Source organism: Streptomyces sp. NPDC002788 (genome assembly GCF_053592115.1).
Window position 1 is genome coordinate 112,413 of record NZ_JBSFVB010000003.1, and the last position, 229,980, is coordinate 342,392.

The window sequence follows — 229,980 nt, forward strand, 5'->3', positions numbered from 1 at the left end:
GCCATGACGACGTCTACTTCTCCCACGCGACGTTCAGCCACGGCATGACCAGTTTCGACAATGCAACATTCAACGGCAGCAACGTTAGCTTCAACAACTCAACAGTGAGCGACAGCGGAATGGTAACTTTCAATCAAGCGACGTTCAGCGCTGGCCGCATCAGCTTCGGCCGCGCGACGCTCAACGACGGCAACATCGAATTTTATAACGCGAAACTCAGCGGCGGCAACATCGATTTTCGCTACGCAACACTCGGCGAAGGCGACGTCACCTTCCACAGGGCGGTGCTCAACGGAGGTGACGTCAATTTTCGCGGCGCGACACTCAAAGGCGGCAACATCGATTTCAGCAATGCGAGGTTCAGCGGCGGCAACGTTAATTTTAATGCCGCGACACTCAATCAGGGAGATGTCAATTTCGACGACGCGACACTCAACGACGGCATACTAAACTTCTATGAAACGACGTTCAACGGTAGCGACGTAAAATTTGGCAACGCGACATTTAACGGCGGTACCGTCCACTTCAACGACGCGATACTCAACAGCGGGACAGTTAGCTTCAACAACGCAACGTTCAACGGGACCGCTATTGACTGGGGCCCATTCCCACGGCCTCCGGGGGCTTAGCACGGCGGTGAGAAACCGCTGATGGTCCACTGCAATCTCACTCTGTTATCGCAGCCAGTCATGACGAGCTGTGGGCGAGAATCAGCAAGCGCAACGAGTTCCATGCGGACGATCCAAACTCAATCTACTTCTCCGAGAGTGACCTCCAGCGGTACCGCACCCGGTTCGTCCCCCCTCAGGCAGACGAACCGCACCTGCTGTACGACGGTGACCCTGCGGCCATGATCGCAGCCCTCAACACCGCTCACCCTTGATGCTTGGAGGCTGATCTTTGCCATCCGCTAATCGTGTAATTTGACGTAGCCGCGCCCCGAGAGCAGATCACCAATCAAGATCCCCATACGTCTGCATACGCTGACAAAGAGGCTGCGATTGCCGCTACTGCTGTCACCCCGAGGCCACCCAGGGCTATCTTTTCGGTGACGGATAGGTCTTGCCACCATTTAGCATCGGAAAGCTCCTCGGTCGCACTCAGATGTGTCCTCTTTTTTCCCTTCCCGGCAGTTCCAATGATCCATACGAGAAAGGCTATGAATGCCCCCATGGTTGTTGCGCCTGTGACGGTCTCTTCCATCCCGGGCTTTTCCTGCGATGCTCTCAAGATGATGAGTGTAGACAGTGCGGTAAGCACTCCCGCCGAAAATCCAATTTTAGCCGCTCGGCGATGCCTTAGTTCCCACGGTCGAATTTCCCCCGCAGTCGACTCAACGATCGCCTTCAGGCGTGCGGCTTGACCGTGCACCCACGTCGCATCCGGGCCGGAAACTGAGGCGCGAAACCAGTGGTGATTGATGTCAATGGAAATATCCTTCCCGTCACCGTAAGCGTTAAATGACAAGTTTTCCCACGCGTTTGGGTCGCCAGGAAGTGAGGACGCGGCTACCGCTGACACCAGTTCCTCAAGCGTGGAACGAGTCAGACGAGTGCCGCTTCGCTCGGTCTCGAAGCTGATCCGATTGGGAGGGAAACCCTCCGTTGCGATGGAGAAGAGTCGGTCCAGATGAGAGCGCCCCACGCGGTACGTGTAGAACTCGAACCGGTTGCTCGTCACGTCTCTGTGTTCAGTCACGGTTTTGTTCTTCCTGAGCCTCGCGAGTCTCGTGCCTGCCCTGGGTGAACTGCTGCAGGGCTGTTCATTGTGACATCAGCGGCTGACATCGACAGATGTGCACGATCGCGCACGATGGCACACCCCTAAATGTTGGACGAGCAGGCAGGTTCGACCGTGCGAGCGCTTCGTGCCCCTAGCTGCACCCGCCTACGGATCAGATGTCACGTCCCAGTGAGCCCATGCGTTAACCACACGAATCACAAACGCCCGTTGAGGGCAGTTGAACGAAGCAGCGCTCACAGATCCGCAGGGGCTTTTCAACGCTTTGACGGCGGCGATCGATGGTGGCCTGCAGCCTGGGGGCAAGGGCCGGCGCTCCACCGCCAGGCGGCAGGCTCGCGCCAAAGTGGCGGTAACAAGCAAGGCGCGCCTCAGCAGCGTGATGCTCGCGCTCCAGATCATCCTCCACCGGCGGCTCCCCAGCGACCGTCAGAACTTCCCTGTAGCCGCTACCCACCTTCCCGTCGTCCGTGTGCACCACCAGAGCTGTCAGTGGCGGGTCGCCACGACGGTGCGCTTCACGCACCACCCGGCCCAAGACCGGACCGATCCAGTTATGCAAAAGAGTCTTGGTCCGGATGCCCGTCCTGCTCTGGATCTCCTCGGCCAGCGCCTTGTAGGTGATCACAGCGTGGTAGGTCTGCGCCACGGCTACAAGAATCGAGTAGGCCTCAGCGGCCCAGGCTTCGCGTGCCTCCTGGGCTTTCGGCATGCTGACATCGGACACGCCCTCAGACTCCCCCTGTGCCATCCCCACCCCGTAGCGCACTCGTTGGTCTGTGCTGGCATGCATCCTCCCCCATGGCAGGCGCAGGGCACCACAGCGGAGACTGTCGGCGGTGCTGGATACCCCAAGCGAGCAGCTCGCGTCACACTCGGCCACGGCCTGAGGAGCGGAAGGTCGTCAGGCCGTAGCGGGCACCATGCCGTGCCGCACGTCTTCGCTTCCGAACGCCTCGTCAGGCCATCTCAAGCCTGGCAAGATCAGCAGGGATTCAACGGTGGCATTTAGGGGGGACCGTGCCTGTAAACAAGTGGTGGCGACACGACCCGAACGAGCGGTACTGGCTTGAGATCACGAACCGCGAAGACATTGGCACCAACCTGCTCGCGCCGCAACGTGATGATGGGGGTAAGCCGTACTGGTCTTATGCGCTCGTCCGTGAGGTGCGACCAGGTGACCTCGTGCTGCACTGGGATAAGAAGCACGGCCCCGGGGTGGTCGGCTACTCCCGTGTTCAGGGCGAGGCCTTCGAATCCATGATCACTTGGCAAAGCCGGGGTACCTACGGCCGCCAGCGTGGTACATCAGGGCCAGAACCAGCCTGGGAGGCCCCTCTCGGGGGGTATCGACAGTTGAAGCGTCCGGTCACGCAGGCCCGTCTGCGTGACATTGAGCAGCGCATACAGTCCCTGCTGGATCGCCTTAAGGAGGAAGTAGAAGGGCCGCTCTACTTGCCCTTCGTCTTCTCCGACACACGGCCGCTTCGTGCCATGCAGGGATACCTGACCAAGTTCCCGCGGACCCTGGTAGAGGAACTTCCTGAGCTGCTGGAACTGCGTCAGATCGCGATTTCTGAGCCTCATGAGCCAAATACGCCCAATCTGCGGTCCTCATCACCGCCCCAGTCGCTTGGGTCGACCGGCTACGGTCGACAGCACGACACCAAGCGGCGACGGGCTGTCGAGCGGTATGCGATGAACCTTGTACTCGGTCACTACCGTTCACTGGGCTACGAGGTTGAGGACGTGGGCGATCACTCCCCTTGGGACGTCACCGTGCGCAAGGACGGGACCGAGTCCCATATAGAGGTGAAGGGCAGCACTACGACTCGTGAAGCCATCGATCTAACCGAAGGAGAGGTCCGCCACGCTGAAGGCCTGCCAACCTGCCTCATAGTGATAGATCAGATCGAGCTCGATGCCGATCTTCGATGCCGTGGCGGGCGATGGCGTACGTGGGCCAACTGGGCGCCGAGTCGCGAAGAGCTCGTGGCCACCGCATATCGCTACCCACTCCCCGGGGAAGCCCGTACAGGCCGTCCTTCGGCCTAACTAACCTGGTTCAAGGCCCCCGGATGGCGATCCGGGCTCTCACCACCGTGAGCGCCGAACGAGCCGGGACGGCTCCGTCTCAGTTTCCGTCTCATTCACTCCCGTTCGGAGCCGTCCACAGCGGTTCACGCGGCGGGAGAGAGCGCGGGAATGAACGAGGTTGAACGGCTCCGAATGACCCGCTGACCAGCACGAACAGACCTCGAAAGCGAGTGTGGCGCAAGTCACCGAGGGTTCAAATCCCTCCGCTACCGCTCAAGAAGGGCCCCGTCGTAAGACGGGGCCCTTCGTGCGATCTGCCCCTTCGTGTGATCGGCCCTTCGTGCGATCATGTGCGCTGTTTGAGACACCAGAGACAGGGGAGGCCGCGATGGCGGTGAACGCGAAGAAGGTCGCCGTCTACGTGCTCGTGGTCTTCGCGCTGTACGTGATCATCACGGACCCGACCAAGGCCGCCGACTACGTCAAGATAGGGTTCCAGGGCATATCGGACGCTGCCCAGGCCCTCGGCGACTTCGCCACATGGGTCGCCGCCGGAGGAAAGTGATGATCCGCCACCTGGTCCTCTTCAAGCTCGACCAGGGCGTCGAGCGCGACGACCCACGGGTCCTGAAGGGCGTCGAGGCCTTCCGCGCCCTCGACGGCAAGATCCCCGAGCTCCGCTTCTGGGAGCTGGGCTGGAACGTCAGCGACCGCCCCATCGCGTACGACTTCGCCATCAACTCGGCCTTTGACGACGCGGAGGCACTGCGGCGGTACGTGGAGCACCCCGACCATCAGGCCGGTGTGGCGCTGTGGCGGGAGTTCGCCACCTGGGTGATCGCCGACTACGAGTTCTGAGCCGGCCGCTCCGAGCCCCTCGTCGTCGCGACGGGGGGCTCTTCTGTTGTGAAGGTTCAGTTATGCGGCTTTCATCCCTCAACACGTAGTTATTGGGTGCTTGCACACAGTGCACATGTCTTGTGATGCTATGACCGCTTTTGATGGAAGAGTTGACGGATGAGTTGATGACGACGAGGTGGAGTTGACCGTGCTGGCCAGTACCGCACCTCAGGCACCCACCTCGGAAGCCGCCCCCCAGCGGAGCCGTGGCGCCGACACCCGCGCCCTCACACAGGTCCTCTTCGCCCAGCTCAAGGAGCTCCAGCCGGGCACGCCGGAGCACGACCGCGTGCGCGGGGCGCTCATCGAGGCCAACCTCCCGCTCGTGCGCTACGCGGCCGCCCGTTTCCGCTCCCGCAACGAGCCGATGGAAGACGTCGTCCAGGTCGGCACGATCGGGCTCATCAACGCCATCGACCGCTTCGACCCGGACCGGGGCGTGCAGTTCCCGACCTTCGCGATGCCGACGGTCGTGGGCGAGATCAAGCGCTACTTCCGCGACAACGTCCGCACCGTCCACGTGCCGCGCCGGCTGCACGAGCTGTGGGTACAGGTCAACAGCGCGACGGAGGACCTGACGACCGCCTTCGGGCGGTCCCCGACGACCGCGGAGATCGCCGAGCGGCTGTGCATCGGCGAGGACGAGGTGCTGTCCTGCATCGAGGCCGGGCGGTCGTACCACGCGACCTCCCTGGAGGCCGCGCAGGAGGGCGACGGGATGCCGGGGCTGCTGGACCGGCTCGGTTACGAGGATCCCGCGCTGGACGGCGTGGAGCACCGCGATCTCGTACGGCATCTGCTCGTGCAGCTGCCCGAGCGGGAGCAGCGCATCCTGCTGCTGCGGTACTACAGCAATCTCACGCAGTCCCAGATCAGTGCGGAACTCGGCGTTTCGCAGATGCACGTCTCTCGCCTGCTCGCGCGCAGCTTCCAGCGGTTGCGGTCTGCGAACCGGATCGACGCGTAACCGCAAACGCGAGCGAGAGGTCACCGGGGCGAGGGAATCGCTCATCAGGGCGGTTGCCGACAGTTCGCGGCCGAGAACCCGTCAGACCCCTTGTTTGCAGGGCTGATTCGCGTCTCACATGTCGACAAGTCACTACAGCGTGTTGCCGACATGTGACATTCTGCGTGAAGCGCGTTTGCCGGAGCTCCGGTTCCGGTATTCAGGTGAAGGCTGCGTTCCTCAGGCGGGGGCGTTCGCCGCGACCGTCCGCGACCCAAAGGGGGTGGCATGTCCGCAGAACAGGGCAGCTCGAAGGTGCTCACGCTCGCGGAGAGCGAGACAGCTCCCCATGCTCTCGACTCACTCGGCTCCATCGATGACGCTCCGGCCCTCGCGGCCGAGCCCGAGCCGGCCCTTCCGACCGCGGGCGCCATCGACACCCGCACCCTGTCCCGCTCCCTGTTCCTGCGGCTGGCCGCGCTCGACGAGAACAGCCCCGAGCGTGCGTACGTCCGTGACACGCTGATCGAGCTCAACCTGCCGCTGGTGCGGTACGCGGCCGCGCGCTTCCGGTCGCGGAACGAGCCGATGGAGGACATCGTCCAGGTCGGCACGATCGGGCTGATCAAGGCGATCGACCGGTTCGACTGCGAACGGGGCGTGGAGTTCCCGACATTCGCGATGCCGACGGTGGTCGGGGAGATCAAGCGGTTCTTCCGGGACACGTCGTGGTCGGTCCGGGTGCCGCGGCGGCTGCAGGAGCTGCGGCTGGCGCTGACCAAGGCCAGCGACGAACTCTCACAGAAGCTTGACCGGTCGCCGACCGTGACCGAACTCGCGTCCGTGCTCGGGGTGTCCGAGGAGGACGTGGTCGACGGGCTGGCCGTCGGGAACGCGTACACGGCGTCCTCGCTGGACTCGCCGACCCCGGAGGACGACGGCGGCGAGGGGTCACTGGCGGACCGTCTGGGGTACGAGGACACCGCGCTGGAGGGCGTGGAGTACCGAGAGTCCCTGAAGCCGCTGCTGGCCAAACTGCCGCCTCGGGAACGGCGGATCATCATGCTGCGGTTCTTCGCGAACATGACGCAGTCGCAGATCGGCGAGGAGGTCGGCATCTCGCAGATGCATGTCTCGCGGCTGCTGACGCGGACGCTGGCGCAGTTGCGGGAAGGTCTGATCTCGGACTGAGCGGGTGGGTGCCTGCGGCGGCCTGCGGCTGCTTCGGCGGGGGGCGCGCAGCGCCTTCTCGCCGGGGTGGGCCGGGGCCGCGTGGGTATCCGTCCGCTGAACGGCGCGATGGGGTGTCACACCGGCTGGCGTTGACGCGCCCACCGCTGCGGGCGGACACCCCGACACGTCCCCTTGCGTCGTCCGGCGCGTGCGGGCGCGTCGCGGCCGCACCGGCTGCGGCAGGCCGCCGGTCCCGGTGGGCTGCGGGCTCGTGCCGCTAAGGGGTCCTTGCGCTATGCGCGTCCGCGACCCGGGCGGGCACAGTGCAAGGACCCCTGAGGGCGGCACGGGTGGTCGCTGGGGCTGCCCCCTGCGCGAAGAGCTTGGGGGAGGCACCCCGCGCCCCCCGGTGGCAGCGGCACCGACCCCGAGCACCTGGAATCCGCCGCCCGGCGATGCCGAGCGGCCGGGAAACCCGTCGGCGGCGTTACGCCAGCGCCAGCCAAGCCACCGCCGCGATGACCGCTACGGCGACGACGACGCCGACGACGAGACCGATACGCGGCCCGCCGCTGGTCGGCGCGGCCTGGCGCGTCGGGGGTACCTCGTCGACGAACGCGCGGAACATCTGGGTGCTGCCGGCGGGGTCGTGATTGCCCTGCGGGGCCTGGTTGTTAGCCATGGCCCGAGACACTAGCGAAAACGACGGGGCTCCCCAAGTGGGGGTTGGCGTTCCGTTTGGCCCTGCCTGGCCCGCACAGCCAAGACTCACCACCTGCACATTTACTGTCGCGGTACTTACCTTTGCCAACCTTTTGCGCCCAGCTCCCCTCTTTTATTTGCCTGTAGCAACCAACAGCTTCTATGGTTGCCCTAAGCAACGAAAGCGGGAGGTGTCATGGCCGAGAGGGCGCAGTACGAAGAGCTGGTCCGCCAGTTCAGTGCCTTCGGTGCCGTGAAGCGGGAGCTCGGCCGGATCATGCCGGCCGACTGCCCCGGCGGGTCGGCGGCCGTACTGACACTGCTGGGCCGCCACGGCGACATGCGCATGAGCAAGCTCGCCGAGCTGCTCGCGGTGGACATGTCGGTCACCAGCCGCCATGTCGCGCACGTCGTGGCACGGGGCTGGATCGAACGCTCCCCCGACCCCGCGGACAAGCGCTCACGCATTCTGCGCCTGACGCCCGCGGGCCACGTACAGCTCGACGAGCTGTCCCGGCGGACCACCGAGGTCCTCGCCGAGCGCCTGAGCGACTGGTCCGACGAGGACGTCGGCCGGCTCACGGACCTGATGGCGCGACTGAGGCAGAGCTTCGACTGCCGGCCCGCGCTACGGACGGCACCGCCCGCTTTCGACCGGACCACCCGTACACCCGCAAGCACGTAAGAAAAGGAAGCCCATGGCAACGACCACACCAGCCGGTGTGCGGGCTCATGCCAAGCACGGGGGAGGCTCCCACGGCTCCTCCGGCGACGGCGCTCCGATGACACACCGGCAGATCATGGAGGCCCTCACCGGCCTTCTGCTCGGCATGTTCGTCGCGATCCTGTCGTCGACGATCGTCTCCAACGCCCTGCCCCGCATCATCGGCGACCTCGGCGGCGGCCAGAGCGCCTACACCTGGGTCGTGACCGCGTCCCTGCTGACGATGACGGCGTCGACGCCGCTGTGGGGCAAGCTCGCCGACCTGTTCTCCAAGAAGCTGCTGATCCAGCTCGCTCTCGTCGTCTTCGTCCTGGGTTCGGCGGCGGCCGGCATGTCCCAGAACCCCGCGACGCTCATCACGTTCCGCGCGGTCCAGGGCATCGGCATGGGCGGTCTGTCCGCGCTGGCCCAGATCATCATGGCGGCGATGATCTCGCCCCGTGAGCGCGGCCGTTACAACGGCTACCTGGGGGCCGTCTTCGCCACCGCCATGGTCGGCGGCCCGCTGGTCGGCGGTGTCATCACCGACACCGACTGGCTCGGCTGGCGCTGGTGCTTCTACGTCGGCGTGCCCTTCGCCGTGATCGCCCTGATCGTGCTGCAGAAGACCCTGCACCTGCCCGTGGTGAAGCGGAAGGTCAAGGTCGACTGGGCCGGCGCGTTCTTCATCACGGCGGCCGTCTGCCTGCTGCTCGTCTGGGTGACCTTCGCCGGCGACAAGTACGACTGGATCTCCTGGCAGACCTACGCGATGGTCGGCGGCTCTGTCGTGCTGCTGGCGCTGTTCGTCCTGGTCGAGGCCAAGGCGAGCGAGCCGATCATCCCACTGCGGCTGTTCCGCAACCGGACCATCGCGCTGGCCTCGCTGGCCTCACTCTTCGTCGGTGTCGCGATGTTCGCGGGAACCGTCTTCTTCAGTCAGTACTTCCAGCTGGCCCGGGACAAGTCGCCGACGATGTCCGGTGTCATGACGATCCCGATGATCGCGGGCCTGTTCGTCTCCTCCACCGTCTCCGGCCAGGTCATCACCCGGACCGGGCGCTGGAAGGCGTGGCTGGTCGCCGGTGGCGTGCTGGTGACCGCGGGTCTCGGCATGCTGGGCACGATCCGGTACGACACCGAGTACTGGCACATAGCGATCTTCATGGCGCTGCTGGGTCTCGGCATCGGCATGATGATGCAGAACCTGGTGCTGTGCACGCAGAACCAGGTGGAGCCGGGTGATCTCGGTGCCGCGAGCTCCACGGTGACCTTCTTCCGGTCACTCGGCGGTGCGGTGGGCGTCTCCGCCCTGGGCGCGGTCCTGGCCACCCGGATCACCGACTACGTCAAGGACGGCCTCGCCGGCCTCGGCCCCGAGGGCGCGGCCCTCGGTCACGCCGGCACGGGCGAGGGCAACATCCCCGACCTGAGCGCGCTGCCCGCGCCGATCCGCACCGTCGTGGAGAGCGCCTACGGCCACGGTGTCGCGGACGTGTTCCTCTACTCGGCTCCGCTGGCGCTGCTCGCGCTGCTGGTCTCGCTGTTCATCAAGGAGGTCCCGTTGAGGACGAAGGGTGGGCTGGCGCAGGCCGCCGGCACCGACGCCCGCGCGGAGGCTCCCGTCGAGGTGGCTGCCGAGGCTCCCGCCGGCGAGAAGGCCGTGCCGAGCTGGGCCGGGGCGCAGACCGAGGCCGCCGACGAAACCGGGCCCGAGGGCACGCAGCGGCTCGCCGCCGTCGCCACGGTGGCCCGGGGTGAGGAGTCCGCGTCCGGTGGTGGAGGCGGCGTGCCGGTCCGCGGTTTCGTCCGCGGCAACGAGAGCGCGCCCGTTCCGCAGGCCGCCGTCACGCTGATCTCGCCGGCCGGACGCCAGCTGGGCCGGTCCGTGGCGCAGGCCGACGGTTCGTACGCGGTGGACGTCCCGGGCTCCGGTTCGTACGTCCTGATCGCCTCCGCCGACGGCTACCAGCCGCAGGCGTCCACGGTCGTGGTGAACGGCGAGCCGCTCGCCTACGACATCCTGCTCAGCGGCACCAGCGGGCTGACCGGCCTGGTGCGGACCGCGGAGAGCGGGCAGCCGGTGAAGGACGCGCTGGTCATCGTGACCGACGTGCGCGGGGACCTGCTGGCCACCCGGGCCACCGGTGGACAGGGTGAGTTCGCCTTCGCCGAGCTGGTACCGGGGGCGGTGACCGTCGCGGTGAACGCCGCCGGGTACCGGCCGCGCGCCCTGCCCGTCGAGGTGGGCGGGACCGGGGTCACCCGGGTCGAGATCGACCTGGAGGCGGGCGCCCGGGTCCAGGGTGTCGTCCGCGCCCCGCACGGCCCGCTGGCCGACGCCCGGGTGACGCTGGTCGACCAGGCGGGCAACGTCGTCGGCTCGGCCACGACCGGCACGGACGGAGCGTACGCCTTCACCGACCTGGACGGCGGCGAGTACACCGTCATCGCCACGGGCTACCCGCCGGTGGCCACCGCCCTGACGGTGACGGGCCGCGGCACGGACGCCCACGACATCGAACTCGCCCACCCCGGCGAGTAGTACCGACCCCGGCCCGTGGCGGGCGGGCGCGCTCCGAGCGGAGCGGCGCCCCCGCCACGGGCCGGTCTCATTCTGAGGAGCAGTGAAAATGGGACTGACCGCGAGGATCCGTACCCGCGACGGTTGGGCCGTGTCGCACGCGGTCGTCACGGTGGCGGACACGACCGGTGCGCAGGTGCTGCGGGCCGAGGCCGACGCGGAGGGCGCCGTACGGGACGTGACACCGCTTCAGCCGGGGGCGTACACCGTCATCGTCACGGCCCTCGGGTACGCGCCCGCGGCCTCCAGTGTGATCGTCACGGCGAGCGGCCGGGCCGAGGTCGGCACGGTGACGCTGGCACGGCAGGGCGGCACCGAGCTGCCGCCGCCGGGGACGTGGACGATCGACCCGGTGCACTCCAGCGTGGCCGCCGCGGCACAGCACCTGGGCATCTCCAGCGTGCACGGCCGGTTCACGGAGTTCTCCGGCTCGATCGAGATCGCCCCGGACGACGTCACCGAGTCGCGGGTGGAGGCGGTGATCCGGGCCGCGTCCGTCGACACCGGCAACGGCATGCGCGACGGGCACCTGAGGTCGCCGGACTTCCTGGACGTCGAGCGGTTCCCCGAGATCACCTACCGGTCCACGGGGCTGACGGCGACCGGGTCCGACCGGTGGACCGTCCACGGTGAGCTCGGCATGCACGGCGTCGTACGGCCCGTGGACCTCGACCTGGCCTACCTCGGCACGGGTCCGGACCCGTGGGGCGGCACCCGCGCGGCGTTCCGCGCCACGACCGAGCTGCGCCGCGAGGACTTCGCGATGAACTACAACCAGGTCCTGCAGGCCGGCATCGCCGCCATCGGCACCACCCTCAAGGTGGAGCTGGACATCCAGGCCGTGCAGGGGGAGTCACTGCCGGCGGCCTGAGCCGGGGTCGGACACCTTCGCCACCAACTGGCCGCACAGGTCCCGCAGTTTGACGTTGCGGTCCTGCGAGGCCCGGCGCAGCCGCTCCAGCGCGATGCGCGCGTCGATCCGCTCCCGGGCCATGAGGATGCCGATCGCCTGGTCGATGACGCTGCGGGAGAGCAGCGCGGTGCGCACGTCGGCCGCGGACTGGCGCCGGCGCTCGATGCCCAGCGCCACATTGATCGCGTCGCCGACCCGGGCCGCGAAGGCACGGGCCGCGTCCCGGCCCGTGCCCAGTTCCTCCGCCCGCACGCCGTAGAAGTTGATCGCTGCGCCGCTCTCGCCCTCGACGGCTACCGGCACCGCCAGCACGCAGCGGACCCCCGCGGACAGCGCGTACTCGGTGTACGCCGGCCAGCGGGACTCCGCCGCCAGATCCGGGGCGTACTGCTCGCTGCCGGTCTCGGCGGCGTCGACGCAGGGCCCCGAGCCGTTCTCGTACTGGCGCAGGTCCAGGCCGCTGGGCAGGCCGCCGCTGCCGGCCAGGGTGAACAGCCGCCCGCCGCGGCGCACCGTGAGGCTGCACGCGGCGGCGCCTGGCACCTCCTGTACCGCGCGGTCGGTCAGATCGCGCAGCAGGGTGTCGAGACCGCTGCTGCGCACCATCGCCTGGTCCAGCGTGTCGGACGTCTCGGATCTCATGACCGTACGTGTATCCCGTCGCTCCCCGAACACGCCCCCAGGTGACCGGGCTCGCGTCAGGGGGTGTGGTGCGTGCCCACGATCCGGCGGGCGAGGTCGCGCAGTTTCACGTTCTCCCGCTGGGAGGCCCGCACCAGGCTCTCGAAGGCCGCGGCCGCGTCGATGCCCTGGCGCTCCATGAGGATGCCGGTGGCCTGGCCGATCAGGTCCCGGGTGTGCATGGCCTCGGTGAGCTGCTCGCGCACGGTCGCGGAGTCCAGGGCGATGCTGACGTGCGCGGTGAACAGCCGGCCGATGCGCGTGGCGTCCTCGTCGAAGACGCCCGGCTTACGCGCGTATGCCGTCAGTACGGTCAGCCGTCGGCGGTCGGCGCGCAGCCGCAGCGACAGCGCCGAGCGCAGCCCCAGGGCAGCCAGCACGTCCCAGCCGTCGTCCGTCTCGCTGTCCGTTATCCGCGCCACCGGGTTGTTCCACAGCTGCTCCCAGTGCGCGTGCTGTTCCCGGCCGGTGTGCCGGGCCTCGGCGGAGCGGACGACCTCGTCGGTCCAGGCGAGCGTGCGGAGCTTGTCGCCGCGCTCGATCTCGGAGATGCCGGCGTGCTCGGCGCCCGGCATGATGTGCACGGCCAGCCGGACCGCCGTGCGCAGGGTGCTGTGCGGCGTGAGGGTCTCGTGCAGTTGCTGAGAGGCCACCGTGAGAGCTTCGGCCAGCTCGAAGCCAACCGGAAAACGGGGCAAATCAGGAAACTCGGACGCAGCCACCACGAACCTCTTCGGCATGCACGGCCACGGCCGTGCGCAGGAGAGCTCCGCAGCACATTCCCGACTGCGAGCACAGGACGGACAGCACTCTAACTGTTCGGTTGCCTCGAAGTGTCGCCCGGCCGACGGCCGGGGAAGGCGCTTCCGTGGTCGCCCCCCGGCATGATGGAATGGCCCACGGGTCAGGAAGCGGCCTTACCGGAACCCGGACGAACGTCTGCCAGGTGAGCGCCGTGACCTCATTCACGAATCCCACAGAACCGCACGACCTGCCCGGCCGCATCCATCTCACCATGCCCGCGGAGATCGACTTCTGCACTGCCGGAGAGCTGCTCCCGCACGTCCTGTCGGCGGCTCAGGCCCGTGGCGACCGGCTGGAGGTCCTCGTCCTCGACCTGAGCACGACCTCCTTCATGGACTCCCAGGGCATCCGCCTCATCAACGACATACGGCAGCGGCTGCGCCCCGGGGCCCAGGTGCGCCTGGTGGCCCGTCCGGAGGGCGGTGCGAGCCGCGTCCTGGAGCTGACGGGCTTGCGCCGGGACGTCCCTGTGTACGACAACCTCGCGGAGGCCCTGGCGTCGTAGGCTGCCGGACATGGCACCGAACATCGCGACGAACACCCGCGTCTCCCTGGACGAGTTGCTCGACTTCGTGCGGCCCCGGCACCACGCGATCCTGCTGACCCGGCGGGCCGACGGAGGCCCGCAGGGCTCCCCGCTGACCTGCGGCGTCGACGACTCCGGCCGGATCGTCGTCTCCACGTACCCGGAGCGCGCCAAGACCCGCAACGCCAAGCGAGACCCGCGCGTGAGCCTGATCGTGCTCAGCGACGACTGGGACGGCCCCTGGGTCCAGATCGACGGCACGGCCGAGGTCGTCGACACGCCCGATTCCGTCGAGCCGCTCGTGGAGTACTACCGGAACATCGCCGGGGAGCACCCCGATTGGGACGAGTACCGCGCGGCCATGCTCAAGCAGGGCAAGTCGATCATCCGGATCACCCCGGATCGGTGGGGGCCGGTGGCGACGGGCGGGTTCCCGGCGCGGCTGGCCGAGGGCGAGTAGGACGACCGCACAGGCCGGCGATCACGGACCCGCCGCCGTCCTCGGGGGTCCTTGCACTATGAGTGTCCGATCAGGTCGCGTGGCTGCCTGGGCGTTTCGGCAACGCGGCGAGGCGCGGTGCCAGGCCGCGCGACCCGGGCGGGACAGTGCAAGGACCCTTTAGGGCTCACTCGCGGGCGACCATCGCCTCGATGCCCGCGATCAGCAGTTCCAGCGCGAACTCGAAGTCCCGCTCCAGCATCTCCGCGACCGTGTCGCCACCGCGCGCCGCCATGATCTCCTGGGACTCCCGGATGACGTCGGCGGCCTGTGGGGCGGCGGTGACGGTGCTCAGGGCCTGCTGGAAGTACTCGTCCACGGTCATGCCGCCGGCCGCGGCCCGGGTGGCGAGATGGCCCTCCAGCGTGCCGTAGCCGTAGACGAACTGGAAGACGGCCGAGATCGTGCTCGTCAGGCGTTTCGCGGGCATCCCGGTCCTGCGGACGACGCGCTGGACCGCCCGCGAGAACGCCAGGTTGTTCGGGCCGATGTTGAGGAAGACGCCGGCCAGCGCGGACACCCAGGGGTGCCGCACCAGCAGTGTCCGGTACTCCCGGGCCAGCGCCCGCATCTGGTCCCGCCAGTCCTCGCCGGCGTCCGGATCGGGCAGCCGCATCTCGCCCATGACCTCGTCCAGGGCGAGTTCGAGGAGGTCGTCCTTGGTGTCCACGTACCAGTACACGGACATCGCGGTGACGTTCAGCTCACCGGCCAGCCGCCGCATCGAGAACCTGGCCAGCCCCTCGGCGTCCAGCAGCCGCACGCTGACCTCGATGATGCGCGCCCGGTCCAGCCCCGAGGGCTGCCCTCCGCCGCGCCGCCGGTGCGCCGTGCCTTCCAGCCAGACGCTGGTCCGCGCGGCCTTTTCGGCTGCCTTCGCCATGGCGCACCTTCCTCGACTTGCCGACGCCGATCATGCCGGGCGCCCTTGTTCCGCGGGGCGCGGAGCTGTGCCGGCTTGCGCTCCGCCGCGGGGACGCGACCAGCCTCAGCGAACCACACCCACGAGACGACCGTACGCCCCGAGCTCTCAGGGGTCCTTGCACTGTGCCCGCCCGGGTCGCGCGGACGCTCATAGTGCAAGGACCCCTCAGGCGGATTCTGCCCGCTCCGCCCGCCGCAGCAACGCCGCGGCCACCCACCCTCCGGCCAGCACGGCAACCGCCCCCACCAGCTGACTGGTCTCCAGCCCCGAGGCGAACGCGTCAGCGATCCGCGCCTTCTCCTCAGCCGAGTCCGCCGCCGCCAGCGCCGCCGGCAACGACGCCGCGGAAACAGCGACCAGCGACGCGAAACGGGAGTTGAGCACGGCCCCGAGGACGGCGACGCCCAGCCCGTTGCCGAACTCCGCGAGCGTCCCGTTGATCCCCGCTCCCACACCCGCCTTCTCCGGCGGGATCGCCCCCATGATCGCGTTGGCCATCGCCGGCATGGACAACGCCACACCCGCACCCATCACGATCAGCCCGAGCAGCATGCCCCCGTACCCGTGCCCCCCGAACAGCGCGATCGCCGCGAGCCCCGCGGACACCAGGGTCATGCCGAGCGCGATCGCCCCGGGCGTCCCCACCTTCAGCACCAGCTTCGCCCCCACCCCCGTGAAGTTGAGCGCGACGACGGTCAACGCCAGCGGCGCCGTCCGCAGACCCGCGTCCAGCGGCTCGTAGCCGAGCACGAACTGCAGATGCTGGGTGAGCAGGAACAGCGACCCGGTCATGCCGAACGCCACGAGGATGGCGCCCGCGACCGCGCCCACGAACTTCTGGTTCCGGAAGAAGTGCATGTCGAGCATCGGGTGCTCGGTGCGCAGCTCCCACAGCACGAAGAGCCCGAGTACGGCCACGCCGATCAGCGCGGAGACCAGCACCTGGCCGGACGTCCAGCCGTGCTCGGGCCCGGTGATGATCGCGTACACGACGGCCGTCATGCCGATGGTCGACAGCACCGCACCGAGCAGGTCGGGCCGGTCGCCCGTCTTGTGCTTCGACTCCGGGACCAGCGCGGCGACCGCGACCAGGCCGAGCACGGCGACCGGGATGTTGATCAGGAAGATCGCGCCCCACCAGAAGTGGTTCAGCATCACACCGCCGATCAGCGGCCCGGCCGCGAAACCGAGCGAACTGACCGTCGACCACAGCGCGATGGCCTTCACCCGCTCCTTGTCGTCGAAGATCTGCACGACGACCGCGAGTGTCGTGGTCATCAGCAGCGCACCGCCGACGCCCATGCCGGCACGGGCCGCGATCAGTTGGGCCGGACTCTGGGACAGCCCGGCCGCGAGGGAGCCCACACCGAAGATCGCCAGGCCCGACATCAGCATCAGCTTGCGGCCGTAGCGGTCGGCGGAGTTGCCCGCGGTGAGCAGCAGACCGGACTGCACCAGCGAGTACGCGTTCATCATCCACTGGACGTCAGCGGTCGAGGCGTCCATCTCGCGGGTGAGCGAGGGGATCGCCACGTTCAGGATCGTGTTGTCGAGCAGCACGGTGAGCTGGGCGAGGCAGATGACACCGAGGATCAGCCAGCGTTGGGGATGGCCGCCGAGCGCCGTCTGCTGCGGAGCCGTTTCCTGGAGGGACGTCGTCATGCTGTACACCGTAGAACACCTCTCATACGGCGTACAACGCGGTTCGGCGGCACGGAAGAAGGGCGGTGGCCGGAGGCCACCGCCCTTCTCGTCGTCGTGGGACTGTCAGCTGCTCGCCTTCTGCGTGAGGTCGTAGAAGGTGGACGAACCGACCGCGACCTTCTTGAAGTTGGCCTCGACCCAGGAGGTGATCCGCGAGGACGTGCCGTCGCTGCTGCCTCCCATGCCGCCGCCCATGCCCGAGGCGATGAAGTAGTGGATCTTTCCTTCCGCCACGTACTTCTTGAACTGGGCGAGCGTCGGGGACGGGTCCGTGCCGTTGAAGCCGCCGATGGCCATCACCGGGTCGCCGGTGGACAGCTGGTAACTCGCGGCGTTCTGGGCCCCGATGGCCGCCGCGGCCCACGTGTACTGGTCGGCGTCCGCCTCCAGCAGCTTCTTGGCCTCGGAGCTGACGCTGGCGCCGTTGAGCAGGCCGCCCATGCCGGCCCCGCCCCCCGGACCGCCCATGCGGCCGCCGTCGCCGTTCTGCTGGGTCTGGCCCTGCTGGTTCTGCTGGTTCTGGCCCTGGCCCGGCATGCCGCCGCCGGGGAAGCCGTTGCCCTGCTGGCCCTGCTGGCCCTGCTGGCCCTGCTGGCCCTGCTGGCCCTGCTGGCCCTGCTGGCCCTGCTGGTTCTGGCCGCCGCCCGGGCCGCCGCCGCCACCCGGGCCGCCGCGACCGCCCGCGACCGCCGGACCCGCCGTGACGATCGAGCCGGTGTGGCCCTCGTTCACCGTGGTGAGGGTGTACGCCGCCGGACCGGCCAGCGCCGCGACGAGGCCCAGTCCGGCCGCGCCCAGGGCCAGGTGCCGCCCCAGCCGACCCGCGAAGACCAGACCGAGGGCGGCCGTCAGGCCGCCGACCAGGACCAGCCACTTCAGCCAGGGCAGGTAGTCGGAGGAGCGGTTGAGCAGGACGTACCCCCAGGCCGCGGTCGCCGTCATCGCGGCGGCCAGGGTCAGCGACGCCCACACCCTTTCCCGCTTCTCCCAGAGCAGCGCCGCGCCCATGCCGACCAGCGGGGCGATGTAGGGGGCGAGGGCCACCGTGTAGTACTCGTGGAAGATGCCCTGCATGTAGCTGAAGACCAGCATGGTCGTGAGCAGCGCGCCGCCCCAGACGAGGAACGAACCGCGCGTCACGGACGTGCGCTTCGCCCTGCGCGTGGCGACCAGCCCCGCGACGAGGAGGATCAGCGCGGCCGGGATCAGCCAGGAGATCTGGCCGCCGATGGAGGAGCTGAACAGCCGGTCCCAGCCGGTCTCGCCCCAGTTGCCACCGCTGTTGCCGCCCCCGCCGCCGACGCTGCCGGTCTCGTCGCCGTTGAGGCGGCCCAGGCCGTTGTAGCCGAAGGTCAGCTCCAGGAAGCTGTTGTTCTGCGAGCCGCCGATGTAGGGGCGGGAAGACGCGGGCCAGAGTTCGACGATCGCCACCCACCAGCCGCCGGAGACCACGATCGCGGCCAGGCCGGCGGCGAGTTGGCCGATCCGCTTCTTCACCGTGACCGGGGAGCAGACGCCGTAGACCAGGGCGAGCGCCGGCAGGATCAGGAAGGCCTAGAGGGTCTTGGCGAGGAAGGCGAGGCCGACGGCGGCACCGGCCCACAGCAGCCACTTGGTACGGCCGTCCTCCAGTGCGCGGATGACGAAGTAGCAGGCCAGCGCCATCAGCAGGGCCAGCATCGCGTCCGGGTTGTTGAAGCGGAACATCAGCGCCGCGACAGGGGTGAGCGCGAGCACCGCGCCCGCGATCAGCCCGGCCGCGGGGCTGAACCTGCGGCGGACGGAGGCGTGGACGACGGCGACCGTACCGACGCCCATGAGGACCTCGGGGGCGAGGATCGCCCAGGAGGTGAGGCCGAAGAGCCGGACGGACAGGGCCATCGGCCACAGCGCGGCCGGGGGCTTGTCGACGGTGATCGCGTTCGCCGCGTCCAGCGAGCCGAAGAAGAAGGCCTTCCAGGACTGGCTGCCGGCCTGTACCGCCGCCGAGTAGAAGGAGTTGGCGTAGCCGGAGGCGCTCAGGTTGTAGAGGTAGAGCAGGGCGGTGGCGAGCAGCAGGGCGAGGAAGGCCGGGCGGGCCCAGCGGGGGTCCTCGGGGCGGCCGCGCCACAGCCGCCGTGGGAAGTGCGGCTTCGAGGCGGGGGCCGGCGGAGGTGCCGCGCCGGGTCGCTCCCAGGTCGAGGGGCTCGGGCCCGTCTCGCGGGTTCTCTCTTCGGAGTACGTCGTCATCGGGTGTTCCTCGGGTCGGTGTCGGTCGGGCGTACCGGCTGGAGTTGCACGGTGGCGTCCCTCCAGGTGCGGTCCGCGGCGTCACCGGCGCGGAACCGGGTCGTGTCGTACGGGGCGTACCGCCGCTCGGCCGGCACCTGCGGGAGCGGGCCGTACGCGTGGCGTGGGCGGGGCGCGCCACCGGCGGCCGGGGGCTCCCGCTCGTCGCGCCGGTCGGGGAACACCCACGCCCGGAAGAGCAGGAAGCGCAGTACGGTCGCCGCGAGGTTGGCGGCGATGAGGACGGCCAGTTCGGTGGAGTGGGCCGGCTCGGAGGTGGCCGCGTCGAGCGCGGCGAGCGAGCCGCTGGTCAAGGCGAGTCCGATGCCGAAGACGACCAGGCCCTGCGCCTGGTGCCGTACCGCTCCGCCGCGCCCGCGCACCCCGAAGGTGAGCCGCCGGTTGGCCGCGGTGTTGGCGACCGCCGAGACCAGCAGGGCGAGGGCGTTGGCGACCTGCGAGCCGGTGAAGACCCGGAAGCCGCTGTAGAGCAGCAGGTAGAAGAGGGTGGACAGGGCGCCGACGACGCAGAATCCGACGAGCTGGCGGGCGAGTCCCGTCGGCACGTCCTCGATGTCACGGTCGCGCGGGTCGTCGCCGAACGGCCGGGCGAGCCGGTCCAGCGGCAGCGAGCCGGTGGCCAGGGCCCTGCCGACCCGCCACACGCCCTTGAGGTCGTCCGTCGCGGTCTTGACGATGTGCACCGTCGAGTCGGGGTCGTCGACCCAGTCGACCGGCACCTCGTGGATCCGCAGCCCCGCGCGCTCGGCGAGCACCAGCATCTCGGTGTCGAAGAACCAGCCGGTGTCCTCGACGAGCGGCAGCAGCACCTGCGCCACGTCCCGGCGGATGGCCTTGAAGCCGCACTGGGCGTCCGAGAACCGCGCCTGGAGCGAGCCGCGCAGGATGAGGTTGTAGGCCCGGCTGATGAACTCCCGCTTGGGGCCGCGCACCACACGGGAACTGCGGGCGAGCCGGGAGCCGATCGCGAGGTCCGAGTGGCCGGAGATCAGCGGCGCCACCAGCGGGAGCAGGGCGTTGAGGTCGGTGGACAGGTCCACGTCCATGTAGGCGAGGACCGGGGCGTCCGAGGCCGACCAGACGGCCCGCAGAGCCCGGCCGCGGCCCTTCTGCTCCAGCCGGAAGGTGGTGACCTCGGGGATCTCCGCCGCCAGCCGTGCGGCGACCTGCGGGGTGGTGTCCGTGGAGGCGTTGTCCGCGATCGTGATGCGGAACGCGTACGGGAACGTCCTCACGAGGTGCTCGTGCAGTCTGCGCACGCACGGCTGGAGGTCCTTCTCCTCGTTGTAGACGGGGATCACTACGTCCAGGACAGGCGTACCGGCTGGTGCGGCCGGGAGGTGCTCCCGCGCCGGCAGGGTGCCGGGAGAAGAATCGGTTCGCATGGAACCGACTTTCGTCAGGCGCCCTGTTGTGCCCATGTGGTGACGCTGTGGCGTGCCTGTGAGTGCTGCTGCCAGCTCATTTCCGGCTGCGGCGGGGGCGGCAGCGCGGGCAGGTGCACCGTGAACACGGTGCGCCCGGGCACGCTGTCGACGGTCACGGCACCGCCGTGCGCGTCCGCCACGGCCTGCACGATGGCGAGGCCGAGACCGGTCGAGCCGGTGGCCCGGGAGCGCGCGGAGTCGCCACGCGCGAACCGTTCGAAGACGTGCGGCAGCAACTCCGCCGGAATGCCCTGTCCGTTGTCCTCGACGTCCACGCACAGCCACCGGCCGCGCCGCTGCACCCGCGCGGTGACGGTCGTGCCGGGCGGTGTGTGGTTGCGGGCGTTGCCGAGCAGGTTGACGAAGACCTGCTGCAGCCGGGCCGCGTCCGCCGACACCATCGCGGGCTCATCGGGCAGGTCGAGCCGCCAGTTGTGGTCCTGGCCGGCCGCACGGGCATCGCTGATGGTGTCCACGACGAGCGGTACGAGGTCGGTCTGCTCGAACTGCAACGGCCGTCCGGCATCCAGCCGGGCGAGCAGCAGCAGGTCCTCGACGAGCAGGGTCATCCGTCCCGCCTCGGACTCGATCCGCCCCAGGGCGTGCCGGGTGTCGGGCCCGACCTGCTCTCTGCCGCGTCTGGTCAGCTCGGCGTACCCGCGGATGGAGGCGAGCGGAGTCCTGAGCTCGTGACTGGCGTCGGCGACGAACTGCCGCACCCGTGTCTCACTCTGCTGTCGCGCGTGCAGGGCCCCGTGCACATGATCGAGCATCCGGTTCAGCGCGGCCCCGACCTGCCCGACCTCGGTGTGCGGATCGGTCTCCGAGTCGGGCACCCGCTCACTGAGATTCACCTCGCCGGTGTGCAGGGGAAGTTCGGATACCCGGGTGGCGGTGGCGGCGACTCGGCGGAGGGGGCGGGTGGCCACGCCGATGAGGACGTAGCCGGCGATGGCGGCGGCGACCAGTCCGGCACCGGTGACGCTCACCTCGACGAGGATGAGGGTGCTGATGGTGGTGGTGACCGACTCGGTGGGCAGGGCGACGTAGTAGCTGCCTCCGTCCATTCCGGGCTGGTACTGCACGCGGTACTCGCCGAGGCCGGGGATGTCGACGGTGTGCATCCCCCTGGTGGGCACCTCGGCGAGAGCGGCCTTCTGCGCGCCGGAGAGGCTGACGGCCGTGTTCCGCTGGAAGGGGCCGTTCTCGTTGGGGGTTTCCCGGGCGAGAACCGCCCGGGTGACCGAGCCGTCGGTGCCTATCTCGGCGACGACGGTCCTGGGCTGCGCCGGCCCCTCGACGAAGCCCGTGATCCGGTCCTTCGTGTCGGCGTCGCTCGCGCCCCCGGGTTTCACGGGTCCCGTCAGGCGCTTGCCGGTGTCGTCGACCTGCCGGTCCAGCTGCTCGTACAGGTGCGACCTGAGGGCGAGGGTCGTCACGGTCCCTATCACCGCACACACCACGGCGATCAGCACCACGGACGCGACGACGAGCCGCGTCCGCAGGGTGCGCGGCTTGCCTGCCCGCTGCCCGACTGCCTTCCGCTGCGCACGGGGCCGTCGTCGTCCGCTCACGACACCGCGGGCTTGATCAGATAACCGGCACCGCGCCGTGTGTGGATCATCGGCTCACGTCCGGCGTCGATCTTCCGCCGCAGGTACGAGATGTAGAGCTCGACCACGTTGGCCTGCCCGCCGAAGTCGTACGACCACACGCGGTCGAGGATCTGCGCCTTGCTGAGCACGCGCCGCGGATTGCGCATCAGGAACCGCAACAGCTCGAACTCGGTCGCGGTCAGGTGGATGTTCTGCCCGGCCCGGGTCACCTCATGGCTGTCCTCGTCAAGGGTGAGGTCCCCGACGACGAGCACGGAGTCGGACCGCCGGTCGGCGGCACCGGAGCGCCGTATCAGCCCGCGCAGCCGCGCGACGACTTCCTCCAGGCTGAACGGCTTGGTGACGTAGTCGTCCCCGCCGGCGGTGAGCCCGGCGATCCGGTCCTCGAGGGCGTCCTTGGCGGTCAGGAACAGCACGGGCACCTCGGGCAGCTCCCGCCGCAGCCGCCCGAGCACGGCCAGCCCGTCCATGTCGGGCAGCATCATGTCGAGCACGACGGCGTCGGGCCGGAAGTCCCGGGCGGTCTGGATGGCGCCCATGCCGTCACCGGCACTCCGGATCTGCCATCCCTCGTAGCGCAGGGCCATGGACAGCAGCTCGGTGATCGACATTTCGTCGTCCACCACAAGCACTCGGACGGGGCTCCCGTCCGGCCTGAGCAGTTCGGTGCGCCCCTGGGGCGAGGTCGTGGTCATGTGAACACGATGTCGGGGGCCTCTGAGAACACCCTTTTCCCAGCCTGTGATTTCCCTGAGAAACACACAGGCACTTCTCAGGGAACGCCTGGGAGCGCCTGGGAACGACCGGGAGGATCGGGCGGTTCTCAGAACAACTCGTCCTGCACCCCGTCGGCCTCCGTGTACCGCCGTATCGGAACAGACGGCTCACGCCCCGGCGCGGGAAGCAGCTCCCACCCGGTCATCAGCCGCGTATCGAGCACGACGACCCCGTCGCCGGTGGCCAGATGCAGATCGGGCCCGGCGGCGGCGACCAGCCCCCCGCTGACCACACCCCCGGCGACGAGCGCGCTCACCTCCCCGACGGCGGCGGGAATCCCCGCCAGCCCGAACACGCCGACGTGATCGACGACCCGCAGGGGCTCCCGCAGGAGCGACTCCGGCCACGCCGGGAGCGCCACGGCCCGCGCGTGCAGCTCGATGATCTCCGCTGCCCGCTCCGCCTCGCTGCCGGGCAGCGCGGACCGCACGGCCCGCTTCCGGGCGTAGGGAATCCGGTCGGGCACGCGCAGGGCGGCCCGCAACAGCTCCTCCGTACGCCGAGCGGCCATCAGCGGCCCGACGCCGAGCCAGGTGAAACAGACGGCCCCCTGCTCAAGCAGCCGTGCCGAACCCCGCTCCCACGCGGTGATCCCGACTTTGACCATGCCGGGCCCGAACCAGGCCAGATATACGTGGTACGGCCGTGGATCGTCCGCGAGGGTGTCCGCCGCCACGGAGTGCGCCCGGTCCAGCCGCGCACACTCCTCGCACCGGGCCCCCGTACTCCGCCCCGGCACGACCGCCCCGACCGGGCAGGCGTGCCCCCGAGCCCCCAGACACGTCCGCCCGCTCCCTTCCGCGACCTCGAAGGCCACCCGTTTCCCCCAGGTCAGCGCAGTGCGTCGCCCACCGGACCACACCAGCACGGGACCGTCCGCCGACCACCGCAGCCCCGAGCACTTCCATGCCTGTGCCATCTCTGCCGAGAGTAGGGGGCACCACTGACAACAGCGGCCGGACGGGGCCAGGGCCTCAGCGACGCCGGGGCCGAACGCCGACACCGGCTCTCGGCGATCCAGCGGGGCCGGGAATCAACGCCCGGAGTCGGCGGCGACCGTGTGCCCGTGGTCATACTGATGTGCGCTCACGTGCATCCCCTCCGAACGCGGGCTCCACCCTCCAGGGCAGAACCCCTCACGAGCCAAGACGCCGTTTTTTTGGTGCGGCACGCGGAGAGTTGCTGTCAGAGTCATTGGTATGGATCTCCCTTCCGGCACCGTCCTCGTCTTTGACCAAGACGAGGACCTGATGGTCTTCGAGTCCTTCGCGCACGCCGGGGACTACCTTGAGGCGATTGACGTATCGGATGGTGAGTACACGGCGGCGTACTCGCCGGACGGCGGCGTGTTGGCGCTGACTGCTCCCGAGGGGCCAGCGGGCTCGGTCGGGCTGACCAGGACAGGCAGAGGCGACCTGGCCGATCTGGAACGGAGAGTGGCCCACTACTGGCAACGTCACCAGGTGGGCCAGCCCCCGCGTGACCCGCTGCAGACGGCGCGCTTCCTGATCGACAGGGACAATCAGCCCCGCATGGGATGGCTGACCCGAGTCACCGGGTTGCTGAGACGCAACAGTCCTGGCGATGAGTCAGCGTCGTAGCTTCCGGAGCACTTCACCGGGCATGGCGGCGGTAGCTGATGAGGGCTGCGGCCATGCCGACGAAGGCGGGAAGTGCTCGGCCTTGCGTTCGTAGCGTAGGTGCAGGCGTCGGCAGCTGACGAGCCAGGAGACCGTTCTCTCGACGACCCAGCGGTGGTGGCGGCCCAGCCGGGTGGAGGACTCGATACCCTTGATCCACACGGGCTGCGCGGCATCGCGGAGGGTCGAGAAGATGACCACGGCGGTTGCCGCAGTCAGCGGCGCCGTGAGCGCCTGGACCGGGCCCGCCGGTGACCGACGGGCTCGTCCACGGAGCGCCTACTCGAAGTCCGCGACCGTCGGTCGGCAGACGAGCCCGACGGCCGTGCCGCGCTCCGTGTCCTGATGTGAGGATTCCCCGCCCCTGGTGTCCATGAGCCGGGATCCTGGCGCGGGGCTGGTTCGGCGAATCAGGGCTGCCCTGCCAGGACCACTGGACACCTTCGAAACCACTCTTGAAGTGGTTGCCGTCAATGACCGCCGTCAAGACCAAAGCCAGAGGCCCTGTGGATCACTCCACAGGGCCTCCGACGTGCTGTGCACTCGGCAGGATTCGAACCTGCAACCTTCTGATCCGTAGTCAGATGCTCTATCCGTTAAGCTACGAGTGCTTGTTCTGTTTTTTCGCCGCTCTCGGGCCTTCCGGCTCGCTCGCGGCGACAGGAAGAACATTACATGACTGCCGCCGCCATGTGAAATCCGTTAGCCGTACCCCTTGTGAGCTGCGGAAATGGCTCCAGAGGGGGGTAACGACAGCGAAGCCCCGGTCGGGTGACCGGGGCTTCGTGATCAAGTGCGGAGGCGGAGGGATTTGAACCCTCGATGGGCTTTAAGACCCAAACCGCATTAGCAGTGCGGCGCCATAGACCGGACTAGGCGACGCCTCCAGCGCATCCTCCCGCGCGAGCGCGAGTCGGTGCGTGCCGATGATGACACAGTCGAGCGCGGTGTCACCAATCGACCCCCACGGTACTAGGCGGGAAGGGCGCAGGGCAAAGGCCTTGTCGTGGCTCGCGGGGGGCCCGGGAGAGGGGCCCGGCGGGGGCGGGCGCAACATCCCGGGCCGTGCCGCGTTAGGCAGGGCATGTTGCGTACCACCCCCCGGGCCACCGCCCGCCCCGTACTGCGGCGCCTTCTCCTCGGTGCCGCCGCCTCCGTCGCCGGCGTCGGTTCGCTGGCCGCCGTTTCTCCGGCCGCGTACGCCCAGGCCGGCGGAGCCGACCTGTCGCCCCCGAGCCGTATCGGTGACGGCCGGGAACGAGATCACCTCACCGTCACCGTGCGGAACGCCGGCGGGGCCGACGGGACGTTCGAGCTGTACTGCCGGCCCGACCGCGGCAGTCACCCCGACCCGCGCGGCGCCTGTGACGCCCTGGAGCGGGACACGCGGTGGGGGCAGGACGTCTTCGCGCCCGCGCCGGAAGGCGGCTTCTGCACCATGCAGTACGGCGGGCCGGCCACCGCGCACGTCACGGGCACCTGGGCCGGGCGCCCCGTCGACGCCACGTACGACCGCCGCGACGGCTGCCAGATCGACCGCTGGGACCGGCTCGTGCCGCTCCTCCCCGGTGTGGGGGGCACGGCGGGCTCCACCGGTTGAGTCTCCTGTCGTGCCTGGCGGGGGCGCCCCGGCCTCGACGGCAGTCCGGCCCGGCGGCGGGCGTGCCGAACCCGCGGGCGTGCCCCGCCCGCGGGGGCCACAGCCTGCGTTCCGACGCCCGGCACCTCACCCGCCGCACAGCGGCTCACCCGCCGCCCCACCCCACGGCACCTCCACCCGACACACCCATGCGCGCCACACCCCGCCCTCATCAGGCCGGCCCGGCCGAAACATACAGAAACGCCGTCGTCGTAAAGGTCCCGCGAAGGTCCCGCGACGTCGTCGCAGGAGGACGGGCGTTTGACGGTTACTCGGTCGTCAGTTCGGGGTCACTTCCTCGTGCGACCTCGCTCGCATCCGCGTCGCGAGCGCAACCACAGCCCTTAGACTCCCTCCCGTGACACGCTGCGGGACGGTTGGCAAGATGGCCCGAGCGGTCGGCAAGGTGCGGTAACAGGGAGGAAGCGTCTCGTGAGCAGCAGGCCATCCCGAGGCGCTGCTCGCCTCGCAGCCATACTGGACGCCCTTCCCGACGCATTGGTGCTGGTCAACGCCAACGGAACGGTCGTCAACGCCAACACCATCGCCCTGGAGGCCTTCGAGACCCCGGGGACCGCCCTGGTGGGTCGCGGGCTGCTCGATCTGCTGCCGCAGTTCGACTCCAAGCTCATCCCGGGCTCCATGCGGCGGCCGGAGCATCTCGATCCGCGGGCCCGGACCAAGCCGACCCGGATGGTGGCGCGCAGGACGGACGGAACAGAGTTCCCCGTCGAGGTCACCAGTGCGAATCTGGAGAACGGGCAGCAGGCGTACGACAGTTACGGCTACACCGGCGACGAGCTGCTCATGCTCGTCGTGCGCGACCTGTCCGGGACGGTGGACACCGAGGCGGAGCTCGCGCGGTCGCAGCGGCAGACCGAGATGATCCTGCGGGCCGCGGCCGAGGGCGTCATCGGGACCGACACCGACGGGCGGATCGTGCTCGTCAATCCGGCCGCCGCCCAGATACTGGGTTACCGGGCCAGCGATCTCGGCGGACGTGAGCTGCACACGCTCGTGCTGCACTCGCGTGCCGACGGGTCGCCCTTCCCGTACGAGGATTCGCCGCTCGCCGACACCCTGCGCTCCGGGCGCAAGCACCGGGTGCGCGGACAGGTGCTGTACGCCAAGGACGGCGGGAAGGTCCCGGTCGATCTGACAACAGCGCCCGTGCGTGACGGCGACCAGCTCGTCGGCGCCGTCATGACCTTCACCGACCGGCGGCCGTACGACGCCGTCGTCGAGGAGAAGGAGGCGGCCGAGAAGGCCCACGCCGAGGAGCTGGAGCGGGTCTTCGAGGAGCACGCCTCCGAGCTCACCGCGCTGCGCCAGCAGCACGTCACCGAGCTGGAGGAGCTGACCGAGCGGCACGCCGAGGAACTCGCCGCGAACGAGGAGCGGTACGCCGCGCTCGGGGAGCGGGAGAAGGACCGGTTCGAGGCGCTCGCCGCACGGCACGAACAGTTGCTGACCCTGCTCGGCCGGTCCCTGCGCGGGCCGCTCGAGGAGCTGCGCCGCGAACTGGCCGCGCTCGCCGCCGACGACGCCGGGCAGCTGTGGCCCGAGGCAAACCAGGTGCTGCACCACCTGTCGGCCGGTTATTCGCGCATCACGACGCTGATCGACAACGTCCTCGGCTACCAGCGGCTCGACACCGGCAGCGAGAACGTCACCCGGACGAAGGTGATGCTGGACGCCGTCGTCGCCGCCGGTGTCGACGGGGCCGTCGAGCTCATCGGGCCCGGGCGGGTGCAGTTCGCCGTGCACGCGCCGCCCATCGAGGCCGAGGTCGATCCCCGGCTGCTCGCCACCGCCCTCGCGCACCTCGTCGCCGACGTGGCCGGGGTCGACGCGACCGGCAACACGCCCGTGTCGGCGGGCGGTTACATGGACAACACCGTCGTCGTGGCGGCGGCGCAGCGCGGCGAGGTCGTACGGATCGAGGTGCGCGGGCCGTACGCCGGTGGCGACACCGTGCACGAGCCCATCGTGCGCGGGATCGTCCGGGCCCACGGCGGTGTGCTGCAGACGCATGAAGTGCCGGGGATGAGCGGGAGCGCCTACGTCCTCGAGGTGCCGCTCGGGGACGGGGCCGGGGCCGTCGCCGCCCAGCTGGCGGACGAGGCCGTTCTCCCTGTCCTCGATGAGCAGACCTCCGCCGGAGGGCGCCGGCGGGCCCGGCGGGGGGCGACCGACGCCTTCCTGGACGGGGAAGTCCCCGCTGGTGAGGGCGACGGCGCCGGGGACTCCGGTGCCGAGGGCACCGCGCCCACCGGGCGGCGCAGGAGGCGAGCCGCCGGGGAGCCGGCTGCTCTGCCCGCGCAGGTTTCCGGCGAGGGGGCCGGGTCGGGCGGTACCGGGCGGCGGCGCGGGCGCGCCGCCGAGGACACCGGTGCGGCGGCGGCCGTCGGCAGCGCCCTCCAGGGTGTCGCCGAAGGGGCCGTCGTGACGGCCGCCGAGCACGCGGCGGGGGCCGCCGCCTCGAACACCGGGCTGGGCGGGACCGTGCCGCCGCAGGGCGTGCCCGTAGCCGCGGGGCGGCGGGCCCGGCGTGAGCCCGGTGAGCAGCAGGCGCTGCCGCCGGCGCTGCCCGCGCCGTCGGCCGAGGCGGCTCAGGACCAGGCGGAGGCTCCGCAGCCGACCGGGCGCCGGCGGCGGGCGCTGGCCGCCGCCAATGAGCGGGCGGCGGCCGCGCGGGAGGCGGCCGGTCCGCGTCCGGTGTTCGCCTTGCCGCCGGCCGAGGCGGATCAAGCGGGTCCGGCGGATCCGGAGGTTCGGACCGACCAGGGGCAGCAGGCCGGCGACGGTGGTACGGGGGTGCCGGGCGCTCCCGCTCAGGTGCCGGTCCCGGGTCAGGAGGCCGTGGCGGTTCCCGGTTCCGCCGCTGCCGGTGACGGCGGCGCCGAGGAGGGGCGGCACGACGCCGTCCCGCATGACCAGTCCGCCGATCACACGCCGCCGCAGCCGCATCCGACCGGTGCGCCGACCGGGCGCCGGCGGCGGGCCGTGGCAGCGCCGCAGCCTGTCGAGGGCGCCGGGCCGCAGGCGCAGGCGTCCGGGGGCGCTGTGGCCGGTTCGCCCGCGCCGGGGGCCGGGCAGCAGGTCGTTCCCGCGCCGGGCGCCGAGCAGGCCGGGGCAGTGCCGGCGGGTGCCGTCCCCGCGCCGGGCACGGCCGTGCCGGCAGGTCCGGTTCCCGCGGGTGCTGCGCCTGCGGGTGCCGGGCAGGGAATCCCTCCACAGGCTGTTCCGCCGCAGGGAGCCCCCGCGCGGCCGGATGCCACGGGGCAGGCCCCGCAGGGGCAGGCGGTTCCGGGACCGGGCGCGTCCGCCCAGGTCGGTGCGGCCGCTGCCCAGGGCGTTCCGGGTACGGCCGTGCCGCCGCAGGGGAACGTCCTGCGGCCGCAGGGCACCGCCGTTCCTGCCCAGGGGAACGCGCCCCAGCCGCAGGCCGTGCCCCAGCCGCAGACGACCGCAGTCCCGCCGCAGGGTGCTGCCGTACCGCCGCAAGGCGTTGCCGTACCCCCGCAGGGTGCTGCCGTACCCCCGCAAGGCGTTGCCGTACCCCCGCAGGGCGTCTCCCTCCCTGCTCGGGGCGGGCTCGGGCACAGTGTGCAGGCGGCTCTCCCCGGGCAGGCGGTGCAGGTTCCGGCCCCGGCGCAGCCGCTGCCCCAGCAGGGCGCCCCCGCGCCGGAGCAGCAGACCTCCGTCGGTCAGCCGCTGCCAGCCGAGGCCGTACCCGGGCAGAGCAGTGGCGCACCGGCGCAGGCGGCCCCTGCTCAGGGGACGCATGCCCAGGGCACACCGCCCGAGGGCACCCCGCCCCCGCAGCCGTGGCCCACCGCCGACGGCACGTCGGGAGCCGGTGTCGCCGTCCCGACGAACGGCGCACCACCGCAGCCGCACACCCCCGCCCCGGGCACCCCGCCTGCCTCCGCGGGCGGCGTTGCGCGGGCGGCTCAGCCGCTTCCCGCCGAGGCCGCGGCGCCCGTGGACCCGAACTCGACGCAGGGTCGGGCGATCAGCGTGCGGACGCTGGGGCAGGGCGTGCCGTTCAACCGGCAGGCCGTGCAGGTCCAGCAGGCGGGCGCATCCGCCCCGCAGGCGTCGGCGACACCTCCCCCGCACCAGCCGGGCGGATCGGGCCGACGCCGCAAGCTCGGCACGCCGCCCGACCCGGCCACACGCACGGAACAGGCGGCGGCACGCCCCGAGCAGGCGCCCCGGCCGGAGCAGGCCGCGCGGCCGCATCCGACGGCCGAGGCGACGCCCGCGTCCGCCCAGGCCCCGGTGCCCGCGCCCGTGCCGGCGCAGCCGTCCCTCGCGGGTCAGTCGCGGCTCGCGCAGATGACCGAGGGCGGCGGGCGGTCGTACGCCATAGGCGCGCCGGACGAGAACGCCGCCGAGGGGCCCGAGCCGCTGGACGGCCCCGGCGGTGCCGTCGAGGTGGCTGATCCGCCGCGGCCGCAGCCGATGGACGACGAGTTGCCGCCGGAGCCGCTGGACAACCCGCGGCGGCTGCTGGTCTGGCCCGCGCCGGACGTCAGCACGCAGCAGGCGCTGAGCGACCGCGGCTACCGGCCGGTGATCGTGCACTCGCGCGAGGAGGTCGACGCGCAGATCGCGGCCTTCCCCGCCGCGCTGTTCGTCGACCCGCTGACCGGGCCGATCACGCGGACGGCACTGCAGTCGCTGCGCCAGGCCGCGGTGGCCGCCGAGGTGCCCGTGCTGGTCACGGCCGGGCTCGGGCAGGCCTCGCGGGACGCGGCGTACGGTGCCGACCCGGCCGTGCTGCTGAAGGCGCTGGCGCCGCGCGACAGTGAGCAGCATCCGCCGCGGGTGCTGCTGATCGAGGAGCACGCGGAGATCGCGCTGGCGCTCACGGCGACGCTGGAGCGGCGCGGGATGCAGGTCGCGCGGGCGGCGAGTGACGCGGACGCGGTGATGCTGGCGGGGCAGTTCCGGCCGAACCTGGTCGTGATGGATCTGCTCCAGGTGCACCGGCGCAAGGCCGGGATCGTGGACTGGCTGCGGGCGAACGGGCAGCTCAACCGCACCCCGCTCGTCGTCTACACCGCCGCCGTCGACCAGGCCGACCTGCCGCGGCTGGCGTCCGGGGAGACGGTGCTCTTCCTCGCCGAGCGGTCGACCAGCAACGAGGTGCAGTCCCGGATCGTCGAACTGCTCAGCAGGATCGGAACCAACTAACGGTTCGGCCGGATCGGAACCAACTGACGGTCGGCCGGATCGGGGCCGATGGGCGGCTGAGCCGGGCCGGGAGCACCAGCGGCCTCTGACGCGCGCGCCGGCTCCGGGCTCTGAGGGGTCCTTGCACCATGAGCCAGGCCGCGCGACCCGGGCGGACACAGTGCGGACCCCTAACGCGCCGTGAGCCGGCGGGCCGCCTCCTTGACCGAGGCGCGCAGGCGGTCCCTGTCGGGCTCTCCGTCGCCGACCAGGATGCGCCGCATCTGCGGGACGACGGCGGTCCAGTTGGCCAGGGCGGTCAGCAGGAACAGCAGGTCGGCGGCCGGGATCGCGTCGGTGACGACGCCCCGGTCCTGGCCGTCCTCGAGGGCGGCGACCTTGCGGGCGTAGTGCTCCTGGCGGTGGGATTCGTGGGGCAGTTCGGTGCTGCCGTACTCAAGTCCCTCCCAGAAGAGCAGCCGGAGCAGCTCCGGGTGGGCGGCGTGGTAGTCCATCAGGCGGTCGGTCCAGCCCTCGATGTCGTCCGGGTCGACGGGGACGGCTTCGGCGAGGTGGAGCATCTTCCTCTCGAGGACGATCGCGAACAGCTCCGCCTTGTTGCCGAAGTAGGCGTAGATCAGCTGCTTGTTGGCCTTCGCCTCGGCGGCGATGCGGTCGATGCGGGCGCCGGCGATGCCGTGCCGGGCGAACTCGGCGACCGCCGCCTCGAAGATCCGGGCCCTGGTGGCCTCGGGGTCCCTTGCTCCCATGGGGAGAGGGTAGCGCGCCGGGGTAACCAACTGTTTGGTTGACAGGTGACCCCAAGCGACCCAGACTGTTCCCATCATCCAACCAACCAGTTAGTTGCTAGAGTCGACTCCAAGGAGTCCTCCCTCATGCCGTCAGCGACCACGACCACGTCCCGCCGGGTCGACCCGGCTCCTCCGCGGCCGCCGCGTACGCCCGCACCCGGTCTCTTCCTCACGCTGCTCGCCGTGTGCAGCGCCGTCACCGCCGCCAACATCTACCTCGCCGCCCCGCTGCTCTCCCTCATGGCCCGCGACTTCGGCTCGGCACCCTCGGCCCTCGCCTGGATCGCCTCGGTCGCGCAGCTCGGCTACGCGGTCGGCCTGCTCTTCTTCGCCCCGCTCGGCGACAACGCGAACCGTCGCCGGCTGGTCGCCGGGCTCACCCTCGTCACCGCCCTCGCGCTGGGTGCCGGTGCGGCCGCCCCGGGCGCCGGTGCCCTCGCGGTCGCCATGTTCGTCGCCTCGGCCGCGACCGTCGTCCCGCAGCTGCTCGTGCCGCTGGTCGCCGAACGGGCCCCCGCCGAGCGGCGTGCCCGGCATGTCGCCGCGGTCATCGCGGGGCTGTTCACCGGAATCGTCGGTGCCCGGGTCCTGGGCGGGCTGGCCGGGCAGGCCTTCGGCTGGCGCTGGGTGTTCGCGGGCGCGGCCGTGCTGACGCTCGTCCTGGGGCTCGCGACCGCGTTCGTCCTGCCGTCGCAGCGGAGCGGGAAAGGCTCGCTGTTCTCGGGGCTCGCCGCGCTGCCGTCGGTGCTGCGGAGCGCGCCGGAGCTGTGGCGGGCGTGTGTGCGGCAGGCCGGGATGTTCGGTGCGTGGAGCGCGCTGTGGACCTCGCTCGCGCTGCTGCTGACCGGGCCGGCGTACGGGCTGTCCACCGCGACCGCCGGGCTGTTCGGGCTCTTCGGGCTGACGGCGAGCGCGGTGGCACCGCCGGCGGGCGGGCTCGTGGACCGGTTCGGGGCGGCGCGTGTCGTGCGGTCCGCGTATCTGACCGCCGCCGTGTCCGTGCCGCTGTTCTGGCTGGGCGGGCAGGCGCCGGCCGCCCTGTTCGCCGCCGCGATCGCGATCCACGCGGCGCTCGTCGCGTCCCACGTCGCCAACCAGACCCTCGCCCTGACGGCGACCTCCATCCCCGCCACCGCCAACACCGCCTATGTGGTCGCCGGTTTCGCGGGCGGCGCCGCCGCCTCGGCCCTCGCCGGGTTCGCCTACGGCCACTTCGGCTGGGGCGGGGTGTGCGTGGTCGCGGCGGTGTGGCTGGTGCTGGGCTGGGGCGTGACCTCCGTACGGCGGTGAGGTGGGCGGCCGGGCCGCCGTGCGCCGGTGATGTGCCGGACCACGGCGGCCTCGCCCTGCCGCCGGCTCAGAGCCGGGTGACGTCCAGCTCCCCCTCCGCGTACTGCCGGCGCAGCACCTTCTTGTCGAACTTCCCCACACTCGTCTTCGGGACCGCCTCGATGACCGTCCAGCGCTCCGGGAGCTGCCACTTGGCGATGTGGCCCTCGTCGGCGAGGAAACCGCGCAGGGTCTCGAAGGTGGCGGTGGAGCCCTCCTTGAGGACGACCGTGGCCAAGGGACGCTCGCCCCATTTCTCGTCGGGGACGGCGACCACGGCCGCCTCGGCGACGTCCGGGTGGGACATGAGCGCGTTCTCCAACTCCACCGACGAGATCCACTCGCCGCCGGACTTGATGACGTCCTTGGCGCGGTCGGTGAGGGTGAGGTAGCCGTCGCGGGAGATCGTGCCGACGTCGCCCGTCTTGAGCCAGCCGTCCTCGCTGAACTTGTCGGCGGGCCGGAGGGGTTCTCCGTCGGGGCCGTTGTAGTAGGCGCCCGCGATCCAGGGGCCGCGGACCTCCAGCTCACCCGCCGACTCGCCGTCCCAGGGGAGGCGCTCGCCGCCGGGGCCGGTCAGCCGGGCCTCGACGCCGGCCGGGAAACGGCCCTGGGTGAGGCGGTAGGCGAACTCCTCCTCCGTGCCGACCGCACGGGCCGGGGGACGGGCGATCGTGCCGAGCGGGGACGTCTCCGTCATGCCCCAGGCGTGGCAGACCCGCATGCCCAGCTTGTCGAAGGCCTCCATCAGCGACGGCGGGCAGGCCGAGCCGCCGATGGTGACCTGGGTGAGGGAGGAGACGTCACGGGGGTTCGCGGTCAGCTCGGCGAGCAGGCCCTGCCAGATGGTCGGTACGGCGGCGGCGTGGGTCGGCTTCTCGCTCTCGATCATCGCGGCGAGCGGGGCCGGCTGGAGGAAGCGGTCCGGCATCAGCATGTTCACGCCGGTCATGAAGGTCGCGTGCGGCAATCCCCACGCGTTCACATGGAACTGAGGCACTACGACCAGCGAGGTGTCCTGGTCGGTCAGGCCCATCGACTGGGCCATGTTGACCTGCATGGAGTGCAGATAGATGGAGCGGTGGCTGTAGACCACGCCCTTGGGGTCGCCGGTGGTGCCGGAGGTGTAGCACATGGCGGCGGCCCGGCGTTCGTCCAGCTCGGGCCAGTCGTACGAGGTCGGCTTCCCGGCGATCAGGTCCTCGTACTCGTGCACTCGCACGGTCGCGCCCGTGAGCAGGGAGCGGTCTCCGGGGCCCGTGACGACCACGTGCTCGACCGTCTTCAGGTGCGGGAGCAGCGGGGCGAGCAGCGGGAGCAGCGAACCGTTGGCGATGATCACCCGGTCGGCGGCGTGGTGGACGATCCAGGCCAGCTGCTCGGGCGGGAGACGGAGGTTCAGGGTGTGCAGGACCGCGCCCATGGACGGGATCGCGAAGTAGGCCTCCACGTGCTCCGCGTTGTTCCAGGCGAGGGTCGCGACGCGCTCGTCGCCGGTGACGCCGAGGTCCTCCCTCAGCGCGTGGGCCAACTGGGCCGCGCGGGCGCCGATCTCCGCGAAGGAGCGGCGGTGCGGCTCAGCCTCACCGGTCCACGTGGTCACCTGCGATGTCCCGTGGATCGTCGACCCGTGGGCCAGGATCCTCGAGATCAGCAGCGGTACGTCCTGCATGGTGCTCAGCACGGCGTCCTCCCGTGGCGACATTGCCTACGCGGTGGTAAAGGTTGTGCTGATTCTGCGCACATACCGCGCGGTATGTCACTAGGGCCGGGCGATCGATCACATCACGTCATGCCGGAGGCCCGGCTCACCGGCGGCCGGGGCGGCGCCACACCGGCGGACTCGCCGAGGCGGTGATCGGTGGAGGCACCGGTGGTCATCGGTGGCGACACCGGTGGTCATCGGTGGCGACACCGGTGGTCATCGGTGGAGTGCCGGTCGAGTCACTGGCGGACAAGCCCCAGCTCGGCGTCCTCGCGGAGCTTGCCCAGGGCGCGGGAGACGGCCGACTTCACCGTGCCCACCGAGACGCCCAGCACCTCGGCCGTCTGGACCTCGCTGAGGTCCTCGTAATACCTGAGGACGACCATCGCCCGCTGCCGGGCCGGCAGCCGCATGATCGCCCGCCACATCGCGTCGCGCAGGGCCTGCTGCTCGGCCGGGTCGTCGCCGGCGGGCACCGGCTCCGGCTCCGGCAGCTCGTCGCAGGCGAACTCGTCGACCTTGCGCTTGCGCCACTGCGAGGTCCGCGTGTTCAGCAGCGCCCGGCGCACATAGCCGTCGAGGGCGCGATGGTCCTCGATGCGCTCCCAGGCGACGTACGTCTTGGTGAGCGCGGTCTGCAGCAGGTCCTCCGCGTCGCTCGGGTTTCCGGTGAGCGAGCGGGCGGTACGCAGCAGCACCGGCTGGCGGGCCCTGACGTACGACGAGAACGACGGGTAGGGAAGGGTCTGCGCCGCTGGTGCGGCCGCCTTCGAAGCGGTGGTGCAGACGAGTGTGGTCATGGCTCAACGCTATGAGCGAGGCGGTGTCCGGCGGATCGGCCGCAGGTCCCGAAGCGGGATCCCCCTCAGGTTGTAGGGGTGGAGCTGACCGGACCTCCTGTAGGTGGAGCGGAGGGGCCGGGGTACTGCGGGTTCTCCCCTGAGGGACGCTTCAGCCGTCGGCGGTGAGGACGAGACCGGAGGCCGGCACGCCTGTCCCCGCCGGTACCAGGACCCGTTCGGCCCCCGGTACCGGGTTCACCGCCGTACCCCCTTATCTGCCAGCAGCACGAACGGCGTGGAGTGGCCGGCTCCCGGGTCCGCTCGACGGAGGTGCCGACGAGCGCCTGCCCCCGTCCGTCTCCAGGCAGGCCCAGCAGTCCCCTCTTTCTTTTTTCGAACGTACGTACGAAACTGGAGTCATGGCCACCACCGACCGGCAGGCCACGACGCTGGCCCTCGCACACGCCCTGTCAGCCGCCGAGCGCGGGCTGGCCGTCATCCCCCTGTCGCGTACCAAGCTGCCCGCGCTGCCCTCCCCCCACCGCGACGACCCCACACGGACCCCCTGCCACGGCGAGTGCGGCCGCCTCGGGCACGGGGTGTACGACGCCTCCAGCGACCCCGGCCGCATCCGCGAGCTGTTCGCCGCCGCGCCCTGGGCGACCGGCTACGGCATCGCCTGCGGGCTGCCCCCGCACCACCTCATCGGCGTCGACCTGGACGTGAAGACGGGCACGGACTCCTCGGCCGCCCTGCGTGAGCTGGCCTTACGGCACCTGTTCACCATCCCCCCGACGGTGGTCGTCGTGACCCCGTCCGGCGGGAGGCACCTGTGGCTGAGCGGCCCGCCCGAGGTGGTCGTGCCCAACTCGGCGGGCCGCCTCGCCCCCGGCATCGACATCCGGGGCGCCGGCGGCTACCTCGTCGGACCCGGCTCGCGCACCGCCCAGGGGGTCTACGCCGCCGCCCCGGGCACCGCGCACCTGCCGCCCGCCCCCTGCCCGCGCTCCCTGCTGCGGCTGCTGCTGCCACCGCCGCGCACCCACCACCCGACCCCGGCGTCGGCCGGCGGGCACGGCCAGGGCCTGGTCCAGTTCGTCCTCGCCGCGCACGAGGGCCAGCGCAACACCCGGCTGTTCTGGGCTGCCTGCCGGGCCTACGAGGACGGCATCGGGCCCGCGCTCGTGGACCCCCTGGTCGCGGCGGCGATCGACACCGGCCTGTCCGAGCGTGAGGCCCGGGCGACGATCGCGTCTGCGGCACGTATGACGGGACACCGGCCATGAGCACGGCCCCGTCCGTGCCGGGCGGGACTTCGTACAGGAACAGTGAAAGACCTCCATGCGACCAAGGCCGGATGCGGTGGACAGTCGACTCGCGTGCCTCGAACCGAGCCGCTCGTGGAGCCGGTTCGCGGCGGCCCGGCCGGGCCGGGAGACGAGGTCGGTGCGGGCACCGGCCTCGCGGGCGATCCGCAGGGCCTCCTCGATGAGCCGGCCCGCTCTGCCCTGCCCGCACGCCACTCCGTCGACGACCACGTCCTCGACGCGGCCGCGCGGACCGGAGGGCAGGGGCAGCATCCGATCACCCCGTCCGCCCAGCACTCCTCGGTGCCGGGCCGGCATGGCCCGGCCGTTCCACGACGCGTTCAGCCGGGCCGTGTCCCCGCTCCCCGGGCGTGGCCGCCGGGCGCGTGACATCGTGGGCGCATGAGCATCGACGTTCGCCCGGCCACGGAATTCGAGGACGTCCGTGCCGTACTGGGCCCGAAGTCGCCCACCGCGAACGTGTGCTGGTGCCTGAGCTACCGCATCCCGTCCAAGCTCAACAACCAACTGCGCGGCCCGGCCCGGGGCGAGTACGTCGCCGGGCTGTGCCGCGCGGAGATCCCCCCGGGCGTAGTGGCCTACGACGGCCACGAACCGGTCGGCTGGGCCGCCGTCGCCCCGCGCTCGGACACCGCCTTCGCCCGCAACCGCAAGATCCCGCACCTCGACGACCTGCCCGTCTGGTCCCTGTGGTGCGTCCGGGTCCGCCCCGGCCACCGCAAGCAGGGCATCTCGCACGCCCTGATCGCCGGTGCGGTCGACTTCGCCCGCACGCACGGCGCCCCGGCGATCGAGGCGTATCCCCTCGACAACGGCGACGCCAAGGTCGACCTGACGATGGCCTACGCGGGCCTGCGGAAGAACTTCGAACGCGCCGGCTTTGTCCACGCGGCGGCGACGACCTCGGTCCTGGCCGGTCATCCCCGGGTCCTGATGCGCCTCGACCTGCGCTGAGCGGACCGGGTCGGGCACCGACCGTCTCCCGTGCGGGTCGAGGGCCCGGCACACGAAGACCCGACCGCTGGCGACGGGGGATGCACCAGCGGTCGGGCTATGGCCAAGGGTAACAAGCGCTTGCGCACCGCGAGACGACTGTTCGACAGGAAGGCACGGCTGTGACTCGGATCACTCAACTGCCGTATATGCCCAGCCCGTTGGGGAAAGCGGGTCCGGTTCAGCCGTCGCAGGGCGGGTCGTAGGAGAGTCGGGGCAGGTACTCGCGCCAGGTGTCCGGCGTCAGCACGCCCCGGGTCAGCGAGCAGACGCGGCGTACAGCCTGGGCCACGTCGAGGTCCCAGAGACGGATGGTGTCGGTGCCGCTCGAGACCGCGAGCATGTGGCTGTTCGGACTGAAGGCCAGGTAGTTGCCGGCCTTGACGTTGGGGCTCATCGACTGGCCCATCGCGGTGGCCCCGGCGGGGTCGGACACGTTCCACAGCCGGACGGTGCTGTCGTTGCCGCCGCTCGCCAGAGTTCGGCCGTCCCTGCTGAACGTCAGTGACACGACCGCCTCCGTGTGACCGGTGAGGCGCGCCTGTTCGGAAGCCTCGGCGGGGTCGTAGAGGTCCCAGAGGCGGACGGTGGTGTCGTCACCGGCACTGGCGAGCGTCCGGCCGTCGCGGCTGTAGGCGAGCGAGTTGACCGCTCCGAGGTGGCCCCTGAGCGGTGCGCCGGTCAGGGAGACCCGGCCGGGGCCCGCCACGTCCCACAACCGGATGGTGCCGTCCGCGCTGCCGCTGGCGAGCGTCCGGCCGTCCGGGCTGAACACCAGGGCGTTGACATAACCCTTGTGCCCGGTCAGAGGCGCGCCGAGGGGACGCGGACGGGACCGGTCTGCGATGTCCCACAGCCGGATGGTGCGGTCGTCGTCGGCGGTGGCCAGGATCCGTCCGTCCGGGCTGAAGGCCAGCGGGTCGGCGTACCGGATGCGCAGGGCCGCGGGAGGTCCGTGGGGGACGGGGTGGCCGGGGTCACTGACGTTCCACAGCCGCACGGCCCGGTCGCCCGTCACCACCGCGAGGGTGCGGCCGTCCGGGGAGAACTCCAGAGAGCGCACGTCACCCTTGCCGGGCCGGAACGGTTCGCCCAGGCGTACGGGCCTGCCGGGCGTCCCCACGTCCCACACCCGGAGCCGCCCGTCACGTCCCGCCGTCGCGAGCACCCGCCCGTCCGGCCGGAACGCCCCGGCCCGGCCGGTCATGTCCGACCTCGGCAGCGCCCACAGGCGGACCTTGTTGTCACCCGCCCCGGTGGCGAGCGTCCGCCCGTCGGGGCTGAACCCGAGCGCGAACATCTCGCCGCTGCTGCCCGCCAAAGGCCCGCCGACCTGCGCCGGATGCGCCGGGTCCTCGACCTTCCACAGGCTCGCCGTGCTGTCCGCGCTGGCGGCGGCGAGCATGCTCCCGTCGGGGCTGAACGCCACGGACCAGACCGGCCCGGTGTGGCCGGTCAGCGGCGCGCCGATCTGCGCCGGGCGCGTACCGGCCATGTTCCACAGCCGTACGGTGTTGTCCTCGCCGCCGCTGGCGAGCGTCCGGCCGTCCGGGCTGAACGCCACGGAGTGCACGATGGCGCTGTGGCCGGTCAGCGGAGTACCGGACGGTTCCGGGTGCCCGGGGTCGGCCACGTCCCACAGCCGGATCGTGCCGTCGTCGCCGCCCGCCGCCAGCGTCCGGCCGTCCGGGCTGAACGCCACCGAGCGTACGGCGGCCGTGTGCCCGGTCAGCGGTTCGCCCCGCGACCGGCGCTCGGCCATGTCCCACAGCCGTACGGTGCGATCGTCGCCGGCGGAGGCCAGCGTGCGCCCGTCCGGGCTGAAGGCGATCAGGTAGATCGTGCCGTCGTGGCCGGTCAGGGGCTTGCCGAGCTGCTTCGGGTGGCCGGGGTCGGTCACGTCCCACAGCCGGATCGTGCCGTCGTCGGAGGCGCTGGCGAGGGTACGGCCGTCCGGGCTGAAGACCGCGCTGCTGACCCAGCTGGTGTGGCCGGTGAGGGGCTTGCCCAGGACCTTGGGCCGCTTCGGGTCGGCGACGTCCCACAGCCGTACGGTCCGGTCGTAGCTGGCGGTGGCCAGGACCCGTCCGTTCGGGCTGAAGGTCGTGAGGTAGACGGCGCCTGTGTGGCCGGACAGCGGTGTGGCCAGCGGGGCGTTCACGGTGGAGATCAGGCGGCTGTTCGCGCCCTCGTCGTCCGGCCGTAACCGGTGGGCGACCAGATCCAGCTGCGCGGACAGCGACGGGTCGGTGTCCTGGACGCGGTCGGCCTGGGCGAGCACCTGCTCGAACACGGCGTCGTCCCGCTGCTTCCAGGCGATGACGGCGGCCCCGACGGCCAGTACCGCCAGCACCGTCAGTGCCGCCACCGCGCCCCGGCTGATCCAGATGACGCGTCGGCGCAGCCGGACCGAGGCGGCCAGGAACTCCACCGCGCTGCGGGTCAGGAAGGTGTGCCCGGCGGACTTCGCCCAGCCGTGGGCTTGTTCCAGCCGGGAGCCCCGGTAGAGCAGGGACGTGTCACGGTGCGACTCCTCCCAGGCCCGGCCGTCCTCCTCCAGGCGCTGGCGCAGCAGGTTGCCCTGCCGGTCCTCGTCGATCCAGTCGCGCAACCGCGGCCAGGCGTGCAGCAGTGCCTCGTGGGTGATCTCCACGGTCTCCGCGTCGAGCGTCACCAGCCGGGCGCGGACCAGCGCTTCGAGGGACTCCTCGGTCTTGCCGGGGTCGGTCGACTCTTCCGCGAGCTGACGCCGGGTCCCGCGCCGGCGCGTGGCCTGGGTGTCCTCGCCCAGCCGGACCAGCCGGAGCAGGAGCAGCCGGGCCGCCGTGCGCGCCGCCGGGTCCAGTCGGGACCAGGCCCGCTCCGCGGTCGCGGCGACGGCGCCCTGGATGCCGCCGGCCGCGCGGTAGCCGGCCAGCGTCAGCCGGCCCGCCTTCCTGCGCTGCCAGGTGGCGAGCAGGGCGTGCGACAGCAGCGGCAGCACGCCGGCGTCGTGCGCCCCGCGCGGGCTGTCGGCGCCGACCTCCCGGAGGATCAGTTCGGCGAGGCCCGGTTCCAGTTCCAGCCCGACGGCCTTGGCCGGGCCGGTCACCGCCTCTCGCAGCTCCGCTGTGGTCAGCGGCCCGAGCACCATGTGCCGGTGCTGGAGCGCGTCGGCCAGTTCGGGGTACCTCAGGCACTGCTCGTAGAAGTCGGCGCGTATGCCCAGGACCACGACCGCCGGGGCCGGTTCGCCGGGGCCGGCGGGCGAGCCCGCGGCGTGCAGGACCTCGATGAAGGTCCGCCGTTCCACCTCGTCGGCGCAGAGGGTGAACGTCTCCTCGAACTGGTCCACGATGACGACCGGACGGGCACCGGAGGGGTCCTCGCGCCGCGCCCAGGCGGTGACGGCGGTACGGACGGCGCCGGTGAAGGCCGGAGTGCCGGGTGTGGGGACGGGCGGACCGTCGGCACCCGGTGCCGGGACGGAGGAGCCCTCGGCATCCGACTCCGGGAAGGGAGAACCCTCGGCGCCCGGTGCCGGGACGGGGGAGCCGGCTTCCGGCGAGGCTGAGGCCTTCCCGTGGGCGGGCACGGTCGGGACGACGGACGCCAGTTCGGGCACGCACCGGGTCAGCGCCGCCAGCGGATCACCGCCCGGCACGAGCTGCGCGACCAGCCTTTCCGGGCCGTTCTCGCCGCCGTCCCTGACCCCGCCGTTCTCGCCGTCGTCGGCCCTTCCCCGGCCGTTCTCGCCGTCGTCGCCCAGCGCGCCGTCCCGCAGGGCGGGCACCAGACCGGCGTTCAGCAACGAGGACTTCCCCGCCCCCGACGCGCCGACCAGCATCACCAGGCCGCCGGTTCCCGCCACGGCCCGGAGCTGGGCGACGAGCGCGCCCGTGCTCCGCTCCCGGCCGAAGAACCACCGGGCGTCCTCCCGCCGGTAGGAGGCCAGCCCCCGGTACGGGCACAACCCGCCGGGCACGGGCGCGCTGTCGGCCGGGGGCTGCTCCTCGGCCGGGGACGCCTCGGGATGTTCGCCGACCGGGCCGGCCACCGCGCTCTCCCACAGCCGCTGCCACTGCCCGAGGTCGTACAGGCCCGGGGACACCGGCGTGGGCCGGGCGCGGCGCGCCTCGGGGATCAGCACCTGCAGCACCGCCGCGAGGGCGGCGAACTGGGCCGGTACGTTCCGGGCCCGCCGCCAGTCGCTGATGCGCTGGGCGGACACCCGCACGGGGCGCCCGCGTTCGTCGACCCGCTGCAGCCGCACGACCGCTTCGGACACCCGCTTGAGCGGAGGGTTGCCGGCTTCCTTGTACAGCAGTGCGAGGCGTTCCGCGAAGGCGGTGCGTGCCCCCGAGTCGGAACTCAAGGTCTCCACTCCTCACTTCCGACGCCCGGACGTCCGGTCCGGAAAACTCACTCTATATCGCTGACCTGCGGTAACGCCGTCGTTCGAGCTCCGGAACCTCCCCGTCCACGGCCTGAGATGGCAGGATCCGGAACGCAGCGGCGCACCCATCCGGACAGCTTCCGTCCGAGCCGGACGACGGGCAGCTCCACCGTTCGGTACCGGTCCCCACGAGGGGAGGGACCGGTGCCGGACGACGTGGTGATCCTCCCCTGCAGAGTGCGCTCTCCAACCCTGGATATCTGACACCTTGTCAGCTCTGTTCCCCTGCCGTACCGCTTCCGGAGCGAGCTGCAGGGGTGAGCGCAGTGGAGTCACGTCCCGGGAACCCACGACCGCAGGGCGCTCCGCGCTGGGTGGCGATGGTCCACCGGCCGGCCGGGGACACCGTCCAGGCGCTGGTCGAACGGCTCGTCGACGCCGCCGTACGCCGGGTCGCCCAGTGGCTCGCGGCTGCCGCTGGAGGTGAGGGCTGACGGGCGGGTCAGCCGGGGCGGGGCCGTCGATCCGTTCCTTCACTCCGCGGCACGCACCGACCGGGCCGGTTCAGCCGAGGCCGCGCTGGGCAGTCAACTCCTGACGGCGCCGGCCGGCTGCCGTCGGGAGGGGGATGGAAGGGCATGAAGGTCTCCGTGGACCGCGAGCTCTGCTACGGCTCCGCCGAGTGCGCCCACAGGGCACCGGCGGTCTTCGAGTTCGTCGACGGATTCGGAGTCGTCCGCCCCGGTCGCGAGCGCACGGGCGACGACCCGGAGATTCTGGAAGCGGCGGAGAAGTGCCCGAGCCAGGCGATCAGGATCGCCGAGGCGCCCTCGCCGTCCGGCGGCTCCGGCGAGGGGTGATGCCGGTACCGAGCCTGCTCGCTGTCTTCGCCCACCCCGACGACGAGTCCCTGTCGGCGGGCGGCGTCCTCGCCCGGCACGCGTCCGCGGGCGCGCGCACGGCGGTGGTCACGGCGACCTGGGCGCCGGACACCCCGCGCGCCGCGGAACTGGCCGACGCGCTCCGCATCCTGGGCGCCGGCAAGCCGAGGATGCTCGGCTACGCCGATTCCCGCGTCCCGCATGCGGCCCCGGGCAGACCACGCTTCCGCGACGCCCCGCTGGACGAGACGGTGGGCGAACTGGTCGCGCACATCCGTGAGGTCCGCCCGGAGATCGTGGTCACCCACGACGCCTACGGCGGCCTGACCGGCCACGAGGACCATGTGCACACCCACCGCGTGACCCTGCTCGCCGTCCACGCCGCCGGACTCGAACGCCTCTACCCGGACGCGGGAGCCCCCTGGCAGCCGAGCGCCGTGTACCTGGCCACGCACCCCCACTCGGCTGTACGGGTCTGGGGCGGGCACCTGGCCGCCGTGGGCAAGGCGCTGCGCACGGTCCCGGACGACCGCGTCGCAGCCACCGTCGACGTCACGCCCTGGCTGGACCGGAAGGTCGCCGCGGTGCTGTCCCACCGCACGGAGGTGGAGCGGGGAGCCGTGCCGGGCCTGATCGCCTCGCTCCCCGCGCCCGAACGGGAAGGGCTCCGCGGCACCGAGTACTACATCCGCCACGACCCGGCCCGGACGGCACCGGCCCAGACAGAGCTGCTGCCGTGAATCGGCCGCAGCGGCAGCCGTGAATCGGCCGGAACAGCCGCCGTGAATCGGGCGGAACGACGGCCGTGGATCAGCTCGAACGGCGGCGTTGAATCGGCCGGAACAGCAGCCGCAGACCAGCCGAAACCACGGTCACAGATCGGCCGAAATGCTCCACCGCAGCCGGGCCAGCGCCCTGGCTCGGGCCTCGACGACGGCCATCCGGGCATCCCGCTCCCCCCGCTCCACATGAGCCGCCTGCCCGGTCACCTGGCCCTCCCACTTCCGGTACAGCAGCCCGACCTCCCCGGAGAACCACCCGCGGCTCACGGCGTTCAGCGCGAGCAGCAACCCCGTGTCCTCCGAGGCGGGCAGCGCCATCCACCCGCCCAGGGCGAGCAGCAACTCCCGCCGCACGCACAGCGAGGCCGGATGCACCGGCGCGAGGAAGTCGTTCGCCTTCCAGTACTCGAGCACGGCGCCACGCTCGATCGGCCCCTCGTCCGGATCACCCGGAAACCCGACGGTCGACCCGTCGGGCATCAGGTCCAGCACCCGCGAGGTCACCCACCCCAGCCCCGGATCCCCCTCCAGCACGGCCAGATCCCGCGCGAGCACACCGGGCGCCAGCCGGTCATCGGCATCGAGGACCTTCACATACGCGCCGTCCGCATGAGCCAACGCGATGGTCCTAGCCACCCCGGGCCCCCCGGCACGTCCCTGCCGGAACGTCACCCTCGCGTCGCTCGGCACACAGGGCCGCACATCCGCGCCCTCCCCGTCCTCCTGAACCACCCAGTGCCAGTCCCACCCCTCGGGCAGCCGCTGCGCACACAGCGAGGCGTAGGCCTCCGGAAGAAACGGCGCGGAGGGTCCGTGCACAGCGGTGACCACGACGACGCACCGGCTCATCGACGCCCTCCACCACCCTTCGTCGAAAGACAACGGCCCCCGACCGACATCCGGTCAGGGGCCGTTCCCACTGCTCTTGGCGCGGAGGCGGTGGGCTTCGAACCCACGGTGACATCGCTGCCACGACGGTTTTCAAGATCTCCCTGCCTCACGGCCAGCATGGTAGTCGGCCGCAGGTCAGACGGGTATGGGCACTCCGGCTGAGCCGTCGTCATCGTCGTCGTGCCCGCTGCGCGCCCGAGATGCACCATCATGACCGACGAGCCTCACGCTGTACCCGGCGTATCTCTCTCACAGTGAGTGCTCCGGCAGTGGCTGTCCCGATGGCGGGGAGAACCGGAAGCAGCACCCAGATTCCCCACGCGACAAGCCCCCTTTCGACGGGTTCGTAACTGCCCCACGGTTTACGCACCACTCGAACGATCTCTCCCGGGTGGCCTTCGTACTGGACCTTCACCGTGTGCGTCTCATTGCCCACCTGTGGGCCACTGCATACGGAGCGGCTTCCCGCGCGCCCTGCGCTCTCGCTATGGCACTCTGCGAGTCGCACGTGAACGGCGTCTCCCCACAGCTCCAGCCGCGCGAGGCCGGTGGTCACAGTCCAGGCCAACGCTGCGGTACCCAGCAGGGTAAGCAGGCTGTAGCCGGTGATCGCGCGCCCTCGCCCCTTTGTCATAGGCACAGCATGCCGCCCGACCATCACAGCAGGCAGGTCACCTCCCACCGGGCCTTGCGGCACTGGTTGTGGCGGGGCGGCTTTCCCCGCGGGGGTGAACAGGAGTGCGTCGTCCCGTCCGGGCAGGGCCTCGATGGGAGCTGAGGTGAGGGGTTGGATGAGGTGGTCCGGCCAGCGCGCGCTACGGACGGGCAGCCAAGTAGGCGAACAGCAATGCTCCGCCACCGAGGGTCAAGAGCTGAACCATGCCAGGTATGTGCCATCGCCTAGCCAGAAGACCACCGCCTGTGACCGCAGCACCACCAGCCAGGAACCACATCGCTCGCCATGCGAACTTCGGTGCCTCGGGCGCGTTGCCCCCATCGGCCCCATCGGCCCAGCCGTAAATCCCGTAGACGTACAACAGACAGGCGAAGGCCAAGAGGTCGATGACAAGAAGCGCCACGCTGACCCCGATCTGCTCACCGGTCGACGGCGCACCCCCGGGCCTCATATCCACCACCATTCCGTCTGCTGGTGACACCCCGTTAATCGCATGCCGCCCAGCATGCTGATGTGGCAGGCACTGCACATGAGTACAGCTACTCACAGGCGCCTCTCCCTTTGGAACCGTCCAGTGATCGGCAACCGTGCCCCAGCCGTGCCCGATCGATCGGGAAGCCACGGGGAACAGCGGGCAGTCACCGTAGCCGAGCAAGGGAATGGCCCCGCTGGCGCACCGCTCGCGGCTCCGGCCCCGCCCGTCGCGCCGGGCCCAGTCCCGCACCCGGCCCAGGTGACTCCGCGTACCGCCCCGCCTGCGCCCAAGGTGCCTGAGCCGCTGCTGACCGAAGCGCGCTCCATCGCCGCGTCCCACCACGCCGAGCACGGAGAAGCGATCACCCCGGCCCAGCTGAAGACGTGACTCGGCATCGGCCTGCCCATGGCCACTGCCCTCCACGCCGCCCTGTAGGGCCGCACCCTCCGCCGGCCTCTCCGGCTTCCCCGCCCCGCCCGCCCCTGGGCTCACCCCGTCATGCCTGCGGGCAGCAGCCCGAGCGCACTGAATCGCTGCTGCCAGCGAAGGAGACCCCTGGCTGTGACCGCTCCGACCAAGGCCGAGAAGCAGACGCTGAAGCTGGTGGAAGCGCTGGCTGAGATCGGGGTCTCCCGCGCCGCGTTCTACCGCATGCGCGCTCGGGGCCAGGCGCCCCGGCACATGAAGCTCCCTGACGGACAGATCCGCATACGCCGGGCCGACCTCGACGCCTGGTTCGACGCCTGCGAGGTGCGGGAAGCGTGCTGACCTACGACGTACAGATCTGGGGCATCCGCAAGCGGCCCAACCGTGCGGCGGCCTATCAGCTCCGGTGGCGCGTTGGCCCGCGCCCCTTCTCCAAGAGCTACAAGATCAAGGCACAGGCCGACGGGCGTCGTGCGGAGCTGCTGACCGCCCTGCGCAACCGTGAGCAGTTCGACACCGAAACCGGCCTGCCAGCCTCGGAGGTCCAGGCCCTCAACTCCTCCACCTGGTACGCCCACACTCGTGCATACGCCGAGATGAAGTGGCCGGGTGCCTCGGCCAAACACCGGGCGAGCATCGCTGACACGCTGGCCACCATCACGCCGAAGTTGGTCAAGGACAACCGTGGGGCTCCGGCTCCGAAGGTGCTCCGGATCGCGCTCTACTCGTGGGTGTACCGGTTCGTACTGGGCGACGACGGGACGCTGAGGCCCCGTATCAACGTCGAACAGCCGCCTGCCGACGTCGTGGCCGCGTTGGATTGGATCAGCCGCAAGTCCCTGGATATCACCGCCCTCAACACACCCTCGGTGGTGCGTATGGCGCTCGACGCTCTGAAGTTGAAGCAGGACGGCACGGCCGCTGCTGAGAACACGGTGAACCGCAAACGGACGGTTTTCAGCAACTGTCTCCGGTATGCGGTGGAACGGGAGTTGCTGACGACCCTGCCCCTCGACAAGGTCGACTGGACCCCGCCCGAGACTGATGGCGAGATCGACTTCAGGTTCGTCCCCGGCCCAAAGATGGCGAAGGCGCTGATCGACGCTGTCGGGGAGCGGGGCGAACGCGGGCGGCATCTGAAAGCGTTCTTCGGCTGCCTCTACTACGCGGCCAACCGTCCTGGTGAGGCGGCCAGCCTCCGTGAGGACGACTTCACCCTTCCCGAAGAAGGCTGGGGTGAAGTCCTGCTCTCCACGAGCATGCCCCGAGTCGGATCCGGATGGACCGACACAGGCGAGTCGTTCGATACCCGCGGCCTGAAGAAGCGGGCTAGCAAGGCGACCCGACCGGTGCCCATTCCGCCCGTTCTCGTCCGCCTGGTCCGCGAGCACATCAAGGAGTTCGCCACGGCCGAAGACGGTCGGCTGTTCCGTGCGTCACAGGGTGGCCACCTCCTGTCCAAGGAGTATGGAGAGGTCTGGAAGGCGGCTCGGCGCGCGGTGCTGACGGAGTCCGAGGCTGCCTCACCGCTGGCAGACGTGCCGTACTCCCTGCGCCACGCGGGCGTCTCGCTCTGGCTTGAGTCCGGCGTTTCCCCTGCCGAAGTTGCACGCCGGGCCGGACACAGCATCGCGGTCCTGTTCCGGTTCTACGCCAAAGCGATTCATCGTAATCAGCAGCGCTCAAACGACCAGATCGAGCGGGCGTTGGAGGCCGCCGAAGAGGAGTAGACGGCGCGGCTGTCCAAACACTGGGCGCCATCCTCATCCCACTCCGGGAAGAGGATGGCGCCTTGCGCTGTCTTGGTACGTGGCGCCTGATCAGGAGGGGTTGTGGCAGCGTTTGACGGTCTTGGCCCCGAAGTCTCCCTCCGGATGAGGTCGACCCCGTTGGAGGACAGGCCCGGTCGATCTTGCCGAATCAGCCCTGAGACGGGGCGCCCTCGACGAACAGCATCCCCACGCGAACCTTGCCCTCTCGCATGTCCCGGGCCCGCCGATAATCGGGGGAGTCGTACCACTCCCGGATCCGGTTCATGTCGGGAAACTCGATGACTACGAACCGGGAGGAGTCCCAGGTGCCTTCGATAGGCTCAGGCGTGGGGCCAGCGGCCAGATAACGGCCCCCGTGGCTGAGGATGGACTCCTGGGCCACGGATGCGTAGGCCAGGCCAGCCTCCTCGTCGAGCACATCGACGTTGACGATGACGTAAGCGGGCATGGGGCTCCCTCTTCTGGACACAGCGTGTACCAATTGCACGCTAGAAGTGCGGTGGCCTGACCTGCCGGAACGCTTCGGACCATGGAAGGGTCTTGGTCCACGCCTGGTCCACACGCAGTGATCCACAACGCTGCAAAGCCGGATCAAGGTGAGACAAGCCCCATGCAGTAGGGGCGCCCCTCACTGAGGGACACCCCTTCTGACCAGCACATCTATGACCTGCGCGGAGGCGGTGGGATTTGAACCCACGGTGACATCGCTGCCACGACGGTTTTCAAGACCGTTCCCTTCGGCCGCTCGGGCACGCCTCCCCGCGCCGGCCGTGATCGGCGGCGCGGGGACAAGGGTAGCGGGTCGGCTCGGGCGGGTGGGGGTCAGTTGTCGCCGACGCGGGAGCCCAGGGTGACGTCGACCGTGTGCTGCTTGCCGCCGCGCTCGTAGGTGATCGTGACCTTGTCGCCGGGCTGGTGGGTCCAGATCTCACCGATCAGGGTGGGCCCGGAGTCGATCACCCGGTCGTCGAGCTTGGTGATGACATCACCCGGCTTGAGGCCCGCCTTGGCGGCCGGGCCGCCCGGCTCCACCGGTGCCGCGCCACCCGCGCCCTGGTCGGTGATCTGCGCGCCGTCGGAGCTGTCGTCCAGGGAGACGGACGCGCCGATCTTCGCGTACACCGGCTTGCCGTTCTTGATCAGCTCTTGGGCGACGTACTTGGCCTGGTTGATCGGGATGGCGAAGCCCAGGCCGATCGAGCCGGACTGTCCGGTGCCGAAGCCGCCGTTGCCGGTGGACTGGATCGCGGAGTTGATGCCGATGACGTTGCCCTGCGCGTCCAGCAGCGGACCGCCGGAGTTGCCCGGGTTGATCGAGGCGTCCGTCTGCAGAGCGCTCATGTACGACGCCTGGCTGCCGCTGCCGTCGCTGGAGGCCACCGGGCGGTTCTTGGCGCTGATGATGCCCGTCGTCACCGTGTCGGACAGGCCGAACGGCGCGCCGATCGCGATGGTCGCGTCGCCGACGGCCACCTTGTCCGAGTCGCCGAGGGTGAGCGGCTTCAGGTCGTCGGGGGCGTTCTTCAGCTTGATGACCGCCACGTCGTAGCCCTGCGCGTGGCCGACCACCTCGGCGTCGTACTTCTTGCCGCTCGGGAACGTCGCGGTGAGCTTGCCGCCGTCCACCGCGTCCGCCACCACGTGGTTGTTGGTGACGATGTGGCCCTGCTTGTCGAAGACGAAGCCCGTGCCGGTGCCGCCCTCGCCGCTGGTGCCCTCGGCCTCGATCGTGACCGTGCTCGGCACCGCCTTGGCGGCCACGCCCGCCACCGTGCCCGGGTCGCGCTTGAAGTCGCCGCCGCCGGCGGAGGCGGAGACCGTCGTCGAGCCGGTGTTCTCGTCGTTGTTCTTCGCCAGCGTGTAGCCGAGGCCGCCGCCCAGACCGCCCGCGACCAGCGCGGCGACCAGGACCCCGGCGACCAGGCCACCGCGCCCGCGGCCGGACTTCGGCGCCGGCTGCTGGTACGACGATCCCCAGCCGCCCGGGCCCGCACCGGAACCTCCGTCGCCGTACGACGGGGACGCCGGCGGCGGGGGCCAGGACGGGTCAGGGGCGGAGGAGGAATAGCCGAGGTGACCGGCGTCACCAGGAGCGCCCTGTCCCTGACGGGGCTGCCCCTGGGCGTCCTGCCCGTACGGCCCCTGAGCGGCCTGTCCCTGGGGCGCCGGAGCAGCGGGAGCGTCCACCGGCACGGGGGGTGCGGACGGGGCGGGGGGTACCGCGGTGCCCTCGTTCTCGGTGCTCACAGCTTCTCTCCTCGATCCACGGCTGTTTCCTGGGTCGCACTCGGTCACGCTCTGCACGGCGCTGGTCGACGGGTCCGGCGCGATACTGCTGTGCTTGTCCCTTTGTATGCCGTCAGCTTTTCCCACGGGCCGTCAGAGCACCATAAGCGGTGGCTGTGGGTCCGGGGCCATTCTTTATATAGGTTATTACTGACTAAAAGGACGCAATCCCTATGCCTCCGTCCGGACCTGCGCATCCGTCGAGTCCGTCCGACGGGACACGTACCCGCCCACGGTGGCACCATGACGCGGTGACCCACGCACGGCAGCATGTGATTCAGGTCGTCGCCCACCGCGGGGCCTCCGAAGACGCCCCGGAGCACACCCTGGCCGCGTACACGAAGGCGATCGAGGACGGTGCGGACGCCCTCGAATGCGATGTGCGCCTCACCGCCGACGGCCACCTGGTGTGCGTGCACGACCGCCGCGTCAACCGTACGTCCAACGGCCGCGGAGCCGTCTCCGCCCTGGAGCTCGCCGATCTCGCCGCCCTGGACTTCGGCTCCTGGAAGAGGGGCGAGGCCTGGAGGGGGCGCGACGAGGAGCCCGACTGGGAGCACCGCCCGGAGGACCGCGAGGCGACCTCGGTCCTCACCCTGGAGCGGCTGCTGGAGCTCGTGGCCGACGCCGGGCGCCGGGTGGAACTGGCCGTCGAGACCAAGCACCCCACACGCTGGGCGGGCCAGGTCGAGGACCGGCTGCTGGTGCTGCTGAAGCGGTTCGGCCTCGATGCCCCGGCCTCCGCCGAGGAGTCGCAGGTCCGGGTCATGAGCTTCTCGGCCCGGTCACTGCACCGCGTGCGGGCCGCCTCGCCGACCCTGCCGACGGTCCATCTGACGCAGTTCGTCTCGCCCCGGCTGCGCGACGGCCGACTGCCCCCGGGCGTGCGGATCGCGGGGCCCTCCATCCGGATCGTGCGCAACCACCCCGCCCCCATCGAGCGCCTGAAGCGGGCCGGCCACCAGGTGCACGTCTGGACCGTGAACGAGCCCGAGGACGTGGATCTCTGCGTCGGCCTGGGCGTCGACGCGATCATCACCAACCGTCCGCGCGCGGTGCTGGACCAACTCGGCCGCTGACCCGCGGGGGCCGGTGCCGCGGACCTCATCGGTCCCACCACACCCGTGCACACCTCTTGACCCCGCGCCTCGACTCGCAGGATCCTCCCCTCTCGGCCACACCGACGATTTCCGGCCACGCGGCTACAGGGAGTGCTCCGGCGCGTTCGGTCCGTATTCGCTCGTGGTGAGTGCGTCACCGGACGTGGATCGGCCGGTTTCCGGTACAGGCCAATGGGGCATCCACACCGTGGCGTGGGGCGAAGGAGGTCTCGGGGGTGGCGTTGGTGGTGGCACAGGAGGTGCCCACGTCGTCGAGCATGGCCGTACCCCATGGCCCTGCGGGCGTGGGGGAAGCGAGGCGCCGGATGCGCACACAGTTGCGCAGAGGTGGCGTAGCGGAATCGGTCATCGACGACGCCGTACTGATCCTTTCCGAACTCTTGAGCAACGCGTGCAGGCACGGCAGGCCCTTGGGCGACGCGCTCTCCGGCGACGGTGACGTCCGTGCCGCGTGGCGCGTGGACCCCTCCGGCCGACTCCTCGTCGAGGTCACGGACGGCGGCGGCCCGACCCGCCCCGCCCCCGCGACCCCGTCGGTCACGGCGCACGGCGGCCGCGGGCTGAACATCATCACCGCGCTCGCCGACGACTGGGGTGTCCGGGACGACGTCCGCGGCGAGGTCACGGTGTGGGTCGTCGTCCACGACGACGTGCACGACCCGGACGCCGGCCACCGCCGCGACGACTTCGCGACACGAGTCGTGGCCCCTGCGGTGTCCCGGCTGCCCGGGCTGGACTTCGCGGACGCCTTCGACGACATGGACTGAAGGCCCGTACGCCGCGACGGGCCGGGTGTCGTCCACAGGACCCCGTCGTCCCGGGCACGAACGGCTAGGCTCACGACCGTACGAGACGAGCCGTAACCGGGAGACCCATCGATGGCCAAGAAGCGACCTCAGACGAAGGCCAAGCGCCCGCAGATCACGGACGGCGAGGTCCCGGTCGTCGGTGCCCGCGAGCCCTGCCCCTGCGGCAGCGGCCGCCGTTACAAGGCCTGTCACGGCCGGGCCGCCTCCCACGCCGTGACCGAGCTGGTGCACCGCCCCTTCGAGGGCCTGCCCGGCGAGTGCGACTGGGTGGCCCTGCGCGAGCTGGTCCCGGCGGCCACAGTCGAACTGCCCCTCAAGGGGGGCCTGCCCGAGGGCGTCCCGGCGGTCACGCTGGCGACGGTCCTGCCGATGGCCTGGCCCGCCCTGCGCCGCAACGACGGCTCGGTCCTGCTCGGCCTGCAGAACGACACCTCGTCGGGCGACATCAGCCGCGACCTCGCCGACACCCTCCGGCGCGCCCTCGAAGCCGAGCCGGGCACGCCCGTGCAGGGCCGCCGCGCTCCGGCCGACAGCCCGCGGCTGCAGGATCTGCTCGACCCGGAGGGCGCGTTCGAGCCAGAAGTGCACAGCGGCTTCGAGTTCTGGGTCCCGGACCCGGAGAACGCCACGCCGGAGGTGGCCGCCTCCCTGGAGCGGGCCAACGCCGCGGCCATCCCGACGGTCAAGCTGCAGGGCGTGGACGCCGCGTACTGGTGCGAGACGCCGGAGAAGAACCATCTGCGGTGGGTCATGCCCCACCCCGAGGAGCAGCTTCTGGACGCCCTGGCGCGGCTGCACGCCGCCGGCCGCTCGAGTCTCGGCGAGGGCACCCGGCTGGTGGGCTCCTTCCGCGCTCACGGGCTCACGGTGCCGGTGTGGGACCTGCCGAGCGGGGTCACGGCCGAGGACGTGGAGAAGCCGGCGGCGGAGTTCGCCGAGCGTCTCGCGCCCGCCCTGGAAACGGACGCGCCGCTCACGGCGGACGAGCGCCGGGCGCGGGGCGGCCTCACCAACCGGCAGGTCACGCTGAGCTGACGACGCCTGGCGGGGTCCGGCCGGCCACCACCCGGCCGGCCGGACTTCGCACCCGGAGCGGATCACAACTCCCGGCGGGGACAATCCAGTCGGTGACTGGAAAGGCGAGATCGAATTTGCGAACCGCCGATCTCTTGTTACCGTTCCTGTAGCCCGGTTGCTGGTGCATCCCCCGTCGCCAGCAACCGGGTTTTTCCATGTGCGCATGTCTTCACGGAACGCAGCAGCTCGTCAACTGCCCATCCAGCCAGGCGAGTTGCTTCCCGAGCGCAGCTGCAGCGGTCCCTGCCCGCCCCGCCGGGCGAACTCCGCGACGGCCGTGTGGGCCACCGGCTCCCCGCGTGCTGGCTCCCGCGGCGTCTCACAGGTTCCCGGCTCGTCGCCCGCGCCCACCGCACACGTCATCCGCACGGTCCGGTCCTCGGGCCCCATCAGGCTCAGTACGGCGTCCAGCGCCCCGCCGGTCGCGTTGCGGTAGTAGGTCCGCGCCCAGGTGTCCGCAGCCCTGCGTCACGACACAGGGCTGCGCCTCGATGCCGTCGGGGGAGGAGAGTTCGGGACCGCAGCGCGCGGAGATCGACAGGTCCCGGCGCGCGGGAAGGCGGGGCGCCTCGCTGTCGGCGCCCGGGGAAGCACGACGTACGGCACTCGAAGCGGAACGTGCATCCGCGGCGCCCACCGCACCCGGCCGGCCCCTCGGACCGTACGGCCCCCGCGGCCGCCACCGCCAAGGGCAGGGCGACCGCGCACGCCAGCACGGCGCCTGCGAGGGCGAGCAGTCTGGCCTCTCGAGGGCCCCGGGGAAGGCCCCGGGCATGACGCGGCATGGCCCCGGCATACAACGCGCCGGGGCGGCTGCGGCGCTCGGCGCGCCCGACGGGCCTAGAGCTCGGGCGCGCTCACACCCGTACGAGTGAGGACGTCGACCACGGCGTCCACCACGGCCTCGACGTCGGGCACCCACGGACAGGCCGAGCCGGGCAGCGGCGCACGCTCCCAGCGGATCTCGCCCCGGCCCGTCTCCGACGGAGGCAGGGCCAGGTAGCCGCCCTCGCCGTGGAAGCGGAGGGAGCCCGGCACGAAGTCCTTCGCGTAGAGCAGTTCCCCGAGCTGCTCCATGGAGTACGGCTTCACAAGGATCGCCCAGCGCGTGGGCGAGGCGACGACCGGGCCGAGCCGCATGCCCGTGCGGTCGAGCGCCTTGAGGGCGCGGGCGGCCGGCAGGGCCGGCAGGGAGACCGCGCAGGGCGCCTTGCCTCCGGTGGCCAGGACGATCGGCGCCGTCGGCCGGTTGCCCCACCACCAGCGGACCATGCGCCCGTCGGTGGTGGCCGCGAGGAGGCCGGGGTCGAAGGGGTGCGCGCCGGGCACCGTGCACTCCGGGTCGGGGCAGGCGCAGCGGCCCGGCTTCTGCGGGTCCGCCGCCACGCCCGGGAGTACGGGCCACTGCCATTCCGTCGCGTAGGTCAGGGCCGCGCCGATCAGCTCAGGCCTCCCGTCACTGCGCTGAGACAGGAGCCTGCGTCGCCTTCCGAGGATCTCGCGCATGAGCGCTCGTTCCTTTCCGTTGCACGCCTGGCAACACCGTGGTCCACATCACAACATGTGTCGATCACTTCACTGTGCGTACCTGTTGGCGCATCACACCCCTGCCTGAAGCAAGGGGAACCCCTATGGGTCGAGCGTGGGCTGCCTCCGCGACCGTCCCGCCCATACTGCGTCTATCGAAAGCACGGGCGTGGCGTAGGGGTGGCGAAGTATGGCGTTTGCCGTCGCGCGTATTTCTCTCCGCCTCCGCCACGGGAGGATGGGGCACGGTCGTCGGTGAAGAGGACGCCCGGTTCCGTCACCAGGTTCCGGGTGATTCCCGACCACCCCTGGCCTTCTCCGAGTACGTACCCATCACGACCGTTGTGACGCTCCGTCGAGCAAGCCCAGTCGACCGCAATAAGCCGTCCCCTGCGGCAGTTTTAAGCCAACTTTGCTTTTACGCAAGAGGAAGGGGAGATGTTCTCTCCGACCTCCGGACACCAGGAATCCCGGCAGGACAATGCTGGACATCTCCTCACGAGTGCGTGTACATGTGGAGACACTGCTAGCGGCGCAGAATGACATGGGGGTTTGCGATGCTTTTGAGCAGTACGCGCCGGTCAGAAGGCCGGACGCCATGAACGCCCCGCACCCTCCGAAAGTGGCTGGAATCGATTCAACGGTTCCATCGCCCGCACACACTGTCGCGCCCGTCGCGGGTACCTCCCCGGCCGCCCCCGCAAACCCACCCGTCCCACCCGGCACGGTGCTCCAGGACCGTCTCGCCGGCTGGGTGTCCGACCTCACCACGCTCCACGAGCTCACCGAACGCCTGGCCCGCACGGCCGCGCTCGACGAGGCGCTGCAGGAACTGCTGCGGGCCGGCGCCGCCCTGGTCGGGGCGCGGCGCGGACTCGTCGTCCTGGAGCCCGGCGACGGACTCGGCCCGGACACCACCATCGGCCTGGGCATGGCCCGCGCCGACGTCGGCCACATCGAGACCGTGCCGCGCAGCGCCCTGTCCTACGGCCGGATCCTCGACGGGCTGCCGGTCGGCGAGGGCGGCATCGCCGACCCCGACCTCTTCGCCGAGGAAGGCCTCCACCCCCGCCACCGTGAGGTCGCGGCCCGGCTCGGCTACGCCGCCAGCTACGCCCTCCCGCTGTCCACGAAGACCGCCGGCCGCCTCGGTGCCGCCGTGTGGCTCTACGGCGAGCCCGCCGAGCCGAGTGAGCGGCAGCGCCACCTCGCCGGCCTGTACGCCCGGTACGCCGCCGAGCACCTCACCCGGCTCCTCGAACTGGAGCGCACCCGCACGTCCATGGCGACCATGTCGGACGAGCTGCTGCCCGCGCGGCTGCCCCGGGTGGCCGGTGTCCAGCTCGCCGCCCGGCACCGCACCGGTCCGCGCGGCGGCGGCGACTGGTACGACGCGCTGCCGCTGCCCGACGCCGCCCTCGGCCTCGCCGTCGGGTCCGTGACAGGGGCGGGGCCCAGCGCCGTCGCCGCGATGGGACGGCTGCGGGCGTCGCTGCGCGCGTACGCCGTGATGGAGGGGGAGGATCCGGTCGCCGTCCTGTCCGATCTGGAACTGCTGCTGCGGCTGACCGAGCCTGCTCGCGCGGCCACCGCACTGTTCGGCTACTGCGAACCAGCCGCCCGCAAGATCACGCTGGCCGGCGCCGGGCACACCCCGCCGCTGCTGATCGGACAGCGCCGCACCGAGTTCGTCGAGACGTCGGTCTCCGCCCCGCTGGGCATGCTCGCCTGCTGGGAGGCGCCGAGCGTCGAGGTCCTCGCCGAGCCGGGAGAGACGGTTCTGCTCTACACCGACGGGCTGCTGCACCGCACCGGCGAGGCCACCGACCGCGCCTTCGCCCTGCTGCACGCTGCGGCGGCCGGAGCGCCCCGGGCCCTGCGGACCGACCCGGGCGCGATCGCCGACCACGTCCTGCGCAGCGTGCTGCCGGACGGGCTGGACGCGACGGACGGCGCGGAGGACGTGGTCGTGCTGGCGGCCCGGTTCGAGTAACGCTCCTCGTCATCGCCCCGGGCCCCCTTCCCCGTCGCCGTACAGTAAAGGAGGTCCAGTGCCGTACCGAGGAGGATGACCGTGGCCGAGGAGCTCACACCGGCGACGCCGGAAGAGAGCGAAGAGCCGATCAAGCAGCGGAAGAACGGACTGTACCCCGGCGTGTCCGACGAGCTGGCCGAGAACATGAAGAGCGGCTGGGCCGACACCGAGCTGCACGACCTCGAGCCCCTCCCCCAGGCCGCCGAGACCGCCGCCCGCCGGGCCGCGCTGTCCGCGCGTTTCCCGGGCGAGCGTCTGGTGATCCCCGCGGGCAACCTGAAGACCCGCTCGAACGACACCGAGTACCCCTTCCGCGCCTCCGTCGAGTACGCCTACCTCACCGGTAACCAGACCGAGGACGGCGTCCTGGTCCTGGAGCCCGAGGACGAGGGCCACGAGGCGACGATCTACCTCCTGCCGCGGTCCGACCGGGAGAACGGCGAGTTCTGGCTGGACGGCCAGGGCGAGCTGTGGGTCGGCCGCCGGCACTCCCTCACCGAGGCCGAGAAGCTGTACGGCATCCCCGCGTCCGACGTACGCGAGCTGCCCGCCGCGCTGCGGGAGGCCACCGGGCCGGTGCGGGTCGTGCGCGGCTACGACGCCGGCATCGAGGCCGCGCTGACCGACAAGGTCACCGCCGAGCGCGACGAGGAGCTGCGGGTCTTCCTCTCCGAGGCGCGACTGGTCAAGGACGACTTCGAGATCGGCGAACTGCAGAAGGCGGTCGACTCGACCGTGCGCGGCTTCGAGGACGTGGTGAAGGTCCTCGACAAGGCGGAGGCGACCTCCGAGCGGTACATCGAGGGCACGTTCTTCCTCCGCGCGCGCGTGGAGGGCAACGACGTCGGCTACGGCACGATCGCCGCGGCCGGGCCGCACGCCTGCACGCTGCACTGGGTGCGCAACGACGGACCCGTGCGGTCCGGCGACCTGCTCCTGCTCGACGCCGGTGTGGAGACGCACACGTACTACACGGCCGACGTGACGCGCACGCTGCCGATCAACGGGCGGTTCAACGAGATCCAGAAGAAGATCTACGACGCCGTGTACGAGGCTCAGGAAGCCGGGATCGCGGCGGTGAAGCCGGGCGCGAAGTACCGGGACTTCCATGACGCCGCGCAGCGGGTGCTGGCCGAGAGGCTCGTCGAGTGGGGGCTCGTCGAGGGCCCCGTGGAGCGGGTTCTGGAGCTGGGGCTTCAGCGGCGGTGGACGCTGCACGGGACGGGGCACATGCTCGGCATGGACGTGCACGACTGTGCGGCGGCGCGGGTCGAGGCGTACGTGGACGGTGTCCTCGAACCGGGGATGTGCCTGACCGTCGAGCCCGGGCTGTACTTCCAGGCGGACGATCTGACCGTGCCGGAGGAGTACCGCGGCATCGGGGTGCGGATCGAGGACGACATTCTCGTCACGGAGGACGGCAACCGGAATCTGAGTGCCGCGCTGCCGCGGCGGTCCGATGAGGTCGAGGCTTGGATGGCCTCCGTCAAGGGCTGAGTTCCGGGATCGGGTGATCCGTGGCCCGTCGCGCCCCGCGGCTGAGCCCCGCATCGGCACAGCCCCGCGCTCCTGATGTCCGGTCCAGGAAAAGGGCGCCGGCCAGGAGCGGGGCGCTGCCCCTCGGGATCCAGGCGCGTTCCGTGAGGTCGGTGTCCAGGGCTGCCAGGGCCGCCGCACCAGGCTCGGTAGCCGTACCGCCCGCTTCCAGGACCCCGCGTGCGGCCGCCTGGACGTGGCGCAGCCCCATGGGGCCCGCCGTGTACAGCAGTTCCGTGTCCTGGAGCGTCGACATCACCGTGAGCAGGGCGTCCATGCGGGCCTGGGGTTCCGCGGCGCCCTGAGCCCGGGCCGTGGTGAGGGTCGTCAGGGCGCGGCGCACGTGGGGGAAGCCCGCCCTGGCCTCTCCTCTGGCGCCGGCCGCGCCGTAGCGGGCCGACATCGTGGAGCCCCGGGAGGGACGGCGTGGGGCGCGGCGGTCCGGGTGGGCCGCGAGCTGCCGGGCCAGGGCTGTGGTGCCGGCCGGATCGGCTCCCGGTCGCAGCGCCGCCGCTGCCACCAACAGGCCCAGCGTCCAGATGGCGCCTCGGTGGCCGCCGCCGGTCAGGGCCACGGTGTGTTCCGTGCAGCGGCCGATCGCACCCAGGTCGGCGCGGAGCCGGGGGCTGGGTTCGCCCGTGCGGCGGGCCGCGGCGGCCATCGCCGTGAGGCCGGGCATCAGCGCCCTGGCCGACCAGCACAGTGTCCGGTGGTCCTGGCGGGTGGCCCGGGCGGTCAGGTCGCGCGGGTCGGGAAGGCCCGGCTTGGGCGCCAGGGCCAACTGGCCGGTCAGGGCGTCGACGGCGGCCTGTGCGAGTGCCTCGTCCTCACGGCTGTTCATCGTCGTCGTCAGGAGGAGGACGAGGGAGCAGGGGCGCCGCTCGGAGGTGTGCCGCCTCCGCCGCCGCTGCCCGCGCCCGTGTTCTCGGCGTCCGGGTCGATGCTCAGGGTGAGGAAGCCCTTGTAGCCCTTGGACGGGTCCTTCTTGTGCACCGGTTCGAGCGTGAGCAGGCCGCTGGAGGCGCCACCGCCGTCGTAGACCATGTCGTCGGCGAGCTTGGTGTAGCTGCCGGTGTGTGTGCTGTACGGCTCCAGGGCGAAGATCGACTGGGCGATCTCGTCGTCGAAGAACAGCTGGCCGGTGAAGTTGACCTTGCCGCCCTCGTAGGTGCCGTCCTCCTTCTCGCCGCCGGTGTGGACCTTCAGGTGGATGTGGCAGGTGCGCGGGGTGTACCAGCCTGGCATGATCGTCTCGAACTTGACGACCCCGTTGGCGTTCGCGACCTGGTACCCGCGCAGGTAGGTGTTGTCGTCGGCGGTGGAACCGTCCTCGCTCTCGGCGGGGGCCGAGCCGCCGGGGTTGGCGGTGGTGTAGCCGGAGTAGTAGCCCCAGGCGTCGCAGTGCCAGATCTCCACGGCCGCGCCGGGCACCGGAATGCACCCGTCGGTGGCGTCCACGACGGTCAGTCGCAGGGTCAGCGGGACCCCGCTCTTGCCCTCGGTGATGTCCTTGCGGACCAGCGCGCCGTCGAGGTAGTACGGCCCCTCCGTGACGCTCGACATCAGCTGCATGCAGGTGCCGGAGCTCGCGGAGGACGTGGCCGTCGTGGTGCTCGTCGTGGTCGCCGTGTCCGCGAAGGCCGACTGGTAGCCGGCCGCTGCCAGGCCGCCCGCGGCGACGGTGCCGCCCGCGACGGCGAGTGCGCGGCGGCGGCTGATGGAGGTGTTCCTGTGGTTTCCCGTCATGAGCGGGAAACCTAGTGACGCCGCCCGTCAACAGTCTGAGGCTGAGCTGAGAGACCCCTGTGAACCGCTCGGAAGCGTCCCTTCACGGGCAAAAACCCGCAGGTCAACGGTAATTGGCGTGTGAGATCATGGCCCACCTTGCCGGGCCGACTCGAGGAACAGGCGATTCGATCACCATGAAGAACGTCCCTACCGCGATGTCCATGCAGAACGCCATCCTCACCCTGCAGAAGTACTGGAGCGACAACGGCTGCATGATCACGCAGCCGCTGAACACCGAGGTCGGAGCCGGTACGGCCAACCCGGCCACGGCGCTGCGGGTGATCGGACCGGAGCCGTGGAGCGTCGCCTACGTCGAGCCGAGTGTGCGGCCGGACGACTCGCGCTACGGCGAGAACCCCAACCGGCTCCAGACCCACACCCAGTTCCAGGTCATCCTCAAGCCCGACCCGGGCAACCCGCAGGAGCTGTACCTCGGCAGCCTCCGCGCACTCGGCGTCGATCTGAACGCGCACGACGTGCGGTTCGTCGAGGACAACTGGGCCTCACCCGCGCTCGGCGCCTGGGGGCTGGGCTGGGAGGTCTGGCTGGACGGCATGGAGATCACCCAGTTCACCTACTTCCAGCAGGTCGGCGGTGTCGCCCTGGACCCGGTGTCGGTGGAGATCACCTACGGCCTCGAACGCATCCTGATGAACCTTCAGGGCGTGTCCCACTTCAAGGACATCGTGTACGCGCCGGGCATCACCTACGGCGAGGTGTTCGGGCAGAACGAGTACGAGATGAGCCGCTACTACCTCGACGACGCCGACATCGACACCAACCACCGGCTGTTCGAGTCGTACGCCGCCGAGGCCCGTCGCCTGCTCGACCTCGAACTGCCGGTTCCGGCGTACGTGTACGTGCTGAAGTGCAGCCACACCTTCAATGTGCTCGACGCGCGCGGTGCGATCAGCACCACCGAGCGGGCCAAGGCGTTCTCGCTGATGCGCGGGCTGACGCACGAGTCGGCGAAGTTGTGGGAGCGGCGGCGGGCCGCACTGGAGCATCCGCTCGGGGTGGGCGCCGCGCCGGCCCCGGCCGAGCGGGCCCCGCTGCCCAAGGTGCCCGGTGTCGAGACGCTGCTGTTCGAAATCGGCGTGGAGGAGCTGCCCTATGCCGACGTCCCCGCCACCACCGAGGCGGTGCGCGAGTCGGTCACCGCGAAGCTGGCGGAGACCCGGCTGGGGCACGGGACGATCACCGTGATGGCCACACCGCGCCGGATCGTCATCACGGTCGACGGCGTGCAGCCGCGTGAGCGCGACACCATGCGGACCGTGCGCGGACCCAAGGTCGCCGCCGCCTACAAGGACGGCGCTCCCACTCCCGCCCTGCTGGGCTTCGCCCGCAGTCAGGGCGCCGAACCCGCCGATGTGCGGGTCGTCGAGGCCAACGGGGCCGAGTACGTGGCGGTGACCCGGCACGAGGAGGGGCGTCCGGCCGTCGAGGTGCTCAGCGATCTGCTGGCCGAGGTCGTGTCCGGGCTGAGGGCCGGGCGCAACATGCGGTGGAGCGACCCGGGCCTGTCCTTCTCGCGCCCGGTGCGCTGGCTGCTCGCTCTGCTAGGCCGTACTCCCCTGCCCGTGGCGGTCTCCTCGCTCTCCTCGGGCGACACGACCCGGGTGCAGCGCCAGGCGCCCTACCCGGAGGTCCGGGTGACGTCCGCCGAGGGCTACCCGCACTTCCTGCACATGCACGGCATCCTGCTCGACCGGGAGGCCCGGCGCGGGGCGGTCGTGCGGGGCGCCGTGGAGGCGGCGGCCGAGGTGGGCGGGCGGATCGACGTGGCCGGGCAGGCCGGGCTGATCGACGAGATCACCGACATCCTGGAGTTCCCGTACGCCGTGCGGGGATCGTTCGACGAGCGCTACCTCGAACTGCCCGCGAGTGTCCTGACCACCGTGATGCGCAAACACCAGCGCTATCTGCCGGTGCTGGACGGCGAACGCCTGATGCCGCACTTCGTCACCTTCGCCAACGCCCTCTGCGACGACGACGTGGTGCGGGCGGGCAACGAGGCGGTACTGCGGGCCCGCTACGAGGACGCCGCGTTCTTCTGGCGGGCGGACCTGAAGGTGGCGCCCGAGGAGTTCCGGCGGCGGCTGGACAAGCTGACCTTCGAGGACCGGCTCGGGACGGTCGCCGATCGCGCCGACCGGCTCGCCGGCCTCGCCCTGGACCTGGCCGGACGTGCCGGGCTTGCCGAGGAGGCGGTGGAGGTCGTGCGGCGGGCCGGTGCGCTGGCGAAGTTCGACCTGGCCTCGCAGATGGTGATCGAGTTCTCCGGGCTGGCCGGCGTGATGGCCGAGGAGTACGCCCGCCGGGCCGGCGAGTCCGCCGAGGTCGCCCGAGCCCTCGCCGAGATGGAGCTGCCGCGTTCCGCCGGCGGTGAGCTGCCTGCCGGGGACGCGGGTGCCGTGCTGTCGCTCGCCGACCGGTTCGACCTGGTGACGGGCATGTTCGTGATCGGTGCCGCACCGACCGGGAGTTCCGACCCGTACGGGGTGCGCCGGGCCGCGATCGGGCTGCTCAACGTGCTGAGGAGCCTGCCCGCCGTTGCCGGGATCCGGGTGCGCGAGGGACTGCGTGCGGCGGCCGTACGGTACGCCGCGCAGGGCGTCGAGGTGCCCGCCGAGCGGGTCGCCGAGGCCGCCGAGCTCATCACCCGGCGCTATGAGCAGCAGCTCACGGACGCGGGGCACGAGCACCGACTCGTCCAGGCCGTCCTGGTGTGGGCCGACCGGCCCGCGCACGGGGACCGCACGCTGGCCACGCTGGAACGGCACATCGGCAGCGAGGCGTTCGAGGCGCTCGCCGCCGCGTTCCAGCGGGTGGTGCGCATCCTGCCCGAAGGCGGTGTCGAGGTGGCGGACCCGTCCCTGCTGACCGCGCCCGCCGAGCTGCGTCTCGCCGAGAGCGCGCAGGCCGTACGGCAGGCCCTGCAGGGCCGCGAGGACGATCTCGGTGCGCTGATCGAAGTCTCCGCCCCGCTGGTCGAGGCGATCGGCACCTTCTTCGACGAGGTGCTGGTGATGGACCCCGACCCGGCGGTCCGGGCGGCGCGGCTGGCGCTGCTGACGGAGGTGGCGGGTCTGGCGCGGACCACGCTGGACTGGGGGGCACTGTAGGGCTCCCTGGCCGGACACCCAGGAACCGAGGTTCAGGGGCGGATGTTTCACGTGAAACACCGCCCTGCCGGTGCCGGTCGGACCAGGTGTCGGTCAGACCGCCATCAGCGGTGCGTCCTCGCGCCACTTCAGGACCTTGTCGAAGCTCACCACTGCTCCGCCCCGACCTGGCTTGTTGCCGATGTGGACGTGGTCGGCGAGCTCCTCGATGAGGCACAGCCCACGACCGTGCTCCGCGTCGGAGTGGGCGGGCCTGATCTGCGGGCGGGACCGTCCGGCACAGGCCCCGGGGAAGCCCGGGCCCGCGTCGGCGACCTCGATCCGGCATTTCTCGCCGTCGAGGTACGCGGTGACCCGGTACGCCTCCGAACCGGGGCCGCGCCCCAGGTCGCCGCCGTGCTCCACGGCGTTCGCGCAGGCCTCGCTGAGGGCGACGGAGAGGTCGTAGGAGATGTCGGGGTCCACGCCCGCGGTCTCCATCGTGCCGATCAGCAGGCGCCGGGCGAGCGGCACGCTCGCAGCTTCACGCCGCAGATGGAGTGACCACCAGATGCTCATGCTCCAGCCTCCTGGCCGCGGCTCGACATACCGTTACGTATTGCCCCCAGGCCCCGTGAATAAGCGTGAAGTTGTCGTGAGGCCGCCCATACGGCGGATGCGCGCTGGTCCCGATCGGTGTATGTGGAGGCGCGCGTCGGGGTGCCGGGGGAGCGAACATCGGCGCATCCGGGGGCGTGCGGCATCAGAGGGTGATGTTCCGGTCGTACGGCATCTTGCGGACCTGCCACACGTGGCCCGCGGGGCCAGTGCGATGATGAGCCCGCCATGACTGCCCCCCACGCGCGCGCGACGCGCTCCGGACACACACTCCGGATCCTGCGGGCCGCGGTGTTCGCCGCGGTCTGCGTCGTGCTGGCCGGGTCAGGTCACGCGCTCGCCTCCTGCGACGGCATCCCGCTGTGGACGCTGGGCGCCGGGTTCCTCGGGGTGGCCGTGGTGGCGGCTCCGCTCGCCGGGCGGGTGCGCTCGCTGGCGGGCATCACGGCACTGCTCGCCGTCGGCCAGACGGTGCTGCACACGCTGTTCGGTCTCGGCCAGCACGGTGCGGCCGCCGTCACGGCATCGGCGCCGGCGGGCAGGAGCGACGCCGCGCTGGTCCAGCAGGCCGCACGGTTCGTGTGCGGCACGACGGCCGCGGCGATCAGCCCGGCGCAGGCCCAGAAGATCCTCACCGACGCACGGGTCCAGCCGGCCGCAGGAGCGCACACGCACCTGCCCGGGGACGACATGTCCGGGTCGTCGGCCTCGCTGTGGCCCTCCCTGCCGATGCTGCTCGGCCACGTCCTCGCGGCCCTCGCCGCCGGCTGGCTGCTGCGCCGCGGCGACCTGGCGCTGCTGCGGCTCACCGAACTGTCGGCGCAGGGCGTCGCCGAAGGGGCACTCATGCGCTCCCTGCGGGCCGCCCTGGCACTCGTGCGCGCACTGCGCGCCGGGCTCCCGGGAGCGCCGGAGGCACATCCGCGCCCCGTGCACGCCGCGCGGCCCGCGCCCCCGATGCCCCGTACCACCGCACTCCAGCACTCGGTGATCCGGCGCGGCCCGCCGGCCGTCACGGCTTCCGCAGCCGCACTCGCCCTGGCCGCCTGACGACGCGACCACCACTCCGCCCTCCGCACTCACCGGACGGCTCGGAGAGGCCGCCGCCGTCGTGCGGCAGGCGCGCGTGCGCGCATCCTTCTCCCACAGCCCGACCGACTCACAGCGGAGTGCTCCTTCCATGAAGGTTTCCCGTATCGCCGCGGCCGGTGCCGCCGCCGGTGTCACCGTTCTCGCCCTGTCCGCCCCCGCCTTCGCGCACGTCACCGTGCAGCCCGAGGGCACGGCCGCCAAGGGCGGTTACGCGGTCGTGGACTTCAAGGTCCCCAACGAGCGCGACGACGCCTCGACCACCAAGCTCGAGGTCAACTTCCCGACCGACCACCCGCTGGCCTCCGTCATGCCGGAGCCGATGCCGGGCTGGAAGATCGAGGTCACCAAGTCCAAGCTGGACAAGCCGCTGGAGATGCACGGCGAGAAGATCTCCGAAGCCGTCACCAAGGTCACCTGGACCGCCGAGGGCAAGGGCATCGAGCCCGGCTACTTCGAGAAGTTCCCGGTCTCCGTCGGCCAGCTGCCCGAGGACACCGACCAGTTGGTCTTCAAGGCCCTGCAGACGTACTCCAACAAGGAGGTCGTCCGCTGGATCGAGGTGCCGCAGAAGGGCCAGGAGGAGCCCGACAACCCGGCCCCGGTGCTGGAGCTGTCCGCCGCCTCCGAGGACGGGCACCACGACTCGGCGGCCGGCGGGGACTCCGACGCCAAGGCGGCCGAGAAGGCCTCCACCCACACCGCCGCCGACGACACCGGCTCCTCCGACGGCACCGACACCACCGCCCGCGTCCTTGGCGTCGTCGGCATCGTGATCGGCGCGGCCGGCGTCGCCTACGGCGTGCTCGCCGGACGCCGGCGCACCAACGCCTGAGGCTGCTTCCGTACGGCGCGCGCCGGGACACCGCCCACGTGAAGGGGGCACCCCGGTGCGCGCCGGACCACCGACATCTGGGACATTTTCCATGCGCACCAAAACCTTCGCCGCGGCCGCCCTGCTCGCCGCCGCCTCCCTGACCCTGACCGCGTGCGGCAGCGGCGACGACAGCGACAAGCCCGTCTCCGTGGTCTCGGAGGAAGCCGGCAGCGACAAGGCCGCCACCGTCCTCGACAAGCCCTTCGAGAAGCCGGACCTGGTCCTGACCGACACGCAGGGCAAGAAGTACGACCTCCGCAAGGAGACCGCGGGCAAGCCCACGCTGATCTACTTCGGCTACACCCACTGCCCCGACGTCTGCCCGCTGACGATGAACAACATCGCCGTCGCCAAGAAGCAGCTGCCCAAGGCCGAACAGGACCAGCTGCGCGTGGTGTTCGTCACCACCGACCCGAAGCGCGACACCCCGGCCGAGCTCGGCAAGTGGCTCAAGGGCATCGACCCCGGCTTCGTCGGCCTCACCGGCGACTTCGCGACCATCCAGGCCGGCGCCCGCACCCTCGGCATCTCCATCGAGCCGACCAGGAAGGACAAGAACGGCAAGCTCGTCTCCGAGCACGGCACCCAGGTCATCGCGTTCTCACCGAAGACCGACGGCGGCTACGTGCTCTACGGCGAGGACGCCACCGTCGACGACTACACCAAGGACCTCCCCAAGATCGTCAAGGGAGAGAACCCGTGAGGCGAACCGGCCCTGCGGCCCTCGTCATAGCCGGGGCACTCGCCCTGACGGGCTGCGGCGGATCCGGCAGCGACTCCGGGAAGGCGGAACTCTCCGTCGCCTCGGCCTACATGCCGCAGCCGGTGTCCGACGACATGGCGGCCGGCTTCCTCACCGTCACCAACAAGGGCGGTGCCGCCGACGAGCTGACCTCGGTCACCAGCGACCTCGGGCAGGTCACCGTGCACGAGACCACGGGCGGGGCCATGCAGGAGGTCGAGAGCCTGAAGATCCCCGCCGACGGCCGGCTGGAGCTGAAGAGCGGCGGCGACCACCTGATGTTCGAGCAGCTGAAGCGCAGGCCGAAGGAAGGCCAGACGGTCTCCGTCGAGCTGCACTTCGCCCACTCCGCCCCCGTCAAGGTGGAGATGCCGGTGAAGCCCGCGACCTACACCCCGAAGACCGGACACTGAGGGAGGGACCACTGTGACGCAGACCATCGCCCCCCGCCGCGTCCGGACTCTGGTGCTGATGCTCCTGGCCGTGGCCTGCGCACTGCTCGCCGGAGCCGGCCCGGCCTCCGCGCACGCCGCGGTGACCGGCAGCGACCCCGGGCAGGGGGCGGTGGTCGACCGGGCCCCCGCCCGGATCTCGCTCACCTTCTCCGAGCAGGTCGCGATGTCCGACGACTCGCTGCGTGTGCTCGACCCCGAGGGCAAGCGCGTCGACACGGGCAAGCCGTCCAACGTCAGCGGCACGACGTACGCCGTGCGGCTGCACTCGGGGCTGCCCGACGGCACGTACACGGTGGCCTACCAGGTGGTGTCGGCCGACAGCCACCCCGTGTCCGGCGCCTACACGTTCTCCATCGGCGCCCCCTCCAAGACGTCCGTGTCGGTCTCCGGGCAGTCGACCGACGACGGGATCGTCGGCTGGCTGTACGGCATCGGGCGGTACGTGTCGTACGCCGGGTTCATCGTGATGGTCGGCGGCGCCGCCTTCGTCCTCGCCTGCTGGCCGCGCGGCTCCGGGGTGCGGCCGGTGCAGCGGTTCGTCGTCTCCGGGTGGGTCGCGCTCACTGCGGCGACCCTCGCCCTGCTGCTCCTGCGGGGTTCCTTCACGGGCTCCGGGAAGGTCGCCGACGTCTTCGACCTGTCCCTGCTCGGGCAGGTGCTGCAGACCAAGACCGGCGCGGCCCTGGTCTCACGGCTGCTGCTGCTCGCCGCGGCGGCGCTGTTCATCGCCGTGCTGTTCGGGGCCTACGCCCGCCCGTCTCCCACCACCACCCTGAACGACGGCGCCACTCGCGGACAGCCTGATCCAAGCGAGGAGGCCCGGGCGAAGCGGGACCTCACCTTCGGGCTCTCGATCGGCGGCGTCGTCGTGGCGGCCGGGCTCGCCGCGAGCTGGGCGATGTCCGAGCACGCCTCGGTCGGGCTCCAGGCGGGCATCGCCATGCCGGTCGACGTCCTCCACCTGCTGGCCGTCGCCGCCTGGCTGGGCGGACTGGCCACGCTCCTGGTCGCCCTGTACCGGGCGCCCGCCGGCACGCCCGTCGACGCGTCGGCCGTCCGCCGCTTCTCCCGTCTCGCGTTCGGCAGCGTGCTCGCCCTGATCGCGACCGGCACGTACCAGTCCTGGCGCCAGCTCGGCTCCTGGTCGGCCTTCACCGACACCCGCTACGGCCAGCTTCTCCTGGTCAAGATCGCCCTCGTCGTCGTCCTCGTCGGGGTCGCGTGGACCTCGCGACGGTGGACGGGGCGGTTGGCGGAGCCGGTGCCGGCGCCGACGGAGCGGGAGAAAGCGCGGGTGGGTGCGGGGGCTGATGCCTCGGGCGGCGCAGACGCCGATGCCGCTGACGACGGCCGGAGCGATCTCGACACGGACGCCCTTGCGGACGCCGACTGCGACTCCGGCATCAACGCCGGAGTCGGAGCCGGCGCCGACTCCGACTTCGACGAGCAGCCCGACTCCCAGCCCGCCGACGCCGAGCGCGCCGCCCAGCTCGCCCGGCAGCGGGCCGCTCGGGACTCCGCCCGGCAGAAGCGACTGCGCGACGCCGACCCGAACCGCCTCGGGCTGCGCCGCTCCGTGCTGGCCGAGGCCGGTATCGCCCTCGTCCTGCTCGCCGTCACCACCGTGCTGACGCAGACCGAGCCGGGACGCACCGAGCAGGAGGCCAAGGCGGCCACCTCGTCCTCCGCTGCCGCCTCCGCCGACGCGGGGACGTCCGGGGCGCTCACTCTGAACATGCCCTTCGACACCGGCGGCGCGGACGGCAAGGGCGTCGTCACGATCGATCTCGACCCCGCCCGGGCGGGTGACAACGAGATGCACGTCTACGTGGAGCGGCCCAACGGCCGGGCCTTCGACATCCCCGAGGTGAAGGTCGACTTCACCCTCAAAGCCAAGGACATCGGGCCCCTGCCCGTCGTCCCGGACCACATCGCTACCGGACACTGGTCGGCGAACGGAGTGCAGATCCCCATGGCCGGCGACTGGCAGGTCGACGTGACCGTGCGGACCTCCGACATCGACGAGGTGACCGTCACCAAGAACGCGCAGATCGGCTGAACCACCATGGCTGACCAGTCCATTCCGAAGGCCCGCACCCCCGGCACCCTCCCGGGGGAGAGCGCGGCGACCGCCGCCGGAGAAGGCATCTCACGACGGCGGCTGCTCGGCACCGCCGGTGCCACCGGGCTCGTGCTCGGCACGGCGGGCGCCGCCGTGGGCTACGCCGCCTCCCCCTCCGAGGCCACCGCTCCGCTCACCTCGCTCGGCACCGGCCGAGCGACGTTTCACGGGAAACATCAGCCGGGTATCACCGACGGCCTCCAGGCCCGCGGCCATCTCGTCGCCTTCGACCTGGCCGCGGGCGCGGGCCGCAAGGAAGCCGCCGCCCTGCTCCGCCGCTGGTCGGAGACGGCCCGTCGGCTGATGGCGGGCCAGCCGAGCGCCCATGACGACACCGACGTGGCCCGCGACGCCGGGCCCTCCTCGCTGACGATCACCTTCGGCTTCGGCCACAGCTTCTTCGCCAGAACAGGACTGGAGAAGCAGCGTCCGGTCGCCCTCGATCCGCTGCCCGAGTTCTCCTCCGACCACCTCGACAAGAACCGCAGCGGCGGCGACCTGTGGGTGCAGATCGGCGCCAACGACGCCCTGGTCGCCTTCCACGCCCTGCGCGCGATCCAGAAGGACGCGGGCCGGGCGGCCAAGGTGCGCTGGCAGATGAACGGCTTCAACCGCTCGCCCGGCGCCACCGCCCACCCCATGACGGCCCGCAACCTGATGGGCCAGATCGACGGCACCCGGAACCCGAAGCCGAGCGAGCCCGACTTCGACCAGCGCATCTTCGTCCCCGAAAAGGGTGAACCCGCCTGGATGGCGAACGGCTCCTACGCCGTGGTCCGCCGGATCCGCATGCTCCTCGACGACTGGGAGAAGCTCTCCGTCACGGCGCAGGAGGACGTCATCGGGCGCCGCAAGTCCGACGGCGCGGCGCTGTCCGGGGGCACCGAGACGACCGCGATGGATTTGGAGAAGACGGACGCCAAGGGCAACCTCGTCGTCCCGATCAACGCCCACGCCCGGATCACCCGGCCCGACCAGAACGGCGGCGCCGCGATGCTCCGCCGCCCGTTCTCCTTCCACGACGGCATCGACCCCGACGGGGTACCCGACGCTGGTCTGCTCTTCATCTGCTGGCAGGCCGATCCGCTGCGGGGCTTCGTGCCGGTGCAGCGCAAGCTGGACCGGGGCGACGCCCTGTCGCAGTTCATCCGGCACGAGTCGAGCGGGTTGTTCGCGGTGCCGGGCGGGGCCGCAGAGGGCGAGTACGTGGGGCAGAAGTTGCTGGAGGGGTGAGGGGTCATCCCCGTGTGGGCTTGTGGGGGTCGGCGCTTCCGCGAGCCCATTAGGGTGAGGTCATGCCAGCGAGCTATGCGTATCTCGGCCCCGAGGGCACCTTCACCGAAGTCGCCCTGCGCACGCTTCCCGAGGCCGCCACCCGGGAGCTCATCCCGTACGTGTCCGTGCAGTCCGCACTGGACGCGGTACGCGCCGGCGATGCCGAGGCCGCGTTCGTGCCGATCGAGAACTCCGTCGAGGGCGGCATCACCACCACCCTCGACGAACTGGTCGCCGGCGCCCCGCTGATGATCTACCGCGAGGTACTGCTGTCCATCACCTTCGCGCTGCTCGTCCGCCCGGGCACGAAGCTGTCGGACATCAAGACCGTCTCCGCGCACCCGGCCGCCCAGCCACAGGTGCGCAACTGGCTGAAGAAGCACCTCCCCGACGCGCACTGGGAGTCGGCCGCCTCGAACGCGGACGCCGCCCGGCTGGTCCAGGAGGGTCAGTACGACGCCGCTTTCGCCGGCGAGTTCGCGGCCGCCCGCTACGGCCTCGAGCCCCTGGAGACCGGGATCCACGACGCCGAGAACGCCCAGACGCGGTTCGTGCTGGTCGGCCGGCCTGCCCGGCCCGCAGCGCCGACCGGCGCGGACAAGACCTCCGTCGTGTTGTGGCAGCGAGACGACCACCCCGGCGGCCTGCGCGACCTGCTGGGTGAGTTCGCCACCCGCGGGATCAACCTGATGCTGCTCCAGTCCCGGCCCACCGGCGCGGGCATCGGCAACTACTGCTTCTGCATCGACGCCGAAGGCCATATCTCCGACCGCCGGGTGGCCGAAGCGCTGATGGGCCTGAAGCGGATCTGCCTCCAGGTGCGTTACCTCGGCTCCTATCCGCGTGCCGACCTGCAGCCGGGCGAGGTCCAGCCGCCGCGGCTGGGAACGTCGGACGACGAGTTCGTGGCAGCGGCGGACTGGGTGGCGCGGTGCCAGGACGGCCGGTTCTAGGCCGTCCCAGGTCGCCTCAAGGTCGCCTCCAAACCGTCTGCAGACCGTCTCCAGGACCTCTCCCGGCTGGTCCTACCTGCTGATTTTCGTTGTCCACAGGAGTTATCCACAGGTCAGCTTCTCGACCTGGGGACAAGTCGACAACGAACCACGGTTCAGTCGACAAGTCGCCTCCAGGGCCCTGATGCGTCCATCGACGGGCAGGTCACCGTTCGTCCACTGTTTTCCCTTGCGTAACTCTTCAGGGTGACCCATTTCCACTCGAAAGTGAGAGTAGGGCGGGTTTATACCGGGAATTCTGAGGGGTGACCGGACCTTCCGGAGTGATCAATTCCGAAATCCACAGATCTCCCCCACAGCCTGTGGATAACTTTTCGGTGGCCGGACTTCCTGTGGACAACCGGGCCCCAAGTCGCCTTTACCGCAAGGGATTCAGGTCAAGGCGGCACCCTGTGACTGCCCCGTATCGGGGAGACGCGCGATACCCATTGACACCGTGCGCAATTCGCCCATAGCGGTACGTAAGGCGCGGTCGGAATAGTCAGTCGTGGGCTGTCATCCCACACCGGTAGCCTTGAGCACGTGATTGACCTTCGCCTGCTCCGTGAGGACCCCAACCGTGTGCGCGCGTCGCAGCGCGCCCGTGGAGAGGACGTCGCGCTCGTCGACTCCCTCCTGTCTGCCGACGAGCGGCGCAGGTCGTCCGGCGTCCGCTTCGACGAGCTGCGCGCCGAGCAGAAGGCGCTCGGCAAGCTCATCCCCAAGGCGAGCGGGGACGAGAAGGCCGAACTGCTGGAGAAGGCGGGCCGGCTGGCCGCCGACGTCAAGGCAGCCGACGCGGACCGCGAGGCGGCAGCCGCCGAGACCCAGGAGCTGCTCCTCCGCCTCGGCAACCTCGTCCACCCGGAGGTGCCGGTCGGCGGCGAGGAGGACTTCGTCACGCTGGAGACGCACGGCACGATCCGGGACTTCGCCGCCGAGGGCTTCGAGCCCAAGGACCACCTGGCGCTCGGCCAGACCCTCGGCGCGATCGACGTCGAGCGGGGCGCCAAGGTCTCCGGCTCACGCTTCTACTTCCTGACGGGCGTGGGCGCCCTGCTGGAACTCGCCCTGGTGAACGCCGCGATGGCCCAGGCCACCGCGGCCGGCTTCACCCCCATGCTGACCCCGGCCCTGGTCCGCCCCCAGTCCATGGCGGGCACGGGCTTCCTCGGCCAGGCCGCCCAGGACGTCTACCACCTCGCCGACGACGACCTCTACCTGGTCGGCACCTCCGAGGTGGCGCTCGCGGCGTACCACATGGACGAGATCCTCGACGCCGACCGCCTCCCCCTGCGCTACGCGGGCTTCTCCCCCTGCTTCCGCCGCGAGGCCGGCTCGCACGGCAAGGACACCCGGGGCATCTTCCGCGTGCACCAGTTCGACAAGGTCGAGATGTTCTCCTACGTCGCTCCCGAGGACTCGCAGGCCGAGCACCAGCGCCTGCTGGAGTGGGAGAAGCAGTGGCTGACCTCGCTGGAGCTGCCGTACCGCGTGATCGACGTGGCGAGTGCCGACCTGGGCGCCTCGGCCTCCCGCAAGTTCGACTGCGAGGCGTGGATCCCGACCCAGGGCAAGTACCGCGAGCTGACCTCGACCTCGGACTGCACCGAGTTCCAGTCCCGCCGGCTGTCCATCCGGGTCCGTGAGGGCAAGCAGGTCCGCCCGCTGGCCACGCTCAACGGCACGCTGTGCGCCGTACCGCGCACGATCGTGGCGATCCTGGAGAACCACCAGCAGGCCGACGGCTCGGTGCGCGTGCCCGAGGTGCTGCGCCCGTACCTCGGCGGCCGGGAGGTCCTGGAGCCGGTGGCCAAGTGAAGGACACGGCCGCCCCGGGCGGCTTTCCGTACCGGCTCGTCGCCACGGACCTCGACGGGACGCTGCTGCGTTCCGACGACTCGGTGTCCGAGCGCACCCGTGACGTGCTCGCCGCGGCCACCGCGGCGGGCGCCGCGCACATCGTCGTCACCGGCCGCGCGGTCCCCTGGACCCGGCACATCCTCGACGACCTGGGTTACCGAGGGCTCGCCGTCTGCGGACAGGGCGCGCAGGTCTACGACGCCGGGGCGCACCGCCTGCTGACGTCGGTGACGCTGGACCGGCAGCTGGCGGGGGTGGCGCTGGCCAAGATCGAGGCGGAGGTCGGCCCGCTGTACGTGGCGGCGAGCCGCGACGGCCTGGAGGGCGAGGTGCTGGTCGGCCCGGGCTACGCCGTGCAGGGCAGGCTCCCCGCCACGCCGTTCACTGACGCCTCGGATCTGTGGAGTGCGCCCCTGAACAAGCTGTACATCCAGCACCCGACGCTGTCGGACGACGAGCTGTGCGAGGTGGCCACGCGCACCGCCGGCGGTTTCGTCACCGTCGTCATGGCGGGCGAGGGCATCGTCGAACTTCTCCCCCTGGGCCTGTCCAAGGCGACGGGGCTGTCGCTGGCGGCCCGTCGGCTCAAGGTGAAGGCGGCCGAGACGATCGCCTTCGGCGACATGCCCAACGACCTGCCGATGTTCGCCTGGGCCTCCTACGGCGTCGCCATGGCGGATGCCCACGAGGAACTGAAGGCGGTGGCCGACGAGGTGACCTCCTCCAACGACGAGGACGGCATCGCGGTGGTGCTGGAGCGGTTGCTGGGCTGAATCCCCGTCACCCAGGGGCTCGGTGGTGCCGGCGGAGGATGCACGGATCGAACGTGCGCGGGCTTCCAGCCCGACCATGGCTCAGCAAGCCAGTGCCTTACCGCTCGGCCAATCCTCCGGGGGTGGGCGGCCCACGCGATGTGCGATTCGCGTGCTCGAAGCGGCCGCCCCGGGCAGCTCCCCTTACGGAACGGGCTCCACGGAGGGGTAGTGACTACTCCGGAACCCGCCGCGGGCTGCCCTGAAAGGAGCTGGACTACTGTCGTGCATGGACATCGTCCCGCTCCTCCCCGGCTCGTGCTGCCGGACATCCATGAGCCCGGCAGCGACGACAACTACTCTGCCTGCCGGGCGAATCGGACGCCACTGAATAAATCGGCGGTGGGTTCAAACCGGCGGGCGGTCAACGCCTGCGCCACCTGCGCCGGCGTGCCTTGCTGAAGAACCAGCCCGCGGGCGGCTCGTCGGAGCGCCAGGGCTGGGGCTCCGGCTCCTCGCGGCTCCACCGCGCGGCGAGCATCCGTGCCCGGGCGGACGGCTCGGAGGTCCCGGCGGAGCGTATGAAGTCCTCGTCCAGGGCGATACCGTCGAGGTCGTCCCAGGCGCCGTCACCGGCCCCGGATCCGGACTGTCCCCGGTCGTCGTACTGAGCCTTCTCGCCCGCCATCCCGACCTCCCAGCCGTCCAACTCCCGTGCGATTCCCTACGTCCCGTTCGCCCAGTGTGCCCGGACAGAGGTGAAGCCTCCGTCAAGGCCGGGGCACGTCACTCCTCGCCGGCGAGGGTGAGCGAGCGCAGCTTCTGCCCGGCGAACCAGGTGGCCAGCACCGTGACGGCCACCAGCAGCACCGTCGCCGTGGTCAGGCCCACGTCGGAGGAGACCAGGTCCCCGCCGGACACCTTCTGGGCCACGGCCAGCGACCACTGCTGGACGCTCAGCGTGCGGGCGCCCGGCACCAGGGAGCCGAACAGGGCCTCCCAGACCAGCGCGTAGACGAGTCCGAACACCACCGCGTGCCGGGAGACCGTGCCGAGCAGCAGGAACAGGGCCGCGTAGGCGATGGACGCGACCAGCGCCGCCACCGTGTAGGCGACCGCGACCTGCTGGCCGTTGCCGTTCAGGATGAACCCGGCGATGAGGGTCGGCACCGCGGAGAACACCATGGTCACCGCGATGGCGACGATCAGCTTGGTGAAGATGATCGTCGGCCGCTTGATCGGCTTCGACAGCAGGTACACCACCGAGCCGTCGTCGATCTCCGGGCCGATAGCGCCGGTTCCTGCGATGACGCCGATGATCGGCACCATCGTGGCGAGGGCGAGGCCGCCCAGCAGGTCCGCCGCCGTCTGGTCATCCGCCCCGGCGAGGAAGCGCACCACCACCGAGATGACGATGAGCAGCAGCGGCAGGGCTCCGAGGATGAGGGCCCGGCGCCGGCCGAGCAGGGCCCGGTAAGTGAGCCGGGCGACTGTGGGGTCGTACATCAGGGCCTCCTACGCCGCGACCAGGTACGAGAAGACGGACTCGAGGGACTCGTCGGACGGCGAGACCGTGAGCAGCCGGATGCCGTGGTCCCTGGCGACCCTCGGCAGCAGGGCCGTGAAGCGGCCGAAGTCGACGGCCTGGATGCGCAGCGCGCCCTCGGCGTGGTCCACCTCGATGCCGGACGTCGACGGGTCGGCGATCAGTGCGGCCGCGAGGGCGCGGTCGTCACTGGAACGCACCAGGTAGCGGTGCGGCCGGTCGGTCATCAGGCGACGGATCTTGCGGAAGTCACCGCTGGCCGCGTGCCGGCCGGCGACGACGACCTCGATGTGCCAGGCGAGTTGCTCGACCTCTTCGAGGATGTGGGACGAGAACAGCACCGTGCGGCCCTCGTCACCCATGCGCCGCAGCAGGTCCATCAGCTGCATGCGCTGGCGCGGGTCCATACCGTTGAAGGGCTCGTCGAGCAGCAGCAGCGAGGGATCGTGGACGAGGGCGCTCGCCATCTTCACGCGCTGGCGCATGCCCTTGGAGTACGTCTGGATCTTGCGGTCCTGCGCGTACTCCATCTCGACCGTGGCCAGCGCCTTCTGGGCCGCCTTGGCGCCCAGGCCGTGCAGCTCGGCGTTGGCGAGGACGAACTCCTTGCCGGTGAGGAAGTCGTACATCGCCTCGCGCTCGGGGACGACGCCGATGTGCCGGTAGATCTGCTCGTTGCGCCAGACCGGCTGCCCGTCGAGGGTGACCGTGCCGTTGGAGGGGGCCAGGAAGCCGCCCATCATGTTGATGAGGGTGGACTTTCCGGCGCCGTTGGGGCCGAGCAGGCCCGTGACGCCGGGGCCGACGGTCATGGTGATGTCGTTGACGGCGACCACATTGCCGAACCAGCGGGAGACGTGGTCGATGGAGAGCGTGGTCACAATCCCACCTTCTTGTAGCGGCGCATCAGGAGGCCGTAGGTCGCCGCGATCAAGCCCAGGGCGACGAGGACGAAGACGACGCCCTCGGCGCTGCTCGGGCCCACCCCGCCGGGGAAGGCGGAGGTCGCGCCCAGGAACGCGGACTGCACGCCGTCGATGATCGTGATCGGTGAGAACAGTCCGATCCACGGCACGGCGTCGCTGCTGCCCTGGGCATCGGCGATGGCCTGGAGGGTGGAGACGGCGCCGTAGGTGATGGTCAGGACGGCGATCACGGCCGCGATGCCGAAGCCGCGGCGCGGGGTGAAGGACGCGATGACCAGGCCGATGCCGGCGAAGAGCAGTGAGAGCAGTGCCACGGACACGAGTCCCTGTGCGAATCCCTTGGTCTGGTCGGCGAAGTCGAGCTTGGCCAGCAGGGCGCCGACGTAGAGCACGAGCAGGGGAGCGGCCGTGAGGATGAACAGGGCCGAGGCCAGCGCCGCGAACTTGGCACGGACGTAGTCGGTGGTCTCGATCGGCCGCGAGAAGTACAGGGGCACGGTCTTGAAGCGCAGGTCGCGCGAGACGGACTGGGGTGCCTGCGACGCGACGTACAGGCTGATGACCGCCTGCATGACGATCGCGTAGCGCGTGTAGTCCAGAGGCAGGGCGTTGGCCTTGGTGGCGACCGCGACGGCGACCATGATGGCCGCCGGCACGCACATCACCACGAACAGCAGCATCGGCAGCACCTTGGACTTCACCGAGCGGCCGAGGCCGTAGGAGCCGCGCAGGGACTGCGAGTACAGCGAGCGGCGGGCGTAGGCGCGGCCGAGGCGCGGGCCGTCGTAGTTGCGGTAGCCGATGTTGTGGATGCGGGTCTGGTCACCCGGTGCCGGGACGGATGTCCCCGTGGAGTGCTCAACCGCCATGGCCGACCGCCTCCTTCCGCTGCTCGCGCTCGTCGCTGCTCGTGAAGACCTCGGAGATGTGGTGCCGGCGCTGCTCCATGCGCACCAGGCCGAGTCCGAGGTCCGCGATCACGTCCCGGACCAGGTCGTAGGTCTCCTCGCCCTGCGCGGTGAGCAGCAGGACATGGCCGGCGCCCGGCAGGCCGCTGCCGTCCTCGACGGTCACTCCGCGCGCGTGAAGCGCCTCACGGACCGCGCGAGTGCCGTCCGGGTGCTCGTCGGTGTCGGTGACCTCGATCGCGAGTGTCGTGGTGGTCTGCGTGAAGTCCGTGGTGGAGCTGGACCGCAGGAGCTTGCCGCCGTCGACGACGACGACGTGGTCGCAGGTACGCTCCAGTTCGCCCAGCAGGTGAGAGGTGACCAGGACCGAGATGCCGAAGTCCGTGTGAATCCGGCGGATCAGCCCGAGCATCTCGTCGCGGCCGACCGGGTCGAGGCCGTTGGTCGGCTCGTCCAGGAAGACCAGGCGCGGGTCGTGCACCAGGGCCTGCGCGAGCTTCACGCGCTGCTTCATGCCGGTGGAGTAGCCGCCGATGGGACGGTAGCGCTCCTCGTACAGGCCGACGTGCCGCAGCGTGTCGGCGGTGCGCTCGCGCGCGGCCGTGGGCGGCAGGCCGGACATGCGCGCCATGTGGACGACGAACTCGGTGGCCGAGACGTCCGGCGGCAGGCAGTCGTGCTCGGGCATGTAGCCGACCCGCTCGCGGATGGCGGCGCCTTCGGTGGCGACGTCGAGGCCGAGCACTTCGGCGCGGCCCTCGGTGGCGGGGGACAGACCCAGCAGGATCTTGATCAGTGTGGACTTGCCGGCCCCGTTGGCTCCGACGAGTCCGGTCACACCGGGCCCGACGTCCACGGAGAGCCGGTCAAGCGCGGTCACCCGGGGGAACCGCTTGCTCAGGCTTTCGGTCGCGATCACAGTCACGCTTCGACGGTAGGGGCCGTACGCGTGGCGGTCGTCACTCCGCAGAGCTGTCTTCGGGTCAGCCTGGAGTATTAGGGGCCCTTAGGGGACCTGGTTCTTGAGAGTTACCACGACCGGGAGCCTCCTATTGACGCGCTCTCTGACAACTGCCAGATTCGCCGGATGACGTTGCTCACGGGCGCGCGGGAGCGCAGGGTGCGGGCCGGCGGAGTCGAGCTGTGCGTGGCCGAGCTGGGGGAGCCGGGACAACCCACGGTCGTCCTGGTACACGGCTACCCCGACAGCAAGGAGGTGTGGTCCGATGTCGCCGCGCGGCTCGCCGGTCACTTCCACGTGGTGGCGTACGACGTCCGCGGCCACGGCCGGTCGACGGCGCCGCGGCCGCTGCGGGGCGGGTTCGCGCTGGAGAAGCTGACGGACGACTTCCTGGCCGTCGCGGACGCGGTGAGCCCGGGCCGGCCCGTGCATCTGGTCGGGCACGACTGGGGCTCGGTGCAGGCCTGGGAGTTCGCCACGGTCCAGCGCACCGAGGGCCGTGTCGCCTCCTTCACCTCGCTGTCCGGGCCGTCCCTGGACCATTTCGGCCACTGGATCAACGAGCGCGTGAAGCGGCCCACCCCGCGCCGGGTCGGCCAGCTCCTCGGGCAGGGCGCCAGGTCCTGGTACGTGTACCTGCTGCACACTCCCGTGCTGCCCGAGCTGGCCTGGCGCGGCCCGCTCGGCAAGCGCTGGCCCCAGGTCCTGGAGCGCGTCGAGAAGGTGCCCCGGGGCGACTACCCGACCGCGTCCCTGCCCTCGGACGCGGCCCGCGGGGCCTGGCTGTACCGCGACAACCTCCGGCCGCGGCTGCGCGCGCCGCGCCCCGACGCGTACGCCCACGTGCCCGTGCAGGTGGTGATTCCCCTGGAGGACCGGTTCCTCTCGGAACGGCTCCACGACGATCTGGAGCACTGGGTTCCGCAGCTGACCCGCAGGACCGTCCGGGCGGGGCACTGGATCCCGCGTACCCGTCCGGATCAGCTCGCCTCGTGGATCGAGGAGTTCGTGACGTCCGTCGAGGCCGGGCGGTCCCCGGCGGCGGCGGGCGGGGAGCACGCCGAGCGGTTCTCAGGGCAGCTCGTGCTGGTCACCGGAGCGGGCAGCGGTATCGGGAGGGCGACGGCGCTCGCGTTCGCCGAGGCGGGTGCGCGTGTGGTGGCCGTCGACCGGAACGCGGAGGCGGCGGTCCGTACGGCCGAGTCCGCACGTCTGGTCGGCGCTCCGAAGGCCTGGGCGGAGACGGTCGACGTCTCCGACGAGCAGGCCATGGAGAAGCTCTCCGAGAAGGTCGGCACCGAGTACGGCGTGGTGGACGTCCTCGTGAACAACGCCGGGATCGGCCTGTCCGGTTCCTTCTTCGACACCACGCCGGAGGACTGGAAGAAGGTCCTCGACGTCAACCTGTGGGGTGTCATCCACGGCTGCCGCCTCTTCGGCCGGCGGATGGCCGAGCGCGGGCAGGGCGGCCACATCGTCAACGTGGCGTCGGCCGCGGCGTACCAGCCCTCCCGGGCGCTGCCCGCGTACAGCACCTCCAAGGCGGCCGTACTGATGCTCAGCGAGTGCCTGCGGGCGGAGCTCGCCGGGCTGGGGATCGGCGTGACGGCGGTATGCCCCGGCTTCGTCAACACCGCCATCACGTCCACGGCGCACTTCGCCGGGGTCGATGCCCAGGAGGAGAGGCGGCTCCAGAAGCGCACCGCCCGCCTGTACGGGCTGCGCGACTACCCGCCGGAGAAGGTCGCCCGCGCGATCCTGCGGGCGGTGGCGCGTGACGAGGCGGAGGTCCCGGTGACGCCGGAGGCCCGGGGCGCGCGGGTGCTGTCGCGGTGGGCGCCAGGGCTGTTGCGGAGGATCGCGCGGGTGAAGCCGCCGGTGTGAGCGCCCAGGGGGTGGCGCTCCCCAAGATCCCTTCTGGGAGAGCCAGTTGTCCACAGAATCGCCAATTTCCCTGTGGATAACATCACTTGGCTGTGGATCAAACCTCGGGCATGAAACTCGATCGCGTGATTCACCTCTCTCCCGCACCCTGAGGGGATGGACGAAAGACGCACCGTGAAGGTGTCGAAGTACCTCTCGAAGCACCTGCGCCACGAGCCGGAACGCGTCGGGCTCACCCTGGACGAGGCCGGCTGGGTGGAGATCGACACCCTGATCGCCGCGGCCGCCGCACACGGTTTCCGGTTCACCCGCGAGGAACTGGACCAGGTCGTCGCCACCAACGACAAGCGGCGCTTCGCCGTCGAAGGCACCCGCATCCGCGCCAGCCAGGGCCACAGCGCCGAGGTCGACCTCGGGCTGCCGCCGGCGATCCCGCCCGCGCACCTCTACCACGGCACCATCGCCCACAGCCTGGACGCGATCCGGGCAGAGGGACTCCGGCCGATGAACCGGCACGCCGTGCATCTCTCACCCGACCGCGAGACGGCGACCCGTGTCGGGGCCCGCCGCGGCCGGCCGGTCGTGCTGGGCGTGGACGCCGGCGCCATGCACCGCGACGGCTTTGTCTTCCACGTGAGCGAGAACGGGGTGTGGCTGACGGAGGCCGTGCCACCGCGGTATCTGCGCGTCCCCGGGCCTCACTGACCTGCCGCGTACGGTAGGCGACGCGCGTGACCGTTTCACGTGAAACACCGGTGGCCAGCAGGGCTCCCGGGTCGGACGCTCAGAGTGCAAGAACCCCTTAGGCTCGGTGCCATGAGTCTGCGACTGAGCACTGTGATCCTTCCGTACCGCCGCTGGAACGAAGGCGGGCGTTCGGCCTGGACGCGTGCCGAGCAGCTCGGCTTCCACACCGCGTACACCTACGACCACCTGTCCTGGCGCGCCTTCCGGGACGGCCCGTGGTTCGGCGCCGTGCCGACCCTCACCGCCGCGGCGGCCGTCACCGAACGGATCCGGCTGGGCACCCTGGTGACCTCGCCGAACTTCCGGCATCCGGTGACCCTGGCCAAGGAACTGATCTCCCTCGACGACATCTCCGGCGGGCGGGTCACGCTGGGCATCGGCGCGGGCGGCTCCGGCTTCGACGCCACCGCGCTCGGCCAGGAGCCCTGGACCCCGCGTGAGCGCGCGGACCGCTTCGCCGAGTTCGTCCCGCTGCTCGACCGGCTGCTCAGCGAGGACGCGGTGTCGTACGAGGGCGACTTCTACTCGGCCCACGAGGCGCGGAACATCCCCGGCTGTGTGCAGCGTCCCCGGCTGCCGTTCGCGGTGGCCGCGACCGGGCCGCGCGGCCTGCGGCTCGCCGCCCGGTACGGACAGGCGTGGGTGACCACCGGCGACCCCAAGCTGTTCGAGAACGGCACTCCTGAACAGTCGGTTCAGGCCCTGCGCGGACAGGCGGAGAAGCTGGCCGACATCTGCGCCGAGGTCGGCCGGGACATGGCCGGCCTCGACCGGGTTCTGCTCACCGGATTCACCCCGGACCGCAGCGGCCCGTTGCAGTCCCTGGCCGCCTTCGTCGACTTCGCCGGCCGGCACGCGGAGCTCGGCTTCACAGAGCTCGTGATCCACTGGCCGATCCCGGAGTCGCAGTTCGCGGCCGAGGAGAAGGTCTTCGAGAAGATCGCGATGGAGGCGCCTGCGCAGTTGCGCTGAGCGGCTTCGCGGGGGGCCCTGGTGAGGAGCCTCTGGCAGCAGCTCCCGGTGAGAACTCCTGGTGGGGCCGTACCCACTCACGTGTGCGGAGTCTCGCACGTCCGTGCAGGCATATGCGGAACAATGGGCGGGTGACTTCAGCGACCCGACAGCCCGAGACCGCGGCCGAGACCGTCCCGCCGCGGCTTATCGCCACCGACCTCGACGGCACCCTGCTGCGCGACGACAAGTCGGTCTCCCCGCGTACGGTCGCCGCGCTGGCCGCCGCCGAGGAGGCAGGCATCGAGGTCTTCTTCGTCACCGGCCGCCCGGCCCGCTGGATGGACGTCGTCAGCCAGCATGTGCACGGCCACGGCCTGGCGATCTGCGGCAACGGCGCCGCCGTGGTCGACCTGCACGGCGGTCCCGGCGCCCACCGGTTCGTGAAGGTGCGCGAGCTGGCGCGGGAGAACGCCCTGGACGCCGTACGGTCGCTGCGCGAGGCGGCGCCGGGCACGGTGTACGCCGTGGAGCAGACGTACGGCTTCTACCAGGAGCCGGCGTACCCCAAGCTGCACATGGAGATTCCGGACAGTCTCGCCCCGGCCGAGGAGCTGCTGTCCCCCAGTCACCGGGCCGCCGCCGAGCCGGTGCTCAAGATCCTCGCCTACCACCCCGAGATCGACCCCGACGCCTTCCTGACCCTGGCCCGGCTCGCCATCGGCGAACGCGCCAACGTCACCCGCTCCAGCCCCAGCGCCCTGCTCGAGATCAGCGGCCCGGAGGTGTCCAAAGCCAGCACGCTCGCCCTGTGCTGCGCCGAGCGCGGTATCTCCCACGAGGAGGTCGTCGCCTTCGGCGACATGCCGAACGACGTGGAGATGCTGACCTGGGCCGGCCGGTCCTACGCGATGGGCAACGCCCACCCGGACGTGATCGCCGCGGCCTCGGGACAGACGGTCGCGAACAACGAGGACGGTGTGGCGGTCGTGATCGAGCGGCTGCTGGCCGAGCGGCAGTAGCGGCCGGTCCCCTCGGTCAGAGCGACACCCCCCGCGCCTGCAGCCACGACACCGGGTTCACCGCCGAGCCCATCTCCGGCGTGACCCGCGTCTCGAAGTGCAGGTGCGGTCCGGTGGAGTTGCCGGTGCTGCCCGACTGGCCGATCCACTGGCCGGGACCGACGTGTTCTCCCTGGTCGACCGCGACGGACGCGAGATGCGCGTACTGCGTGTAGTAACCGCCCGCGTGCCTGAGCACGATCTCGATGCCGAAGGCGCCGCCGCAGGACACCTTCACCACCCGGCCCGCGCCCACGGCCCGCACGGGCGTGCCGATCGGCACCGCGAAGTCCTGCCCGGTATGCCGGTTCGACCACCGCGCACCGCCACTGCCGTAGGACGCGGACAGCTCGTACGTCTCCACGGGCGCGACCCAGGCACCGGTGAACCCCGCCTCCGGCTGGTCGAGCCGGACGGCCCCGCGGCAGGCCCCGGCGGCGACCGCGGCGTCCGCCTGCCCCTGGAGCTGCGAACGGGCCGTTTCCAGCTTCTGCTCGATGTCCGCCTTCAGAGCGGCGAGTTGGGTGTTCCGCTTCTCCAGCGCCTGCCACTGAGCCGCGGCCTCGGCCTCGGCCGCCGCGAGCCGGGCCTCGGCGCGGCGGTTCTTGGCGATGGCGTTGTTCACGGCGAGGTCCGCCTGGGAGAAGGCGCGCTGACCTCGCATCAGGTCGTCGGGGCTGTCGGCGAGGATCATCTGCGCGGCCACCGGCAGTCCCCCGCTGGTGCGGTACTGGGCCCGGGCGATCCGGCCCAGGTCCTCGTGCAGCGCGGCGATGTGCCTCCGCTGGGCGTCCAGGCGTTCCTCCGCCTCCCGCGCCCTCACCCGTTGCCCCTCGGCCTCCGCACGCCCCGCCTCGTACTGCTGCGTCGCCACCGCGGCCTCCTCGTACAGCCGCGCCACCTCGGCGCTGAGGCCCGTGTCCACACCCCCGGTGATGCCGCTCCCGGGCGCCTTGTCCGCCACGGTGGGCCGGGCCGCGAGGACCGCCAGTGCGCACAGCAGAACCGGAACGAGCAGCCGATGGCGGCGAAATGAGCTCATGCCAGCGATCGTCCCCCGGCCCTGCCGACCCGGCCCTGTTCACGTCATGCGCCCGGGGGAACGACTGCCCCTAACGGCTCAGTGCACCTCGCACAGCAGTGCCCCCGACGGTTCGGTGCAGCGCCGAGCGCGCGTGGGATGCCCCCGACGACTCGCGGCACGCCGCGCGGGCCGGACGCCCCCGCCGCCCTGAGCGCGCCAAGCGGGCCGGATGCCCTGGCGACTCGGTCGGTGCCGATCGAACCGCTATCGCGCTTCCGCCAGCGACTCCGACGCCGCCTCCCGTTCCGCCATCTCCCGCAACGGCCCTTCCAGCACGACCAGCTCCGCGTACGGCCCGCGCTGCACCACACGTCCCTGGTCCAGCACGATCACCTCGTCCACGGCCTCGAGGCCCGCCAGCCGGTGCGTGATGAGCAGCGTCGTACGGCCCTCGGTCGCGGCCAGCAGATCGGCGGTGAGCCCGTCGGCGGTAGGCAGGTCGAGGTGCTCGGCGGGCTCGTCGAGCACCAGGACGGGGAAGTCGGCGAGCAGGGCCCGCGCCAGCGCCAGTCGCTGCCGCTGGCCCCCGGACAGCCGCGCCCCGTGTTCACCGACGAGGGTGTCGAGCCCGTCGGGCAGAGTGCCGGCCCAGTCCAGCAGCCGGGCCCGGCCGAGCGCGGCGCGCAGGTCGTCCTCAGAGGCGTCCTTCCTCGCGAGCAGCAGGTTCTCGCGCAGCGAGCTGTCGAAGAGGTGCGCGTCCTGCGCACACAGCCCGACGAGCCTCCGCACGTCGTCACCGGGCAGCGCGTAGGCGTCCACACCGGCCAGCGTGTAGGTGCCCGCCTGGGCGTCGAGGAACCGCAGCAGCACCTGCGCCAGGGTGGTCTTGCCGGAGCCGGAGGGGCCGACCACGGCGATCCGGCGGCCCTCCTCGAGGGTCAGGTCGAGCCCGGCGAGCGCGTCCCGGTCCTGCCCGGCGTGCCGGGCGGTCAACCCTCCGACGACTATCGGGAACGGCGAGGCGGGCGCCTGCCGGGGCCGCTCCGGCTCGCGCACGGGCTCCGGGGCGTCCAGCACCTCGTACACCCGCTCGGCGCTGCGGCGGACCCGCTGCCGGTACTGCACCGCGAGCGGTAGCACGAGCACGGCCTCGAAGGCGGCCAGCGGGGTGAGGACGACGACGGCCATGGTCACACCGTCCAGCCGCCCGCCGACGACCGCCTGCGCACCGACCAGGGCGGCGGCCGTGACGGTCAAGCCGGAGATCAGCGCGGTGAGCCCGTCGCCGAGTGCCGTGGCGGTGGCGGCGCGCGAGGCGATCCGGGTGAGCGCCCCGTCGGCTTCGCGTGTCTGGGCGGTCCGCGCGGACAGGGCGCCGGCGACGGTCAGCTCCGCGGTGCCGGTGAGCAGGTCGGTCACCCGTGTGGCGAGCTCACCGCGGGCGGGGGCAAGCCGGTGCTCGGCCCGCCGGGCGACGGCTCCGGTGACCAGTGGCACGCCCACGCCCGCGGCGAGCAGCCCGGCCGCGAGCACCGCCCCGGCCTCGGGCAGCAGCCACGCCGTGAAGCCGACGGACGCGGCCGACACGACGAGTGCCGCCCCGGCCGGCAGCAGCCACCGCAGCCAGTAGTCCTGCAGCTCGTCCACATCAGCGACCAACCGGGAGAGCAGATCACCCCGGCGGGTCCGGCGCAGCCCGGCAGGTGCCAGCCGCTCCAGCCTGCGGAACACCGCGACCCTGGTGTCGGCCAGCATCCGCAGCACGGCGTCGTGTGACACCAGCCGCTCGGCGTACCGGAACACGGCCCGCCCGATGCCGAAGGCCCGCGTCGCCGTCACGGCCATCATCAGATACAGCACGGGCGGCTGCTGCGAGGCCCGCGAGATGAGCCACCCGGAGGTGGCCATGAGCCCTACGGCACTCCCCAGCGCGAGACTCCCGAGCAACAGCGCGAGTCCCAGCCGCCCGCGCCGGGGGCCGGACATGGCACGGACCCGTGTGAGGACACCGCCGGAAGCGGGCTGTTCGAGAGAGGCTGCCAAGGCGAGTGGCTCGGCCACGACCGCAGGCGTCCCGGACCGCTGGCCGGCGGGGTGCGCCGCGGCCACGGCAGCGGTCTCGGGCTCCCCCAGCCGCACCACCCGATCCGCCACCCCCAGCAGCGCCGGCCGGTGCACCACCAGCAGCACCGTCCGACCGGCGGCCAGCCGCCGCACCGCCGCCACGACGCCGGCCTCGGTGGCCCCGTCCAACGCCGCCGTCGGCTCGTCGAGCAGCAGAACGGGCCGGTCCGCGAGGAACGCCCGGGCCAGTGCGAGCCGCTGCAGCTGACCGGCGGACAGCCCGGACCCGTCCTCGCCGAGCACGGTGTCGATGCCCTCAGACAGCGCGTCCACGAACTCCAGCGCCCCGGCGTCGCCGAGCGCCCGCCGTACGGCGTCGTCGTCCGCGTCCGGCCGCGCCAGCCGCACGTTCTCGGCGATCGTCCCGGCGTACAGATGCGGCCGTTGCGGCACCCACGCGATCCGGGACCGCCACTGCTCAAGGTCGGCATCCGCGAGGTCGGCTCCCCCGACCCGTACACGCCCCTCGGTCGGCCGCACGAACCCGAGCAGGACGCCGAGCAGCGTCGACTTGCCCGCACCGCTCGGTCCGACCAGCGCGACCGTCTCCCCGGGCTCGACGGTGAAGGACACATCCGAGACGGCGTCCGCGGACCGCCCCGGGTACCGGACGGTCACGCCCTCGAAGGACAGGGCCCCTTCCGGCACGGCCCCGGAACCGGTCGCCGGAACGGGCGTCTCCAGGACCTCGAAGATCTCCTCGGCCGCGGCGAGCCCCTCAGCCGCCGCGTGGTACTGCGCCCCGACCTGCCTCAACGGCAGATACGCCTCCGGCGCCAGGATCAGGATGACGAGACCGATGTAGAGGTCCATCTCGCCGTGGACGAGCCGCATGCCGATCGTCACGGCGACCAGTGCCACCGAGATCGTCGCGAGCAGCTCCAGTGCGAAGGAGGAGATGAAGGCGATCCGCAGCGTCCGCATGGTCGCCAGCCGGTACTCGCCGGTGATCCGCCGGATCGACTCGGCCTGTGCCTTGGCCCGCCCGAACACCTTCAGCGTCGGCAGTCCCGCGACCACGTCCAGGAAATGCCCGGACAGTCGCGACAGCAGCCGCCACTGACGGTCCATCCGGGACTGCGTGGCCCAGCCGATCAGCACCATGAAGACCGGGATGAGCGGCAGGGTGCCCACGATGATTGCCGCGGAGACCCAGTCCTCGGTGACGATCCGCGCCAGCACCGCCACCGGCACGACCACCGCGAGACCCAGCTGCGGCAGATACCGCGAGAAGTAGTCGTCGAGGGCGTCGACACCCCGGGTGGCCAGGGCGACCAGGGACCCTGTCCGCTGCCCGCTCAGCCAGCCCGGCCCCAGCTGAGCGGAGCGCTCCAGCAGCCGCCCGCGCAGCTCGGACTTCACCGCCGCGCTCGCCCGGTGCGCGGCGAGTTCGGTGAGCCAGCCGACCAGCGCCCGCCCGACCGCGACGACGGCCAGCAGCAGTAGGGGAGTGGCCAGTTCTGACACCGCCATGCGGTGCTGGAACGCGCCGACCACGACTTCGGCGATGAGCATCGCCTGCACGATGACCAGCACCGCCCCGACAGCGCCCAGGGCAACGACCGCCACCAGGAAGACCCGGGTGGCGCGGGCGTACCGGAGCAGACGCGGATCGATTGGTTTCACGTGAAACACACCTCAGTGCACGGGGTCGGCGATGTGCTGCGTGCCGATCCGCTTGCGGAACACCCAGTAGGTCCAGCCCTGGTAGAGCATTACGACCGGAGCGGCGATCGCCGCGCACCACGTCATGATCTTCAGCGTGTACGGGCTGGACGAGGCGTTGGTGACCGTCAGGCTCCAGTCCGGGTTCAGCGTCGACGGCATGACGTTCGGGAACAACGTCAGGAAGAGCATCGCCACGGTGGCCACGATGGTGAGCCCCGACAGGGCGAACGCCCAGCCCTCACGCCCCGCCCCTGCCGCGACCAGCGCCAGGACGAGCGCCGCGACGGCGACGACCACCGCGGCGAGCGACGTCCCGTCACCCCGGTCGGCCTGCGTCCACAGCAGGAAGGCGAGCGCCAGCAAGGCGGTCACCAGCCCGACGCGCAGTGCCATCTTCCGAGCCCGTTCCCGGATCTCCCCGACGGTCTTGAGCCCGACGAACACCGTCCCGTGGAAGGTGAACAGCGCCAGTGTGACCAGACCACCCAGCAACGCGTACGGGTTGAACAGGTCCAGGACGCCGCCGGCGTAGTTGAGGTCCTGGTCGATCTTCACGCCCCGCACGATGTTGCCGAAGGCCACACCCCACAGGAACGCGGGGAGGAGCGAGGTCCAGAAGATCGCCGTCTCCCAGTTGCGCTGCCAGTTGTCCTCGGGCCGCTTGGCGCGGTACTCGAAGGCCACACCCCGGACGATCAGGCAGACCAGGATGGCCAGCAGCGGCAGGTAGAAGCCGGAGAAGAGCGTGGCGTACCACTCGGGGAAGGCGGCGAAGGTCGCACCTGCCGCCGAGAGCAGCCACACCTCGTTGCCGTCCCAGACGGGTCCGATGGTGTTGATCAGCACCCGCTTCTCGGGCCGGTTGCGGGCGAGCAGCTTCGTGAGTACTCCGACTCCGAAGTCGAAACCCTCCAGGAAGAAGTAGCCGGTCCAGAGAAGGGCGATCAGAACGAACCAGACGTCGTGCAGTTCCATGACTGTGCAGCTCCCTCGGCCTAGTACGAGAAGGCCATCGGCTTGTCGGCGTCACGGGAGTCGCCGCCGATCTTCGTGGGCGGGTTGAGGTCGGCCTCGGTGAGTTCGGGCGGGCCCGCCTTGACGTACTTGACCAGCAGCTTGACCTCGACCACGGCGAGGATCGCGTACAGCGTGGTGAAGACGATCATCGAGGTGATGATCTCGCCCTGGGAGACACCGGGGGAGACCGCGTCGCGCGTCTGGAACAGACCGTAGACGACCCACGGCTGGCGGCCCATCTCGGTGAAGATCCAGCCCCAGGAGCTGGCGATCAGCGGGAAGCCCAGGGTCAGGATCGCGATGCGCCAGTACCACTTGGTCAACGTCGGGCCGAGCGCCTTCTTCGGCAGCAGCACGAGATGCGGGACCTCGTCGTCGCCCACCCGCAGATGCTGTGGCAGCAGGAACTTCTTGCGGGTCAGCCACAGTCCGGCCGCACCGATGGCGAAGGACGTCATGCCGAAGCCGATCATCCACCGGAAGCCCCAGTAGGCGACGGGGATGTTGGGCCGGTAGTCGCCGGGGCCGTACTTCGCCTGCTCGGCCTTGTTGACGTCGTTGATGCCCGGCACGAACGAGGAGAAGTCGTCCTTGGCGAGGAAGGACAGCAGACCCGGGATCTCGATGGCGACCCTGTTGTGCCCCTTGTCGACATCGCCGACGGCGAAGACGGAGAAGGGCGCCGGCTTCTCGCCGTCCCACAGCGCCTCGGCCGCGGCCATCTTCATCGGCTGCTGCTGGAACATGATCTTGCCGAGGACGTCGCCGCTGATCGCGGTGAGCAGACCGCCGACGACGACGGTGACCAGGCCCAGCCGCAGCGAGGTCTTCATGACGGGGATGTGCTTCTTGCGGACCAGGTGGAAGGCGGCGATACCGACCATGAAGGCGCCGCCGGTCAGGAACGCGGCGGTGAGCGTGTGGAAGACCTGGGCGAGTGCGGTGTTCTGGGTCAGCACCAGCCAGAAGTCGGTGAGCTCGGCCCGCCCCTTGGCCCCGTTGATCCGGTAACCGACCGGGTGCTGCATCCAGGAGTTGGCCGCGAGGATGAAGTACGCCGACAGAATCGTGCCGATCGAGACCATCCATATACAGGCCAGGTGGATCTTCTTCGGCAGCTTGTCCCAGCCGAAGATCCACAGACCGATGAAGGTCGACTCGAAGAAGAAGGCGATCAGCGCCTCGAAGGCCAGCGGCGCGCCGAAGACGTCACCGACGAAGCGCGAGTAGTCGGACCAGTTCATGCCGAACTGGAACTCCTGCACGATGCCGGTGACCACCCCCATCGCGATGTTGATCAGGAAGAGCTTGCCCCAGAACTTGGTCGCCCGGAGGTACTTCTCCTTCTCGGTCCGCACCCAGGCGGTCTGCAGACCGGCCGTGAGGGCGGCCAGCGAGATCGTCAGGGGGACGAACAGAAAGTGGTAGACGGTGGTGATGCCGAACTGCCATCGCGCCAGGGTCTCCGGCGCCAAAGCCAGGTCCACGTCGCCGCTCCTTACATACGCTTGTGAAAGCGTTCACATTCACAAGCCATTATGCAGCACGCACTTTCGAGCCATGGAGGGGGCCCCTCAGACGGCAGACCCCTCGGCGCGGACTCCAACGTTTGTTGAACCAACGGCATGCGTCAGCGGCATGCAGACGCCAGCACCTGTCCAGATACGAATCCCCTGGCCGGCAGGTCACCTACCGTGCCCCGACGGCACCTGACCACGCAGGCGCTCGCCAAGGCGCTGCCCCTTGCCTCCACCGCCAGGACCTACGGAGAGGTGTTCTTCGACACAGGGGTGTTCTTCGACACAGGGGTGTCGGTTTCACGTGAAACCGGCGCTCGGCAGGTCGCCGAGCCGGGCACGGTCGCCGTCCGGATGGACGGCGGTGCCTCGCTCTCCCCTACGGACCGACGCCCATCCCACAAGCGGCGAGTGCCGCCTCGCGAGCCCGTGCACCATTCTGGGCCGCGTCGACGGCGGCCCCCGCCTGCTCACGACTGTGCGGGACGGCGACCCCATACGCGTGGAGCCGGTCGACGACCAGCGCCGACCGGCGCACCTCACGGCCCTTCTCAGCCCTCAGAGGTCCTTGCGAACCCTTCCGCCACCTTCAGGAAGATGTCGTTCGCCTCGGTCTCCCCGACCGTCACGCGCACACCCTCACCCGGGAACGGCCGGATCACCACGCCCGCCTGCTCACACGCCTCCGCGAACGCGACCGTGCGCTCCCCCAGCCGCAGCCACACGAAGTTGGCCTGGGTCTCCGGCACCGTCCACCCCTGGGCGCGCAGCCCGTCGACCACCCGCGTGCGCTCACACACCAGCGAGCCGACCCGGCCGAGTAGTTCGTCCTCGGCCCGCAGCGAGGCGATCGCCGCCTCCTGCGCGAGTTGGCTCACGCCGAACGGCACCGCCGTCTTGCGCAGCGCCGCCGCCACCGGCTCGTGGGCGACGGCGAACCCGACCCGCAGGCCGGCGAGGCCGTACGCCTTGGAGAAGGTCCGCAGGACGCAGACGTTGGGCCGGTCTCGGTAGAGCTCGATGCCGTCCGGCACCTCGGAGTCGCGTATGAACTCGCGGTAGGCCTCGTCGAGCACCACCAGCACATCACCGGGGACCCGGTCGAGGAAGCGCTCCAGCTCCGGCCTCCGCACGACCGTGCCGGTCGGGTTGTTGGGGTTGCAGACGAAGATCAGCCGAGTCCGGTCGGTGATCGCGTCCGCCATCGCGTCGAGGTCGTGCACATCACCGGACGTCAGCGGCACCTGCACCGACGTCGCGCCGCTGATCTGCGTGATGATCGGGTACGCCTCGAAGGACCGCCAGGCGTAGATGACCTCGTCACCGGGGCCGGAGGTGGCTTGGATCAACTGCTGGGCGACCCCGACCGACCCGGTACCGGTGGACAGGTGGGACAGAGGCACCCCGAACCGCTCGGACAGCTCGTTCATCAGCGCCGTACAGGCCATGTCCGGGTAGCGGTTGAAGGTACGGGCCGCCGCCGTCACCGTCTCCAGCACGCCCGGCAGCGGCGGGTAGGGGTTCTCGTTGGAGGACAGCTTGTAGGCCACCGGCCCGCCTGTCGCGGCGGGCTTGCCCGGCTTGTAGGTGGGGATCCCCTCCAGCTCGGCGCGCAGCTTGGGGCTCGTCTCGCTCACCGCAGTCCTCCTTGTGAAGACCGGCGGCCCATGACCGCCGCCGACATCCAATACTCCTCACCTTATGAGGATTCGGCACCCCTGCGTACAGCCGCGACGGAGCGACCGGTGTCGGCCGCCCCCGTCCCGACCGGCATCAAGGGCATCGGCGTCCCAAGGCGTACGAATCAGGGGGCGCGCCGTACATATATCTATGCGCCGGTAGTGCACGCCCTGGCGCGCATCCCCCGTGCAGGTGAGTTGAGACCTCTTCGCAACCTCGGCCACTTGGCAGGCCCGCACGCGCCGACACGTCACGTACTGGCATGGGAGCATTCAACGCCCTTGTTTTCCAAAGCACTTGGACCTTTCTGATCATGCAGAAACGTGCCTGTCAACGCGTGCATATGCGTCCGCACTACCCCACCGCATGAGCCCTACTATCGGCTCGCCATGACAGCAGCAGGGAAGCACCAGGTGAGCCGCGCGGAAACCTCACGGCGAGGCAGTCGGCCAGGTCGGGCGGGCATCAGAGACGTGGCCGCCGCCGCCGGAGTCTCCATCACGACCGTCTCCGACGCCCTCAACGGCAAGGGCAGGCTCCCGGACGCCACCCGGCGCCATGTCCGCGAGGTCGCCGACCGGCTGGGCTACCGCCCCTCGGCCGCCGCCCGGACCCTCCGCACCGGCAAGTCGGGACTCATCGGCCTGACCGTGACCACGTACGGGGATGAACCTTTCACCTTCACCGAGTTCGCGTACTTCGCCGAGATGGCGCGGGCCGCCACCTCCGCCGCGCTCGCCCGCGGCTACGCCCTCGTCATCCTGCCCGCCACCTCCCGTCACGACGTGTGGTCGAACGTCGCCCTGGACGGCACGGTCGTCATCGACCCCTCCGACCAGGACCCGGTGGTCAGCGAGCTCGTCCGGCAGGGGCTTCCGGTCGTCTCCGACGGGCGCCCGGCCGGCGCGCTGCCGGTCACGGCCTGGGTCGACAACGACCACGAGGCCGCCGTGCTCGGCATCCTCGACCACCTGGCCGACGCCGGCGCCCGCCGTATCGGCCTGCTGACCGGCACGACGACGGACACCTACACCCACCTGTCGACCACCGCGTACCTGCGCTGGTGCGAGCGCGTCGGCCAGGATCCGGTGTACGAGGCCTACCCGGCGCACGATCCGTGCGCGGGCGCCGTCGCCGCCGACCGGCTGCTCGCCCGGCCCGACCGGCCCGACGCGGTCTACGGACTGTTCGACCCCAACGGCACCGACCTGCTCGCCGCCGCCCGCCGCTACGGTCTGCGCGTCCCGGACGACCTGCTGCTCGTCTGCTGCAGCGAGTCCACGGTGTACGCCAACACCGAGCCGCCGGTCACCACGCTCTCCCTGAAGCCGCGGCGCATCGGCACGGCGGTGGTGCAACTCCTCATCGACGCCATCGAGGGAGTCGAATCGGACCACCCGGTGGAGCAGGTGATACCGACGGAGCTGATCGTGCGCACGTCGTCCCAGCGACGACCGCCGCGAACGACGGTCAGCGCCCCGCGGTCACCCGAGGAGACGTAGGTCCCGCTCCCGGGTGAGGGGAAGGTCGCACTCTGGGGAGAAACAGGGCCGGTCTCCCGGAGAGAAGGGATCGTTCTCGCAAAGAGAAGAAGAGCGAGGACGGTCACACGGTGGTCGAAGCCGGGCCCAATCGGGGCGAAAGCCACGGTGAACTGGAGTCTTGCTCTGATTCACCACCCCTGGGTCATCACATGGCGCGATCCGCATTCCTATGATGGGCCCACGACACCGGCGGGCCGCTACGACCAGGCAGTCCGATGCGGTGCAGATGCGGCGCGATGGTGGAGGGGTCGATGACTCAGGGGGCCGGTCAGGGACCCGAGGTGGAGCGGACGGCGACGTTGCGCGACTTCCGAGTGCCCGCGTACGTCCACGAGACCGGTCCGTACGTCCACAGCGTCCACGCCGACGAGGTCGCCCCGCCGCCCGCGGAGACCTACCCCGAGGGCTACACGCCGACCCAGCGCGACCTTCCTGTCGTCAACCGGGGCGACACTGTCCAGGTGACCGTCGAACCGGAGACCGCCGCCCCGCAGGCCACCACCGGGCAGGGCCCGCTGTACGTCGTGGGCGACGTGCACGGCTACCTCGACCAGCTCGTGGCCGCCCTCCAGGAGAAGGGCCTGCTCGACGCCGCCGGCAACTGGTGCGCGGGCACGGCCCGACTGTGGTTCCTCGGCGACTTCACCGATCGCGGCCCGGACGGTATCGGCGTCATCGACCTGGTGATGCGGCTGTCCGCCGAGGCCGCCGCGGCCGGCGGTTACTGCAAGGCGCTCATGGGCAACCACGAGCTGCTGCTGCTCGGCGCCAAGCGGTTCGGCGACACCCCCGTCAACTCCGGCGCGGGCACCGCCACCTTCCAGGCGGCCTGGCTGCTCAACGGCGGCCAGAAGACCGACATGGACCGCCTCCAGGACCACCACCTGCAATGGATGGCCCGACTGGACGCCGTCGAGGAGGTCGACGGCCACCTGCTCGTGCACTCCGACACCACCGCCTACCTCGACTACGGCCGGTCCATCGAAGAGGTGAACGACACCGTCCGCGAGACGCTCACGCGCAACGACGCGGACGAGGTCTGGGACCTGTTCCGCAAGTTCACCAAGCGGTTCTCCTTCCGCGACGAGGGCGGCGCGGACGCCGTGCGCTCCCTGCTCGATACGTACGGCGGTACCCGCATCGTTCACGGCCACAGCCCGATTCCGTATCTGCTGGGCGAGGCCGGCGCCGAGGAGGACGAGGAGACCAGCGACCCCGTCGTCGAGGGGCCGCACGTCTACGCCGACGGACTCGCCATCGCGATGGACGGCGGCGTGACGATGGCCGGAAAGCTGCTGGTCCAGCAACTGCCGCTGGCTACGTGAACGTTCACCGGTCAGGAGTCCCCCGTCGTGGGACCGGGCCGGTGAGGGCCCAATTTCGGTAAACCCCCTGTCACCGCATACCGTCACCGCTCTACCATCGGCTTATCCGTAGCAGGCTCCCCTCCGTTTCTGCCCGACGGCTCGTCAGCATGCCGAGCCCCAAGCCCTACGGAGCATCGGGGGATGCACATGAACAGCGTTCCGCAGCACCTGCTGAGCGAGGACCGCCAGGAATACGAGCGGATCCTCGATGAGGCGCTGCGCTCCGCACCACACCGTCCGGAACTCGCCGCTGTCGAACAGCGGCTCAACCCCGAACAACTGCGCACCATGGCGCTGAACGCCACCGCGCTCATCACGGTGGCCGCGTCGGCCGAGTACCAGCACTACGTCAAGGTCCGCGACGAACTCCGCCAGCCGGCGTCGCCCGCCTCGTCGTCCGTGCGCGCGTCCGGTTCCTCCGAGCCGGGCACGGGCGCGGCGGGACTCGCCGCCGCAATGGGGGAGGTCGCCGCCGAGACCGCCGGCGCGGGCGCCGTCGCCGTCGTCGCCGTTCTCGCGCCCGTCCTGGCGGGAACCGCAGCGGCGATCTTCCTGCTCGTCGGCTACATCCTGCAGATGCTCGACCCCGAGCAGGGGTTCGCCCGGACCATGCTCACCACGGGGTGGGTGTTCGGTGCCGTGACCGCGGTCGCGATCCTCGTCGCGGCGGTGGGACTGCTGCTGACCGCCCTGCGCAACAAGCCGACGGCCGAAGGCGGTCCGTACGGCGAGCTGCAGAGGGAGGTGGACCAGGCCAGGGAGGACTGGCGCAAGGCACTGGTGGAGCGCGGCATCCTGCCCTTCCTGCGGGAAGCACTCGCCGCCCCGGACGCAGCCGCCGCGCTGCACCACACCTCCCCCTCCGCGCCGGTCAGCCGCATGCCGCATCTCGGCTACGACCGCCCGGGTTTCACCAGCCCGGACGACGGCAGCCGCGGCTCACGGCCGAGCTTCAGCAGCCCGGACTACACCAGCCCGGACTTCGGAGGCCCGGAACACCAGCCGGAGTAGCCGTCGGTGCCCGCCCTTGCGAGCGCCCGCCGGCTTGCGCTCCCCCGTGTGAAGACACTTCGGGGAGCGCAAGCCGAGCATCCGGCCCGGCGGTTGCCTCCGTCCGGGCGCCTGTCGTGTCGCCCGGATCAGTCCGCGATCGGCAGGTACACGCGGTTGCCGCTGGCCGCGAACTCCTTCGACTTCTGGGCCATGCCCTCCTCGATCTCGGTCCGGGTGCCGCCGTGTTCACGGCGGATGTCCTGCGAGATCTTCATGCTGCAGAACTTGGGACCGCACATCGAGCAGAAGTGAGCCGTCTTGGCCGGCTCGGCGGGCAGGGTCTCGTCGTGGAAGTCCCGTGCCGTGTCGGGGTCGAGAGCCAGGTTGAACTGGTCCTCCCACCGGAACTCGAAACGGGCGTCGGACAGGGCGTCGTCCCACTCCTGGGCACCCGGGTGCCCCTTGGCGAGGTCGGCCGCGTGGGCGGCGATCTTGTACGTGATGACGCCGGTCTTGACGTCGTCACGGTTGGGCAGGCCCAGATGCTCCTTGGGGGTGACGTAACACAGCATCGCCGTGCCCCACCAAGCGATCATCGCGGCGCCGATGCCGGAGGTGATGTGGTCGTACGCCGGCGCGACGTCCGTGGTCAGCGGGCCGAGCGTATAGAACGGAGCCTCATCGCAGATCTCCTGCTGAAGGTCGATGTTCTCCTTGATCTTGTGCATCGGGACATGGCCCGGGCCCTCGATCATGGTCTGAACGTGGAAACGCTTCGCGATCCGGTTGAGTTCCCCGAGCGTCCTCAACTCCGCGAACTGCGCCTCGTCGTTGGCGTCCGCGATCGAGCCGGGACGCAGGCCGTCGCCGAGCGAGTACGTGACGTCGTACGCGGCGAGGATCTCGCAGAGCTCCTCGAAGTTCTCGTACAGGAACGACTCCTTGTGGTGCGCCAGGCACCAGGCGGCCATGATCGAGCCGCCGCGGGAGACGATGCCGGTCTTGCGGTTGGCCGTGAGCGGCACGTATGCCAGGCGCACGCCCGCGTGGACCGTCATGTAGTCCACGCCCTGCTCGGCCTGTTCGATGACCGTGTCCTTGTAGATCTCCCAGGTCAGCTCCTCGGCCCGGCCGTCGACCTTCTCCAGGGCCTGGTAGAGCGGCACGGTGCCGATGGGCACGGGGGAGTTGCGCAGCACCCACTCACGCGTGGTGTGGATGTTGCGGCCGGTGGACAGGTCCATGACCGTGTCGGCGCCCCAGCGGGTCGCCCAGGTCATCTTCTCGACCTCCTCCTCGATGGAGGACGTCACGGCCGAGTTGCCGATGTTGGCGTTGACCTTCACCAGGAACCGCTTGCCGATGATCATCGGCTCGATCTCCGGGTGGTTGACGTTGGCCGGCAGCACCGCCCGGCCCGCCGCGATCTCGTCGCGGACGACCTCGGGCGAGACGTTCTCCCGGATGGCCACGTACTCCATCTCGGGCGTGATCTCCCCTCGGCGGGCGTAGGCGAGCTGTGTGACCGCCTTGCCGTCCCTGCTGCGGCGCGGCTGGCGCGGCCGGCCGGGGAAGACGGCGTCGAGGTTACGGAGGCCGCCGCGGGGCGAGGTGTGCTTGATGCCGTCGTCCTCGGGACGGACAGGGCGGCCCGCGTACTCCTCGGTGTCGCCGCGGGCGGTGATCCAGTTCTCCCGCAGCGGCGACAAGCCCCTGCGGACGTCGGTCTCCACGAGTGGATCGGTGTACGGGCCCGACGTGTCGTACAGCGTGACCGACTGCCCGTTGGTGAGGTGCACCTGACGGACAGGCACGCGCAGGTCGGGACGGGTGCCCTCGACATACGCCTTGTGCCAGCCGATGGACTTCCCGGCCTCCTCGGACTGAGCGTCCCGAACGGAGGCAGGCGTGCGTGCGTCCTTGTTGGTCATGAGACCTACTCCCTACGCCGGCATTACCCGGTAACAGGTTCGGCGGTCGACGCAGCGGCTTCCGTCCTCCGACGTTCCGTGTGAAACATCACTCGACTTCGGTGATGTTTCATGTGAAACATCGCTGGGACGGAGGTCAGCGCCCTCTCAGCCCGGTGCTCCGAGCTCCCGCGTGTACAAAAAGGTGCCCCCACGCTAGCGGCAATTCTGGCGCGGTGAACAGAGGGCCCCCCTCGTTCTTGCGATGATCGGTCGGTGACCACGACGCAACGCCCCCCTTACCCACCGTCCGAGCCGCCCCGCGGTTCCGGCGCCGGAAACGGCAACGGCAACGGTCGGGGAGACGACCATGACTTCGCCGCCGGGGCCGGGCAGGAGCCTCCCCGGGGGCCGGAGCAGGGGCCTGCCCAAGAGCAGGGGTACAGACCGGCTCGGGGTCAGAGGCACGGCTACGGGCAGGGGCCTGCCCAAGAGCAGGGCCGGGGGCCTGCCCGGGGTCAAGGGCCCGGGTACGAGTCGGTTGCGGCTTTCGGGTCCGGGCCCGGATCCGGTGGCGAGCGCGGGTCCGACTCCGACCGTGGGTACGGTTCCGGCCCCCCGGGTGGGTACGGACCCGGCCGCGGCCAGGGTGCCGGGTTTGGCGGTGGACACGGCTCAGGCCCCACTGGCGGCCAGGGCCCGCGCCCAGGGGGCGGCGAGGGCCCTGGCCCAGGGGACGGCCACGGTGCCGGTCCCGGCGGCGGCCACGGTTCCGGTCCCGGCGGAGGTGACGGGCACGGAGACGGACACGGCTCCGGCTCGGCACCGGGTGGCGGGCACGGCCACTCGCACAACCACGGTCCGGCCGCACCCGTTTCCCTCCATCTCCGCAAGGTCATCGCGGCGATCCTGATCCCGTTCGCCGCTGCCGTGCTGGTCGGTCTCGCCGTCCTGTGGCCGGGCGGCGCCCCGCCGCACGAGCGCACCGGCGTCGGCTTCGACCGGCAGACCCAGCAGGCGACGGTCACCAAGGTCGTGGAGGTGAGCTGCGAGGAGGCCGGTGCCCAGGGGGTTCCGCCGACGGGCGACACCTCCACCGCCGAGGGGTCCTCCGCGGTGCAGCAGGAGAAGGGCACCTGCAAGCGGGCGACCATCCGGGTGGACAGCGGCGACGACAAGGGCCGCACCTTCACCGAGATCGTCCAGCCCGACCAGTCCCGCCAGCTGCACGAGGGCCAGGAGGTCGTGGTCGCCTACGAGCCCTCCGCGCCCAGGGACCTGCAGTACTCGGTCACCGACATCAACCGCCGCCTGCCCATGGGACTGCTCGCCGGCATCTTCGCGCTCGCCGTCGTGGTCGTCGGGCGGCTGCGAGGTGTCATGGCCCTCGTCGCGCTGGCCATCAGCTTCCTGGTGCTGAACTTCTTCGTCCTGCCCGCGATCCTGCAGGGCTCGAACCCGCTGCTGGTGGCGGTGGTCGGCTCGAGCGCCATCATGCTCATCGCCCTGTACCTGTGTCACGGACTGTCCGCCCGGACATCCGTGGCCGTGCTGGGCACCCTGATCTCGCTGCTGCTGATCGGCGTTCTCGGCTCGCAGTTCATCGGCTGGGCCGCGCTCACCGGCAACACCGACGACAACACCGGCCTGATCCACGGCCTCTACCCGACGATCGACATGAGCGGTCTGCTGCTCGCCGGCGTCATCATCGGCTCGCTCGGCGTGCTCGACGACGTGACGGTCACGCAGACCTCGGCGGTCTGGGAGCTGCACGAGGCCAACCCGTCGATGGGCTGGCGGGGCCTCTACCGCGCGGGCATCCGTATCGGCCGCGACCACATCGCATCGGTCGTCAACACCCTCGTCCTCGCCTACGCGGGTGCCGCGCTGCCGCTGCTGCTGCTGTTCTCCATCGCCCAGAGCAGTGTGGGGACGGTCGCCAACAGCGAGCTGGTCGCCGAGGAGATCGTGCGCACGCTGGTCGGTTCGATCGGCCTGGTCGCCTCGGTGCCGGTCACCACCGCCCTGGCGGCGCTGGTGGTCTCGGCCGACCGCCCGGGAACGGAGCCCGCCGCGGAGGCTTCCGCGGCCCCGGCGCGTGGGGGAAGGGGTCGGCGCCGCAAGCGCTGACGCGTCCCGGCCGAACACGTCTGCCCCTTCGGCACGCCCTTCCGCACGAGAGCCCCTCCGAGGAAGAAGCGTTCCTGCACCGCCCGGGGACCGCCGGTGAAGCGTTACTCCACCGTGCCGCCCGGCCGGTGTCTCAGCCGGCGCCCTGTTCCGCGAGGATGCGGTCCAGGGCCTCGTCGAGGTGGGCGTCGAAGTCGGCGAGCGAGCCCTCCTGCCCCAGCGGAACCAGCTTGTCGGTCCGGTCGAGGAAGGCCACGAGCGGTGCCGTCGAGGACCGGAACAACGCCTGGTCGTTGCCCACCTGAAGCCGGATCAGCACCTCGCCCAGCGCGTCCGGTTCGACGGGCGTGACCCGCACGTCGCCCTCCCCGCACGGCCGGCCGACCCCGTCGATCAGCAATTCCCGCCCGAAAGCCCACGTCACCGGGGCATCACCCGGCAAGTGGAACGTCAGCCGAACGGCATAGGGATCACTGGTCTCATAGCGCAGCTCCACCGGAATGCGGAACGAGAGCTCCTCGGACACGAGAAAGCTCATCATGACCTCTGCCTGTACGGACTCGCGCATCGCTAACCCCGTCATTCGCCGTCGACTGGCCGGGTATGAACCTCTGACACTGGGAGGAATCTTGCTGAACGTACACAGCAGATCACAAGGAGTGAGTTTTCACATACTGATAGAGAGCGCCAGCGAGCCGAGCATTCGCCCGATCTCGGCCTGCAACTGCCGGGCCGCCGGCAGCAACCGGTCCTCCTGGTGGGCGGGCAGGGAGATGGCCATTGTCGCGGCCGTCGTGCCGAGCGTGAGCGGAATCGCCGCGCAGACCGCGCCGAGCGCGTACTCCTGACCTTCGGTCACCGGCTCCATCCGCCGGATCCGCTCCAGCCGCCTCAGCAGGCTGTGGTTGTCCCGGACGGTGTACGGCGTGAGGGGCTGCACCGGGTAGCGGGCGAGGTGGTCGCGCCGGGCCTCCTCGTCGAGCTGGGACAGCAGGCACTGCCCGACGGCGTGCGCGTGCCCCGTCTCGCGGAAGTCGGCCCACTCCTCGACCGCCGGGTTGCCGGGGGTGTCGGAGACGCACATGACCTCGATCTCGCCCTCGCGGTACACCGCGTAGTACACCGGTACGCCGAGCACGTCCCGCCAGTGCGCGAGCGCGTCAACGACCTTGCTGCGACGTTTCTGCCGCGCTCCGCTGCTGCTCAGCCGCTCGGCCGCCTCGCCGAGAAAGAACAGGCCCTTGTCGCGGCGCAGATAGCCCTCGTGCACGAGGGTGCGCAGCAGGTGATACGTCGTGGGCAGCGCCAGCCCCGTCTCGCGGGCCAGTTGCTTGGCCGGGGCGCCGTACTCGTGCCCGGCGACGGTCTCCAGCAGGCGCATGGCGCGCTGTACGGACCCGATGAGGGTCGCCGGAGGCGGTGGTCCGGCGGGCGGCAGTGGCGGAGTGGGTGCCGCCGAGCGGGGTTGCGCGGGGACCGTGTGCAGGTGGACAGGGGCGGTGTCAGCGGGGACCAAGGGTCACTCCCGGAGCGCGAGGGGGAGACCGTGCGGGGGACACGGTGGGGTGTACGGCGCTCGCGGGGATGTCCCCGCGTCGAGTTCCGGACTCTATTCGTCAGCCACCGCGCGCAGACGGCCCCGCCGGGAAACTTCCCTCGCCCGAGGGAACCGGTGATGCGAGGCGTTTCCCACTACCCCCACCGGTTTCCCATCCACCTCACCAGTCGCTGCGGGAGGACGAACTCGACGTGAACTTCCGTACGACGTAGATCAGTCCGCCGACCAGCGCCACGAAGACCAGCACCTTGAAGAGCAGTCCGATGACGAAGCCGACCACACTGGCGATCAGCCCGCCGAACACGACCAGGGCGATGACCGGCACCGCGATCCACTTCACCCACCACGGCAGTCCCGCGAAGATCTCTCGCATCGCCCTCGTCCTTACCTTCCCGCCCGTTCGAGTGCCGGGTTTTGTCGGTCTTGCGGATCTCTGATGTCCTGCACTCGATGCTAGGTCCGCGAGGGGCCCGGCGGGGGCCTCGCACCCCTTGTCCTCCCCTGACCGATCCCCTAGGGAACCCGGAGACGCCGCGTCACCTCTCCGGCGGAGAGAAGACCACCAGGACCCTCAGGTCCTCGGTGATGTGGTGGAACTTGTGGGCGACGCCCGCCGGTACGTAGACCACGCTTCCGCGCGCCACCTGGGTCGTCTCCAGGCCGACGGTGATCGCGGCCCGGCCGCTCACGACGAAGTAGACCTCGTCCTGATTGTGCGGCTTCTGTGGATCCTGGTCGCCCGCGTCAAGGGCGTACAGACCGACCGACATGTTCTGCTCCCGGAGAAACTGCAGATAGGCGCCCTCGTTGGCGGCGCGCTCCGCCTCCAGTTCGTCCAGCCGGAATGCCTTCATCGCCTTGTCCGCCCCTGCCTCTTGTGCCCATGTCCGATCAGGTCTGCCACGATCAGACACATGAAGAATTTCCTAGTCAAGACGATCGCCAACGCGGGTGCCCTGGCGGTCGCCGTGTGGCTGCTCGACAAGATCACCCTGACCGGTGACAGCACGGGCAAGGAAGTCGGCACGCTGATCATCGTGGCGCTGATCTTCGGCCTGGTGAACTTCCTGGTCAAGCCGGTCGTCAAGCTGCTGAGCCTGCCGCTGCTGATCCTGACGCTCGGTCTGTTCACCCTGGTCGTCAACGCGCTGATGCTGCTGCTCACCTCGTGGCTGGCCGACCAGCTCGACCTGAGCTTCCACGTGGACGGCTTCTGGACGGCCGTCCTGGGCGGCCTGATCATCTCGGTCGTCTCCTGGGCGCTGAACGTCGTCCTGCCCGACGGGGACTGAGCGGCATGACGTACCGCGTCTGCTTCGTCTGCACGGGCAACATCTGCCGCTCCCCGATGGCTGAGATCGTCTTCCGCGCGCGCGTTGCGGAGGCCGGTCTCGACGGCCTGGTGGAGACCGACAGCGCCGGCACGGGCGGCTGGCACGAGGGCGACGGCGCCGACCCGCGCACGGTGGCCGTCCTCGATCGGAACGGTTACGCCACCGGCCACACGGCCCGGCAGTTCCAGCCCTCGTGGTTCGCCCGCCTCGACCTGGTGATCGCCCTCGATTCCGGCCATCTCGCGGCGCTGCGCCGCCTCGCGCCGACGGAGCAGGACGCGCGGAAGGTGCGACTGCTGCGCTCGTACGACCCCGCCGCCGGCGGCGACCTCGAGGTGCCGGACCCGTACTACGGGGGTGCGGAGGGCTTCGAGGAGTGCCTTGGGATGGTGGAGGCGGCGAGCGCCGGTCTGCTCGCCGCGGTGCGCGAGGACATGGAAGGACGAGTGGCATGAGCGAAGCCGCGACGGGTGACGCCGGTGGAGTGACGGGCGACGCGGCCCGGGCGACGCCCGACGCGGACCGTTCGAGGACCACCGCGGGCCGACCGGCGGCCCCGTCGGGGCAGACGGGGACCGGCTCGGGCCAGGCGGTCGCGGGCGCCGGGGACGGCACGCGAGCGGTGCGGGCCGGGCTGCCCGAGCCGGTGAAGTACGAGCCGACCCTGCCCGGCCCCGTGTTCGCCGCCCACTTCCACCTGCCGGGCGACCCCACCGGCCCGTACACCTACGGCCGGGACGAGAACCCGACCTGGACGCTGCTGGAGCGCGCCATCGGCGAGCTGGAGGCACCCGGCCAGGACGATGTCGAGACGATCGCCTTCGCCTCCGGCATGGCCGCGATCTCGGCGGTGCTCTTCTCCCAGCTGCGCACCGGTGAAGTGTGCGTCCTGCCCGACGACGGTTACCAGGCGCTGCCCCTGGCCCGCGCCCAGCTGGAGGCGTACGGCATCGAGGTGCGCACCGCGCCGACCGGCGGCGATGCCCAGCTCGACGTCCTGGACGGCGCGAAGCTGCTGTGGATCGAGACCCCGTCGAACCCCGGACTCGACGTGTGCGACATCAGGCGGCTCGCCGAGGCGGCACACGCGCGTGGTGCCCTGGTGGCGGTCGACAACACCCTCGCGACCCCGCTCGGCCAGCGTCCCCTGGAGCTCGGCGCCGACTTCGCCGTGGCCAGCGGTACCAAGCAGCTCACCGGCCACGGTGACGTCCTCCTGGGCTACGTCGTCGGCCGCGACGCCAGGGCCATGGCCGCCGTACGCCGCTGGCGCAAGATCGTCGGCGCGATTCCCGGGCCCATGGAGGCCTGGCTCGCGCACCGTTCGATCGCGACGCTGCAGATGCGGGTCGACCGGCAGTGTGCGACGGCCCTGACGGTCGCCGAGGCGCTGCGCGAGCGGCCCGAGGTGACCGGGCTGCGCTACCCCGGCCTCCCCGACGACCCCTCGCACAAGATCGCCTCACAGCAGATGCGGCGCTACGGGTGCGTGGTGTCGTTCACGCTGCCCACGCGCGGGCACGCCGACCGTTTCCTCGACGCGCTGCGGCTCGTGGACGACGCGACGAGCTTCGGCGGATTGCGCTCCACGGCGGAGCGGCGCGGACGCTGGGGCGGGGACGCGGTGCCGGAGGGCTTCATCCGCCTGTCGGTCGGCGCGGAGGACCCTGAGGACCTGGTGGCGGACGTACTGCGCGCGTTGGACGCGTCGGCTGTGTGATCCCCTACGGACGGTCCGAGCCTCCCCCCCTCGTGGCTCGGACCGTCCCCCGGTTCCGCGCGCAAGAACCGCGTGACCAAGGCTAGTTGACTGTCTGTCAGTGTCCAATCACGGTAGCGACAGAGACCTATCGACTTATTTATAGTTGGGCACGGCCGGGAAGCCGGGAGCGAGGGCCGACGAGGGGAGAGTGTGCGGTGGATCTGGCCTTGCTGCGGACCTTCGTGACCGTGCACCGGGCCGGCTCCTTCACCCGCGCCGCCGCCCTGCTGGGTCTCTCCCAGCCGGCCGTCACCTCGCAGATCCGGACGCTGGAACGGCAGCTGGGCCGGCCCTTGTTCCTGCGGCAGGCCCGTGGCGTGACCCCGACCAGCATCGGCGACGAGCTCGCCCACAAGGCCGCCCCGCATCTCGACGCTCTCGTGGAGATCACGGAGACCGGCCCCGACGACGACTCCTCCTTACGGACGCTGCACCTCGCCGGACCTCCGGAGTTCACCGCCGAACGAGCCCTGCCCGCCCTCACGGAACTGACCGGTGAGGACGGCCAGGGCTTCGCTCTGCGCGCATCCTTCGGGAACGCCGAGGAAACACTGGAAGGGCTTGCTGCCGGGCATCACGATCTGGCCATCAGCACGGCCCGGCCACGCGGCGCCCTGCTCAAGGCGACTGCGCTCTGCGACGAGGAGCATGTCCTGGTCGCTGCCCCGCGCTGGGCCGACCAGCTCGGCGTCGGGGAGCAGGACAGCAAGCCCGAACCGGCCCTGGAGCAGGTGCCCGTGGTGGAGGTGCACGAGTCGCTGCCCTTCGTCTCCCGCTACTGGGCCTCCGTCTTCGACTCGCGCCCGGCCGCGCCGGGCACGGTCGTCGTACCCGACCTGCGCGCGGTCCTGGCGTGCGCCGTCGCGGGGGCGGGGTTGGCGGTGCTGCCCCGGTATCTGTGCGCAGCCGCTTTGGAGCGGGGTGACATCGTCGCCCTGCACGCGCCGACGGTGCCTCCGCTGCGGACGTACTTCCTGGTGGTGCGGACCGGGACACTGGCGATGCCCCATATCGCGCGGGCGCACGAGTGGTTGCAGAGGGCAGCGGGCGATTGGTGCTGAGGCGCGCGGGACACCGCCTCACTCCAGGAGACCGGCCGGTCACATTTCGCGATGTTTCACGTGGAACCAGCCGGGCCACATTTCCCCCATGACCGTCCGACCCGTGGTCAAGCGCACCGCCCGCGCCATTCTCCTGGACGGTGACGACCTGATCCTGATCAAGCGCACCAAGCCGGGCATGGATCCCTACTGGCTCACCCCCGGTGGCGGCGTCGAGCCCGACGACCCGACCGTCGTCGACGCCCTGCACCGAGAGGTGTACGAGGAACTCGGCGCCAAGATCACCGACGTGGTGCCCTGCTTCGTCGACACCGTGGAGCACATCGGGGACGACGGCGGCGCGACCGGCGTGAAGGTGCAGCACTTCTTCGTCTGCCACCTGGCGTCCATGGACCCCTCCCTCCGCCACGGCCCCGAGGTGGACGAGCCTGTCGGCGAGTACGAGATCGTGCGTGTGCCCTTCACCCGGGTCGGGATCGCCTCCGTCCATCTCGTCCCGCTGTCGCTGCGGCACTACCTGGACGGCAACATCGAGGGCGTGCGCGCCATGCACGCCCCTGATCTGGGCTGAACCGGCTGATCAGTTCCCGGCCGCGACCAGTTCCTCGACGGAGTCGTGCCGTATGCGGTCCGACGGGATGCCGAGGTCCCTCAGGGTGTCCACACCGCTGCGGATCATCCCGGGCGGGCCCGAGAGATAGGCGTCGAACTCGTTCCAGGGCCCGAAGGCGCGGATCGCGTCGGGAAGCTGCTGCTGAGCGTGCTGGTCGATGATCGCGCGAACCGAGAGCCAGGGGTGGGTCTGCTGGAGGCGGAGCATCGTGTGGATGTCGTACAGGTCGTGGTCGGTGCGGGCACCGTAGAAGACCTCGACCGGCCGGCGCTCCCCGTGCTCGGCGACGTCCTCGACCAGGGCCTTGATGGGCGCTATGCCGGTGCCGCCGCCCAGGCAGAGCAGACCGCTGTCGGTGGTGTGGTCCACGGTCATGACACCGGCGGGCGGGCCGAGCCTGATGACGTCGCCGGGGCGGGCGCGGTGCACCAAGGCGTTGGAGACCCAGCCCGCCGGGACGGCCTTCACGTGGAACGACAGCAGACCGTCGGAGCGGGGCGCCGAGGCGAAGGAGTAGTGCCGCCAGATCCGCGGCCACCAAGGGGTCTCCAGGCTCGTGTACTGCCCGGCGAGGAAGGGGTACGGCTGGTCGGGGCGGACGGTGACGACCGCGACGTCCGAGGTTCTCAGGTCGTGCGTGACGATCTCGGCGTACCACCAGGCCGGAGCACGCAGTTCGTCCGCGGCCGCCGCATCGATCATGATCTGGGAGATCGTGGTGTACGCCCGAACCCAGGCCGCCTCGATGTCCTCGTTCCAGACAGCGGCGGCGTACTTGCTCAACGCGCCGATGAGGCATTCACCGACGGCCGGGTAGTGCTCGGCCCGCGTTCCGTACTTCCGATGTCCCCGGCCGAGGTTCTGCAGGTAGTCGACGAGAACGTCGGTGTTGTCGATGTGCTCGGCGGCCGTGAGCAGCGCCTTGAGCAGCCGGTCCCGCTGGGTGTCCATCGCGGCCGGGAACAGCGACCGCAGGTCGGGGTGGCGGACGAAGAGCAGGGCGTAGAAGTACGACGTCACCTTGTCGGCCACGGGGGCCACCTCGGCCATGACACGGCGGATGAGAAGGGCGTCGGGGGACGCCTCCTCGGCCCCGGCGTCGGCGGCCGGCCCCGGGGGCGATGCGAGGGCGTGCCGCTGAGCGGGAACGCGCGGCTCCGCGGCAGCAGTTGCGGGGGAGGCGAACGGCGTCGGGCTGAGCGCTGTGGGCAGGGGGCCTGTCGCCGAGGCAGCGGCGAGGCTCGAGGCCGCGGGAGAGAGGGTGCGCTGCGCGGCGGTGGAGGCTGGTATCGCGCCCAGGGATGGGGCCTCCTGGTCAGACGCACCGGTGCTCGCGTCGGCGCCGGTCGAGACAGGTGGGGCGGGTGGGGCGGCCATGCCGTCTGTCGGCGCCTCCGGATCTGTGGTGCGTCTGCCCACCGGGCGTATCGCGGCCGGTCGACGCCCTTCTGCCGTCCCGGATTCGCCGTCGGGCGCCGTCGTCGGCTTGTTGCGGGGCGTGAACCAGCCGCCCCCGCCGCCAGAAGTGCCGTTGTCGGCAGACGTGGTGGTCGGAGCGTCCATGGTGTGCCTCGCCTCGAGCATCTTTCGGTCGGTCTGCGCACTTCCCCAGTGGGAAGGTGCCTGCTTTCCCCCGTGGACGGTCTGCGTTCCCCTCCATGTCGTGGCCTATGCGGCCACATTCAACCCATACTCCGGCTCCGTACGGACAAGTAAGGCGAGAGTGTGACATTGGCCGCAGTCACTCCCATCGAGCTCTCCACTCGCCTCGCCGGCCGTCGCAGAACCGAGAAACGCGGGTCTTCGATCGCTCCGTCCCTTGGGCTCCATTGCCCTGCACACGCTCCGGGCGCGGTATGGGGCACCTCGTCCCGGACGGGACCCTACCGGCCACCGTTGTGTACACAAGTCCCCCCTTCCCTCGTCACGAATGAGGGCACGCCGCTAACCCCCAGTTCGGGTAACCACCGGACGGGACAGGCTGATGTACCGCCTCGATCAGGCACGCGAAGTTCTTACGTGTTTCACGTGAAACAACCAGCATCTGTCCGCGTGCTGTGCATGCGGCTACAACTGGCCAAAAGCTCGTGCGTCTCCTCCGAAAGCGGTGGACGGCAGGGGGCCTTGTCGGACAGCCTGACCTGCGTGCCGACTCCTTCCCTTGCCTCTCTGCCCATTCGCCGTCTGACGCTCCGCGATCTCGCCGCCTGCGCCGACTTGTCCGAGGACCGGGGGTGGCCACGGGAGGAGCACAAGTGGGGCTTCCTGCTCACAGCCGGGAAGGCCTACGGCATCGACGACCCCGACGGCGGCCTCGTGAGCGCCTGCGTCGTCACCGAATACGGACCGCAGGAGCACCCCGCCCTCGCCGCGATCGGCATGGTCCTGGTGGCCGGGCGGCATGCCCGACAAGGCGTGGGCCGCCGCCTGATGCGCCACGTCGTCTCCGCGATGGGCACCACCCCCCTCACCCTTCACGCAACGCCGCACGGCCGGCCCCTCTATGAGGAGCTCGGCTTCAAGGTCACCGGGCGGGCCGAGATGGTGAGCGGGAAGTTCACTCCCGGCGGGCCGGAGCCGAAGGTCGCCACACGTGCGGCGACCGCCGAGGACCTCGCGACGATCCTCCGGCTCGACGAGCAGGTTTTCGGGACCGATCGCACGCACATCGTCACTCGGCTGCCCGCCTTCGCCGACCAGTTGCGCGTCGCCGAGGAGAATGGGCGGATCATCGGCTACGCAGCCGCTTGGCCGAACATGAACACCCATGTCGTCGGCCCGCTCATCGCACGCGACACGTCGGCGGCCCAGGCGCTCATCGCCTCCCTCGCCGCCTGCACCGACCGTCCCCTGCGCACCGACATCGATGTGCGGCACGAAGAACTTCTCGCCTGGGTGAAGGAACGCGGGCTTCATTCCATCGCGTTCAACTCGGTGATGTCGTACGGGATCACCGAGCTGCCCGGGGACTGGAGTCGGCGATTCGCGCCGGTCACGGTCGCGGCGGGCTGAAGGGCCGACGACGCCGGCTCCCCACGGGACGGGGTAACCGGCGTCGTCGCGCTGCTGGGCCCGGTCAGGCGAGTGCCTCCACGGCGGCCGTGGCGAATGCGTGGTCCTGCTCCGGGGCACCGCCTCCGATGCCGATCGCTCCGATCAGACGGCCGTCGCAGCGCATCGGCACGCCACCGGCGATGAACAGCAGCGGCCGGTCGAGTGCGGTCGGCAGCGTATGGAAGGGGCCTCCGGGTTGGACGGCGTCGACGAGGTCGGCGGTGGGCGCGTTCAGCTGGAGGGCCGTGTAGGCCTTGCGAGTGCTGGTCTCGCCGGAGATCAGCACGGCCCGGTCGTCCCGCCGGAAGGCGAGCAGGTGCCCGCCCGCGTCCAGGACCGTGACGCTGATGGTGACGCCTGCGGCCTCGGCGGCACGACGGGCGGCGGCTACGAGGATGTCGGCGTCCTGGCTGGTCAACGGGGCGACTGCGATGGTGGTGCTCATGAGGGGGCTTTCTGAGGAGTTGCTGGTGGTGCTGTGGGGCGGGGTCGGCCCGGGCGGGCCGGGTGCTCAGTGGTGGACAGCGGCCGGGTGCTCGGCCGGTGCGGATCCGGTGACGACGGTGGTGGCGGCACCGCCGCGGCGCTCCAGGGCAGCCGAGAAGAAGGCCAGCACCAGGGCGCCGGCAGCCAGGGCAGCTCCGACCCAGTTGGGGGCCGTGTAGCCAAGACCCGCCGCGATCACGAGGCCGCCGAGCCAGGCGGACAGGGCGTTGCCGAGGTTGAAGGCACCGATGTTCACGGCCGAGGCCAGGGTCGGGGCACCATGCGCCTGGTCGAGGACCCGCTTCTGCAGCGGCGGCACGGTGGCGAAGCCCAGGGCGCCGATCAGCGCGATGGTGGCGGCCGAGAGCACCTTGTCGTGCGCGCTGAGGGTGAACAGCGCCAGGACGACGGCCAAGGCGCCCAGGGAGACGTACAGCATGGGCATCAGGGCGCGGTCGGCGAACTTGCCGCCGACGAGGTTGCCGCCGACCATGCCGAGGCCGAAGAGGACGAGCAGCCAGGTGACGGAGCCGTCGGCGAAGCCGGCGACGTGGGTCATCATCGGCGCGATGTAGGTGATGGCCGCGAAGACACCGCCGAAGCCGAGGACGGTCATCGCCATCGCGAGCAGCACCTGCACGTTCTTGAAGGCGGCCAGCTCGTGCCGTAGGCGCACGCCTTCCTGCTTGGGCATGTCGGGAACGAGCCGGGCGATGCCGGCCAGGCCGACGACGCCGAGGGCGGCAACGATGCCGAAGGTCACCCGCCAGCCGACGGACTGCCCGACGAGGGTGCCCAGTGGGACGCCGACGACGTTGGCGACGGTCAGACCGGTGAACATCATCGCGATGGCTCCGGCCTTCCTGTCGGGGGCGACGAGGTCGGCCGCGACGACCGAGCCGATGCCGAAGAAGGCGCCGTGGGCCAGCGAGGCGATGATCCGGCCGATCAGCATGACGGCGAAGGCCGGGGCGAGCGCCGAGAGCAGGTTGCCGACGATGAACAGGCCCATCAGCAGCATGAGCATCCGCTTGCGGGAGACCTTGGTGCCGAGCACGGTCATCAGCGGGGCGCCGAACATGACACCGAGCGCGTAGCCGGTCACCAGGTGGCCGGCGGTGGGGATGGAGACCCCGTAGTCGCCTGCGACCTCGGGCAGCAAGCCCATGATCACAAACTCTGTCGTTCCGATCCCGAAGGCCCCGATCGCGAGGGCCAGAAGCGCGAGAGGCATGGAGGAGTCACCTTCCAGAAGATTGCAGGAGCGCTTTACGTGCGGCGACAATAGTTGCAGACGCTGGCTATACGCAACAGCCGACTATTTCTGCGCTGCCCTATCCTTGAGGTCAGCCGCTCCGGGACGGAGGAATCGCCAATGACAGCGACGGACCCCGCGCTCACCGCTCTCGCCCAGAGCTGGTGCGCCCTCTCCCTTCTCCACGGGAGGATCGAGGCCCATATCGAGCGCGCCCTGCAGGCGAAGCACGACCTGAGCGTGCGCGAGTACTCCCTGCTGGACGTGCTCAGCCGACAGCACGACGGGGACGGAGGTCATTTGCAGATGAAGCAGGTGGCCGACGCGGTCGTCCTCAGCCAGAGCGCCACCACGCGTCTGGTCACCCGGCTCGAGGATCGCGGTCTCCTGGAGCGCTACCTGTGCCCCACCGACCGGCGGGGCATCTACACGAACGTCACCGAGGCGGGCCTGGAGCTGCTGGACGCGGCCCGGCCGACCAATGACGCCGCCTTGCGCCAAGCCCTCGACGAGGCGGTGAAGAATCCGGAGCTGGCCCCGCTGGTCCGGGTCGTCGAGACGCTGAAGGCCTCGGTGGCCGCATGACCCGCCTGCGTACGGGGCGTCTCAGCGTACGGTGCGGTCATGGGAGATCTTGAGATACGTGCCGCCGTCTCCGACGACGTTCCGGCCATCGTCGCCATGCTCGCTGACGACCCCCTGGGCGCCCAGCGCGAGTCGCCGGACGACCTCGCCCCGTACCTGACCGCGCTGGAGCGGCTCAGCGCCGACCCGAACCAGCACCTGGTCGTGGCGGTACGGGAGGGCCGCGTCGTCGGCACGCTCCAGCTCACGATCATTCCGGGGCTGTCGCGGCGTGGCGCCCTCAGGTCGGTCATCGAAGCCGTCCGTATCCATGCCGATGAGCGTGGCAGTGGCCTGGGAACCCAGCTCATCGAGTGGGCGATCGGCGAATCCCGGAACCAGGGCTGCCAGTTGGTCCAGCTGACCTCCGACACGACCCGCACCGACGCCCACCGCTTCTACGAACGGCTCGGCTTCACGGCCTCCCACACGGGCTTCAAACTTCAGCTGTGACCGGATGTGCCTGGCGCCCTGTTTCACGTGAAACAGGGCGCCAGGCGCATCCACCGTCTATCCGATCCCGCGCCACCCTTCGGGATCGACCCCGCCCGGCACCGAGGCCCCCTCGTCGTACGGCTGCCGCGTGAACACGAACGAGCCGAGGTCCAGATGACTGACGGACCCGTCCGGCCGCCGGACGGCCTTCAGTAGCTCTCCGGCGTAGTAGCCCTCCAGGCCGGTCCAGGTCCCGTCGCCGTTCGGGCGGAACCGTGAACGGCGCCCGTTGCCGGACAGCGGCTCCAGCGAGGCGAACCCGTCGGCCGCAAGCCGCAGGGCGAAGGCGTACGTCCCCCAGTACCACTGGCCTGTCAACTCCAGTACCGACGGCTCGACCTCACGCATCGGCTTCCACGGAGCGGGGATGCGCGGCTCCGCCTCGGCGACGATACGGACGAGATCGGCGGCGACCCCGGACACCAGAGGGCCGGAGGTGCAGTTGGCCAGCACGACCGCTGCGACATCGTCCTCCACACTGATGGTCACACTCGCCAGGAAACCCGGCAGGGATCCGCTGTGTCCCACGAGCAGCCGGCCGTACCGACGCTGAATCTGCAGGCCGAAGCCGTAGCTGTCCCCGGACATCACGTCCGCCGCTTCCGCCGGCGCGGCCGGGGCCCGCATCTCCCGCAAGGACTCGGCGCTCAACACCCTCTTGTCGCCCCTCACCAGGAAGGCCGCGAAACGGGCCAGGTCTTCCGTCGTCGACCAGAGTTGGCCTGCCGATGCCATACGCCCGAGGTCCTCGGCGGGCTCGGGCAGCAGCACGTCGGCCCAGGGGTGTACGGCCCAACCGCCCGCATGCGGGTCCTGCGGTCGTACGCCCGTCCGGTCGAGCCCCAGCGGTTCGAGCACTTCACGCCGTAGTGCCTCCTCCCAGGAGGTTCCCCGCAGCTCCTCCACGACCGCGCCCAGCAGGGTGTAGCCAGGATTCGAGTAGTGGTGCCGTCGGCCGACGGGGTGCAGAAGGGGTTGCTCCCCGAGGATGTCGGACAGCTCCGGCCGCAGGGACCCCGGCGTGCGCTCCCACCACGGCCCGGGCGACTCGGCCGCCAACCCGCCGGTGTGCGCGAGCAGTTCGGCGATCGTCACCTCCCCCACGCCGGTGCCCGGCACGTGCTTGTCCAAGGGATCCCCGAGTCCGAGCACCCCCTCGTCACGCAGGCGCATCACGAGAACGGCGGTGAAGGTCTTGGTGATCGAGCCGATGCGGTACTGGACGTGCTCGTCGGGCGCGTGCCCGTCCACCGAGGTCCGGCCACCGTGCCACACCGCCCGCCCGTCCCGGACGACGGCCGCGACCAGTGACGGTGCCCGCCCCTCGGTCTGTGCCACGGCGATGCGGTGCAGCAACGCACGACGCGTTGCGGGAAGCAGTTCTTCCTCAGGTGTCGTCATGGCCCAAGTCCACCCGGCCCGGCCCCGCGAGTCGACCTCATTTCGCCGCAGGCTGTCGGTTCCGCGTCGGCTTGACCACTGACGTCGCTCCGACCATCGGTTTCCGCCTCCGTTCCATCAGGTGTCCACAGGGTCTCGTCCCGTCGTTGTGTCCATTTCCTGATGGCGTTCCGTCAAGTGGTGTCAGCGACCCTCGTGCTGCCCGGAGTCCCTGGTCTTCACGCACCCACCCCCTCCGCGGCCTACCGGGGGGTCAGCACACAGAACTCGTGACCGTCGGGGTCGGCCATCACCACCCAGTCGACGTCCCCTTGGCCTATGTCGATGCGCGTTGCCCCGAGGGAGACGAGCCGATCGACCTCCGTCTGCTGGTCACTGCCGGCCGGTGGAGCGAGGTCGAAGTGCAGCCGTTCCTTCCCCGTCTTCGGCATCAGGGGCGGACCACCCCACGTGACCTTCGGACCACCGCGCGGTGAACGGATCGCGGTCTCCTGGTCCTGGTCCCAGACCAATGGCCAGCCCAGCGCTCGACTCCAGAAGTATCCGGTCTCCTGCGAACCATCGCCCGCCAGCGCTCCGATGAAGCCGCACTCGGCGAGGAACTTGTTGCCCGGCTCGATCACACAGAACTCATTGCCCTCGGGGTCGACGAGCACCACATGCCCCTCCTCCGGGCGTTGACCGATGTCGATGTGCCGGGCGCCGAGTTGGAGCGCCCTCTCCACCACCTGCTTCTGGTCGTCGAGGGACTTGCTCGTCAGATCGAAGTGCATGTGGTTCTGGCCTGTCTTCCGCTCCTGGGTCGGGAGGAAGCGGAGCCGGAACCCGGTGTCATCGCTGGGAAGCAGTGTGATGCCGCCGGAGGAGTCCTCGGCTGTCTCCCAGCAAAGAAAGTCCGCCCAGAAGCGCGCGAGACTCAGCGGGTCGTGCGCATCGAAACAGAGCGCGTGCAGGTGAGAAGTCATCCGTAGGTCTTCCGGTAGGGGCAGGCGGCTCGTGGTGGAGCCTGCCCAGCCGGTGCCGCCCGGTCAACTGAATCACGGCATGAATCCCATACCCCCCCATTAGCCACACGGTGGACGTCGCCGGTGGGAAAGGAGGACCCGTGGTCTGGGAACCCACACCGGCACCGGATCAGGTCTGCGCCATGTCCACGAAACGTGAGTAGTGGCCCTGGAAGGCGACCGTGATCGTCGCCGTCGGGCCGTTTCGGTGCTTGGCCACGATCAGGTCGGCCTCGCCGGCACGCGGCGACTCCTTCTCGTAGGCGTCCTCGCGGTGCAGCAGGATGACCATGTCGGCGTCCTGCTCGATGGAGCCGGACTCACGCAGGTCGGAGACCATCGGCTTCTTGTCCGTGCGCTGCTCGGGACCACGGTTCAGCTGGGAGAGCGCGATGACCGGGACCTCCAGCTCCTTGGCCAGCAACTTGAGGTTTCGGGACATGTCCGAGACCTCCTGCTGACGGCTCTCGGCCCGCTTGGACCCACCGGACTGCATCAGCTGGAGGTAGTCGATGACGACCAGCCTCAGGTCGTTGCGCTGCTTGAGGCGGCGGCACTTGGCGCGGATCTCCATCATCGACAGGTTCGGGGAGTCGTCGATGTAGAGCGGCGCCGCCGAGACGTCGGGCATCCGCCGGGCCAGTCGCGTCCAGTCCTCGTCCGTCATCGTGCCGGACCTCATGTGGTGCAGGGCGACTCGAGCCTCGGCGGACAGCAGGCGCATCGCGATCTCGTTGCGCCCCATCTCGAGCGAGAAGATCACGCTCGGCAGGTTGTTCCTGATGGAGGCCGCTCGCGCGAAGTCCAGCGCGAGCGTGGACTTACCCATGGCGGGACGTGCCGCGATGACGATCATCTGGCCCGGGTGCAGGCCGTTGGTGAGCGAGTCGAAGTCCGTGAACCCGGTGGGAACACCGGTCATCTCGCCGCTGCGTGAGCCGATCGCCTCGATCTCGTCGAGCGCACCCTCCATGATGTCGCCGAGCGGCAGATAGTCCTCACTGGTGCGCTGCTCGGTAACCGCGTAGATCTCCGCCTGGGCGCGGTTGACGATCTCGTCGACGTCGTCGTCGGCCGCGTATCCCATCTGCGTGATGCGCGTACCCGCTTCGACCAGGCGGCGCAGGACCGCACGCTCGTGGACGATCTCCGCGTAGTAGGCCGCGTTGGCCGCCGTGGGCACCGTCTGGACGAGGGTGTGCAGATACGAGGCCCCGCCGACCTTGTTGATCTCGCCACGCTTGGTGAGCTCGGCAGCGATCGTGATGGGGTCGGCCGGCTCGCCCTTGGCGTAGACGTCGAGGACGGCCTGATAGATCGTCTCGTGAGCCGGCTTGTAGAAGTCGTGGCCTTTGAGGATCTCGACGACATCGGCGATGGCGTCCTTGGACAGGAGCATGCCGCCGAGAACGGACTGCTCGGCCTCGATGTCCTGGGGCGGAACCCGCTCGAACGACGGGCCCGAGCCGCCGTCCCACACCCCGTTGTCCCTGCCGCGCTCGTGCTGCTCGTCGCGGCCCCGGGCTCCGTCACCACGTCGGCGGGAGGCGGGCAGACGATCACTGGGACCGCTGTCGGCCCACGGGTCGTCCAAGGGCTCGGAAATACTCACCGAGCCACCTCCTCCCGTCCGCCGCAGCAGACCTCGCCGTGCCCCTCTGTTCTACGGCACGGCACTGACAAATAAGAGGCCCAACTCCGGTTGACGGGCGCCGGTTTTGTGGCGTTTTGAAAACCGGCGGACGGAGCGGGCGCCGGACTACCGTAGGCCCGTCGGCACCGTCAGCCAATCTGGTTATCCACAGGCCATGTGGACGACGGCCCAGATGCTGTGGAGAACTCCGCGAAACCTGTGCACGACCCGGTGGACAGCCCTGTGAACAAGCGGCGATCCCCACCAAGGAAACCCCTCTGACCTGGAACTTCGCCGTCCACCGGCTGTGCAGAAGAAAAACTTTTCCCTGCGGCCCAAGATCGCTTCGAATGGTGCACAGCAGTACGCACGACCTGACGGCAAGTAAGGGTCAGAAAAGCTTTGCATCTCTTACCTGTGGACGATTAGATTGGTGCACATGACACAGGCCCCCGTGCGCCGCCGCAGCGGCCGGAGACAGCACGACCGAGAGATCGTCGCGCTGGCCGTGCCGGCCTTCGGCGCCCTCGTCGCCGAACCCCTCTTTCTCATGGCCGACACCGCCATCGTGGGCCATCTGGGCACAGCGCAACTCGCCGGACTCGGCGTCGCCTCGGCCCTGCTGATGACCGCCGTCAGCGTCTTCGTCTTCCTCGCCTACGCCACGACGGCGGCAGTCGCCCGCCGAGTCGGCGCCGGTGATCTCCGGACCGCCATCCGCCAGGGCATGGACGGCATGTGGCTGGCCTTGCTTCTAGGCGCTGCCGTCGTCGCCACCGCCCTGCCGACGGCACCCCATCTCGTGGACCTCTTCGGTGCCTCGGACGCGGCCGCCCCGTACGCGATCACGTATTTGCGCATCTCCGTGCTCGGCATACCGGCCATGCTCGTCGTCCTCGCCGCGACCGGCGTCCTGCGCGGCCTGCAAGACACCAAGACTCCGCTCTACGTCGCCATCGGCGGCTTCGTCGCCAACGGCGTGCTCAACGTGGGTCTCGTCTACGGCGCCGATCTGGGCATCGCCGGCTCCGCATGGGGTACCGTCATCGCCCAGTGCGGCATGGCCGGGGTCTACCTCGTGGTGGTGCTGCGGGGCGCACGCAAGCACGGTGCCTCCCTGCGTCCGGACGCGGCCGGCATCAGGGCCTCGGCGCAAGCCGGTGTGCCCCTTCTGGTCCGCACCCTCTCCCTGCGGGCGATCTTGCTGATCGCCACGGCGGTCGCCGCACGGCTCGGAGATGCCGACATCGCCGCCCATCAGATCATCCTGTCCCTGTGGAACCTGCTGGCGTTCGCCCTCGATGCCATCGCCATCGCCGGGCAGGCCATCATCGGCCGCTACCTCGGAGCCGGTGACACCCAAGGCGCCCGCGACGTGTGCCGTCGCATGGTGGAATGGGGGATCGCCGTCGGGGTCGCCCTCGGTGTGCTGGTGGTCCTCACCCGACCGGCATTCCTGCCCCTGTTCACCAGCGACCCGTCGGTCAAGGACGTGGCACTGCCCGCCCTGGTCATCGTCGCCCTCTCGCAGCCGATCTCCGGCATCGTGTTCGTCCTGGACGGAGTCCTGATGGGCGCCGGCGACGGCCCCTACTTGGCTTGGGCCATGCTGCTCACCCTGGCGGTCTTCGCCCCGGTCGCCCTGCTCGTTCCGGTGCTGGGCGGGGGGCTCACCGCCCTCTGGGCCACGATGACGCTCATGATGACCGTGCGCATGCTGACCTTGTGGGTCCGTACCCGCTCCGGCCGCTGGATCGTCACGGGCGCGACGCGCTGACCGTTTCCACTTGGAACACCGCCTGTTTCACGTGAAACACGGTGTGCCCCGCAGAACGCACCGTTTCACGTGAAACATCGAAGTCCCGCAGACACGGCGAGGGGGGCCGCACCCCGAAGGGTGCGGCCCCCCTCGCTCACTGCTTCAGTGAGCGCGACACTCAGGCCGCGACGACCTCGATGCTGACCTTGGCGTCAACCTCGGGGTGCAGACGCACGGACGTCTCGTGAGCGCCCAGCGTCTTGATCGGCGCGCCCAGCTCGATGCGGCGCTTGTCGACCTCAGGGCCACCGGAGGCCTTGATCGCCGAAGCGATGTCGGCCGGGGTGACGGAACCGAAGAGACGACCGGCGTCGCCGGAGCGGACGGCCAGACGGACCTTGACACCCTCGAGCTGGGCCTTCACAGCGTTGGCCTGCTCGATGGTCTGGATCTCGTGGATCTTGCGAGCACGACGGATCTGCTCGACGTCCTTCTCGCCACCCTTGGTCCAGCGGATCGCGAAGTTCCGCGGGATCAGGTAGTTGCGAGCGTAACCGTCCTTGACGTCGACGACGTCGCCCGCAGCGCCGAGGCCGGAGACCTCGTGGGTGAGGATGATCTTCATGTGTCGGTCACCCTTCCCTTATCGCGCGGTGGACGTGTAGGGCAGCAGCGCCATCTCACGGCTGTTCTTGACGGCCGTGGCGACGTCACGCTGGTGCTGCGTGCAGTTGCCGGTCACGCGGCGGGCACGGATCTTGCCGCGGTCGGAAATGAACTTCCGCAGCATGTTCGTGTCCTTGTAGTCCACGTACGTGACCTTGTCCTTGCAGAAAGCGCAGACCTTCTTCTTCGGCTTGCGCACAGGCGGCTTCGCCATGGTGATTCTCCTGTGTGATCAAGAAGTGTGGGTGCGAACCCGCCCTTAGAAGGGGGGCTCGTCCGAGTAGCCGCCACCACCGCCGCCGCCGGAGTTTCCACCCCAGCCGCTGCCGCCGCCCTGGTTGCCACCGGCAGGGGCGCCGGTAGCCCACGGGTCGTCGGCGGGAGCGCCGCCGCCCTGCTGACCGCCGCCGGGGCCGCCGCCCCAGCCGCCGCCACCCTGGCCGCCGCCACCGCCGCCGCTGTAGCCGCCCTGGCCACCGCGGCCGGTGGTCTTGGTGACCTTGGCCGTGGCGTTGCGCAGGCTGGCGCCGACTTCCTCGACGTCCAGCTCGTAGACCGTGCGCTTGACGCCCTCACGGTCCTCATAGGACCGCTGCTTCAGCCGGCCCTGCACGATGACGCGCATGCCTCGCTGGAGCGACTCGGCGACGTTCTCCGCCGCCTGACGCCAGACCGAGCAGGTCAGGAACAGGCTCTCGCCGTCCTTCCACTCGTTCGTCTGACGGTCGAAGGTGCGGGGGGTGGACGCGACACGGAACTTCGCGACCGCCGCACCGGAGGGGGTGAAGCGCAGCTCGGGGTCGTCGACAAGATTGCCGACGACCGTGATGACGGTCTCGCCTGCCATGGGGGAACCTCTCGGCGGGTTTGCTCTGGCTGCTTGCTACTCGAATCCCGGGATCAGCTGAGCGTGGAAGCTCAGTGCATCTCGGGACGGAGGACCTTGGTCCGGAGGACCGACTCGTTCAGGTTCATCTGGCGGTCGAGCTCCTTGACGACCGCAGGCTCGGCCTGCAGGTCGATGACCGAGTAGATGCCCTCGGGCTTCTTCTTGATCTCGTACGCGAGACGACGACGGCCCCAGGTGTCGACCTTCTCGACCTTTCCGCCGCCGTCACGGACGACAGAGAGGAAGTTCTCGATCAGCGGGGAGACAGCGCGCTCCTCGACGTCGGGGTCGAGGATGACCATCACCTCGTAGTGACGCATGTGGAACCCACCTCCTTTGGACTCAGCGGCCACGGTCGTTCCGTGGCAGGAGGGTTGTGATGCGTAGGCAACGGTATCGGCCACCACTGACAATCAGGGGTTCTGTGGAGAAGCCCTCGCCATGACATGGGCAGACACCGGTGCGGAGGGTACAGAGTACCCGCACGGTGGCTTGCGGTTGAAATCCGGCCGCCCGGGCAGCCAATCTGTACACATCGGGTGTGTATGGCGCTACGATGCGCCGACTTCGCAGGAGGTGCCCTATGGCACAGGCATTGCGACCCAACACCGCCGGCGGTCTGTTCGCCACGGACGGCAAGTCCCACCCCCTCCAGGACACCCTGCTCGCGGTGACCCTGGTGCTGGGCCTCACGTCGTTCCTCACGGCGATCATCGACGACGACCTGCATCTGCTCAGCTCCTGGGCCGGCCTGGTGGGCATCCTCACGGGTGCGTACGGCCACTGGATCTCGGAGACGACCCGGGAGCGCTTCGGCCTGATCCTGGGCCTGGGCGCCTCAGGCGTCGGGTTCTTCCTGGGCATGGCGCACGGCGGCCTCATCGGCTGACGCCAGGGCACCCTCCTCTTCGGAACATCGGCTCACGCCCCGGCCGCCCTCGGGCCGGGGCGAAGGTCCCGTACGCCCAACCGGCGCGCTCCCCAGGCGCAGTAGGCTTCGCGCGAGAGCCGGAGCCCCTGACCCCATGGGGACACACCAGCCCGAGGAGCGCCCCGAATGAGCCTGACCCTGAGGACCATCAGTCGAGAGCAGCATCTGGCCTACATCCAGAGCCTGCCGTCGGCGAGCCACATGCAGGTCCCGGCCTGGGCTGATGTCAAGGCGGAGTGGCGCTCCGAGAACCTCGGCTGGTTCGACGACCGGACGGGCGAGCTGGTCGGTGTCGGTCTGGTCCTCTACCGGCAGCTGCCCAAGATCAAGCGCTACCTCGCCTACCTGCCCGAGGGCCCGGTCATCAACTGGTTCTCGCCGAATCTGCAGGAGTGGATCGAGCCGATGCTGGCGCACCTGAAGCAGCAGGGCGCCTTCTCCGTGAAGATGGGCCCGCCGGTGATCATCCGCCGCTGGGAGGCCGCCTCCATCAAGCAGGGCATCCAGAACCCGGACGTCAAGCGCCTGCGCGACATCGAGGCCGACCACATCGAACCGCGCGCTTTCGAGGTCGCCGACAAACTGCGCCGCATGGGCTGGCAGCAGGGCGAGGACGGCGGCGCCGGCTTCGGCGACGTTCAGCCGCGCTACGTCTACCAGGTGCCGCTGGCGAACCGTTCCCTGGAAGAGGTCCACAAGAACTTCAACCAGCTGTGGCGCCGTAACATCAAGAAGGCCGAGAAGGCCGGTGTCGAGGTCGTCCAGGGCGGTTACCAGGACCTCGAGGAATGGCAGCGGCTGTACGAGATCACGGCCGTGCGCGACCACTTCCGGCCGCGCCCGCTGTCGTACTTCCAGCGTATGTGGACGGCCCTCAACACCGAGGACCCCAACCGCATGCGGCTGTACTTCGCCCGGCACAACGGCGTGAACCTGTCGGCCGCGACGATGCTGATCGTCGGCGGGCACGTCTGGTACTCCTACGGCGCGTCCGACAACATCGGCCGTGAGGTCCGGCCCTCGAACGCCATGCAGTGGCGGATGCTGCGCGACGCCTATGCGCTCGGCGCCACCGTCTACGACCTGCGCGGCATCTCCGACTCCCTGGACGAGACCGACCACCTCTTCGGCCTGATCCAGTTCAAGGTGGGCACGGGCGGTCAGGCCGCCGAGTACCTCGGCGAGTGGGACTTCCCGCTGAACAAGCTGCTGCACAAGGCGCTCGACATCTACATGTCGCGCCGCTGATGTCCCGTTCAGTGCTTCTATACCTCTGAAACACGGCAACCGCTGCTTCACGGCAACCATGAGAAAGGTTCCAGGTCCGGCCATGGCGCTCACGCTCTACGTCGACACCGCGCGCTGGCGGGCGCACCACAAGCACGTGCAGGAGCAGTTCCCGGGCCTCGTGCCGGTCTGCAAGGGCAACGGCTACGGCTTCGGGCACGAGCGGCTGGCGGAGGAGGCCACACGGCTGGGCTCGGACGTCCTCGCCGTCGGCACCACGTACGAGGCCGCCCGGATCAAGGACTGGTTCAGCGGCGATCTGCTGGTGCTGACGCCGTACCGGCGTGGTGAGGAGCCTGTGCCGCTGCCGGACCGGGTCATCCGCTCGGTCTCGTCGATAGACGGTGTGTACGGTCTCGTCGGCGCCCGCGTGGTGATCGAGGTGATGTCCTCAATGAAGCGCCACGGCATCAGCGAGCAGGACCTGGCGCAGCTGCACGCCGCCATCGAGAACGTCCGCCTGGAGGGCTTCGCCATCCACCTGCCCCTGGACCGCACCGACGGCTCGGACGCCGTCGAGGAAGTCATCGGCTGGATGGACCGGCTGCGTGCGGCCCGGCTGCCACTGCACACCATGTTCGTGAGCCACCTCAAGGCCGAGGATCTGGCCCGGCTCCAGCAGCAGTTCCCGCAGACCCGGTTCCGGGCCCGCATCGGCACGCGGCTGTGGCTGGGGGACCACGAGGCCACCGAGTACCGCGGGGCGGTCCTGGACGTCACGCGCGTCGCCAAGGGCGACCGCTTCGGCTACCGGCAGCAGAAGGCGGCCTCCGACGGCTTCCTGGTCGTCGTGGCGGGCGGTACGTCGCACGGGGTGGGCCTGGAAGCCCCGAAGGCGCTGCACGGCGTCATGCCGCGCGCCAAGGGCGTCGCCCGCGCCGGCCTCGCCACGGTGAACCGGAACCTTTCTCCGTTCGTCTGGGGCGGCAAGCAGCGCTGGTTCGCCGAGCCGCCGCACATGCAGGTCTCGATCCTGTTCGTGCCCGCGGACGCGCCGGAGCCGAAGGTCGGCGAGGAGCTGGTGGCCCATCTGCGGCACACCACCACGCAGTTCGACCGGCTTGTGGACCGCTGACCGACCCCGTTTCAACGCAAAGGCCGTACACGGCTTGTCGTGTACGGCCTTTGCGCTGCCCGGCGAGCTCCGCAGGGGCGTTCGCTCAGAGCGAACCGCCCGCGGGGCCCTGCCTGCCCCACTCGACCGGTGGCCCGTCGAACCGAGCAGCCTCGTGCTGTCGTGGCCGGGCCGCAGGACCGAGGACGAAGGCGTCCTCCGCACCGTCGAGCACCCCGCCCGAGGGATCGTCGTCGCCGGACCTGCGCACCGGGTCCCGGTCCGGCAGGAAGATGTCGCGCACGACCATGACGCACAGGTACAGCGTCCCGAGCAAATGCAGGCCGATGGCCCAGTGGTAGCCGTCGGTGGGCAGCCCCTTGTGGGCCTCTCCGCTGGTCGTGTACGCGAGGTACAGCCAGATCCCCAGGAAGTACGCCACCTCACAGGCCTGCCAGATCAGGAAGTCCCGCCACTTGGGCCGCGCGAGAGCTGCCAGCGGCACCAGCCACAGGACGTACTGCGGCGAGTAGACCTTGTTGGTGAGGATGAACGCCGCGACGATCAGGAACGCGAGCTGGGCGAACCGCGGGCGGCGCGGGGCGGTCAGTGTGAGCGCCGCGACGGCCGCACAGCACACCAGCATGAGCAGCGTGGCGAGCGTGTTCACGGTGTCCGTGCTGATCGGGTTGTCCGAGTTCTGGGCCATGACCAGCCAGAAGGAACCGAAGTCGACGCCCCGTTCCTGGCTGAAGGTGTAGAACTTCGACCAGCCCTCGAACGCGAAGAGCATCACCGGCCCGTTCACGACCACCCAGGCGACGATCGCACCGCCCAGAGCCGTCCCGAACTCACGCCACTTGCCCGCGCGCCAGCACAGCACCAGCAACGGCCCCAGGAGCAGGAAGGGATAGAGCTTGGCGGCCGTGGCGAGGCCCAGCAGGACACCGAAGGCGAGGGCACGGCCCCGCGACCACATCAGCATCGCCGCGGCCGTCAGAGCGACCGCCAGCAGATCCCAGTTGATGGTCGCCGTCAGCGCGAAGGCAGGAGCCAGGGCGACCAGCAGACCGTCCCAAGGACGCCGGGCATGCGTGCGGGTCACGCAGACGGCGATGACGGACGCGCACACCATGAGCATTCCGGCGTTGACCATCCAGTACCACTGCTCCTGGTACTGGATGGTGCCGCTGCCGGGCGTGAGCCAGGAGGCGACCTCCATGAAGACACCGGTCAGCACCGGGTACTCCAGGTACTGCATGTCGCCGGGAAGCCTGTCGAAGTACGGCACGAGCCCGTCGGCGAAGCCGCGCCCCTGATAGAGGTGCGGGATGTCCGAATAGCACGCGTGCGTGTACTGCGAGCTGGCTCCGAAGAACCAGGCGCCGTTGTAGCAGGGCGCCTTCTGGACCAGGCCGAGGGCGAACATGCCGATCGCCACCAGCGCGATCACCCGCACCGGAGTCCACCAGGACGCCCCGACCAAGGCACGCCGCCCGAGCGGACCGCCGATCAGCTCGCTGCCGGCCGCGGCGACCTCGTCCTCCTTGGTCGGCCGCACCGGCTCGGGCTCGTGGACGCCTGCTCGCGTCGATTCTGCACTGGGCATGCCGCACATCCTGCCGTACGAGTCTGGCAATACGCCGAGGGCCGCCGTACCCGAGTGGGTGCGGCGGCCCTTGTTTCACGTGAAACACCTCGTTTCATGTGAAACACCCAAGCCGGGTGATCGTCGGCTATTCGTTGGGGCCTCCGAAGATGCCTCCGTTGTCATTGCCTCTGCTGTTGCCGCCGTCCAGGTTCGTGTCTGTCGGCGTGGGTTCTGAGCTCGCCCCTCCGTCTGTGCCCCCGTTGCCTGGGCCACCGTTCTCCGTGCCGCCGTCGTTCTCACAGCCGAAGAGCCCACAGGTGTCGCTCGGCGAGGGCGAGGGCTCCGTCGGGGACTCGCTGGGAGTGGCGCTGGGCGACTCGGTCACGGTCTCACTGGGCTCCACGCTGGGCGTCGGGGTCGGCGACGGGGCACCCAACTCGTGCTGGATCTCGCCGATTTCCTCGGCCTCCGGGAAGCCGAGGTCGGGCTTGCCCTTCAGCGCGGCCTTCATGTACTCGGTCCACACCAGCGTGGGGACGTCACCACCGTGGATGGACTCCTCACCCGCCGTGCCGTTCATGGAGAGCAGCTTGGCGCTCTTGGGGTCCTCACGGAACATAGCGACCGAGGTGGACAGCTGCTGGGTGTAGCCGACGAACCAGGCCGACTTGTTCTCGTCCGTCGTACCGGTCTTACCGGCAGCCGTACGGCCCAGGGACAGCGCGTTCTTACCCGTACCGTTCTGGATCACGTTCTCCAGAGTGTCCGTGACGTTGTTCGCCACGATCTCGGGGATAGCCCTCGTGACCCTCGGCTTCTTGAAGCCTTCCAACTCCTGCCCGTTGTGCTTGACGCTGGTCACCGAGTACGGGGCTGCCTGCTTGCCGGCGGCGGCGAACGTCGCGTAGGCGTCGGCCATACGGATGGCACTGGGAGTCGACGTACCGAGCGCGAACGACGGGTTGAGTTCCTGCGCCATGCTCTGGTCGAGGATCCCCGACCGCTTGGCGACCTCCCGCACCTTCGACATGCCCACGTCCACGCCGAGCTGCACGAACGGCGTGTTGACCGACTGCTCCATCGCCTTGCGCAGGGTGATGTAGCCCCAGCGGTGGTCGCTCTCGTTCTGCTGCCGGAAGATCGAGTTGTCCTTGCGCAGGTAATAGCTGCCGTCCGGCTTCCTGACCTTCAGGTTGTCGTTGCCGTTGTACTTGCTCAGTGGCGAAACGCCGACCCCATCGCTCCGGTACGTTCCATGCTCCATCGCGGCGGCGAGCACGAACGGCTTCCACGTCGAACCGACGGGGACACCCGAAGTGTCCGCGTTGTTGTTGAAGTGGCCCTTCTCGTAACCTGCACCACCGTAGAGGGCGACGATTGCGCCGTCCTCGGGCTTCACCGACGCCGCGCCGAACTGGACATGCTTGTCCAGCTCCCGGTTCTCCGGGTCGAGCTTCTCCTTCTCGACCTGCTTGACTGCCTTGGTCAGCGCCTCGACCTTGTCCTTCTCGAAGGTCGTCTTGATCTGGTAGCCGCCCTGATCGAACCGCTTCTCCGAGATGTCGGAGTGGTTCAGCACGTACTTCTTGGCCGTGTCCACCAGGTAGCCGATCTGGCCGGTCATGCCCTTGGTCGCTTTGCGACCCTGGGGCATGGGGTACTCCTTGATCGCGTCCTGGTACTGCGTGTCCGTGAGCCTCTTGTCGTTGTGCATCTGCTCGAGGATCCAGCGCCAGCGCGCTTCGGAGCGCTTTCTGTTGGCGTCGGCGGTCGCCGCTTTGTCGATGCCGTCGTTACCTGCGGGGTCGTAGTACGTGGGGCCCTTGAGCAGGGCGGCGAGGAAGGCGCACTCACTCGGCTCGAGCTTGTCCGCGTTCTTGCCGTAGTAGGCCTGGGCGGCGGCCTGGATGCCGTAGGCGCCGCGGCCGTAATACGAGGTGTTCAGGTAGCCCTGGAGGATCGTCGGCTTGTCGAGCTTCGTGCCCACCTTGATGGAGATGAACATCTCCTTGAACTTGCGGGAGATCGACTGTTCCTGGCTCAGGTAGGTGTTCTTGACGAACTGCTGGGTGATCGTCGAACCACCCTGTGTGTCGCCACCCCGAGCCATGTTCGCCAAGGCGCGGGCGATACCCATGGGGTCGACACCCTTGTCCTTGTAGAAGCTCTTGTTCTCGGCCGAGATCACCGCCCACTCCATGGCATCGGGGATCCGGTCGATCGTGACGTTCTGCCGGTTCTGACCACTGCCCGCCGCGACCATCTGGCTGCCGTCGGCCCAGTAGTAGACGTTGTTCTGCGACATGGCCGCCGCGTTCTCCTCATTGGGAACGCCCACCATGGCGTAGCCGATGCCCGCCACGGCCATCATGCTGCCGACGAAGCCGATGCACAGGCCGGAGACGAGCTTCCAGGAGGGCAGCCAGCGCTGCCAGCCGTACTTGCCGGCCCGCGGGTAGTCGATCAGCCGCCCCTTGTCGGGGACGGCGGCCGCGCGTCCCCTCCCGCCAGGAGCGGCACGCCGGCCGCCCCGGGCCGGTTCGGCCGCTCTGCGGCGGCTGCCGCCCGTGCTTCTCTGCGCCGCACGCCGGGCCTCGGCACGGCCGCCGTACTGACGCTCCTCACCCCCCGAGCCGAAGGAGCCCGACCCATAGGAGTCGGATGGAGACTCGGTGGCGCCTCGCGGTGCCGCGCGGCGACCGGAGGACGAGCCGGACTGGCCGCGTCGGGCCGAGGCACGTCCGCCTCCCTGCGGCTGCGGCGGTTTGCGACGGTGCTCGCTCATCGAACGACTACTCCTCGGGCAGGCGCACCCCTGCGCGCCTGGAAACGGCGGCTTGTTTCCGGTCCCCCCGAAGTACGGATGTGGTGGGCTCCGCATTCATCGGTCCCGCGTGCACCCGTACTACACCGAAGACGACGACGCTCTCAGGCGTCACTCGGTTCCCGGTGATGTGCATGGCGCACAGACTACGCACCGTCAAACCCTGCCGAGCCCCGAACTTCACCTCAAATCAGGCAACTCGCGTCCGATGAATCGGTGATGTGATCCCGTTCACCCCATCCCCTCTTGTCGCATCCGGAACGCCGTTCTATCGTCGTGATGTATCGAGTCGATACATCGGCACGACACATCGGCCCGAGACATCGGGCGGATACATGCGCAGCGCGGAGAGAGGAGGCGATCTATGAGCCGGCGTTCCGGGATCCTCGAGTTCGCCGTCCTCGGCCTGCTCCGCGAGTCTCCGATGCACGGCTACGAGCTGCGTAAACGACTCAACACGTCGCTGGGTGTGTTCCGTGCGTTCAGCTACGGGACGCTGTACCCCTGCCTCAAGACGCTGGTCGCCAACGGCTGGTTGATCGAGGAGCCGGGGAACACCGCCGAGGACGCCCTCGCCGCCCCCCTCACGGGGCGCCGCGCCAAGATCGTCTACCGGCTGACGGCGGAGGGCAAAGAGCACTTCGAGCAGCTGCTCTCGCAGGCCGGGCCAGACGCGTACGAGGACGAGACCTTCGCAGCCCGTTTCGCCTTCTTCGGACAGACATCACGCGACGTACGCATGCGCGTGCTGGAGGGACGCCGCAGCCGGCTGGAGGAGCGTCTCGAGAAGATGAGCGCCTCCCTGGCCCGGACCCGGGAGCGTCTCGACGACTACACGCTCGAGCTCCAGCGCCACGGGATGGAGTCCGTGGAGCGCGAGGTGCGCTGGCTGAACGAGCTCATCGAGAGCGAACGGGCGGGGCGGGACCTCAAGGGTTCCGCCACCGGGGAGCCCGGTTCGCGTGACACCACATCTGGAGCGTCGGGCGGCCTGCCCCGGCCGGGGGGCGACCCCCGTCCGGATACGCCCGACGACACCGCCACGTGAGAGCCCGCTGAAGGGCCTCACTCGTACACACAGGGAGCAACCGGAATGGGTTCGGTTCGCGTAGCCATCGTCGGTGTGGGTAACTGCGCCGCATCGCTGGTGCAGGGAGTCGAGTACTACAAGGACGCCGATCCGGCGTCCAGGGTGCCGGGCCTGATGCACGTCCAGTTCGGCGACTACCACGTCCGCGACGTCGAGTTCGTCGCCGCTTTCGACGTGGACGCCAAGAAGGTCGGTCTCGACCTGGCGGACGCCATCGGCGCCTCCGAGAACAACACCATCAAGATCTGCGACGTGCCCAGCACCGGTGTGACGGTCCAGCGCGGCCACACCCTCGACGGCCTCGGCAAGTACTACCGCGAGACCATCGAGGAGTCCGACGAGGAGCCGGTCGATGTCGTCCAGGTCCTCAAGGACAAGCAGGTCGACGTCCTCGTCTGCTACCTGCCCGTCGGCTCCGAGGACGCGGCGAAGTTCTACGCCCAGTGCGCCATCGACGCCAAGGTCGCCTTCGTCAACGCCCTTCCGGTCTTCATCGCCGGCACCAAAGAGTGGGCGGACAAGTTCACCGAGGCGGGCGTCCCGATCGTCGGCGATGACATCAAGTCGCAGGTCGGCGCCACCATCACGCACCGCGTCATGGCGAAGCTGTTCGAGGACCGGGGTGTCGTCCTGGACCGCACGATGCAGCTGAACGTCGGCGGCAACATGGACTTCAAGAACATGCTCGAGCGCGACCGCCTCGAGTCGAAGAAGATCTCCAAGACGCAGGCCGTCACCTCTCAGATCCGCGACCGCGAACTGGGCGAGGGCAACGTCCACATCGGCCCGTCCGACTACGTCGCCTGGCTGGACGACCGCAAGTGGGCCTACGTCCGCCTCGAGGGCCGCGCCTTCGGTGATGTCCCGCTGAACCTGGAGTACAAGCTGGAGGTCTGGGACTCCCCGAACTCCGCCGGTGTCATCATCGACGCCCTGCGCGCCGCGAAGATCGCCAAGGACCGCGGCATCGGCGGCCCGATTCTGTCGGCGTCCTCGTACTTCATGAAGTCCCCGCCGGTCCAGTACTTCGACGACGAGGCCCGCGAGAACGTCGAGAAGTTCATCAAGGGCGAGGTCGAGCGCTGACGCGCCGCAACTGATCGCTCCTGCCAGGGCTGGGAGGGTCCCCGGGTCGTACGAGCCGGGGACCTTCTCCGTATGTGAGGCTGGACCCCATGGCCGTCGTCCGTGACCTGCGCGTCCTGTTGCGCTTCCAGGGCTTCCGGCGCCTGCTCGGCGTGCGCCTGCTGTCCCAGGGCGCCGACGGCGTCTACCAGGTCGCGCTCGCCGCCTACGTCGTCTTCTCCCCGGAGAAGCAGACCTCGGCGGCCGCGGTCGCGTCCGCGATGGCGGTGCTGCTGCTCCCGTACTCGCTCGTCGGCCCCTTCGCCGGTGTCCTGCTGGACCGCTGGCGGCGCCGTCAGGTCCTGCTGTTCGGCAGTCTGCTGCGCGCCCTGCTGGCCCTGGCGACGGCCCTGCTGATGCTCAGTCCGGCCCCGGACTGGCTCTTCTACGTGTCCGCCCTGTGCGTCACCGCCGTCAACCGCTTCGTCCTGTCGGGCCTGTCCGCCGCCCTGCCGCGCGTGGTCGACGCCGATCGCCTGGTCATCGCCAACTCCCTGTCCCCGACCGCCGGAACGCTGGCCGCGACCGCGGGCGGCGGGATCGCGTTCGTCGTCCGCCTGGTGGCGGCGGACTCAGACGCGGCCGTGGTGCTCGTGGCAGCCGGACTGTACCTGTGCGCCGCCGTGGCGTCGCTGAGCATGGCGCGGGAACTCCTCGGCCCCGACCGCAACACCGCGTGGGAGCGAATCGGTACGGCTCTCACCGGCACCGCTCACGACCTGGCGGCCGGCGTGCGTCACCTGGCCGCACCTCCGCGCCGAGAGGCCGCCTGGGCGCTCGCGGCGATGTCGCTGATGCGGTTCTGCTACGGCGCCCTGCTGGTCATGCTGCTGATGCTCTGCCGGTACGCCCTCACTTCGACCACGGACGACGGACTCGCCCTGCTGGCACTGGCGTTGGGCATCTCCGGCGCCGGCTTCTTCGCGGCGGCCGTGGTGACGCCCTGGACTGCGGGGCGGCTCGGGCCGGGCCGCTGGATCGTCGTGTGCGCAGGGACCGCTGCACTGCTCCTGCCCGCGCTCGGGCTGCCGTTCGCCACCGTCCCACTGCTGATCGCGGCCTTCCTCCTGGGCCTGACCACCCAGGGCGCGAAGATCGCCACGGACACCATCGTCCAGTCTTCCGTCGACGACGGCTTCCGTGGCCGGATCTTCTCGGTCTACGACGTCTTGTTCAACGCTTTCTTCGTCGGCGCCGCCGCCGTGGCCGCACTGATGCTGCCGCCGGACGGCCGATCCGTGCCGTTGGTGATCACGATCGCCGTTACCTACGCGACGGTGGCTGCCACTATGGCTCGGTTTGGACGCCGGTAAGTGTCACGTCAATGACACAGTGCCACTTTCTGACCACTGCGATGTCAGCCGACAAGTGCGAGACCGTCAAGGAAGCAAAGATCGCGTACGACCAGGTGGGCGACAACCACGATGTCGTCCTATGCCTGAAGTCCGTCAAGTAAGCGAAGAAGTGCGGGGCGGTGTTTCACGTGAAACACCGCCCCTCTATTTGCCCCCCGGCATGCCTCCCCGAGTCATGTTTCACGTGAAACACAACCCCGTTTTCGCAGCCTCAGCTCCCCTGCTGGGCCCACCACTCCTTGAGGGCGGTCACCGCGGCGTCGCGTTCCATCGGCCCGTTCTCCAGGCGCAGTTCCAGCATGTGCTGGTACGCGCGGCCGATGAGCGGGCCGGGACCGACGCCGAGGATCTCCATGATCTGGTTGCCGTCGAGGTCCGGGCGGATGGAGTCCAGCTCCTCCTGCTCCTGCAGCTTGGCGATCCGCTCCTCCAGACCGTCGTACGCCCGCGACAGGGCCACCGCCTTGCGCTTGTTACGCGTGGTGCAGTCCGAGCGGGTCAGCTTGTGGAGGCGGTCCAGCAGCGGGCCGGCGTCACGGACGTAGCGGCGGACCGCCGAGTCCGTCCACTCACCGGTGCCGTAGCCATGGAAACGCAGGTGGAGTTCGACCAGACGTGAGACGTCCTTCACCAGCTCGTTGGAGTACTTGAGAGCTGTCATGCGCTTCTTGGTCATCTTCGCCCCGACCACCTCGTGGTGGTGGAAGGAGACCCGGCCGTCCTTCTCGAAGCGACGCGTGCGCGGCTTGCCGATGTCGTGCAGCAGGGCAGCCAGGCGCAACGTCAGGTCGGGGCCGTCGTCCTCCAGCGCCATCGCCTGCTCCAGGACGATCAGCGTGTGGTCGTAGACGTCCTTGTGCCGGTGGTGCTCGTCACGCTCCAGCCGCAGGGCCGACAGCTCCGGCAGCACGCGGTCGGCGAGGCCGACGTCCACGAGCAACGTCAGGCCCTTGCGCGGGTGGCGGGAAAGGACCAGCTTGTTCAGCTCGTCCCGCACCCGCTCGGCCGAGACGATGTCGATCCGTCCGGCCATCTCCGTCATCGCCGTGACGACCTCGGGAGCGACCTCGAAGTCGAGCTGAGCCGCGAAGCGCGCGGCCCGCATCATCCGCAGCGGGTCGTCCGAGAAGGAGGCTTCCGGAGTGCCTGGAGTGCGCAGCACACGCGCCGCGAGGTCCTCCAGCCCGCCGTGCGGATCGATGAACTCTTTCTTCGGCAGCGCGACGGCCATCGCGTTGACGGTGAAGTCCCGGCGGACGAGATCTTCCTCGATGGAGTCGCCGTAGGACACCTCGGGCTTGCGCGAGGTCCGGTCGTACGCCTCGGACCGGTAGGTGGTCACCTCGATCTGGTAGCCGTCCTTCTGGGCTCCGACCGTGCCGAAGGCGATCCCGACCTCCCAGACGGCGTCCGCCCACGGGCGCACGATCTTGAGTACGTCCTGGGGGCGGGCGTCGGTCGTGAAGTCCAGGTCGTTGCCGAGCCGGCCCAGCAGCGCGTCCCGTACCGAGCCGCCGACCAGGGCGAGTGAGAACCCGGCCTCCTGGAAGCGGCGGGCGAGGTCGTCGGCGACAGGAGCGACCCGCAGCAGTTCACTCACCGCGCGGTGCTGCACCTGGCTCAGGGCACTGGACATTTCTTCGTTGGCGTTCGGCACAACAGAAGAGGGTACGTGGCCCGGGCTGTCAGGGGCTCCCTCATATCGCGGATGGGGACACGTCCCCCATACGCGCACAAGGCCTGCCCCTGAGAGGCAAAGAACCGCTTGCTCTTCATACGGCTACATACCGGACAGCCCCAATGTCGACGGGCGATCTTGTGGTGCGGACCGCGGCACTTCCCCTCAGCGCGCATCGTTACCATGCGTGGACGCACATTCCGACGACCACTGACGACGACGAGGGACGGACGAGCGCGTGGCCGAGGCGGCAGACTTCCAGGGGACCAGTGCCTCACCTGCCCGCCGGTGGCTGCGGCGCACCGGGGCACTGCTCGCCGGTGCGCCCCTGCTGGCCGGACTCCTCCAGTTGCCCGCCGCGACGCCGGCGGACGCGGCCGGACAGGAGTCCCTCCAGGCTGCCTCCGACGCGGGCTCGGTGGCCGTCGCGGTCGACTCGCTCACTCCCAGCGCCCCCACCGAGGGGGACACGGTGACGGTGTCGGGCACGGTGACCAACAAGGGCAAGCAGGCGGTCACCGACGCCCATGTCGATCTACGGGTGGGTCCCTCGCTCGACACCCGCTCGGCCATCGACACCCTCGCCAAGAAGAGCAGCGATCTTCAGGGTCCTGCCGGCGAGGCAGTCGGCGGCAGGTACACCGAGAAGTTCGCCAAGCTCACGCCCGGCGTGGCCGTGCCCTTCAGCATCTCCGTGCCGGTCGACGAGCTGGACCTCGGCAGGGACGGCGTCTACCAGCTGGCCGTCGCGCTCTCCGGGGAGACCTCCGCGCAGCCATGGGACCAGGTCCTCGGTGTCAAGCGCACATTCCTGCCGTGGCAGCCCGAGGAGGCCGGTACCAAGACGAAGACCACGTTCCTGTGGCCGCTCGTCTCCAGCGCCCACATGGTGGCGGAGACGGGGTCGAACGAGCAGCAGACCCCGGTCTTCCGTGACGACGAGCTCGCGGAGGAGATCGCCCCGGGCGGCCGCCTGGACCAGATGGTGTCGCTAGGCGAGGGCCTCGACGTCACCTGGGTGGTCGATCCGGACCTGCTGGCGTCCGTCGACGCGATGACCAGGACCTACCAGGTCCGCGGGGCGGACGGCACCACCACCCCGGGCAGGAACCAGGAGGTCGCCAAGCACTGGCTCGCCGAGCTCCAGCAGGCGGTCGCGGGCAAGGAGGTCGCCGCCCTGCCGTTCGGCGACCCCGACCTGGCGTCCCTGGCCCACAACGGCAGGAACGTCACCGGCTCCCTGAGCCACCTCAAGGAGGCCACCGACGTCGCCGACGACACGGTGGACACGATCCTCCACGTGAAACCGTCCACGGACTTCGCCTGGCCCGTCGACGGAGCCGTCGACCCGTCGATCGTGAAGGTCGCCACGTCCGCGGGCGCCGACAAGGTGATCGCCCGCAGCGACAGCCTCCAGGACGACCTGTCGTACACGCCCTCGGCGGCCCGGCCCATCGGCGGCGGAATCACGGCGGTCGTCGCTGACGCCAGGATGTCCACGGCGTTCCAGGGCAACCTCACGAAGGCCTCCGCGTCCACGCTCGCCGTGCAGCGTTTCCTGGCCCAGAGCCTGACACTCGGCCTGCAGACCGGCAAGCAGCGCAGCGTCGTCGTCGCCCCGCAGCGCATGCCGTCCGTCAGCCAGGCACAGGCGATGGCCCAGGCCCTGGCGGCCCTCGAGGGCGGGAACTGGTCCGAGTCGCAGGACCTCACAGCCGCCGCCGAGACCAAGCCCGACCCGGCGGCCAACACGAAGGTGCCGCCGGCCTCCGCGTACCCCCCCTCTTTGCGCAAGCAGGAGCTGCCGCGGACCGCCTTCGAGCAGATCGCCACGACGCAGAACAAGCTCGACAAGTTCAAGGTGATCCTCACCCGCCAGTCCCGGGTGGTGACCCCGTTCGGGCGGGCCATGAACCGCGAGATGTCGACGTCGTGGCGTGGCCGGGACGTCGCTGCGGTGGGGTACCGCCACGGTATCGAGTCCTACCTCGACGGGCTCATCGACAGTGTCAAGCTGATCCAGAAGACGGAGACCAAGCTCTCCGGCCGCAGCGCCACGATCCCCGTGACCGTCCAGAACAACCTCGTTCAGGGCGTCGAGCACCTGGAGCTGCGGCTCACGTCGACGAACCCGACGCGACTCAAGATCAACGGCGCCGCCTACGAGGAGCAGCCCATCGCTGTCAACGGCGGCCACGCGCAGTCGGTGAAGTTCACCACGTCCGCCAACGCCAACGGCCGGGCGGAGGTCGTCGCCCAGCTGTACACGGAGGACGGTCGGACATACGGCGCGCCGGTCACCTTCGACGTGAAGGTCACCGAGGTCACTCCCACGGTGATGCTGGTCATCGGCGGTGGCGTTCTGCTCCTGGTCCTCGCCGGCTTCCGGATGTACACCCAGCGCAAGCGTGCCGCCGCCCGCGAGGCCGCCGAGGACGGCACCGCCGAGGCGGACGACGCCGTCGACGGCCCTCAGTGCCCGGTCGGCGCTCCGCAGAACCCGCAGGCCCCCGGCGACCCTCTCCAGGAGGAGTCCGAGGCCGGCGCACGGCCGGAGGCGCCGGAGCAGCCGAGTGACCCGGCCCCGGACACCGCGACGGAAAGCGCCGGCCCGTCCGGCACGGGTGAGAGAGTGGACCGTTGACATGTCGTGGCCGGTGGGCCCGGGACGATGAGGTGGGGTAACCATGAACGCGCCGTACGACGGTGACCGCGGTCGTGCCGCGGGCAGCCCGGGCTACCCCGAGTCGGGCGGGCCCGAGGGCGCGCCCGACGAGCACGGCCAGGTGCCGCCGCAGCCGCCGGCGGACATGTACCTCCAGGACGCCTACGCCCAGGACCCCTACCGGGCGCAGGACCTCTTGGCCCAGGACCCGGTCGCCGAGGCGCTCTACGACCGCGCCGCGCACCCGCCGCCCGCTCCGGGCACGCACCAGCCTCAGCAGCAGCTCTACGCCCAGCCGCCGCAGTCGCCGTACGCGCCCGACCCGCGGGTGTGGGCACAGACGCCCCCACCGGAGCCGGACGGCCCGACGCGGCACCTGCCGTACGGCGACGACCCCCGCACCACCCAGTTCGTGGGCGTGGACGATCTCGTCTCCCATGCGGGCGAGTCGCGCCAGGAGCCGGACGCGTTCGCGCACCTCTTCCGTGACCAGCAGCAGAGCAGCGGTCACCCGTCGTACGAGTCGCCGTCTGTCCCCGGTCCGTCTCCGGCTCCGGGCCAGACGGCTCAGGGCCCGTACGCGGCGGCCGGCCAGACGGCGCACACTCCGCTCGTGGAGGAGGCTCCCGCCCCGGAGGTCACTGCCTCTCCCGCCCCCAAGAAGGGCGGCCGCGCCGCGGGCCTGATGAAGTCCAGCGCCGTCATGGCGGCGGGCACGATGGTCTCGCGCCTCACCGGCTTCATCCGCTCCGCGCTGATCGTGTCGGCCCTGGGCGTCGGTCTCCTCGGTGACACCTTCCAGGTCGCCTACCAGCTACCCACGATGATCTACATCCTCACCGTGGGCGGCGGTCTCAACTCGGTGTTCGTGCCGCAGCTGGTGCGCGCCATGAAGGAGGACGAAGACGGCGGCGAGGCGTACGCCAACCGTCTTCTGACCCTCGTCATGGTGACGCTCGGCGCGCTCACCGCCCTCTCGATCTTCGGCGCCCCGCTCCTGATCCGCCTGCTGTCCGATCCCGTCGCCAGCGACCCGGCGGCGAACAAGGTCGGCATCACCTTCGTCCAGTACTTCCTGCCCTCGATCTTCTTCATGGGCGTCCACGTGGTGATGGGCCAGATCCTCAACGCCCGCGGCAAGTTCGGCGCGATGATGTGGACCCCGGTCCTGAACAACATCGTCATCATCGTGACGCTAGGGATGTTCATCTACGTCTACGGCACCGCCGCCGACTCCAGGATGCAGGTCACCACCATCCCGCCGGAGGGCCAGCGCCTCCTCGGCATCGGCGTCCTGCTCGGCCTCATGGTCCAGGCGCTGGCGATGATCCCCTACCTGCGCGAGACCGGCTTCCGGCTGCGGCTGCGCTTCGACTGGAAGGGCCAAGGCCTCGGCAAGGCCGTCACGCTCGCCAAGTGGACGGTCCTGTTCGTGCTCGCCAACCAGGCGGGAGCCATGATCGTCATCCAGCTGTCCACCGCGGCGGGCAAGAGTTCGCCCGTGGACGGCACCGGCTTCGCCGCCTACGCGAACGCCCAGCTGATCTGGGGCCTGCCGCAGGCCATCATCACGGTCTCCCTCATGGCCGCCCTGCTGCCGCGCCTGTCGCGCTCGGCGGCCGAGGGAGACGGCGGTGCCGTCCGCGACGACATCTCCCAGGGCCTGCGCACCACGGCGGTCGCCATCGTGCCGGTCGCGTTCGGGTTCCTCTCCCTCGGCATCCCCATGTGCACCCTGATGTTCGGCTCCTCGGGCACCAGCGAGGCCACCAACATGGGCTACATGCTGATGGCGTTCGGTCTCGGACTGATCCCGTACTCGGTGCAGTACGTCGTCCTGCGCGCCTTCTACGCCTACGAGGACACCCGAACACCCTTCTACAACACGGTCATCGTGGCCGCGGTCAACGCCGGCGCCTCGGCGGTCTGCTACTTCGTCATCCCGTCGCGCTGGGCCGTGGTCGGCATGGCCGCTTCCTACGGCCTTGCCTACGCGATCGGCGTGGGCGTCGCCTGGCGCCGGCTGCGCAAGCGGCTGGGCGGAGACCTCGACGGCGCCCGAGTCATGCGGACTTACGCCAGGCTGTGCATCGCTTCGGTCCCGGCCGCCCTGCTCAGCGGCGCGGCCTGCTACGGCATCGGCCACACGCTCGGCCAAGGCGTCATGGGCTCGCTCGCCGCGGTGATCGCCGGTGGTGCCGTCCTTCTCGGGGTCTTCTTCGTCGCCGCCCGCCGTATGCGCATCGAGGAAGTCAACTCGCTGGTCGGCATGGTCCGCGGACGCCTGGGACGCTGAGGCGAGGGGGAGGCGCACAACCATCGTCAGCCCCCGCGTGTCGTGCATAGCGGCGGACTGTGGGCACAATTGGTTTCGGCGTCGGACGGCGCACAACAGATGCCGGTCGGCGCGCAATGGATGGGGAGGCAGGAACGACGGTGGCGGAACGGAGTACGGCTGCCGTCGACGTGGCAGACAACAGCGACGAGACGTCGCTGACCGCGCAGGCGGACCAGTCCACGGCCGACGGGGTGGCCAAGAACCGGGAGCGGGACACGGACAGCGACGAGGTACAGGAGAGCACCCGGACCGACGGTTCCGGGAAGACCTCGCCGCCCGAACTGCACAGCGGTCACAAGCTCGCCAGACGCTACCGCCTGGAGGAGTGCGTCACCCGTCTGGACGGTTTCAGCAGCTGGCGCGCCGTGGACGAGAAGCTCCGCCGTGCCGTCGGCGTGCACATCCTGCCCGCGGACCACTCGCGGGCCCGCTCCGTTCTGGCCGCCGCCCGCTCCTCCGCCCTCCTGGGGGACCCTCGCTTCGTCCAGGTACTGGACGCGGTGGAGGAGAACGACGTCGTCTACGTCGTCCACGAGTGGCTTCCCGACGCGACGGAACTGACCACGCTCCTCGCCTCCGGGCCGCTGGAGCCGTACGACGCCTACCAGATGGTCAGTCAGGTCTCCTCCGCCATGGCCGCCGCGCACCGTGAGGGCCTCGCCCATCTGCGCCTGAACCCCAACGCCGTGCTGCGCACCTCGACCGGGCAATGGCGCATCCGCGGTCTTGCCGTGAACGCCGCCCTGCGCGGCGTCGCGTCCGACACCCCGCAGCGCACGGACACCGAGTCCATCGGAGCCCTGCTGTACGCGGCGCTCACCCAGCGCTGGCCGTACGAGAGCGACGCTTACGGGCTGTCGGGCCTGCCGAAGGACATCGGCCTGATCGCTCCCGACCAGGTGCGGGCGGGTGTGCACCGCGGCCTGTCCGAGCTCTCCATGCGGGCGCTCGTCAACGACGGTGCCACCGCATCCCGGCACGAGTCGCCCTGCACCACTCCGGAGGAGCTGGTGAAGGCGATCGGCGACATGCCGCGGATCCGCCCGCCGGAGCCGGCGTTCACCGCCCCGCCCGAGTACCAGCGCACGACGTACCAGCAGGGCACGTACGGCCGCCCAAGTACACGCCCCGGCGTCACCCAGCCGGTCCCCACCCCGCCGCCCCCGCTGCAGAGCCGCACGGGCAAGGCCCTCAAGTGGGCCGTGTCCGCACTCCTGATCGCCGCCCTGGGCCTCGGCAGCTGGCAGCTGGCGGACGCTCTCATGGATCAGGGCGGCAAGAACGACGACCCGACCAAGACGCAGGACAACCAGGACGGCGACAAGAACAGGAACCGCCCGGCACCAAAGCCGATCACGATCAAGGGCGCCGAGGAGTACGTGGCCAAGGGCGACGCCCAGCACCCTGCCGACGTGGGCAAGACCTATGACGGCAACACGTCCACGGGCTGGCGCACCAACAGCTATCTCGACGGCCCGAAGATGGTGATAAAGCCCGGTGTCGGCATCGTCTACGACCTCGGCTCAGAGCAGGAGGTCTCGGCCGCGACCCTCTCCTTGCGGTACGGCAACGACCACACCACCGCCGACCTGTACGCGACCGACTCCCTCAGTTCGTCCACGCCACTGAGCGCCATGAAGAAGCTGGGCACCGCGACGACGAGCAGCACCTCCTTGAAGGTGACCGTCGACAAGCCGGTGAAGAGCCGCTACATCCTGGTCTGGCTGACGGCGCTGCCGTACTCCGGTGACGACCCCGCCAACTACAGCAACCGGGGATACAAGCAGGCCATCACCGAAGTGAAGTTCACGGGCTGAGAGCCGACAGAGGGCAGGGGTTGGATGGCGGACCGCGCCGAGCACGGCGGTGCAAGTGATCAGGACCTCCTCGCCCGGCATGTCGAGGGGGACCCGGACGCCTTCGGGGAGATCGTGCGGCGGCACCGTGATCGCCTCTGGGCCGTCGCCCTGCGAACGCTGGGGGACCGCGAGGAAGCCGCTGACGCCGTGCAGGACGCCCTCGTCTCCGCCTACCGGGCCGCCCACACCTTCCGGGGCCAGTCGGCCGTCACGACGTGGCTGCACAGGATCACGGTGAACGCCTGCCTGGACCGCGCCCGCAAGGTGGCCTCCCGCAAGACCTCCCCCGTCGACGACACCGAGCGCCTGGAGCAGCTGCTGGAGCCGCACGAGTCGGCCTCCGCGCCCGCCGAGCGCAACGATCTCCACCGGCAGCTGATCGAAGCCCTCGGTACCCTGCCGGCCGACCAGCGTGCGGCGCTCGTCCTGGTGGACATGCAGGGCTATCCGGTCGCCGAGGCGGCCCGGATCCTCGATGTGCCAACCGGCACGGTGAAAAGCAGATGCGCGCGCGGCAGAGCCAGACTTCTGCCGCTGCTGACCCATCTGCGGCCGGACAGCAACGACAAGGGTAAGAACCCGGGCGGCGAACGGAACCGGACGCAAGGGCCAGCCGTCCCACCCGCAGCGGGACCGCGCCGAGCGGGGCCCCCGGACACAGGACCGAGCGACTCAGCTGCAGTGAAGGGCGGAGGTGGACGAGCGTGACGTCGACGACAGACATGGCCGGGCACCCGGACGTCGCGGAGATCTCCGACCTCGCCGAGGGCCTCCTCCCGCCGTCCCGGACCACTGACCTACGCCGGCACCTGGACGCGTGCGAGCTCTGCGCGGACGTCTACGCCTCCCTGGAGGAGATCCGCGGACTGCTCGGCACGCTGCCCGGCCGGCCGCGCATGCCCACCGATGTCGCGAACCGCATCGATGCCGCTCTGGCTGCCGAGGCTCTGCTGACCGCCACCGGGCCGGAGTCCGCAGAAGGCGCGGAGCCAGTGAGCGCTCCCCCCCTCCTTTCTTCGTCCGAGGACGACCGCGGTGCGGATGTTTCACGTGAAACATCGACGCCCGCCGAGCGTCCTGCAGGACGCCCCCGCTCCTCCACCACCGGACCCGGCCGCAAGGGCCGCACACGAAACGGGCGCCGCAGGATCGCCGTTCTGGGGACCGCCTTCACGGTGGCCGCCCTGGGTCTCGGTTCCGTCCTGCTGTCATCACTCGGCGACCAGCCGCCCCGTGATACGACGGGGGAACGGCAGACCGCCCTTGCGGACACCTTCTCCGAGGGGAAGCTGCAGAAGCAGGTCACCGACCTCCTGGCCGAGGGCAAGGCCGAAGGAGGCGGCGGATCCCGCACCCCCTGGGGTGCCGAGACCGCGCCCGGCACCAACCACCCCAAGGTCTCCAGGGAAGCCGTCGTGCCCGGCTGCGTGCGCGACGGCATCGGGCGGGACGACGCCGCGCTCGCCGTCGAGAACGGCAGGTATCAAGGAAAGACGGCCATGCTCGTGCTGCTTCCCGCCGCTTCCGACAACACTCGAGTCACCGCCTACATCGTCGACGCGACCTGTGTGGATCACAAAACGCCCCCGACCGGCAAGATCCTCCTGGAGCGCACCTACCCCTCTGCGTGAGTGGGCGCTTCGTCTTCGCCCTGTGCGGCATCCGGCGGGGCGTGACATCTCCGTGTGCCCGGACACAGTGGGAATGCGCGCCCCTTAGGATCCGTTGGGTGGGGTGAGAGTTCCGAGAGAAGCTCCCACCGGTCGAACGACGCAGTCCAGAGACGAGGAATCAAGCCGTGAGCGACGTCCGTAACGTGATCATCATCGGCTCCGGGCCCGCCGGCTACACGGCGGCGCTCTACACCGCGCGCGCGTCGCTGAAGCCACTGGTGTTCGAGGGCGCCGTCACCGCCGGTGGTGCGCTCATGAACACCACCGACGTCGAGAACTTCCCGGGCTTCCAGGACGGCATCATGGGCCCCGAGCTCATGGACAACATGCGCGCCCAGTCGGAGCGCTTCGGCGCCGAACTCGTCCCGGACGATGTCGTGGCCGTTGATCTGAGCGGTGAGATCAAGACCGTCACGGACACAGCCGGCACGGTCCACCGGGCCAAGGCCGTCATCGTCGCCACCGGTTCGCAGCACCGCAAGCTCGGCCTGCCGAACGAGGACGCTCTCTCCGGGCGTGGTGTGTCCTGGTGCGCCACCTGCGACGGGTTCTTCTTCAAGGACCAGGACATCGCCGTGATCGGTGGCGGTGACACCGCGATGGAGGAAGCCACCTTCCTCTCGCGGTTCGCCAAGTCCGTGACCGTCGTCCACCGCCGCGACACCCTGCGTGCCTCCAAGGCCATGCAGGAGCGCGCCTTCGCCGACCCGAAAATCTCGTTCGTGTGGGACAGCGAGGTCGCCGAGATCCAGGGCGATCCGAAGCTCTCCGGCCTGAAGCTGCGCAACCTCAAGACGGGCGAGCTGTCGGACCTGCCAGTGACCGGCCTGTTCATCGCCATCGGTCACGACCCGCGCACCGAGCTCTTCAAGGGCCAGCTCGACCTGGACGAGGAGGGCTACCTGAAGGTGGACGCGCCGTCGACGCGTACGAACCTGACCGGTGTCTTCGCTGCCGGCGACGTGGTGGACCACACGTACCGGCAGGCGATCACCGCGGCCGGGACCGGCTGCGCCGCCGCTCTCGACGCCGAGCGCTACCTCGCCGCCCTCGCGGACGAGGAGCAGCCCGAGCCCGAGAAGACCTCCGTCTGACCCTCTCCCTACCCTCCCCACGCACCAACAGTTAAGGAGCCCGCCGTGGCCGGCACCCTGAAGAATGTGACCGACGACTCCTTCGAGCAGGACGTCCTCAAGAGCGACAAGCCTGTCCTGGTGGACTTCTGGGCCGCCTGGTGCGGTCCGTGCCGTCAGATCGCGCCGTCCCTCGAGGCGATCGCCTCCGAGTACGGCGACAAGATCGAGGTCGTCAAGCTGAACATCGACGAGAACCCGGGTACGGCCGCCAAGTACGGCGTCATGTCCATCCCGACCCTGAACGTCTACCAGGGTGGCGAGGTCGCCAAGACCATCGTGGGTGCTAAGCCGAAGGCCGCGATCGTTCGCGACCTCGCGGAGTTCATCGCCGACTAAGACGGTGAGCCGTCGTACCGGCGGTGCGTGTTTCACGTGAAACACGAATGGGCCAACCCGGAAGGGTTGGCCCATTCCTTTGAGTGCAGGCCTCTACAGCGGCCGCAGCGCCGGCTCCTTCTGCACAGCGCCCAGGAGCCGGTCCAGTGCCATCTCGACGTCTTCCTTCCAGGAGAGCGTCGACCTCAGCTCCAGTCGCAGCCGGGGATGGATGGGGTGCTGCCGGACCGTCTTGAAGCCGACCGCCAGGAGGTGGTCGGCGGGCAGCACACAGGCCGGTTCCTTCCAGCGAGCATCTCCGAACGCCTCGATCGCTTTGAACCCGCGCCGCAGAAGATCCTTGGCGACCGTCTGGACCATGACCCGACCCAGCCCCTGCCCCTGGTAACCCGGCACGATGAACGCGGTCATCAGCTGTACCGCGTCGGGGGAGACGGGGCTCGTCGGGAACGCCGTGGAGCGGGGGACGTAGGCAGGCGGGGCGTAGAGCACGAAGCCGACCGGAACATCGTCGACGTACACGACCCGGCCGCAGGACCCCCAGTCCAGCAGGACCGCCGAGATCCAGGCTTCCTTCTCCAGAGCGGCCGTGCCCGCCTTTACCGCGGCCTCACCGCTGACTGGGTCAAGTTCCCAGAAGACACACGAGCGGCAGCGCTGGGGAAGGTCCTGAAGGTTGTCCAGCGTGAGCGGTACGAGCCGGCGCCCCATGAAGGCTGATCCTCGCTTCCTTCGTCCGCCGCGTCGCGGGCGGCTGTCAGAGCGCTCCGTTCCCTGAGGAGACTGCCGATGAACCCACCGACCGCTCCCAGCCCCAAACCGGCGCTCACCAGTCCGGTGCGGCTCATCGTTCGCATGGGCCCCTGCCTCCCTCTCAGAGGTGCTGTCGAATGGTTGCGCCGTACTCAATCGCATCGTATCGACGATGCGATTCCATCGATACCGACAGAAAGGAAAGAGCGGGCCACCTTCCGGTACACACCGGACACGGCCCGCTCTGTCACATGCACAGCCGAAGCTGCTGGCGGACGGTCAGGACTCGCTCTCCTCGGTGTCGCCCTCCAGGAGACTCTTCTGCAGGACCCGCCCCTCGCCGGGGGCGAGTGAGCCGAGGATCCGCTCGAGGTCCTCCATGGAGGCGAACTCGACGGTGATCTTGCCCTTCTTATGCCCCAGGTCGACCTTCACTCGCGTCTCGAAGCGGTCCGAGAGCCGCGTGGCGAGGTCGGACAGCGCTGGAGAGACCCGGGCACCGGCACGCGGGCCCTTGGGCTTCTGAGCCTTCTGAGGGCGCGACCCCATCAGGGTCACGATCTCCTCCACGGCCCGCACCGAAAGCCCCTCAGCCACGATGCGGTGGGCGAGCCTGTCCTGCTCCTCCGAGTCCTCCACGGAGAGCAGCGCCCGAGCGTGGCCGGCGGAGAGTACCCCGGCGGCGACCCGGCGCTGCACGGCCGGCGAGAGCTTCAGCAGGCGCAGGGTGTTGGAGACCTGAGGGCGGGACCGACCAATGCGGTCCGCCAGCTGGTCGTGCGTGCAGTTGAAGTCCCTCAGCAACTGGTCGTAGGCGGCGGCCTCTTCCAGCGGGTTCAGCTGGGCGCGGTGCAGATTCTCCAGCAGAGCGTCCAGGAGGAGCTTCTCGTCCTCCGTGGCCCGCACGATCGCCGGGATCGCGTCCAGTCCCGCCTCGCGGCAGGCCCGCCAGCGGCGCTCACCCATGATGAGCTCGTAGCGGGCTGGACCCGCCTGCCGTACGACGACCGGCTGGAGGAGCCCGACCTCCTTGATGGAGGTGATGAGCTCGGACAGCGCGTCCTCGTCGAAGACCTCACGCGGCTGCCGAGGGTTCGGTGTGATGGCGTCGAGGGGAATTTCGGCGAAGTGCGCACCGATGGGTGCCGCCGGGGTGCTGGGAGCGCTCGGCTGTACCGGCCCCTCTGTTTCACGTGAAACCGGCGGCAGCGTCGCGACCTTCGCTGCGGCCACCCCACGGTCGTTCGGCAGCGCGGGCACTGCCGCGGGGGATGTGGAAACGGCACTCCCTGCCGCAGCCTGGGCCACCGACTTCTCTGTCGGGGCGGCAGGGATCAGTGCGCCCAGACCACGGCCCAGCCCCCTCCGTCGCTCGCTCACTGAATGCCCTCCACCATGCTCGGGTCGTTCTGCTGTGCGCCGATGTGGGCGTGCGTCGCGTCATAGCTGATGCCGACGCCCTTCAGCGCGATCTCTCGTGCCGCCTCCAGATAGGAAAGGGCACCACTCGATCCAGGATCGTAAGTCAGTACGGTCTGCCCATAACTCGGCGCCTCGGAGATACGGACGGATCGGGGGATGCTCGTCCGCAGTACCTCGTCGCCGAAGTGGGTGCGCACCTCTTCCGCGACCTGGGACGCGAGCCGCGTCCGGCCGTCGTACATGGTGAGCAGGATGGTCGACACGTGCAGGGTGGGGTTGAGGTGTCCCCGCACCAGGTCGACGTTGCGCAGAAGCTGGCCCAGACCTTCCAGTGCGTAGTACTCGCACTGGATCGGGATCAGGACCTCCTGGCCCGCCACCAACGCATTGACCGTCAGAAGGCCGAGTGAGGGCGGGCAGTCGATGAGGATGTAGTCCAGCGGCTGCTCGTACGCCTGAATCGCGCGCTGCAGCCTGCTCTCCCGTGCCACCAGGGACACCAGCTCGATCTCCGCACCGGCGAGATCGATCGTGGCAGGCGCACAGAAGAGCCCCTCGACATCGGGGACCGGCTGGACGACCTCGGAGAGCGGCTTGCTCTCCACCAACACGTCGTAAATGGATGGAACTTCGGCGTGATGGTCGATACCTAGCGCGGTGGACGCGTTTCCCTGGGGGTCGAGGTCGACCACGAGAACACGGCCGCCGTGCAGGGCCAATGACGCGGCAAGGTTGACGGTCGTCGTCGTCTTGCCCACACCGCCCTTCTGATTGGCGACCACGATGATTCGGGTCTGCTCGGGCCGCGGCAGGCCCTCGCCGGCGCGGCCCAGAGCCTCCACCGCCAGTTGGGCAGCACGACCGATGGGAGTGTCGTCCATCGGAGGCGGTGTTTCACGTGAAACATCCGCCCCCATCGACTCGGTACGGGGACCGGGGACCGGATCGGTCATCGGTCCCGCGATGTTGGCGTCGGACCGCAAGGATTCACTCTCCTCGACTTCAGGCTCGCAATGAACAGAGCCTCCCATGTCTTCGGGGTCATGAACCAGTGAGGCCTGGCGTTCTGTGGAGAAATCAACCTCTGTGGACAACTCAGGTGCCTCGTCGAGTGAACCGAGAGGCTTACGGTCGCGGGGTTCGGCCGCAGCGCGGCCACGACTGATGATGCCGTGCAGCAGTGAGCGACGTTTCACGTGAAACACGATGCACAGCAGTCGTGGCCGGACTGTCGCGACACTCCGGCATGCGTAGGTTTGGCAGCTTGTGTGGAGTACGTCTCGTCCTCAGGACGGATCAGTGCCGCCGGCGACCGGCACCCTCAGGACGGACCCACCCAGGCCCCGTCGGAACAGATCAGCGTCGGCGGCGCGCCCGGCCCGTGCGCGCCGCCTTGGCGCGCTTCGCGGCGAACCGCACACCGCCGGGGCTCTCCCCGACCTCGACCCGCACGACCGTGGACAGCGGGTCCACCACGCCCTCACCCACATGCAGGATGGACGTCTCCACCGCACCCAGCTTACTGAGAGCGGCCGACGCGCTCTTCAGCTCCTCTTCGGCGGTGTCGCCCTTGAGCGCGAGCATCTCCCCGTAGGGTCGCAGCAGTGGAATACCCCAGGTGGCAAGGCGGTCGAGGGGCGCGACGGCCCGGGCGGTCACCACGTGGACGGGCTGGACCTTCCCCATGACCTCCTCGGCCCGGCCGCGAACGACGGTCACATGGTCGAGACCGAGCAGTTCCACGACCTCGGTGAGGAAGTTGGTGCGCCGCAGCAGCGGCTCCAGCAGCGTGATCTTCAGGTCCTCTCGAACGAGGGCCAGCGGAATGCCCGGGAGACCGGCGCCCGAGCCGACATCGCACACCGTCACGCCCTCAGGCACGACCTCCGAGAGCACCGCGCAGTTCAGCAGGTGCCGCTCCCACAGGCGCGGCACCTCACGCGGGCCGATGAGACCGCGCTGCACACCCGCCTCGGCTAGCAACTCCGCGTACCGCACCGCATCCGCGAAGCGATCACCGAACACCTCACGCGCCTGCTCGGGCGCGGGGGGAAGCTCCGCTGCCTCCGTCACGGGGGACCGTCCTTCCGTACCGCGTCAGCGCACCCGGCGCCGACACCGAAACCACCAGAACTATCAGGCTGACAAAGTTCGGCCCCGCCTGCGCTACAGACGGGGCCGGGGAACGTAGGGGCCGATCAGGCGGGCAGCACGACGACGAACCGCTCCGGCTCCTCGCCCTCGGACTCGCTGCGCAGGCCTGCGGCCTTGACCGCGTCGTGCACGACCTTGCGCTCGAACGGTGTCATCGGCTGCAGCTTCACGGCCTCACCGCTGCTCTTGGCCTCGGCGGCGGCCTTGGCACCCAGCTCGGACAGCTCGGACCGCTTCCGGGCGCGGTATCCCGCGATGTCGAGCATCAGGCGGCTGCGGTCACCGGTCTCACGGTGCACGGCCAGACGGGTGAGCTCCTGGAGCGCCTCCAACACCTCGCCGTCACGGCCGACCAGCTTCTGCAGGTCACGGGTGCCCGTGTCGCTGATGATCGAGACGGAGGCGCGGTCGGCCTCGACGTCCATGTCGATGTCGCCGTCGAGGTCGGCGATGTCGAGCAGACCCTCCAGGTAGTCCGCCGCGATCTCGCCTTCCTGCTCCAGGCGGGTCAGGGTGTCTGCACCCTCGGCAGCGGCGGAGGTGGTGCCTTCCGTCACGGGATGGACTCCTTCTTACTTCTTGGACGGGGACTTGGGCCGCTGCGGACCCTTGCGCTGTCCGGACTGGGCCTTGCTGCGGGTACCGCCGGCGGGCTTCGCGCCGCCCTTCTTGGCAGCGGTGGCGGGCTTGGCGTCCTCGGGCTCGTCGGACTTGGTCAGCGACGTCTTCGGCTCGTGCTCACCGGCCGCCTTGGCACCACCGACGGTGCCGGACTGGCGCTGTGCCTTGCTCTGCCGCTTGGGCTGCTGACGCTTCGGCGTGCCGGTGGCCATCGGCGTACCGTCCTCGGCCTGGGCGACGGCCGCGGTGTCGCTCTTGATCACGGTGCCGTCGGCCTGGGCGGCGAGTCCGGCCTTGCTCAGGCCGTTGATGAACTTGCGCTCGAACTCGTTGCGGTCGCGGCCCTTGGCGACGATCGCCTTCACGATGGCCCGGTCGCGGCGCCGGCTGACCTTGTTGTGCTGGGTGACGTGCTTGTGCAGGCGCTCCAGGTACGAGGCCTGGGCCTTGGAACCCGGGGTCGGGTTGTTGTGGATCACGTACATCTGCTGGCCCATGGTCCACACGTTGGTGGTCAGCCAGTAGACGAGGACACCGACGGGGAAGTTGATGCCGAAGACGGCGAACATGACGGGGAAGACGTACATCAGCATCTTCTGCTGCTGCATGAACGGCGTCTTCACCGTGGTGTCGACGTTCTTCGTCATCAGCTGGCGCTGGGTGAAGAACTGCGACGCCGACATCAGGACGATCATGACGGCTGTGACCACGCGCACATCGGTGAGGGAAGCACCGAGTGATTCCACCTTCGACGCGCTGTCGGTGAACTTCACCGCCAGCGGCGCGCCGACGATGTGCGCCTTCTGGGCGCTCTGCAGGAGGCTGTTGTTGATCACGCCGATGGTGTCGTTTGACGCGATGCTGTTCAGCACGTGGTACAGGGCGAAGAAGAACGGGGACTGCGCCAGGATGGGAAGGCACGAGGAGAGCGGGTTGGTGCCCGTCTCCTTGTACAGCTTCATCATCTCTTCGGACTGACGCTGCTTGTCGTTCTTGTAGCGCTCCTGGATCTTCTTCATCTCGGGCTGGAGCGTCTGCATGGCCCGTGTCGCCTTGATCTGCTTCACGAAGAGCGGGATCAGGCAGATACGGATCAGGATCACCAGGGACACGATCGACAGGCCCCAGGCCCACCCGGTGTCAGGCCCGAAGAGGGCGCCGTACACCGAGTGGAACTGGACGATGACCCAGGAGACGGGTGTGGTGATGAAGCTGAAAAGACTGGCAATCGTGTCCACTAATCATGCTCCTTGGGCATGGGACGGTGTCTCTGCGGCCTGGCTCGAAGGACTCGACGGACTTGTGGGAGAAGTCTGTCCCTCGCCGGCCGGCTCGGCGGCGGAGGGCCCGCCCTTGCGTGCACGCCACGCGTTACGCAGCATTTCGTGCCACCGCGGACGCTTGCGCGGGGGGACATGGTCCACGCCACCCAGCGACCACGGATTGCACCGCAGGATGCGCCAGGCCGTGAGCGCCGTGCCCTTGACGGCACCGTGCCGGTCGATGGCCGTGTAGCCGTAGTGGGAGCACGACGGGTAGTACTTGCAGACCGGCCCGAGCAGCGGACTGATCGTCCACTGGTAGAGCTTGATCAGAGCCAGCAGCGGGTACTTCATCGCGCACCCCCTCCCAGCAACCGCTGGAGAGCGGCATCCAGGTCTCGGGCCAGCTGTGCATGGTCGGCGTCGCCCGATCCGGGCAGCGCTCGTACGACTACCAGGCTACCGGGGGGCAGCTGGGCGACTCGCTCGCGCATCAGGTGGCGAAGCCTGCGCTTGACCTTATTGCGCACGACCGCGCCGCCCACCGCCTTGCTCACGACGAAACCCGCACGCGTCGGGGGAGCGCTCTCCCCAGGCGCATGCGGGTCCGTGGCACCGCTTCGAAGGTGGACGACGAGGTGCGGGCGTCCTGCCCGGCGGCCTCGCCGTACCGCGGTCGCGAAGTCCTCGCGCCGCCTCAGCCGGTTCTCGGTGGGCAGCACGATGTCATGACCTGATCGGGATCAGGCGGACAGACGGGCGCGACCCTTGCTACGGCGGGACGCGAGAATCGCGCGGCCGGCACGGGTACGCATACGCAGCCGGAAGCCGTGGGTCTTCGCGCGACGACGGTTGTTCGGCTGGAAGGTGCGCTTGCTCACTCGGGGGCTCCAGAAAGAATCGGTGGTTGCGGGGTGCCGTCCTGGCTGTCACCGTGCGCCCACGAGTAGCTCGCAGTTACGCCCGAGTGCACCGCTGACCGATCACCCAAATGATCTGTGCCCATCGGAGGCAGGCGGCAGCAGCCATCGACAACTCGACCTGGTTACGGTACGCGCGGCTACGCCATCCGGTCAAACCGGGAGTCGCCGGGAGACACTTGTCCACAGCCTGGGGACAACAACTTGAACCGTACCGGCAGCCCTGACTACCGTGACGGACTCCGATTCGTTCCCTTGTCCCTGCCCCGGCAGAGCTGCCCCCGCCCACCCACCCGGATGACAACCCGACCCGTCCCAGAACCACACGTTCGTGGGACCTGCGAGAGAGCGTGCCCTGTGGCTGACGTACCTGCCGATCTTGCCGCAGTGTGGCCACGCGTATTGGAGCAGCTCCTCGGGGAGGGCCGTGGCCAGGGCGTCGAAGCAAAGGACGAGCACTGGATCCGGCGCTGCCAGCCGCTCGCGCTGGTCGCGGACACCGCCCTGCTCGCCGTACCGAACGAATTCGCGAAAGGCGTACTCGAAGGCCGTCTCGCGCCGATCGTCAGCGAGACGCTGAGCCGCGAGTGCGGCCGCCCGATCCGCATCGCGATCACCGTGGACGACTCCGCGGGCGAGCCCTCGGCCCCCACCCCGCCCGGCCGTCCCCAGCCGCGGTACGAGGAGCCCGAGCTCCCGGCCGCGCGCCACGACCGAGACGGATACGAGCGCCAGGAGCGCGACGGATACGACCGCCAGGACCGCGAGGGGTACGACGCCCGCCAGGACCGCGACCGCGACGGATACGAGGGGTACGGCCGCCACCGCGCCGACCAGCCGCCGGGAACAGCCGGCGACCAGCTCCCGCCTACGCGCGGAGACCAACTCCCCACGGCCCGCCCCGCCTACCCCTCCGAATACCAGCGCCCCGAGCCCGGCGCCTGGCCGCGGCCGACGCAGGACGAGTACGGCTGGCAACAGCAGCGCCTCGGCTTCCCCGAGCGCGACCCGTACGCGTCGCCGGGGCAGGACGGCTACGGCTCTCAGGAGCCTTATGGCTCCCAGGACGCGTACCGCTCGCAGGACTCCTACGGATCCGGATCCCAGGCCGCCTACGGGTCGAAGGACTCCTACGGCTCGCCCTCCCAGGACTACCGCCCGCAGTCCAGGGAGCGCCCCTCCTACGAACAGCAGCGCTCCGACTACGACACGTCCCGCCCCGAGTACGACCAGCGCGACGCGGTCCGCCGGGAGCTGCCCGATCCGCCGGCCGGCTCGGGGCACGTGCACCGGGGCGGCCCCGTCGGCCCGAACCTGCCCACGACCGGTGCGCCCGGCCCGCTGGCCGCGCAGCCCGCACCGGCGACCGGCCCGGGCGAGCCCACCGCGCGCCTGAATCCGAAGTACCTCTTCGACACGTTCGTCATCGGCGCCTCCAACCGCTTCGCGCACGCCGCCGCGGTCGCTGTCGCCGAGGCGCCGGCGAAGGCGTACAACCCCTTGTTCATCTACGGGGAGTCCGGGCTCGGCAAGACGCACCTGCTGCACGCGATCGGGCACTATGCGCGCAGCCTCTACCCGGGCACGCGGGTGCGGTACGTGAGCTCGGAGGAGTTCACCAACGAGTTCATCAACTCCATCCGGGACGGCAAGGGCGACAGCTTCCGCAAGCGGTACCGCGAGATGGACATCCTGCTCGTCGACGACATCCAGTTCCTGGCGGACAAGGAGTCGACGCAGGAGGAGTTCTTCCACACCTTCAACACACTCCACAACGCGAACAAGCAGATCGTCCTGTCCTCCGACCGGCCGCCGAAGCAGCTGGTCACACTGGAGGACCGGCTGCGGAACCGTTTCGAGTGGGGACTGATCACCGACGTCCAGCCGCCCGAGCTGGAGACGCGGATCGCGATCCTCCGTAAGAAGGCCGTGCAGGAGCAGCTGAACGCGCCGCCGGAGGTGCTGGAGTTCATCGCGTCCCGGATCTCGCGGAACATCCGCGAGCTGGAGGGCGCGCTGATCCGGGTCACGGCGTTCGCCTCGCTCAACCGGCAGCCGGTCGATCTGGGGCTGACGGAGATCGTCCTCAAGGACCTCATCCCCGGCGGCGAGGACTCGGCGCCCGAGATCACGTCGACGGCCATCATGGGCGCGACGGCGGACTACTTCGGTCTGACCGTCGAAGACCTGTGCGGCACGTCGCGCGGGCGCGCGCTCGTCACGGCCCGGCAGATCGCCATGTACCTGTGCCGTGAGCTGACGGACCTGTCGCTGCCGAAGATCGGTGCGCTGTTCGGCGGCCGCGACCACACGACGGTCATGCATGCCGACCGCAAGATCCGCAACCTGATGGCCGAGCGCCGCTCCATCTACAACCAGGTCACGGAACTGACCAACCGCATCAAGAACGGCTGACAACGACGGCAGCACGTCGCTGAGGGCGCCTCCGGAGGCTTTGGGGGCGCCCTCGTCGTGTGCCGCGGGTTCGGCACCCGCGGGGCTCGGCGCCCGCGCGCCGGGACGATCGCCGTCGCGGTGACCGCCTCGGAGCGGGCACGGCCCCACAGCCCCGACTCCACGCGTGTCCCGCCCAGCACCAGGCGGGTCCCGCTCGACCTCAGACCACTCCCGCCCAGCTCCAGGGTCCCGCACGGCCTCAGACCACTCCCGCCCAGCGCGAGCCGGTCCCGGCCCGCTTCCCGACCGGCCCAGGCCGGCCTTCCGACCACCTGAGACCGGCTGCCAGGCCCCTTGAGGCCAGCTGCCAGGCCCGCTGAGACCCGCTTCCAGCCCCCGCCCGAGACACCCCACCGCAAGCCTCTGTTCGAATACCTGCCGGGTTACGGCCTCCCTCCACAGATTCGGTGACTTTCTCCCGTCCACATCCTGGGGACCGGTGAGTTGTCCAGATCGTGTCCACAGGGGCCGCTATTGAGAGACCATCAGACCAGCTCAGCCGCTTGTGGATTGGTGGACGAACGATCTCCACAGGCTGTGGACGACGAAGTGATCCACAGGCTGTGCTCCGAGTTGTCCACCGGCAACCCACAGGCTGGGGGCAGTTGTCCCCAGCGAGAGGCCGCTTCTCCACATGCCTGTCCACTGTTCGGCAACATGACGCGCCTTCTCACCGGGTCGAGTGAAAGGCGTCACACGAAGGTGCCGGGTTGGGCTGTGGGAAAGGTGGGTAAAGCTGGGGACAGCGCTGGGGAGAACTCGCCTCTCCCTGTGCACGGTGTGTGCAGAACTTTCCGTTCTCCACAGAGACACCCGGTTGTCCACTGCCTTCACCCACAGGCCCGGTGGACAAAATTTCCGCTCTGAGCAGGGCAAACGTGGTTATCCACGGTATCCACAGGCCCTACTACTACTCCCGACTAGAGAGAGCTGGGAATTCGTTTCGAAGCGGGCCCTGTGCACAACTCGCCCTTCGGTGCCCGACCGCCCCTCGTCACGACTTGACCCCGAGAGGCACCTACTGTCAGTGCCGTGCGTCAGACTGGTCCCCGGTGTCCTCCCCATCCCAGGGACCGTCGACACCGAGACAGACCACGAGGGCCAGGCAGAGCGAGAAGCGCCGGCAACAGCAGGAGGCGGCAACAGTGAAGATCCGGGTGGAACGCGACGTACTCGCGGAGGCAGTGGCCTGGGCGGCACGCAGCCTCCCGGCCCGTCCGCCGGCGCCTGTCCTCGCCGGCCTGCTGCTGAAGGCCGAGGAAGGCCAGCTGAGCCTGTCCGGCTTCGACTACGAGGTCTCCGCCCGGGTGGGCGTCGAGGCCGAGGTCGAGGAGGAGGGCACGGTTCTGGTCTCCGGCCGCCTGCTCGCGGACATCTGCCGCGCGCTCCCCAACCGCCCGGTGGAGATTTCCACAGACGGTGTACGGGCGACGGTGGTCTGCGGCTCCTCCCGGTTCACCCTTCACACCCTGCCTGTGGAGGAGTACCCGGCCCTGCCGCAGATGCCGAACGCGACGGGCACGGTCCCCGGCGAGGTCTTCGCCTCCGCGGCCGCCCAGGTCGCCATCGCGGCCGGCCGTGACGACACGCTGCCCGTCCTCACGGGCGTCCGCATCGAGATCGAGGGCGACACGGTCACGCTGGCGTCCACCGACCGCTACCGCTTCGCGGTCCGCGAGTTCCTGTGGAAGCCGGAGAACCCGGACGCCTCCGCGGTCGCCCTGGTGCCCGCCAAGACGCTTCTGGACACCGCCAAGGCCCTGACCAGCGGCGACCAGGTGACCCTGGCGCTGTCCGGCTCCGGCTCGGGCGAGGGCCTGATCGGCTTCGAGGGCGCAGGCCGCCGTACGACGACCCGCCTGCTGGAGGGTGACCTCCCGAAGTACCGCACGCTGTTCCCGACGGAGTTCAACAGCGTCGCCGTCATCGAGACCGCCCCCTTCGTGGAGGCCGTCAAGCGCGTGGCCCTGGTCGCCGAGCGCAACACCCCGGTGCGGCTCAGCTTCGAGCAGGGCGTGCTCATCCTGGAGGCCGGTTCCAGCGACGACGCACAGGCTGTGGAGAGGGTCGACGCCCAGCTCGAGGGCGACGACATCTCGATCGCCTTCAACCCGACGTTCCTGCTGGACGGCCTGAGCGCCATCGACTCCCCGGTGGCTCAGCTGTCCTTCACGACGTCCACCAAGCCCGCCCTGCTCAGCGGCAAGCCCGCGCTGGACGCCGAGGCGGACGAAGCCTACAAGTACCTGATCATGCCGGTCCGCCTCAGCGGCTGAGTGCGGCGGTCGTCCACAGGCTGAGGACAAACCCGCAGGTGAGGGCGTACGACTGAGCGCGTACGCCCACAGATGTGCACGAGCGTCCGGGTCTAGGCTCGGACGCGGGTACGAAAGTGCCGCAACGCCACGTCGGACACCTGCGAACCAAAGGAACACAACTGATGGAGCTCGGTCTCGTCGGCCTCGGCAAGATGGGCGGCAACATGCGCGAGCGGATCCGCCGCGCGGGCCACACCGTCTTCGGATACGACCGCAACCCGGACCTCGCCGATGTCCACAGCCTGCGAGAGCTTGTGGGCAAGCTCAGCGGCCCGCGCGTGGTGTGGGTGATGGTCCCGGCGGGCGAGGCCACGCAGTCCACCATCGACGAGCTCGCCGAGCTGCTCGAGCCCGGCGACGTCGTCGTGGACGGCGGCAACTCCCGCTGGACCGATGACGAGAAGCACGCCGAGGAGCTGGCCGCCAAGGGCATCGGCTTCGTCGACTGCGGTGTCTCCGGCGGCGTCTGGGGCCTGGAGAACGGCTACGCGCTGATGTACGGCGGCGACGCGGAGAACGTCGCCAAGGTGCAGCCGGTCTTCGACGCCCTCAAGCCGGAGGGCGACTTCGGCTCGGTGCACGCCGGAAAGGTCGGCGCGGGCCACTTCGCGAAGATGGTCCACAACGGCATCGAGTACGCGATGATGCAGGCTTATGCCGAGGGCTGGGAGCTCCTGGAGAAGGTCGACTCCGTGACCGACGTCCGGGAGGTCTTCCGCTCCTGGCAGGAGGGCACGGTCATCCGCTCCTGGCTGCTCGACCTCGCGGTGAACGCGCTCGACGAGGACGAGCACCTGGACGAGCTCCGGGGTTATGCACAGGACTCCGGAGAGGGACGCTGGACTGTGGAGGCCGCCATCGACAACGCGGTGCCGCTGCCGGCGATCACCGCGTCGCTGTTCGCGCGGTTCGCCTCCCGTCAGGAGGACTCGCCCCAGATGAAGATGATCGCGGCGCTGCGGAACCAGTTCGGCGGCCACGCGGTCGAGAAGAAGTAAGCAACACCCGAGGGTTTGGGGAGGTCGGCGAAACGACCATGCACGTCACGCATCTGTCGCTGGCCGACTTCCGCTCGTATCCCCGGGTCGAGGTTCCGCTCGACCCGGGGGTGACGGCCTTCGTCGGCCCGAACGGGCAGGGCAAGACCAACCTCGTCGAGGCCGTCGGCTATCTCGCCACCCTCGGCAGCCACCGGGTCTCCTCGGACGCCCCCCTGGTCCGCATGGGCGCCGAGCGCGCGATCATCCGGGCCCAGGTCCGGCAGGGCGAGCGGCAGCAGCTGGTCGAGCTCGAGCTGAACCCGGGGCGCGCCAACCGGGCCCGGGTCAACAGGTCCTCGCAGGTCAGACCGCGTGACGTGCTGGGGATCGTACGGACCGTCCTGTTCGCGCCGGAGGACCTCGCCCTGGTCAAGGGCGACCCCGGTGAGCGGCGTCGCTTCCTCGACGAGCTGATCACCGCGCGCTCCCCGCGCATGTCCGGGGTGCGTTCCGACTACGACCGGGTCCTCAAGCAGCGCAACACCCTGCTGAAGTCGGCCGCGCTGGCCCGTCGGCACGGCGGCCGCACCATGGACATGTCCACCCTCGACGTGTGGGACCAGCATCTCGCGCGCGCGGGCGCCGAATTGCTCTCCCACCGCCTGGACCTGATCGCCACGCTCCAGCCGCTGGCCGACAAGGCCTACGAGCAGCTCGCCCCCGGTGGCGGCCCGATCGCCCTGGAGTACAAGCCGTCGGCGCCGGGCGAGGCGCACACGCGCGAGGACCTGTTCGAGCAGCTCATGGCCGCGCTCGCGGAGATGCGCAAGCAGGAGATCGAGCGAGGCGTCACACTGGTCGGCCCGCACCGGGACGACCTGCTGCTCAAGCTGGGCCAGCTGCCCGCCAAGGGCTACGCCTCCCACGGCGAGTCCTGGTCCTACGCGCTGGCCCTGCGCCTGGCCTCGTACGACCTGCTCAGGGCGGAGGGCAACGAGCCCGTGCTGGTGCTCGACGACGTCTTCGCCGAGCTGGACACCCGTCGCCGCGAACGCCTCGCCGAGCTGGTCGCGCCCGGCGAGCAGGTCCTGGTGACCGCCGCGGTCGACGACGACGTACCGCATGTGCTGTCCGGGACGCGGTTCACCGTGTCCGAGGGAACGGTGCAGCGCGTATGACGGGGAACACACCCGGGGACGTCCCCCGGCCGGCCACGCCCTCCAAGCAGCCCGAGCCCTCCGGCGTCGACCTCGCGCGCGTGGCGCTGCGCGCGGCGAAGGAGGCCGCACGCGCGCGGGGGGACGCGGCGCAGCAGAAGAAGCAGGCGCGCCGTGGTGGTGGACTGCGATCCGGCGCGCGCGCCGACGGCCGCGACCCCATGGCGCTCGGCGCCGCGATCAACCGGCTGATCACCGAGCGCGGCTGGGAGGCTCCGGCCGCGGTGGGCGGGGTGATGGGCCGCTGGCCGCAGATCGTCGGCGAAGACGTGGCCAACCACTGTGTGCCCGAGAGGTACGACGAGGACGAGCACGTCCTGATCGTGCGCTGCGACTCGACGGCCTGGGCGACGAACCTCAGGCTGCTCGCACCGACCCTGGTCGCGCGCCTCAACGAGGACCTGGGGCACGGCACCGTGCGGCACATCAAGGTCCTCGGCCCCAGCGCCCCCACCCGTCGTTACGGCCCGCTGCGCGCCCCCGGCAGCACCGGCCCTGGCGACACTTACAGGTGACTTACATCACGTCTCTCCGGCTCCGGTCGACGGGCACGGCCCCCTCGTCACAGCACCGTCCACGGTTGCGAATCGCGAAGCCGACTCCTAAGTAGCCAAGGGTTGACGGCCGGAAGCGCTGAGTGGCTCCGTGAGCCTCTTGGAGCCCCCATCCGCATATCGGGAGTCGGACAAGACCCGTCGAGGGCGGCACATGCGGACTCAGGTACCGGCAAACCCCCATCAGTGTCAGTGCTACCGGTAGACTGGAAGCAATCCCGCCCCACTCGTGGGGACCGTCCGGGAAAAGCTGAGCAACGCTGATCAAGGCTTATCAACGCAACATGCCGCAGCCGCTCCGGCAACCCGCCGACGAGCCTGGCTCGTGCTGTGCCAGAAAGGGCGCTTCGTGGCCGATTCCGGCAACCCCAACGAGAACATCCCGTCCACCGACGCAGGCGTGACCAGCGAGGCGATCACCTCCAACGGCGAGGTCACCGCCTCGTACGACGCCAGCGCCATCACCGTCCTCGAGGGCCTGGACGCGGTCCGCAAGCGCCCCGGTATGTACATCGGCTCGACCGGTGAGCGCGGACTTCACCACCTTGTGCAAGAGGTCGTCGACAACTCCGTCGACGAGGCGCTGGCCGGTCACGCGGACACCATCGACGTGACGATCCTCGCCGACGGCGGCGTGCGGGTCGTCGACAACGGCCGTGGCATCCCGGTCGGCATCATCCCCTCCGAGGGCAAGCCGGCCGTCGAGGTCGTGCTGACGGTGCTGCACGCGGGCGGAAAGTTCGGCGGTGGCGGCTACGCGGTCTCCGGCGGTCTGCACGGCGTGGGTGTCTCCGTGGTGAACGCCCTGTCGACCAAGGTGTCCGTCGAGATCAAGACCGACGGCTACCGGTGGACCCAGGACTACAAGATGGGCGTCCCGACGGCCCCGCTCGCCCAGCACGAGGCCACCGACGAGCACGGCACCACGGTCACCTTCTGGGCCGACCCGGACATCTTCGAGACCACCGACTACTCCTTCGAGACGCTGTCGCGGCGCTTCCAGGAGATGGCGTTCCTCAACAAGGGCCTGCGGATCAACCTCACCGACGAGCGCGAGTCGGCGAAGGCCACGGCCGGGGCCGACGAGGCTGGTGAGGACGAGAAGCACGAGGTCAAGAGCGTCTCGTACCACTACGAGGGCGGCATCGTCGACTTCGTGAAGTACCTCAACTCCCGCAAGGGAGAGGTGGTGCACCCCACCGTGATCGACCTCGAGGCGGAGGACAAGGACCGGAGCCTGTCCCTCGAACTCGCGATGCAGTGGAACGGCGGCTACAGCGAGGGCGTGTACTCCTTCGCCAACATCATCCACACGCACGAGGGCGGTACGCACGAAGAGGGCTTCCGCGCCGCGCTGACCTCGCTGATCAACAAGTACGCGCGCGACAAGAAGCTGCTGCGTGAGAAGGACGACAACCTCACGGGTGACGACATCCGCGAGGGCCTTACGGCGATCATCTCGGTGAAGCTGAGCGAGCCCCAGTTCGAAGGCCAGACGAAGACCAAGCTGGGCAACACCGAGGTCAAGACGTTCGTCCAGAGGGTCGTCTACGAGCACCTGGCGGACTGGCTGGACCGCAACCCCAACGAGGCCGCGGACATCATCCGCAAGGGCATCGCGGCGGCCACCGCTCGCGTGGCGGCCCGCAAGGCCCGCGACCTCACCCGCCGCAAGGGTCTGCTGGAGACGGCGTCCCTGCCGGGCAAGCTCTCGGACTGCCAGTCGAACGACCCCGAGAAGTGCGAGATCTTCATCGTCGAGGGTGACTCCGCCGGCGGCTCGGCCAAGTCCGGCCGCAACCCGCAGTACCAGGCGATCCTCCCGATCCGCGGCAAGATCCTCAACGTCGAGAAGGCGCGAATCGACCGCATCCTGCAGAACCAGGAGATCCAGGCGATGATCTCCGCGTTCGGCACGGGTGTGCACGAGGACTTCGACATCGAGAAGCTCCGCTATCACAAGATCATTCTGATGGCGGACGCCGACGTCGACGGCCAGCACATCAACACCCTGTTGCTGACCTTCCTGTTCCGCTTCATGCGGCCCCTGGTCGAGGCCGGGCACGTGTACCTCTCCCGCCCGCCGCTCTACAAGATCAAGTGGGGCAAGGACGACTTCGAGTACGCGTACTCCGACCGCGAGCGCGACGCCCTGATCGAGATGGGCCGCAACGCCGGCAAGCGCATCCGCGAGGACTCGGTGCAGCGCTTCAAGGGCCTGGGCGAGATGAACGCCGAGGAGCTGCGCATCACGACCATGGACCAGGAGCACCGCGTCCTCGGCCAGGTCACCCTCGACGACGCCGCCCAGGCCGACGACCTGTTCTCGGTCCTCATGGGCGAGGACGTCGAGGCCCGCCGCGCGTTCATCCAGCGCAACGCCAAGGACGTCCGCTTCCTCGACATCTGAGTCGGTCTCAGCTGACCGCACCAGGAAGGATCTTCACCAGCAATGACCGACGAGAACACTCCCGTGACGACGCCCGAGGGTGACGCCCTGGCCATGCGCGTCGAGCCCGTCGGGCTCGAGACGGAGATGCAGCGCTCGTACCTCGACTACGCGATGTCCGTCATCGTCTCGCGTGCGCTGCCCGATGTCCGTGACGGCCTCAAGCCCGTCCACCGCCGCGTGCTGTACGCCATGTACGACGGCGGTTACCGCCCCGAGCGCGGCTTCTACAAGTGCGCCCGCGTCGTCGGCGACGTCATGGGCAACTACCACCCGCACGGTGACTCCTCCATCTACGACGCGCTCGTGCGCCTCGCCCAGCCCTGGTCGATGCGCATGCCGCTCGTCGACTCCAACGGCAACTTCGGTTCCCCGGGTAACGACCCGGCCGCGGCGATGCGGTACACCGAGTGCAAGATGGCGCCGCTGTCGATGGAGATGGTCCGCGACATCGACGAGGAGACCGTCGACTTCACGGACAACTACGACGGCCGCTCCCAGGAGCCGACCGTCCTGCCGGCCCGCTTCCCGAACCTGCTGATCAACGGCTCGGCCGGTATCGCGGTCGGCATGGCGACCAACATCCCGCCGCACAACCTGCGCGAGGTCGCCGCCGGTGCCCAGTGGTACCTGGAGAACCCCGAGGCCTCCCACGAGCAGCTGCTGGACGCGCTGATCGAGCGCATCAAGGGCCCCGACTTCCCGACCGGCGCGCTCGTCGTCGGCCGCAAGGGCATCGAGGAGGCGTACCGCACCGGCCGCGGCTCGATCACCATGCGCGCGGTCGTCGAGGTCGAGGAGATCCAGAACCGCCAGTGCCTGGTGGTCACGGAACTGCCGTACCAGACCAACCCCGACAACCTCGCGCAGAAGATCGCCGACCTGGTGAAGGACGGCAAGATCGGCGGCATCGCGGACGTCCGGGACGAGACCAGCTCCCGCACGGGCCAGCGTCTCGTCATCGTCCTCAAGCGGGACGCGGTCGCCAAGGTCGTCCTGAACAACCTCTACAAGCACACGGACCTGCAGTCGAACTTCGGCGCCAACATGCTGGCGCTGGTGGACGGCGTGCCGCGCACGCTCTCGCTCGACGCGTTCATCCGCCACTGGGTGACGCACCAGATCGAGGTCATCGTCCGGCGTACGAAGTTCCGGCTGCGCAAGGCCGAGGAGCGGGCGCACATCCTGCGCGGTCTGCTGAAGGCCCTGGACGCCATCGACGAGGTCATCGCGCTGATCCGGCGCAGCGACACCGTCGAGATCGCCCGCGGCGGCCTGATGAGCCTCCTGGAGATCGACGAGATCCAGGCCAACGCCATCCTCGAGATGCAGCTGCGCCGACTGGCCGCCCTGGAGCGCCAGAAGATCGTCCAGGAGCACGACGAACTCCAGGCGAAGATCACCGAGTACAACGAGATCCTCGCCTCACCGGTCCGCCAGCGCGGCATCGTCAGCGCCGAACTGGCCGCGATCGTCGAGAAGTACGGCGACGACCGCAAGACCAAGCTGATCCCCTACGAGGGCGACATGTCCATCGAGGACCTGATCGCCGAGGAGGACATCGTCGTCACGGTCACCCGGGGCGGCTACATCAAGCGCACCAAGACCGACGACTACCGCGCCCAGAAGCGCGGCGGCAAGGGCGTGCGCGGCACGAAGCTCAAGGAAGACGACATCGTCGACCACTTCTTCGTGTCCACCACGCACCACTGGCTGCTGTTCTTCACCAACAAGGGCCGCGTCTACCGGGTCAAGGGCTACGAGCTGCCCGACGCCGGCCGGGACGCGCGCGGCCAGCACGTCGCGAACCTGCTCGCCTTCCAGCCGGACGAGGCGATCGCCGAGATTTTGGCGATCCGGGATTACGAGGCGGTCCCGTACCTTGTGCTCGCCACCAAGGCCGGACTTGTGAAGAAGACGCCTCTGAAGGATTACGATTCGCCTCGTTCCGGCGGTGTGATCGCGATCAACCTCCGTTCCATGGAGGACGGTTCGGACGACGAGCTGATCGGAGCCGAACTGGTCTCGGCGGACGACGATCTGCTTCTGATCAGCAAGAAGGCGCAATCGATCAGGTTCACCGCCTCGGACGAAACCCTGCGTCCCATGGGCCGTGCCACCTCGGGTGTCAAGGGCATGAGCTTCCGCGAGAGCGACGAGCTGCTCTCGATGAATGTTGTTCGACCCGGTACGTTCGTGTTCACTGCCACAGACGGCGGGTACGCGAAGCGGACCAACGTCGACGAGTACCGCGTCCAGGGTCGCGGCGGCCTCGGCATCAAGGCTGCCAAGATCGTCGAGGACCGCGGATCCCTCGTCGGCGCGCTGGTGGTCGAGGAGACCGACGAGATCCTCGCCATCACGCTGTCGGGCGGTGTGATTCGTACGCGAGTCAACGAGATCAGGGAAACCGGCCGTGACACCATGGGCGTCCAACTGATCAATCTGGGCAAGCGCGATGCCGTCGTGGGCATCGCTCGCAACGCCGAGGCGGGACGCGAGGCGGAGGAAGTCGACGGCGACGTGGTCGTCGACGAGACCGCCGAGGGTGCCGCGATCACCGGCACGGACGAGGGTGAGGCGCCCTCGGCCGAGTAGGCACGAGGAGTGAGTCAGCGTGAGCGGAGCCACGGGCGCCGGACCGACCGGTACCTCGAAGGGTACGGAGACGGACGACGGCGGCCGTGGCTCCGCCGCGCGTGCGGCGGACCCGCACACGACCAACCTGAAGGCGATCAAGTCCCCGAGCAAGGACGCGCCCTCGCCTGACTCGCATGATTCCCAGGGGGCACCTGTGACGGACACCCGAGGTCCGAAGACCCAGCAGCACAGGGCTGGAGCGGGCCCGGCCGCATCCGGCGCCCAGCCGCAGCCGGCCGCGCAGGCCAAGGGCGCCGCGCAGCCGGCCTCCCCCCTGCCGGGAGAGCGGCAGTCGCAAGCGCAGGCCGGGCCGTACCACCCGCCGCAGGCCTACCCGGCGCAGCAGCAGGGGGCGGCGGCCGGTGCCGACGCCGCCGTACGGCGTCCCCGCACGGGTGCCCGCACCACACCGCGGGTCCGCAAGGCGCGGCTGCGGGTGGCGAAGGCCGACCCGTGGTCGGTGATGAAGGTCAGCTTCCTGCTCTCCATCGCCCTGGGCATCTGCACGATCGTCGCGGCCGCCGTGCTGTGGATGGTCATGGACGCGATGGGCGTCTTCTCGACGGTCGGCGGCACGATCTCCGAGGCCACCGGCTCGAACGAGTCCAACGGCTTTGACCTGCAGGCCTTCCTGTCGCTGCCCAATGTCCTGATGTTCGCCTCGGTCATCGCGGTCATCGACGTCGTCCTGGCTACGGCCCTCGCGACGCTCGGCGCATTCATCTACAACCTCTCCGCGGGCTTCGTCGGAGGTGTGGAACTGACCCTCGCCGAGGACGAGTGACGGGTCCTCTCCCACGCGGCTGACGCTCCGCCGAGGCGCCCTGCCGATGTCCTGTGTCGGTGACCCGCCAACCGATTTTGGGACTGCCCATGTCGTGCGCTAATCTTCAGGAGTCAGCGCGCGGGACACACACCGCAGAGCGCGGCGGGGCTATAGCTCAGTTGGTTAGAGCGCATCCCTGATAAGGATGAGGCCACAGGTTCAAATCCTGTTAGCCCCACCAGCACGAAGACCCCCGGCCCATTGGGCCGGGGGTCTTTTGACATCAACGGTTGACACCAACCGCCAGGACCGCGTCAGCAGGCGTGCGGGGTGCGCCGTTCGTCGGCCGCCAGGTGAACGTCTCCTTCCCAGACGTGGAAGCCGCCGTCCAGCCGGCCTGAGCCTCCACAGGCGCTGCTTCGGGCGCCTCGCTGTCGCTCATTCGGTTTGCTGCTGGTGGCGGCCGCCGTGGCAGGGGCACTGTCCTGACACCGTTCAGTGCGAGCACTGTTGTCAGGGCCTGCCTGGGCAAGATCCATGGCTCGTCACCCGTCGGCACCTCAGGCCTGTCGAGCGTCGGTCGCATCGGTCGGGACATGCGTGAGCCCGGCGGCTCTGTCGAGCTGCCGGGCTCTGTACGCAGGATCGCCAGGGTGTCGTGCCGGGAGGTTCAGCGCTTGAGGGGCGTGGGATGGCCCGCCTCGGCGTCGGTGTCCTCGTCGGTGCAGTCGATGCCGCTCGAGGCCGCCGTGTCCGCGAGCGGGCGGTGGCGGCAGCGGGGGGACTTGCCGTGGGCCTCGGCGCGGATGCGCTGCTTCATCGTGGGGGGCAGGGCCCTGGCATGGGTCCAGGGGAGCGTCGCCGGTGCCGTCCGCTGCTGCGGGATGCCGCTGATGCCGGTGCTGTTGCGCTTCTGCTCGGCCTGCGGTACCGCCGCGGCGGCGGTCGTGGTGACGAGTCCGAGCGACGTGCACAGCGCGAGGAAGGCGGTGATGATGGCGGTCCACAGCTTCATGACCTTGTTCCGGGCCATGGCCCCTCACTTTCGGGTTGGGCAATTTGCGTACTTTCCTCATGATGTGTATAGGGGCGGAGAAGTGGTGGACCGACGCCCGTGGCGCGGCGATGTTCAGATGAACACCACTCGAATGGACGCAAGAGGGGTGAAAAGGTGAGGATAGGAGAGAAAGGCGGCCAAAGTAACCGTCCGTCGGGATGTGATCACCCTCCGATCGGATCGGCGGGCTCCGCTTCTCCCCTGGCTCTGGGGACGGGAGTTGAGGGCCGCCTCAGGTCACCGATCGGTATCGGTCGGTGTGTATAGTCGGGCGCCAGAGGTCCCCTACGTCAAGGAAAGACGAGGTCGCGCGGTGAAGAAGCTTCTCCTGGTCGCACTGGCCGCCATCGGCGGGCTCCTCGTGTACCGCCAGATCCAGGCGGATCGCGCCGAGCAGGATCTGTGGACGGAGGCGACTGACTCCGTGCCCACGGGTTCGTGAGTCACGACCACCCATAACCAGCACACCCCGGCCGCCTCGCGGTCGGGGTTTTGTGTGCCGAGGGAGGGTCGTGAACCCCGTCGGCGAGGCAGGATGGGCCACGGTTTCACGGTTCGTGGTCCGACGACGGTGAGGGGTGGCGCGTGAGGGGACCGTGTCGTACGGCGCGGGGGCGGCGTGCGGGGGCGTGGCGCGGCCGGTCGTCGAGGACCGTGCGCATGGGCGCCGTGGCGGTGGTGCTGGGAGTGACGGCCGCCGTGGCCCCGGGGCAGGCCGCACTGGCCGCCCCCGCGGCCTCCGGTACGGCCGGGACGCCGAGCCCCTACGCCTTCGCCGAGGGCGCCCGGCGCATCGAGGGGGCGCGCAGCACCGCCGACGCCGATCCCCTGTCGCCCGGCACGGCCTACAAGAGCTCCCTCCCGAGCAGTGGCAAGGTCAGCTACCGCCTCGATCTCGACGCCGCTTCGAACGCGTACGTCTCCGTCACCGCCGTCCCCTCCCCCGGCAGCACCGTCTCCGTCATCGACGGAGTCAAGGTGTCCGTGCAGGACGCCGAGGGCAACTCCTGCTCCGTCGACAGAGCGAGCTTCGGCGCCGCCCGCAGCCCCCACCCGATCGCTGCCTGGGGCATGCGCGAGATCGCGCCCAACAGGCCCCTGTGCCGCAAGAGCGGTGCGTACTACGTGTCCGTCGAGCGCGTCGACTCGGAGGGCGAGGGGTCCTCGCCGGACGCCTGGGACCTCGAACTCCTCGCCATGACGGAACCGCGGACTGCCAGGACCGGGATCACCAGCGCGCCCCAAGTCTGGAATTCCGCCACGCCCCAGCCGCTCCAGGGAGAGGCCGAGCGCCGACGCGGCGGGGCCGGGTTCGCCGGGGCGACTCCCCTGGACCAGGGCGTCTGGCGGGACGACATCAGCCCCGGCCAGACGGTCTTCTACGAGGTACCGGTGGACTGGGGGCAGCAGCTCTCCGTCACGGCCGAGCTGGGCAGCTCGGACTCTGCGGGCACGGGCTACGCGTCGAACGCGCTGGACCTGGCCCTCTACAACCCCGCGCGCGGGCGCGTCGCCGACATCGGCGTCGGCTACGACGGCGACCAGAAGTCCGGCAGCCTGCCACCTCTGCCGCCCGTCGACCACGCCAACCGCAACGCCGCCACCGCCCAGGTCAGCGCCGTCCGCTTCGCCGGCTCCTACTACCTCGTCGCCCACCTCTCCCAAAGCGTCGCCGACAGCTTCGGGGACGGGCCGTTCGAGATGACACTGCGCGTCCGGGTGAGCGGGGCGGCGCAGGGAGGGCCCGAATACGCGGGGGAGTCCGAGCCGGAGGGCGCCTTCGATGTCTCGGACGAGGACCGGGAGGCTGCGGCGGAGGGCGTGCCCGGGGGCGACGACACCGCGATGCGGATGCTCGCCGTGGGCGGTATCGGCACCGGGAGCGCGCTGCTGGTCGGCCTCGGCGTGTGGACCTTGCTCGCTCGGCGGAGGAGCGCCGCGTAGCGGAGCAGGGCAGTGGCTCGCGCGCTCAGATGCGGGTCAGGGCCCAGAAGCCCACGGCATAGCAGGCGAGCGCGAGGAGCAGGACCGGGATCGCCACCTTGGCCGGGGGGCCCGGGCGGGACGGCCGCGGTGCTCGGTGCCGTGACGGAGCCTGGCCGGTCGGCGGAGTCTGCGGACTATGGGCGGTGTATGAGGCTGTGGAGGCGTCTGTCCGGTACTGCTGCACGAGCGGCAGGGGCCGGTCGGCGTACACCGGTGGGAGTGGCTGTGCGGGGGGCAGGGGGTGCGTGAGGTCGTAGGGGGAGACGGGCGGCTGCTGGTGCGGGGCCTGGAGCTGCCCGTGCTGGCCATGCGCGGGGGAGGAGGTGACCGTGGCCTGCGGAGGCGGCAGGTGGAAGCTGCCGGTGTCCGACATGGAGGGCGACTGGCCGGGAGCGGCTGACGGGTCGGTGGTCCGGCGGGGGTCGGGCGGTGTGGCCTGTGCCCCCGGACCGGACCAGGTGCTGCGGGAGGTGCCGGGGTGCTGCCCGCCGGCCACCGATGGGTCGCCGGCGTCCCCACCCTGCCGGGATCTCTGCTCATCCGTCTCCGGGCCGACCCGCGGGCCGGGCCCTTCCCCGCCGGTCCCCGGTCTCGGCGGCTCCTCCCTCGGCCCCAGCCCTTTGGCCCGCTCCAGCGGCCCCTCGGGGGCGAACCCGGGGGGAAGCGGGCCGAGTTGGTCGAAGATCTCGATCAGCTCGTCGTCGGGGCCCGGCTCGGGGAGGAGCTCCGCCGCGGCGGCGAGCGCCTTGCGCGCCCCCGTTGCCGTACGGAAGCGCGCCTGTGGGTCCGGCTGGAGCAGCGTGGCCACCACCTGCCACATCGGCTCCGGAATGTCCTTGGGCGCACCGGGCGTCCCGTGCTCGGCGAAGTACTGGATGAGCGCCTTGCTGTCCGGCTTGGCCCCCTCCAGCAGATACAGCGCGACCAGCCCTACGGCGAACAGGTCGGCGGGAAAGTCGGGCTCGGCGCCCATCAGCTGCTCGGGCGCGAGGTAACCGGGCGTCCCCACCACGAGGTTGGTATCCGTCAGGCGGGGCTCACCCAGCCGCAACGCGATGCCGAAATCGGACAGCCGCAGCCGCGGCCGGCCTGTGCCGGTGGCTTCCAGCAGGATGTTGGCGGGTTTGACGTCGCGGTGCACGACGTGCTCCGCGTGCACCGCGGCCAGTCCTGCCAGCAGCTGGTCGAGCAGCGTGCAGACGAAGGCCGGCGGGAGAGGGCCGTAGTCCCCGACGAGGTGGACCAGTGAGCCGCCGGCGACCAGGTCCATGGTGAAGAGGACCTTGTCGTCGTCGGCGGCCCAGCTGGTGGGGGCGAGCACATGGGGGTGGTCGATCCGCAGGGCCTGTTCGCGGACGAAGCGCAGCAGCGAGTGGGCGTCGCTCTGTAGCAGGACCTTGGCTGCCACGTAGCGGCGGCGACGGTGGTCCCAGGCGCGCCAGACGGCGCCGACCCCTCCGCGTCCGATCGGGTCGACCAGTTCGTACCGGCCGGCGAACACCTCACCCATCGCTGTACGTCGCTCCTCCCCCTGTGGTTTCCCCCTGTGCTTCCCCTCGGCGAGCGCTACGACTCCCCGGCGGGCCGAACGCCCCCACGACGCCCGCGATGAGCGGAACACGTCCCCCTCGCGTCGACCGGTCCCTCGTACGGAACACGCCCCCTCGTGCCCGCCGGTACCGTGACGCATCCCCCGTCACACCACCCACAGCCCCGATGCCGAACCCCCTTCGGCGGCCGGGCGGCGGGATCAGCTCTGGTGGGACTGGTAGTGCGCGACGGCGTCCGAGGTGCGGCCGGCGCCGTAGACCCGGAGGAACTCTGCCAGCTCCGGGTGGGTCGGGGCGAGGGTGTCGGCGGCATCGATGATGTCGCCCGCCGCCGCGACCGAGCGCAGCAGCGACTGGATCTCGCGGACCACGCGCTTGACCGTGGGCGCCCCCGAACTGGTCGTCGTCTGCGTGGTGTTGCTGAGCACCGAGCCCCCCTGCGACTTCTTGATCTCATCCATGCGGTCGGTGGCCTCGGCCGCGCTCACGCTGCCGTCCGCGACCTGCCCCGCCAGGTCCTGCAGCAGCTGCACCCGCTGCACCACGGCCGGATTGCCGATCTTCGCCCGCTGACCGCTCATCAGCTGGGACAGCATCGGCGCGGACAGTCCCAGCACTCCCGCGAGACGAGCCTGGTTGAGACCAAGATCGTCGATGAGCCTACGGAAGAGCGCCCCCAGCGGCTCCCCGTACCAGTTCCGCTGCAGTTCCCGCGCTCTTGCGGTGGCTTCCTGCTGTGCGGCGTCCATTGCGTCTCCCCATCGCTTCCCCAAGTACGGCGGTTCGCGGTAGCGAACCACGCCGAGCATCTTACGGAGAGTGGTCGGCGACGGGGACCCCCAATCTTTTTGCGGAACCACGGGGGTAACCCGGTACTCTGGTCCCCGACGCCCGCCCGGACGTGGTTTCTCCGGTCGGACGTCCTCTTCCGGGGCCTTAGCTCAGTTGGTAGAGCGCTGTCTTTGCATGGCAGATGTCAGGGGTTCGACTCCCCTAGGCTCCACTCCGGAAATGCCCTCCGAGCTGCGGAAACGCAGTGGGAGGGCTTTTTCGTGCCCTCTCGGGCCGGTGCGTCCGGCTGGTGTTTCACGTGAAACAGCGTGGCGGGGCAGAAGACCTCAAGTCTTCTGCCCCGCCACGCTTTTGGATCGGCGGCCGTCAGGAACGGTCGTCGCGCTGGGCGGCCTCGTTCTCGGCCTGCTTGGCCTCGACCTCAGGGTCCAGCACCGACTGGCCCGTGCCGTCCACGGAGGACAGACGGCCCGACTCGGGGACCTCCGTCGCGGCGGGCGGCTCCACCAGCCAGTCCGGGTTGGCCTGCTTGTCCCACCACTTCCACGCGGCGAAGGCGCCGCCTGCGACGGCACTCAGAATCACCAGCGTCTTCATGGCCCGGCCGGCCCTGGCCCGCCGTTCCTGCTTGCGGACCAGCTTCTGGATCTCCTTCGGCGAGACCTGACCGCGCAGCGCGGCCATCACAGCCGCACTCCGCGCGGCGGCCTCGGTCGTGACGGGCCCGGCCGCGGCCATCGCCTGCTCGATCCTCGGCCGGGAGTACTCCGCCGCCTGACGGGCGGCCTGACGTGTGCGGACGGCAGCCTCATGGGCGGCCTGGTCGACCTTCGGCGGCACATGCGTGCGGGCCTGCTCCAGATACGGCTGCACATGGGTGCCGTACTGGACGCGTGCCTGCCCGGCGGCCTGCGTCACCTTGGGCGCTAGCCGTACGCGTGCCTCGTGTGCGTAGTGCGCGGCCCTGTCCTTGGCCGTGTCGGCGTAGGGCGCCACCACTTCCGCGGCGTGCAGCACGCTGTCCTTCGCCGAACCAGTCGCGGCGCGCACGCTGTCGATGCGGGTCACGGGTTCCTCCTCCTCGGTGGCGTACGGTATTTCGACTTTCCACCCTTTTACGGATCATGCCTGCCGGTGCACCACCAGGCATGCGCGGACGGGCATCCGGGTCACGGGCGTCGGCGTCAAAGACGACGATCACATGCAATAGCGGGTGAATAAGGGGCAACGGGAGCTTGTCGTCGACAATGCCACGGATCATCGCCGTCCGCCCCCGTCCGGGGCTGCTCGACTGGTTATTTCTGCGACCGCCCGGCCCGGTTTCCCCCCGGTGCACCGAGGTCGGGCGACGCCGGTGCCCGTCCATGCGAGGATCAGGGAGTCACGGAAAGACAACGGAAGGCAGATCGTGGCTGAGCAGCTCTACGCCACCCTGAAGACCAACCACGGCGACATCGAAGTCCGGCTTCTGCCGAACCACGCCCCCAAGACGGTCAAGAACTTCGTCGAGCTCGCCCAGGGCGAGCGGGAGTGGACGCACCCGGCGACGGGCCAGAAGTCCACGGACAGGCTCTACGACGGCACGGTCTTCCACCGGGTGATCAGTGGCTTCATGATCCAGGGCGGTGACCCGCTGGGCAACGGCACCGGGGGTCCCGGCTACCAGTTCGAGGACGAGTTCCACCCGGACCTGCGCTTCGACAAGCCCTACCTGCTGGCGATGGCCAACGCCGGCCCGGGCACCAACGGCTCGCAGTTCTTCATCACCGTCTCCCCGACGGCGTGGCTGAACCGCAAGCACACCATCTTCGGTGAGGTCACCGACGCGGCCAGCCAGAAGGTCGTGGACACGATCGCCACGGCCCAGACGAACCCGCGCACCGACCGTCCGCTCAACGACGTGGTCATCGAGTCGGTCGTGATCGAGACCCGCTGAGGCGAGTACCGAGGCCCCCACGGGGAACCAAACGCCCTGCTCGTCCGTAAGGATGGGCAGGGCGGGCTTTTTCACCACGACCGAGGGGATCCCATGGACGACCAGGCTGCGGGCAGCCCGCAGGACGCCCACAGCGTCCCCATGTGCTACCGCCACCCGGACCGTGAGACCGGCATCAGCTGCACCCGCTGCGAGCGCCCGATCTGTCCCGAGTGCATGGTCAACGCCTCCGTCGGTTTCCAGTGCCCCGAGTGCGTCCGCACCGGCTCCGGCACCGGCCACTCACCCTCGGCCGCCCTGCCCCGGACGATCGCCGGCGGCACCATCGCCGCCGACCCCCGCCTGCTGACCAAGATCCTCATCGGGATCAACCTGGCCGTGTTCATCGCGATCCAGGCCCATGAGTCGCTCGTGAACGACCTCGCCCTGGTCGGCGCCTGGATGCCCGCACCCGCCACGCCCATGCAGGGCGTGGCGGGAGGTGAGTGGTACCGCATGGTGACGTCGATGTTCACCCACCAGGAGATCTGGCACATCGCGTTCAACATGCTCAGCCTCTGGTGGCTCGGCGGCCCGCTCGAAGCGGCCCTCGGACGTGTCCGCTACCTCGCGCTCTACTTCGTCTCCGGACTGGCGGGCAGTGCCCTGGCCTACCTGCTGGCCCCGCCCAACACGGCGACCCTGGGTGCCTCCGGCGCGATCTTCGGCCTGTTCGGCGCCACGGCCGTGCTGATGCGCCGCCTCAACTACGACATGCGGCCCATCATCGCGCTGCTGGTGATCAACCTGATCTTCACCTTCAGCCCGGGGTTCAACATCTCCTGGCAGGCCCACATCGGCGGCCTCGTCGCCGGTGTCGTCGTCGGGTACGGCCTGGTCCACGCCCCGCGCGAGCACCGCGCAGTGGTGCAGTACGGCACCTGTGCCCTGGTCCTCGGCGTCGTCGTCTTGCTGACCGTTCTGAGGACCGCACAGCTCACTTGAGCAGGCGTTGTCCACAGCGGGTGGCGAATCTTGTGCATACAGTGCGGGAACGCATGTGCCCCCTGTCGCTGACTGGCGTTTCCGCAGGTCAGGCAGGGGGCGAACAAGCTTTCGACTTGCAGTACTTCCGTCATACCGGCGTCAACACTCAACTGGTTATCCACAGATCGTCGTTTCTTTTCCACCTGTGGAAAACGGCTGTGGATAACTCAGCGAACACCCCTGGGCAGAGCTGCGTTCACCTTCCGGTGACCGCTACTTCCACTGCGTCGAGACACCGAATCCGGCGGCGATGAAGCCGAAGCCCACCACGATGTTCCAGTTGCCCAGCGAGTCGATGGGCAGCGAGCCGTCGGTGACATAGAAAACGACGATCCAGGCCAGACCGATGAGGAACATGGCCAGCATGACGGGCGCGACCCAGGCACGGTTGCTCAGTTTGATGGCGGTCGTCTGCTTCGCAGGCGGCGGCGTGTAGTCGGCCTTCTTGCGGATACGTGACTTCGGCACGAGGGTCTCTCCTGTCGATGCGCTGCGTGGCCGCGCAGGTAACTGGGTCGGTCTGGGGGCAGCGTAAGGGGACTCCGTCGGCTCCCCCGGGCGTCCGTTAGCGTAGTGCTTCCGCCGCGCCGAAGGAGATAAGGGTACGTTGAGCAATTCTGCCGACTCCCCCCGGACGGGATCCACCCCTGAGCGCGCACGCCGTTTCCGGCCCGTGCGGATCCTCACGGCGGCCGTCTTCGCTCTCGCCGGGCTCATCTTCTTCACCAGCTTCGACACCGCCAAGGGCACCAATATCCGTACGGACACCTCGCTGCTGAAGCTGTCCGACCTCATCCAGGAGCGCAGCCGGGAGAACGGTGAGCTGGACGAGGCCAACGGAGTTCTGCGCAACGACATAGAGGCGCTCGCCGAGCGGGACGACGGCAGCACCAAAGCGGAGGACGACAAGCTCGCGGCCTTGGAGAAGCGGGCGGGCACGCAGAAACTCAAGGGCGATGCGCTCACGGTCACGCTCAACGACGCCCCGCCGGACGCCACCGCCAAGCTCCCCGGCTACCCCGAGCCCCAGCCCGACTACCTGGTCATCCACCAGCAGGACCTCCAAGCCGTGGTGAACGCGCTGTGGCAGGGCGGGGCCAAGGGAATCAAGGTCATGGACCAGCGGCTGATCTCCACCAGCGCGGTGCGCTGCGTGGGCAACACCCTGATCCTCCAGGGCCGCGTCTACTCACCGCCGTACAAGATCACGGCGGTCGGCGACCCGGGCAAGCTGCAGAAGGCGCTCGCTCAGTCGCCGGCGATCCAGAACTACATGGTCTACGTCAATGTCTACGGGCTCGGCTGGAAAGTCGAGGAGAACGGCCCGGTGACGCTGCCCGGCTACTCGGGCACCGTGGATCTGCACTACGCGAAGCCCCTGGAGTAGGAGCCAGGCCCGGGGGAGCTGCCGGTGCGGGTGATGGACGGTCGGCGAACTATGCATCACCCCCGGCAGCCTGATCACCCCCGGCAGCCTGATTGTCCTCCGAAAGGTCCTCCCTTCGCCCTGCGCCGAGGGCCGGCCTTTCGCGATCATGTACATCCCGCGGCTCGGTTTCACGTGGAACAAGCCGGTGCCCGAGGGCACCGCCACCGACAGCGTGCAGAAGGACCTCGGTGGCCCGTTCGAGGACTTTTCCCCAGCTCGGGCGGGGTGACGCGGTAGTGCTGACCGACGGCACGACTTGGTTCACGTATCGGATCGACAAAGGCACGTACAAAACAGTGCCCTCCGACATCGAGGTGATCGACCCTGTCCCACGTACATCCGGGTACACGCGTCAGGCCGATATCTGACGCTGACCACGTGCGAACCGGAGTGGCGACACGGTCATCGGCTCATCGTCCGGGCGAACCCGGACTCCACCCAGCCCGTGGAGGCCGGGAAACCAGAGGCGCTGCGCCGCTAGTCTGGTGGCTGTACGGCGTGGGTCTGGTGCCGTGGTACGACGGAAGGGACGGCATGTACGGCTGGATCTGGCGGCATCTGCCGGGGAACGCGTGGGTGAAGGCGTTGATCTCACTCGTCCTGGTCGTGGCCGTGGTCTACCTCCTCTTCCAGTACGTCTTCCCGTGGGCGGAACCGTTGCTGCCCTTCAACGATGTGACGGTGGACAACCAGTGAGCGCGCGCATTCTCGTCGTCGACAACTACGACAGCTTTGTCTTCAACCTGGTCCAGTACCTGTACCAGCTGGGCGCCGAGTGCGAGGTCCTGCGCAACGACGAGGTGTCGACGGCACACGCCCAGGACGGCTTCGACGGTGTCCTGCTCTCCCCGGGCCCCGGTACACCGGAGCAGGCCGGCGTCTGCGTCGACATGGTCCGGCACTGCGCCGACACGGGCGTCCCGGTCTTCGGCGTCTGCCTCGGCATGCAGTCGATGCAGGTGGCGTACGGCGGTGTGGTGGACCGGGCGCCGGAGCTGCTGCACGGCAAGACCTCGTTGGTCGAGCACAGCGGCGGGGGCGTCTTCGCGGGGCTGCCGTCGCCCTTCACGGCGACGCGCTACCACTCGCTGGCCGCCGAGCCGGCCACGGTCCCGGCCGAGCTGGAGGTCACGGCCCGGACGCACGACGGCATCGTCATGGGTCTCAGGCACCGTGAACTGCCGGTCGAGGGCGTGCAGTTCCACCCCGAGTCGGTGCTGACCGAGCACGGGCACCGGATGCTGGCCAACTGGCTGGTGGAGTGCGGCGACGAGGGCGCGGTGGCGAGGTCGGCCGGGCTCGCCCCGGTGGTGGGCAGGGCCACGGCGTGACCGCGCTGCGCCCCGAGCGCGAGCCCGACACCTCGTACGGGCAGCAGTCGTACGGGGCGCCGGGTGCGTTCGAGGACTGGTCGGGAAGAGGGGGGTACGGCGCCGCTCCGCAGCCGGAGCCACGGCCGTACACGCCGGAGCCCCAGTTCTTCCCGCCCGAGGCGGAGCCCTTCACGCCCGAGGCGGAGCCCTTCACGCCCGAGCCGGAGCCGTACGCGGCATCGTACGAAGCCGCTCCGGATGAGCCATACCAGTCCCCGCCCCGGATCGACGAGGAGACGGTGGCGCTGCGGATCCCGGAGCCGCCGCCCGACAGTGCCCCCACAACAGGCTCTGCGGCCTCCGACGCCGCGCGGCAGGGCGGAGCGGCCGCCGGTGGCCGGGCGGCCCGCAGGAAGGCCGCCAAACGCCGTCACGGACGCCGTGGCGGCGCTCCGGCGACGGCCTCGGCCCGGGAGGAGTCCCGGGCGCCGCTGTCGCGGATCGAGGCGCGGCGGCAGGCGCGGGCGCGCAAGCCGGGCGCGGCGGTCGTGGCCAGCCGTGCGATAGGTGAGGTGTTCATCACCACCGGCGTGCTGATGCTGCTGTTCGTCACCTACCAGCTGTGGTGGACGAACGTCCGGGCGCACGCGCAGGCCGGCCAGGAGGCCAGCAGCCTCCAAGACGACTGGGCGAGCGGCAAGCGCAACCCGGGGGCCTTCGAGCCGGGGCAGGGCTTCGCGCTGCTGCACATTCCGAAGCTGGACGTGGTGGTGCCGATCGCCGAGGGCACCAGCAGCAACGGGGTTCTCGACCGGGGCATGGTGGGCCACTACGCGGAGGGCGCGCTGAAGACCGCGATGCCCGGCGACAAGACCGGGAACTTCGGGCTCGCGGGCCACCGCAACACCCACGGAGAGCCGTTCCGGTACATCAACAAGCTGTCTCCCGGCGATCCGATCGTCGTGGAGACACAGGACGAGTACTACGTCTACAAGATGGCCTCGATCCTGCCGGTGACCTCGCCCAGCAACACGAGTGTCCTGAACCCGATTCCCGCGGGGTCGGGATTCACCAAGCCCGGCCGTTACATCACGCTGACCACGTGCACGCCGGAGTTCACCAGCAAGTACCGGATGATCGTCTGGGGCAAGATGGTCGAGGAACGGCCGCGCAGCAAGGGCAAGCCGGATGCGCTCGTCAGTTAAGGGCAGATGACCAGTGGCAGCGACCACCGACACGGACCACGAAGAGCACACCGGCGCGGCGTCCCGGCCACCTGCGGCACGACGCCGTCCCGGGCCGATCGCGATGGCGGTCAGTTTCTTCGGCGAACTCCTCATCACCGCGGGCCTGGTGCTCGGCCTGTTCGTCGTCTACTCGCTGTGGTGGACGAACGTCGTCGCCGACCGCGCCGCCGGCAAGCAGGCCGACAAGGTCCGTGACGACTGGGCCCACGGGCGGGGCGGCCCGGGCGTGCTCGACACGAAGAACGGCATCGGCTTCCTGCACGTGCCCGCGATGAGCAAGAGCGAGGTCCTGGTCGAGAAGGGGACGTCGAACGAGATCCTCAACGACGGTGTCGCGGGCTACTACACCGACCCCGTCAAGGCGACCCTGCCGATGTCCGGCAAGAACGGCAACTTCTCCCTCGCCGCCCACCGCGACGGCCACGGCGCGAAGTTCCACCACATCGACAAGATCGAGAAGGGCGACCCGATCGTCTTCGAGACGAAGGACAAGTGGTACGTCTACAAGGTCTACGACATCCTTCCCGAGACCTCGAAGTACAACGTAGAGGTCCTCTCACAGGTCCCGAAGGAGTCCGGCAAGAAGAAGCCGGGCCACTACATCACGCTGACGACCTGCACGCCGCTGTACACGAGCACGTACCGGTACATCGTGTGGGGTGAACTGGAGCGGGTCGAGAAGGTCGACGCTGACCGGACACCGCCGAAGGAACTGCAATGACGACGGGCGGTCTCGCCGCTCTTGATGAGCGAGACCGCACGCCGACCTCGATGTTCTCGGGGTATCCGGCTCCCGAAGCACTGGTACTTGTGCGACGGGGCGGGCTGCGTGCGTCATCGGTTCGGCGATGGTCCATGCCCTGAAGAGGTGGATCTCGACGGCGCAGCCGTCCCTCCGGTCGTCGCAGGCCCTGAGGCAGTCCCCGTCGTGATTGAGGACGCCCTTGCCGCCAGGGTCCCCAATCCCCATCGGCCATGGCGCGTCGAGACGCGATCATGGCGCATGATCAAAAGCAAGCCCTCTGAAGCCCGAACGCGGTGACCGTCAGCCCTGGCCCGCGGACAGCACAGCGCCCCAGCGCTCTGGGAGTGCTGGGGCGCTTGCCGTACGGGGAGCGATCAGTCAGCCGTCTTCGTCGCGGCCGGTGAGGCCGCCGAAGATGCCGCCGTTGCCGTTACCCCCGTTGCCGCCGCCGTTGTTGTTGCCGACGCCGACGGTCTGGAGGGTGATCGTCGTGCCCGCCGGGTCGTCGATCTCCTGGTCGCCCTGGGGGTTCTGGCCGATCACGCGGGCGTTGTCGCTCTGGTCGCTGCCGGGCGCGAACTGGATGGTCCTGAAGCCGGCCTGCGCGAGGATCTGTTTGGCCTGACCGAGCGTCTGGCCGACCACCTGCGGCACCTTGACCTTCTGCTGCTCCTTCTTCTTGCCGATCTGGATGTTGACCGACGAATTCGGGTCGACCGACGTGCCGGCCTGCGGCGTGGTCGCGATGACCTTGCCGACCTGGTTGTCGTCGTCGGTCTCCACCTCGGTGCAGTTGCCGACCAGGTTGCTGGCCTCCATCTGCTGCTTGGCGGCGTCACAAGTCCGGCCGAGGACGTCCGGGACGGTGGACTTCTCCGCCGCCTTGGCGATCGTGAGGGTGATCGTGGACCCCTTCTCCACCTCCTCGCCCAGGCGCGGGTTCTGCTCGAGGACGGTGCCGGGGTCCTCCGGGGACTCCTTCGACTTCGTGTCGACCACGAACTCGTACTTGTCGCCCTCCAGCGTCGCCTTGGCCTCGTCCAGGCTGTCGCCGACGACGCTCGGCACCGCGACCTTCGGCGCCCCGGCCGACACCACGAGGGAGATGGTGTCGCCCTTCTTGACGTTCGTTCCGGCCGTCGGGTCCTGTTCGCAGACCTTGCCCTTGCTCTGGTTCTCGCAGGGCTTGGTGGTGGTCGTCACCGTGAGATCGCGGTTTTTCGCCAGTTGCTTGGCGTCGGTCAGCGTTTCGCCGACGAAGTTCGGTGCGGGAACCGCGTCGTTGCCGACCCCGTTGCCGCTGAACGCCCACCACCCGATCAAAACGGCCCCGACCAGGACGAGGATGCCGGCCACGGCCAGCAGGATCGTCGAGGTGCTGGACTTGCGCTGCTGCCCGCGGCGCCGGTCGGGGCGGTCGTCGTAGCCGTAGCCGCCGTCGTCCGGGTTCATGGGGGGCAGCATCGACGTGGCGCCCGCGCCGGCGTCCGCGCGCAGGGCCGTCGTCGGACGGTCGTCGGGGTAGCCGCCGTAGCCCACCGAGCCCATCGCCGCCGTGGCCGCGACCGGCTGGCCGTCGAGGCAGGCCTCGATGTCGGCACGCATCTCGTCGGCCGACTGGTACCGGTAGTCGGGGTCCTTGACGAGGGCCTTGAGGACGATCGCGTCCATCTCGGGCGTGATCTCGGGGTCGAAGACCGACGGGGCCTGGGCCTCTTCCCGCACGTGCTGGTACGCGACGGCGACCGGGGAGTCGCCGACGAACGGGGGCCTCACCGTCAGCAGCTCGTAGAGCAGACAGCCGGTGGAGTACAGGTCCGACCGGGCGTCCACCTGCTCGCCCTTCGCCTGCTCCGGCGAGAGGTACTGGGCGGTGCCGATGACCGCGGAGGTCTGCGTCATCGTCATGCCGGAGTCGCCCATCGCGCGGGCGATGCCGAAGTCCATGACCTTGACCTGGCCGTTGCGCGTCAGCATGACGTTCGCCGGCTTGATGTCGCGGTGGACGATACCGGCGCGGTGGGAGTACTCAAGGGCCTGGAGGATGCCGATGGTCATCTCCATGGACCGCTCCGGCAGCAGCTTGCGGCCGGAGTGGAGGAGCTCACGGAGTGTGGAGCCGTCGACGTACTCCATCACGATGTACGGGATCGAGACCCCGTCGATGTAGTCCTCGCCCGTGTCGTAGACCGCGACGATCGCGGGATGGTTGAGCGAGGCGGCCGACTGGGCCTCCCGGCGGAACCGGGCCTGGAAGGAAGGGTCACGCGCGAGATCCGCGCGCAGCGTCTTCACCGCCACGGTGCGGCCGAGGCGGGTGTCATGCGCGAGGTAGACCTCCGCCATGCCACCACGCCCGAGCACCTGGCCCAGTTCGTACCGGCCGCCGAGGCGACGCGGCTCTTCCATAGCTACCTACCAGCCCTCTCCGTCGGTCCCGACCGGAAACTTGTACGGTCGGAGGCTGCCATCCGGGCCTACCGTACCCGGCTCGCTTTGTGTGACCTGGCCAAGCCCGTCAGCCGATACAGGACCGGTATCGCAACGTGCACCGTTGTGAAGCAGACGTGAGCGGGGTCACTGCTTGCTGTTGATGACCGCCTCCATCACGTTCCTCGCGATCGGCGCCGCGAGGCCGCCGCCGGAGATGTCGTCACGGACGGCGTTGTCGTCCTCGACCACGACCGCCACGGCGACCGGCGAGCTGCCGTCGTCACCCTTGGCGTACGAGATGAACCACGCATAGGGGTTCTCACTGTTGTCGACGCCGTGCTGTGCGGTACCGGTCTTGCCGCCCACCGTGACGCCCGGGATCTTGGCGTTGGAGCCCGTGCCCTTCTCGACGACCGTCTCCATCATCGACTGGAGCTTCTGGGCGTTCTCCGAGGACAGCGGCTGGCTGAGCTCCTCCGGGTCGGTCTTCTCGATGGTGTCCACGCTGCGGGCCTGGAGCTCGTCGACCATGTACGGCTTCATCAGCTTGCCGTCGTTGGCGACCGCCGAGGCGACCATGGCCATCTGCAGCGGGGTCGCGGCGGTGTTGAACTGGCCGATGGACGACAGCGCGGTCTGCGAGGGGTTCATGTCGTCCGAGAAGACCGAGGCATTGGCGCGGACCGGGGTGAACTGCTCCTCGGTGAAGCCGAACTCCTTGGCTTCCGCCAGCATCTTCTCGTTGCCGAGGTCAGAGCCGATCTTGCCGAAGACGGTGTTGCAGGAGTACTGCAGCGCCACCCGCAGAGTGGCGTTCTTGCAGGGGATGTTGCCCTCGTTGGGCAGCTTGGTGTTGGTGCCCTCCATGACCCACGGGTCCGGCGAGTCCGTCTTCTCGTCGGCGTCCGTGTACAGGCCGTTCTCCAGGGCGGCGGCCGCCGTGACCACCTTGAAGGTGGAGCCGGGCGGATAGGTCTCACGCAGCGCCCGGTTGAGCATCGGGTCGTTCGGGTTGTTCTTCTTCTGCAGCTTCTGCCAGGCCTCGGTGTCCGTCGTCGTGGAGTTCCCGGCGAAGGACGACGGGTCGTACGACGGGAAGGAGGCCAGGGCCAGGATCTTGCCGGTGGACGGCTCGAGGGCGACGACGGCGCCCTTGCCGCCCTGCTTCTTCAGGCCGTTGTAGGCGGCCTTCTGCGCGGCGGCGTTCAGCGTCGTGACGACGTTCCCGCCTTCCTGCTTCTTGCCGGTGAGCATGTCGAGGGTGTTGCGGAAGAAGAGCCGGTCGTCGTTGCCGGTGAGGATGCCGTCCTCGATGGACTCCAGCTGGGTGGCGCCGAAGGCCTGCGAGGCGTATCCGGTGACCGGCGCCCACATCGGACCGTTCTTGTAGGTGCGCTTGAACTTGAAGTCGCTGCCGGATGTCTCGGTCGAGCCGGTGATCGGCTGTCCGCCGACGATGATGTCGCCACGCGGGGAGGCGTAGCGCTGGATGATGACGCGGCGGTTGTTCTTGTCGGTCCTGAGCTCGTCGGCCTGGACGTACTGGAGCCAGTTGTCGCGGATGAGCAGTGCCAGGACGAGCAGACCGCAGAAGATCGCGATCCGGCGCAGGGGCTTGTTCATGACGGGCGGACCACCTGGGTCATCTCGACGTCGGGGTTGGCGGCGGGAGCGGGGGCCGGGCGGCGGGCGGTGTCGCTGATCCTGAGCAGGATGCCGATAAGCGCCCAGTTGGCGATGACGGAGGAACCGCCGTACGCCAGGAACGGCATCGTCATACCGGTCAGCGGGATGAGCCCCATCACGCCGCCGGCCACGACGAACACCTGGAGCGCGAAGGCGCCGGACAGGCCGATGGCGAGCAGCTTGCCGAACGGGTCGCGAGCGGCGAGGGCGGTGCGCACACCGCGCTCCACGATCAACGCGTACAACAGCAGGATCGCCATGATGCCGGCCAGGCCCAACTCCTCGCCGAAGGTCGCGAGGATGAAGTCGGAGTTGGCTGCGAACCGGATCAGGTCGGAGTGGCCCTGGCCCCACCCGGTGCCGAGGGTGCCGCCGGAGCCGAAGGCCCACAGCGCCTGCATGGCCTGCTCGGAGTGGCCTGCCTGGCCCGCGCGGGAGAGCATGTACTCGCGCATCGGGTCGAGCCAGGCGTTGACGCGCTGCTGGATGTGCGGCTCGAAGCTGGCCACGCCAACCGCGCCGACCGCGGACATCAGCAGACCGAAGACGATCCAGCTGGTCCGCTCGGTGGCGACGTACAACATGATCACGAACATGCCGAAGAACAGCAGCGACGTACCGAGGTCGGTCTCGAAGACCAAGATGAGGATCGAGATCGCCCAGACGACGACGATCGGGCCGAGGTCGCGGCCACGCGGCAGGTACAGGCCCATGAAGCGGCGGCTGGCGAGCGCGAGCGCGTCCCGCTTGACCATCAGATAGCCCGCGAAGAAGATCGCGAGCACGATCTTCGCGAACTCACCGGGCTGGATGGAGAAGCTGCCGACCTGGATCCAGATCCTCGCGCCGAAGACGTTCCGGCCGAGACCCGGAACCAGCGGCAGGAGCAGCAGGATCAGCGCGCCGACCATGGAGATGTAGGTGTAGCGCTGCAGGACGCGGTGATCCTTTAGGAAGATCAACACGGCGACGAACAAGGCGATGCCCAGGGCCGTGTAGAGCAGCTGCCGGGGCGCGGCCGTGCCTGCCTGCTTGATCTGCTGCAGCAGCTCGGACTGGTCGAGCCGCCAGATGGCTACGAGCCCCAGCCCATTCAGCAGCGTCGCCACCGGCAGCATCAGCGGGTCCGCGTACGGCGCGAACTTCCGTACGACGAGATGGCCGACGCCCGCGAGCAGGCCGAGTCCGAGACCATAGCTCAGCAGACCCGGCGGTACCGAGTCGTTGAGGGCCAGGCCGACGTTGGCGTAGGCGAACACCGGGATGACGACGGCGAACACCAGCAGTGCCAGCTCGGTGTTGCGGCGGCTCGGGGCGCCGATCGCGCCGATCGTGGACGTGTGGTGCGTCGGCGAGTTTGTAGTGCTCATCGTGTGACAGGGCCTCTCACGGCTTGCCTACTGCTTACCGCACAGCGAGACGACCTTCTGCTCTTCCTCCGAGAGGCTGGGGCCGGGGCTGGGAGTGGGTGCGGTCGTGGTCGGGGGCGTGGACTTCTCCGGCGCCGACGGCGAGCCCGACGGAGTCGACGGGTTCGGTGTCGGTGTGGCCTTGGACGTGAAGGAGGCGGGAGTGGTTCCCGTGGTGCCCCCGGCCTCGCCTTCGCCGGTTCTGGCGTTGTTCTGGCTCTCGGCTTCGCGCCGCTGCGCCTCCTTCTTGCACGCGGAGGCCTGCACCGACAGTTCCTGGATCTTCGCCTGGGCGTTCTTCAGCCCGCCCTCGGCGATGGTCGCCTCGACCAGCTTCTGCTGGTAGGGCGGCAGGTACTTGAGTTCGATCTCGGGGTGGTCCTTCTCGACCTTCGAGAGCGACACCCAGGCCAGGTCCTGGCTGATGCCCCGGTACAGCGCGACGTGCTCGCCCTCGGCGCCGACGTAGTACTGCGTCTGCGTCCAGCGCCAGCCTCCGTACAGGCCGCCGCCGATGACGGCGAGGGCGAGGGCGCCGTAGAGGGATCTCTTCAGCCACCGGCCCTTCTTGCGCGGCTTGGTGAAGTCGGCGTCGTCGTAGTCGAAGCCGGAGGCGGGGATGTAGCCGGTGGTGTCGCCGGAGCCGGGCGGGCCGAACTCGCCGCCCCCACCGCCCTGGCCGTGCCCCCGCCTGCCGAGCCCGGAGGCTCGGCCCGCGGGGGTCTGCATGATGCCGTTGTCGTGCAGCTGGTGCTGGTTCTCGGCGACGGCACCGACCACGACCGGGGTGTCGGACAGCTGCCCGGCGAGGGTGTCGCCGGTGTCGAGGTCGAGGACGTCGGCGACGATGACCGTGATGTTGTCCGGGCCGCCGCCGCGCAGCGCGAGCTCGATCAGGTTCTGGACGGTCTCATGGGGGCCCTGGTAGCTGGCGAGGGTGTCCTCCAGGGTCTGGTGGGACACCACGCCGGACAGGCCGTCGGAGCAGATCAGGTAGCGGTCGCCGGCGCGGACCTCCCGGATGGAGAGGTCGGGCTCGACGTGGTCGCCGGAGCCGAGCGCGCGCATCAGCAGCGAGCGCTGCGGGTGCGTCGTCGCCTCCTCCTCGGTGATCCGGCCCTCGTCGACCAGGCGCTGCACCCAGGTGTGGTCCTGGGTGATCTGCGTCAGGACACCGTCGCGGAGCAGGTAGGCGCGGGAGTCGCCGACGTGGACCAGGCCGAGGCGCTGGCCCGTCCACAGAAGGGCGGTCAGGGTGGTGCCCATGCCCTCCAGCTGGGGGTCGTCCTCGACCATCGAGCGCAGCTGGTCGTTGGCGCGCTGCACCGCCGTGCCGAGCGAGGTGAGGATGTCGGAGCCGGGGACGTCGTCGTCGAGGGCGACGATGGTGGAGATGGCCTCGGAGGAGGCGACCTCACCGGCGGCGGCGCCGCCCATGCCGTCGGCGATGGCGAGCAGGCGCGGGCCGGCGTATCCGGAGTCCTCGTTGCCCTCCCGGATCATCCCCTTGTGCGATCCGGCCGCGAAGCGCAGTGACAGACTCATGCGCACCTCGCCTGTCGGCTCCGGGTACAGCCGGTCGTGTCGAGCCACACTGCCCACCCTCCGGTCGGGAGCGCGCCGGGGCCCGGGGTGGGGCCCGCCGCTGCGTGCTCGCTCCGCTCGCGCTCATTCATTGGTGTAGCACTACTTCCGCAGCTCGATGACGGTCTTGCCGATGCGGATCGGCGCGCCCAGCGCAATCGGTGTGGGAGTCGTCAGCCGGGTCCGGTCCAGGTACGTGCCGTTGGTGGAGCCGAGATCCTCGACGATCCACTGGCCGTCGCGGTCCGGGTAGATCCTGGCATGGCGGCTGGAGGCGTAGTCGTCGTCCAGCACGATCGTCGAGTCGTGCGCCCGGCCCAGGGTGATGGTCTGGCCCTGGAGCGCGACCGTCGTACCGGTGAGGGTGCCCTCGGTCACGACCAGCTTGGTGGGGGCGTTACGGCCGCGGCGGCCGCCGGCGGGCTGCTGGCGCTGCTGCGGCGGCGCCTGGCGGGCGGCCTGCTGTTGCCGGCCGGCCTCGCGGCGCGCTCCGCGCTGGGTGACCCGCGTACCGAACAGGTCGCTCCGGATGACCTGCACGGCCACGATCACGAACAGCCACAGAACGGCCAGGAAACCCAGCCGCATGACCGTGAGGGTCAGCTCTGACATTGCCCCCGCTTCACCCTTCGGCTTGCCGGTAAATGATGGTGGTGCTGCCCACGACGATCCGCGAGCCGTCGCGGAGCGTAGCGCGGGTGGTGTGCTGCCCGTCCACCACGATGCCGTTGGTGGATCCGAGATCCTGGATCGTCGAGGGCGTTCCGGTCCGGATCTCGCAGTGCCGGCGGGAGACGCCGGGGTCGTCGATCCGCACATCGGCGTCGGTGCTGCGGCCCAGCACCAGCGTCGCGCGGGAGATCTGATGGCGGGAGCCGTTGATCTCGATCCAGTGGCGGGTGCGTCCGCCGGCGGCCGGGGGCCGCTGGCCGCTCGCGGGCTGTGGATAGCCGTAACCGCCGGGGCGGCCGCCGGGCGGCGGCGCGGTCGGCATGGGCGGGGCACCGGCGGGCGCGGCGGCCGGCGGGTACCCGTAGCCTCCGGGGCTTCCGCCTTGTGGGGCGGCGGGCGCTGCGCCGCCGCCTCCCGGTCCGCCCTGCTGGCTGCTGGAGGAGGCGAGCGTACGGCTGCGCACCCGGTAGAGGCCGGTGTCGAGGTCCTCCGCCTTCTCCAGGTGAACCTTGATCGGGCCCATGAAGGTGTAGCGCTGCTGCTTGGCGTAGTCGCGCACCATGCCGGCGAGCTCGTCGCCGAGCTGTCCGGAGTAGGGGCTGAGCCGCTCGAAGTCCGGCGTGCTCAGCTCCACGATGAAGTCGTTGGGCACGACCGTCCGGTCGCGGTTCCAGATCGTGGCGTTGTTGTCGCACTCGCGCTGGAGCGCTCCCGCGATCTCCACGGGCTGGACCTCGGACTTGAACACCTTGGCGAAGGTGCCGTTGACCAGACCTTCGAGACGCTGCTCGAACTTCTTCAGGACTCCCATGGGGCACCTCCTCCGTCGCTGCCGTCCTGTGTACTGCCCTGAGGGCCGCTTGCCTGGTACTGCTTACTGATCGTATCCACGCGCCGGTCGATCGGCTGGTTCCCCTGTCAGCACGGCCGACGGGTGTCGACGCATGACGAAGTTCCCTGTGGAGCTCCTCTTCGAACTCCTCCGCGAGTACCGCCGCGCGCAACCGCTTCAGGTGCTCCCGTCAAGGATCGTAGAGGCGGTCGAAGACCAGTGTCCCGCACCTGACTGTGGACCCCGCCCCCTCCTGGGGAGACAGCGGGTACCGGTACGAGGTTGATACGTGAACCGTTACGCGGTGATACGTGGCCGGGACATCGAAGGTTCCGCGGCGGGCCTGCCTGCGGCGATAAGGGATGTGAACCCACCCCTTCCAGCGTGCTAATGTTCTGCGTGTCGGAAGGCGCCAGCCCCCAGGGGAAGACGCCCAGGACACACCCAATGCGCGGGTGGCGGAATAGGCAGACGCGCTGGATTCAGGTTCCAGTGCCCGCAAGGGCGTGGGGGTTCAACTCCCCCCTCGCGCACCATGTCATGGGGCACCGACGAAAGTGCCCTGGCAGCACCGACGAAACGGGCTGATCGTGAAAACGATCAGCCCGTTTCGGCATGCCTGGGCAAGCCAGGGTCTGTGTGATGGTGCTTACACGCATGACTGCCCGGCGGCTGGTGAGCCGCCGGGCAGTCGGTCTTTGTGGTTGTTGATCTTCAGTGGGCTGGTGAAGTGTGGCCAGTCTCACTCATCGGGCTCGGTCTTTTCCGGCTCGGTGATGTAGCCCTTGGGGGTCCAGGTGCCCAGTGGCTTGGTCTTGCGGCGGCGGGTGGGACGTCGGTGGGGTCGGTTGCCGTGGAGGGCGATGGAGTTCGCCCAGACGGTGAGTTTGCGGCGGTTGGCATGAGCGAGCTGGAAGGCCAGCAGGAGGGTCTGGGCGGCGATGCCGCGGATGCGGCGGGTGCCGGCGTCTTCGAGGCGTTCGTAGAGGCGGTCCTTGGCGTAGCCGTTGTTGCCTTCGACGCTGTTGCGGAGGCGGAAGTAGACGCGCTGCCAGGCTTCGGAGCCGTACTGGAGGGGCTGCCAGAGGTTGGCGCCGGATTCCGGCGGTACCGTGATGGTCTTCTGACTGCAGCACGGGGGTGAGCCCGCGGGGCTGGGGGCGGGGTCGACGAGGGGCAGGTGGATGCCGCGGCCGAGGGTGTGCTTTTTGAGGGAGCACTGGGTGCGGCCTGCTTGGGCGGGGCACATCACGCGGCGGTGGCCCTCGGCGTCGGGGCGCTGCTTGGGCATGAAGAGGTAGGCAGCGCGGGCGCGGATGCGGTTGATCCAGGTCTGCTTGTCGATCTTCTCGTCGATGAGGTCCTTGGTGGCGTTCTTGAGCTCGTCGGGCATGGAGGGGCAGTACCAGTTGCCCTCGACGAGCTGGGCGCCCGCGAAGCCAGCCTGCACGCCGAGCTGGTCCTTGGCGTAGTCGTAGACGGGTTCGTAGCCCATGGCGCGGATGGGCAGCTGGAAGATCTCCGGTTTCTGGTCGTTGTAGGCGCGGTCCCCGGCCAGGTAGCCGCGCGGGAGGCTGTCGTCGATCTGCTGGAGGGCCTCGACGGCCACCTGCCCGGGGCGGTGGCTGGGCTTTTCGACGGAGAAAGCGATGACCAGGGCGGGGACGACGTCGGGGTTCGCTGAGCCGTCGGGCATCGGGGTGCCGTCGTGGCCGGGGTCGCGGGCGATGACGAGGGAGGCGTCGTAGCCGTACAGGCGCTTCTTGAGGCGGTCCGCCTTCTTTCGGAGCTTGGCGCCGTTCTTGTCCCGCTGGGCGGGGGCGAGGTCGTCGAGGGCGAGGGGGTCCTTGTGCTTGCTGGTGCGGACGTACCAGGCGGCGTCGGGGTCGGTGGAGGTGACCGGGCTGTCGGAGGCGAGGCCCTTGGCGTAGGTGCCGATGACGGTGGCGTCGACGCAGACTGAGCCGTCCCAGTGGCCGTCCAGGAGAGGCCGGGCCTCGCGCAGGGACATGGCGAGGATCATGTTGGTCACGCGGAGCAGGAGCGTGCGCCTGCGGGTGAGTTCGGCCGGGTCGGCCTGGGCGAGGAGTTTCTCGGTGTGGCGGCGGGCCAGGCGGTGGTTCTTGGGCAGCGGTGAGGGGTCGATGGCGTCGAGGACGCTGTGGATACGACGGCGGACGACCGCGTAGGCTGACTCGAAGCCGCGGTCGTGGTCGGCGTAGCGGCGCAGGCCGAGCTGCTGGCGCATCTCGTCGGAGAGCGCGAAGTACAGCAGGTTGGTGACACGGGTGAAGAGGATGACGCCGCCGTCGCGGGCAGCGGTCAGGCACATGCCGACGAGGAGGGCCCTGACCGGGAGGGTGCAGGGGCTGCCCGTCCGGCGGGCAACGAGCGGTTCGATCTCCTCGACCAGACCGGAGCCGGCCACTTGCTCGATGATTTCCAGGACCTCACGGTCGGCGACGGGGACGCGCTGGGAGCGCAGACGGGCGATGTGGGCGTGGCGGGCGAGACTGCGGTTCACCTGTCAGAACTCCTTCAGCGCGACGGCAGCCTGTTCGGGCGTGAGGTTGCGGACGTAGGGCAGGACCCGGTCGATGGAACGCAGGGTGGTCAGGCCTGCGGCGGCCATCAGGGTGGGCAGGTGCATGCGGGCCTCGATGGCGTCGACGAGCCAGGTGGCACGCGTCCGCCCCACGACCAGGGCTGAGCCGCCGGGCTGCTTCTTGGTGCGGGCGAGGAAGTTCGTGACCGTGTTCGTGCACCGCGCGTGGCTCGCGGGGCGGAAGAGATAGCGGGCCTCACCAGGCTGGGATGCCCAGGCGGTGGCCTCGGTGAGGACGGGCACCCAGGCGGTCCGGCACAGCACCACACGGGCGCGAGAGCCGCGGACGGCTACGCCTACGGCTCCGTTTGGCGCTTCACGTACGTCGTGGGTGCGCAGCGGGATGATCTCGGGTGAGTCCAGGCCGCAGCCGAAGCCGAGGGCGAGCAGGGCCAACAGGCCGTGGCGCAGCGCTTCGGTGGGCTGGGCGCGGGCTGTCGCGTACAACTGGGCCTGTTCCGCCTTGGTGTAGGGGCGTGAGGGGTTCGAGCCGGAGTAGGCGACCGGGGCCCCGGTGATCAAGTCGGGGCCGAGCAGGGCCCGGCGGAGTTTGTTGAGACGTCCACGGCGGTTGGAGCGGGCCGTGTCGTTCACGTGCGCGTAGCCCGTGGCCAGGTACCACTCGATGGCTTCTTCGGTGAGCAGGCGTTCCGCCTTGGTGGGCTGTCCGCAGGCGTCGGCGTGGGCCGCGGCATGGGCCAGGGCGCCGAGCCAGTCGCGGGCCTGTTTCGGCGTTGTTCGGGCTTGGCCTTGGCCACGGCACGTCGGCATTCGGCGCCGATGCGTTCCCAGACGGGGGCCGGGAGCTGGGGCCGGTACTGCTCGATCGCATCCATCGTGACTCTCCACCAGGAAAGGACCCCGGGAGGGGTGCTTTTCCAATAGCATGCAGTGGAGGTGGCGGATGCTGTCATGCCTGGAGGGCCGGATGGGCGACACTCTTCGACGTGCCCCAGGGAGACAAGCGACGCCTCAAGCCCTTCACGTACCTTGTCGAAGGCGCCTGGCCGCACGCCGTGCTAGATGACCACCACGGAGCCCGCGTGGCGCAGGAGATCGCGGCCCGGCTGCGCAAGCTGATGGGCGACAACGGCTGGTCGGTTGCCGAGGTGTCCCGGCGCAGTGGCGTGTCCCGGATGACGGTCACGCAGGTGCTTGACGGTGTGGTGTGGTGCGATCTGTTGACGATCGCCGACCTGGAGAAATCGCTGGACGTGGACCTGTGGCCCGGTCGTGAACCGGGCAATCCACCGCGGTGAATTCGCATGGGCATTCGGCTCCGCTGAATAGGGGCAGGTGAAGATGGCCGAATGCCGGACACCGGCCGGCAGTGCCGGGTAGTGTCGGAATCGGCCTTAGTGGGCTAGACCGTCGCCGCGGACCCAGTTGCCTCTGGATCCTTTATGCGGCGGCGGTCTTTTTGTGTCGGTGGTGTCGTGCGTGTGATGGTGGAGTGTGGATCAGTTCAAACGAACTTCCAGTTCTGGCGTGAGCGGTAGTAGGTGTGCCGGTCACCCTCGCGCCTGACGCGCTCCAGTGCGCCGCACTCCAGCAGGAGTCGCAGACAATTCCGGAGACTCTTGCGAGCCCGGGGTTCCTTGGGGGTGCCCAGGAGCCTGGCGAGATCCTCGGTGCCCCACGGAAGATCGGGGCGGGAGGCGATGACAGACAGCACTTCCTGCTGCTTCTTGCTCCGGATCAGGACCTCGGCGGGCTGGAAAGGTTCTGCGTCCTTCGCCGTGAGTGTCCCGTCCTCGAAGGTGACCGGTGGCTGGGTGGGGGCGGGTGGAGCGGGAGGCGGATCCGTGTCCGATTCCGGCGGGCTCGGGACCACGCGCAGGGTGACCGGAGGCTCCACTTGTCCCGGTGTGATGCCATGCTGCCTGGCCTGCTCCCGCATCGACCACAGGCGAGGTACCACTCCCTGCAGGCTCTGCGCCTCCTCGCGCAAAGCGAGAATCGCATTACGCCTCTCTGTCTCACGACGCAGCGCCGTGTTCAGTTTGTCGATGCGCTCGTCAGACTCCCCGAGGAGAACGTCGCACTGACGGACCACGTGTTCCGCTTCGTCCTCGAACTTGAGTGAGGGGCCTGGAAGCGCCTCCTGGTACGTCATACGGACCACGTTATGGCGGAATGGGCTTGGCTGTCTGCTCTTTGGCTTGCTGGGGAGCCAACTTCGAGAAAAGTCATATTTTCAAGGCGCTTGGAGGCTGTTCAGCGCTGTAATTGGCCCGTATTGAGCAAATACGACGGTGATAGCCAGCTGAAGTTGGCTCCAGAGTCTCAGACTTGCCCGGCAGACTCCTGCTGGGCTCCCGCTTCCGAGCCTGGGAGCGGGAGCCCAGCCAGCAGGGCGGGGGTCAGGCACTCCGAGCCATCCTGAATGGCCCGGACAGCTGCGCTTCTCAGCAGAAACGTCAGTCGGCCCGCATTGCCGCCGGTCCGTTCGTGGAGCAGGCCAGACAGCTCGGGCAGCGTGCCGGGCTGATGCGCGCGCAGCCGCAATGCGCTCTCGGCTTCGGTGAGCAACCGTCGCCAGCTCTCGCCCAGCGGAACGTCAGACAGTCGCACCGGAACAAGTCGGCGGTGCCGCGCCCCCGCCGTTGCGGAGGTGAAGGATTCCGGGGTGCCGATTCCGGCGAAGACGAAGGTCGCTGGGATCCGGTCGCACAGATAGTCCACTGTCTCGACCACCGCCGAGTCCGACCAGCCCGGGCCGCTCAGGTGCTGGGCCTCGTCGACCAGGATGAGTTCCGTGCGCGCGTCCTTCATCGCCGTAGCCACCCGGTGCGCCCATTCGGCCGTGGTGGGTGAGCCGCGCACGACAAGGCCGAAGGACCGGGCCAGCTCAACCAGCAGCAGACGCGGTGACGTGGCAGGAGGCAGCCGGGTGTAGACCGCCGGGACCGCCTTATCGTCGTTCGTCTCCGCGTTGAGGCGGTGACGGCTCTGCGCGCTGCAACGTCGCTGGGCCTCCAGCAGCGCGCTGGTCTTGCCCGTGCCGGGCTGACCGTGCAGCAGCACACCGTAGCGGGGGCTGGCCGCGTGCTGGTTGAGGAGCCGGACGTCACCGATCCGGTCCACGGCGGAGGCTACACAGGGGATGTGGAGCCGTAGTTGCGCGTGGTAGGCAAGGCGTGCCGCCTCGGGTAACTCCTGCGCGCGGTCACGGTGTTCCCTCGACGGAGGGACGGCTTCGCTCGGCTTTTCGGCCCCCCTTGTGGTTGGTTCGGCGGTGGGGAGTGGTTGGCGGGCCGCCGCCGTGGGGACGACGAGCCATTCCTCAGTCCCGGAGCGCAGCCACACCTGCCGGAGGTCGTACGGATCCCAGCGCACCTCGATCCGTCGGCGCTCGGATCCCGGTTCCCGCACCCGAGTCATCGGGTGCAGCGCCGGGGAGTTGTAGACGCGCCTGGCCAGACGCAGTCCGCTGGGGCCGACCACTCTCCAGGAGATGTCGAGCAGGTCGCGAAATTCCTTTGGTGGCAGGGGTGTTGGGATCCAACCGGCACGGTCCGTCAGTTCCTCGTACCGCTCCAGTGGTGTCTGCGGGTATCCGGCACCGGTCGGAAGAGCCCCATGCGGCCAGCCCTGCTCGACCCATGCATCGAGCATCTCCTGTACCCGCTCGACCGACCATCCTGCTGCACGGGCAGGACGGCCGGCGGCAGAGAAGAGGTGCGCGGCGAACCGCCCTGCAGCGTCCGCCATGACGCGCTCAACGCGACTGCGGATTCCTGGGGCGAGTCGGCGTGCGTACTGCACGTGAATCCCCCTGCGTACGCAGGCGTCCCGCAGGGCAGCCATGCCTGGAGCAGCCGCCGAATCGACGACGAGCGTGCGGGGACGGATCACCGGAGCGCCACCCGTCACCGACCGCGGTGATGCAGGACGAGGTTGTCCTGAAGGCGAAAGGGTGAACCAGCTGTCCCGCTGATCGGCCGGTACGCACATCCGGGCCAGAAGCGCAGGTCCGTACACTGGCTCAGAGCCCTCGAAGGCCACGGCGGTCAGCAGGACACCGCTGGCCTCGTCCAGCGCGAACAACACCCTCAGCCGGGCCCCGCCACGCGTCCCGTCGCTCGCTCCCGGGACGGACACGACATCCAGGTGCACGCGCTCGCCCACCTCCGGCAGCGGGGCGAGCTCCGCCTGTGACAACCGGCCGGTGAACTGTGAGCACAGCCGTCGCAGAGCGGAGTGGGACGGTACTGACACGTCGCCGTCGAGGGCCTGGCCGGCCAGCCGGGTCAGCAGCTCCGCGCGTACCCGCTCGACCCTTACTCGCCCAGGGCCCCCGTGCGAGAGGACGATCTCCCGTACGGCGTCCACCACCCGGGGGTCAAGCCTAGCCCCCGGCGCCTCGTGCCGTCCGGCCCGCCCGTCCAGCAGACCGTCCAGCCCCAACGCCTGATAGCGCTGCCGCTTGCGCCGCACTGTACGCGCCGATGCCCCCCGCACGCCCGACTCGGCCAGCTCCTGTGCCTTGGCCTCCTCCCGTGCCGCCAGCGAGTGGTGAGCTGGATCGAAAGCAGGACGCGGGCGTGCCCCGGGAGGCGCATCCAGAGCTAGCCCGGTCAGTACCTCAACAACATGCGACTGCCACCACCGCGCCCGCGCCCAAGCCGTGGCTGACGGGGGGGCACTTTCCCCTTCCTGCGTGCCGCCCCCGTCGAGCACTCTCGCGCCACTGCGCAGAAGCACGACCACGTCCGCCTGCCTCACAGCACCGGAAGAGTCCACCAGAGTCAGCCGTCGGCCGAGCACATACCGGACCGCATAGTCCCGTCCATCGAAACGGACTTGGTCACCGACGGACAGTCGATCCGGCCACACCAAGTAGACCCCTCCCCCGCCACCACGGTTCCGTTCGGGCGGCAGGAGTGAGCGGCCTCGGATCGGTCTGTGTGTGTTCACACCACGCACAGGCCCCCCGACGCTGCTCACTCCTGCCCGGCTTCTAGTCCACTGGGTGGAGCGGACGCCCCGTGCCGGATTCAGCACACAGTGCACCGGATGCCGTACAAGAGGATGCTGCCCCGCCTCACCCACCTGGAACACTCCAGGGTGCTATTCCAATCACATGTGGGCAGTGTGGTCCGTGTGACGAGTCCAGGTTCCCAGCCCGCCGCGCAGATCCGCCCCGTTGTCATCGATCCCGAGGCGCGACGCTTCCTGCTGGTGCCTGACCCCGGGATGTCATCGGTCGTCTGGAGCGTCCCCGCCCTTCCGATGCGGCCCGGCGAGTCCCTCCGCCGGGCCGCCGTACGCCATCTCAGGCGTGAACTGCGGATGCCCGCACTGCGGATCGCCCCCGTTATCGGGCGGATTCCTTTGTCCGGGCAACGCCGGTACGAGGAGTACTTCGTCCTTGTGGCACCCGCGGGAAAGGCCTGGCCGTGTGATGTGAGTGTCTTGCTGGCGCCGGGCGCGCGGTGGTGGGAGACGGCCGAACTACGGGACAGGGAAGTGCGAGTGGAGCCAGAAGTGCTGCTCGACCTCATCGACGGCTACTGGGAGGGCTGGCTGCCCGACGGAGTGATCTCCCTTGAATGAGCCGAGAGACAGGAGAGGTGAAGTGCCCTTGCACGCCATTGAGATCGTTTTGACCCGCGCAGTTGGGGCCGTCGAGTTGAGAGCCGCGCGAAAGGAGGGCCGCTTGCCCCTGGCGGCCTCCACAGACCGCACACGCTTCGCCGTGCTCGTGACCGCGAAGAACGAGCACCAGGCTATGAGGAAGATCTGGCGGCGGTTGCAGCACGCACTCCCCATCGATGTGCTGTGCAGCGTCTTCCCCGGGCCCGATGGCAAGTACCTTATGAGCATCCCCATGGCCGACGACGTGTGGGAGCGGGCCCGTGGTCAGGCCGCCGCGGCCGGGAAGAGCCCCGAGGACTTCCTCAGCGAAGCCGTCGCACAGGCACCTCGCTCGTGACCGGTCCGATCGCCGTGCACGGGTGGACCGCTCGCTCGATGCCCTGCTGCGCGCGTACACCACCGAGGAAGTCACGGCGGCAGTCACCTGGCGGATCAGACCGTCAATCTGAGCAGCCCGCGAGTGAGATGGACCCTATATATCCAGTGCACCCCATTTCCGCAAGGCGAGGAAGACCCAGCAATGCGAGCTAACGCTCAGTCACGGTCCGCTCTGAGGCGCAGTGTGCGGAAGAACCTCCGGATGTCGTCGACGAGCAGGTCCGGCTCCTCCAGCGCGGGGAAATGGCCACCGCGGTCGTGGTCCGTCCACTGGACGACGTTGTTCGTCTTCTGCGCGATGTGCTTCAGGAGGACGAAGTTGTCGTGGGGGAAGTGGGCGACGGCGGTCGGTGCCGTGGAGGGTTCGGGCGGGGTGCCCCAGTAGTCCGCGTGCGCGCGCTCGTAGTAGATGCGCGCCGAGGAGCCCGCCGTGGCGGTCAGCCAGTACAGCATGACGTTGGTGAGCAGGAGGTCACGGTCCACGGGGTGTTCGGCCCACTCGTGGAACTTCTCCGCGATCCAGGCGAGTTGGCCGACCGGCGAGTCAGTCAGGCCGTACGCCAGGGTCTGCGGCCGGGTGGACTGGATGTCCGCGTAGCCCTGCCGGTCGCGTACCCAGGCCTGGAAGCGGGCCCAGGACCGGCGGGTGTTCTCGGCCTCCTGCGGTGAGAGCCCGGAGAGATCGCCGGGGTCGTGCGCCATGTAGCCGTTGGGCAGAAGGTTCAGATGGACGCCGATCACCTCGGGGCGCGTACGGCCCAGTTCGCGGGAGATCGCGGCGCCCCAGTCCCCGCCCTGCACCCCGTAGCGTGCGTGGCCGAGCCGGCGCATGAGTTCAGCGAAGGCCGCGGTCACCCTGCGCGGTTCCCAGCCGCGCTCACGGGTGGGACCCGACAGGCCGAAGCCCGGAATGCTCGGCAGCACCAGGTGGAAGGCGTCGGCGGGGTCCCCGCCGTACCGCGCCGGGTCGGTGAGGGGCCCGGCGACGTGGGTGAACTCGACCAGGGAGCCCGGCCAGCCATGGGTCATCAACAGGGGCGTGGCACCCGGTTCGGGAGAGCGGATGTGCGCGAAGTGGACGCGCGCGCCGTCGATCACGGTGGTGTACTGCGGCCATTCGTTGAGCCGGGCCTCGGCGGCACGCCAGTCGTAGTCGTGCCGCCAGTACCGGGTGAGCTCCTGGAGATGCGCGAGCGGCACCCCGTAGTCCCAGCCCGCGCCGGGCAGCTCGTCGGGCCAGCGGGTGCGGTCCAGCCGCCGGCGCAGATCGTCCAGATCGGCTTCCGCGATGTCCAGGCGGAACGGCTCCACGCGCTCGGCGGGGCTCGGGGGGTTCATCTCGCTCATCCGGGCAGGATTCCAGGCACCGCCGGCAGCGGTCGAACGCAGGTCCGTACGAGGTCGGCGATGGCCGCCCAGTGGTCCAGCAGGTAAAAGTGGTCGCCCGGCAGAAGCTCCAGGCGGAACGGGCCGGTCGTGTGGCGGGACCAGGCCTGGACGTCGTCGAGCGGCGCGACCGGGTCCCCGTCGCCGCCGAGCGCGATCAGGGAACAGTCCAGCGGACCGCAGCCCGGCCGGGGGCGGTACGTCTCGCTCGCCCGGTAGTCGCTGCGGATCACCGGCAGCAGTAGCGAGCGCATCTCGGGGTGGTCGAGCAGTTCCTTCGTGGTGCCGCCGAGCCAGGAGATCTGCTCCACCAGCGCTGCGTCGTCGAGGAGGTACGAAGTGGTGAGCCGGACGCGGTCGGGGGCAGGGCGGCCCGAGGCGAGCAGCGCCGCCGGACCCCGCTCGCCGAGCCGCTGAGCGACCTCGTAGGCGAGGATGGCGCCCATGCTGTGGCCGAAGAAGATCCGCGGCACTCCGGTGTCGGCGTTGTCGAGCGCCTCGGCGGTGCGGTCGGCCAGCTCGTGCAGATCAGTGATGGCCGGTTCGTCGTGCCGTTCCTGTCGGCCCGGGTACTGCACTGCGACGGTCACGATGTCGTCGCCGAGCTCGGCGGCGAGGGGCCGGTACCAGCTCGCGGCACCCCCGGAGTGCGGGAAGCACACCAACTCGGGTGTGCCGCTCTCGGCCTGGGCAGGCCCTCCGATGCGCTTGAGCCAGGGGGACGGGACAGTCATGCTCACGATTCCCTCTCAGGCCGGGGTCTGCTGGGGCTGCGCGGCGATCAGGGCGTGGTCGTGCTCGATCAGACCCAGCTTCGAGGCGCCGCCGGGCGATCCGAGCTCGGTGAAGAACTCCGCGTTGGCCTGGATGTAGACCTGCCACTCCGCGGGGACGTCGTCCTCGTAGAAGATGGCCTCCACGGGGCACACCGGCTCGCAGGCGCCGCAGTCGACGCATTCGTCGGGCTGGATGTAGAGGGCGCGCTCGCCCTCGTAGATGCAGTCGACGGGGCACTCTTCGAGACAGGCCTTGTCCTTGACGTCGACGCAGGGCTGAGCGATCACATACGACATGGGGTGTTGCTTCTCCCGTTCAGTGGTGGCGAGTCGGACCGGGTCGGGTGACGGTGTCAGACGTAGTCGATACGCAGGCTCGGTCGCCGGTCGGCCAGTGGCAGATAGCAGTACGACGCCCGGGCCGTCGAGACCAGGGGCGTCCCGCGATCGCCGGCCAGCACCACCGTGTGGCAGGCGGCGAGGACCTCGGCGCCCGTGACACGGTGCTGGGCGCAGTCCGCGTACAACTGCCCGGCCGCCACCGTCGCCTCCGGCGTGGGTTCGGCGGCCTCGACGCCGCGGCCGCCGAGGAACCGGCGGATCGTCGCCCCGGCGCCAGGCGGGTGCCGTTCGTCGCACTCCTCGTCCCAGCAGGTACGCATGGCGCAGGCGACGCCGAAGCTGAACGCGGGCACGACCAGACGGATGTCACCGGTCAGAGCCGCGTCTCGCAGGACGGATCCGCGTGGGGTGTGTCCCAGGGCGATGCGGTACAAGGAGTACGCGTCGACCACGGCCGTCTCCAAGCGCGCCAAGAGTTCGTCCTGGCTCACGATGGAATCTCCTTGGTGTGGGGTTCAGCGTGGTGTGGGTCCGCCGCGTGTCACAGTCCGAGCGAGATGGGGTCGGTGAAGGGGCAGCTCTCTCCGCCCGGGCTGTGGTCCCAGGTGTGGTGGCGGCACGGCATCGAGCGCCCCGAGGACCGCTCGAAGGTCTCCATGGGGGCCACGGCGGTACGCCGGGGCGTGGCGGCTTGGTCGTCGGACGGCTGCTCGTCGTGGCTCATCTCGGATGACCTCAACTTCCGGTCGGTGTCGGTGGGATGAACGCCTCATGGGCGCAGGAGAGGTGACGGCGCCTTGTCCGGCCTCGAGCGGCCGGGACGTGGCACCGCACCGGCGGGTCAGGCCGCTGCCCGGTCCTCGAGCGGCCTGCGGCGCAGCGCGGGAGTCGCGAGGGCTGGTGGCGGCCAGGAGGCGAGTGGGGCGTAGAGGTCGGTGCCCGGCGGGACGATCTCGTCGATCCGGTCGAGGACGGCGTCGTCGAGGGTGAGCGAAGCGCCCTTGAGAGCGCTGTCGAGGTGGTCCGTGGTGCGCGGGCCGATGATCGCGGAGGTCACGGCGGGGTGCGCGGTGACGAAGGCCAGCGCGAGTTCGGGCAACGTGCAGCCGAGGTCGCCGGCGAGGTCGATCAGCTGCTCCAGGGCGTCGAACTTCGCCGTGTTCTGGGCCAGCGCCGGGTCGAAACGCGCGGGCACGACCGCGGGGCGGCCCTGGGTGAGGTCGATGGCGTCGCCCTTGCGGTACTTGCCGGACAGGAACCCGAAGGCGAGCGGACTCCAGGTCAGCACGCCCATCCGGTGGCGCTGACAGGCGGGCAGCACATCGGCCTCGATGCCACGGGCGAGCAGCGAGTACGGAGGCTGCTCGGTACGGAAGCGCATCAGGCCGCGACGCTCGGCCACATGGTGCGAGTCGACGATGTCCTCCACGGGGAAGGACGAACACCCGAAGGCGCGGATCTTGCCCTGCCGGACGAGGTCGGTGAGGACCCCGAGGGTCTCCTCCACGTCGGTGGAGTAGTCGGGGCGGTGCACCTGGTAGAGGTCGATCCAGTCGGTCTGCAGCCGGCCGAGACTGTCCTCCACCGCCTGGGTGATCCAGCGTCGTGAATTGCCGCTGCGATTGCGGCCCTCACCCATCTGGAAGTGCACCTTCGTGGCGAGCACCACGTCGTCGCGGCGTCCCTTGAGCGCCTTGCCCACGATGATTTCCGATTCGCCCGCCGCGTACATGTCCGCGGTATCGACGAAGTTGATTCCCTGGTCGAGGGCCGTGTGGACGATGCGAATACAGGATTCGTGATCCGAATTCGCGACGAAACCGAAATTCATGGTGCCGAGGCAGTACGCGCTCACTTCCATGCCGGTCCCGCCGAGCGTGCGGTAACGCATGGTCATGCTCCCTTGCAAGGTCGACTTGCCGAAATGGTTCCGAGTTTTCTGGATGCGAACGCGCAGCCCACGGGTTGTGCTGCGGCATCCGGGGAAGTGGGGTTTGCGAGCTGGATCGGGAGCTTACGCAGGTGTGCGACCGGGTTCAGCAGATGGCTGGCGCACCGGAACGAGAATGGCAAGTTCCGTAAGTAGTCGGGCCCTGATCGTCGCCGCTTGCCCGGTGCGGGCGGCCAGGGGATACGGTCCAGCTATGTCGGTCGCGGGCGGTGAACCGCTCGGTTCTCGCGACTCGCCCACGCCCCCTCCGAATTCCCGGGCGGCGTGCTTTCTCTCCCTCCGACGCCCAGGCCGGCCTGTGCCGTCCGCCGTCCGTAACGCGATGCTTCCGTGAAAGGAGTCGGGCCATATCCAGGCACGAAACTCGTTCCTCCGGCTGCCCAGTCGACGCGGCGTCAGCCGACCTCATCGACCCCACCCTCTACAGCAGCGGAGACGCCTACGAGATCTGGCGGCGGCTGCGTCAGGAGGACGGGCTCAGCTGGCACCAGGTGGACGACGAGCGGGGCTTCTGGTCCGTGGTGAAGTACGCCGACACCGATCTGGTGCTGCGTGACTCCGCCACGTTCACCTCCGAGCGGGGCACCCTGCTCGACCTGCTCGGCACCGACGACCCCGCCGGCGGGCAGCAGCTGGCCGTCACGGACCCGCCCCGGCACACCGAACGGCAGGCCCGGCTGAAGAAGGCCCTCGCCGTGAAGGCGGTGGACCGCCAGCGGGAGACGATCCGGGGGAAGGTCGTCGACCTCCTCGAACCGCTCGGCTCGGGCCAGGCGTTCGACTTCGGCACGGCCATGCTGGCGCTGCCGATGTCGGTCACCGGCACGATGATGGGGCTGCCGGAGGCGGACTGGGCGTGGCTGAGCAGGCTGACCACGGTGTGTATCGCCGCCGACGATCCGGAGTTCCAGGATCCGGGCGGCAAGGAGGCGACGCTGCAGGCGGCGCACCGCGAGCTGTTCGGCTACTTCCAGGACCTCATGCGGCACCGCCGCGACAACCTCGGTGACGACCTGCTCAGTGTGCTGATCTCCACCCGTTTCGAGGGCCGGCACATGTCTGCGAGCGAGATCGTCGCGAACTGCTACAGCCTGCTGCTGGGCGCCAACGTCACTACCCCGCACGCCCCCACCTTCTTCCTCGCCGAGTTCACCGGCACCGACGTGATGGCGGACTGGGCGGCCCACCCCGAGGTCAACGGGACGGCCTACGAGGAGGCGTTGCGCTGGGCCTCACCGGTCAACCACGTCCTGCGCTACGCCACCCGGGACACGGTCGTGCGCGGTACGCGGATCGCCGCCGGTGACGCCGTCGTCGCCTGGCTCGGCTCCGCCAACCGCGACGAGGAGGTGTTCGAGAACAGCGAGACCTTCGACATCCGGCGCAAGCCCAACAAACACCTCGCGTTCGGCATCGGCCCGCACTACTGCGTCGGGCACAGCGTCGCCCGCGTCACGGTCGGCGTCCTGTTCGAGGAACTCTTCGCCCGCTACGAGGACTTCGAGCCGGCCGGCAAGCCCGAGCGGCTCATCTCCAACTTCGCGTCCGGCTACAAGCACGTGCCGATCACGGCGCGCCGGCGCTCCTGAGGGAATCCGATGGAAACGGCGAAAGACATGCTCCCGCCCACCCGGCGGACCGCTGAGCCCCAGTGGTACGAAGCCAATCCGGCGCAGAAGGGGCTGTGGGTCCTGGACCGGGTGGAGCACCTGCGCCCCACGAGTCTGATCCCCACCGTCGTGCGGTTCTCGGGACCCGTGGACCACGACCTGCTGGTGGCCTCCGTACGACGGGTCCTCGGCCGGCATCCCGCGCTGCGCTCCCGCTTCCGGCTCGACGCCTGGAACAAGCGGATCGAGTACCGCACGGACGCCCCGCCCGCCGAGGCGGGCTTCCTCGACGCCGCCGCGGAGGGCTGGTCCGCGCATGAGCTGGACCGGCTCGTGGACCTCCTGTGCTACACGCCCTTCGACCTGGCCGACGAGGCACCCGCCCGCGCCGAGGTGATCCGCGTCGATGCCGGGACCACGCTGCTGGTGTTCACCGTGCACCACATCGTCTGCGACGGCTGGTCGCGCACGCTGCTCATGACGGAGATCGCCGAGGTGTACCGGGCCGCCGTGGCCGGTGCCGAACCCCGCCTGAGCACGCCCCCGCATCCCAGCGAGGTGGTCACCATGGCGGGACCGGAGGAGACGGAGGAACGGCTGCCCGCGGTCCTCGAACGGCTCACGGGGGTGCCCGTCGACGTGCGGATCCCCTTCCGCCGGCAGACCGACGACCCTTCGCTGTCCGGGGCGAGCGCCGCCCTCCGGTTCGACGCAGGCCTCACCGAGGACCTGCTGGCGGTGGCCGAGGCCGAGGGCTGCACCCCGTTCATGGTCGGCACGGCCCTGTTCGCCGCCTCCCTGGCGCGCACGGGGGACCAGCGGGACTTCCTCTTCGCCTTCGGGTGGCCCGGCCGTGACGATCCGGCCCACGCCGACGCGATTGGCATGTTCATGAACACATCCATGGTCCGGGTGACCCTCGACGAGGCGACCACCTGGCGTGAGCTCCTTCGCACCACCCGGTTCGCCGCCATGGAGGCCTTCGTCGACGCCGACGTGCCGCTCGACGCCGTCGCCGCCGGCCTGCGGCCCGAGCGGGAGGTCATCTGGCCGCCGCTGTCCGCGGTGCTGGTGAACATGGCTGAGGTGCCCGCGGACCTGCACCTGGCCGAGGACGTGGTGGGCCGCATCCAGCCCCTGCCCTCCTTGCACATGAAGTACGACCTGGGCCTGTTCGTCACCGTGACCGAGGAGTCCGGCTCCCGGCAGCTGGAGCTGTCCGCCGACTTCATCGAGGCCCTCTACGACCGGGGCGACGTCGCCGCCCTCCTCGCAGACCTTCAGCGCTGTGCCATCCAGCTCGTCGACTTTCCGGAGGAAACCGTGACCGACCAGTCCGCTGCCGTAGACCTGTCCACGCCCGAGGCCCGCATCGAGCTCGTCCGCTCCCTGTGGCAGGAGGTCCTCAAGACCGACGAACAGGTGGGCGACGACGTCAGCTTCTTCGACGCCGGCGGCGACTCCCTGCTGCTGATCATGCTCGTCGAGCGGCTCAGCCAGACCTCCGGCCAGGCCCTGAGGACCATGGACCTCTTCCGCGCGGGAACCGTACGCGGCCACGCCGAACTCCTCGCCGCTCCGGCCGGGCCCGGCGCGTCCGCCGCCGGGTCCGGTGCCCGCGACCGCATATTCGGCGCTGCCCGCGGCTGACCTCCGGCTTCCGTGCCGAGCCGACCGCGACCACCCCTCGTACCCGTGGGAAGAGACTGATCAATGACACTTGACGACCTTGCTGCCGCGGTCCTGGACACGGACGCGGACAGCGCGAGTTTGGGTGCGTACTCCTTCATCGAACTCGGCGGCGACTCACTGCGCGCCATGCGGCTCGCCGCCCTGGCCCGGGAACAGCTGGGCGTGAGAATCCCGATGAAGGCCCTGCTCGGCGGCGAGCCGTTGGCCGCCGTCCTGGCCGGTGCCGAGGTGGAGGACGCGCCGCGGGAGGTCGTAGCCGCCGCTGACGCGGCGGCTCACGAGAGCGGGCTGTCCCGCACCCAGCGGGGCATGTGGCTCATCGAGAGCATCACCGGCGGCTCCCCCTACAACCTGGTGTTCACCGCCTTCGTCGAGAAGGGGGACCTGGACGTCGAGGTCCTCAAGGAGGCCATCGCCCGCACCGTATCCCGCAACGAGGGGCTGCGCACCGTCTTCACCGAGGACGAGGCCACGGGCGCCGTGGTACGCACGGTGCTGGACGAGCACACCGCGGAGTTCACCGGGATCGTCTGCGCCGGGGAGGCCGCCGGCTTCGAGGACGAGGTACGCCGTACCTCCCAGGCGCACACACGGCGCCCCTTCGACCTCAAGGCTGCGCCCGCCGTGCGCTTCCTGTACTTCACCCACGCCTCGGGCCGCCAGGCCGTCGTCCTGACGGCACATCACATGGTGCTCGACGGCTGGGCCGTGGGCCTGGTCTTCAGGGAACTGCTCGCCCACTACGAGGAGCTGTCCGGCGGAACACCCGCGGACTTCGGCCCGGGCGTCCCCCTCGGCACCCTCATCCGGCGCCAGGAGGAGCAGCGGGCGGGCGGCCTGTGGGACCGACAGACCGACTTCTGGACCCGGCACCTGGACACCGTGCCAACCGTCCTGGAGCTGCCTGCCGACCGGCAGCGCCCCGCGGTGCAGGACGCGGCGGGCGACCGTCGGCCCCTCGACCTGGGCGGCCCGGCCAGTGCCGCCGTCACCGAGATGTCCCGCGCCCTGGGCATCACCCCGTTCGCCCTGCTGCTCGGCGCGTTCGCGTTGACGCTCGGCCGCACTGCCGGGGTGCGCAGTCTGCTGGTCGGCGTACCGCTGCTCGGCCGGGACACCTCCGAGCTCGAGGGCCTCGTCGGAGTGGCGGGCAACCTCGTTCCGGTGCGGATCGACATCGACGACTCGGCGTCGGTCGCCGGCTACCTGCGCTCCGTGCAGCACTCGCTGACGCTCAGCATCGACGCGGGGCAGGTGCCGTTCGAGGAGCTGGTCGCCCGTCTCGGCATCGAGCGCAGCGTGGGCTGCCACCCGCTGGTCCAGGTGTGCTTCGGCATGCACGACCAGCTGGTTCCCCAGCGTCTGGGCACCTCCGCGCTCGACGTCCGGATCGAGGAAGGTCACGGCGGCGGCGCCCAGTTCGACCTCACCCTGCTGGTGGGGCAGGCCGAACCGACGCTCGCCGGCCATGTCGAGTACGCCACCGCCGTATGGACACAGACCGAGGCCGACGGGTTCATCGCCGACTTCCGCGCCGCCACCGAGGCGCTGGCGACCGCCCCGGACACGGTACTGGAGGACGTGCGCTGCCTGTCCGCCGAGCGCCGTGCGCAGCTGGCCGCGGTCAACGACGTACGCGAGGAGTTCCCGGCCACCTCCATGGACGAGCTGTTCCGCCAGGTGGCGCGGCGCTCGCCCGACGCGGTCGCGGTCCGCGAGGGAGACGTCGAACTGACCTACGCGGAGCTGACCCGGGCGGCCGACCGGCAGGCCCGGCTGCTGCGGCAGGCGGGTGTCCGCGACGGTGACACCGTCCTCGTCGGGGTGGAGCGCTCCGTCGCCGAGGCCGTGGCCGCCCTCGGCGCGCTCTTCGCCGGCGCCGCATATGTCGGTGTGGACCTCGGCCTGCCCCTCGCGCACACCGAACTGATCGTGGCCAAGGCCGCGCCCGCGGCCGTGATCGTCCCGGCGGACAAGGCGGACCACCCCGCGCTGCGGGACGTGGCGGCCGTAACTCCCTGGGAGGCGGCCTGGGCCGACTCCGCCGACGCGGCGGACAGCACCGGGCGTCCCGCCGCCGACTGCGGGCGCCGGGCCTACGTCGCCTTCACCTCCGGCTCCACCGGGCAGCCCAAGGGCGTCAGCGTCCCGCACCGCGCCGTCATCCGCCTGGTCCACCAGGCGGACTACGTGCGCACCGGCCCCGGCGAGCGGATGCTGCGGCTGTCGCCGCTGCCGTTCGACGCCTCGACGCTCGAACTGTGGGGCGCGCTCCTCACCGGCGCCACGCTGGAGATCTATCCTGCCGACTCGCTGCCCTCCCCGAGCGAGCTGGGCGCCTTCCTGGGCGAGCGGGAGGTGACCGTCGCCTGGCTGACGGCGGGCCTGTTCCGGCTGGTCGAGGAGTTCGCGCCGGACTCGTTCGGCGCGCTGAAGCAGCTGCTGACCGGCGGTGACGTCGTACCGCACGACCACGTCGCCAGTGCCCTGGCCCGCCACCCCCACCTGGTGGTCACCAACGGCTACGGGCCCACCGAGAACACCACGTTCACGACCACGCACACGGTCACCCGGCCCGAGGACGTGGCGGGACCGCTCCCCATCGGCACCCCGCTGCCCGGCACCCACGTTCATGTCCTCGACGAGCGGGCCAGGCTCCTTCCGCCCGGCGCCGTGGGCGAGCTGTACACCGGCGGCGAGGGACTGGCCGACGGATACATCGGCGACGAGGCCGAGACCCGGCGGCGTTTCGGACGGTTCTCACCCGACGTGCCCGAGCGGCTCTACCGCACCGGCGATGTCGTACGCCTCGACACCCGGGGTCGGCTCGCCTTCCTCGGCCGTGTCGACGACCAGGTCAAGCTGCGCGGCTACCGCATCGAACTGAGCGCCATCAGCGATGTGCTGACGGGCCACCCGCAGGTCAAGGACTGCGTGGTGGTCGTCACCGGGGCCGACAGCGCCGAGAAGCGGCTCGTGGCGGCCGTGGTGCCGGATCCCGGTGCCGCCCCGGGCACGGACGAACTGCGCAGGTATCTGGCCGCCTCGCTCCCGGACTACATGGTGCCCACGCTGTGGGCGGTCGTCGACCGCATCCCCGTGACCGCGAACGGCAAGGTCGACCGCAAGGCGCTGGCCGCCGTGGCCACGGCCGCGGGGCGGGCTCCCGCCCCGGCGGCGCCCGCCGCGCAGCCGCCCGCCGACGACGTGGCGACGCGGATCGCCGAGCTGTTCGCCACGGCCATCGAGCGCACGGGCAACCGCCCCAGGAAGACCGCCGGGCCGGTCGACGCCGACACCGACTTCTTCGCGATGGGCGGCACGTCGCTGGGCGCGGTCCAGCTGATCCGCCTGGTCAAGCAGGAGTTCGGTCTGACGCTGCGGCTGCGCGACTTCCTGCTCACCCCCACCGCCGCCCATGTGCGCCACCTCGTGGAGGACCTCGGAAGGGCGGACGACCAGTGAACGGGACGGCGGCGGTGGCCCGGCCCACCGAAGCGATAGCCGTCGTCGGAATGGCGTGCCGCTACCCGGGCGCCGCCGACGTAGGCGAGTTCTGGCAACTGCTGCGCGACGGGCGTGAAGGCATCACGCGGTTCGACATCGACGCCCTCCTCGCCAAGGGCGCGGACCCTTCACTTGTGCGGCGCCCGGAGTTCGTACCGGCCAAGGGAGTGCTCGACGGTTCGCGCAACTTCGACTGGACGTACTTCCGCTACAACCGGGCCGAGGCGGCACACATCGACCCGCAGCAGCGGGTGTTCCTCGAATGCGCCGCGACCGCCCTCGACGACGCCGCGCTCGACGCCGGCCGGTTCGAGGGACGCGTCGGGGTGTACGCCGGGTCCGACCGGACCCTGCTCGACAGCTCCGGCGAACTCAGCCCCCTGGTCCGCATGGTGAGCCATGAGAAGGACTTCGTGGCGACCCGCGTGGCGTACAAACTCGGACTGCGCGGCCCCGCGATCACCGTGCAGACGGCGTGCTCCACGTCGCTCACGGCGATCCACATGGCGCGCCAGGCGCTGCTGACCGGCGAGTGCGACGCGGCGCTGGCCGGCGGTGTCACCGTGTCGCCGCCAGGCGAGTGGGGCTATCTGCACGAGCAGGGCAGCATCCTCTCGCCCGACGGCCACTGCCGCCCCTTCGACGAGAAGGCCGCCGGCACCGTGCCCAGCGAGGGCGTGGGAGTGGTCGTCCTCAAGCGTCTGGAGGACGCGCTGCGGGACGGCGACCGGATCGCCGCGGTGATCCGGGGCTCCGCCCTCAACAACGACGGTTCGGACAAGCTGGGTTTCACCGCGCCCTCCATCCCCGGCCAGAGCGAGGTGATCCGGCACGCCCAGCGGGCCGCCGGGATCGAGCCGGGCGACATCGACCACATCGAGTGCCACGGCACGGCCACCCCCATGGGCGACCCGGTGGAAGTGGCGGCCCTCACCGATGTGTTCGGCACCGCACAGCGGGACCACCCGACCTGGCTGGGCTCAGTCAAGAGCAACATCGGCCACACGAGCGCGGCGGCCGGGGTGGCCGGGTTCATCAAGACGGTGCTGATGATCGAACACCGGGAACTGGTGCCGACACTGCACTACACCAAGCCGAACCCGCTGCTCGACCTGGACATGTCACCCTTCGAGGTGTGCGTCGACAGCCGCCCGTGGCCCGCGGGCCGCACCCCCGTGGCCGCGGTCAGCGCCTTCGGCGTGGGCGGCACCAACGCCCATGTCGTCCTCGCCGCCGCGCCCCTGCCTCCGGCACCCGCCGAGGGCTCTTCGGCCCGGGCCCTGCTGCTCTCCGCCGCCACGCCCGAAGCCCTCGGACGGTACGGTCCTCAGCTCGCCGAGCGGCTCGAAGGCGACTGCGCGCCGGCGCTCGACGCGGTGGCAAGGACGCTGGCGGACCGTAGGCAGCATCCGCACCGGGCCTGTGTCGTCGCGCGCGACCATGCCGAGGCGGCACGGCTGCTGCGCGGTGTGCGCGTACCGCAGCGGCGGTCGCTGTCACAGGTGGCGTTCCTCTTCCCAGGGCATGGAGTGCTGCGGCACCCGGCGGGTGCCGCCCCGTACCGGCTGATGCCGGTGTTCCGTGAGCACTTCGACGAGATCGCCGACTTCGCCAGGGCCCGCTTCGGGATCGACCTGTCCTCGGTGGTCTCCGGCACCCCCGTGGCACCGGAGTGGTTCGAGGACTGGGCGCACCAGCAACTGGGGCTCTACACGCTCGGCTACGCACTCGCCCGGCAGTTGCAGGAGTGGGGGGTGAAGCCGGCGGCCCTCTTCGGCAACAGCGTCGGCGAGTACGCCGCCGCGACGCTCGCCGGAGTGTGGTCGCCGACCGACGGGGCCGTCCTGGTCCACGAGCGCGCCGAAGGGCTGCGGGCCACGGCACCCGGCCGGATGCTCGCGGTCAACGCCCCCGTGGAGGAAGTGGCCCGCAGGGTGCGGCTGGGCGACGAGGTGACCGTCTCCATGTTCAGCCGGGGCGGCGTGGTGCTCTCCGGCCCCGCGCAGGCCATGACGGAGCTGATCGAGGGCGACGCGCTGGCCGACCTGGACCTGAAGCCGCTCAACGTCGACCGGGCCGCTCACTGCGAACTGCAGGCCCCCGTGGCCGACCGTCTCGCGGAGCTGATCTCGGCCATGCCCACCCGGCTGCCCGAGCTGCGCGTGGTCTCCAACGTCACCGGCGACTGGGCCGACTCCGACGCCGTGTCGGGCCCCGACTACTGGGGCGCGCATGTGCGCAGGCCCGTCCAGCTGGACGCCGGTATGGCGACGTTGCTCGGCTCCGACTGCGACACGTTCGTCGAGCTCGGCCCGGGCAGCACGATGCTGGGCGCGCTGCGCCTCTCCCCCCAGTGGGACCCGGCCCGCGCCGCGGTGCCGCTGCTGGGCAGGGAGCAGGACGAGGAGCGCGGACTGCTGCGCGGCCTCGGGGCGCTGTGGGAGCGCGGCCTGGATGTCGTCGGCCCCACCCTGGCCGCGGCCGGGACGGCCCTCGACGGTACGCCGGACACCGCCCGCCGGTGCTCGCTGCCGGGCCACCCCTTCGCCGAGCAGGACCCCGGGACCGAGGCACCGCGCCCGGACACCGCGCGGGCCGACGGCGCCGACCGGGGGTCCGCGGCCCGGCGCCGGGTCGAGGAACTGTGGTGCCGGTCGCTGGGCGTGACGTCGGCCTCCGACCCGGACAACTTCTTCGACCTCGGCGGTGAGTCGCTGGTGGTGCTGAACCTGATGACTCAGCTACGGGAGAAGGCTCACGTCGTCGTCCCCGTCGCCGAGTTCATGCGTGATCCGACCTTCGGCCACCTGCGCCGGGTCGCGGAGGAGCAGCTGGGCGACGGGCCTCTCGGGGAGACCGTGGCCGAGGCCGCCGTCACCGAGGCGGCCACCCCACCCGAGCCGCGCTTCATACGGCTGCGTGAGGGCTCAGGCAGGCCCGTGTTCCTGGTGGCGGACGCGGCCGACTCCACGTTGAGCTACCTCGCTCTGGCCGACGGCCTGGACACGAGGCGCCCGGTGCTGGGGCTGGAGCCCAGGGGCGTCGACGGGGCGCGGATCGAGGAGATCGCCGCGTTCCACGTGGAGACGCTGACCGGGCTCCAGGCCGAGGGCCCGTACACCATCGGCGGCTGGTCCTTCGGCGCCGTCGTGGCCCATGAGATGGCGAGCCAACTGGCACGGCGCGGGGCACGGGTCGACCTGCTCGTCTGCCTGGACGCGTACATGCCCGGCCAGGCGGGCCGCCGCATCGGTGCTGACCCCTCGTTCGTGCTGGGGCACCTGCGGCTCATGGCCTGCGCCGCACTCGGAGTGGGTGAGGCGGGGGCGCAGGCCCGGCGTAACCCGGCACTGCGCAGGCTGCTGGTCGACAAGTTCCGCACCTTGGCACGCTACCGGCCCCGACCGGCCGGCTGCCCGACCGCGGTGTTCAAGGTGGGCGTCGGAGCCCGGGAGGCCCGGCAGCTGCGCCTTGGCCTGAAGGGACTGTACGGGCCCGACGCCACCGTGGTGCCGGTGGCCGGTGAGCACTGGTCGATGCTGCGAGAGCCCTATGTGGGTGATCTCGCCGCAAAGCTCAGCGGCCTGCTGGCCGACGACTCGATCGAGGAGCGGCACGATGGCGAGTGACCAGACGACGGCCACCGCAGCCGACGTACCCGAGTCGGCGCCCGGGCCGTCCGCCGGGCCGGCGCTGCTGCGCAACCGGTCCTTCCAGGCGCTGTGGAGCAGCGAGGCGTTCGCCGGTGTCGGCGAGCACGCCGCGGGTGTCGCCTATCCGCTGCTCATCCTGGCCACGACGGGTTCGGCGGCCGCCGCCGGACTCGTCGGCTCGTCCCAACTGCTCGCCCAGGGCCTGATGTCCTTCTGGGGCGGCATCCTCGCAGACCGGATGGACCGCAAGCAGTTGCTCATCGGCTGCAGCCTGCTGCGGGCGGCACTGCTCGGTGTGTTCACCCTGCTGGTCCTCGCGGACGCGGTGAACGTGGTCGTGACGCTCGGCATCGCCATCCTGTCGGCGGCCTGCTTCGGTCTGTCGATGCCCGCCGGCATGGCGATGATCAAGCAGTTGGTGCGGCCCGACCAGCTCGCGCAGGCGACCGCGCAGAACCAGATCCGCTGGTTCGGCGCCATCACGGCGGGACCGTCCATCGGCGGTGCCCTGTACGGGGTGACACGGGTGCTGCCGTTCATTGGCGCGAGCATCTCCTTCGCGGTCTCCACCGTGCTGATGCTCTTCGTCAACAAGACGCCACGACCGCTCGCCGTGCCCGGGGGGAAGAAGGAACTCCTCGGCGGTTTCCGCTACTTGGCGAAGCACCCGGTGCTGGGTCCGCTGATCGTCAGCGTCACGCTGTCCAACCTGGCGTTCAACACGACCGGGATCTCACTGGCCGTCATCGCCACCGGAACCGAGCGCGGAGCGTCCGAGTCGTTCATCGGGCTGACCCTCGCGATCGCTGGCGCCGGCGGGCTGGCCGGGGCGCTGATGGCAGAGTTCGTCATCAAGCGGGCCCGTCCGTCGGCAGTGTTCATCGCGGGCTACTGGATCGGGCCGATCGCCGCCGTGCTCCTCGCGATCCTGCCCGGGGTCGTACCGCTCGGCATCGTCGTCGCCTGCGTCTACATCCGCGGACCGATCATCAACGCGCTGTTCCTCACCTACGCGGCCAAAGTCGTGCCCGAGGAGCTCCAGGGCCGGGTCCTCGGAGCGATCGTCTTCAGCTCCACGATCGTCTCGCCCCTCGGCGTCCTCACGATCGGCGCCGTCTTCGAGGCCGCGGGCCCGGCCTGGGTCTTCGCCACCATCGGCGCCATCGCCACCCTCGGCGCCCTGCCCACCCTGACCAAGGGCATCCGAACCCTGGCCTCGGCCCAGGACCTGACGTGAATCGAACCCACCACCAAGGAGTTGCCATGACACAGGAGATCACCGAGGCCACCCCGGTAGACGCCGACGCGGGGGTGCCGGGCGGGCAGGCGGACGCGCTGCCCCCGGAGTTCTTCACTCACCCGATCGACGACCGGAACGCGACCTACGCGGAGCTGCGGTCCTCCTGCCCCGTGCGCGCCATCAACCATCCGCCCGGCGCCGAGGCGTACATCGTGTCGGACTACGAGATGGCGCTGAAGGCGTTCGGCGACAGCCGTATCTCCAAGTCCCTGGACAACGCGCCGAAGTGGTTCCGCGACCAGCTCTTCGACAACAGCCCCGTCCAGGCTCGCAACATGCTCATCGCGGACGCCCCGGAACACTCGCGGCTGCGCAAGCTGGTCAGCAAGTCCTTCGTTCCGCGCCGCATGGAGAAGCTGCGCCCGCGCATCCAGGAGATCGCCGACGACCTCATCGACACGTTCCCGGAGTCGGGCGAGATCGACCTGATGGAGTTCGCCCGCGTCCTGCCCGTCATGGTCATCTTCGAGTACCTGCGCGTGGATGTCTCGGACCGCGAGATGCTCTACGACTGGTCCAAGATCCTCGGCGGCGCCCCGTACGCGGACGAGGAGGCCAACAACCGCCTCAAGCAGGTGAGTTCCGCCTTCGAGCAGTACATCCTCGATCTCCTCGAGGCCCGCCGCTCCGACCTGGGCGACGACCTGGTGAGCCAGCTCCTGCGCGCGGCCGACGAGGAGGGCACGTTCACCATCGACGAGATCGCCTCGACGATGTCGCTGGTGATCATTGCGGGCCAGCGCACCACCACCAACCTCATAGGCAACGGCGTCCACGCCTTGCTCACCCACCGCGACCAGTTGGACCTGCTGCGCTCCCAGCCCGACCTGGTGGTCTCCGCGGTCGAGGAGTTCCTGCGCTACGAGTCGCCGAGCTACCGCGGCACCCTGCGCGTCGCCGCGCAGGACATGGAGATCGGCGACGTCCCCATCGGCAAGGAGGCGTTCGTCCATCTGCTGATCGCCGCCGCCAACCGCGATCCGAATATCTTCGAGGACCCCGACCGCCTGGACATCACCCGCACCAACAACCGTCACCTCACCTTCGGTCACGGTCCTCACTTCTGCCCGGGCGCCCCGCTGTCCCGCCTGGAGGGCCATGTCGTCTTCCCCACGCTGCTCCGCCGGCTCGAGGGCCTGACCCTGGCCATCGACCCCGCGGACACCGAGTGGGTGTATGACAACTCGGTCAGCCGCGGACTGGCGAAGCTGCCGGTGTCGTACGAGCGTCTGCGGCCCCGCTCCGCCGCCTGCACCTCCGAGGAGCCGGCCATGACCGGCTGCCCCGTCGCCCACGGGGGTTCCTGACCATGCGGATCCTCGTACTGGGCGGTACGGCCTTCCTGTCGCATGCCGTCGCCGCCGAAGCCGGACGCCGAGGACACGAGGTCATCTGCGCGGCGCGCGGCACCTCCGGGAACGTCCCGGACGGTGCCACGCTCGTCAAGGTCGACCGGGACGCCCCCGACGGCCTCGCCCCGCTGGCGGGCATCGACTTCGACGCGGTGGTGGACGTGGCCACCATGTCGTACCCGTGGGTCCAGGAAGCGCTGCGGGTGCTCGGCACGCGCGCCCGGCACTGGACGTTCGTGTCCTCCATCAACGTGTACGCCGACGCTGTCACCGCCGGGCAGAACGAGGACGCGGCCCTCCACGAGCCGGCCGAGTCCGGCGCGGCGGCACTGGAACGGATCGATCACCCGCATCTCTACGGCGCCATCAAGGTCGCCTGCGAGAACGCGGTGCGTGCCGCCCTGGACGAGCGGGCGCTGATCGTGCGCTCCGGGCTCATCGTGGGCCCCGGCGACGTCTCCGACCGCTTCGGCTACTGGCCCGCGCGGATCTCCCGCGGCGGCCGCGTCGCCGTACCCGACGTCCCCGAGCAGCCCACGCAGGTGGTCGACGTACGCGACCTCGCGGCGTGGATCGTCGACGCGGGCGAACAGGGCATCGCGGGCACCTACAACGGAGTCGGCCCGAGCCTGCCCTTCGGCGAGCTGCTCGACCTGATCGTCAAGACGGTCGGCGCATCGGACACCGACCTCGTCCCGGTCTCCGAGGAGCACCTGGACCGGGCCGGGGTGCAGGTGTGGCGGGGACCGAAGTCGCTGCCGCTGTGGGTGCCCCCGGAGGACCGCGGATTCCTGGCCCACGACCACACCCGGGCCGTCGCCGCCGGTCTCACCCACCGCCCGCTCGAGGACGTCGTCCGCGATGTCCTCGCCCACGAGCGTCGCCTCGGTCTCGACCGCGAGCGCGAGGCGGGGCTCACCCCGGCCGAGGAGGCCGAGCTGCTGCGGAAGCCGGAGGGAGCACCGCGATGAGCGCGAACAGCTGGCGCAGGATCGGCACGGGCGACCCGGCCCGTACGGTCCTGGCGGTCGACTTCGACTCCACCGGCAGGCCGGAGGCCGACTTCCGCCGCCTCGCCGCGCGTCTGACGCCGCGGGAGATCTGGCAGACCGCCCAGCCCGCCGAGGCCGAGAACGAGCTGCTGTCGGCGCAGGACTATCTGCGCCGGTGGCGCCGGCTCCCGGAGGGCCCCCGGCATGTCGACACCGTCATGGGCTACTGCGTGGGCGGTGTGTTCGCCGCCGCGCTCGCCGACGAGATCGCCGCGGAGCAGGGGGAGCGGCCGGCGCTGCTGCTGCTCGACCCCGAGCCGGTGGACCGGCTGAGCCTGTACCGCGACTTCCGCAAGACCGTCGACACCCTCACGGTGGTGCCGGAACAGGAGCGGTCCGACGCGGTCGCCGAGGTCCTGGCGGTCTGTGAGGCGGCCGGCGAGGAGGACTTCACCGCCACCGCGGCCCAGGTCGTCAAGGTCTACGAGACCGTCGCCGGCACCGCGTTCGACCTGCTTGGGTTCGACGAGGAGACCAGCGAGGACCTGCTCGGCCTGTTCCGGTCCTACGTCTCCTACCTGCACGCGGCCCGGCAACTGCACCCGGAGGAGGGGTGGGCCGCGGCGCTCGCCCTGACCTCGGCGCACGGCGGTCCGGGTGCCGTGCACGCACGCGCCGTACGGCGCTTCCCCGTGGACACCGCGGCGCTGCTCGACACCCCGGACGTGGCCGAGGCCGTACACCGATTCCTGTTGGAGCGTGGCGCATGACCGTGCACGACACACAAGCACCGCCCGCCGCCGGCCCGTTGCCGGCCGCCGACTGGGCCGACCACGCCCTCGCCTGCGCGGCGGCCTACATCCACCGGCTGACCTCGGAGGGGGACCTGGCGCTCACGGTGGCCGGCCTGCCCGGGCCGCTCAGGCTGTCCGTCGAGCCCACGACGACCCTGCCCGAGCTGGTGGAGCGGGTCCGCGCGGCACGCACCTCCCCGGTCGCGGCCGAGGCCGCCGCCACGCCCGCCGGCACCCAGGTGCTCCTCGACGCCGGCCCGGTGGCGGTGGACGACCTCGCCCTCGTCCTCACCCTCGACGCGGACGGCCGCCTGAACGCCGGGGCGCGGGGCAACCCGGACCGCCACAGCGACGAGGAGGTGGCGGCGCACACCGACCGGCTCAGCCACTTCACCCGGCGCCTGCTGGAGGCCGGCCCGACGGCCGAGGTGGGCGGCATCGAACTGCTCACGCCGGCCGAACACCACCAGATCATGCACGTGTGGAACGACACCGCACACCCGGTGCCCACCCTGACGCTTCCCGAGCTGGTCGAGGCGAACGCAGCGGCGCACCCGGAGCGGACCGCCCTCAGCCACCGTGACCAGCGGCTCAGCTACGCCGAGCTGGACGGGCGCGCCAGCCGGATCGCCCGGCTGCTGATCGCCGACGGCGCCGGCCACGGGGACATCGTCGCCATGGTGCTGCCGCGGTCGGTCGACTACGTCGTCACCGCCCTCGCCATCGTCAAGACGGGCGCCGCCTATCTGCCGGTGGACACGAGCTACCCGGTGGAACGCATCAACCAGGTACTCGCCGACGCCGGGGTCACCCATGTGGTGACCGTGCGGGAGATGACGGACTCGGTCCTGGTACCCGCGCGGCAGCTGGTCCTGGACGCCCCGGACGCCGTGGCCCGGCTCGCGGCGGCCACCCCCGCCCCGCCCACGGACGCCGACCGGCGCGCACCGCTCACCCCCGACTCCCCGGCGTACGTGCTCTACACCTCGGGTTCGACGGGACGCCCCAAAGGCGTGGTGGTCGCCCACCGTGCCATCACCAACCGGCTGCACCACATGCAGCACCAGATTCCGCTGGGCCCGGACGACCGGCTGCTGCAGAAGACGCCGGCCGGGTTCGACGTGACCGTGCGCGAGGTGTTCTGGCCGCTGCTCGCCGGAGCGTCGATCGTGGTCGCCGACCCCGACGGGCACCGCGACCCCGCGTACCTGGCCGAGACGATCGTCACCGAGAACATCACCATTACGCACTTCGTGCCCTCCGGCCTGAAGGTGTTCCTGCGGGAGCCGGGCGCCGCCGCCTGTACGAGCCTGCGCCGTGTGGTGTGCGGCGGCGAGGCCCTGCCCGCCGAACTGCAGGCGTGGTTCTCCTCGGTCCTCGACGCCGACCTGTTCAACGTCTACGGCCCCACCGAGGCGGCCGTGGACGTGACCTCGATGCTGTGCCCGAAGAAGCCCGAGCCCGGCCCGGTGCTGATCGGCCGGCCGGTATGGAACACCCGCCTGTACGTGCTCGACGAGCAGCGCCGCCAGCTGCCGCCCGGGGTGACCGGCGAGCTGTACCTCGCCGGTGTCCAGCTGGCCGAGGGATACCTGGGCCGGCCCGACCTGACCGCTGAGCGCTTCGTCGATGACCCGTACGGCGGGCCCGGCGCCCGCATGTACCGGTCCGGGGACGCGGCGCGCTGGCGGGCCGACGGCGTCATCGAGTTCTTCGGCCGGCTGGACCACCAGGTCAAGATCCGCGGGTTCCGGGTCGAGCTGGGGGAGATCGAGTCCGTCCTGCTGCGCGACGGGCAGCTCAGCCAGGCGGTCTGCCTCGTCCGCGAGGACACCCCGGGCGACCAGAGACTGGTGGCGTACGTAGTCTCCGCGAACGACGCGGCCCCCGACCTGGACAAGCTGCGTGCGCAGGCCGAGTCGGCACTGCCCGACTACATGGTGCCGAGTGCGTTCGTCGTCCTGGAGCGGCTGCCGCTCACCGCCAACGAGAAGCTGGACCGGGGGGCCCTGCCCCGGCCCGAGTCCCAGGTGGCCCGCGCGGGACGTGAACCGGCCACGGCGGCGGAGATCCTGGTGGCTGAGCTGTTCACCGAGCTTCTCGGCGTCCGGGACGTCGGCGTCGAGCAGCACTTCTTCACCTCCGGCGGCAACTCCTTGCTGGCCACCCGGCTGATCAACGACATCCACGAGCGCTCGGGTGTGCGCCTGCGGATCAGGCAGCTCTTCGACGATCCGACCGTCGGCGCGATCGCCTGCCTCATCACCCCCTAAACCGCCCACATCACCCCGTGGGCCGCGTCCCGGGCGGTGCCGGCACATCCCTCGCCGACACCGCCCGGGCTCGCCACCGTGGACGCGGGACCGCCCGCCGGGCGTCCACGCCCTTTCCCCTCCCCGGCCGACCACGGCCCTCTCATTTCGGTCTCGGAAACGGAGCAGTCCGACATGCGCACTCTGAAGGTAGCTCTGCTGGGTTGCGGCGTCGTCGGCAGCGATGTCGCACGGTATCTGGCGGCTCATGAAGCCGACCTCACCGCACGCATCGGCGCCCGGGTGGAGCTCGCCGGGGTGGCGGTGCGCCGCGCGGACCTGCCTCGCCCCGGCATCCCCTCCCACCTCGTCACAACCGACGCGGACGCCCTGGTGACCCGGGGCGACATCGACGTCGTGATCGAGGTCATCGGCGGCGTCGACCGCCCGTACGACCTGATCACGAAGGTGTTCGCCCACGGCGCCTCCGTCGTCAGCGCCAACAAGGCCCTGATCGCCACCGAGGGCGCCGCACTGCACGCCGCCGCCCGCGACAGCGGCGTCGACCTGTTCTACGAGGCCGCGGTGGCCGGTGCAGTGCCCCTGCTGCGGCCGTTGCGCGAGTCCCTGGCCGGCGACCGGGTCACCCGGGTGCTCGGCATCGTCAACGGCACCACCAACTTCATCCTCGACCGCATGGACACCGCCGGCTGGGAGTACCCGAGGGCACTGAAGGAAGCCATGGCCCTCGGCTACGCGGAGGCCGATCCGACCGCCGACGTCGAGGGCCACGACGCGGCCGCCAAGGCGGCCATCCTCGCCGGGCTCGCGTTCAACACCCGGGTCCGCCTCGACCAGGTGCACCGCGAGGGCATCACCGACATCACCGCCGCGGACATGGCCGCCGCCCGGTCCGTGGGCCGGGTGGTCAAACTCCTCGCCGTCTGCGACCGCGCCCCGGACGGCGACATCACCGTCCGGGTACACCCGGCGATGCTGCCCGCCGGCCATCCGCTGGCCTCGGTGCGCGACGCGTTCAACGCGGTGTTCGTGGAGGCGGACGCCTCGGGGCAGCTGATGTTCTACGGCCCCGGCGCCGGCGGGGCGCCCACGGCCGCCTCCGTGCTCGGCGACCTCGTCGCCGCCTGCCGCAACCGGCTCGCCGGTGTCACAGGGTCCGACGACACGGCGTACGAACGACGCCGGGTTCGGCCGATCGGGGACGTGGTCACCCGCTACCACATCACCCTGGACGTGACGGACCAGCCGGGTGTCGTCGGCGCCGTGGTCGCCGTGCTCGAACGCCACGGGGTGTCCGTCGAGGACTTCCGGCAGACGCGCGCCGACGGCGGCGCCCGGCTGTTCCTGTCCACCCAGCGCGCCACGGACAGGGCGCTCACCGCGGCCGTGGCGGCACTGCGCGACCTGACACAGGTGCGGGGCGTACCGCGCACCATCCGAGCCGAGGCCCTCTGACTACGGGGGCTTTCCACCGCCACCCGTACGCTCCCGGCCGGAAGGGCCGCACGATGACGACAGCCCCCCTCCACGATCCCACCCGGCGTGGTTTCGCCAGCGACAACCACGCCGGGGTCCACCCCGAGGTGCTGGCGGCGATCGCCCGCGCCAACGGCGGCCACCAGCCGAGCTACGGCGATGACGTCCACACCGAAAGACTGCGGCGGGCCGTCCGGGGCCACTTCGGTCCCGCAGCGGACGTTCACACGGTCCTGAACGGCACCGGGGCCAACGTGGTGGCGCTGCAGGCCATGCTCGACGTCTGCCAGGCCGTCATCTGCGCCGAGTCGGCACACATCAACGTGGACGAGTGCGGCGCACCGGAGCGGGTGGGCGGCATCAAGTTGCTGCCCGTCCCCACCCCGGACGGCAAGCTCACCCCCGAACTGGTCGCCCACCGCGCGGCGGATCTCGGCAACCGGCACCGGGCACAGCCCAGGGTCGTCTCCCTCACTCAGTGCACCGAGACCGGGCTCTGCTACACCGTCGACGAGATCCACGCCCTCTGCGAGCAGGCCCACGGCCTGGGTCTGCTGGTGCACATGGACGGCGCCCGCATCGCGAACGCGGCCGCCCACCTCGGCGTGTCCCTGCACGACATGACGACGGCGCCGGCGTGGACGTGCTGTCGTTCGGCGGTTCCAAGAACGGGCTGCTCCTCGGGGATGCGGTGATCGTCCTGGAGCCGCGAGCCGTACGAAGCCTCGGACTCATCCAGAAGTCCGTCATGCAGCTGGCCTCCAAGGCCCGATTCGTCTCGGCCCAGTTGGACACGCTGCTCGACGGCGACCTGTGGCTGCGCTCGGCGGCCCGCGCCAACGCCATGGCCGACCGGCTCCACAGGGCGGTGCGCGGGCTGCCGGGCCTCACCGTCACCCGCCCCGTCCAGACCAACCACGTCTTCGCCGTCCTGCCGCCGGACATCACGCGGCGGCTGCTGAAACGCTTCCCGTTCCACGTCTGGAACGAGCGCACCGGTGAGGTCCGTTGGGTGACCGCCTTCGACACCACCGAGGAGGACGTGGACACGTTCGCGGCCGCCGTCGAGGAGGAACTCGGGACCGGCTGAGGCAAGCAGAAGGCGGCACCACCGGTCGAACCGGTGGTGCCGCCTTCTGCTCAGTGTCAGCCGACGACGGTCCAGGTGTCGCCGCCGGCGAGCAGCGCCGCCAGGTCGCCCTTGCCGTTCTGCTCGATCGCGCTGTCGAGTTGGTCGGCCATCTGGGTGTCGTACACCGGCCGGTCCACCGAGCGGAAGACACCGATCGGCGTGTGGTGCAGCGTGTCCGGATCGGCCAGGCGCGACAGGGCGAAGGCCGTGGTGGGGGACGCGGAGTGGGCGTCGTGGACCAGGATCTGCGCCTCGTTCTCCGGGGTCACCGTGACGACCTTCAGGTCACCGGTCCGCGCGTCCCGGACGACGCCGCGCGAGCGGTCCGCGCCGAAGCGGATCGGCTCACCGTGCTCCAGGCGGATCACCGCCTCCTCGTCCTGCTGCTTGTCCTTGAGGATCTCGAAGGCGCCGTCGTTGAAGATGTTGCAGTTCTGGTAGATCTCGATCAGCGCCGTACCCCGGTGGGCGGACGCCTCGCGCAGCACCTGCGTGAGGTGTTTGCGGTCGGAGTCGATGGTGCGGGCCACGAAGGACGCCTCCGCGCCGATCGCCAGCGACACCGGGTTGAAGGGTGCGTCCAGCGAGCCCATCGGCGTCGACTTGGTGATCTTGCCGGCCTCTGACGTCGGCGAGTACTGCCCCTTGGTCAGGCCGTAGATCCGGTTGTTGAACAGCAGGATCTTGAGGTTGACGTTGCGGCGCAGGGCGTGGATGAGGTGGTTGCCGCCGATGGACAGGGCGTCTCCGTCACCCGTCACCACCCACACGCTCAGGTCCCGTCTGCTGGTGGCGAGTCCGGTGGCGATGGCCGGGGCACGGCCGTGGATGGAGTGCATCCCGTAGGTGTTCATGTAGTACGGGAAGCGCGAGGAGCAGCCGATGCCCGAGACGAACACGATGTTCTCGCGGGCCACGCCCAGCTCCGGCATGAAACCCTGCACGGCGGCGAGGATCGCGTAGTCACCGCAGCCGGGGCACCAGCGCACTTCCTGATCGGACTTGAAGTGCTTGGGCAGGAGGCGGAGTTCAGTGGTCATGGATGATCGCCTCCAGGGCGTGGGCGAGCTGCTCTTCCTTGAACGGCAACCCCGTCACCTGGGTGACGGACCGCACGTCGACCAGGTACTTCGCCCGGACCAGGGTGGCGAGCTGGCCGAGGTTCATCTCCGGCACGACGACCCGCTCGTACCGGCGCAGGACGATGCCGAGGTCGCGCGGGAAGGGGTTGAGGTGGCGCAGGTGCGCCTGCGCGACCGGCTGCCCGGCCCGGCGCAGCCGCCGTACCGCGGCCGTGATCGGCCCGTACGTCGAGCCCCAGCCCAGGACCAGTGTCTTCGCCTCGTCCGGGTCGTCGACCTCCAGGTCCGGTACGTCGATGCCGTCGATCTTGGCCTGCCGGGTGCGGACCATGAAGTCGTGGTTGGCGGGGTCGTAGGAGATGTTGCCCGTGCCGTCCTGTTTCTCGATGCCGCCGATGCGGTGCTCCAGGCCCGGCGTTCCCGGGATCGCCCAGGGGCGGGCGAGGGTCTGCGGGTCGCGCTTGTACGGCCAGAACACCTCGGTGCCGTCGGCGAGGGTGTGGTTGGGTCCCTGCGCGAACCGCACGTGCAGGTCCGGGAGTTCGTCCGGCTCCGGGATGCGCCAGGGCTCGGAGCCGTTGGCGAGGTAGCCGTCCGACAGCAGGAACACCGGCGTGCGGTACGTCAGCGCGATCCGCGCCGCCTCCAGGGCCGCGTCGAAGCAGTCGGCCGGCGTCTTCGGCGCGATCACCGGGACCGGCGCCTCGCCGTTACGGCCGTACATCGCCTGGAGCAGGTCGGCCTGCTCGGTCTTGGTCGGCAGACCGGTCGACGGGCCGCCGCGCTGAATGTCGACGATCAGCAGCGGCAGCTCCAGCGAGACCGCCAGACCGATGGTCTCCGACTTCAGCGCCACACCCGGGCCGGACGTCGTCGTCACCGCCAGCGAGCCGCCGAAGGCCGCGCCCAGCGCCGCGCCGATGCCCGCGATCTCGTCCTCGGCCTGGAAGGTCCGTACGCCGAAGTTCTTGTGCTTGCTCAGCTCGTGCAGGATGTCCGAGGCCGGGGTGATCGGGTAGGAGCCCAGGAACAGCGGCAGGTCCGCCTGCCGGGACGCGGCGACCAGGCCGTAGGACAGGGCGAGGTTGCCGGAGACGCTGCGGTACGTGCCGGCCGGGAACGCGGTGGCCGCCGGGGCGACCTCGTAGGAGACGGCGAAGTCCTCCGTCGTCTCACCGAAGTTCCAGCCCGCGCGGAGCGCCGCGATGTTGGCTGCCGCGATGTCGGGCCTCTTGGCGAACTTCGACTTCAGGAACGTCTCGGTGCCCTCGGTGGACCGGTGGTACATCCACGACAGCAGGCCCAGCGCGAACATGTTCTTGCTGCGCTCGGCCTCCTTGCGGGAGAGGTCGAACTCCTTCAGCGCCTCCACCGTCAGCGTGGTCAGCGGCACCAGGTGGAGGCGGTAGCCGTCGAGTGAGCCGTCCTCCAGCGGCGAGGTCGCGTAGCCCGCCTTCTGGATCGCCCGACCGGCGAACTCGTCGGTGTTGACGATCACTTCGGCGCCGCGCGGCAGATCGCCGATGTTCGCCCGCAGCGCCGCGGGGTTCATCGCGACGAGTACGTCCGGGGCGTCGCCCGGCGTGAGGATGTCGTGGTCGGCGAAGTGCAGCTGGTAGGAGGAGACCCCGGGCAGCGTCCCGGCGGGGGCTCGGATCTCGGCGGGGAAGTTCGGCAGTGTGGCGAGGTCGTTGCCGAACGACGCGGTCTCCGCGGTGAAGCGGTCGCCGGTGAGCTGCATGCCGTCACCCGAGTCGCCCGCGAACCGGATGATCACCCGGTTCAGCCGGCGGACTTCCTTCATGTACACGGTGCTCCTCTCGTCGCGCTCGGATGGAAGCCGCAGCCGAAACTATGGGGCGAGAGGGGGTGCGTCCCAGCCTCCGGCCAAGTCCGCTCCCGATCTTGGCAAGTCGCTCAAAGAGCACCGCCCTCTGCCGTCCGTGCCCGGGCCGGAGCGCTCCGTGTGCGGGCCCCGGTCCGCCGCTGCTGGGGCAGGCGCACGGTCGGGGAGACCCCGCGCAGCGTGAGCTCCCAGATCTCAGCGACCTGAGTCACCGCGCGGATGTGGTCCGGCCCCGCGGCCTCGCCGCCGGTGTGGATGAGCACCTCGGCGCCGGTCACGAGATGCGTGGCCAGGGAGAGGAGCGCACGCGGGTCGCTGCCGGGGCTCAGGGTCTCCTCGGGCACACGGGTCGCGAGATCCTCGATCACCGGAAACCACGAGGAGGGCCAGGGGAAGGTGGTCGCCACCCGCTCGCGGCTGAGCCCGGCGGCGGCCCGGACCACGGAACTCTCCTCGAGCAGACCGACGACGGCGAGGGTGATGGCGATGATGCTCTCCAGCGGGGGCTGACGTGTTCTGAAGATCCGTTGCACCACTTCGCCGGTGAGCGCGATGCCGTGTTGCTGCACCGCGTCGGCGAGTGCGGCCTTCGAGTGGAAGTGGAAGGTCAGCGCGCCCATGGAGGTGCCCGCCGCCCCGCAGATCCGTCCCAGTGACGTGGCCTCGAAGCCTGCGGTGTCGAAGGCGTCGGCGGCGGCCCGGATGAGGGACTCCCGGGTCCGGACAGCTCTTCCCTGTTTCACCGTGGACAGCCTCTGCGGGACGAGCGGTCGTCGTGTTCCGCGCACGCCCGCGGTCGCGTCATCACTGGTCTCCTCTCGATGCGATGGGACGGGTTGCCGTCCAGCTTCTGGTGGCGAGAGCTCCGTCACAACGCCGACTTCCGATAGATGTACGGGTTTTGGAGGCCGCATCTGCGTCCATGCCCGTTTTTTCCGGAAATGCCGGTGAGTACTTCGGTGACTTGCCGAAGTCTCACCGAAAGCGCCCACCGCTTCAAAAACAAAGAGAACGTTCGCTATTGTTTTCTCGTCGGGCAGGCACCTGGAGGGAGCGCACCATGGCCGGGCAGCACCTGGTTCTGTCGCCGCAGTGGAGTATGGCCTCGCTGAACACCTTCAGCGACACACTCTTCGGACATCTCCCGCGGGCCGACCAAAGACGATGGGCCCTGGGCTACCTGCGCGGGCTGCTCACGACGCCGGGCAAGAAGTCCATACGCCGCCTTGCCGCCGCGATCTCGGCGTCGCCGACGGCGTCGCAGTCCCTGCAGCAGTTCATCAACACCAGCCCCTGGGACTGGGAACCGGCCCGTCAGGAACTGACCCGATTCGTACAGGGGCGCACCGCGCCCCTGGCCCTGACGGTCGTCACGGCGTTCCTGCCCAAGCGCGGCGCGCACTCGTGCGGGGTGCACCGTCGTTTCGTGCCACGGCTGGGCCGGACCATCAACTGCCAGATGGGAGTCGGGCTGTTCCTCTCCTCCGGGGACATGCACCTGCCGGTGGACTGGCGTCTGATGCTTCCCGAGCGGTGGAGCGACGACGCGGACCTGCGTGAGCGGGCCAGGATTCCCGGAACAGCCCGCCATCGCCCGTACTGGGAGCACATCCTCGATCTGCTCGACGTGGTCTCGTCCCGCCCGGGGTTCACCGCGGTCCCCGCGGTGGTGGACATGAGCGAGTGCCCCGACGCGCCCCTCCTCGTCAACGCCCTGAGCCGGCGCGGGCAGGGCTTCGTCGTGGCGGTGCCGCCCGGTCTGCGAATACTCCCGCTCGGCCCTCGCGCCGCCCCTGCCGACCCCCGGGACGCCCAAGGCGCCCTGTCCGTCCAGGAGTTCCTGCACCGGCACGGCACCCGGCAGACATACGCCACGGTGCACGCCCCGGGCCGCGGTGACGTGAGGATGCTGTCCACCCGGGTCCGGCTGCCCGGCAGCACGCAGACCTGCCGCCTCCTCGCCGAGTGGGACCCCACCCGGCAGGGGACCCCGCGCGCATGGCTCTCCACCCTCCTCGACGAGCGCGCCGGGCGCATCGCCGCGCTCGCCCACCTGACTTCCGGCGCCGCCGCCACCGTGAGCCGCCTCGAGGAGGACTGCGGCCTCCTCGACTTCGAGGGCCGCTCCTACCCCGGCTGGCACCACCACATGACCCTGGTCTCCGCCGCCTACACCTACAGCCGCCTCTACTCCCCGGCCTCCACCGCCCCCGCCGCGCCCGAGGTCCCGGACCCGCTGCCCCGCACCGCCTGAGGCGCCTGGGGGCGTTCGGCGAGGAACGACCTGTACCACGCGGCCGCGGAGGCGAGGCGGGCGAGCGGGCCGGGGCCCTCCGGGCAGCCGGTGAGGCGCCAGATCTCCTCGCCGCGGTACCAGTGGTCGAGGGCGAGCAGGGAGAACTGGCGCTCGCTCATCAGGCCCGGCACCTCGCGCAGTCGGCGTACACAGGCGTCCCAGGGCCATGACTCGGTCACCCTGGGCAGTACGCCGAGGGAGGCGAGTGTGGTCAGGAGGTCGCGGACGCGTACGGGGCGGGTGTGGGCGGCGTGATGAACGCCCGTGGGCGGCGCGTCCGGCATGAGGGCCGTCGTCGTGATCAGACGTGCCAGGTCCTCGGCGTCGATGAGGGACAGCAGGCCGCGCCCGCCGTCCCAGAGGGCCGGAACCCGCGCGAGCAGTTCGGCCAGCGCCGGGACAACCCAGCGGTCGCCCTGGCCCACGATCAGACCGGCCCGCAGCACCGTGCCGCCCGTCGTCAGCACGTGCCGCTCGCTGTCGAGCCGGGTGGCGCTGGCCGCGGAGACCGGCGCCGGCGCGATCTCGTTCACTCCGAGCCCGCGGTGCGGCCCGGCTCCGTACACCGCGGTCGTCGAGAGCTGGACGACGCGTCGGACACCGCTGCGGCGGGCCTGCTCGGTGAGCGTCGCGGTCCCCCGGACGTTGACGGCCTCGCACGCGCGCGCCTCGCCGGACACCCGGGACGCGAGGTGCACCAGGACGTCCACGTCGTCCAGCGCTCCGGACAGCGAGGACGGATCGGTCAGGTCCACGGGCCGCCATGACGGGCCCGACTCGTCCCGGAGCCGTCCTCCGGGAGGCGTGCGCACCAGGGCGCGCACGTCGTCGACGCGGCCGTCGGCGCGCGCTTCGAGGAGCCCGCGCAGCACCACCGAACCGACGAAGCCCGTGGCTCCGGTGATCGCCACGCGGGGCGGCCTCACGCGGTCGCCGCCGACTCGTCGTTGGGGATGACGAGCTGTGCGACGACCTCGTCCGGCGCCAGAGCGGGCAGCATGCAGCGCCACATGGCGGCGATCAGCTCGGGCAGGTCGGCCCGCTCGCTGGAGATCTGGGACATGATCTGCGTACCGGTGAACGCACCGACGATCACGCGCGCGAAGTCCGCTTCGTCGACGGAGGGGCGCAACTGTCCCCTCGTGCGCGCCTCGACCAGGGTCTCACGGAAGTGGTCGATCCAGAACTCGTAGATCGAGTACTCCTGAAGCCCCGATTCGTTCTGCTCCACCGCCAGCCGGACGCCGGCCCGCAGCAGCGTGTTGGTCTTCAGTTCGCGCGCCAGGTACCCCGTCATGTCGAGCAGTTGCTGGAGGCCGGGCTCGCTCGGGGGGAACTCCAGATCGGCGGCCTGCTCCATGATGACGGCTCTGGCCAGGGCTTCCTTGTTCTTGAAGTGGAAGTACATGGCCCCGGCCGTCAGCCCGGCCCGTTCCAGGATCTTGTTGACGCTCGCGCCGGAGTACCCGGCCGTGTCGAAGATCTCGGCCGCCGCCCTGAGCAGTACTTCTCGGGTACGAACGGCACGTTCCTGCCTGCGTTGTGCCATCACTGACCGCCTCAACCTCTCGACAAACAAAAAGAACGACCTCTATGTTATCCGGGCGGCACGCATGAGTGTCCGTTCGTTATCGCTTTGGCATTCGCCAGCAGCCCAAGGGGAGGACTGCCGTGTCGCTTCAGCTTGCTCAACTGCCTGTGACGGCCATGCCCACTGCCATTCCTCGGTCGTACACGCACAAGCGCGAGGCGTCCGAGGTATTGCTGAGCAACTGGTGCCGCAGGGGGGTGGACTCCTACGCGGTGGAGGCCGGCTGGCCCGGGCAGCATGCCTTCTACGAGACCCGGCTCGGCATGCACGACCCGATGCTGCTTTGCGAGACGGTGCGCCAGACGTTGCCGCTGCTGTCCCACGGCGCCTACGAGGTACCGCTCGGACACCAGCTGCTCTGGCAGGACTTCGCCTGGGAACTCGACGCGGACGCCCTGCGCAGTGACGGCGGCGCGGTCGGCATAGACCTGCGCATCACGTGCACGGACGTCAAGCGCCGCAAGGCACGCGCCTCTGCTCTGGCGCTGCGCTTCGAGGTCGTGCGGGACAGCACGGTCCTCGCCGTCGCGCGCACCCGCTTCACGATCCAGGACGGGACCGTTTACGAACGTCTGCGGGGCCGTTACGCCGACATACCCGGCCTGCACGCGGTTCCCCTGCCTTCCCCCGCGTCACCCGAGCGCGTGGGGCGGAGCAGTTTCGAGGACGTGGTCCTCTCGCCCACCGACTCCAGCACCCGCTGGCAGCTGCGCGTCGACCGGGCGCATCCGATCCTCTTCGACCACCCCGTGGACCACGTGCCCGGCATGCTGCTGCTCGAAGCCGCGCGCCAGGCGGCGCAGGCCATGGTCCACCCGGACTCCGCCGTGGTGGTGGGGATGAGCGTCGTCTTCGCCCGCTACGCCGAGTTCGACACCACCTGCTGGATCGAGTCCGCCTCGCTCCCGGACGACCTGAACGGCAACCGCAGGGTGCTGGTCACCGGCCGGCAGCAGGACAGGGACATCTTCTCCGCGGTCGTGTCCATCGCCTCGGTGGCGGGCGGCTGATTCCCCCGGGGCGGAGCGCCCGGGGGAACGAAGACCATGATCGAGAAGCTATTGCCGCCTTTGGTCGCCGTGGCGGAGTCGTTCGGTGATCCGGCCCATGCCCCGCTGCTCGGCGCCGAGTCCGGGATCGTGGCGGGTGCCGTCGGGAAGCGCAGACGGGAGTTCGCCACCGTGCGCTGGTGTGCCCGGCGGGCCCTCACGGACCTGGGCATCGCACCCGTCCCCATCCTCACCGGCGAAGGCGGTGCCCCCGCGTGGCCGGACGGTGTTGTCGGGAGCATGACGCACTGCGATGGATACCGGGCGGCGGCGGTGGCACACGCCGGTGAGGTGCGCGGTGTCGGATCGACGCCGAGCCCCACCTCCCGCTCCCCGAGGGAGTGTTCGCGTCCATAGCCCTGCCCGCCGAGCAGCGGCGGGACGCGGAACTGCGCCGCCTGGCGCCCGGCATCCACTGGGACCGTCTGCTGTTCTGCATGAAGGAATGCGTCTACAAGGCATGGTTCCCGCTCACCCACCGCTGGCTGGACTTCACCCAGGCGGACATCACGGTCGAGTGCGATGGCAAGTTCTCCGCCCGCATCCTGGATCACGATCCCGCGGTACCCGGCGACGGGTTCACGGGGCGGTGGCAGGTTGGCCAGGGTGTCGCCGTTGCCGCCATCGCTGTGGTGTGCTAGGGGTACTGACCCGTCAGGTCAGGGACGCGGCTGGCGGGCCCGACGCAGCGATCCGCCTCGCCGGCACATGCGGCTACCTTGCGGACAGTACCGAGAACCACCGGCTGGCGGAGATGCTGCGCGTCCGGCCCTGGGACTTTGGAGCCGCGTGTGCTCCGCTGGTCCTCGGAGCGGAGGCGGTCCGGCCGCACGCGGACGGCGGGTCGAACTGTCTGGTGTCGAGTGCACCGAGGGATTCCAGAGGCTGGTCGTCCTCTCGCAAGTCGCCCGCGAGCGGCCGGAACCGGACCTTGACCATGCCGACGTACGCCTGGAGATCGTCACGGGAGCGGATCGCGCACGGATCCGGCGCCTGAGCGAGGAAGCCGGCCAGTACACCAACGTCGTAGATCCGCAGGACTGGCTTTCCCGCTGTCCCCACCTCGAACGCATCGCGGGGGAGTTCCGGGAAGAAGGCGGCTTCTTCGACTGCCGCCGGGGCGTCGTCTCCGGCCCGCATCCCTGCGGATACACCATGGAGGACGTAACTCGGGCCCTGGCTTGCACGGCCGAGTCACCCTGGCCCACGCTGACCCACAAGGTGAGCGTTCAGGAAGGCCTGCACGCTCTGTAGGCGGACGTGGGTGGACCCGAGTACCGCACCCTCATCCATGAGGACGTCCACTCCTTCAGCGTCCAGAGGGCCGTCGAGGCGAGGGAAGTCGCGCTCAAGGTGGTGAAAGGCCTGTGCGGTTCTTCACCCGTGGGACACCAGCGACTCCTCCGGTACGCCCCTGAGCTGGTGGCCTGGGCCGCTTGCCGCAAGCTTCCCCTGGACCAGTTGCACCGCTCCGACCGGCACGCCGTGGACTGGAGCAGGGAAGTCCATGGGCCGTTCGCCGGGAACGTCGCGGAGGTGGCACATGATCTTGTCGAGCGATACAAGCGAGTCCGAAAGGACACCAAGGTGTTCTTTCACGAGGCCAAGCAGCTCGACGTGTGGCTGGACATCCTCGACCCCTCCCGGATCCGACGCCACCCCTGAACCTCTGTCCCATCCTCTAGCCTGGACCGTGGGAAAATCGGCGGCACAGCGTGGGAAACGATCTTCTGGCAGGGCCGCATAGGTCCTGACCAGCGAGTTCCGTCGGTGCCCCACCATGGAGCACCGACGAAAGTGCTCTAGCTGCACCGACGGAATGGGCGGCATCGCGATGGCGATGCCGCCCATTCCTGTTTCTGCGGTGTGATGTGTGTCTCTGGGCACGGTGAAGCGGACCGTCGGTGGCTGAGGGCCGTCGGCGGTCCGCGTTCGTGTGTGGATCTTGCTTGAGCAGCTCTCGGGGCGTGGCCCCTGTGAGGAAGGTCTCAGCCTGGGTGATGTGGCCCTTGGGGGTCCAGGTGCCCGGAGAACGGCTCTCCGATGGGCGAGCCGCAGATCGTCACGGCCTTCGCACTGGCCGTTCCTTCCGCCGGGCCGTTCGCCGCGCACGGGGCGGTACCGCGGCACTGCGCGCGCGGTACCGCGACGTGCGCGGGTTGCCCGGCCCTTTGGTGACGTGCGGGAAGCAGGCGGGCGGCGCCTTGCGCCCAGGTCAGACCTCGTGACCGGGCCAGCCGAGCAGCCGGGCGCCGATGACGGCGGTCTGCAGGGTGTAGCGGTGGACGGGGTCGGCCGGGTTGGTGCCGGTGAGCTTGTGGATGCGTTCCAGGCGATAGGTCAGGGCCCGCACGCTGAGGCGCAGGCGGCGTGCCGCCTCGGCCGCGGTGCACCCGGAGTCGAAGTACGCCGTGAGGGTGTCGAGGAGGGGCTGGGCGCCGCCGCGTGCGGCCTGGAGCGGGCCGAGGGCGCTGCGTACGAGGTCGGCCATGGCCTGCCGGTCACGGGTGAGGACCGGGTAGACGAGCAGGTCGGCGGCGCGCAGCACGGGCTCCGCCAGCTCCAGGCGGTCCGCCAGGTCGAGGGCGTTGAGGGCCTCCTCGTAGGAGTGGACGACCCCGCCGGCACCGGGATGGGCGCGGCCGAGGGCGACCCGGCCGCCGTCGGTGGCCGCGTGCGCCTGCTTGGCGAAGAACGCGAGCACGTCGTCCTGGTCGCCGGGCGCGATGCAGACCAGGCGGCCGTCCTTGGTGGTGAGCAGTATGCGGCGCTCTCCGAACCGGGCGACCAAGGCGCTCTCCACCTGCCGGGTCGCCGGGTGGGTGTCGTCGACCGGCGTGGCACCTTGGGCGACGGCGACCGCGTGGGCGCGGGAGAGGAGCAGGCCGAAGCGTTCGGCGCGCTCCGCCAGGCGGCCCAGGTCGCTGCGGCCGTAGAGCAGGTCGTCGATGAACTCCCGCCGGGCGGCCTCTTCCTGGCGTACGGCGAGTTTCTGGGAACGTTCGTATCCTTCGGCGAAGGCGTCCACCGCCTGCTCCACGGCGGCGAGCACGCGGTCGGCCCCGGCGGGCGACAGGGCGGGCGAGAGCTCGCGGGCCGCGGACAGATGCCGGCGGACCAGAAGACGCAGTCCCAGGCCCGCCTCCGCGGCGCGTTCTCCCCGGGCGCGCAGGGACTCCAGCTCGTTCCGGGTGAGGCGGCGGCCCGTGGCACAGACGTCGGACAGGATCCCGGCATAGCCCTCCAGGTACTCGTCGGGTATGGCTGACCGCGTCACGCGTCCTCCTCGATGATGCTGCTCCGCCGGTGTTCCGCCACGCACAGCGCACCAGAGTGACAGACCTTCGGACGCGCCCGCGCGAGGAGTCGGCAGCCGGTGAAACGGACCGGCTGCCGGGACCGGCAGCGCCGTCTGCCGCAATCGCTCCAGGGCGGGGCCCGGCGGCTCGATGCCGCGCGGGCCCTTGTGCCCTCTGCCTGCTCTCAGCCGATCTGGATCTTTCCGTTGGCCTCGCCGGCGGCCGGCGCGGTCGAGGGCTGGACGTCGCCGTTGCGCTGGGTGATGCTCTTCAGCAGCTCGGCGAGATCGACTCCCGTGGTCGAGCTGAGGAGTTCGACGCCCTGGGCCACGTTGTCGGCGACGGTACGGGACAGCTGGCTCGCGCCGTCGGTGGAGATGACCGTCATCTTGTCCACCGCGCTGAGCGGCTCGGACGCCTTCGCGACCACCTGCGGCAGCACCTCGACGAGCATCTGCAGCACGGCGGCGTCGCCGTACTGGGCGAAGGCGTCGGCCTTCTTCCGCATCGCCTCGGCCTGGGCCGCACCCTTCGCGCCGATCGCCGCCGCCTCGGCCTCGCCCTCCAGCCGCACCGCCTCGGCGAT

Annotated in this window: 189 protein-coding genes, 7 tRNA genes and 8 pseudogenes (2 of these 204 running past the window's edge); 108 read left to right on the forward strand and 96 right to left on the reverse strand. The window is 70.0% G+C overall.

Annotated features, from left to right (window positions below; all coding sequences use genetic code 11):
- Positions 1–629: the 3' end of a pentapeptide repeat-containing protein gene (locus ACWD1U_RS07185; protein WP_451105203.1), read on the forward strand. It extends 682 nt beyond the left edge of the window; the window shows 629 of its 1,311 coding nt (coding positions 683–1,311); its start codon lies beyond the left edge, outside the window; the stop codon is at positions 627–629.
- A 328-nt stretch (positions 630–957) separates the two neighbouring features.
- Here ACWD1U_RS07185 and ACWD1U_RS07190 read toward each other — a convergent pair whose 3' ends face one another.
- Together ACWD1U_RS07190 and ACWD1U_RS07195 are read right to left on the reverse strand one after the other, a co-directional pair.
- Complete coding sequence (locus tag ACWD1U_RS07190; protein ID WP_451105205.1) at positions 958–1,698, reverse strand: hypothetical protein; 741 nt, start codon at positions 1,696–1,698, stop codon at positions 958–960.
- Between the two features lie 226 nt (positions 1,699–1,924).
- Positions 1,925–2,467 carry a hypothetical protein gene (locus ACWD1U_RS07195; protein ID WP_451105207.1) on the reverse strand — a complete coding sequence of 181 codons (543 nt, stop codon included), beginning with the start codon at positions 2,465–2,467 and terminating at the stop codon, positions 1,925–1,927.
- A 293-nt stretch (positions 2,468–2,760) separates the two neighbouring features.
- Between ACWD1U_RS07195 and ACWD1U_RS07200 the strand changes: the two genes are divergently transcribed.
- The 5 genes from ACWD1U_RS07200 to ACWD1U_RS07220 all read left to right on the forward strand — a co-directional run bounded on the left by ACWD1U_RS07200 (position 2,761) and on the right by ACWD1U_RS07220 (position 6,814).
- Positions 2,761–3,795 carry a protein NO VEIN domain-containing protein gene (locus tag ACWD1U_RS07200; protein ID WP_451105209.1) on the forward strand — a complete coding sequence of 345 codons (1,035 nt, stop codon included), beginning with the start codon at positions 2,761–2,763 and terminating at the stop codon, positions 3,793–3,795.
- A 370-nt stretch (positions 3,796–4,165) separates the two neighbouring features.
- Entirely contained in the window at positions 4,166–4,342 is a 177-nt protein-coding gene (locus tag ACWD1U_RS07205) for a hypothetical protein (protein ID WP_451105211.1), read from the forward strand.
- Positions 4,342–4,635, forward strand: coding sequence for a Dabb family protein (locus tag ACWD1U_RS07210; protein WP_451105212.1), 294 nt, complete (start codon positions 4,342–4,344; stop codon positions 4,633–4,635). Before ACWD1U_RS07205 ends, ACWD1U_RS07210 begins: the two co-directional genes overlap by 1 nt.
- 190 nt (positions 4,636–4,825) lie before the next feature.
- On the forward strand, positions 4,826–5,644 hold the full coding sequence (locus ACWD1U_RS07215; protein WP_451105214.1) for an RNA polymerase sigma factor SigF: 819 nt from the start codon (positions 4,826–4,828) through the stop codon (positions 5,642–5,644).
- 267 nt (positions 5,645–5,911) lie between these two features.
- Positions 5,912–6,814: an RNA polymerase sigma factor SigF gene (locus ACWD1U_RS07220; protein WP_451105216.1), complete on the forward strand. Its 903-nt coding sequence runs from the start codon at positions 5,912–5,914 to the stop codon at positions 6,812–6,814.
- 469 nt (positions 6,815–7,283) lie between these two features.
- On the opposite strand, the gene ACWD1U_RS07225 is transcribed toward ACWD1U_RS07220, so the two are convergent.
- Positions 7,284–7,478 carry a hypothetical protein gene (locus ACWD1U_RS07225; protein WP_451105217.1) on the reverse strand — a complete coding sequence of 65 codons (195 nt, stop codon included), beginning with the start codon at positions 7,476–7,478 and terminating at the stop codon, positions 7,284–7,286.
- A gap of 216 nt (positions 7,479–7,694) precedes the next feature.
- Between ACWD1U_RS07225 and ACWD1U_RS07230 the strand changes: the two genes are divergently transcribed.
- The 3 genes from ACWD1U_RS07230 (at position 7,695) to ACWD1U_RS07240 (ending at position 11,656) form a co-directional block, all read left to right on the forward strand.
- Positions 7,695–8,183: a MarR family winged helix-turn-helix transcriptional regulator gene (locus tag ACWD1U_RS07230; RefSeq protein ID WP_451105218.1), complete on the forward strand. Its 489-nt coding sequence runs from the start codon at positions 7,695–7,697 to the stop codon at positions 8,181–8,183.
- Positions 8,184–8,196: 13 nt separating this feature from the next.
- Entirely contained in the window at positions 8,197–10,746 is a 2,550-nt protein-coding gene (locus ACWD1U_RS07235) for an MFS transporter (RefSeq protein WP_451105220.1), read from the forward strand.
- 88 nt (positions 10,747–10,834) lie between these two features.
- Positions 10,835–11,656 (forward strand): YceI family protein, encoded by an 822-nt coding sequence (locus ACWD1U_RS07240; protein ID WP_451105222.1) that lies wholly within the window; start codon positions 10,835–10,837, stop codon positions 11,654–11,656.
- On the opposite strand, the gene ACWD1U_RS07245 is transcribed toward ACWD1U_RS07240, so the two are convergent.
- On the reverse strand, positions 11,639–12,340 hold the full coding sequence (locus tag ACWD1U_RS07245; protein WP_451105224.1) for an ANTAR domain-containing protein: 702 nt from the start codon (positions 12,338–12,340) through the stop codon (positions 11,639–11,641). The genes ACWD1U_RS07240 and ACWD1U_RS07245 overlap by 18 nt on opposite strands.
- 56 nt (positions 12,341–12,396) lie before the next feature.
- The gene (locus ACWD1U_RS07250) at positions 12,397–13,119 is read right to left on the reverse strand and encodes an ANTAR domain-containing protein (RefSeq protein WP_451105226.1); all 723 of its coding nucleotides are present in this window, start codon (positions 13,117–13,119) and stop codon (positions 12,397–12,399) included.
- Between the two features lie 275 nt (positions 13,120–13,394).
- Between ACWD1U_RS07250 and ACWD1U_RS07255 the strand changes: the two genes are divergently transcribed.
- Together ACWD1U_RS07255 and ACWD1U_RS07260 are read left to right on the forward strand one after the other, a co-directional pair.
- On the forward strand, positions 13,395–13,688 hold the full coding sequence (locus ACWD1U_RS07255; protein ID WP_451105776.1) for an STAS domain-containing protein: 294 nt from the start codon (positions 13,395–13,397) through the stop codon (positions 13,686–13,688).
- A 10-nt stretch (positions 13,689–13,698) separates the two neighbouring features.
- Positions 13,699–14,169 (forward strand): PPOX class F420-dependent oxidoreductase, encoded by a 471-nt coding sequence (locus tag ACWD1U_RS07260; protein ID WP_451105227.1) that lies wholly within the window; start codon positions 13,699–13,701, stop codon positions 14,167–14,169.
- A gap of 166 nt (positions 14,170–14,335) precedes the next feature.
- Here ACWD1U_RS07260 and ACWD1U_RS07265 read toward each other — a convergent pair whose 3' ends face one another.
- The 7 genes and pseudogenes from ACWD1U_RS07265 to ACWD1U_RS07295 all read right to left on the reverse strand — a co-directional run bounded on the left by ACWD1U_RS07265 (position 14,336) and on the right by ACWD1U_RS07295 (position 23,865).
- Positions 14,336–15,091: a TetR/AcrR family transcriptional regulator gene (locus tag ACWD1U_RS07265; RefSeq protein ID WP_451105228.1), complete on the reverse strand. Its 756-nt coding sequence runs from the start codon at positions 15,089–15,091 to the stop codon at positions 14,336–14,338.
- Positions 15,092–15,298: 207 nt separating this feature from the next.
- Positions 15,299–16,795: an MFS transporter gene (locus ACWD1U_RS07270; protein WP_451105230.1), complete on the reverse strand. Its 1,497-nt coding sequence runs from the start codon at positions 16,793–16,795 to the stop codon at positions 15,299–15,301.
- A gap of 105 nt (positions 16,796–16,900) precedes the next feature.
- Positions 16,901–19,066: pseudogene (locus ACWD1U_RS07275) on the reverse strand (glycosyltransferase family 39 protein).
- Complete coding sequence (locus tag ACWD1U_RS07280; RefSeq protein ID WP_451105232.1) at positions 19,063–20,511, reverse strand: glycosyltransferase; 1,449 nt, start codon at positions 20,509–20,511, stop codon at positions 19,063–19,065. Before ACWD1U_RS07280 ends, ACWD1U_RS07275 begins: the two are co-directional and overlap by 4 nt.
- Positions 20,512–20,525: 14 nt before the next feature.
- Positions 20,526–22,127 (reverse strand): sensor histidine kinase, encoded by a 1,602-nt coding sequence (locus tag ACWD1U_RS07285; RefSeq protein WP_451105234.1) that lies wholly within the window; start codon positions 22,125–22,127, stop codon positions 20,526–20,528.
- Entirely contained in the window at positions 22,124–22,864 is a 741-nt protein-coding gene (locus ACWD1U_RS07290; protein ID WP_451105235.1) for a response regulator transcription factor, read from the reverse strand. The genes ACWD1U_RS07285 and ACWD1U_RS07290 overlap by 4 nt, the downstream gene beginning before the upstream one ends.
- Before the next feature lie 128 nt (positions 22,865–22,992).
- Complete coding sequence (locus tag ACWD1U_RS07295; protein ID WP_451105237.1) at positions 22,993–23,865, reverse strand: DUF2797 domain-containing protein; 873 nt, start codon at positions 23,863–23,865, stop codon at positions 22,993–22,995.
- Between the two features lie 280 nt (positions 23,866–24,145).
- Between ACWD1U_RS07295 and ACWD1U_RS07300 the strand changes: the two genes are divergently transcribed.
- Positions 24,146–24,547 carry a hypothetical protein gene (locus ACWD1U_RS07300; RefSeq protein WP_451105238.1) on the forward strand — a complete coding sequence of 134 codons (402 nt, stop codon included), beginning with the start codon at positions 24,146–24,148 and terminating at the stop codon, positions 24,545–24,547.
- A gap of 13 nt (positions 24,548–24,560) precedes the next feature.
- Here the strand turns inward: ACWD1U_RS07300 and ACWD1U_RS07305 are convergent.
- The 3 genes and pseudogenes from ACWD1U_RS07305 to ACWD1U_RS07315 form a co-directional block, all read right to left on the reverse strand.
- Positions 24,561–24,739: pseudogene (locus ACWD1U_RS07305) on the reverse strand (transposase); the annotation flags it as partial.
- A gap of 385 nt (positions 24,740–25,124) precedes the next feature.
- Positions 25,125–25,197 (reverse strand) — tRNA-Arg (locus ACWD1U_RS07310).
- 185 nt (positions 25,198–25,382) lie between these two features.
- A tRNA-Ser gene (locus ACWD1U_RS07315) sits at positions 25,383–25,473 on the reverse strand.
- A 197-nt stretch (positions 25,474–25,670) separates the two neighbouring features.
- Between ACWD1U_RS07315 and ACWD1U_RS07320 the strand changes: the two genes are divergently transcribed.
- On the forward strand, positions 25,671–26,186 hold the full coding sequence (locus tag ACWD1U_RS07320) for an SSI family serine proteinase inhibitor (protein WP_451105239.1): 516 nt from the start codon (positions 25,671–25,673) through the stop codon (positions 26,184–26,186).
- Positions 26,187–26,657: 471 nt separating this feature from the next.
- The gene (locus ACWD1U_RS07325) at positions 26,658–31,430 is read left to right on the forward strand and encodes a PAS domain-containing protein (RefSeq protein ID WP_451105241.1); all 4,773 of its coding nucleotides are present in this window, start codon (positions 26,658–26,660) and stop codon (positions 31,428–31,430) included.
- Positions 31,431–31,600: 170 nt separating this feature from the next.
- Here the strand turns inward: ACWD1U_RS07325 and ACWD1U_RS07330 are convergent, their stop codons facing one another.
- Positions 31,601–32,179, reverse strand: coding sequence for a TetR family transcriptional regulator (locus tag ACWD1U_RS07330; protein ID WP_451105243.1), 579 nt, complete (start codon positions 32,177–32,179; stop codon positions 31,601–31,603).
- A 126-nt stretch (positions 32,180–32,305) separates the two neighbouring features.
- Between ACWD1U_RS07330 and ACWD1U_RS07335 the strand changes: the two genes are divergently transcribed.
- Entirely contained in the window at positions 32,306–33,511 is a 1,206-nt protein-coding gene (locus ACWD1U_RS07335; protein WP_451105245.1) for an MFS transporter, read from the forward strand.
- Positions 33,512–33,578: 67 nt separating this feature from the next.
- On the opposite strand, the gene ACWD1U_RS07340 is transcribed toward ACWD1U_RS07335, so the two are convergent.
- Both ACWD1U_RS07340 and ACWD1U_RS07345 read right to left on the reverse strand, forming a co-directional pair.
- Positions 33,579–35,255 (reverse strand): long-chain fatty acid--CoA ligase, encoded by a 1,677-nt coding sequence (locus ACWD1U_RS07340; RefSeq protein WP_451105247.1) that lies wholly within the window; start codon positions 35,253–35,255, stop codon positions 33,579–33,581.
- Positions 35,256–35,494: 239 nt separating this feature from the next.
- Positions 35,495–36,055: a SigE family RNA polymerase sigma factor gene (locus tag ACWD1U_RS07345; protein WP_451105248.1), complete on the reverse strand. Its 561-nt coding sequence runs from the start codon at positions 36,053–36,055 to the stop codon at positions 35,495–35,497.
- 401 nt (positions 36,056–36,456) lie between these two features.
- On the opposite strand from ACWD1U_RS07345, the gene ACWD1U_RS07350 reads away from it, so the two are divergent.
- On the forward strand, positions 36,457–37,323 hold the full coding sequence (locus ACWD1U_RS07350; protein ID WP_451105249.1) for a bifunctional DNA primase/polymerase: 867 nt from the start codon (positions 36,457–36,459) through the stop codon (positions 37,321–37,323).
- Positions 37,324–37,485: 162 nt separating this feature from the next.
- On the opposite strand, the pseudogene ACWD1U_RS07355 reads toward ACWD1U_RS07350, so the two are convergent.
- A pseudogene (locus ACWD1U_RS07355) lies at positions 37,486–37,737 on the reverse strand (GNAT family N-acetyltransferase); the annotation flags it as partial.
- Between the two features lie 9 nt (positions 37,738–37,746).
- Here ACWD1U_RS07355 and ACWD1U_RS07360 point away from each other — a divergent pair.
- Positions 37,747–38,319 (forward strand): GNAT family N-acetyltransferase, encoded by a 573-nt coding sequence (locus ACWD1U_RS07360; protein WP_451105251.1) that lies wholly within the window; start codon positions 37,747–37,749, stop codon positions 38,317–38,319.
- A 220-nt stretch (positions 38,320–38,539) separates the two neighbouring features.
- Here ACWD1U_RS07360 and ACWD1U_RS07365 read toward each other — a convergent pair whose 3' ends face one another.
- On the reverse strand, positions 38,540–42,721 hold the full coding sequence (locus ACWD1U_RS07365; RefSeq protein WP_451105253.1) for an nSTAND1 domain-containing NTPase: 4,182 nt from the start codon (positions 42,719–42,721) through the stop codon (positions 38,540–38,542).
- A 338-nt stretch (positions 42,722–43,059) separates the two neighbouring features.
- On the opposite strand from ACWD1U_RS07365, the gene ACWD1U_RS07370 reads away from it, so the two are divergent.
- The 3 genes from ACWD1U_RS07370 to ACWD1U_RS07380 all read left to right on the forward strand — a co-directional run bounded on the left by ACWD1U_RS07370 (position 43,060) and on the right by ACWD1U_RS07380 (position 44,354).
- A complete protein-coding gene (locus ACWD1U_RS07370) occupies positions 43,060–43,227 on the forward strand; it encodes a hypothetical protein (protein WP_451105255.1) in 168 nt (55 codons plus the stop codon).
- 144 nt (positions 43,228–43,371) lie between these two features.
- Entirely contained in the window at positions 43,372–43,593 is a 222-nt protein-coding gene (locus tag ACWD1U_RS07375; RefSeq protein WP_451105256.1) for a ferredoxin, read from the forward strand.
- Positions 43,593–44,354 (forward strand): PIG-L deacetylase family protein, encoded by a 762-nt coding sequence (locus ACWD1U_RS07380; RefSeq protein WP_451105258.1) that lies wholly within the window; start codon positions 43,593–43,595, stop codon positions 44,352–44,354. Before ACWD1U_RS07375 ends, ACWD1U_RS07380 begins: the two co-directional genes overlap by 1 nt.
- Positions 44,355–44,486: 132 nt before the next feature.
- Here ACWD1U_RS07380 and ACWD1U_RS07385 read toward each other — a convergent pair whose 3' ends face one another.
- On the reverse strand, positions 44,487–45,245 hold the full coding sequence (locus ACWD1U_RS07385; RefSeq protein WP_451105259.1) for a glycosyltransferase family 2 protein: 759 nt from the start codon (positions 45,243–45,245) through the stop codon (positions 44,487–44,489).
- Between the two features lie 1,451 nt (positions 45,246–46,696).
- Between ACWD1U_RS07385 and ACWD1U_RS07390 the strand changes: the two genes are divergently transcribed.
- From ACWD1U_RS07390 to ACWD1U_RS07400, 3 genes are all read left to right on the forward strand, one after another.
- Positions 46,697–46,825, forward strand: a complete 129-nt coding sequence (locus tag ACWD1U_RS07390) for a hypothetical protein (protein WP_451105260.1) — start codon at positions 46,697–46,699, stop codon at positions 46,823–46,825.
- Positions 46,826–46,999: 174 nt separating this feature from the next.
- Positions 47,000–47,206: a helix-turn-helix transcriptional regulator gene (locus ACWD1U_RS07395; RefSeq protein WP_451105261.1), complete on the forward strand. Its 207-nt coding sequence runs from the start codon at positions 47,000–47,002 to the stop codon at positions 47,204–47,206.
- The gene (locus ACWD1U_RS07400) at positions 47,200–48,594 is read left to right on the forward strand and encodes a tyrosine-type recombinase/integrase (protein ID WP_451105262.1); all 1,395 of its coding nucleotides are present in this window, start codon (positions 47,200–47,202) and stop codon (positions 48,592–48,594) included. Before ACWD1U_RS07395 ends, ACWD1U_RS07400 begins: the two co-directional genes overlap by 7 nt.
- Positions 48,595–48,784: 190 nt before the next feature.
- Here the strand turns inward: ACWD1U_RS07400 and ACWD1U_RS07405 are convergent, their stop codons facing one another.
- The 3 genes from ACWD1U_RS07405 to ACWD1U_RS07415 form a co-directional block, all read right to left on the reverse strand.
- Entirely contained in the window at positions 48,785–49,084 is a 300-nt protein-coding gene (locus ACWD1U_RS07405) for a DUF1330 domain-containing protein (RefSeq protein WP_451105264.1), read from the reverse strand.
- A 224-nt stretch (positions 49,085–49,308) separates the two neighbouring features.
- A tRNA-Ser gene (locus tag ACWD1U_RS07410) sits at positions 49,309–49,395 on the reverse strand.
- Between the two features lie 63 nt (positions 49,396–49,458).
- A complete protein-coding gene (locus tag ACWD1U_RS07415) occupies positions 49,459–50,883 on the reverse strand; it encodes a S1C family serine protease (protein WP_451105266.1) in 1,425 nt (474 codons plus the stop codon).
- Positions 50,884–51,173: 290 nt separating this feature from the next.
- Between ACWD1U_RS07415 and ACWD1U_RS07420 the strand changes: the two genes are divergently transcribed.
- The 3 genes from ACWD1U_RS07420 to ACWD1U_RS07430 all read left to right on the forward strand — a co-directional run bounded on the left by ACWD1U_RS07420 (position 51,174) and on the right by ACWD1U_RS07430 (position 53,887).
- On the forward strand, positions 51,174–52,001 hold the full coding sequence (locus ACWD1U_RS07420; RefSeq protein WP_451105268.1) for a glycerophosphodiester phosphodiesterase: 828 nt from the start codon (positions 51,174–51,176) through the stop codon (positions 51,999–52,001).
- Positions 52,002–52,171: 170 nt separating this feature from the next.
- The gene (locus ACWD1U_RS07425; protein WP_451105270.1) at positions 52,172–52,810 is read left to right on the forward strand and encodes an ATP-binding protein; all 639 of its coding nucleotides are present in this window, start codon (positions 52,172–52,174) and stop codon (positions 52,808–52,810) included.
- A 111-nt stretch (positions 52,811–52,921) separates the two neighbouring features.
- Entirely contained in the window at positions 52,922–53,887 is a 966-nt protein-coding gene (locus tag ACWD1U_RS07430) for a DUF5926 family protein (RefSeq protein WP_451105272.1), read from the forward strand.
- A gap of 231 nt (positions 53,888–54,118) precedes the next feature.
- Here ACWD1U_RS07430 and ACWD1U_RS07435 read toward each other — a convergent pair.
- Positions 54,119–54,714: pseudogene (locus tag ACWD1U_RS07435) on the reverse strand (hypothetical protein).
- 55 nt (positions 54,715–54,769) lie between these two features.
- Entirely contained in the window at positions 54,770–55,435 is a 666-nt protein-coding gene (locus ACWD1U_RS07440) for a bifunctional DNA primase/polymerase (protein ID WP_451105274.1), read from the reverse strand.
- A gap of 502 nt (positions 55,436–55,937) precedes the next feature.
- On the opposite strand from ACWD1U_RS07440, the gene ACWD1U_RS07445 reads away from it, so the two are divergent.
- Positions 55,938–57,449 carry a PP2C family protein-serine/threonine phosphatase gene (locus ACWD1U_RS07445; RefSeq protein WP_451105276.1) on the forward strand — a complete coding sequence of 504 codons (1,512 nt, stop codon included), beginning with the start codon at positions 55,938–55,940 and terminating at the stop codon, positions 57,447–57,449.
- Between the two features lie 75 nt (positions 57,450–57,524).
- Positions 57,525–58,988, forward strand: a complete 1,464-nt coding sequence (locus ACWD1U_RS07450; RefSeq protein ID WP_451105278.1) for an aminopeptidase P family protein — start codon at positions 57,525–57,527, stop codon at positions 58,986–58,988.
- Here ACWD1U_RS07450 and ACWD1U_RS07455 read toward each other — a convergent pair.
- Both ACWD1U_RS07455 and ACWD1U_RS07460 read right to left on the reverse strand, forming a co-directional pair.
- Positions 58,978–59,868: a triphosphoribosyl-dephospho-CoA synthase gene (locus ACWD1U_RS07455; RefSeq protein WP_451105280.1), complete on the reverse strand. Its 891-nt coding sequence runs from the start codon at positions 59,866–59,868 to the stop codon at positions 58,978–58,980. The two genes, ACWD1U_RS07450 and ACWD1U_RS07455, sit on opposite strands and share 11 nt — an antisense overlap.
- Before the next feature lie 8 nt (positions 59,869–59,876).
- The gene (locus ACWD1U_RS07460) at positions 59,877–60,773 is read right to left on the reverse strand and encodes an intradiol ring-cleavage dioxygenase (protein ID WP_451105282.1); all 897 of its coding nucleotides are present in this window, start codon (positions 60,771–60,773) and stop codon (positions 59,877–59,879) included.
- A 176-nt stretch (positions 60,774–60,949) separates the two neighbouring features.
- On the opposite strand from ACWD1U_RS07460, the gene ACWD1U_RS07465 reads away from it, so the two are divergent.
- Complete coding sequence (locus tag ACWD1U_RS07465; protein WP_451105283.1) at positions 60,950–63,943, forward strand: glycine--tRNA ligase; 2,994 nt, start codon at positions 60,950–60,952, stop codon at positions 63,941–63,943.
- Positions 63,944–64,036: 93 nt separating this feature from the next.
- On the opposite strand, the gene ACWD1U_RS07470 is transcribed toward ACWD1U_RS07465, so the two are convergent.
- Positions 64,037–64,501: an ATP-binding protein gene (locus tag ACWD1U_RS07470; protein WP_451105285.1), complete on the reverse strand. Its 465-nt coding sequence runs from the start codon at positions 64,499–64,501 to the stop codon at positions 64,037–64,039.
- A 267-nt stretch (positions 64,502–64,768) separates the two neighbouring features.
- Here ACWD1U_RS07470 and ACWD1U_RS07475 point away from each other — a divergent pair, with 267 nt between their 5' ends.
- The 9 genes from ACWD1U_RS07475 to ACWD1U_RS07515 all read left to right on the forward strand — a co-directional run bounded on the left by ACWD1U_RS07475 (position 64,769) and on the right by ACWD1U_RS07515 (position 74,728).
- Positions 64,769–65,590: a hypothetical protein gene (locus ACWD1U_RS07475; RefSeq protein ID WP_451105287.1), complete on the forward strand. Its 822-nt coding sequence runs from the start codon at positions 64,769–64,771 to the stop codon at positions 65,588–65,590.
- Between the two features lie 130 nt (positions 65,591–65,720).
- A complete protein-coding gene (locus ACWD1U_RS07480) occupies positions 65,721–66,464 on the forward strand; it encodes a YcnI family copper-binding membrane protein (protein ID WP_451105288.1) in 744 nt (247 codons plus the stop codon).
- 91 nt (positions 66,465–66,555) lie between these two features.
- A complete protein-coding gene (locus ACWD1U_RS07485) occupies positions 66,556–67,209 on the forward strand; it encodes an SCO family protein (protein WP_451105289.1) in 654 nt (217 codons plus the stop codon).
- The gene (locus ACWD1U_RS07490; RefSeq protein ID WP_451105291.1) at positions 67,206–67,661 is read left to right on the forward strand and encodes a copper chaperone PCu(A)C; all 456 of its coding nucleotides are present in this window, start codon (positions 67,206–67,208) and stop codon (positions 67,659–67,661) included. The genes ACWD1U_RS07485 and ACWD1U_RS07490 overlap by 4 nt, the downstream gene beginning before the upstream one ends.
- Positions 67,662–67,674: 13 nt before the next feature.
- Positions 67,675–69,762, forward strand: a complete 2,088-nt coding sequence (locus ACWD1U_RS07495) for a copper resistance protein CopC (RefSeq protein ID WP_451105293.1) — start codon at positions 67,675–67,677, stop codon at positions 69,760–69,762.
- Between the two features lie 6 nt (positions 69,763–69,768).
- Entirely contained in the window at positions 69,769–71,058 is a 1,290-nt protein-coding gene (gene efeB, locus ACWD1U_RS07500; RefSeq protein WP_451105295.1) for an iron uptake transporter deferrochelatase/peroxidase subunit, read from the forward strand.
- Between the two features lie 62 nt (positions 71,059–71,120).
- The gene (gene pheA, locus ACWD1U_RS07505) at positions 71,121–72,053 is read left to right on the forward strand and encodes a prephenate dehydratase (protein WP_451105296.1); all 933 of its coding nucleotides are present in this window, start codon (positions 71,121–71,123) and stop codon (positions 72,051–72,053) included.
- Between the two features lie 582 nt (positions 72,054–72,635).
- Positions 72,636–73,913 (forward strand): serine--tRNA ligase, encoded by a 1,278-nt coding sequence (gene serS / locus ACWD1U_RS07510; protein ID WP_451105298.1) that lies wholly within the window; start codon positions 72,636–72,638, stop codon positions 73,911–73,913.
- On the forward strand, positions 73,910–74,728 hold the full coding sequence (locus tag ACWD1U_RS07515) for an HAD family hydrolase (RefSeq protein WP_451105299.1): 819 nt from the start codon (positions 73,910–73,912) through the stop codon (positions 74,726–74,728). The genes serS and ACWD1U_RS07515 overlap by 4 nt, the downstream gene beginning before the upstream one ends.
- A 32-nt stretch (positions 74,729–74,760) precedes the next feature.
- On the opposite strand, the gene ACWD1U_RS07520 is transcribed toward ACWD1U_RS07515, so the two are convergent.
- The 6 genes from ACWD1U_RS07520 to ACWD1U_RS07545 form a co-directional block, all read right to left on the reverse strand.
- Positions 74,761–74,846: transfer RNA gene (locus tag ACWD1U_RS07520), tRNA-Ser, on the reverse strand.
- 285 nt (positions 74,847–75,131) lie between these two features.
- Positions 75,132–75,395 carry an SGM_3592 family protein gene (locus tag ACWD1U_RS07525; protein ID WP_451105301.1) on the reverse strand — a complete coding sequence of 88 codons (264 nt, stop codon included), beginning with the start codon at positions 75,393–75,395 and terminating at the stop codon, positions 75,132–75,134.
- Positions 75,396–75,493: 98 nt separating this feature from the next.
- Positions 75,494–76,213 carry an ABC transporter permease subunit gene (locus tag ACWD1U_RS07530; protein ID WP_451105303.1) on the reverse strand — a complete coding sequence of 240 codons (720 nt, stop codon included), beginning with the start codon at positions 76,211–76,213 and terminating at the stop codon, positions 75,494–75,496.
- 9 nt (positions 76,214–76,222) lie between these two features.
- A complete protein-coding gene (locus tag ACWD1U_RS07535; protein ID WP_451105305.1) occupies positions 76,223–77,134 on the reverse strand; it encodes an ABC transporter ATP-binding protein in 912 nt (303 codons plus the stop codon).
- A complete protein-coding gene (locus ACWD1U_RS07540) occupies positions 77,131–78,048 on the reverse strand; it encodes an ABC transporter permease (RefSeq protein ID WP_451105307.1) in 918 nt (305 codons plus the stop codon). The genes ACWD1U_RS07535 and ACWD1U_RS07540 overlap by 4 nt, the downstream gene beginning before the upstream one ends.
- A complete protein-coding gene (locus tag ACWD1U_RS07545; RefSeq protein WP_451105778.1) occupies positions 78,038–79,006 on the reverse strand; it encodes an ABC transporter ATP-binding protein in 969 nt (322 codons plus the stop codon). Before ACWD1U_RS07545 ends, ACWD1U_RS07540 begins: the two co-directional genes overlap by 11 nt.
- A 168-nt stretch (positions 79,007–79,174) precedes the next feature.
- Here ACWD1U_RS07545 and ACWD1U_RS07550 point away from each other — a divergent pair, with 168 nt between their 5' ends.
- From ACWD1U_RS07550 to ACWD1U_RS07565, 4 genes are all read left to right on the forward strand, one after another.
- Complete coding sequence (locus ACWD1U_RS07550) at positions 79,175–80,932, forward strand: SDR family oxidoreductase (protein WP_451105309.1); 1,758 nt, start codon at positions 79,175–79,177, stop codon at positions 80,930–80,932.
- A 156-nt stretch (positions 80,933–81,088) separates the two neighbouring features.
- Positions 81,089–81,637 (forward strand): RNA 2'-phosphotransferase, encoded by a 549-nt coding sequence (locus tag ACWD1U_RS07555; protein ID WP_451105311.1) that lies wholly within the window; start codon positions 81,089–81,091, stop codon positions 81,635–81,637.
- 111 nt (positions 81,638–81,748) lie between these two features.
- A complete protein-coding gene (locus tag ACWD1U_RS07560) occupies positions 81,749–82,651 on the forward strand; it encodes an LLM class flavin-dependent oxidoreductase (protein WP_451105313.1) in 903 nt (300 codons plus the stop codon).
- A 113-nt stretch (positions 82,652–82,764) separates the two neighbouring features.
- Complete coding sequence (locus ACWD1U_RS07565; protein ID WP_451105315.1) at positions 82,765–83,652, forward strand: Cof-type HAD-IIB family hydrolase; 888 nt, start codon at positions 82,765–82,767, stop codon at positions 83,650–83,652.
- A gap of 16 nt (positions 83,653–83,668) precedes the next feature.
- On the opposite strand, the gene ACWD1U_RS07570 is transcribed toward ACWD1U_RS07565, so the two are convergent.
- The 4 genes from ACWD1U_RS07570 to ACWD1U_RS07585 all read right to left on the reverse strand — a co-directional run bounded on the left by ACWD1U_RS07570 (position 83,669) and on the right by ACWD1U_RS07585 (position 91,011).
- Complete coding sequence (locus ACWD1U_RS07570; RefSeq protein WP_451105317.1) at positions 83,669–84,733, reverse strand: peptidoglycan DD-metalloendopeptidase family protein; 1,065 nt, start codon at positions 84,731–84,733, stop codon at positions 83,669–83,671.
- A gap of 246 nt (positions 84,734–84,979) precedes the next feature.
- Entirely contained in the window at positions 84,980–88,465 is a 3,486-nt protein-coding gene (cydD, locus tag ACWD1U_RS07575; RefSeq protein ID WP_451105319.1) for a thiol reductant ABC exporter subunit CydD, read from the reverse strand.
- Between the two features lie 12 nt (positions 88,466–88,477).
- Complete coding sequence (gene cydB / locus ACWD1U_RS07580) at positions 88,478–89,482, reverse strand: cytochrome d ubiquinol oxidase subunit II (protein ID WP_451105320.1); 1,005 nt, start codon at positions 89,480–89,482, stop codon at positions 88,478–88,480.
- 20 nt (positions 89,483–89,502) lie between these two features.
- Positions 89,503–91,011 carry a cytochrome ubiquinol oxidase subunit I gene (locus tag ACWD1U_RS07585; RefSeq protein WP_451105321.1) on the reverse strand — a complete coding sequence of 503 codons (1,509 nt, stop codon included), beginning with the start codon at positions 91,009–91,011 and terminating at the stop codon, positions 89,503–89,505.
- Positions 91,012–91,162: 151 nt separating this feature from the next.
- Between ACWD1U_RS07585 and ACWD1U_RS07590 the strand changes: the two are divergent.
- Positions 91,163–91,558: pseudogene (locus ACWD1U_RS07590) on the forward strand (cyclophilin-like family protein); the annotation flags it as partial.
- 34 nt (positions 91,559–91,592) lie between these two features.
- Here the strand turns inward: ACWD1U_RS07590 and hisC are convergent.
- Positions 91,593–92,678, reverse strand: coding sequence for a histidinol-phosphate transaminase (hisC, locus tag ACWD1U_RS07595; RefSeq protein WP_451105323.1), 1,086 nt, complete (start codon positions 92,676–92,678; stop codon positions 91,593–91,595).
- A gap of 432 nt (positions 92,679–93,110) precedes the next feature.
- Between hisC and ACWD1U_RS07600 the strand changes: the two genes are divergently transcribed.
- From ACWD1U_RS07600 to ACWD1U_RS07610, 3 genes are all read left to right on the forward strand, one after another.
- Positions 93,111–94,223, forward strand: coding sequence for a LacI family DNA-binding transcriptional regulator (locus tag ACWD1U_RS07600; RefSeq protein WP_451105325.1), 1,113 nt, complete (start codon positions 93,111–93,113; stop codon positions 94,221–94,223).
- Positions 94,224–94,501: 278 nt separating this feature from the next.
- Entirely contained in the window at positions 94,502–95,590 is a 1,089-nt protein-coding gene (locus ACWD1U_RS07605) for a metallophosphoesterase family protein (protein ID WP_451105327.1), read from the forward strand.
- A gap of 183 nt (positions 95,591–95,773) precedes the next feature.
- On the forward strand, positions 95,774–96,643 hold the full coding sequence (locus ACWD1U_RS07610; RefSeq protein WP_451105329.1) for a hypothetical protein: 870 nt from the start codon (positions 95,774–95,776) through the stop codon (positions 96,641–96,643).
- Between the two features lie 128 nt (positions 96,644–96,771).
- On the opposite strand, the gene thiC is transcribed toward ACWD1U_RS07610, so the two are convergent.
- Both thiC and ACWD1U_RS07620 read right to left on the reverse strand, forming a co-directional pair.
- Positions 96,772–98,556, reverse strand: coding sequence for a phosphomethylpyrimidine synthase ThiC (gene thiC / locus ACWD1U_RS07615; RefSeq protein ID WP_451105331.1), 1,785 nt, complete (start codon positions 98,554–98,556; stop codon positions 96,772–96,774).
- A gap of 654 nt (positions 98,557–99,210) precedes the next feature.
- Positions 99,211–99,345 (reverse strand): hypothetical protein, encoded by a 135-nt coding sequence (locus ACWD1U_RS07620; RefSeq protein ID WP_451105333.1) that lies wholly within the window; start codon positions 99,343–99,345, stop codon positions 99,211–99,213.
- A 120-nt stretch (positions 99,346–99,465) separates the two neighbouring features.
- On the opposite strand from ACWD1U_RS07620, the gene ACWD1U_RS07625 reads away from it, so the two are divergent.
- Positions 99,466–100,665, forward strand: coding sequence for a YibE/F family protein (locus ACWD1U_RS07625; protein ID WP_451105335.1), 1,200 nt, complete (start codon positions 99,466–99,468; stop codon positions 100,663–100,665).
- 133 nt (positions 100,666–100,798) lie between these two features.
- Here the strand turns inward: ACWD1U_RS07625 and ACWD1U_RS07630 are convergent, their stop codons facing one another.
- The 4 genes from ACWD1U_RS07630 to ACWD1U_RS07645 form a co-directional block, all read right to left on the reverse strand.
- A complete protein-coding gene (locus ACWD1U_RS07630; RefSeq protein WP_451105337.1) occupies positions 100,799–101,233 on the reverse strand; it encodes an SsgA family sporulation/cell division regulator in 435 nt (144 codons plus the stop codon).
- A 99-nt stretch (positions 101,234–101,332) separates the two neighbouring features.
- Positions 101,333–102,181, reverse strand: a complete 849-nt coding sequence (locus ACWD1U_RS07635) for an IclR family transcriptional regulator (RefSeq protein WP_451105339.1) — start codon at positions 102,179–102,181, stop codon at positions 101,333–101,335.
- 202 nt (positions 102,182–102,383) lie between these two features.
- Entirely contained in the window at positions 102,384–102,596 is a 213-nt protein-coding gene (locus tag ACWD1U_RS07640; protein ID WP_030048440.1) for a DUF5326 family protein, read from the reverse strand.
- Positions 102,597–102,759: 163 nt separating this feature from the next.
- Positions 102,760–103,077 carry a cupin domain-containing protein gene (locus ACWD1U_RS07645; RefSeq protein ID WP_451105340.1) on the reverse strand — a complete coding sequence of 106 codons (318 nt, stop codon included), beginning with the start codon at positions 103,075–103,077 and terminating at the stop codon, positions 102,760–102,762.
- 60 nt (positions 103,078–103,137) lie between these two features.
- Between ACWD1U_RS07645 and ACWD1U_RS07650 the strand changes: the two genes are divergently transcribed.
- From ACWD1U_RS07650 to ACWD1U_RS07670, 5 genes are all read left to right on the forward strand, one after another.
- Positions 103,138–103,515 (forward strand): phage holin family protein, encoded by a 378-nt coding sequence (locus ACWD1U_RS07650; protein WP_451105342.1) that lies wholly within the window; start codon positions 103,138–103,140, stop codon positions 103,513–103,515.
- Between the two features lie 5 nt (positions 103,516–103,520).
- Entirely contained in the window at positions 103,521–104,012 is a 492-nt protein-coding gene (locus tag ACWD1U_RS07655) for a low molecular weight protein-tyrosine-phosphatase (RefSeq protein WP_451105344.1), read from the forward strand.
- Entirely contained in the window at positions 104,009–105,277 is a 1,269-nt protein-coding gene (locus tag ACWD1U_RS07660; RefSeq protein WP_451105346.1) for a cystathionine gamma-lyase, read from the forward strand. The genes ACWD1U_RS07655 and ACWD1U_RS07660 overlap by 4 nt, the downstream gene beginning before the upstream one ends.
- 197 nt (positions 105,278–105,474) lie before the next feature.
- Positions 105,475–106,380 carry a LysR family transcriptional regulator gene (locus ACWD1U_RS07665; protein ID WP_451105348.1) on the forward strand — a complete coding sequence of 302 codons (906 nt, stop codon included), beginning with the start codon at positions 105,475–105,477 and terminating at the stop codon, positions 106,378–106,380.
- Between the two features lie 88 nt (positions 106,381–106,468).
- The gene (locus ACWD1U_RS07670) at positions 106,469–106,951 is read left to right on the forward strand and encodes an NUDIX domain-containing protein (protein ID WP_451105350.1); all 483 of its coding nucleotides are present in this window, start codon (positions 106,469–106,471) and stop codon (positions 106,949–106,951) included.
- Positions 106,952–106,960: 9 nt separating this feature from the next.
- On the opposite strand, the gene ACWD1U_RS07675 is transcribed toward ACWD1U_RS07670, so the two are convergent.
- Positions 106,961–108,556 carry a globin domain-containing protein gene (locus ACWD1U_RS07675; RefSeq protein WP_451105352.1) on the reverse strand — a complete coding sequence of 532 codons (1,596 nt, stop codon included), beginning with the start codon at positions 108,554–108,556 and terminating at the stop codon, positions 106,961–106,963.
- 582 nt (positions 108,557–109,138) lie between these two features.
- On the opposite strand from ACWD1U_RS07675, the gene ACWD1U_RS07680 reads away from it, so the two are divergent.
- A complete protein-coding gene (locus ACWD1U_RS07680) occupies positions 109,139–110,005 on the forward strand; it encodes a GNAT family N-acetyltransferase (RefSeq protein ID WP_451105354.1) in 867 nt (288 codons plus the stop codon).
- A gap of 64 nt (positions 110,006–110,069) precedes the next feature.
- Here ACWD1U_RS07680 and ACWD1U_RS07685 read toward each other — a convergent pair whose 3' ends face one another.
- Together ACWD1U_RS07685 and ACWD1U_RS07690 are read right to left on the reverse strand one after the other, a co-directional pair.
- Entirely contained in the window at positions 110,070–110,492 is a 423-nt protein-coding gene (locus ACWD1U_RS07685) for a GlcG/HbpS family heme-binding protein (RefSeq protein WP_451105356.1), read from the reverse strand.
- Between the two features lie 66 nt (positions 110,493–110,558).
- Positions 110,559–111,767 (reverse strand): MFS transporter, encoded by a 1,209-nt coding sequence (locus ACWD1U_RS07690; protein ID WP_451105357.1) that lies wholly within the window; start codon positions 111,765–111,767, stop codon positions 110,559–110,561.
- 141 nt (positions 111,768–111,908) lie between these two features.
- Here ACWD1U_RS07690 and ACWD1U_RS07695 point away from each other — a divergent pair, with 141 nt between their 5' ends.
- Together ACWD1U_RS07695 and ACWD1U_RS07700 are read left to right on the forward strand one after the other, a co-directional pair.
- Positions 111,909–112,373: a MarR family winged helix-turn-helix transcriptional regulator gene (locus ACWD1U_RS07695; protein WP_451105359.1), complete on the forward strand. Its 465-nt coding sequence runs from the start codon at positions 111,909–111,911 to the stop codon at positions 112,371–112,373.
- A gap of 39 nt (positions 112,374–112,412) precedes the next feature.
- Positions 112,413–112,865 (forward strand): N-acetyltransferase family protein, encoded by a 453-nt coding sequence (locus ACWD1U_RS07700; protein ID WP_451105361.1) that lies wholly within the window; start codon positions 112,413–112,415, stop codon positions 112,863–112,865.
- Positions 112,866–112,922: 57 nt separating this feature from the next.
- On the opposite strand, the gene ACWD1U_RS07705 is transcribed toward ACWD1U_RS07700, so the two are convergent.
- The 3 genes from ACWD1U_RS07705 to dnaB form a co-directional block, all read right to left on the reverse strand.
- Complete coding sequence (locus ACWD1U_RS07705) at positions 112,923–114,308, reverse strand: serine hydrolase domain-containing protein (RefSeq protein WP_451105363.1); 1,386 nt, start codon at positions 114,306–114,308, stop codon at positions 112,923–112,925.
- Between the two features lie 242 nt (positions 114,309–114,550).
- Complete coding sequence (locus ACWD1U_RS07710) at positions 114,551–115,273, reverse strand: VOC family protein (protein ID WP_451105365.1); 723 nt, start codon at positions 115,271–115,273, stop codon at positions 114,551–114,553.
- Positions 115,274–115,442: 169 nt separating this feature from the next.
- Positions 115,443–116,924, reverse strand: a complete 1,482-nt coding sequence (gene dnaB, locus ACWD1U_RS07715) for a replicative DNA helicase (protein ID WP_451105367.1) — start codon at positions 116,922–116,924, stop codon at positions 115,443–115,445.
- Positions 116,925–117,384: 460 nt separating this feature from the next.
- Here dnaB and ACWD1U_RS07720 point away from each other — a divergent pair, with 460 nt between their 5' ends.
- Positions 117,385–118,722, forward strand: a complete 1,338-nt coding sequence (locus ACWD1U_RS07720) for an MATE family efflux transporter (protein ID WP_451105369.1) — start codon at positions 117,385–117,387, stop codon at positions 118,720–118,722.
- Positions 118,723–118,882: 160 nt separating this feature from the next.
- Here ACWD1U_RS07720 and rplI read toward each other — a convergent pair whose 3' ends face one another.
- From rplI to rpsF, 4 genes are all read right to left on the reverse strand, one after another.
- Positions 118,883–119,329, reverse strand: a complete 447-nt coding sequence (gene rplI / locus ACWD1U_RS07725; protein ID WP_451105371.1) for a 50S ribosomal protein L9 — start codon at positions 119,327–119,329, stop codon at positions 118,883–118,885.
- A gap of 18 nt (positions 119,330–119,347) precedes the next feature.
- Complete coding sequence (rpsR, locus tag ACWD1U_RS07730) at positions 119,348–119,584, reverse strand: 30S ribosomal protein S18 (protein ID WP_003949403.1); 237 nt, start codon at positions 119,582–119,584, stop codon at positions 119,348–119,350.
- A 45-nt stretch (positions 119,585–119,629) separates the two neighbouring features.
- Entirely contained in the window at positions 119,630–120,217 is a 588-nt protein-coding gene (locus tag ACWD1U_RS07735; protein WP_451105373.1) for a single-stranded DNA-binding protein, read from the reverse strand.
- Between the two features lie 71 nt (positions 120,218–120,288).
- The gene (gene rpsF, locus ACWD1U_RS07740) at positions 120,289–120,579 is read right to left on the reverse strand and encodes a 30S ribosomal protein S6 (protein ID WP_030237450.1); all 291 of its coding nucleotides are present in this window, start codon (positions 120,577–120,579) and stop codon (positions 120,289–120,291) included.
- A 263-nt stretch (positions 120,580–120,842) separates the two neighbouring features.
- On the opposite strand from rpsF, the gene ACWD1U_RS07745 reads away from it, so the two are divergent.
- The 3 genes from ACWD1U_RS07745 to ACWD1U_RS07755 all read left to right on the forward strand — a co-directional run bounded on the left by ACWD1U_RS07745 (position 120,843) and on the right by ACWD1U_RS07755 (position 123,552).
- A complete protein-coding gene (locus ACWD1U_RS07745) occupies positions 120,843–121,148 on the forward strand; it encodes a hypothetical protein (RefSeq protein WP_451105375.1) in 306 nt (101 codons plus the stop codon).
- 168 nt (positions 121,149–121,316) lie between these two features.
- Positions 121,317–122,438, forward strand: coding sequence for a peptidoglycan bridge formation glycyltransferase FemX (gene femX / locus ACWD1U_RS07750; RefSeq protein WP_359765362.1), 1,122 nt, complete (start codon positions 121,317–121,319; stop codon positions 122,436–122,438).
- A gap of 82 nt (positions 122,439–122,520) precedes the next feature.
- Positions 122,521–123,552, forward strand: coding sequence for an alanine racemase (locus tag ACWD1U_RS07755; RefSeq protein WP_451105377.1), 1,032 nt, complete (start codon positions 122,521–122,523; stop codon positions 123,550–123,552).
- Positions 123,553–123,637: 85 nt separating this feature from the next.
- Here ACWD1U_RS07755 and ACWD1U_RS07760 read toward each other — a convergent pair whose 3' ends face one another.
- Together ACWD1U_RS07760 and ACWD1U_RS07765 are read right to left on the reverse strand one after the other, a co-directional pair.
- Positions 123,638–125,149 carry a glycosyltransferase family 87 protein gene (locus tag ACWD1U_RS07760; RefSeq protein ID WP_451105779.1) on the reverse strand — a complete coding sequence of 504 codons (1,512 nt, stop codon included), beginning with the start codon at positions 125,147–125,149 and terminating at the stop codon, positions 123,638–123,640.
- A gap of 118 nt (positions 125,150–125,267) precedes the next feature.
- The gene (locus ACWD1U_RS07765; RefSeq protein WP_451105379.1) at positions 125,268–127,907 is read right to left on the reverse strand and encodes a transglycosylase domain-containing protein; all 2,640 of its coding nucleotides are present in this window, start codon (positions 127,905–127,907) and stop codon (positions 125,268–125,270) included.
- Positions 127,908–128,310: 403 nt separating this feature from the next.
- Here ACWD1U_RS07765 and ACWD1U_RS07770 point away from each other — a divergent pair, with 403 nt between their 5' ends.
- The 3 genes from ACWD1U_RS07770 to ACWD1U_RS07780 all read left to right on the forward strand — a co-directional run bounded on the left by ACWD1U_RS07770 (position 128,311) and on the right by ACWD1U_RS07780 (position 131,474).
- The gene (locus ACWD1U_RS07770) at positions 128,311–128,994 is read left to right on the forward strand and encodes a PadR family transcriptional regulator (protein WP_451105381.1); all 684 of its coding nucleotides are present in this window, start codon (positions 128,311–128,313) and stop codon (positions 128,992–128,994) included.
- 45 nt (positions 128,995–129,039) lie between these two features.
- A complete protein-coding gene (locus ACWD1U_RS07775; RefSeq protein WP_451105383.1) occupies positions 129,040–130,122 on the forward strand; it encodes an inositol-3-phosphate synthase in 1,083 nt (360 codons plus the stop codon).
- Between the two features lie 89 nt (positions 130,123–130,211).
- A complete protein-coding gene (locus tag ACWD1U_RS07780; protein WP_451105385.1) occupies positions 130,212–131,474 on the forward strand; it encodes an MFS transporter in 1,263 nt (420 codons plus the stop codon).
- A gap of 253 nt (positions 131,475–131,727) precedes the next feature.
- Here ACWD1U_RS07780 and ACWD1U_RS07785 read toward each other — a convergent pair whose 3' ends face one another.
- Positions 131,728–133,173: a CCA tRNA nucleotidyltransferase gene (locus ACWD1U_RS07785; protein WP_451105387.1), complete on the reverse strand. Its 1,446-nt coding sequence runs from the start codon at positions 133,171–133,173 to the stop codon at positions 131,728–131,730.
- Between the two features lie 259 nt (positions 133,174–133,432).
- Here ACWD1U_RS07785 and ACWD1U_RS07790 point away from each other — a divergent pair, with 259 nt between their 5' ends.
- The 7 genes from ACWD1U_RS07790 (at position 133,433) to trxA (ending at position 143,201) form a co-directional block, all read left to right on the forward strand.
- On the forward strand, positions 133,433–135,838 hold the full coding sequence (locus ACWD1U_RS07790) for a DUF6049 family protein (RefSeq protein ID WP_451105389.1): 2,406 nt from the start codon (positions 133,433–133,435) through the stop codon (positions 135,836–135,838).
- A gap of 43 nt (positions 135,839–135,881) precedes the next feature.
- Complete coding sequence (murJ, locus tag ACWD1U_RS07795; protein ID WP_451105391.1) at positions 135,882–138,155, forward strand: murein biosynthesis integral membrane protein MurJ; 2,274 nt, start codon at positions 135,882–135,884, stop codon at positions 138,153–138,155.
- Between the two features lie 140 nt (positions 138,156–138,295).
- On the forward strand, positions 138,296–140,014 hold the full coding sequence (locus tag ACWD1U_RS07800; protein WP_451105393.1) for a protein kinase family protein: 1,719 nt from the start codon (positions 138,296–138,298) through the stop codon (positions 140,012–140,014).
- Between the two features lie 24 nt (positions 140,015–140,038).
- A complete protein-coding gene (gene sigM / locus ACWD1U_RS07805; protein WP_451105395.1) occupies positions 140,039–140,764 on the forward strand; it encodes an RNA polymerase sigma factor SigM in 726 nt (241 codons plus the stop codon).
- Entirely contained in the window at positions 140,761–141,687 is a 927-nt protein-coding gene (locus ACWD1U_RS07810) for an anti-sigma factor family protein (RefSeq protein ID WP_451105397.1), read from the forward strand. The genes sigM and ACWD1U_RS07810 overlap by 4 nt, the downstream gene beginning before the upstream one ends.
- Positions 141,688–141,854: 167 nt before the next feature.
- Complete coding sequence (gene trxB / locus ACWD1U_RS07815) at positions 141,855–142,823, forward strand: thioredoxin-disulfide reductase (protein WP_451105399.1); 969 nt, start codon at positions 141,855–141,857, stop codon at positions 142,821–142,823.
- Between the two features lie 45 nt (positions 142,824–142,868).
- The gene (gene trxA / locus ACWD1U_RS07820) at positions 142,869–143,201 is read left to right on the forward strand and encodes a thioredoxin (RefSeq protein ID WP_451105401.1); all 333 of its coding nucleotides are present in this window, start codon (positions 142,869–142,871) and stop codon (positions 143,199–143,201) included.
- A 93-nt stretch (positions 143,202–143,294) separates the two neighbouring features.
- Here trxA and ACWD1U_RS07825 read toward each other — a convergent pair whose 3' ends face one another.
- The 9 genes from ACWD1U_RS07825 to rpmH all read right to left on the reverse strand — a co-directional run bounded on the left by ACWD1U_RS07825 (position 143,295) and on the right by rpmH (position 150,294).
- Positions 143,295–143,912 (reverse strand): GNAT family N-acetyltransferase, encoded by a 618-nt coding sequence (locus ACWD1U_RS07825; RefSeq protein ID WP_451105403.1) that lies wholly within the window; start codon positions 143,910–143,912, stop codon positions 143,295–143,297.
- A gap of 321 nt (positions 143,913–144,233) precedes the next feature.
- The gene (locus tag ACWD1U_RS07830; protein WP_451105405.1) at positions 144,234–145,334 is read right to left on the reverse strand and encodes a ParB/RepB/Spo0J family partition protein; all 1,101 of its coding nucleotides are present in this window, start codon (positions 145,332–145,334) and stop codon (positions 144,234–144,236) included.
- Positions 145,331–146,407 carry a ParA family protein gene (locus ACWD1U_RS07835; protein WP_425944528.1) on the reverse strand — a complete coding sequence of 359 codons (1,077 nt, stop codon included), beginning with the start codon at positions 146,405–146,407 and terminating at the stop codon, positions 145,331–145,333. The genes ACWD1U_RS07830 and ACWD1U_RS07835 overlap by 4 nt, the downstream gene beginning before the upstream one ends.
- Positions 146,408–146,732: 325 nt before the next feature.
- On the reverse strand, positions 146,733–147,449 hold the full coding sequence (rsmG, locus tag ACWD1U_RS07840) for a 16S rRNA (guanine(527)-N(7))-methyltransferase RsmG (RefSeq protein ID WP_451105406.1): 717 nt from the start codon (positions 147,447–147,449) through the stop codon (positions 146,733–146,735).
- Positions 147,450–147,574: 125 nt separating this feature from the next.
- The gene (locus tag ACWD1U_RS07845) at positions 147,575–148,087 is read right to left on the reverse strand and encodes a Jag family protein (protein WP_451105408.1); all 513 of its coding nucleotides are present in this window, start codon (positions 148,085–148,087) and stop codon (positions 147,575–147,577) included.
- 15 nt (positions 148,088–148,102) lie between these two features.
- Complete coding sequence (gene yidC, locus ACWD1U_RS07850) at positions 148,103–149,389, reverse strand: membrane protein insertase YidC (RefSeq protein ID WP_451105410.1); 1,287 nt, start codon at positions 149,387–149,389, stop codon at positions 148,103–148,105.
- Positions 149,390–149,392: 3 nt separating this feature from the next.
- A complete protein-coding gene (gene yidD / locus ACWD1U_RS07855; protein ID WP_451105412.1) occupies positions 149,393–149,767 on the reverse strand; it encodes a membrane protein insertion efficiency factor YidD in 375 nt (124 codons plus the stop codon).
- The gene (rnpA, locus tag ACWD1U_RS07860) at positions 149,764–150,135 is read right to left on the reverse strand and encodes a ribonuclease P protein component (RefSeq protein ID WP_078625383.1); all 372 of its coding nucleotides are present in this window, start codon (positions 150,133–150,135) and stop codon (positions 149,764–149,766) included. Before rnpA ends, yidD begins: the two co-directional genes overlap by 4 nt.
- A 21-nt stretch (positions 150,136–150,156) precedes the next feature.
- Entirely contained in the window at positions 150,157–150,294 is a 138-nt protein-coding gene (gene rpmH / locus ACWD1U_RS07865; protein ID WP_003956500.1) for a 50S ribosomal protein L34, read from the reverse strand.
- A gap of 396 nt (positions 150,295–150,690) precedes the next feature.
- Here rpmH and dnaA point away from each other — a divergent pair, with 396 nt between their 5' ends.
- The 9 genes from dnaA to ACWD1U_RS07910 all read left to right on the forward strand — a co-directional run bounded on the left by dnaA (position 150,691) and on the right by ACWD1U_RS07910 (position 163,955).
- Positions 150,691–152,748, forward strand: a complete 2,058-nt coding sequence (dnaA, locus tag ACWD1U_RS07870; protein WP_451105415.1) for a chromosomal replication initiator protein DnaA — start codon at positions 150,691–150,693, stop codon at positions 152,746–152,748.
- 1,187 nt (positions 152,749–153,935) lie between these two features.
- Positions 153,936–155,066: a DNA polymerase III subunit beta gene (dnaN, locus tag ACWD1U_RS07875; RefSeq protein WP_356441910.1), complete on the forward strand. Its 1,131-nt coding sequence runs from the start codon at positions 153,936–153,938 to the stop codon at positions 155,064–155,066.
- A 164-nt stretch (positions 155,067–155,230) separates the two neighbouring features.
- On the forward strand, positions 155,231–156,106 hold the full coding sequence (gene gnd / locus ACWD1U_RS07880; RefSeq protein ID WP_451105417.1) for a phosphogluconate dehydrogenase (NAD(+)-dependent, decarboxylating): 876 nt from the start codon (positions 155,231–155,233) through the stop codon (positions 156,104–156,106).
- A 38-nt stretch (positions 156,107–156,144) separates the two neighbouring features.
- Positions 156,145–157,266 (forward strand): DNA replication/repair protein RecF, encoded by a 1,122-nt coding sequence (recF, locus tag ACWD1U_RS07885; protein WP_451105419.1) that lies wholly within the window; start codon positions 156,145–156,147, stop codon positions 157,264–157,266.
- Positions 157,263–157,820, forward strand: coding sequence for a DUF721 domain-containing protein (locus ACWD1U_RS07890; RefSeq protein WP_451105421.1), 558 nt, complete (start codon positions 157,263–157,265; stop codon positions 157,818–157,820). Before recF ends, ACWD1U_RS07890 begins: the two co-directional genes overlap by 4 nt.
- 388 nt (positions 157,821–158,208) lie before the next feature.
- Positions 158,209–160,269 carry a DNA topoisomerase (ATP-hydrolyzing) subunit B gene (gyrB, locus tag ACWD1U_RS07895; RefSeq protein WP_451105423.1) on the forward strand — a complete coding sequence of 687 codons (2,061 nt, stop codon included), beginning with the start codon at positions 158,209–158,211 and terminating at the stop codon, positions 160,267–160,269.
- Positions 160,270–160,311: 42 nt separating this feature from the next.
- Entirely contained in the window at positions 160,312–162,906 is a 2,595-nt protein-coding gene (gene gyrA / locus ACWD1U_RS07900) for a DNA gyrase subunit A (protein WP_451105425.1), read from the forward strand.
- A gap of 19 nt (positions 162,907–162,925) precedes the next feature.
- Positions 162,926–163,732, forward strand: coding sequence for a DUF3566 domain-containing protein (locus ACWD1U_RS07905; RefSeq protein WP_451105427.1), 807 nt, complete (start codon positions 162,926–162,928; stop codon positions 163,730–163,732).
- A 146-nt stretch (positions 163,733–163,878) separates the two neighbouring features.
- Positions 163,879–163,955, forward strand: a tRNA-Ile gene (locus ACWD1U_RS07910).
- Between the two features lie 429 nt (positions 163,956–164,384).
- Here the strand turns inward: ACWD1U_RS07910 and ACWD1U_RS07915 are convergent.
- A complete protein-coding gene (locus ACWD1U_RS07915; protein ID WP_451105429.1) occupies positions 164,385–164,747 on the reverse strand; it encodes a DUF6344 domain-containing protein in 363 nt (120 codons plus the stop codon).
- A gap of 337 nt (positions 164,748–165,084) precedes the next feature.
- Between ACWD1U_RS07915 and ACWD1U_RS07920 the strand changes: the two genes are divergently transcribed.
- Both ACWD1U_RS07920 and ACWD1U_RS07925 read left to right on the forward strand, forming a co-directional pair.
- Positions 165,085–165,213 (forward strand): DLW-39 family protein, encoded by a 129-nt coding sequence (locus ACWD1U_RS07920; RefSeq protein WP_003999697.1) that lies wholly within the window; start codon positions 165,085–165,087, stop codon positions 165,211–165,213.
- A gap of 218 nt (positions 165,214–165,431) precedes the next feature.
- Positions 165,432–166,715, forward strand: a complete 1,284-nt coding sequence (locus ACWD1U_RS07925; RefSeq protein WP_451105431.1) for a hypothetical protein — start codon at positions 165,432–165,434, stop codon at positions 166,713–166,715.
- A gap of 25 nt (positions 166,716–166,740) precedes the next feature.
- Here the strand turns inward: ACWD1U_RS07925 and ACWD1U_RS07930 are convergent, their stop codons facing one another.
- Together ACWD1U_RS07930 and ACWD1U_RS07935 are read right to left on the reverse strand one after the other, a co-directional pair.
- Positions 166,741–168,267 carry a protein kinase domain-containing protein gene (locus tag ACWD1U_RS07930; RefSeq protein ID WP_451105433.1) on the reverse strand — a complete coding sequence of 509 codons (1,527 nt, stop codon included), beginning with the start codon at positions 168,265–168,267 and terminating at the stop codon, positions 166,741–166,743.
- Between the two features lie 240 nt (positions 168,268–168,507).
- Positions 168,508–169,056: a helix-turn-helix domain-containing protein gene (locus tag ACWD1U_RS07935; RefSeq protein ID WP_451105435.1), complete on the reverse strand. Its 549-nt coding sequence runs from the start codon at positions 169,054–169,056 to the stop codon at positions 168,508–168,510.
- A 181-nt stretch (positions 169,057–169,237) separates the two neighbouring features.
- Here ACWD1U_RS07935 and ACWD1U_RS07940 point away from each other — a divergent pair.
- Positions 169,238–169,310, forward strand: a tRNA-Ala gene (locus tag ACWD1U_RS07940).
- Positions 169,311–169,465: 155 nt separating this feature from the next.
- Here ACWD1U_RS07940 and ACWD1U_RS07945 read toward each other — a convergent pair.
- Positions 169,466–170,167, reverse strand: coding sequence for a DUF5324 family protein (locus tag ACWD1U_RS07945; RefSeq protein ID WP_451105437.1), 702 nt, complete (start codon positions 170,165–170,167; stop codon positions 169,466–169,468).
- 340 nt (positions 170,168–170,507) lie between these two features.
- Between ACWD1U_RS07945 and ACWD1U_RS07950 the strand changes: the two genes are divergently transcribed.
- Entirely contained in the window at positions 170,508–171,035 is a 528-nt protein-coding gene (locus ACWD1U_RS07950; RefSeq protein ID WP_451105439.1) for a peptidylprolyl isomerase, read from the forward strand.
- A 93-nt stretch (positions 171,036–171,128) separates the two neighbouring features.
- A complete protein-coding gene (locus ACWD1U_RS07955; protein WP_451105441.1) occupies positions 171,129–172,019 on the forward strand; it encodes a rhomboid family intramembrane serine protease in 891 nt (296 codons plus the stop codon).
- 255 nt (positions 172,020–172,274) lie between these two features.
- Here ACWD1U_RS07955 and crgA read toward each other — a convergent pair whose 3' ends face one another.
- Positions 172,275–172,529: a cell division protein CrgA gene (gene crgA, locus ACWD1U_RS07960; protein ID WP_030846986.1), complete on the reverse strand. Its 255-nt coding sequence runs from the start codon at positions 172,527–172,529 to the stop codon at positions 172,275–172,277.
- Between the two features lie 139 nt (positions 172,530–172,668).
- On the opposite strand from crgA, the gene ACWD1U_RS07965 reads away from it, so the two are divergent.
- The 6 genes and pseudogenes from ACWD1U_RS07965 (at position 172,669) to ACWD1U_RS07990 (ending at position 176,771) form a co-directional block, all read left to right on the forward strand.
- A complete protein-coding gene (locus tag ACWD1U_RS07965) occupies positions 172,669–173,448 on the forward strand; it encodes a DUF881 domain-containing protein (protein ID WP_451105443.1) in 780 nt (259 codons plus the stop codon).
- 127 nt (positions 173,449–173,575) lie between these two features.
- Positions 173,576–173,971: pseudogene (locus ACWD1U_RS07970) on the forward strand (sortase domain-containing protein); the annotation flags it as partial.
- A gap of 17 nt (positions 173,972–173,988) precedes the next feature.
- Positions 173,989–174,186, forward strand: coding sequence for a hypothetical protein (locus ACWD1U_RS07975; RefSeq protein ID WP_451105805.1), 198 nt, complete (start codon positions 173,989–173,991; stop codon positions 174,184–174,186).
- Entirely contained in the window at positions 174,183–174,821 is a 639-nt protein-coding gene (locus ACWD1U_RS07980) for an aminodeoxychorismate/anthranilate synthase component II (RefSeq protein ID WP_451105445.1), read from the forward strand. Before ACWD1U_RS07975 ends, ACWD1U_RS07980 begins: the two co-directional genes overlap by 4 nt.
- Positions 174,818–176,008, forward strand: a complete 1,191-nt coding sequence (locus ACWD1U_RS07985; protein ID WP_451105447.1) for a class E sortase — start codon at positions 174,818–174,820, stop codon at positions 176,006–176,008. The genes ACWD1U_RS07980 and ACWD1U_RS07985 overlap by 4 nt, the downstream gene beginning before the upstream one ends.
- Before the next feature lie 13 nt (positions 176,009–176,021).
- Positions 176,022–176,771 (forward strand): class E sortase, encoded by a 750-nt coding sequence (locus ACWD1U_RS07990; RefSeq protein WP_451105449.1) that lies wholly within the window; start codon positions 176,022–176,024, stop codon positions 176,769–176,771.
- A gap of 402 nt (positions 176,772–177,173) precedes the next feature.
- On the opposite strand, the gene pknB is transcribed toward ACWD1U_RS07990, so the two are convergent.
- The 6 genes from pknB to ACWD1U_RS08020 form a co-directional block, all read right to left on the reverse strand.
- Positions 177,174–179,204 carry a Stk1 family PASTA domain-containing Ser/Thr kinase gene (pknB, locus tag ACWD1U_RS07995; protein ID WP_451105451.1) on the reverse strand — a complete coding sequence of 677 codons (2,031 nt, stop codon included), beginning with the start codon at positions 179,202–179,204 and terminating at the stop codon, positions 177,174–177,176.
- A 168-nt stretch (positions 179,205–179,372) separates the two neighbouring features.
- Entirely contained in the window at positions 179,373–180,851 is a 1,479-nt protein-coding gene (locus ACWD1U_RS08000) for a peptidoglycan D,D-transpeptidase FtsI family protein (protein WP_451105453.1), read from the reverse strand.
- The gene (locus ACWD1U_RS08005; protein ID WP_451105455.1) at positions 180,848–182,284 is read right to left on the reverse strand and encodes an FtsW/RodA/SpoVE family cell cycle protein; all 1,437 of its coding nucleotides are present in this window, start codon (positions 182,282–182,284) and stop codon (positions 180,848–180,850) included. Before ACWD1U_RS08005 ends, ACWD1U_RS08000 begins: the two co-directional genes overlap by 4 nt.
- A gap of 27 nt (positions 182,285–182,311) precedes the next feature.
- Positions 182,312–183,868 (reverse strand): Stp1/IreP family PP2C-type Ser/Thr phosphatase, encoded by a 1,557-nt coding sequence (locus ACWD1U_RS08010; protein WP_451105457.1) that lies wholly within the window; start codon positions 183,866–183,868, stop codon positions 182,312–182,314.
- A 141-nt stretch (positions 183,869–184,009) separates the two neighbouring features.
- On the reverse strand, positions 184,010–184,519 hold the full coding sequence (locus ACWD1U_RS08015; RefSeq protein WP_190052878.1) for an FHA domain-containing protein FhaB/FipA: 510 nt from the start codon (positions 184,517–184,519) through the stop codon (positions 184,010–184,012).
- Positions 184,520–184,529: 10 nt separating this feature from the next.
- Positions 184,530–185,390: an FhaA domain-containing protein gene (locus ACWD1U_RS08020; RefSeq protein WP_451105460.1), complete on the reverse strand. Its 861-nt coding sequence runs from the start codon at positions 185,388–185,390 to the stop codon at positions 184,530–184,532.
- A 470-nt stretch (positions 185,391–185,860) separates the two neighbouring features.
- Here ACWD1U_RS08020 and ACWD1U_RS08025 point away from each other — a divergent pair.
- Positions 185,861–185,947, forward strand: a tRNA-Leu gene (locus ACWD1U_RS08025).
- A gap of 206 nt (positions 185,948–186,153) precedes the next feature.
- On the opposite strand, the gene ACWD1U_RS08030 is transcribed toward ACWD1U_RS08025, so the two are convergent.
- Both ACWD1U_RS08030 and ACWD1U_RS08035 read right to left on the reverse strand, forming a co-directional pair.
- Positions 186,154–187,935, reverse strand: a complete 1,782-nt coding sequence (locus ACWD1U_RS08030; RefSeq protein ID WP_451105462.1) for a hypothetical protein — start codon at positions 187,933–187,935, stop codon at positions 186,154–186,156.
- Between the two features lie 3 nt (positions 187,936–187,938).
- Positions 187,939–188,787 (reverse strand): hypothetical protein, encoded by an 849-nt coding sequence (locus ACWD1U_RS08035; protein ID WP_451105464.1) that lies wholly within the window; start codon positions 188,785–188,787, stop codon positions 187,939–187,941.
- A gap of 272 nt (positions 188,788–189,059) precedes the next feature.
- Between ACWD1U_RS08035 and ACWD1U_RS08040 the strand changes: the two genes are divergently transcribed.
- On the forward strand, positions 189,060–189,275 hold the full coding sequence (locus ACWD1U_RS08040; protein ID WP_451105466.1) for a helix-turn-helix domain-containing protein: 216 nt from the start codon (positions 189,060–189,062) through the stop codon (positions 189,273–189,275).
- Positions 189,276–189,481: 206 nt separating this feature from the next.
- Here the strand turns inward: ACWD1U_RS08040 and ACWD1U_RS08045 are convergent, their stop codons facing one another.
- Both ACWD1U_RS08045 and ACWD1U_RS08050 read right to left on the reverse strand, forming a co-directional pair.
- Complete coding sequence (locus ACWD1U_RS08045; RefSeq protein ID WP_451105468.1) at positions 189,482–190,132, reverse strand: hypothetical protein; 651 nt, start codon at positions 190,130–190,132, stop codon at positions 189,482–189,484.
- A 170-nt stretch (positions 190,133–190,302) separates the two neighbouring features.
- Positions 190,303–191,730: an AAA family ATPase gene (locus tag ACWD1U_RS08050; protein WP_451105470.1), complete on the reverse strand. Its 1,428-nt coding sequence runs from the start codon at positions 191,728–191,730 to the stop codon at positions 190,303–190,305.
- Positions 191,731–193,122: 1,392 nt separating this feature from the next.
- On the opposite strand from ACWD1U_RS08050, the gene ACWD1U_RS08055 reads away from it, so the two are divergent.
- Both ACWD1U_RS08055 and ACWD1U_RS08060 read left to right on the forward strand, forming a co-directional pair.
- Positions 193,123–193,575 (forward strand): NUDIX domain-containing protein, encoded by a 453-nt coding sequence (locus ACWD1U_RS08055; RefSeq protein WP_451105472.1) that lies wholly within the window; start codon positions 193,123–193,125, stop codon positions 193,573–193,575.
- 103 nt (positions 193,576–193,678) lie between these two features.
- Entirely contained in the window at positions 193,679–193,954 is a 276-nt protein-coding gene (locus ACWD1U_RS08060) for a hypothetical protein (RefSeq protein WP_451105474.1), read from the forward strand.
- A gap of 197 nt (positions 193,955–194,151) precedes the next feature.
- Here ACWD1U_RS08060 and ACWD1U_RS08065 read toward each other — a convergent pair whose 3' ends face one another.
- From ACWD1U_RS08065 to ACWD1U_RS08090, 6 genes are all read right to left on the reverse strand, one after another.
- Entirely contained in the window at positions 194,152–195,333 is a 1,182-nt protein-coding gene (locus tag ACWD1U_RS08065; protein ID WP_451105780.1) for an epoxide hydrolase family protein, read from the reverse strand.
- A 5-nt stretch (positions 195,334–195,338) separates the two neighbouring features.
- Positions 195,339–196,115, reverse strand: coding sequence for a thioesterase II family protein (locus ACWD1U_RS08070; protein WP_451105476.1), 777 nt, complete (start codon positions 196,113–196,115; stop codon positions 195,339–195,341).
- A gap of 15 nt (positions 196,116–196,130) precedes the next feature.
- Positions 196,131–196,454, reverse strand: a complete 324-nt coding sequence (fdxA, locus tag ACWD1U_RS08075) for a ferredoxin (protein ID WP_451105478.1) — start codon at positions 196,452–196,454, stop codon at positions 196,131–196,133.
- 56 nt (positions 196,455–196,510) lie between these two features.
- Positions 196,511–196,990: a hypothetical protein gene (locus tag ACWD1U_RS08080; RefSeq protein WP_451105480.1), complete on the reverse strand. Its 480-nt coding sequence runs from the start codon at positions 196,988–196,990 to the stop codon at positions 196,511–196,513.
- Between the two features lie 50 nt (positions 196,991–197,040).
- Entirely contained in the window at positions 197,041–197,223 is a 183-nt protein-coding gene (locus tag ACWD1U_RS08085; RefSeq protein WP_451105482.1) for a hypothetical protein, read from the reverse strand.
- A gap of 117 nt (positions 197,224–197,340) precedes the next feature.
- On the reverse strand, positions 197,341–198,390 hold the full coding sequence (locus ACWD1U_RS08090) for an aldo/keto reductase (protein WP_451105484.1): 1,050 nt from the start codon (positions 198,388–198,390) through the stop codon (positions 197,341–197,343).
- 551 nt (positions 198,391–198,941) lie between these two features.
- Here ACWD1U_RS08090 and ACWD1U_RS08095 point away from each other — a divergent pair.
- From ACWD1U_RS08095 to ACWD1U_RS08145, 11 genes and pseudogenes are all read left to right on the forward strand, one after another.
- Positions 198,942–200,039 carry a cytochrome P450 gene (locus ACWD1U_RS08095; protein ID WP_451105486.1) on the forward strand — a complete coding sequence of 366 codons (1,098 nt, stop codon included), beginning with the start codon at positions 198,942–198,944 and terminating at the stop codon, positions 200,037–200,039.
- 9 nt (positions 200,040–200,048) lie between these two features.
- On the forward strand, positions 200,049–201,710 hold the full coding sequence (locus ACWD1U_RS08100) for a condensation domain-containing protein (protein WP_451105488.1): 1,662 nt from the start codon (positions 200,049–200,051) through the stop codon (positions 201,708–201,710).
- Between the two features lie 63 nt (positions 201,711–201,773).
- Positions 201,774–205,217, forward strand: coding sequence for a non-ribosomal peptide synthetase (locus ACWD1U_RS08105; protein WP_451105490.1), 3,444 nt, complete (start codon positions 201,774–201,776; stop codon positions 205,215–205,217).
- Positions 205,214–208,888: a type I polyketide synthase gene (locus ACWD1U_RS08110; protein ID WP_451105492.1), complete on the forward strand. Its 3,675-nt coding sequence runs from the start codon at positions 205,214–205,216 to the stop codon at positions 208,886–208,888. Before ACWD1U_RS08105 ends, ACWD1U_RS08110 begins: the two co-directional genes overlap by 4 nt.
- Positions 208,878–210,149, forward strand: coding sequence for an MFS transporter (locus ACWD1U_RS08115; RefSeq protein ID WP_451105494.1), 1,272 nt, complete (start codon positions 208,878–208,880; stop codon positions 210,147–210,149). The genes ACWD1U_RS08110 and ACWD1U_RS08115 overlap by 11 nt, the downstream gene beginning before the upstream one ends.
- A gap of 26 nt (positions 210,150–210,175) precedes the next feature.
- The gene (locus ACWD1U_RS08120) at positions 210,176–211,519 is read left to right on the forward strand and encodes a cytochrome P450 family protein (RefSeq protein WP_451105496.1); all 1,344 of its coding nucleotides are present in this window, start codon (positions 210,176–210,178) and stop codon (positions 211,517–211,519) included.
- Between the two features lie 2 nt (positions 211,520–211,521).
- A complete protein-coding gene (locus tag ACWD1U_RS08125; RefSeq protein WP_451105498.1) occupies positions 211,522–212,535 on the forward strand; it encodes an NAD-dependent epimerase/dehydratase family protein in 1,014 nt (337 codons plus the stop codon).
- On the forward strand, positions 212,532–213,326 hold the full coding sequence (locus tag ACWD1U_RS08130; protein ID WP_451105500.1) for a hypothetical protein: 795 nt from the start codon (positions 212,532–212,534) through the stop codon (positions 213,324–213,326). Before ACWD1U_RS08125 ends, ACWD1U_RS08130 begins: the two co-directional genes overlap by 4 nt.
- Positions 213,323–215,623 (forward strand): amino acid adenylation domain-containing protein, encoded by a 2,301-nt coding sequence (locus ACWD1U_RS08135; RefSeq protein ID WP_451105502.1) that lies wholly within the window; start codon positions 213,323–213,325, stop codon positions 215,621–215,623. The genes ACWD1U_RS08130 and ACWD1U_RS08135 overlap by 4 nt, the downstream gene beginning before the upstream one ends.
- A gap of 174 nt (positions 215,624–215,797) precedes the next feature.
- The gene (locus tag ACWD1U_RS08140) at positions 215,798–217,078 is read left to right on the forward strand and encodes a homoserine dehydrogenase (RefSeq protein WP_451105504.1); all 1,281 of its coding nucleotides are present in this window, start codon (positions 215,798–215,800) and stop codon (positions 217,076–217,078) included.
- A 53-nt stretch (positions 217,079–217,131) separates the two neighbouring features.
- Positions 217,132–218,189, forward strand: a pseudogene (locus ACWD1U_RS08145) (threonine aldolase family protein).
- 56 nt (positions 218,190–218,245) lie between these two features.
- Here the strand turns inward: ACWD1U_RS08145 and ACWD1U_RS08150 are convergent.
- The 3 genes from ACWD1U_RS08150 to ACWD1U_RS08160 all read right to left on the reverse strand — a co-directional run bounded on the left by ACWD1U_RS08150 (position 218,246) and on the right by ACWD1U_RS08160 (position 221,902).
- Positions 218,246–219,271: a 2-oxoacid:ferredoxin oxidoreductase subunit beta gene (locus ACWD1U_RS08150; protein WP_451105506.1), complete on the reverse strand. Its 1,026-nt coding sequence runs from the start codon at positions 219,269–219,271 to the stop codon at positions 218,246–218,248.
- The gene (locus ACWD1U_RS08155) at positions 219,261–221,117 is read right to left on the reverse strand and encodes a 2-oxoacid:acceptor oxidoreductase subunit alpha (RefSeq protein WP_451105508.1); all 1,857 of its coding nucleotides are present in this window, start codon (positions 221,115–221,117) and stop codon (positions 219,261–219,263) included. Before ACWD1U_RS08155 ends, ACWD1U_RS08150 begins: the two co-directional genes overlap by 11 nt.
- A gap of 113 nt (positions 221,118–221,230) precedes the next feature.
- Entirely contained in the window at positions 221,231–221,902 is a 672-nt protein-coding gene (locus tag ACWD1U_RS08160; RefSeq protein ID WP_451105510.1) for a TetR family transcriptional regulator, read from the reverse strand.
- A gap of 317 nt (positions 221,903–222,219) precedes the next feature.
- Here ACWD1U_RS08160 and ACWD1U_RS08165 point away from each other — a divergent pair, with 317 nt between their 5' ends.
- Positions 222,220–223,413: an IS701 family transposase gene (locus ACWD1U_RS08165; RefSeq protein ID WP_451105512.1), complete on the forward strand. Its 1,194-nt coding sequence runs from the start codon at positions 222,220–222,222 to the stop codon at positions 223,411–223,413.
- On the opposite strand, the gene ACWD1U_RS08170 is transcribed toward ACWD1U_RS08165, so the two are convergent.
- Together ACWD1U_RS08170 and ACWD1U_RS08175 are read right to left on the reverse strand one after the other, a co-directional pair.
- The gene (locus ACWD1U_RS08170; protein ID WP_451105514.1) at positions 223,347–224,366 is read right to left on the reverse strand and encodes an NAD-dependent epimerase/dehydratase family protein; all 1,020 of its coding nucleotides are present in this window, start codon (positions 224,364–224,366) and stop codon (positions 223,347–223,349) included. The two genes, ACWD1U_RS08165 and ACWD1U_RS08170, sit on opposite strands and share 67 nt — an antisense overlap.
- 11 nt (positions 224,367–224,377) lie before the next feature.
- Positions 224,378–225,004 carry a ScbR family autoregulator-binding transcription factor gene (locus ACWD1U_RS08175; RefSeq protein WP_451105516.1) on the reverse strand — a complete coding sequence of 209 codons (627 nt, stop codon included), beginning with the start codon at positions 225,002–225,004 and terminating at the stop codon, positions 224,378–224,380.
- Between the two features lie 158 nt (positions 225,005–225,162).
- Here ACWD1U_RS08175 and ACWD1U_RS08180 point away from each other — a divergent pair, with 158 nt between their 5' ends.
- The 3 genes and pseudogenes from ACWD1U_RS08180 to ACWD1U_RS08190 all read left to right on the forward strand — a co-directional run bounded on the left by ACWD1U_RS08180 (position 225,163) and on the right by ACWD1U_RS08190 (position 227,760).
- Positions 225,163–226,056 (forward strand): ScbA/BarX family gamma-butyrolactone biosynthesis protein, encoded by an 894-nt coding sequence (locus ACWD1U_RS08180; RefSeq protein WP_451105518.1) that lies wholly within the window; start codon positions 225,163–225,165, stop codon positions 226,054–226,056.
- Positions 226,057–226,092: 36 nt separating this feature from the next.
- A pseudogene (locus ACWD1U_RS08185) lies at positions 226,093–226,736 on the forward strand (4'-phosphopantetheinyl transferase family protein).
- Between the two features lie 619 nt (positions 226,737–227,355).
- A complete protein-coding gene (locus ACWD1U_RS08190) occupies positions 227,356–227,760 on the forward strand; it encodes a hypothetical protein (RefSeq protein ID WP_451105520.1) in 405 nt (134 codons plus the stop codon).
- A gap of 550 nt (positions 227,761–228,310) precedes the next feature.
- Here ACWD1U_RS08190 and ACWD1U_RS08195 read toward each other — a convergent pair.
- Positions 228,311–229,372 carry a PucR family transcriptional regulator gene (locus ACWD1U_RS08195; RefSeq protein ID WP_451105522.1) on the reverse strand — a complete coding sequence of 354 codons (1,062 nt, stop codon included), beginning with the start codon at positions 229,370–229,372 and terminating at the stop codon, positions 228,311–228,313.
- Between the two features lie 206 nt (positions 229,373–229,578).
- Positions 229,579–229,980, reverse strand: partial view of a flotillin family protein gene (locus tag ACWD1U_RS08200; RefSeq protein ID WP_451105524.1) — the 3' end only. The gene runs 1,131 nt beyond the window's last position; the window shows 402 of its 1,533 coding nt (coding positions 1,132–1,533); the start codon falls outside the window, past its right edge; it ends in the stop codon at positions 229,579–229,581.

What these genes read in the sequence shown, in the direction of transcription:
- ACWD1U_RS07205 (WP_451105211.1), top strand. Translation starts at nt 4,166, where the DNA reads ATGGCGGTGAACGCGAAGAAGGTCGCCGTCTACGTGCTCGTGGTCTTC.
- ACWD1U_RS07210 (WP_451105212.1), top strand. Translation starts at nt 4,342, where the DNA reads ATGATCCGCCACCTGGTCCTCTTCAAGCTCGACCAGGGCGTCGAGCGC.
- ACWD1U_RS07220 (WP_451105216.1), top strand. Translation starts at nt 5,912, where the DNA reads ATGTCCGCAGAACAGGGCAGCTCGAAGGTGCTCACGCTCGCGGAGAGC.
- ACWD1U_RS07225 (WP_451105217.1), bottom strand. Translation starts at nt 7,478, where the DNA reads ATGGCTAACAACCAGGCCCCGCAGGGCAATCACGACCCCGCCGGCAGC.
- ACWD1U_RS07230 (WP_451105218.1), top strand. Translation starts at nt 7,695, where the DNA reads ATGGCCGAGAGGGCGCAGTACGAAGAGCTGGTCCGCCAGTTCAGTGCC.
- ACWD1U_RS07235 (WP_451105220.1), top strand. Translation starts at nt 8,197, where the DNA reads ATGGCAACGACCACACCAGCCGGTGTGCGGGCTCATGCCAAGCACGGG.
- ACWD1U_RS07240 (WP_451105222.1), top strand. Translation starts at nt 10,835, where the DNA reads ATGGGACTGACCGCGAGGATCCGTACCCGCGACGGTTGGGCCGTGTCG.
- ACWD1U_RS07245 (WP_451105224.1), bottom strand. Translation starts at nt 12,340, where the DNA reads ATGAGATCCGAGACGTCCGACACGCTGGACCAGGCGATGGTGCGCAGC.
- ACWD1U_RS07250 (WP_451105226.1), bottom strand. Translation starts at nt 13,119, where the DNA reads ATGCCGAAGAGGTTCGTGGTGGCTGCGTCCGAGTTTCCTGATTTGCCC.
- ACWD1U_RS07255 (WP_451105776.1), top strand. Translation starts at nt 13,395, where the DNA reads ATGCCCGCGGAGATCGACTTCTGCACTGCCGGAGAGCTGCTCCCGCAC.
- ACWD1U_RS07260 (WP_451105227.1), top strand. Translation starts at nt 13,699, where the DNA reads ATGGCACCGAACATCGCGACGAACACCCGCGTCTCCCTGGACGAGTTG.
- ACWD1U_RS07265 (WP_451105228.1), bottom strand. Translation starts at nt 15,091, where the DNA reads ATGGCGAAGGCAGCCGAAAAGGCCGCGCGGACCAGCGTCTGGCTGGAA.
- ACWD1U_RS07270 (WP_451105230.1), bottom strand. Translation starts at nt 16,795, where the DNA reads ATGACGACGTCCCTCCAGGAAACGGCTCCGCAGCAGACGGCGCTCGGC.
- ACWD1U_RS07280 (WP_451105232.1), bottom strand. Translation starts at nt 20,511, where the DNA reads ATGCGAACCGATTCTTCTCCCGGCACCCTGCCGGCGCGGGAGCACCTC.
- ACWD1U_RS07290 (WP_451105235.1), bottom strand. Translation starts at nt 22,864, where the DNA reads ATGACCACGACCTCGCCCCAGGGGCGCACCGAACTGCTCAGGCCGGAC.
- ACWD1U_RS07295 (WP_451105237.1), bottom strand. Translation starts at nt 23,865, where the DNA reads ATGGCACAGGCATGGAAGTGCTCGGGGCTGCGGTGGTCGGCGGACGGT.
- ACWD1U_RS07300 (WP_451105238.1), top strand. Translation starts at nt 24,146, where the DNA reads ATGGATCTCCCTTCCGGCACCGTCCTCGTCTTTGACCAAGACGAGGAC.
- ACWD1U_RS07320 (WP_451105239.1), top strand. Translation starts at nt 25,671, where the DNA reads ATGTTGCGTACCACCCCCCGGGCCACCGCCCGCCCCGTACTGCGGCGC.
- ACWD1U_RS07330 (WP_451105243.1), bottom strand. Translation starts at nt 32,179, where the DNA reads ATGGGAGCAAGGGACCCCGAGGCCACCAGGGCCCGGATCTTCGAGGCG.
- ACWD1U_RS07335 (WP_451105245.1), top strand. Translation starts at nt 32,306, where the DNA reads ATGCCGTCAGCGACCACGACCACGTCCCGCCGGGTCGACCCGGCTCCT.
- ACWD1U_RS07340 (WP_451105247.1), bottom strand. Translation starts at nt 35,255, where the DNA reads ATGTCGCCACGGGAGGACGCCGTGCTGAGCACCATGCAGGACGTACCG.
- ACWD1U_RS07345 (WP_451105248.1), bottom strand. Translation starts at nt 36,055, where the DNA reads ATGACCACACTCGTCTGCACCACCGCTTCGAAGGCGGCCGCACCAGCG.
- ACWD1U_RS07350 (WP_451105249.1), top strand. Translation starts at nt 36,457, where the DNA reads ATGGCCACCACCGACCGGCAGGCCACGACGCTGGCCCTCGCACACGCC.
- ACWD1U_RS07360 (WP_451105251.1), top strand. Translation starts at nt 37,747, where the DNA reads ATGAGCATCGACGTTCGCCCGGCCACGGAATTCGAGGACGTCCGTGCC.
- ACWD1U_RS07375 (WP_451105256.1), top strand. Translation starts at nt 43,372, where the DNA reads ATGAAGGTCTCCGTGGACCGCGAGCTCTGCTACGGCTCCGCCGAGTGC.
- ACWD1U_RS07380 (WP_451105258.1), top strand. Translation starts at nt 43,593, where the DNA reads ATGCCGGTACCGAGCCTGCTCGCTGTCTTCGCCCACCCCGACGACGAG.
- ACWD1U_RS07385 (WP_451105259.1), bottom strand. Translation starts at nt 45,245, where the DNA reads ATGAGCCGGTGCGTCGTCGTGGTCACCGCTGTGCACGGACCCTCCGCG.
- ACWD1U_RS07405 (WP_451105264.1), bottom strand. Translation starts at nt 49,084, where the DNA reads ATGCCCGCTTACGTCATCGTCAACGTCGATGTGCTCGACGAGGAGGCT.
- ACWD1U_RS07430 (WP_451105272.1), top strand. Translation starts at nt 52,922, where the DNA reads ATGGCCAAGAAGCGACCTCAGACGAAGGCCAAGCGCCCGCAGATCACG.
- ACWD1U_RS07440 (WP_451105274.1), bottom strand. Translation starts at nt 55,435, where the DNA reads ATGCGCGAGATCCTCGGAAGGCGACGCAGGCTCCTGTCTCAGCGCAGT.
- ACWD1U_RS07445 (WP_451105276.1), top strand. Translation starts at nt 55,938, where the DNA reads ATGCTGGACATCTCCTCACGAGTGCGTGTACATGTGGAGACACTGCTA.
- ACWD1U_RS07450 (WP_451105278.1), top strand. Translation starts at nt 57,525, where the DNA reads ATGACCGTGGCCGAGGAGCTCACACCGGCGACGCCGGAAGAGAGCGAA.
- ACWD1U_RS07455 (WP_451105280.1), bottom strand. Translation starts at nt 59,868, where the DNA reads ATGAACAGCCGTGAGGACGAGGCACTCGCACAGGCCGCCGTCGACGCC.
- ACWD1U_RS07460 (WP_451105282.1), bottom strand. Translation starts at nt 60,773, where the DNA reads ATGACGGGAAACCACAGGAACACCTCCATCAGCCGCCGCCGCGCACTC.
- ACWD1U_RS07465 (WP_451105283.1), top strand. Translation starts at nt 60,950, where the DNA reads ATGAAGAACGTCCCTACCGCGATGTCCATGCAGAACGCCATCCTCACC.
- ACWD1U_RS07470 (WP_451105285.1), bottom strand. Translation starts at nt 64,501, where the DNA reads ATGAGCATCTGGTGGTCACTCCATCTGCGGCGTGAAGCTGCGAGCGTG.
- ACWD1U_RS07475 (WP_451105287.1), top strand. Translation starts at nt 64,769, where the DNA reads ATGACTGCCCCCCACGCGCGCGCGACGCGCTCCGGACACACACTCCGG.
- ACWD1U_RS07480 (WP_451105288.1), top strand. Translation starts at nt 65,721, where the DNA reads ATGAAGGTTTCCCGTATCGCCGCGGCCGGTGCCGCCGCCGGTGTCACC.
- ACWD1U_RS07485 (WP_451105289.1), top strand. Translation starts at nt 66,556, where the DNA reads ATGCGCACCAAAACCTTCGCCGCGGCCGCCCTGCTCGCCGCCGCCTCC.
- efeB (WP_451105295.1), top strand. Translation starts at nt 69,769, where the DNA reads ATGGCTGACCAGTCCATTCCGAAGGCCCGCACCCCCGGCACCCTCCCG.
- pheA (WP_451105296.1), top strand. Translation starts at nt 71,121, where the DNA reads ATGCCAGCGAGCTATGCGTATCTCGGCCCCGAGGGCACCTTCACCGAA.
- ACWD1U_RS07525 (WP_451105301.1), bottom strand. Translation starts at nt 75,395, where the DNA reads ATGGCGGGCGAGAAGGCTCAGTACGACGACCGGGGACAGTCCGGATCC.
- ACWD1U_RS07530 (WP_451105303.1), bottom strand. Translation starts at nt 76,213, where the DNA reads ATGTACGACCCCACAGTCGCCCGGCTCACTTACCGGGCCCTGCTCGGC.
- ACWD1U_RS07540 (WP_451105307.1), bottom strand. Translation starts at nt 78,048, where the DNA reads ATGGCGGTTGAGCACTCCACGGGGACATCCGTCCCGGCACCGGGTGAC.
- ACWD1U_RS07550 (WP_451105309.1), top strand. Translation starts at nt 79,175, where the DNA reads ATGACGTTGCTCACGGGCGCGCGGGAGCGCAGGGTGCGGGCCGGCGGA.
- ACWD1U_RS07555 (WP_451105311.1), top strand. Translation starts at nt 81,089, where the DNA reads ATGGACGAAAGACGCACCGTGAAGGTGTCGAAGTACCTCTCGAAGCAC.
- ACWD1U_RS07560 (WP_451105313.1), top strand. Translation starts at nt 81,749, where the DNA reads ATGAGTCTGCGACTGAGCACTGTGATCCTTCCGTACCGCCGCTGGAAC.
- ACWD1U_RS07565 (WP_451105315.1), top strand. Translation starts at nt 82,765, where the DNA reads ATGCGGAACAATGGGCGGGTGACTTCAGCGACCCGACAGCCCGAGACC.
- ACWD1U_RS07570 (WP_451105317.1), bottom strand. Translation starts at nt 84,733, where the DNA reads ATGAGCTCATTTCGCCGCCATCGGCTGCTCGTTCCGGTTCTGCTGTGC.
- cydB (WP_451105320.1), bottom strand. Translation starts at nt 89,482, where the DNA reads ATGGAACTGCACGACGTCTGGTTCGTTCTGATCGCCCTTCTCTGGACC.
- ACWD1U_RS07600 (WP_451105325.1), top strand. Translation starts at nt 93,111, where the DNA reads ATGACAGCAGCAGGGAAGCACCAGGTGAGCCGCGCGGAAACCTCACGG.
- ACWD1U_RS07605 (WP_451105327.1), top strand. Translation starts at nt 94,502, where the DNA reads ATGGTGGAGGGGTCGATGACTCAGGGGGCCGGTCAGGGACCCGAGGTG.
- ACWD1U_RS07610 (WP_451105329.1), top strand. Translation starts at nt 95,774, where the DNA reads ATGCACATGAACAGCGTTCCGCAGCACCTGCTGAGCGAGGACCGCCAG.
- thiC (WP_451105331.1), bottom strand. Translation starts at nt 98,556, where the DNA reads ATGACCAACAAGGACGCACGCACGCCTGCCTCCGTTCGGGACGCTCAG.
- ACWD1U_RS07630 (WP_451105337.1), bottom strand. Translation starts at nt 101,233, where the DNA reads ATGCGCGAGTCCGTACAGGCAGAGGTCATGATGAGCTTTCTCGTGTCC.
- ACWD1U_RS07640 (WP_030048440.1), bottom strand. Translation starts at nt 102,596, where the DNA reads ATGCGAGAGATCTTCGCGGGACTGCCGTGGTGGGTGAAGTGGATCGCG.
- ACWD1U_RS07645 (WP_451105340.1), bottom strand. Translation starts at nt 103,077, where the DNA reads ATGAAGGCATTCCGGCTGGACGAACTGGAGGCGGAGCGCGCCGCCAAC.
- ACWD1U_RS07650 (WP_451105342.1), top strand. Translation starts at nt 103,138, where the DNA reads ATGAAGAATTTCCTAGTCAAGACGATCGCCAACGCGGGTGCCCTGGCG.
- ACWD1U_RS07655 (WP_451105344.1), top strand. Translation starts at nt 103,521, where the DNA reads ATGACGTACCGCGTCTGCTTCGTCTGCACGGGCAACATCTGCCGCTCC.
- ACWD1U_RS07660 (WP_451105346.1), top strand. Translation starts at nt 104,009, where the DNA reads ATGAGCGAAGCCGCGACGGGTGACGCCGGTGGAGTGACGGGCGACGCG.
- ACWD1U_RS07670 (WP_451105350.1), top strand. Translation starts at nt 106,469, where the DNA reads ATGACCGTCCGACCCGTGGTCAAGCGCACCGCCCGCGCCATTCTCCTG.
- ACWD1U_RS07675 (WP_451105352.1), bottom strand. Translation starts at nt 108,556, where the DNA reads ATGGACGCTCCGACCACCACGTCTGCCGACAACGGCACTTCTGGCGGC.
- ACWD1U_RS07685 (WP_451105356.1), bottom strand. Translation starts at nt 110,492, where the DNA reads ATGAGCACCACCATCGCAGTCGCCCCGTTGACCAGCCAGGACGCCGAC.
- ACWD1U_RS07690 (WP_451105357.1), bottom strand. Translation starts at nt 111,767, where the DNA reads ATGCCTCTCGCGCTTCTGGCCCTCGCGATCGGGGCCTTCGGGATCGGA.
- ACWD1U_RS07695 (WP_451105359.1), top strand. Translation starts at nt 111,909, where the DNA reads ATGACAGCGACGGACCCCGCGCTCACCGCTCTCGCCCAGAGCTGGTGC.
- ACWD1U_RS07700 (WP_451105361.1), top strand. Translation starts at nt 112,413, where the DNA reads ATGGGAGATCTTGAGATACGTGCCGCCGTCTCCGACGACGTTCCGGCC.
- ACWD1U_RS07705 (WP_451105363.1), bottom strand. Translation starts at nt 114,308, where the DNA reads ATGACGACACCTGAGGAAGAACTGCTTCCCGCAACGCGTCGTGCGTTG.
- ACWD1U_RS07710 (WP_451105365.1), bottom strand. Translation starts at nt 115,273, where the DNA reads ATGACTTCTCACCTGCACGCGCTCTGTTTCGATGCGCACGACCCGCTG.
- ACWD1U_RS07720 (WP_451105369.1), top strand. Translation starts at nt 117,385, where the DNA reads ATGACACAGGCCCCCGTGCGCCGCCGCAGCGGCCGGAGACAGCACGAC.
- rplI (WP_451105371.1), bottom strand. Translation starts at nt 119,329, where the DNA reads ATGAAGATCATCCTCACCCACGAGGTCTCCGGCCTCGGCGCTGCGGGC.
- rpsR (WP_003949403.1), bottom strand. Translation starts at nt 119,584, where the DNA reads ATGGCGAAGCCGCCTGTGCGCAAGCCGAAGAAGAAGGTCTGCGCTTTC.
- ACWD1U_RS07735 (WP_451105373.1), bottom strand. Translation starts at nt 120,217, where the DNA reads ATGGCAGGCGAGACCGTCATCACGGTCGTCGGCAATCTTGTCGACGAC.
- rpsF (WP_030237450.1), bottom strand. Translation starts at nt 120,579, where the DNA reads ATGCGTCACTACGAGGTGATGGTCATCCTCGACCCCGACGTCGAGGAG.
- ACWD1U_RS07745 (WP_451105375.1), top strand. Translation starts at nt 120,843, where the DNA reads ATGGCACAGGCATTGCGACCCAACACCGCCGGCGGTCTGTTCGCCACG.
- femX (WP_359765362.1), top strand. Translation starts at nt 121,317, where the DNA reads ATGAGCCTGACCCTGAGGACCATCAGTCGAGAGCAGCATCTGGCCTAC.
- ACWD1U_RS07755 (WP_451105377.1), top strand. Translation starts at nt 122,521, where the DNA reads ATGGCGCTCACGCTCTACGTCGACACCGCGCGCTGGCGGGCGCACCAC.
- ACWD1U_RS07760 (WP_451105779.1), bottom strand. Translation starts at nt 125,149, where the DNA reads ATGTGCGGCATGCCCAGTGCAGAATCGACGCGAGCAGGCGTCCACGAG.
- ACWD1U_RS07765 (WP_451105379.1), bottom strand. Translation starts at nt 127,907, where the DNA reads ATGAGCGAGCACCGTCGCAAACCGCCGCAGCCGCAGGGAGGCGGACGT.
- ACWD1U_RS07770 (WP_451105381.1), top strand. Translation starts at nt 128,311, where the DNA reads ATGAGCCGGCGTTCCGGGATCCTCGAGTTCGCCGTCCTCGGCCTGCTC.
- ACWD1U_RS07775 (WP_451105383.1), top strand. Translation starts at nt 129,040, where the DNA reads ATGGGTTCGGTTCGCGTAGCCATCGTCGGTGTGGGTAACTGCGCCGCA.
- ACWD1U_RS07780 (WP_451105385.1), top strand. Translation starts at nt 130,212, where the DNA reads ATGGCCGTCGTCCGTGACCTGCGCGTCCTGTTGCGCTTCCAGGGCTTC.
- murJ (WP_451105391.1), top strand. Translation starts at nt 135,882, where the DNA reads ATGAACGCGCCGTACGACGGTGACCGCGGTCGTGCCGCGGGCAGCCCG.
- sigM (WP_451105395.1), top strand. Translation starts at nt 140,039, where the DNA reads ATGGCGGACCGCGCCGAGCACGGCGGTGCAAGTGATCAGGACCTCCTC.
- ACWD1U_RS07825 (WP_451105403.1), bottom strand. Translation starts at nt 143,912, where the DNA reads ATGGGGCGCCGGCTCGTACCGCTCACGCTGGACAACCTTCAGGACCTT.
- ACWD1U_RS07835 (WP_425944528.1), bottom strand. Translation starts at nt 146,407, where the DNA reads ATGGGAGGCTCTGTTCATTGCGAGCCTGAAGTCGAGGAGAGTGAATCC.
- yidD (WP_451105412.1), bottom strand. Translation starts at nt 149,767, where the DNA reads ATGAAGTACCCGCTGCTGGCTCTGATCAAGCTCTACCAGTGGACGATC.
- gnd (WP_451105417.1), top strand. Translation starts at nt 155,231, where the DNA reads ATGGAGCTCGGTCTCGTCGGCCTCGGCAAGATGGGCGGCAACATGCGC.
- recF (WP_451105419.1), top strand. Translation starts at nt 156,145, where the DNA reads ATGCACGTCACGCATCTGTCGCTGGCCGACTTCCGCTCGTATCCCCGG.
- ACWD1U_RS07890 (WP_451105421.1), top strand. Translation starts at nt 157,263, where the DNA reads ATGACGGGGAACACACCCGGGGACGTCCCCCGGCCGGCCACGCCCTCC.
- gyrA (WP_451105425.1), top strand. Translation starts at nt 160,312, where the DNA reads ATGACCGACGAGAACACTCCCGTGACGACGCCCGAGGGTGACGCCCTG.
- ACWD1U_RS07915 (WP_451105429.1), bottom strand. Translation starts at nt 164,747, where the DNA reads ATGGCCCGGAACAAGGTCATGAAGCTGTGGACCGCCATCATCACCGCC.
- ACWD1U_RS07925 (WP_451105431.1), top strand. Translation starts at nt 165,432, where the DNA reads ATGGGCGCCGTGGCGGTGGTGCTGGGAGTGACGGCCGCCGTGGCCCCG.
- ACWD1U_RS07930 (WP_451105433.1), bottom strand. Translation starts at nt 168,267, where the DNA reads ATGGGTGAGGTGTTCGCCGGCCGGTACGAACTGGTCGACCCGATCGGA.
- ACWD1U_RS07935 (WP_451105435.1), bottom strand. Translation starts at nt 169,056, where the DNA reads ATGGACGCCGCACAGCAGGAAGCCACCGCAAGAGCGCGGGAACTGCAG.
- ACWD1U_RS07955 (WP_451105441.1), top strand. Translation starts at nt 171,129, where the DNA reads ATGGACGACCAGGCTGCGGGCAGCCCGCAGGACGCCCACAGCGTCCCC.
- pknB (WP_451105451.1), bottom strand. Translation starts at nt 179,204, where the DNA reads ATGGAAGAGCCGCGTCGCCTCGGCGGCCGGTACGAACTGGGCCAGGTG.
- ACWD1U_RS08000 (WP_451105453.1), bottom strand. Translation starts at nt 180,851, where the DNA reads ATGAACAAGCCCCTGCGCCGGATCGCGATCTTCTGCGGTCTGCTCGTC.
- ACWD1U_RS08005 (WP_451105455.1), bottom strand. Translation starts at nt 182,284, where the DNA reads ATGAGCACTACAAACTCGCCGACGCACCACACGTCCACGATCGGCGCG.
- ACWD1U_RS08010 (WP_451105457.1), bottom strand. Translation starts at nt 183,868, where the DNA reads ATGAGTCTGTCACTGCGCTTCGCGGCCGGATCGCACAAGGGGATGATC.
- ACWD1U_RS08015 (WP_190052878.1), bottom strand. Translation starts at nt 184,519, where the DNA reads ATGTCAGAGCTGACCCTCACGGTCATGCGGCTGGGTTTCCTGGCCGTT.
- ACWD1U_RS08020 (WP_451105460.1), bottom strand. Translation starts at nt 185,390, where the DNA reads ATGGGAGTCCTGAAGAAGTTCGAGCAGCGTCTCGAAGGTCTGGTCAAC.
- ACWD1U_RS08035 (WP_451105464.1), bottom strand. Translation starts at nt 188,787, where the DNA reads ATGCCGACGTGCCGTGGCCAAGGCCAAGCCCGAACAACGCCGAAACAG.
- ACWD1U_RS08045 (WP_451105468.1), bottom strand. Translation starts at nt 190,132, where the DNA reads ATGACGTACCAGGAGGCGCTTCCAGGCCCCTCACTCAAGTTCGAGGAC.
- ACWD1U_RS08050 (WP_451105470.1), bottom strand. Translation starts at nt 191,730, where the DNA reads ATGGCGGACGCTGCAGGGCGGTTCGCCGCGCACCTCTTCTCTGCCGCC.
- ACWD1U_RS08065 (WP_451105780.1), bottom strand. Translation starts at nt 195,333, where the DNA reads ATGAACCCCCCGAGCCCCGCCGAGCGCGTGGAGCCGTTCCGCCTGGAC.
- ACWD1U_RS08070 (WP_451105476.1), bottom strand. Translation starts at nt 196,115, where the DNA reads ATGACTGTCCCGTCCCCCTGGCTCAAGCGCATCGGAGGGCCTGCCCAG.
- fdxA (WP_451105478.1), bottom strand. Translation starts at nt 196,454, where the DNA reads ATGTCGTATGTGATCGCTCAGCCCTGCGTCGACGTCAAGGACAAGGCC.
- ACWD1U_RS08085 (WP_451105482.1), bottom strand. Translation starts at nt 197,223, where the DNA reads ATGAGCCACGACGAGCAGCCGTCCGACGACCAAGCCGCCACGCCCCGG.
- ACWD1U_RS08090 (WP_451105484.1), bottom strand. Translation starts at nt 198,390, where the DNA reads ATGCGTTACCGCACGCTCGGCGGGACCGGCATGGAAGTGAGCGCGTAC.
- ACWD1U_RS08100 (WP_451105488.1), top strand. Translation starts at nt 200,049, where the DNA reads ATGGAAACGGCGAAAGACATGCTCCCGCCCACCCGGCGGACCGCTGAG.
- ACWD1U_RS08105 (WP_451105490.1), top strand. Translation starts at nt 201,774, where the DNA reads ATGACACTTGACGACCTTGCTGCCGCGGTCCTGGACACGGACGCGGAC.
- ACWD1U_RS08115 (WP_451105494.1), top strand. Translation starts at nt 208,878, where the DNA reads ATGGCGAGTGACCAGACGACGGCCACCGCAGCCGACGTACCCGAGTCG.
- ACWD1U_RS08120 (WP_451105496.1), top strand. Translation starts at nt 210,176, where the DNA reads ATGACACAGGAGATCACCGAGGCCACCCCGGTAGACGCCGACGCGGGG.
- ACWD1U_RS08125 (WP_451105498.1), top strand. Translation starts at nt 211,522, where the DNA reads ATGCGGATCCTCGTACTGGGCGGTACGGCCTTCCTGTCGCATGCCGTC.
- ACWD1U_RS08130 (WP_451105500.1), top strand. Translation starts at nt 212,532, where the DNA reads ATGAGCGCGAACAGCTGGCGCAGGATCGGCACGGGCGACCCGGCCCGT.
- ACWD1U_RS08135 (WP_451105502.1), top strand. Translation starts at nt 213,323, where the DNA reads ATGACCGTGCACGACACACAAGCACCGCCCGCCGCCGGCCCGTTGCCG.
- ACWD1U_RS08140 (WP_451105504.1), top strand. Translation starts at nt 215,798, where the DNA reads ATGCGCACTCTGAAGGTAGCTCTGCTGGGTTGCGGCGTCGTCGGCAGC.
- ACWD1U_RS08150 (WP_451105506.1), bottom strand. Translation starts at nt 219,271, where the DNA reads ATGACCACTGAACTCCGCCTCCTGCCCAAGCACTTCAAGTCCGATCAG.
- ACWD1U_RS08155 (WP_451105508.1), bottom strand. Translation starts at nt 221,117, where the DNA reads ATGAAGGAAGTCCGCCGGCTGAACCGGGTGATCATCCGGTTCGCGGGC.
- ACWD1U_RS08165 (WP_451105512.1), top strand. Translation starts at nt 222,220, where the DNA reads ATGGCCGGGCAGCACCTGGTTCTGTCGCCGCAGTGGAGTATGGCCTCG.
- ACWD1U_RS08175 (WP_451105516.1), bottom strand. Translation starts at nt 225,004, where the DNA reads ATGGCACAACGCAGGCAGGAACGTGCCGTTCGTACCCGAGAAGTACTG.
- ACWD1U_RS08180 (WP_451105518.1), top strand. Translation starts at nt 225,163, where the DNA reads ATGCCCACTGCCATTCCTCGGTCGTACACGCACAAGCGCGAGGCGTCC.